The following is a 224,939-nucleotide window of genomic DNA, read 5'->3' on the forward strand; positions in this document are numbered from 1 at the left end:
TGGCGCAAAACAGAGTTGGACCCCATAAGACGCATGATAGGCTGAGAGGCCCGTAGATCCTAGGGTCTGACAAAGTGGTTTGGACTGGTGGGGATTTCTTCGGACAAATAAAAAGCCGGCTTGTGGCCGGCTTCTCGGGGACTGGCTTGGCTTATTTTTGGTAAGCCGCGCCAGCCTTCAAAACGTACACCCGGATCTTGCGTCCGGCTGTGGGACTTGGTCAGACAGTGGTCTGCCGCGTCGGGCGTCATCCGGGCCGCTGTGCGGGCCGATGCGCTGAGGTGGGGCGCAGGATACTGAGTTTTGCGGGGGATTCCCAGCCCGGAGTGCGGAATAGAGCGATCCATTCGGGGAAATCCGGCTTTTGTACGGTTTTTCAGGGCCGTATCGCTAACCGGCTCGTTGCCCGGCGCTCAGAGGAACGGCACCACCGGCCGGCGTTTGTTCAGGGTCGACCACCAGAACACCCAGCCCAGCACGTGGATCCGCTGCTCTTCGATCTGGGCGGCGCGGAAGATTTCGTCCGGGTACTGGGCGCTGTTGTGGCTGCGCAGGCGCAGGGCGTTGCCGGGCATGCGGTGCAGGTACTTGATGCGCAGCATGCCGTCGTGCTCGATGGCGTAGATTTCGCCGTCCACCACCTGGGTGAGGCTGCGGTCGATGGCGAGGGCGGAGCCGTCTTCGATCTTCTCGGCCATGCTGTTGCCGACCATGTGGGCGCAGATGGCGTCGGCGTGCTTGATCTCCAGGGCGTCGAGGTGGCTGCGGGGCAGGCGGAGGGTCTGGTCCGGGTCGCGGATGACGTGGGTCTTGCCGGAGCCGGCGGCGGTGGGGACTTCCTTGTAGACGGGCAGGGCGATGTCCTGGTGGTCGACCACGGCATAGACGCCGCGCACGGCCTGGGCGTCGAAGGCGTCGCCGGCGTCGGGCGAGCGCACGCGGGTGGCGTCCTTCGGGCCTTCGCCGGTCTTGAGCCAGTCGCTGTTGACCGACAGCAGGCGCGCGACTTCTTCCATGCGGTAGGCCGGTACGCCGCGGGTGTACCAGTTATGGATGTTTTGGGCTTCCGTGCCCCAGAACCTGGCGAATCCCGTGGTGGTGATGTTCGCAGCTTCCAGGAGTGCCTTGAATCGTGGACCGCTAGTGTTCTTTCTCATGAACACAGAGTCTACGGCCGTGCCAGAGCGGTTTGAATAAACCGGCCGTTCAAAATGGGCGGCAATTTAAGACCGGATGTAAGTTGCATTTTGGAAAGTTTAAACAGCCGGCAACCGTGGCGCCTTGTGTTAAACGCGCTGTTGAAAAGCCGGATCGACAGGCACAAAAAACCCCGGATCGACCGGGGTTTTCTTCAAGCGGTGCGCTTAGCCCTTGTAGGCGGCCACCGACTTGGTGATCGCGGCGCGGGCGGCGTCGGCGCCGTCCCAGCCTTCGATCTTGACCCACTTGCCCTTCTCGAGATCCTTGTAGTTCGCGAAGAAGTGCTCGATCTGCTGGATCAGCAGCGGCGGCAGGTCGGTGTATTCCTTCACGTCAACGTACAGCTGGGACAGCTTGTCGTGAGGAACGGCAACGACCTTGGCGTCGCCGCCGCCGTCGTCGGTCATGTTCAGGATGCCGACCGGACGGGCGCGGATCACCGAACCCGGGGCGACCGGGTAAGGGGTCACGACCAGCACGTCCAGGGGATCGCCGTCGTCGGCCAGGGTGTTCGGGATGTAACCGTAGTTGGCCGGGTAGAACATCGGGGTGGCCATGAAACGGTCAACGAACAGGCAGTCGCTGTCTTTGTCGATTTCGTATTTGATCGGCGCGTGGTTGGCCGGGATCTCGATCGCGACGTAGATGTCGTTCGGCAGGTCTTTGCCAGCCGGGATCTTGCTGTAGCTCATTGGGCGGTGCCCCCGTTAGTTGACCAAAAACACTTGGCCGGATTGACCAAAAAGTGGCGGCGATTATAGGCACATTCTGTTGCCGGTGCCACGTGCCGCCTCAGTCGTGAGCCTGATAGACCGGGTCGTGCGCCTGAAGTTGCCGCAGCCTGCCCAACGGATCCTGGCGGTAGAAAAGCCGCAGCTGCGCATACACCTGTGGATAACTCTCGTGCAGCAGGTCCGGGGCGCTGAAAAAGTACTCGCTGGTGACGGCAAAGAACTCGGCCGGGTTCTCGGCGGCGTAGGGATCGATGGCGGTTTCGGCGTCGGGGTTGCGGTCGAGCTGGCGGTTGAGGTCGTCGTAGGCCGCCTGCATGACCGTCGCCCAGTCCTTGACCCGCATGTCGGCGTGCAGCGGCGGCAGGCCGTTGGCGTCGCCGTTGAGCATGTCGAGCTTGTGCGCCAGTTCGTGGATGACCAGGTTGTAGCCTTCCCAGCCGCCGCTGGCCATCACGCCGGGCCAGGCCATGATCACCGGCCCGTGCTGCCAGGCTTCGCCGCTGTGCTCGGCGTCCCACTCGTGCTCCACGCCGGCGGCGTCGCGGTGGCGCTGGGGGCTGAGGAAGTCGTCGGGGTAGAGGATGATTTCGTGGAAGCCCCGGTACCAGTTCAGGTCGCCCAGGTGCAGCAGCGGCAACTGGGCCTGGACGGCGAGCAGCAGGCGCTGTTCCTGGTGCAGTTCGACGCCGGGCAGGGCGGTGAGGTGCTTGTCCTCGAGGAACAGCACGCTGGCCTCGCGCAGCCAGCGGTCTTCGTCGGTGCCGATGCCGTCGAGGAAACTCAGCTGATGGCGCACCCGTTGCCAAAGGTCATCGGCAATCGGGTGCCTGGCCAGGATGCGCCGGCGTCGCCAGGCGCTGAGCGACCACACGGGATCAGCGCGAAGCGGCTTTGGAGCCGGCGCCGCCGAGGCGGCTGCGCACCACGCCGATGATCATCGGCACCAGCGACAGCAGGATGATGCCGACCACCAGCAACGACAGGTTCTTCTTGATGAACGGCACGTTGCCGAAGAAGTAGCCCAGGGTCACCAGGCCGCCGACCCACAGGACGGTGCCGAACACGCTGAACGCGAAGAAGCGCGGGTAAGGCATCTTCGCCACGCCGGCGACGAACGGCGCAAACGTGCGGATGATCGGCAGGAAGCGCGCCAGGGTCACGGTCTTGCCGCCGTGCTTGTCGTAGAAGTCGTGGGTCTGCTGCAGGTAGTCGCGGCGGAAGATTTTCGAGTTCGGGTTGCTGAACAGTTTTTCGCCCGCCGTTCGTCCGATCACGTAGTTGGTGCTGTCGCCGAGGATCGCCGCCAGCATCAGCAGGCCGCCCAGCAGCACCGGATCCATGCCGCCGCCCGCGGCCACGGCGCCGGCGATGAACAGCAGGGAGTCGCCCGGCAAGAAAGGCATCACCACCAGGCCGGTCTCGCAGAAGATCACCATGAACAGGATGGCGTAGATCCAGGTGCCGTAGTTGGTCACCAGCATGTCGAGGTAGACGTCGAGATGCAGGATCAGGTCGATCGGGTTGAAATCCATGTGGGCACCTGTGGTGACGGCCCGACTCGGCAGGCCTGTGCGGATGACTTCGTGAAAGGCTACACGCGGGTGTAGTTTTTCTTACAAGCCGGAAAGGTCGGGATTATACGGTTTGAGACGTGAAAAGCGTGTTGGTTTTGTAGCGGGGAATGTCGGGGTGTGAGGAATTGTCAGGCAGGGGGCGCTGTGCGGGCCCCCTGCCTTCACCGGCGGATTGTTCAGAGCTCGTCGCTGATCGGCAGCACGTAGTTCTTGAACTCGGTGTCTTCCTTGAAGCCGATGGACTCGTAGGTTTTCTGCGCCACTTCGTTGTTGCTGCTGGTGGACACGCGCATGCGCACGGCCTGGGTGTCCTTGGCCATTTTCTTGGCCGTGCGGATCAGGTTGTCGGCCACCAGTTGCCGGCGGGCGTCTTCGGCGACGTAGATGTCGTTGAGGATCCACACGCGCTTGAGCGACAGCGAAGAGAAGCTCGGGTAGAGCTGGCAGAAGCCCATCAGTTTGCGGTCGTCGTCATCGGCCAGGGCCAGGTAGATCACCGACTCCTTGCGCCGCAGGCGCTTTTCCAGGAAGGCCCGGGACGAGTCCGGATAAGGCAGCGAGCCGTAGAACTCGCGGTATTTGACGAACAACGGGGTCAGCAGATCCAGGTGTTCGAGGGTCGCTTGGATAATCCGCATGGTAGGTCTCGTCCTTCAATTGGCTGTCTTCACGTGCGCTGACGGCAATGGGAAACCCGGGCGGCCGTGCGTCGATCCTGCCTCAAACCGACGCGCAAAGGCAATGCGGAAACGGTTCAGGCCGGGGGCGGATCCAGCAGGAAATTGCTTTTCATGTCCGTTCCGTCTTCCGACTCCAAGGTTTGCACCTGCGCCTCGTCCTTCAGGTTCACGCCCGACAGCTGCCGTCGGCAGGCTTCGCGCATCAGGTACAGCAAACGGTGGGCCGCCATGCCGTAGCTCAAGCCCTCCAGACGCACGTTGGAGATGCAGTTGCGGTAGGCATCGGTGAGGCCGACCTTAGGATTGTAGGTGAAATATAAACCCAGGCTGTCCGGCGAACTGAGGCCCGGGCGCTCTCCGATCAGCATCACCACCATTTTGGCGCCCAGCAACTGGCCGATCTCGTCGCCGATGGCCACGCGGCCCTGTTCCACCAGGATCACCGGTGCGCATGACCATCCGTCGGCGCTCATCTGCTCCTCCAGGCGCGTGAGGAACGGCACGGTGTGGCGATGGACGGCCAGTGCCGAGAGGCCGTCGGCGACGACGATGGCCAGGTCGACGCCGCCGGGATGGGCGCCGGCGTATTCGCGCAGGGCCTGCGCCGACGGTTCGCTGAGCCTGCGCCCGAGGTCCGGGCGTTGCAGGTAGCTGTGGCGGTCGCTCGCGGCGCTGTGCAGCAGCAGGCTGTCGCGCCCGCGTCCGTTCAGTTGCCCGGCGAGCCCGGCGTGGTCGAAGGGCAGGTGCACCGCGTCCCGGGCCTGGGCGTGGGCGAACTGGAAGTCCAGCTGCGCGCGGGTCGGCAGGCTGGTGCCGGTGCGGCCCAGGGCGATGCGCGCAGGGGTCAGGTTGCGCAGGGCCAGCCAGGGGTTTTGCGGATCGACGGGCGGTTTTTCCATGAGGCTCATCCCAGTTGCGCCAGCGCCTGGCGGAAGGCCGGCGGCAGTTGGTTGCCGAAGCGGACGGTGCCGTCCGCCTGGGTGAAGATGCCCATGTTCGCCAGCCACTGCTCGAATTCCGGCGCCGGCTTCAGGCCCAGGGTCTGGCGGGCGTAGAGGGCGTCGTGGAAGGAGGTGGTCTGGTAATTGAGCATGATGTCGTCGGAGCCGGGGATGCCCATGATGAAGTTGATCCCGGCCACGCCCAGCAGGGTCAGCAGGGTGTCCATGTCGTCCTGGTCGGCTTCGGCGTGGTTGGTGTAGCAGATGTCGCAGCCCATCGGCACGCCCAGAAGCTTGCCGCAGAAGTGGTCTTCGAGGCCGGCGCGGATGATCTGCTTGCCGTTGTAGAGGTATTCCGGGCCGATGAAGCCGACGACGGTGTTCACCAGGAACGGCTTGAAGTGCCGCGCCACGGCGTAGGCCCGGGTCTCGCAGGTCTGCTGGTCGACGCCGTGGTGGGCGTTGGCCGACAGCGCGCTGCCCTGGCCGGTCTCGAAATACATCAGGTTCTGCCCCAGGGTGCCGCGGTTCAGGCTCAGGCCGGCTTCGTAGCCTTCCTGCAGCACGTTGAGGTTGATGCCGAAACTGGCGTTGGCCGCTTCGGTGCCGGCGATGGACTGGAACACCAGGTCCAGCGGCACGCCCCGGTTGATCGCCTCGATGGAGGTGGTGACGTGGGTCAGCACGCAGGCCTGGGTGGGGATGTCGTAGCGCTGGATGATGGCGTCGAGCATTTCCAGCATCGCGCAGATCGAGGCGATGCTGTCGGTGGCGGGGTTGATGCCGATCATGGCGTCGCCGTTGCCGTACAGCAGGCCGTCGAGGATGCTCGCGGCGATGCCGGCGGGCTCGTCCGTCGGGTGGTTGGGCTGCAGGCGCGTGGACAAGCGTCCGCGCAGGCCCAGGGTGCCGCGGAACTTCGTGACCACGCGGATCTTCTGCGCCACCAGCACCAGATCCTGCACGCGCATGATTTTCGACACGGCGGCGGCCATCTCCGGGGTCAGGCCGGGGGCGAGGGCGCGCAGGCTGGCTTCGTCGGCCGCCTCGCTGAGCAGCCAGTCGCGAAAGCCTCCGACGGTGAGGTGGCTGACGGCGGCGAAGGCCTGTCTGTCGTGGCTGTCGATGATCAGCCGGGTGACTTCGTCGGATTCGTAAGGGATCAGCGCTTCCTGGAGGAAGTGCGTGAGCGGGATGTCGGCCAGCGCCATCTGCGCGGCCACCCGTTCGCCGTCGTTGAGCGCGGCGACCCCGGCCAGGAAGTCGCCGGAGCGGGCGGGGCTGGCCTTGGCCATCACGTCCTTGAGGCTGTCGAAGCGGTAGGTCTGGGCGCCGACGGTATGGGCGAATGCGGCCATGGGGCGCGTTCCTCCTGAATCTGTGGATGACTCTGTTCCCTGCGGGAGGGACTGCATGCACTTCTATAAGGCAGGCACCGGGCGCGCGGCCCGGTGCCGGTGCGTCTCACACACCTTCGAGCATAGCGTCCGCCGGCGCCTCGGAACGTTGCTTGGCGGTCAACTGGAAGTACAGGTAACCGGCGGCCATGAACCCGAGGAACACGCAGCCGATCAGGGCGTTGAACCATGCCATCGCCAGCAGGCAGACCACCGCCAGGAACAGCGCGATGGCCGGCACCACCGGATAGCCCGGCGCGCGGAAGGTGCGCTCCAGGTTCGGTTCGGTGCGGCGCAGCTTGAACAGGCTGAGCATGCTGATGATGTACATCACGATGGCGCCGAACACCGACATGGTGATCATCGCGGCCGTCAGGCTCATGCCTTGCAGGTTGACCAGGCCGTCGCTGTAGATCGCGGCGATGCCGATGACGCCGCCGGCGATGATCGCCCGGTGCGGGGTCTGGAAGCGCGACAGTTTGGCCAGCCCCTTGGGCAGGTAGCCCGCGCGGGCGAGGGCGAAGAACTGGCGCGAATAGCCGAGGATGATCCCGTGGAAGCTCGCCACCAGGCCGAACAGGCCGATCCACACCAGCATGTGCATCCAGGTCGAGTTGTTGCCCACCACCGCCTTCATCGCCTGGGGCAGCGGGTCGTTGATGTTCGACAACTGGCGCCAGTCGCCGACGCCGCCGGCCATCACCATCACGCCGATGGCGAGGAACACCAGGGTCAGGATCCCGCTGACGTAGGCCCGCGGAATCGTGCGTTTCGGGTCCTTGGCTTCCTCGGCCGCCATGGCCGCGCCTTCGATGGCGAGGAAGAACCAGATCGCGAACGGGATGGCGGCGAAGATCCCCGGCACCGAGGCCAGGCTGAACTCGTTGGCGCCGGACCAGCCGTTGAGCACGAAGTTGCTGAAGCTGAAGCCCGGCGCGACCACGCCCATGAACACCAGCAATTCGGCCACCGCCAGCACGGTGACCACCAGTTCGAAGGTGGCGGCGATGCTGACGCCGAGGATGTTCAGGGTCATGAACACGAAGTACGCGCCGACCGCCGCGACTTTCGGGTCGAGCCCCGGATATTGCACGTTGAGGTAGGCGCCGATGGCCATGGCGATGGCCGGCGGGGCGAACACGAATTCGATCAGGGTGGCGATCCCGGCGATCAGCCCGCCTTTCTCGCCGAAGGCCCGGCGGCTGTAGGCGAACGGTCCGCCCGCGTGGGGGATGGCGGTGGTCAGCTCGGTGAAACTGAAGATGAAACAGGTGTACATGGTCGCGACCATCAGGGCCGTGACCAGAAAGCCCAGGGTGCCGGCGGTGCCCCAGCCGTAGCTCCAGCCGAAGTACTCGCCGGAAATCACCAGGCCGACGGCGATGCCCCACAGGTGCAGGGTGCCGAGGGTGGGTTTGAGCTGTGTGGTGGAAGTCATAAGTCCTCTCTTCACTTTTTTTATTGTTCGGTCTGTTGGACTTTCGGGTGTGGCGCTTGCTGGGAAAATCCTGGATGACGGGTACGCAAGGGCCGTGCCAGAGCGGCCAGGCCTTGGGTGAAGGGTCATTCAGGATGCCTCGCGGGCGTGCCCGCGAGGCGGTCGGGAAGGCGGCACCGGAGTTGCGGCGCCGCCCCCGTTTTTAGAAGAAGCCCAGCGGGTTGATGTCGTAGCTGACCAGCAGGTTCTTGGTCTGCTGGTAGTGGTCGAGCATCATCTTGTGGGTCTCGCGGCCGACGCCGGACTTCTTGTACCCGCCGAACGCGGCGTGCGCCGGGTACAGGTGGTAGCAGTTGGTCCATACGCGGCCGGCCTTGATGCCGCGGCCCATGCGGTAGGCGCGGTTGATGTCGCGGGTCCAGACGCCGGCGCCGAGGCCGAACTCGGTGTCGTTGGCGATCGCCAGGGCTTCGGCTTCGTCCTTGAAGGTGGTGATGCTCACCACCGGGCCGAAGATTTCCTCCTGGAACACGCGCATCTTGTTGGTGCCCTTGAGCAGGGTCGGCTGGATGTAGTAGCCGGTCGACAGGCTGCCGTCGAGTTTTTCCACCTTGCCGCCGGTGAGCAGCTCGGCGCCTTCCTTCTCGGCGATCTCAAGGTAGGAGAGGATCTTGTCGAACTGTTGCTCGGACGCCTGGGCGCCGACCATGGTGTCGGTGTCCAGCGGGTCGCCGCGCTTGATCTGCTTGATCTTCTTCATCACCTCTTGCATGAACGCCGGGTAGATCGATTCCTGCACCAGGGCGCGGGACGGGCAGGTGCAGACCTCGCCCTGGTTGAAGAACGCCAGCACCAGGCCTTCGGCGGCCTTCTCGATGAAGCTTTGCTCGGCCTGCATGATGTCTTCGAAGAAGATGTTCGGCGACTTGCCGCCCAGCTCCACGGTGGACGGAATGATGTTCTCGGCGGCGCACTTCATGATGTGCGAGCCGACCGGGGTCGAGCCGGTGAACGCGATCTTGGCGATGCGCTTGCTGGTGGCCAGGGCTTCGCCGGCCTCTTTGCCGAACCCTTGCACCACGTTGAGCACGCCCGGCGGCAGCAGGTCGCCGATCAGCTCCATCAGCACGCAGATGCCCAGCGGCGTCTGCTCGGCGGGCTTGAGCACCACGCAGTTGCCGGCGGCCAGGGCCGGGGCGAGTTTCCAGGCGGCCATCAGCAGCGGGAAGTTCCACGGGATGATCTGGCCGACCACGCCCAGCGGCTCATGGATGTGGTAGGCCACGGTGTTGCCGTCGATCTCGGCGGCGCTGCCTTCCTGGGCGCGCAGGCACCCGGCGAAGTAGCGGAAATGGTCGGCGGCCAGCGGGATGTCGGCGTTGAGGGTCTCGCGGATGGCCTTGCCGTTGTCCCAGGTCTCGGTGATCGCCAGCAGTTCGAGGTTCTGTTCGATGCGGTCGGCGATCTTCAGAAGGATCAGCGAACGGGCCTGCACCGAGGTGGCGCCCCAGGCATCGGCGGCGGCGTGGGCGGCGTCCAGGGCCTTGTCGATGTCTTCGGCGGTGGAACGCGGGAATTCGGCGATCGGTTGGCCGTTGACCGGCGAGGTGTTGGTGAAATACAGGCCTTTGACAGGCGCGACGAACTCGCCGCCGATGTAGTTTCCGTACTTGCTCTTGAACGAGACCTTGGCGCCTTCAGTACCCGGGTGAGCGTAACGCATGATCGTTTCTCCTTGCTTTTGTATTTGTCGGGAGGCGCATGTGCGCTTGCTTTAAGCGTAGAGCAAAGGTCGGGCCAGCGCCGTGCAAGTCAGGCAAATCAAGACCTTGCACCGGTTTTGCCGGACAGGCGGCCGGCGCTTGTGGCGATTGCGGTACAGGTGGCGTGACAGTTTGTACCGCCCACGGCACAACCTGTGACCGGACGGTTCCGCCAGCATTGCAAAGCGCCGGTGGCTGGAGGATGCTGGGCCTCGAATCGCCATGCAGGTCACTCTGCGATGAGGGCGTACGCGCCCTCGCCGCAAGCCGCGGGGAGAACAATAAGAAATGCACGACAACCATCTGAGCCGCCATGCCCGCCAGGTGCTCACCGTCACCCAGGGCAAGCCGCGCCTGCACGGGCCGGGCGCCGATCCGTCGATCGCCCGTTCGTGGCTGCGTTGCCTTGAGGACTACCACCTCGATCCGGCCCTGGCCATGGCGCCGACCGTGCTCGAGCACGGACGCGTCCTCGAAAGCCGCGAGCGCCTGCAGCAGGTGCTGCAGATCGCCGGCAACGAAATGAGCAGCCTGCACCAGCAACTGTCCGGCGCCGGCCATGCGGTGCTGCTGACCGACGCCCGGGGGGTGATCCTCAACTGCGTCACCGACCCGGCCGAACGCAAGAGCTTCGAACGCGCCGGGCTGTGGCTCGGCGCCGACTGGAGCGAAGCCTGCGAAGGCACCAACGGCATCGGCACCTGCCTGGTGGAGCGCCAGGCGCTGACCATTCATCAGGGCGAACACTTTCGCGGCCAGCACACCGGCCTGACCTGTTCGGCCAGCCCGGTGTTCGACCCCCACGGCGAACTGCTGGCGGTGCTCGACGTGTCGTCGGCCCGGCCGGACGTCTCGCGCCAGAGCCAGTTCCACACCATGGCGCTGGTCAACCTGTCGGCGAAGATGATCGAGAGCTGCTATTTCCTGCGCTGCTTCGACAACCAATGGCTGCTGCGCTTTCACTTGCAGGCCGAATCCGTCGGCCTGTTCAGCGAAGGTTTGCTGGCGTTCGACGGGGAAGGGCGGATCAGCGCGGTCAACCAGAGCGCGCTCAACCTGCTCGGGCACATCCGTGGCGGTCTGCTCGGCCAGCCGGTCGAGGCGTTCTTCGACTGTTCGCTGGATGAACTGCTCGGCCGGGCCAGCGCCAACGCGAGCGCCAGTTGGCCGCTGCGCACCCGCGACGGGCGCCCTCTGTTCGCGGTGCTGCGGGGCGAATCACGGCGGCCGGTGCCGGCCGTGCCGGCTCCGGTCAAGCCGCCGGCGCCGAGCCTGCCGGGCATTTGCCTGGGCGATGCCGGACTGCAGGCGGACTTTCGCAAGGCCTTGCGCGTCTTCGAGCGCGACGTGCCGCTGCTGATCAACGGCGAGACCGGTTCCGGCAAGGAAGCCGTGGCCAAGGCCGTGCACTTGGCCAGCCAGCGCAGCGCCAAGGCCTTCGTCGCCCTCAACTGCGCGGCGATCCCCGAAAGCCTGATCGAGAGCGAACTGTTCGGTTACCGCGGCGGCAGTTTCACCGGCGCCCGCAAGGAAGGCATGCGCGGCAAGCTGCAGCAGGCCGACGGCGGCACGCTGTTCCTGGACGAGATCGGCGACATGCCGCTGGCCTTGCAGACCCGCCTGCTGCGGGTGCTGGAGGACCGCCAGGTGGTGCCGATCGGCGGCGAGGCCGAGGCGGTCGATGTGCGGATCATCAGCGCCACCCACCGCAACCTGCTTGAGCGGGTCGAGGACGGCGGCTTTCGCGAGGATCTGTATTACCGGCTCAACGGTCTGGAGGTGACGTTGCCGGCGTTGCGCGAGCGCAGCGACAAACCGCAGTTGCTGGACTTCCTGCTGGCCGAAGAGGCGGGCGGGGAGACCGTCGTGATCGAAGAGGCGGCGCGCCAGGCGCTGCTGGCGTTCAACTGGCCGGGGAACGTGCGGCAACTGCGCAATGTGCTGCGCACCCTGGCGGCGCTGTGCGAGGACGGGCGGATCAGGCTGGACGACCTGCCGGCGATGATCCGCCAGGCGCGGCCGGCGGCGGTTCCTGCGGTGGAGGCGCTGTCCGGGCATCCGCTGGATGACGCGGAACGCTCGGCCTTGCTCAACGCGCTGGAGCAGACGCGCTGGCACATGACGCATGCGGCGCAGCAGTTGGGCATCAGCCGCAACACCCTGTACAGGAAAATGCGCAAGCACGGCATCGCCCGTTCCGCCTGACCTGTGGCGAGGGAGCTTGCTCCCGCTCGGCTGCGCAGCAGGCGCCGGCTGCACGGATGGTTCCGGCTCTGTTGCGCAAGCCCGCTCCCCGCCACAAACACAAGGTGCCATTTGCCCCACCCTGCGCTACCCTGCGGCCATGTTTTACGAGGTCGACTATGCACATTCATATTCTGGGTATCTGCGGGACTTTCATGGGCTCGATGGCGGTTCTGGCCAAAGAGCTGGGCCATCACGTCACCGGCTCCGACGCCAACGTCTATCCGCCGATGAGCACGCAGCTCGAGGCCCAGGGCATTGAGCTGACCCAGGGCTACGACCCGGCGCAGCTCGATCCGGCGCCGGACCTGGTGGTGATCGGCAACGCCATGTCCCGTGGCAATCCGGCTGTGGAATATGTGCTGAACAAGGGCCTGCCGTATGTCTCCGGCCCGCAGTGGCTGGCCGACCACGTCCTTCAGGGCCGCTGGGTGCTGGCCGTCGCCGGCACCCACGGCAAGACCACCACCAGCAGCATGCTCGCCTGGGTGCTGGAGCACGCGGGCATGAGCCCGGGCTTCCTGATCGGCGGCGTGCCGCAGAACTTCTCGGTGTCCGCACGGCTGGGCGGCACGCCGTTCTTCGTGATCGAGGCCGACGAGTACGACAGCGCGTTCTTCGACAAGCGCTCCAAGTTCGTCCATTACCGCCCGCGCACGGCGATCCTCAACAACCTCGAGTTCGACCACGCCGACATCTTCCCGGACCTGGCGGCCATCGAGCGGCAGTTCCACCACCTGGTGCGCACCATCCCGAACGAAGGTCTGGTGATCCACCCGACCACCGAGCCTGCGCTGCAGCGGGTGATCGAAATGGGTTGCTGGACGCCGGTGCAGACCACCGGCGCCGGCGGCCAGTGGCAGGTCAAGCTGCTCAAGGAGGACGGTTCGGCGTTCGAGGTGATGTTCGACGGCCAGTCCCAGGGCGTGGTCGAGTGGGAACTGACCGGCCAACACAACGTCGCCAACGCCTTGGCCACCCTGGCCGCCGCCCGCCATGTCGGCGTGGTGCCGTCGATGGGCATCGCCGGCCTGAGTGCGTTCAAGAGCGTCAAGCGCCGGATGGAGAAGGTCGCCGAGGTGCGCGGCATCATCATCTATGATGACTTCGCCCACCACCCGACCGCCATCGCCACCACCCTCGACGGCCTGCGCAAGCGCATCGGCGACGCGCCGCTGATCGCGATCATCGAGCCGCGCTCCAACTCCATGAAGCTGGGCGCGCACCGCGACGGCCTGCCGGACAGCGTGGTCGATGCCGACCAGGTGATCTGGTACGCCCCGGCCAACCTGGGCTGGGACCTGGCAGCCACGGCGGCGCAATGTTCGGTGCCGTCGGTCGTCAGCGACTCGCTGGAAGGCATCATCGAGCGCGTGAAGAGCCAGGCCCAGCCCGGCACCCACGTGGTGATCATGAGCAACGGCGGCTTCGGCGGCCTGCACGGCAAACTGGCCGAGGCGCTGAAATGAACAACGGCCCGGAACGCATCACCCTGGCGATGACCGGCGCGTCCGGCGCCCAGTACGGCCTGCGCCTGCTGGACTGCCTGGTGCGCGAGGACCGCGAGGTGCACTTCTTGATCTCCAAGGCCGCGCAGTTGGTGATGGCCACCGAGACCGACGTGTCGCTGCCGGCCAAGCCGCAGATGATGCAGGCGTTCCTCACCGAGTACACGGGCGCCGCCGACGGGCAGATCCGTGTGTACGGCAAGGAAGACTGGATGTCGCCGGTGGCCTCGGGCTCCGGCGCGCCGGCGGCGATGGTGGTGGTGCCGTGCTCCACCGGCACCCTGTCGGCCATCGCCACCGGGGCCTGCAACAACCTGATCGAGCGGGCGGCGGACGTGACCCTCAAGGAGCGCCGCCAACTGATCCTGGTGCCGCGCGAGGCGCCGTACTCGAGCATTCACCTGGAACACATGCTCAAGCTGTCGAACATGGGCGTGACCATCCTGCCGGCCTCGCCGGGCTTCTATCACCAGCCGCAGACCATCGACGACCTGATCGACTTCGTGGTGGCGCGCATCCTCAACCTGCTGGGCATTCCCCAGGACATGCTGCCGCGCTGGGGCGAACATCACCTGAGCAGCGATGAATAAGCTGCTGGCGGTTCTGCTGGCGCTGCAACTGACCGGCTGCGCCACCGCGCGCACGCTGGACGCGGCCAAGCCGGGCGCGCCGGTGGTGTATGCCGGCACGCGGCTGGATCTGTATGCGATCAATGGCGGGTGCTGCGCCAAGGACCGGTTCGGGGCCGAGGCGCCGGGGTATCCGCAGGTGGACCTGCCGGCCAGCGCGTTGCTCGACACGCTGTTGCTGCCGTTGTCGTTGCTGACGGTGATCGGCGTCGGGTTTCAGGCGACCGGGGGACTGTAGGGGCGCGCTGCGCGCTCCCGCAGGTTCGGGGTCTGCACATTCCAGTGCGGGTGCGAGCCTGCCCGCGTTGGCGTCCTCGCAGACGCCGCAAATCACTTGCCGAGCTTTCTCAACTCATCCGACTCCACCACCCGCACCCCGTCCTGTTCCTCCAGCGCCAGGCGCCACATCGCCCGTGCCAGTTGGCAGGCTTCGATGCCGCGGTACTTGCCGGGGATCAGTTTCGACAAGGGCCCGGCGAGCTGCTCGCCCAGGCGCGGTTCGCTGCGGTCGCCCAGCAGCAGCGAAGGCCGGCAGATGGTCAACTGCGGCCAGTCCTGGGCGCGCAAGGCGTACTCCATTTCGCCTTTGACCCGGTTGTAGAAAATCGAGGACCTGCGGTCGGCCCCCAGCGCGCTGATCACGATCAGGTGCCGTGCGCCCATTTCCCGGGCGCGTTTGGCGAAGGCCACGACCATGTCCAGGTCCACCGCGCGGAACGCCTCTTCGGAGCCGGCCTGCTTGATGGTGGTGCCCAGGCAGCAGTAGGCGATGTCGACCCGCCCGGAGAGTTGCGGCAGGAACGCCTGCGGATCGCCGACGGGGTTTTCCAGGTGAGGATGCTCGGCCAGCGGCCGGCGTGAAGGGGCGAGCACTCGGGTGATCGTCGGCTCGTTGAGCAGGCGGTCGAGCAGATGTTCACCGGTCAACCCGGTGGCTCCGGCAAGCAAGACATGCTGAGGCGTCAAGTACATAGTGTCTCTCCCTTGATACTGTTCAGCTTAGTTGCTCTTTGTCGCCCCGTCGTTCAATGCAGCACTCTGCAACGCTTTTCTGGCCTGCTGCTTGCGCAGCAGTTGCCAGTGCGCCAACACGGTTTTCGGCGCCCAGATCTGTGGCTCCGACGCCTCGAAATTGTCCGCCAGCTCCCGTTCGGCGACGGTGGCCTTGGCCAGCTTGAAGGCCTGCTCCAGGTCGTCGGTCTGGTTCAGCGCCTGGGCGAACAGCGCGTCGCCGAAGTAGGTGAAGTTGGCTTCCTCCGAACAGCCGAAGGACACGCGGTCGCCGCGCGAGGCGGTCATGATCAGCGTGCGTTCGTCCTTGAGCGCCGGAATGAAGCCGCCGGAATAGCAGGCGGAAATCACGATGACCTTGTCGCGGTTCTTCAGCGGCGCCAGCACGGCGGCCAGTTCGTCGGCGGGCAGGTCGGCCAGCTCCATGCGCGGCTGGTCGAGCACCAGTTCGTGCTCGGCGGTGCCGTGGCTGGTGAGGTAGATGAACACCAGGTCTTCCGGGCCGCTGCGTTCGGCCAGGGTCTGGGCGGCGCGGCGCAGGTTCTCGCGGGTGGCCATCGGCCGGTCGCCGAGGTGGTCGCGGTGGTTGACCAGGCGGATCTGGCCGTAGGCGCCGAAGCGGCTGGCGAGCATGTTGGCGACGTAGTCGGATTCGCGCAGGAACACGCTCTGCTTGCCGTCGCCGCCCAGGGTCAGGGTGTACAGCTCCACGGCCGGGGTCGAGGCGGGCACGCTGCCCAGGGCATCGTCGAGCAGCCGCCCCTGGGCCAGCAGGCCCAGCTCGAGGGTGTCGGGCAACAGCTTGCCGTCGGCGTCGCGCACCCGCTGGCCGTTGACCCAGGTGCCGCTCAGGACGGTGCCGTCGGTGAGCACCAGGGTGCCGCGCCCGGCGTAGCTGTCGCCGTCGAACTGGCCGATGTAGAAGCTGCCGTCGGACAGGTTCAGGCGGCCCTGGCCGCTGAAGCGCCAGTCGTTGAAGTCACCGGTGTAATGGCTGCCGTCGGCGCCGATCAGTTCGCCCTTGCCGGTCAGCGCGCCTTCCTTGAACTGGCCGAGCCACACGTCGCCGTCGGCGTTCTCGTAGCGGCCCTTGCCGTGCAGTTGGTTGTTCTTGAAGCCGCCGACATAGATGTCGCCGTCGGCGCTGTTGAAGGTGCCGTTGCCTTCCAGCTGGCCGTTGACGAACCGGCCGGTGAACTGGTTGCCGCTGGCGTCGCCGCGCTGGCCTTCGCCGTTGGGCTTGCCGTTGGCGAACTGGCCCTGGTAGGAGCTGCCGTCGTCGAGTTCCAGGCGGCCGAGGCCTGCGTACTGGTCGGCCTTGAACTCGCCGCGGTAGGTCATGGCGTTTTCCTTCAGGGTGCCTTCGCCGTCGCGCCGGCCCAGCTTGAAGCCGCCGGTGTAGCTGCTGCCGTGGGTGGTCAGCGTGCCCTGGCCGTCGAACAGGCCTTGCCGGAACTGGCCGCGGTAGACCTCGCCGTTGCTGCCGTGCCACTCGCCCTGACCGTGCCACTGGCCCTTGTCGAACGCGCCGGCGTACCAGCTGCCGTTGGGGTAGTCGACCCGGCCCTGGCCCTGCAGCAGGCCGTTGACCAGCTCGCCGCGGTAGCGCCCGCCGTCCGGCAGGTGCGCATCGGCCGGCAGCAGCGATTCGCCATCGCCGCAGGCGGCGAGCATCAGGGCCAGGGCAAGGGGGGCAATCGGGGCAAGGGACACAAATGGGCGCATGGCGGGTTCCGGGCAATTAGGCGACCGAGTATGCCGCAGCCGGGTGGCCATATACAGCCGGGAGGCGGGGCGGATGCGAAACGGCGTGAGCCGCTTCGCATCCCGGTGCTCAGACGAAGCAGAGCGACAGCGGTTCGGCGATGTAGGCCGGTTTTTCCGAGCCTTCGATCTCCAGCGTCGCGTTGGCCTTGAGCAGCCACTGGCCGGGTTTCTTCTCGGTCACGTCAACCAGGTCGACCTTGAGGCGGACCTTGGAATCGACCTTGACCGGTTGGATGAAGCGCACGCTGTCCAGCCCGTAGTTGACCACCATCTTCACGCCCTTGGGCAGGATCAGGATGTCTTCCATCAGTTTGGGCATCAGCGAAAGCGTGAGGAATCCGTGTGCGATGGTGCTGCCAAATGGCGTTTGCGCGGCTTTGACCGGGTCGACGTGGATGAACTGGAAATCCCCTGTGGCTTCGGCGAACAGGTTGATGCGCTCCTGATCGATGGTGAGCCATTCGGAACGTCCGAGTTCCTTGCCGACATAATCTTTGAGCTCTGCAACGGGAACATAGGGCATTGAGACTCTCCTTGGGTTCATCGGTTTTATCGTTTTTCAGGTGGGGGGACATGACCGCCCTGCGAACCACTGTAGATCATCATGGCGATTTGCTCCGGTCAACCTGGCATGCTTTTGGCGAATGCCTGTGCATAGGCGCCGCATGCTTATAATGCCCCGCCCGTGCTTGGCGGGCGGTCGGACGGAGATGTCGGATGTTGCTACGTGGCCTGACCTGGCTGGTGCTGTTCCAATTGCTCGGCACGGCGCTCAACCATTTGCTGTTGCCGGTGTTGCCGGGGCCGATCATCGGCCTGCTGCTGTTGCTGGGGTTCCTGATCGTGCGCGGCGAGGTCGGCGAGCCGCTGAGCCTGGCCGCCGGCAGCCTGCTGCGTTACCTGCCGTTGCTGCTGGTGCCGCCGGCGGTGGGGGTGATGGTGTACGCCTGCGCCATCGCCGCGGATTTCTGGGCCATCGTCGGTGCGCTGGTGGTGTCGCTGATCCTGTCCATGGCGTTCGCCGGGGTGCTGATGCAGCGCCTGGTCAAGCGTCACGCCGCCGGCACGGAGGAGTCCTGATGCTGTTCGACTGGCAAGGCGCCTGGGCGTCGGTGATCCACCATCCGCTGTTCGGCATCGGCGTCACCCTGGGCGCTTATCAACTGGTGCTGGCGGCGTTCGAGAGGACCCGCTGGATCTTCCTGCAACCGGTGCTGGTGTCGATGCTGCTGGTGATCGGCGTGCTGGTCGGCTGCGGCCTGAGCTACGCCGAGTACCGCAAGAGCACCGAGATCCTCAGCGTCCTGCTGGGGCCTGCGACCGTCGCGCTGGCGGTGCCGCTGTACCTGAACCTGCGGCGCATCCGCCAATTGTTCTGGCCGATCTTTACTACGCTGGTGATAGGCGGCGTGGTCGCCACCGGCATGGGCGTGGCGCTGGGCTGGTGGTTCGGCGCCGACCGCATGATCCTCATGACCATGGCGCCCAAGTCGGTGACCTCGCCGATCGCCATGCTGGTGGCCGAGCAGATCGGCGGCGTGGCGGCGCTGGCGGCGGTGTTCGTGCTGATCACCGGGGTGATCGGCGCGATCTTCGGCCCGGCGCTGCTCGACCGCCTCGGCGTGCGCAGCCCCGAGGCGCGCGGCATGGCGCTGGGCATGACGGCGCACGCGGTGGGCACGTCGGTGGCCTTGCAGGAAAGCGATGAGTGCGGCGCCTTCGCGGCGCTGGCGATGAGTCTGATGGGCGTGGCCACGGCGGTGTTCCTGCCGTTGGCGGTGTCGATGGTGGTGTAAGGATATGGCTATGAGTCTGCCGCTTTTCCCGCTGAACACGGTGCTGTTTCCCGGCTGCAACCTCGACTTGCAGATCTTTGAGGCGCGCTACCTGGACATGATCGGCCGCTGCATGAAACAGGGCGCAGGCTTCGGCGTGGTGTGCATCCTCGACGGCGACGAGGTCGGCGCCGCGCCAGAAGGCTTCGCCCGGGTCGGCTGCGAGGCGCGCATCACCGACTTCCAGCAGCAGGACAACGGCCTGCTGGGCATCCGCGTGCAGGGCGGCCGGCGCTTCCGGGTGCTGCGCAGCGAGGTGCAGCGCGACCAGTTGCTCGTCGCCGACGTCGAATGGCTGGACGACGAACCCGAGCAGCCTTTGCAGGACGAGGACGCGGATCTGGTGGCCTTGCTCAAGGCGTTGGCCGAGCATCCGATGGTCGAGGCGCTGGACATGGGCACCCACGCGGCGGGGCAGCAGTCGCTGGCCAATCAGCTGGCCTACCTGCTGCCGTTCGCCGAGGCGGACAAGCTGGACCTGCTCCAGCTCGACGACCCGCAGCAGCGGCTGGACGCGATCCAGGCGCTGCTCGACGAGCTGCAGGGAGAGCTGTTCGCTTGAGGGGCAGCGCTTGAGGGTCAGTAGGCGTAGCGCAGCATGACGTGGGGCAGGTGGCGCATGACAAACAGGCCGAACAGCGCCACCAGCGCCGGCAGCACCAGCCACCAGACTTTCTGCGGCATCGGCCCCAGCGGCGTCTGCCGCTGGATCAGCCACAGCCCCGCCGCGCACGCGCACGCCGCCAGCATCGCGCCGGCCAGCACGTCCGTCGGCCAGTGCGCCCCCAGGTACACCCGCGACAGGGCGATGGCCATGGCCGGCAGGCAGCCGAGCAGCAGCCAGGTCAGGCGCATCCGCGGCGGCTGGCCGCGCCCGGCGAGCACCGCGAGGGTCAGGAACAGCGCGAACGAACCCGAGGCATGGCCGCTGGGCATGCTGTAGCTGGTCAGCGGATCGGTCAGCACCTCAGGGCGCAGCCGGGCGAAGAAGTGCTTGGTGGCGGTGTTGGCCAGCGCGGTGACGAGCAGGGTGCCGCCGACGAATATCGCATGGCGCCATTGGCGCATCAGCAGCAACAGGCCGGTGAACAAGGCGCTGAACAGCAGCATGTTGCGGAACTCGCCGATCAGCGTGAAGGTGACGGCGATTTCGTCCAGGGCCGGCTGCCGGTGTTCCTGGATCAGCGTCATCACGCCCTGGTCCAGGGCGGTGAGGTAGGGGTAGCCGATGAACAGGCCGATCAGGATCAGCAGGCTCATGCCGCCGATCCACACCGTCGCCCGGCGATGGCGGCGCAGGCTGCTGTTGGCGCTCAGGCCGACCATCGCCGCGATGCTGCCGGCGACGATGCCGGCCTGCAGCCAGAAGCCTTCGGGCAGCGGCAGGCGGATCGCCGCGCCGGTGGCCCAGCCCGGCAACAGATAGGCGACGCTCCAGCCGGCGGCGGCCAGCAGGCTCACGGCGGCGAAGCGCGGGAAGGGCATGTCGCACATGCCGGCGACCATCGGCAGCATGGGCCGCAGCGGGCCGATGAACCGGCCCACCAGCAGACTGGCGATGCCGTAGCGCTGGAAGTAGGTCTCGGCCCCGGCCATCCACTCCGGATGGTGGCGCAGCCCGGGCAGGCGCCGGATGTTCTGGTGGAAGTGGCGGCCCAGGTAATAGGAAACGGCGTCGCCCAGGATCCCGCCGAGAAAGCCCAGCAGCAAGGTTTCGCTCAGGGGCAGCGCGCCGCTGCCGGCCAGCACGGCCACGGCGAACAGCAGCACGGTGCCCGGCACGATGATGCCGGCGATCGCCAGGCATTCCACGAAGGCGATGATCAACACCGCCGCCGCCAGCCATTGCGGGTTGGCCGCCAGCCATCCGGTCACGCTATCGAGCCATTGGCCCATTGCACATCACTCCATCCATTCCATAAAAAACCTGTAGGACCGAGCCTGCCCGCGATCGCGGTGCGTCAGCAAGCGAATGCGTCCGCTGAGCCTGCGCCATCGCGAGCAGGCTCGCTCCTACAGGGCATTGCCTGTCCGGGATCCCGGCATATTCAAGGCAGCAAAACGTAATCGCGCCCTTCGACCTGCCCCCGGCGCAGGGGGTTCCGGGTGCACCACTGCGCGTAGGCGGCGTCGACGAAGCGGTACATCAAATGCTCGTCGCGCCCGTGGGGAATGCCCAGCCGGGTGGTCTGGATGATATGGCTCGGGGCCGGGCCGGTGTCTTCCACCAGCAGCACGTCGTGGTCGAATCGCTTGGCGTCCCACACCGGCACCTTCAGCCCCAGCGCCTTGCACAGCAGCGTCTGCCCGGCGCAGAGCTTTTGCGACGGGCGCGGCCGGCCCTGGGCGTCGGGGTTGTTCAGCAGCATCTGCGCCAGGCTGGCCGGCCCGCTGACCTCATCGACCCACGGATAGGCGGATTTGATCAGCACCGCATTGCCGGGCCCCTGGGCGCTGAAGTTCAGCGAATCGCCGCCGCGGGCGTAGTACATATAGATGTGCCCGCCGTCCAGAAACAAAGCCTTACGCTTTTCTGTGTAGCCGAGGGAGGCGTGGCTGCCTTTTTCTTCGCAGTAATAGGCCTCGGTCTCGATGATCCGCGCGCTGAGCCACAGGTCGCCGACCCGGTGGCGGATGACTTTGCCCAACAGATCCTGCGCCAGCGTCTGTGCATCGCGGTCGAAGAAAGCGTCCGCGAGGCCGGCGGGCCGGGGCGCGGCGGGGAGGGGAACGGTCAGGTTGGACATGGCGGGCGGCGTTCATCCAGGCTCGGGAGGGCGCGATGATAACAATTTGGATCTTAATCACAGCTGAACGTCGGCAAATCCAAAGCGATTTCGACCATCCGCCCGTCACCGCTGTTAGTCCCGGGACGCGACAGCTATAATCTGCCGCTTTCCTCTTTGCCAAGACCCCAGCAGACCATGACTGAGTCCGTTCTTGACTACATGACCCGATTGGGTCGCGCCGCCCGCGAAGCGTCCCGGGTCATCGGCCGTGCCGGCACCGCGCAGAAGAACCGCGCCCTGCTGGCTGCCGCCAATGCCCTGGACGCCGCCCGCGCCGAGCTTGCGGCAGCCAACGAACAGGATCTGACCGCCGGTCGCGCCAACGGCCTGGAGCCGGCGCTGCTGGAGCGTCTGGAACTGACCCCGGCGCGCATCGACGGCATGATCACCGGCCTGCGCCAGGTGGCGGCATTGCCCGATCCTGTGGGCGCGATCCGGGACATGAGCTTCCGTCCGTCGGGCATCCAGGTCGGCAAGATGCGCGTGCCGCTGGGCGTGATCGGGATCATCTACGAATCCCGGCCGAACGTGACCATCGATGCCGCGAGCCTGTGCCTGAAGTCCGGCAACGCGACCATCCTGCGCGGCGGCTCCGAGGCGATCCATTCCAACCGCGCCATCGCCGCCTGCATCCAGCGCGGCCTGGCCGAAGCCGGCTTGCCGCCCGCCGTGGTGCAAGTGGTCGAGACCACCGACCGCGCCGCCGTCGGCGCGCTGATCGCGATGCCCGAGCACGTCGACGTGATCGTGCCCCGTGGCGGCCGTGGCCTGATCGAGCGCATCAGCCGCGATGCCCGGGTGCCGGTGATCAAGCACCTGGACGGCATCTGCCACGTCTACGTCGGCGAGCACGCCGACCTGGCCAAGGCCGAGCGCATCGCCTTCAACGCCAAGACCTACCGCTACGGCATCTGCGGCGCCATGGAGACCCTGCTGGTCGACCAGAGCGTCGCGCAGGACTTCCTGCCGTCGATGGCCGCCCGCTTCCGCGAGAAGGGCGTCGAGCTGCGCGGCTGCGAGCGCACCCGCGCGATCATCGACGCGGTGGCGGCCACCGAAGACGACTGGAGCACCGAATACCTGGCGCCGATCCTGTCGGTCCGCGTCGTCGACGGCCTGGACCAGGCCATCGAACACATCAACCGCTACGGCTCCCACCACACCGACTCGATCGTCAGCGAACACCTGGCCGACACCCGGCGGTTCGTGGCGGAAGTCGATTCGGCATCGGTGATGATCAATACCCCGACCTGCTTCGCCGACGGTTTCGAATACGGATTGGGTGCCGAGATCGGCATTTCTACTGATAAGCTGCACGCCCGCGGCCCGGTGGGTCTCGAAGGCCTGACCTGCGAGAAGTACATCGTGGTCGGTGATGGCCAGTTGCGCGGCCAGGCGACGGTCTGACTTGTCCGACCTCGACCTGACAGCGCCGCTGCCCGCCAGCGAATCCCGACCCCGGCGCATCGGCGTACTGGGCGGCACGTTCGACCCGGTGCACGTCGGCCACCTGCGCGGTGCGCTGGAAGTCGCCGATGCCCTGGGCCTCGACGAGCTGCGCCTGACGCCCAGCGCCCGGCCGCCGCACCGCGATGCGCCGCAGGTGTCGGCGCAGGACCGGTTGGCGATGGTCGAATGCGCGGTGGCCGGCGTGCCGCCGCTGGTGGTGGACGCCCGCGAACTGCAGCGGGACAAACCGTCCTGGACCATCGACACCCTGGAGTCGATGCGCGCCGAAATGGCCGCGGACACCCAGGTTTTCCTGCTTTTGGGCTGGGACGCTTTTTGCGGCCTGCCCACTTGGCACCGCTGGAGCGAACTGCTCCGGCATTGCCACATCCTGGTGCTTCAGCGCCCGGACGCCGACAGCGAACCGCCGGATGCCTTGCGCAACCTGCTGGCGGCGCGCTCGGTGAGCGACCCGCAGGCCCTCAAGGGGCCGAGCGGACAGATTGCATTCGTCTGGCAGACACCGCTCGCGGTGTCCGCCACCCAGATCCGTCAACTGCTGGCCAGCGGTAAGTCGGTACGTTTCCTGGTGCCCGACGCGGTCCTGGCCTACATCGATGCGCACGGTCTGTACCGTGCGTCGAACTGAACAAGGCGTGCTTCACTGATACGCACCGGCGTATCCCGAACCGCCGAACACATGAGCAAAACGAGTTTTATATGACCAACAACGACGTAAACAAAATCAAGCGCAAAGGCACGTTCAAGAGTGCCCCGCTGCCGGAGCCGACCGTGAGCGCCGAGCCGCTCAAGGGCGACGAGCTGGTCAAGGTCGCCGTGGCGGCCCTGGAAGACGTCAAGGCCCAGGACATCCAGGTCATCGACGTGCGCGACAAACAGAGCATCACCGACTACATGGTGATCGCGACCGGTACCTCCAACCGCCAGATCAACGCGATGCTGGAAAAGGTCCGCGAAGAGGTCAAGAAGAACGGCGCCCGTCCGCTGGGCGAAGAAGGCAAGGGCGACAGCGACTGGGTGCTGCTGGACCTGGACCTGGTGATCGTGCACATGATGACCGCCTCGGCCCGTCAGTTCTACGACCTAGAGCGCCTGTGGGCCGGTGCCGAGCAGAGCCGTGCGGCCGACGCCAAGCACCACAGCCCGGAAAACACCCACGAGCATTTCGCCAAGCTCAACAAAGACCAGCAGTAAGGTAAGCGCTGTGCGACTGCGACTGATCGCCGTCGGTTCACGCATGCCCAAGTGGGTGGAAGAAGGCTGGCATGAGTATGCCAAGCGTCTTCCGTCCGAGCTGGCGCTGGAACTGGTGGAAATTCCGCTCAATACCCGTGGCAAGAATGCCGACGTGGCCCGTTTCATCCGTCAGGAAGGCGAAGCCATGCTGGCCAAGGTCGGGCAGAACGAGCGGATCGTCACCCTCGAAGTCCACGGCAAGCCGTGGAGCACCGAGCAGCTGGCGGTCGAACTGGACCGCTGGCGGCTGGACTCGCGCACCGTCAACTTCATGGTCGGCGGCCCGGAAGGGTTGGCGCCGGAAGTCTGCGCCCGGGCCGACCAGCGCTGGTCGCTGTCGCCGTTGACCTTGCCGCACCCGCTGGTGCGCATCCTCATCGGCGAACAGCTGTACCGTGCCTGGACCGTGCTGTCCGGCCACCCTTACCACAAGTAATCCAGCCCTCATGTCTCAGCCGATCCGCATCAAGGACCACGAAAAAGACGCACGTCTGGTGCGCAGCCGCGTCGTGTTCGGGGCCATTGCGATCGTCATGCTGATCGGCGTGCTGATTGCGCGGCTGTATTACCTGCAAGTGATCCAGTACGAGTACCACTCGACGCTGTCGGAGAACAACCGCGTCCACGTCCAGCCGATCCCGCCGACCCGCGGCCTGATCTTCGACCGCAACGGCGTGGTGGTGGCGGACAACCGCCCCAGCTTCAGCCTGAGCATGACCCGCGAGCGCTCCGGCGACTGGCAGCAGGTGCTCGACGTGATCGTCGAAGTGCTGGAGCTGACGCCCGAGGACCGGGTGATCTTCGAGAAACGCATGCGCCAGGGGCGCCGGCCGTTCGAGCCGGTGCCGATCCTGTTCGAGCTGACCGAAGAGCAGATCGCCCGGATCGCGGTGAACCAGTTCCGCCTGCCGGGGGTGGAAGTGGTCGCGCAACTGGTCCGTCACTATCCCCAGGGCGCGCACTTCGCGCACTCGGTGGGCTACATGGGGCGGATCAACGAGAAAGAGCTCAAGACCCTCGACCCGGTCAACTACAGCGGCACCCACCACATCGGCAAGACCGGCATCGAACGCTTCTACGAGGCCGAGCTGCACGGCCAGGTGGGTTACGAGGAAGTCGAGACCAACGCCCGGGGCCGTGTGCTGCGGGTGCTCAAACGCACCGATCCGGTGCCGGGCAAGGACATCGTCCTGAGCCTCGACATCAAGCTGCAGGAAGCCGCCGAAGCGGCGCTGGGCGGTCGCCGCGGCGCCGTGGTGGCGCTGGATCCGCGCACCGGCGAGGTGCTGGCGATGGTCAGCCAGCCGAGCTTCGACCCGAACCTGTTCGTCACCGGCATCAGCTACAAGGCCTACGCCGAGCTGCGCGACTCCATCGACCGGCCGCTGTTCAACCGCGTGCTGCGCGGCCTGTACCCGCCGGGCTCGACCATCAAGCCGGCGGTGGCCATCGCCGGCCTCGACGCGGGCGTGGTGACGGCGACCAGCCGGGTGTTCGACCCCGGCTACTACATGCTGCCCAACTACGATCACAAGTACCGCAACTGGAACCGCACCGGCGACGGCTTCGTCGACCTGGACACGGCGATCATGCGTTCCAACGACACCTACTTCTATGACCTGGCGCACAAGCTGGGCATCGACCGGCTGTCCGCCTACATGAACAAGTTCGGCATCGGCCAGAAGGTCTCGCTGGACATGTTCGAAGAGTCCCCCGGCCTGATGCCGTCCCGCGAATGGAAGCGGGCGACCCGCCGTCAGGCCTGGTTCCCCGGCGAGACCCTGATCCTGGGGATCGGCCAGGGCTACATGCAGTCCACGCCGCTGCAACTGGCCCAGGCCACGGCGCTGGTGGCCAACAAGGGCGTGTGGAACCGCCCGCACCTGGCCAAGACCATCGAGGGCGAGAAGCCCAAGGACGAGAACCCGATGCCGGACATCGTCCTGCGCGATCCGTCGGACTGGGCCAAGGTCAACCACGGCATGCAGCAGGTGATGCACGGTGCCCGGGGCACCGCGCGCAAGGCGTCCATCGGCGCCCAGTACCGGATCGCCGGCAAGTCGGGTACGGCCCAGGTGGTCGCGATCAAGCAGGGCGAGAAGTACGACCGCTCCAAGGTGCAGGAGCGTCACCGCGACCACGCCTTGTTCGTGGGCTTCGCGCCGGCGGACGACCCCAGGATCGTGGTGTCGGTGATGGTCGAGAACGGCGAGTCCGGCTCCGGCGTCGCGGCGCCGGTGGTGCGTCAGGTCATGGATGCCTGGCTCTTGGACCAGGACGGACGGTTGAAGGCCGAATACGCCAGCCCAATCAGTGCGGAGGCTACGGCCCGTGAAGAATAATTTCGATCGCATGCTCTCCAGCGAGGATGTGATGCGTCGCCGCGCGACGCTGCTGCAACGCCTGCACATCGACGGCCCGTTGCTGGTGCTGCTGCTGATCCTGGCCGCCGGCAGCCTGTTCGTGCTGTATTCGGCCAGCGGCAAGAGCTGGGACCTGCTGGGCAAGCAGGCCACCTCGTTCGGCATCGGCCTGGTGTCGATGATCGTCATCGCCCAGTTCGAGCCGCGGTTCATGGCGCGCTGGGTGCCGCTGGGCTACGTGGTCGGGGTGGTGCTGCTGATGGTGGTGGACATCATGGGCCACAACGCCATGGGCGCCACGCGCTGGATCAACATCCCCGGAGTGATCCGCTTCCAGCCGTCCGAGTTCATGAAGATCCTGATGCCGGCGACCATCGCCTGGTACCTGTCCAAGCGCACGCTGCCGCCGCAGCTCAAGCATGTGGGCATCAGCCTGCTGCTGATCGGCGTGCCGTTCGTGCTGATCGTGCGCCAGCCGGACCTGGGCACCTCGCTGCTGATCCTGGCCGGCGGCGCGTTCGTGCTGTTCATGGGCGGCCTGCGCTGGCGCTGGATCCTCAGCGTGCTGGCCGCCGCCGTGCCGGTGGCGGTCGCCATGTGGTTCTTCATCATGCACGACTACCAGAAGCAGCGGATCCTGACCTTCCTCGATCCGGAGAGCGACCCGCTGGGCACCGGCTGGAACATCATCCAGTCCAAGGCCGCCATCGGTTCCGGCGGCGTGTTCGGCAAGGGCTGGCTGCTGGGCACCCAGTCGCACCTGGACTTCCTGCCGGAAAGCCACACCGACTTCATCATCGCGGTGCTGGGCGAAGAGTTCGGCCTGGTGGGGATCTGCGCGCTGCTGCTGATCTACCTGCTGCTGATCGGCCGGGGGCTGGTGATCACCGCCCAGGCGCAGACGCTGTTCGGCAAGTTGCTGGCCGGCGCGCTGACCATGACGTTCTTCGTCTATGTGTTCGTCAACATCGGCATGGTCAGCGGCCTGCTGCCGGTGGTGGGGGTGCCGTTGCCGTTCATTAGCTACGGAGGAACTTCGCTGGTGACGCTGCTGTCAGCGTTTGGGGTTTTGATGTCGATCCATACCCACCGCAAGTGGATCGCACAGGTTTGAATAAGGTGAACAGTTCAATGCAAGCAATGCGTGGCTGGGCGACCCGGCACATGCCGTGGGTCGGCCTGGTGGGCATCCTTGGCGGCGCGCAGGAAGCGCTGGCCGGTGATTACGAAGGCTCGCCCCAGGTGGCCGAGTTCGTCGGCGAGATGACCCGCGACTACGGTTTCGCCGGCGAGCAGCTGATGGCGGTGTTCCGCGAGGCCGAGCGCAAACAGTCGATCCTCGACGCCATTTCCAAGCCCGCCGAGCGGGTCAAGCAATGGAAGGAATACCGGCCGATGTTCCTCACCGACGCGCGCATCGCCCGCGGTGTGGACTTCTGGCGCCAGCACGAGGCCACCCTGGCCCGCGCCGAGCAGGAATACGGCGTGCCGGCCCAGGTGATCGTGTCGATCATCGGCGTTGAGACCTTTTTCGGACGCAATACCGGCAATTTCCGGGTGATCGACGCCTTGTCCACGCTCGGATTCGACTATCCTCCCCGTGCCGAGTTTTTCCGCAAGGAGCTGCGCGAGTTCCTGCTGCTGGCCCGTGAGGAACAGGTCGACCCGTTGACGCTCAAGGGCTCCTACGCCGGCGCCATGGGCCTGCCGCAGTTCATGCCGAGCAGTTTCCGCGCCTATGCGGTGGATTTCGACGGCGACGGCCACATCAACATCTGGAACAACCCGGACGATGCGATCGGCAGCGTCGCCAGCTATTTCAAGCGTCACGGCTGGGTCGCCGGCGAGCCGGTGGTGAGCCGGGCGGACGTGCGGGGCGAGCAGGTGGACGAAGGCCTGACCGCCGGCATCGAGCCGACGAAAACCGTCGGGGAGTTGCGGGCGCTGGGCTGGTCGAGTCATGATGCGCTGCGCGACGACATGCCGGTCACCGCGTTCCGCCTCGAAGGCGACAACGGCCCCGAATACTGGATGGGCCTGAAGAATTTCTACGCGATCACGCGTTATAACCGCAGCGTGATGTACGCCATGGCCGTACATCAACTGTCTGAACAGCTGGTACAAGCACGGGGCGTCAAGTAATGCGGGCATTGCCTATCAACAAACCCCTGAAGCTGGTGGCATTCGCTGCGTTGGCGGTGCTGGTCGCCAGTTGTTCGACCAGCCGCTCGCCGGCTCAGAAGTCCGCTTCCAACACCGTTCGCTCGCAGCCGGGCCTGGACATCAACCGGGCCCACAAGGACGGCGCGCCGTGGTGGGACGTCGACGTGTCGCGCATCCCGGACGCCACCCCGACCCTGCACACCGGCCCCTACAAGGCCAACCCGTACACGGTGCTGGGCAAGACCTATTTCCCGCTGCAGGAATCCAAGACCTACGTCGCCCAGGGCACCGCGTCCTGGTACGGCACCAAGTTCCACGGCCAGAACACCGCCAACGGCGAGGTGTACGACCTGTACGGCATGAGCGCCGCGCACAAGACCCTGCCGCTGCCCAGCTACGTGCGGGTGACCAACCTGGACAACAACAAGAGCGTGATCCTGCGGGTCAACGACCGCGGGCCGTTCTACTCGGACCGGATCATCGACCTGTCCTACGCGGCCGCCAAGAAGCTCGGCTACGCCGAAATCGGCACCGCGCGGGTCAAGGTCGAAGGCATCGACCCGCAGCAATGGTGGGCCGCCAAGGGCCGTCCGGCGCCTCTGATGCTCAACGAGCCGCAAGTGGCGCAGAATGCCGCCCCGGCGATCACGGCGTCGGCCGGCACCGTCGAGCAGTGGACGCCTCCGCCGCAGCAGCACGCCGCGGCCGTCGTGCCGGTCCAGCTCGATGCAAAAAAAAACGCTTCTGCAACAGCGTCTGGCCAGTATCTGCAGGTGGGCGCGTTCGCCAACCCGGACGCTGCAGAACTCCTGAGGTCGAAGCTCAGCGGGATGGTGAGCGCTCCGGTGTTCATCAGCTCGATCGTGCGCAATCAGCAGACCCTGCACCGGGTGCGGCTGGGGCCGATCGGATCGCCGGGTGAGATCGCCCAGGTGCAGAACAGCGTGCGCCTGGCCAACCTCGGTTCGCCGAGCGTGGTCACAGAGTAAAACGTAGGACTTGATTGACGGTTCACTTGCGGTTTCGGGGGGTGGACCAGGTTGTTGGCTCGTCGAAGAACAAAAGCCCGGCAAGGGTGACTGGAGTGAGCAACTGAACACGCGATGGCCCGATGAGAAGGCCATCTGATTAGTTTTGCCCGCAAGGGCAGTTTCCATTAGCGATTTCGAGAGACGGATGAACATCACCACCTTTGCCAAACGCCTGTGCCTGCTAGTCCCGCTGCTCCTCTCGCCTGCCGCCTTCGCGGCCGAGATGATGCCGTCGCCGCCGCAACTGGCCGCCAAATCCTACGTGCTCATGGACGCCAGCAGCGGCAACGTGCTGGTGGAGAACAACGGTGACCAGCGCCTGCCGCCGGCCAGCCTGACCAAGCTGATGACCGCGTACATCGCCACGCTGGAGATCCGTCGCGGCCAGATCGGCGAGAACGACCCGGTGACCGTCAGCGAGAACGCCTGGCGCACCGGCGGTTCGCGGATGTTCATCAAGGTCGGCTCCCAGGTGACCGTCAGCGACCTGCTGCACGGCATCATCATCCAGTCGGGCAACGACGCCAGCGTCGCGGTGGCCGAGCACATCGCCGGCAGCGAAGACGCGTTCGCCGACCTGATGAACAAGACCGTCGCCGACCTGGGCATGACCAACACCCACTTCATGAACCCGACCGGCCTGCCGAACCCTGAGCACTACTCGTCGGCCCATGACATGGCGATCCTGGCCCGCGCGATCATCCACGAAGACCCGGCGCACTACGCCATCTACTCGCAGAAAGAGTTCTTCTGGAACGGCATCAAGCAGCCTAACCGCAACCTGCTGCTGTGGCGCGACAAGACCGTCGACGGCCTGAAGACCGGCCACACCGACGAAGCCGGCTACTGCATGGTGTCCTCGGCCGTGCGTGACGGCATGCGCCTGATCGCGGTGGTGTTCGGCACCAACAGCGAAGTGGCCCGCGCCGCCGAGACCCAGAAGCTGCTGACCTACGGTTTCCGCTTCTTCGAAACCCAGACCTTCTACCAGAAGGGCACCGAACTGGCCCAGGCGCCGGTCTGGAAGGGCACCACCGGTCAGGTCAAGGCCGGCCTGGCCGAGGACCTGACCATGACCCTACCTAAAGGCCAGCTGAAGAAGCTCGCCGCCAGCATGACCATGAACCCGCAGCTGACCGCGCCGATCGCCAAGGGCGACGTGATCGGCAAAGTCGAGGTGAAACTGGACGACAAGGTGGTGCACAGCGCCGACCTGATCGCCCTGGACGCTGTCGAGGAGGGTGGTATCTTCCGCCGCATGTGGGATAGCATCCGTCTATTCTTCTACGGCTTGTTCAACTGATCCCAGTGTTGACCTGCATGGCCCCGCTCCGAACCCGGAGCGGGGCCATGCTCGTTGGCACGGCTTGCGAGGCCGTTACGCCATGAGCGATACCGAAGTAAAGGCGCCAAAGATCGAATTCCCCCAGGTCGATTACCCTGTCAAGGTGATCAGCGACACCGGCGTGGGCAACAAGGACAAGATCATCGACATCGTCCGCAAATACGCCAAGATCAACGATGAGCGTGTGGACGAACGTCAAAGCAGCAACGGCAAGTACACCACCATCCAGTTGCACATCGTGGCGACCGACCAGGATCAGCTGTACAACATCAACAGCGAACTGCGGGCGACCGGTTTCGTGCACATGGTGCTGTGATGCCGGGCACGCTGGGCTTTCGCGAACTCGGCCAGATGGCTTACGAGCCGGTCTGGCATGCCATGCAACGCTTCACCAACGAACGCGGCAGCGACGCCGCGGACGAAGTCTGGCTTGTCGAGCACCCGCCGGTGTTCACCCAGGGCCAGGCCGGCAAGGCCGAACACTTGCTGCTGCCGGGCGACATTCCGGTGGTGCAGGTGGACCGGGGCGGGCAGGTGACCTACCACGGCCCCGGCCAACTGGTGGCTTACCTGCTGCTGGACGTGCGCAAGCTGGGGTTCGGCGTACGGGACCTGGTCACGCGCATGGAGCAATGCCTGATCGAACTGTTGGCCAGCTACGGCGTGACCGCAGCGGCCAAGCCCGACGCCCCCGGCGTCTATGTCGACGGGGCGAAGATCGCATCCCTGGGGCTGCGGATTCGCCACGGCTGTTCCTTTCACGGCCTGGCCCTGAACGTGGACATGAACCTGGAGCCGTTTCGACGGATTAATCCCTGCGGCTACGCCGGGCTGGCCATGACCCAGCTGAGCGACCACGCAGGATCGATTGAATTTGCCGAGGTAAGTGCCCGGCTGCGCGCGCAGCTCGTCAAACACCTCGACTATGCTGAGCAGACGACCCTGACGGGCGGAATCGACTGATATGACTACTGATGCAGTGCAAACCATGATCCCGACGCTCGATGTCACCGAGCGCCCGGCCCCGCGTGCCAAGGTCGAAGCCGGCGTCAAGCTGCGCGGCGCCGAGAAGGTCGCACGCATCCCCGTGAAGATCATCCCGACCACGGAGCTTCCGAAGAAGCCCGACTGGATCCGCGTGCGCATCCCGGTTTCGCCGGAGGTCGAGCGCATCAAGACCCTGCTGCGCAAGCACAAGCTGCACAGCGTCTGCGAAGAGGCCTCCTGCCCGAACCTGGGCGAGTGCTTCTCCGGCGGCACCGCGACCTTCATGATCATGGGCGACATCTGCACCCGTCGCTGCCCGTTCTGCGACGTCGGCCATGGCCGTCCGAAGCCGTTGGACGTCAACGAGCCGGAAAGCCTGGCCATCGCCATCGCCGACCTGCGCCTCAAGTACGTGGTGATCACTTCGGTGGACCGTGACGACCTGCGCGACGGCGGTGCCCAGCACTTCGCCGACTGCATCCGCGAAATCCGCAAGCTGTCGCCGAACGTGCAGCTGGAGACCCTGGTGCCGGACTACCGCGGCCGCATGGACATCGCCCTGGAAATCACCGCCGCCGAGCCGCCGGACGTGTTCAACCACAACCTGGAAACCGTGCCGCGCCTGTACAAGGCCGCGCGCCCGGGTTCGGACTACCAGTGGTCGCTGACCCTGCTGCAGCGCTTCAAGCAAATGATGCCGCACATCCCGACCAAGTCCGGCCTGATGCTGGGCCTGGGCGAGACCGACGACGAAGTGATCGAGGTCATGAAGCGCATGCGCGAGCACGACATCGACATGCTGACCCTGGGCCAGTACCTGCAGCCGTCCCGCAGCCACTTGCCGGTGCAGCGCTTCGTGCATCCGGACACCTTCGCCTGGTTCGCCGAGGAAGGCTACAAGATGGGCTTCAAGAACGTCGCGTCCGGCCCGCTGGTGCGTTCCTCGTACCACGCCGACGAGCAGGCGAAACTGGTCAAGGCCGAGCTGCTGGGTTCCTGATCCGTCGCTGAGCCGAAAACGCCCGCCGCGCCCAAGCGCCCGGCGGGCGTTTTTTTGCCTGGCCTATGCTCGACAGAGACTTTTCCCGCAACCGATGGCTGACAGCGCCCCTTCTGTTTGTCGCCATACCTGACTACTGTGTGCTCACGACTTCACGCAGGGAGATCCATGGATGACCGTTCGACCGACCCACACCCTTTTTCCGCACCGACCCGTGCCGGCGCTGCCGTCCGAAGGGATGATCGGCGTCATCGCGCCCGCAGGGCCGGGCACGCTGGACGCGGACAAGGCGGTGCAGTGGATGCGTGCCCGGGGCTACGGGCTGCGGATCTTTCCCGGCGTCTACGAGAAGGACGGCTACCTGGCCGGCAGCGACGAGGTGCGCCTCAATGACCTGCACGCCGCGTTTGCCGATCCCGAGGTCGACGCGATCATCTGTCTGCGCGGCGGCTACGGCACGCCGCGCCTGCTCGACCGCATCGACTACGACCTGCTGGGGCGCCATGCCAAGCCGTTCGTCGGCTACAGCGACATCACCGCGTTGCACCTCGCCATCAGCCGCTATGCGGGGTTCGTGACGTTTCACGGGCCGTTGCTCAACGCCGACCTGCTGGGCGACAAGGAGCCGCCGACGGTCACGTCGTTCTTCGCCATGCTGCGGGGCCAACTGAAGGCCGGCAGCGTGATCGCGCACCCGGCGGCCTGGCCGTTGACCACCGTCGAGCCCGGCATCGCCCATGGCAGGCTGCTGGGCGGCAATCTGGCGATGATCGCATCCACGCTGGGCACGCCCTACGAGATCGACGCCGAAGGGGTGATCCTGTTGATCGAGGACGTCAACGAGCCGCTGTACCGCATCGACCGACTGCTGACCCAGATGCGTCTGAGTGGTCACCTGCACAAGTTGCGCGGCGTTCTGGTCGGGGACGTGGCGGGGGTGGAGACCGATGCGTTGAACCGCCTGCTCAGGCAGACCTTCGAACCGCTGCGGATTCCGGTGCTGTCGGGCTGGCGCAGCGGGCATTGCGACCCGAACCTGACCTTGCCGCTGGGGGCGCTGGTGCGGCTGGATGCCGGGAAGCAAGAGTTGCTGCTGGAGCAGGATGTGGTCAGCCGGTAAATATCCGGCGCCTGTCAGCGCGAATTCGCGGGCAAGCCCGCTCCCACAGGTTCAGTGCGATCCCTGTGGGAGCGGGCTTGCCCGCGATGCGTTTTACTGGGCGCGCAGGCTTTCGAGCAGCTTGTGCGTCGGATAGCCGTCCGCCGGCCAGCCGAACGACTGCTGCGCGCTGCGGATTGCCTTGCGTGTGTTGGCGCCGATGATGCCGTCCGCCGCGCCGGCGTCGTAGTTGCGTGCGCTGAGCAGGTTCTGCAGTTCGATCCGCTCGGTGCGGCTCAGCGGCAGGTCGTCCTTGGGCCAGGTGCCGCTGATCAGGCCGGCGCCGTTGAAACGCTCCGACAAAAGACCCACCGCCAAGGCGTACGACGAGGAGTTGTTGTACTTGAGGATCGCCCGGAAGTTGTCGAGGATCAGGAACGCCGGGCCACGGTAGCCGGCCGGCAGCAGCAGGGCGGCGGACAGCTGATCGGAACCGGCCGGCGCCTGCCCGCCGTTGGGCAGGATCACGCCCAGTTGGCGCCACTCGGCGACGCTCTTGCGGATGGCGCCGTCAGCCAGGGTGTAGTTGAAACCGCTCGGCAACTGCACTTCAAAACCCCACGGCTGGCCGCGCTGCCAGCCGGAGCTTTGCAGGTAATGCGCGGTGGAGGCCAGGGCGTCGGCCGGGCTGCCCCAGATGTCGCGGCGGCCGTCGCCGTCGAAGTCCACGGCGTGGGTGTTGTAGGTGGTCGGGATGAACTGGGTCTGCCCCATGGCGCCGGCCCAGGAACCGAGCATCTTCTCGGGCGTGATGTCGCCCTGCTGCAGGATCTGCAGCGCGGCGATCAGCTGCGCATGGGCAAAACCCGGGCGGCGGCCTTCGTAGGCCAGGGTCGCCAGGGAGTTGATCACCGACTTGTTGCCCTGGAACTGGCCGAAGTTGCTTTCCATCCCCCACACCGACACCAGTGCCTGGCGGTCCACGCCATAACGCTGTTCGATGCTCTGCAGGATGCCGGCGTACTGATTGATCAGGGCTTGCCCCTTGCGCACCCGCAGCGGCGAGAGCGCGCCGTCGAGGTATTCCCACACTGGCCGGGCGAACTCCGGCTGGCTGCGGTCGGCGCGGATCACGCTGGCGTCGAAGCTGACGTTGGCGAAGGCGCGGTCGAACACGTCGGCGCGGATCCCGGCGGCGAGGGCGTCCTTGCGAAAGCCTGCCTGCCATTCGGCGAAGGTCTGGGTCGGTTGCAGGTCGAGGTCGTCACCGGACGGCACGACGGGCGGAACGATGGCCGGGGCGGTGGCCACGGGGGCGGTCTGGAGCGGTTGCGCGTCGGCGGCGGTGGGTTTCTCCGCGCAGGCGACCAGCAACACGAAGCTGGTGGCGGCGATCAATTGGCGCACGGGCCAACGACGGGTAAGGCAAAGGGGCATGCACAGGTCCAGAGGATGTGAATCAGGTGCAGACCTTAACATGGCAAAGGGGTGTAGCGCTTCACGCGGCCAGAAAGTAAGAAGCCTCCCAGCTATTAGACTGGAAGGCTTCGCGGCGGTAGCTGCCTTTGCCCTTGGCCGGGCGTTCCTGGCGGCTGCGGAACAGGGGTTGGGCGATGATGGATTTGGCTTTGTTGTGGCCATGTTTCGATGGCTTTTTGCTCATGAGGGTTCTCGCTGATGAGTGGATTTTGCGCGGCAGATGATCTGCCGATGTTGGCGATCTGTCCAGTGCGCAGAAGCCCGGGGCGATCAAGTAGTCCTGTGGCTAGGGAGCTGCAAGCTGCAAGCTGCAAGCCTCAAGCCTCAAGCCTCAAGCCTCAAGCCACAGGTCCGCAGAGCCGAAAGCGGCTGAAGGCGCTATTCGGCCGGAAGGGGCAGGCGCTGTCCGGCCATCAGCAATGACAGCCGGCTCAGGCTCATCCACGGCGAGCCCGGTGCCTGGCCCTTGATCTGCGCATCGATGCGCTGGGCCTCGAGCAGCAGTTGCGCCCAGCGTTGGGCCGAGTAGCGTTGCAGGGCCTTGGTCATCAGCGGTTTGCGCTTGTCCCAGACCGGCGGTTTGGACTGGCTGAAGGCTTTGTCCAGCGGCGTGCCCTGGCTGTACTGCTGGGCGATGCTGGCCAGCAGGCGCAGTTCCCGGGCCAGGGCCCAGAGGATCACCGGCGGCTCGACGCCTTCGCCGCGCAGGCCTTCGAGCATGCGCAGCGCGTGGGCGGCTTCGCCGTTGAGGATCGCGTCGGTCAGGCCGAACACGTCGAAGCGTGCGCTGTCGGCCACGGCCGCCTGCACGGTTTCGACGGTGATCTGCCCGTCCTCGGCCATCAGCTTGAGCTTTTCGATTTCCTGGGCGGCGGCCAGCAGGTTGCCCTCGACCCGCGCGGCGATCAGTTCCACCGCGTCCTGGCTGGCCGACAAGCCGGCCTGGGACAGGCGCTGGCGGATCCAGCTGGGCAACTGGTTGGCGTCCACCGGCCAGATCTGCACGAACTGGGTCTGCGCACCTTCGACCAGGGCCTTGCCCCACTTGGTTTTCTGCGCGCTGCCGTCGAGCTTGGGCAGGCTGATCAGCAGCAGGGTGTCTTCGGCCGGGCGCGAGCAGTATTCGATGAGCGCGGCGGCGCCCTTGTCACCGGGCTTGCCGGAGGGCAGGCGCAGTTCCAGCAGGCGCTTTTCGGCGAACAGCGACAGGCTGGCGCCGGCCAGCAGCAGCGTGCCCCAATCGAAGTTGGCGTCGGCGGCGAACACCTGGCGTTCGTCGAAGCCCTGCCGGCGGGCGGCGGAGCGGATGGCGTCGGCGGCTTCCTGGCACAGCAGCGGGTCGTCGCCGCTGATGACGTAGACCGGCGCGAGCGTGCCTTGCAGGTGTTTGGCGAGTTGGGCGGGAGCGAGCTTCATAAGAGAAAGCGAACGGGGCGCCTGAGCGCCCCGGACGTCTTATTGCTGCGGCAGTTCGAGCGGCGACTGGCGCGGAGTCTCCGCTTCAGCCTTCTGCGCCGCTTCCTGCGCGTCGGCTTCCGCCTTGGCGCGGGCGTTGGCCTTGCGCTGCAGGTCGTCCAGCTGGGCCGGCGTGAGCTGCTGCAGGCGCAGCATCATGCGCTGAACCAGCTCGCGGCGGGTTTCGCGGCGGGCGTCGTTGGCTTCCTGGTCGGAACCCACCAGGTTGTTGCCGTCGTGGATGAACACCTTCTGCACTTCAAGCTTGTCGCTCTTGAGCAGCAGGTTGTTTTCGCCGCGGATGTCGTAGTTGAGCACGGTGTTGACCTGGTACTCGCCCGTACGGCCTGCGCCGGCATAGCTGAGGATGCGCTGGCTTTCCTGCTCGTCGGCCAGGAACAGCTTGTACGGTGCGCCGGAGACGACCTTGACGCCGCTGGACTCCAGCACCTGGCGCAGTTGGGTCACGGTCTCGCCGTAGGCGTTGCGGGCGCTCAGGTCGAGTTCCTTGATCGCCAGTTCGGTGGTGCCGGTGCCGCGCAGGTGGAAACCGCAGGCGCTCAACAGGACCGCGAGGCCCATCACCAGCAGATTGCGTTTGATCATTGTGTTGCTCCCCTTGAAACCGTGTGGGCCGACGCTGCGGCCCGAAAGGTTTTACAGGGCGCCGGCCAAAGCCGGCGCCCGATCCAATTAGCTGGCGACGATGTTGACCAGTTTGCCCGGCACCACGATCACTTTGCGGATCGTCAGGCCGTCGACGAAGCGCAGCACGTTCTCGTTGGCGCGGGCGGCGGCTTCGATCTCCTCGCGGGTGGCGCTGGCCGGCATTTCGATCTGGCCGCGCAGCTTGCCGTTGACCTGGATCACCAGGGTCAGGCTGTCCTGCACCAGCGCGCTTTCGTCCAGCACCGGCCACGCGGCGTCGATCACAGGACCTGCGTGGCCCAGGCGGTTCCACAGGTCGTGGCTGATGTGCGGGGTGATCGGCGCCAGCAGCAGCGTCACGGTCTCCAGGCCTTCGTGGATCAGGGCGCGGTCCTGCTCGGTGCCCTGGGCGGCTTTCTCCAGCACGTTCATCAGGGTCATCACCTGGGCGATGGCGGTGTTGAACTTGTGGTTCTGGCCGACGTCGTGGCTGGCCTGCTTGATGGCCTGGTGGATCGAGCGGCGGACAGCCTTCTGCTCGTCGTTCAGGGCGGCGATGTCCGGCTTGCCCGGCAGGCCCTGGACGATGTGGGCCTGGGCCAGGCGCCAGACGCGCTTGAGGAAACGGTGCGAGCCTTCCACGCCGGAGTCCGACCATTCGGCGCTCATGTCGGGCGGCGAGGCGAACATCATGAACAGGCGGCAGGTGTCGGCGCCGAACTGGTCGATCATCGACTGCGGGTCGACGCCGTTGTTCTTCGACTTGGCCATCTTCTCGGTGCCGCCGATCTCCACCGGCAGGCCGTCGGCGATCAGCTTGGCGCTGATGACCTTGGCCTTGCTGTCGCGCTCGAGCTCGACGTCCGCCGGGTTGAACCAGGTGTACGCGCCGTTGGCTTCACGGCGGTAGTAGGTCTCGGCGACCACCATGCCCTGGGTCAGCAGGTTCTTGAACGGCTCGTTGGAGCTCACCAGGCCTTCGTCGCGCATCAGCTTGTGGAAGAAGCGCGCGTAGAGCAGGTGGAGGATGGCGTGCTCAATGCCGCCGATGTACTGATCCACCGGCAGCCAGTGGTCGGCCGCGGATTTTTCCACCAGGCCGCCTTCGAAGTGCGGCGAGGCGTAGCGGGCGTAGTACCAGGACGACTCGACGAAGGTGTCCATGGTGTCGGTTTCACGCTTGGCGGGCTGACCGCATTTCGGGCAGGCGCACTCGTAGAATTCCGGCATGCGCGCCAGCGGCGAGCCGTTGCCGTCCGGCACCACGTCTTCCGGCAGCACGACCGGCAACTGGTCTTCCGGCACCGGCACGTCGCCGCAGGCGCCGCAGTGGATGATCGGGATCGGGCAGCCCCAGTAGCGCTGGCGGCTGATGCCCCAGTCGCGCAGGCGGAACTGGGTGCGCGAGGCGCCGAGGTTTTTCTTGATCAGGGCAACTTCCATGGCGTCGAACGCGCCGGCGAAGTCCAGGCCGTCGAACTCGCCGGAGTTGATCAGCGTGCCGTGCTCGCCGTAGGCGTCCTGCCACGGGGCCGGGTTGGTGTCGCCGGAACTGGTGCGCACCACGGACTTGACCGGCAGGCTGTACTTCTGGGCGAATTCGAAGTCGCGCTCGTCGTGGGCCGGAACGGCCATGACCGCGCCGTCGCCGTAGTGCATCAGCACGTAGTTGGCGACCCACACCGGCAGTTTCTCGCCGGTCAGCGGGTGCTCGACGAACAGGCCGGTGGGCAGGCCTTTCTTTTCCTGGGTGGCGACGTCGGCTTCGGCGACGCTGCCGGCCTTGCATTCGGCGATGAACGCCTGCAGCTCAGGGTTGTTCTGCGCGGCCAGGGTGGCCAGGTGGTGCTCGGCGGCCACGGCGACGTAGGTCGCGCCCATCAGGGTGTCCGGACGGGTGGTGAAGACCTTCAGGGTGCCGGTCTCGCCGATGGAGTCGACGTTGTACGGGAACTGCACTTCCATCCCGCGGGACTTGCCGATCCAGTTGCGCTGCATGGTCTTGACCTGTTCAGGCCAGCCGGTCAGCTCGTCGAGGCTCTCCAGCAACTCATCCGCGTAGGCGGTGATCTTGAAGTAGTACATCGGGATTTCGCGCTTTTCGATCACCGCGCCGGAACGCCAGCCGCGGCCGTCGATCACCTGCTCGTTGGCCAGGACGGTCTGGTCGACCGGGTCCCAGTTCACGGTGCCGTTCTTGCGGTAGATCACGCCCTTCTCGAACAGGCGGGTGAACAGCCACTGCTCCCAGCGGTAGTAGTCCGGCTTGCAGGTGGTGACTTCGCGCGACCAGTCCACCGCCAGGCCCAGGCTGCGCAACTGGGACTTCATGTAGGCGATGTTTTCGTAGGTCCATTTGGCGGGCGCCACGTTGTTCTTCATCGCGGCGTTTTCCGCCGGCATGCCGAACGCGTCCCAGCCCATCGGCTGCAGGACGTTCTTGCCCTGCATGCGCTGGTAGCGGGAGATCACGTCGCCGATGGTGTAGTTGCGCACGTGCCCCATGTGCAGCTTGCCGCTGGGGTAAGGGAACATCGACAGGCAGTAGTAGGTTTCCTTGCCTGGCTGTTCACTGACTTCAAAGGACTTTTGCTCATCCCAGAACGACTGGGCGGCGGCTTCGATTTCACGGGGCTGATAGTGTTCGTGCATGGCTACTTTTGTACTGGATAGGGGTGGCCCAGTCCTCTTCGATGCGACATCGGGGGCGGGTGACGCCAAGTTGGCGTTTCGCGGCCCGGACGGGCTGGAAGCGGAGCGACAGGAAGCGCCGTAGCATACATGACCGCGCTTGGCCTAGGGAAACCCTGATTGCGCCCGTCCGGCCGGGCAAAACGGCTGCGGGGGCCGTTGGTCGCGGCGTGCGGCCGGTTTGTGCAGCGAAGCTAAGCTCCTTAGTGGGGAGTGAGTCTTATCTTCAATGAGGTGAGGGATGGTGGAGTCACAGCAACAGAACGTAACCAAACCCGAGTTGTACGAGCGGTTGATCGACCGTCTGGGCATGGCCCTGGACGCGGCGAGAACCGCGGGACGGCTGCGCGACGAGCGCCCCCTGGAGCTGGAATTGCGCGGCTTGAGCCCCGCCGAGTTCGATCTGGTCAAGGCTTACCTGGATCGCAGTGAACGTGAAGCCCATGGATGTCTGTCACAGGCAGTGAAACAGCTCGATGCAGTGCCTTCGGCCAAGGTCATATGGCTCAAGGACAAGGCGCCCGGCAGAGAGACCGTCAAGGTCCGCACTCTGCAGGCCAAGTAAGCGCATGGCAGGTCAAGAAGCGGATCTTTTCAAGCGGGATCCCACCTTATCGGTTGTCGCGTCGAATCAACCCACTTAGGCTGCGGGCATCTTTGGAGATGCCCGATGCCCTTTCGTTATTTCATCAAACAACTGCTGCTGCCGCCCGGCATCCTTTTCCTGTTGCTGCTGGTCGCCTGGTGGCTGCGCCGCTCACGCCCGCGGCTGGCCGGGGTGTGCTTCGCCCTGGGTCTGGGCGGATTGTGGCTGATGAGCCTGCCGGTGGTCGTGCAATGGGGCGCCAAGGCCCTGGAACGTGAGCCGCCGCTGGCCCGCGAGGCCTGGGCGGGGCTTTCGCAGCGCGCCGACGCGATCGTGGTGCTGGGCTCCGGCCGCGAGCGCGGCGATCTGGCCTGGGGCGAGGATCAGCCGACCGGCATCGGGCTTGAGCGGCAGCGTTATGCGGCGCGCCTGGCCAAGGCGTCCGGTTTGCCGATCCTGACCAGCGGCGGCTTGCATTACGGCACGCCGCCGACGGAAGCCAGGCTGATGGCCGATTCGCTGCGCGACGATTTCGGAGTGACGGTGCGCTGGCAGGAGGGCGAGAGCCGCACGACCTGGGAAAACGCGGTACTCAGCGCCAAGGTGTTGCTGCCCCAGGGCATCAAGCGCGTGGCGGTCGTGACCCAGGCCTGGCACATGCCGCGGGCGGTGTGGTGTTTCGAGCAGGCCGGGTTCGAGGTGGTGCCGGCGCCGGTCGGCTTCCTCGGCACGGACAACGCCCGACCGTTCGGCGGTTGGCTGCCGGAGTTCAAGTCGATCTGGCAGAGCGGGCAGTTGCTGAACGAGGCGGTGGGGCAGGTGGGGTATTCGCTGTTCTATCGGGGGGCTGACGAAGCTGAATGATGCTCGGGGCCGATGGCCTCGTCGCGGACAAGTCGAATCGTCGCGCCGCCGCTCCCGCATGGCCTTGAAGTGAACACGGAGGCTGCATTCAACCAGGCCCCCTGTGGGAGCCAGCCTGCTGGCGATGGCGCCGGTGAAGGCGCCGCCGGGCAGGCCCGATGCGGCAGCAGGCCTGCCCGCGAAGCCCTCAGAGGGTCTTGGAGATCCGCCCGGCCATCAGCGCCCAGCCGAACAGCAGCACGCACAGGATGATCAACGGCCACGAGCGCCATTGCAGGTACGGCGTCAGTTCGTGCATCGGCACCACTTCGCCGTACAGCACGCCTTGCTCGAACTGCGGGATGCTTTCGGTGATCCGGCCGAACGGGTCGATCAGGCCGGTCACACCGTTGTTGGTGGCGCGGATCATCCAGCGTCCGGCCTCCAGCGCGCGCATCTGCGCCATCTGCAGGTGCTGGAGCGGGCCGATGGAGGTGCCGAACCAGGTGTCGTTGCTGATGGTCAGCAGCAGGTCGCTGCGGGCGGACAGTCCGGCGGCGAACTCCGGGTACACCACTTCGTAGCAGATGAACGGGGCGATCTGGTAGCCCTTGGCCTGCAGCAGCGCCTGGTCGGCCGGGCCGCGGGCGAAGTCGGACATCGGCAGGTCGAAGAACGCGATCAGGCCACGCAGCAGGTCCTGCAGCGGCACGTACTCGCCGAACGGCACCAGCTTCTGTTTCAGGTAGGTGCCGTCGCCTTCGCCGACCACGGTGATGCCGTTGAAGAAGCGCTTTTCGTGGCGCACGGTCTGGCGGATCGGCACCCCGGTGATCAGCGCCGATTTACGTTCGGCGGCGAAGGTGCCCATCATGTTCAGGTAGCCTTCGGCGGACTCCTTGAGCACCGGCACGGCGGTTTCCGGCCAGATCAGCAGATCCACCGGCTTGGAGCGGAAGCTCAGGTCGCGGTACAGCGCCAGTTGCGCGTTGAGCTGCGCCGGATCCCACTTCATGCTCTGCTCGACGTTGCCCTGGATCGCGGCGACGCTCAGCGGCGCGCCCGCCGGACTGGTCCAGGCATGGCCCTTGAGCGCGATGCCCGCCACCCACGGCCCGATCAGCAACAGCAGGCCGGCGGCCACGAAGCCCTTGCGGCCGCCGCTGAGCAGGCGGGGCATGTTGTGGAACAGCGCGGCGGTCAGCGCCAGGGCGAACGACACCAGCCACATGCCGCCCACCGGCGCCAGGCCGGCCAGCGGGCCGTCGAGCTGGCTGTAGCCGGAGTACAGCCAGGGGAATCCGGTGAGGAACCAGCCCCGGAACGCTTCCTGGCCGACCCACAGCGCCGCGAACGCCAGCGCATCGGCCAGCGGCGCTTCGTTGCGCCGCAGCCAGCGCGCCCAGAGCCAGGCGGGCAGGGCGAAGAACCAGGCGATCGCGGCGGTGAACAGCAGCATCAGGAAACCGGCCAGCAGCACCGAAGCGCCGCCGAAGTGGTGGATGCTGTAGTAGATCCAGCTGGTGCCGGCGCCGAACAGGCCGAAGCCGAAGCACCAGCCCCGACCGAGCGCCTGGCGCGGGCTCAGTTCGCGCAGGCCGGCATAGAACAGGCCCGCCGCCAGCAAGGCCAGCGGCCAGATGTCGAACGGTGCCAGGGCGAGGGTGGTGATTGCGCCGGCCGCCACGGCCAGCAGGTTACCGGGCCAGCCGGGGCGGGTTATCCAGCGCATTTCTATCCTTGGAGGTCAGCGGGCGATTGGGGTCAGTCGCAGCAAGTGGATCCGACGGCTGTCGGCGTTCAGGATGCGGAAGCGGTAAGCGCCGATCTCGGTGATCTCGTTGCGCTTGGGCAGGTGCCCGAACGCGCTCATCACCAGGCCGCCGACGGTGTCGAACTCGTCGTCGGAGAACTCGCTGTCGAAGAACTCGTTGAAGTTCTCGATCGGGGTCAGGGCCTTGATCAGGAAATCGCCGCTGGGCAGCGGCTTGATGTAGCTGTCCTCTTCGACGTCGTGCTCGTCCTCGATGTCGCCGACGATCTGCTCCAGCACGTCCTCGATGGTCACCAGGCCCGCCACGCCGCCGTACTCGTCGATGACGATGGCCATGTGGTTATGGTTGGCGCGGAACTCGCGCAGCAGCACGTTCAGGCGCTTGGACTCCGGCACGAAGGTGGCCGGGCGCAGCAGATCCTTGATGTTGAAGCTCTCGCCGTTCTCCTTGAGGATCAGCGGCAGCAGGTCCTTGGCCAGCAGCACGCCCATCACGTCGTCGTGGCTTTCGCCGATGACCGGATAGCGCGAGTGGGCCGAGTCGACCACGGCGGGGAGGAATTCGCGGGGCGTCTGGGTCGCCTTGATGCTGACCATCTGCGAGCGCGGCACCATGATGTCGCGCACCTGCAGGTCGGCCACCTGGATGGCGCCTTCGACGATGGCCAGCGCTTCGCTGTCCAGCAGCTTGTTCTGATGGGCGTCGCGCAGCAGCTCCATGAGCTCCTGGCGGTTCTTCGGCTCGTGGGCAAAAGCCTGGGTGATCTTGCCCAGCCATGACTTCTGCCCGTTGCTCGATCGATCTTCGCTCATAGCGATTACTCTGAATCCTTGGTCGTAACGGTAGGGGATGGTTCGGTTTCGTCGTCCGCGTACGGATCGGGGTAGCCCAGTTCGGCAAGCAATTCGCGTTCCAGCGCTTCCATCTCTTCGGCCTCATCGTCATCGATGTGATCGTAGCCCAGCAGATGCAGGCAGCCGTGAATGACCAGATGGGCCCAGTGGGCGTCGAGCGCCTTGCCTTGCTCGGCGGCCTCGCGCTCGACCACGGCCACGCAGATCACCAGGTCGCCCAGCAGCGGGATGTCGAGAAACTCGTCAGGCACTTCGGCGGGGAACGACAGGACGTTGGTCGCGTAGTCCTTCTGGCGCCAGGTGCGGTTCAGCTCGCGGCCTTCGGCCTCGTCCACCAGACGGATGGTCATTTCCGAGTCGGCGGTGCGCTGGCGCAGGGCCAGTTCGCACCAACGGCGGAATTCGGCTTCGCTCGGCGCAGGCGCCCCGGTGGCGGTTTGCAGGTCTAGCTCAAGCATCGCGCGGGGGTTCCTTGGCCGCTTCGGTACGGGTCTCGAAGCGCTCGTAGGCTTCGACGATGCGCTGCACCAGCGGATGGCGCACCACGTCCTTGGGCTGGAAGTGAGTGAAGCTGATGCCCGGCACGTCCTTCAGGACCTCGATCACATGGTGCAGCCCGGACTTGGTGCCGCGGGGCAGGTCGACCTGGGTGATGTCGCCGGTGATGACGGCGGTCGAGCCGAAGCCGATCCGGGTCAGGAACATTTTCATCTGTTCGACGGTAGTGTTCTGGCTTTCGTCGAGGATGATGAAGCTGTTGTTCAGCGTGCGGCCGCGCATGTAGGCCAGCGGCGCGACTTCGATCACCTGGCGTTCGATCAGCTTGGCCACGTATTCGAAGCCGAGCATTTCGTAGAGCGCGTCGTAGAGCGGGCGCAGGTACGGGTCGATCTTCTGGGCCAGGTCGCCGGGCAGGAAGCCGAGCTTTTCGCCCGCCTCGACCGCCGGGCGCACCAGCAGGATGCGCCGCACCTGTTCGCGCTCCAGCGCGTCCACGGCACAGGCCACGGCCAGGTAGGTCTTGCCGGTGCCGGCCGGGCCGATGCCGAAGTTGATGTCGTTGCCGAGGATTTCCTTCACGTAGCGCAGCTGATTCAGGCCGCGTGGGCGAATCATGCCTTTCTTGGTGCGCAGGGCGACGGACGGTTCGGCGGGGGAGTGCCTGTCCAGCTCTTCGACGGCGGATTCCTGCAGGTACAGGTGCACCATGTCCGGCGACAGCTCCGTACCCTTGGTTTCCCGGTACAGGCGGCGCAGCAGGTTTTCCGCGGAAGTGGTGTGCTTGGGTTCGCCGATCAGTTCGAACTGGTTGCCGCGGTTGCGGATCTCGATGGCCAGGCGCTGTTCGATCAGGCGCAGGTGCTCGTCGAACTGCCCGCACAGATTGGCGAAGCGACGAGCCTCGAAGGGCTCGAGGATGAAGCGATGGGGTTCTATGGGTGCGTTCAAGGTCGTATTTAGCCGCCCTGGGGCAATAATGATGAAATCAAGGATAACGCCAGTGGCGTGGGTGCGAAAGCTCTTAAATCTTGCAAGGTGAGAGGCCATCGCTGTGAGAGCGGGCAAGCCCGCTCCCATCGTTGTTCTGTGTCGGTCAGCCGATCAGCGAGCCGCGCAACGAGTGCGGCTGCGCCGAATCGATGTGCACGTCGGCGAACTGCCCGATCAGGGTCGGATTGTCGCAGCGGAAGTTGACGATACGGTTATTCTCGGTGCGCCCCTGCAGTTCGCCCGGATCCTTCTTCGAATAGTCGGTGACCAGGATGCGCTGGGTGGTGCCGACCATTTGTCGGCTGATCTCGAAGCCTTGCTGGTTCAGGCGGTGCTGCAGCGCGTTCAGGCGTTCCTTTTTCAGCTCTTCCGGGGTGTCGTCGGCCAGGTCGGCCGCCGGGGTGCCCGGGCGCTGGCTGTAGACGAACGAGTAGGAGAAGTCGAAACCGACGTCGGCGATCAGCTTCATGGTTTGTTCGAAGTCTTTCTCGGTCTCGCCGGGGAAACCGACGATGAAGTCCGAGCTGATGCAGATGCCCGGCACGGCGGCGCGCAGTTTGCGCAGCTTGGACTTGTATTCCAGCGCCGTGTGGTTGCGCTTCATGGCCGCCAGGATCCGGTCGGAGCCCGACTGCACCGGCAGGTGCAGGTGCTTGACCAGTTCCGGCACCTCGGCGTGGGCCTGGATCAGGCTGTCGGAGAACTCCAGCGGGTGCGAGGTGGTGTAGCGGATGCGGTCGATGCCGTCGACGGCGGCGACCACCCGGATCAGCTCGGCCAGGTCCGCCAGACGGCCGTCGTGGGTCAGGCCGCGGTAGCCGTTGACGTTCTGCCCCAGGAGGGTGACTTCACGCACGCCGTTTTCGGCCAGGTGGATGATTTCGGCGATCACGTCGTCGAACGGTCGGCTGACTTCCTCGCCGCGGGTGTAGGGCACCACGCAGAACGTGCAGTACTTGCTGCAGCCTTCCATTACCGAGACGTAGGCGCTCGGGCCGTCGATGCGCGGCTCGGGCAGGTGGTCGAACTTCTCGATCTCCGGGAACGAGACGTCCACCTGCGGCAGCTTGCTCACGCGTGCGGCGTCGATCATTTCCGGCAGGCGGTGCAGGGTCTGCGGGCCGAACACCACATCGACGTAGGGCGCGCGGTCGCGGATCGCCGCGCCTTCCTGGCTGGCCACGCAGCCGCCGACGGCGATGACCATCTCCGGGTTGGCCAGTTTCAGTTCGCGCCAGCGGCCGAGCTGGGAGTACACACGGTCCTGGGCGCGTTCGCGGATCGAGCAGGTGTTGAGCAGAATCACGTCGGCGTCTTCGGCGCGGGCGGTGACTTCCAGGGCCTGGTGTTCACCCAGCAGATCGACCATGCGCGAGCTGTCGTACTCGTTCATCTGGCAGCCGTGGGTTTCGATGTAGAGCTTTTTGGCCATGGATTCAGGTCGTCACGTGATTCGAAGAACCGCGCATTATAGGGAACATGTCCCAAGGTTCCTACCGCTGCGCGACCGGTGCCTGTGCTATAGTTTGCGCCCTCATTTTTGCCCCGATGTGTTCTCCGTCCGCCATGACCAAACGCGAAGCTCCGATCTACAAGGTGATTTTCCTCAACCAGGGCCAGGTGTTCGAAATGTACGCCAAGCAGATCTACCAAAGCGATCTGTGGGGCTTTCTGGAAGTGGAAGAGTTCGTCTTCGGCGAGCGCACCCAGGTGGTCGTGGATCCGAGCGAAGAGAAGCTCAAGGCCCAGTTCGAAGGCGTGGTGCGCAGCTTCGTGCCGATGCATTCGATCGTGCGCATCGACGAGGTCGAGCGCCTCGGCACGCCGAAGATCAGCGAGGCCCGGGCCGGCACCGGCAACGTGATGCCGTTCCCGATGCCGATGCCTGAGAAGTAAGCCACAGCTCACTTGCCACGCTCACAGAAGATCAGCGGGATTCAGGGCAGCGGCGAGAAAGGCGTGCGCCCGTCGGCGCTCTGCAGTTCCATCAGGTATTTACGGAAAATTTGCCCGAGCACCTGGGTGGCGGTCTCGAGGTCTTCGCGGGGCATCTTCTCGGCGACTTCGTCGGCGGTGTCCAGTGCGTCCTCGGCGCCGTTGACCGCCGCCATCTTCAGCACGATGTAGGCCTGGATGTTGTTGGCCTGCACGCCTTCGCCGTGGAAGAACATGGTGCCGAGCTTGAACTGCGCCTGGGCGTGGCCCTGCAGCGAGGCCTTTTCGAAGTAGTTGAGGGCTTGGTTGAGGTCGCGCGGTGCGTTCTTGCCGTCGTAGTAGAACTCGCCCAACTCGTATTGCGCTTGCGCGTCCCCTTCGTCCGCAGCCTTCTGGCAGGCGGCGAGGGCCTGCGTGACGTCTTGCGGCTGGGTGTTGAGGGTGCAACGCCCCATCGCCGGGATCAACAACGAGTTGCCGCCTGCCTGTGCATGTGCAAGCAGCGGCTGAAGGAGCAACAGGCAGCCCAAGGCAAGGGTGCGGCCGGTGCGGTTCATGGGAATCGACTTACCTCTGAAGGGCACGCGGACCCGTCGAGGGATCCAATAAGCGCGCATTATGAAATAAGCAGGCCCAACCTTACAAAGTCTTTACTCGATTTTCTGCTGCGCGGAGCGCGTGCCGCCTGATTTGCGGGCGTTCATCGGCAAAGATGCAGGAAAAAACGCTCAGGTGTAGGCAAACGCTGACGCCGGCATTGGCCAACGTCAGCGTCAGGGCGGATTACTTCAGGGCGGCGAAGGCGCGTTCGGCGGCGTCGAGGGTCAGTTTCAGTTCCGCTTCGCCGTGGGCGATGGAGGTGAAACCGGCTTCGAAGGCGCTCGGCGCCAGGTACACGCCGCCTTCGAGCATCAGGTGGAAGAAGCGTCCGAACAGGGCGGCGTCGCTGGCCATCACATCGTCGAAGGTGACGATGTCGTCGGCGCCGCTGAAGTACAGGCCGAACATGCCGCCGGCCTGGGTGGTCACGAACGGGATGCCGGCGGCGTCGGCGCGCTGCTGCAGGCCGTCGAGCAGGCGGGTGGTGTAGTCGGTCAGCTCGGCGTGGAAGCCCGGACGGCTGATCAGGCGCAGGGTGGTCAGGCCGGCGGCCATGGCCAGCGGGTTGCCCGACAGCGTGCCGGCCTGGTAGACCGGGCCCAGCGGCGCGATGCGCTGCATGATCTCACGCTTGCCGCCGAAGCAGCCGACCGGCATGCCGCCGCCGATGATCTTGCCGAAGGTGGTCAGGTCCGGGGTCACGCCGTAGTGGGCCTGGGCACCGCCGAGGGCGACGCGGAAACCGGTCATCACTTCGTCGAAGATCAGCACGACGCCGTGGCGGTCGCACAGGCTGCGCAGGCCTTCGAGGAAGCCTGGCGCCGGCGGCACGCAGTTCATGTTGCCGGCCACCGGCTCAACGATGATGCAGGCGACGTCCTGGCCGACTTCGGCGAGCATCTTTTCGACGGCGCCGATGTCGTTGAACGGCAGGGTCAGGGTGTGCTTGGCGAACGCCGCCGGCACGCCGGCCGAGCTCGGCACGCCCTGGGTCAGTGCGCCGGAGCCGGCCTTGACCAGCAGGCTGTCGGAATGGCCGTGGTAGCAGCCTTCGAACTTGATGATGCTGTCGCGGCCGGTGAAGCCCCGGGCCAGGCGGATGGCGCTCATGGTCGCCTCGGTGCCGGAGCTGACCATGCGCACCATGTCCATCGACGGCACCAGCGAGCAGACCAGGTCGGCCATCTCGGTTTCCATGGCGGTCGGGGCGCCGTAGGACAGGCCGTGCTCCAGCTGCTTGCGCACGGCGTCCAGCACGTCCGGATGGCTGTGGCCGAGGATCATCGGGCCCCAGGAGCCCACGTAATCCACATAGCGCTTGTCGTCTTCGTCGGTGACGTAGGCGCCTTCGGCATGCTTGAAGAACAGCGGGGTGCCGCCGACGCTCTTGAACGCGCGGACCGGCGAGTTAACGCCGCCGGGAATGTGTTTCTGGGCATTGGCAAACAGGGTTTCGGAACGGGACATGATCGGGCTCTCGAAGGTCAGGATTTGAACAATTCATTGAATGCGCGGGCGCGGCGCGTCACCTCGGCGGTGCTCTCGGCGCCGAACAGGCCATGGACAACCGCCAGCAGGTCGGCGCCGTGGGCCACCAGCGGGGCGGCGTTGTCCAGGGTGATGCCGCCGATCGCGCAGACCGGCAGATGCAGCGTGCGGCGGGCCTCGTCGAGCAGGCCGAGGCTGCAGCTCGGGGCGCCGGGCTTGGTGCTGGAGTTGAAGAAGCGGCCGAAGGCGACGTAGCTGGCGCCTTCGTTCACCGCCTGTTCGGCCAGGTCGAGCTGCGCGTGGCAGGTCGAACCGATGATCGCCTTCGGCCCCAGCAGGGCGCGGGTCGGCGAGAGCGGGCCGTCGGTCTGGCCCAGGTGCACGCCGACGCCCAGACGGGCGGCCAGCTCGGCGTCATCGTTGATGATCAGGCGGGTGCCGTAGCGCTCGCACAGCTCGCGCAAGGCTTCGGCCTCGCGCAGGCGGCGGGCGTCGTCGCCGCTCTTGTCGCGGTATTGCAGGAGGGTGACGCCGCCTTCCAGCGCCGCCTCCACGTAAGGCAGAAACTTGCCCGCCAGCAGCGTGCTGTCGGTGATGGCGTACAGGCCACGTAATTTCATCGCACAGGCCTCCCGGCGTCAGGCGCGGAACATCAGGTGCGCCGCCTCAGCGGCGCTGCATCAGGCGCAGAAGTCCAGCGGCAGGCGACGCGGCACGAACTGGCCTTTGCCCAGTCGCTCGGCGTCGCGCAGGGTGCGCCAGGTGTAGTCCAGGGCGCTGCGCACGGCGCTGGCCAGGTCTTCGCCCAAGGCCAGGCGACCGGCCAGGGTGCTGGCCAGGGTGCAGCCGGAACCGTGGTAACTGCCCGGCAGGCGCTGGCAGAGGAAGGTCTCGCGCAGGCCGTCGCGGCTGTACAGGCGGTTGTGGATTTGCGTCTCGTCGCCGTGGCCGCCGGTGATCAGCAGGTGCTTGACGAACGGCAGGAGCTTTTCCGCGCACTCGTCCGCGGTGCCTTCGGGCAGCTCGGCGAGGATCCGCGCCTCGGGCAGGTTCGGGGTGGCGATGGCGGACAGCGGCAGCAGGCGTTCGCGCATGGCGTAGCCGACCTCGTCCTTGCCCAGGCGTCCGCCGCCGCCGGCGCGCAGCACCGGGTCGCAGACCACCGGCAGGTGCGGGTGCGCCTGGAGCAGTTCGACGACCGTGTCGACCATTTCCAGGGAACCGAGCATGCCCAGCTTCACCGCCGCGACGTCGGAGTCGTTGAGCACGGCATTGGCCTGGGCCAACACCCACTCGCGGTCGAGGACGCGGAAATCGGTGACGTTGACCGTGTCTTGCACGGTCAGGGCGGTGACGGCCGGAGCCGCATGGCAACCCTGGGCGAGCAGGGCTTCGATATCTGCCTGCAAGCCGGCGCCGCCACTGGGGTCGTGGCCGGAGAGACAGAGGACAACGGGGCGGGAGCTGTAGGTATTCATGGTGCGCGAGCTTACCACCAATCCCGGTGTGCGGGTTTAGTGCCGTCATCGTTCGCCGATACATTGCCTGCGGGAGGGAACTGCCGTGTCACAATCTGACCGGTTCAACAGCTCTAGCCCGGTGCTTTGCTCTGAAACGCCCGTTCTAGAGCCTCTGTGGGAAAAATTTCCATGGTGCTCAATGGCCATCAACGGCTATGCTAGAGTGGATCCAAACCAATAACAGGTAATACCGGTTTTACGTCTTCTCAAAGGGAATGGGGGGCTTCCTGACGCAACCGGACAAGCCACGCTGGGGCTTCAATGCGCTATTTGCTGATGTTGCTGTTCTGCTTGCCCCTCCTGGCGAGCGCCGTCGAGTTCGACGAATTCACCCAGAGCCTCCCCCTGGGCCGATCCCTGCAAGTGTTCGAAGACCCGAGCGGTCAGGCGACCTTCGCCGAAGTCCGCGCGCAAGACGCTGCCGGCCGCTTCAAGCCGCACGACAAGGCCACGCTCAACGCCGGCTATTCGCGCTCGGCGTTCTGGCTGAAGATCGACCTGCATTACCGCCCGAGCAATCCGGCGGCGCAGCGCACCTGGCTGCTGGAGCTGGCCTATCCGCCGCTCGACCACCTGGACCTCTACCTGCCCGATGCGACGGGCGCCTACCGCCTGGCGCGCCAGACCGGCGATGCCCTGCCGTTCGCCAGCCGCGAGATCCGCCAGAACAACTACCTGTTCGACCTGGCCTTCGAGCCGGGCCAGGCGCAGACCGTCTACCTGCGGCTGGCCAGCGAAGGCTCGATCCAGGCGCCGGTGACGCTGTGGTCGAGCACCGCCTACCTGGAAGACCAGCCGGTGCGCCTGTACGTGCTGGGCATCATCTATGGCGTGCTGCTGGGGATGCTGGTGTACAACCTGTTCATCTATCTCAGCGTGCGCGACACCAGTTACCTCTATTACATCTTCTACATCGCCTCGTTCGGCCTGTACCAGCTGTCGGTCAACGGCGCGGCGGTGGAGTACTTCTGGCCGGACAACCCGTGGTGGGCCAACGCCGCCACGCCGTTCTTCATCGGCTGCGCGGGGCTGTTCGGCAGTCAGTTCGCCCGCAGCTTCCTGCAGACCAAAGACCACAGCCGCTGGCTCGACCGGCTGCTGATCGCCCTGATCGCGTTCGGCGCGGTGGTGGTGGGCCTGTCGCTGATGACCAGCTACGGGCTGGCGCTGCGCCTGGCGACGACCCTGGCGCTGACCTTCACCGTGGTGATCTTCGCCGCCGGGATCCTGGCCTGGTGGCGCGGCCTGCGGGTCGCGCGCTATTTCATCATCGCGTGGTCGGCGTTCCTGCTCGGCGGGGTCGTCAACACCCTGATGGTGCTGGGCGTGCTGCCGAACGTGTTCCTGACCATGTACGCCAGCCAGATCGGCTCGGCCATCGAAGTGGCGCTGCTGTCGCTGGCCCTGGCCGACCGCATCAACGCCATGCGCGAGCAGCAGGCCCAGACCTTGCTGGAGGCCGGCCAGAAGCTGGAAGTGCTTAACCAGCAACTGGCCCACAGCAACAAGCTCAAGGACGAGTTCCTGGCGACCCTGACCCACGAACTGCGCACGCCGATGAACGGTGTGATCGGCTCGCTGGAACTGATGCAGACCGTCGAGCTGGATCCGGAGCTGGAGCAATACCAGCAGACCGCCGCCGGCTCCGCCCGGGACATGATGCGCATGGTCAACGGCATTCTCACCCTCACCGAACTGCAGGCCGGCAAGCTCAAGGCGACGCCGGGCAGCTTCAGCCTGCGGGGGGTGATCGAGGCGTTGCGGGTGCAGTTCGACGGCAATGCGTCGAGCAAGGCCCTGGATTTCAAGGTCGATGTGTTGCCGACCTTGCCGGATCGCCTGCAGGGCGACAGCGGCAAACTGGCGCAATGCCTGGAATGCCTGCTGGACAACGCGATCAAGTTCACCCGGGTCGGCGGGCTGGCCTTGCGGGTCACCGGCAAGCCGTCCCAGGGCAACCGGTTGGCGCTGTCGTTCGCGGTGATCGACACCGGCATCGGCTTCACCGACCTGGGCGAGGCGACGCTGTACCAGCGGTTCTTCCAGCTCGACGGCTCGATGACCCGGGAGTACGGCGGCCTGGGCGTCGGCCTGGCGATCTGCCGGCAACTGGTCGAGCTGCTGGGCGGCAAGCTCACCCACCGTTCCGAGCCGGGGCGCGGCAGCCGGTTCCAGCTGGACGTCGAATTCGAACTGCCGGCGCTCGAGCCTGCCCCCGCGTCGCCGCGCAGCACGGACGGCACACGGGTGCCGCAGGACTGCACCGTTCTGCTGGTGGACGACAACAGCGTCAATCAACTGGTCATGCGCGGCATGCTGCTCAAGCTCGGCTTTCGCGTGCGCACGGCCGACCATGGCGAGGCGGCGCTCGAATGCCTGCAAAGCGAAACGTTCGACGCGGTGCTGATCGATTGCCAGTTGCCGCCGTTGAACGGCGCGTCGTTGTGCTGCCGGATCCACGACCTGCCCGGTTGCGCCCATCTGCCGGTGTTCGTCCTGGCGCTGGGGGCCGAGCGGGAACACTGTGCGGCGGACGCGGTGATCGACTATCTGGGCAAACCGGTGAAATTCGAAGAGTTGCAGGCGGCGCTGGAGCGTCGGGTGTTGTGTCGCTGATAGGGTGAAACCGCCGAGAGTTCGGCGTAAATGACACTTTGTCCGGCCACGGGGCGGTGCTTAACTGAACGCCTGGCAGACAGGAGGAGCCCCGTCATGAACCTGCATCAGTTCGCCGAAACCCACGAAGTCACCAACCAGCCGCCGTCGCTGGACGGCGCCAACCTGTACCGCATCGACCTGCCGCTGCAGGAGTGGTCGCGGCGCTTCGGCGCCGGTTGGGCCGAGTCGCGGATCGATGCCTATGGCGCCCTGGCCGGCGGGCCGCTGATGGAGGCCGGGTTCCTCGCCAACCAGAACAAACCGGTGTTCGCCAGCCATGACCGCTACGGCCACCGCATCGACCTGGTGGATTTCCACCCGGCGTACCACGAGCTGATGCGCACAGCCATCGAGCACGGCCTGACGTCGCTGCCCTGGACTCACCCTCAGGAAGGCGCCCATGTGGCCCGCGCGTCGATGACCTACCTGCACAGCCAGGCCGAGGCCGGCAGCGGCTGCCCGCTGACCATGACCTTCGCCAGCGTGCCGGCGATGCGCCTGCAGCCGGATTTGGCCGAGCGCTGGCTGCCGAAGATCCTCGCCACCGAGTACGACCCGCGCAACGTCGGCATGGCCCACAAGGCGGGCGTGACCATCGGCATGGCGATGACCGAGAAACAGGGCGGCACCGACGTGCGGGCCAACACCACCAAGGCGTTCCCGGTGGGCGCCGGCGGCCCGGGCCAGGCCTATGAGCTGGTGGGGCACAAGTGGTTCTGTTCGGCGCCGATGTGCGATGCGTTCCTGACCCTGGCGCAGACCGACAAGGGGCTGAGCTGTTTCCTGTTGCCGCGCCACCGCCCGGACGACACGCGCAACCAGTTCTATATCCAGCGTCTGAAGAACAAGCTCGGCAACTGCTCCAACGCCTCCAGCGAAGTGGAGTTCCGCGGGGCGCTGGCGTGGATGGTCGGCGAGGAAGGGCGCGGGGTGCCGACCATCATCGAGATGGTCGCCATGACCCGCTTTGATTGCATGGTCGGCTCCAGTTCGCTGATGCGCCAGGCGCTGACCCAAGCCAGCCACCATTGCGCGCACCGCAAGGTGGGCGGCAAGCTGCTCAGCGAGCAGCCGCTGATGCAGAACGTGCTGGCCGACCTGGCGCTGGAAAGCGAAGCGGCGTTGGCCCTGAGCCTGCGCATGGGCCGGGCGCTGGACCGTCTGGACGACCGCCACGAAGCGCAGTTCGCCCGGCTGGTGACGGCGGTGGGCAAGTACTGGATCTGCAAGCGCGCCCCGGCCATGATCAACGAAGCCGCCGAGTGCATGGGCGGTGCCGGCTACGTCGAGGACAGCATCCTGCCGCGCCTGTACCGCGAAGCGCCGGTCAACTCGACCTGGGAAGGTTCCGGCAACGTGCAGTGCCTGGACGTGCTGCGCGCCCTGTCGAAAGAGCCGGGCGTGCTCGACGGGCTGTTCCATGAACTGGGCGACGGCCACGGCGACCCGCGCCTGGCCGCGCACATCCAGCGGTTGCAGGCGGCGTTCAAGGACACCGGCGACATCCAGTACCGCGCGCGGCAACTGACCGAAGACATCGCCCTCGGCCTGCAGGCGAAACTGTTGCTGGAGGCCGGGAATGCGGCGGTCAGCGACGCGTTCATCGCCAGCCGCCTCGATGGCGCAGGCCGGGTCTACGGCGCATTGCCCCGTGGCGTGGACGTGGCCGCCATCGTCGCCCGCTCGACGCCGCAGGGCTTCTGACCGCTATCCTCCATGCACTGCGAATCCTGTGGCAGCGGGCTTGCCGGCGAAGGCGTCAGCACGATCGGCAGAGGTCGTGAACGTTTCGGCCTCTTCACGGGCAAGCCTGCTCCCACGGTGATCTCCTTTGTTTCGAGGATTGAGGTATAGCCACAACGCCACTGTTTCCGTGACGCCGCGTTGCAGGCAAGATGAAGGCCTGCAAGACAGAACACAGGAAGCTGACCGTGACCGAAGCGTTTATTGTCGTTCAAACCGCCGAACAGGCCGTGGATCTCTTGGCCGAGCTGCACGAGCGGGCCACCACGGCGCTGAGCACGGCGCTCAAGCGTTACCTCAAGGACCGCGCCGAACCGGACGCCGCACAGCGCGCCCTGTTCCGCTACCCCGAACTGCGCCTGACCTACCACTGCCAGGGCGAAGTCCCGCAGACCACCCGCGCCTACGCCAAGGTGCAGCTGCCGGGCACCTACAGCGTCACCGTCACCCATCCCAAGGCGTTCCGCAAATACCTGCTGGAGCAGTTGACGCCGCTGATGCACGACTTCACCGTCACCGTTGAAGTGGGTGTCAGCGAGCAGAACATCCCGTACCCGTACGTGGTCGAGCAGGGCGATGAGCTGGCCGGTTCCGGCGTCACCGCCGCCGTGCTGGCGCGGGTGTTCCCGAGCACCGACCTGTCCGCCGCCACCGACGGCATCGCCGACGGCCTCTACGACTGGGAAAACACCGACCCTCTGCCGCTGGCGCTGTTCGACGCCGCGCGGGTGGACTTCTCCCTGCGCCGGCTGGTGCACTACACCGGCAGCGACTGGCGCCACGTGCAGCCGTGGATCCTGCTGACCAACTACCACCGCTATGTCGACCAGTTCATCGTCCACGGCCTTGAGCAATTGCGCCGCGACCCGCGCTTCGTGCGCATGGTGCTGCCGGGCAACGTGATCATCGAGAAGGGCATGGATCACGGCGAGGCCTCGGCCATCGCCGCCGGCGTGGTGTGGCACCGCTACCAGATGCCGGCCTACCACCTGATCGCCAGCGACGGCCACGGCGTGACCCTGGTGAACATCGGCGTCGGCCCGTCCAACGCCAAGAACATCACCGACCACCTGGCGGTGCTGCGTCCGCACTGCTGGCTGATGATCGGCCACTGCGGCGGGCTGCGTCAGTCGCAGACCATCGGCGACTACGTGCTGGCCCACGCCTACATGCGCCGCGACGGGATCCTCGACCGGGTGGTGCCGCCGAACATTCCGATTCCGGCCCTGGCCGAAGTGCAGCTGGCGTTGCAGCAGGCGGCGGCCAACGTCACCGGCGACAAGGGCGACGACCTCAAGAAACGCCTGCGCACCGGCACCGTGCTGACCTACGACGACCGTAACTGGGAGCTGCGCTGGGCCCAGGAGCGTCCGCTGATCAACCTGTCCCGCGCTGTGGCGGTGGACATGGAAAGCGGTACCATCGCCGCGCAAGGCTATCGCCTGCGGGTGCCGTACGGCACGCTGCTGTGCGTGTCGGACAAGCCGCTGCACAGCGAGATCAAGCTGCCCGGTTCGGCCAACGCCTTCTATGAGCGTGCGGTCAGCCAGCACCTGAAGATCGGCATCGAGGCGGTGGACCTGCTGCGCACCGAACTCAACTCGCTGCACTCGCGCAAGCTGCGCAGCTTCGACGAACCGCCGTTCCGCTGACGGTTTGCCGTGGCCATTTGGCGGTCGGGGCACTAGCATGGTCGGCCCTGACCGTCAGATGTTGTTTTGCCCATGTCCCGTCCCCAACGCCCCGTTTCCCGCCGCCCCGGCGCGAAGCCATCCCCGACAGCCCCTCGCCGCGTCGCCAAGGCGCCGCCGGCCGAGCCGAAGCTGATCCTGTTCAACAAACCGTTCGATGTGCTGACGCAGTTCAGCGACGGCGAAGGGCGGGCGACGCTCAAGGACTATATCGACGTGCCCGGCATCTACCCGGCCGGACGCCTGGACCGCGACAGCGAAGGCCTGTTGCTGCTGACCAACGACGGCCAGTTGCAGGCGCGCATCGCAGACCCCAGGCACAAGCTGGCCAAGACCTATTGGGTGCAGGTGGAGGGCGAGCCGAGCGCGGAGCAGTTGCAGCGCCTGCGTGACGGCGTCGAGCTCAACGACGGCATGACCTTGCCCGCCGAAGCGCGGCAATTGGACGAGCCGCCGCTGTGGCCGCGCAACCCGCCGGTGCGCTTTCGCAAGAGCGTGCCCACGAGCTGGCTGGAACTGGTGATCCGCGAGGGCCGCAACCGTCAGGTGCGGCGGATGACGGCGGCGGTGGGGTTGCCGACCTTGCGGCTGGTGCGGGTCAGGATCGGCGGATGGACGCTCGACGGCCTCGATCAGGGCCAGTGGAAGGAAGTGCCGGCGCGTTTATAGGGCGCCGGACTCGATCAGGCCGATCACCACGCTTTTGATGATGAACGCGGCCACGCCCAGGCCCAGCACGAAGAACAGGATGAACGAGCCGAAACGCCCGGCCTTGGATTTCTTCGCCAGGTCCCAGACGATGAAGCCCATGAAAATGATCAGGATGCTGACCAGGCCAGTCATCATCCACTCTTCGAACAGTGCTGGATCCATCGGACATCTCCGGCGCGTGCGGCTTGAAAGGGCGGCGGGGAGTATACGCCAAGGGCGGCGGCGCGGGGATCGGCCTGCGGCGGTGTGCCGCAGTCATCCGTCGCCTGCACCGGCGGTGTCCGGTGCACCGCCATCGCCAAACGCTGTGCACCGCAACCCCTGCAGGAGCTTGCCTGCAAGCGATGAGGCCGGCATTGCCGACATCCTGGTGACTGATCTGTTAAGGGGCGATCAACTGCGCAGGTGGGTCAACGGCAATTCGGTGCTGTTGAGGACCTGGTTGAGCACGAAGCTGGAGCGCACGCTGGTCACTCCTTCGATCCGGGTCAGGTGGCCCAGCAGCAGTTTCTGGTAGTGGTCCATGTCCGGCACCACCACCTTCAACTGATAGTCGGCGTCCACTCCGGTCACCAGGCTGCATTCGAGCACCTGCGGCAGGGTGCGGATCGCCGCCTCGAAGTTCTCGAAACGCTCCGGCGTGTGCCGGTCCATGCCGATCAGCACATAGGCGGTCAGGCTCAGGCCGAGCATCTTGCGGTCGAGCAGGGCGACCTGGCGCGAGATGTAGCCGTCGTCCTCCAGTTGCTTGACCCGGCGCGAACAGGGCGAGGGCGACAGACCGATGCGTTCGGCCAGCTCCTGGTTGGAGATGCGGGCGTCGCGCTGCAACTCCGCCAAAATGCTCAGGTCGTAACGGTCGAGTTTGCTCATCAATCTGTCCTTTGTCCTGTCTATTGCGGCGGATTATCTATCCAGGGTTAAAAATTGCGCAAGTGGTGTTTATTTGAGCAATCTTCGCAATCATCTGTCGCGGCGTCCGGCCTATCCTTATCACCAGAATCACTGCTCGGTAACACAGTCCACTGCGGCCGCCCAATCAGGCCTGCCGCGGCCGCCGCCCCCACCGGGGACGTGCCGGCCCCCGAGCTGCACCCTGTCCAGAAGACGGGTGAGGTGAGCCGACGCCACAAGCGTCGAGCCAGGACGAAGTTCTCTGAAGGGGAGGCCGACGGGGCTCCCCTTTTTCTTGCCTGCGATTTGCCTGCCTTTGCCCGTGCGCGGCTCAATAAATAAATGCCGTGACTGATAACCTGTAGCAGAACCCGGTGTGTCGATTCCCGGTCTTAGCTACAAGCCCTAACCCGCAGTGAGGAAAAGCATGAAGTCGCGCATCTGGCGTCTGGCCGGTGTTGGTGTGTTGTGTGTGAGTGTCACTGCGCAAGCGCTTGCCGATGAGTCCGATAACCACGGCCCCAATGGCGGCGGACGTGGGCCGGAGCATCAAGGCAACGGTCAGGGCCATGGCGGCAACAACCAGCCGCGCCCGCAGAACAACGAGATCATCCGTGGCGACAACAGCCGCCAGTTCGAGCGCAACGGCCAGCAGCCCGGCAATGGCCAGTGGCAGAACAACGGCCAGCAGCACGGCAACGGCCAGTGGCAGGGCCACGACCAGGACCGCAACCGCGAGCGCCCGGCCTACAACCCCAACCCGGTGCGTCAGCCGCCGCCACCGCCGCAGTTGCCGGCCAACAGCCTGCCGATCCAGCCGCGGCCCGACACCGTGCGCCAGACCCAGGAACCGCGCCCCGGCTACTACCGCGACGAGCGTCCGCAGAACGGCGGGTACCACCAGGCCTGGCAGACCGGCAACCGGCCCGACGACCACCGCTGGCCTGGCCGTCCGGATGGCCGCGGCAACGGCTGGGGGCCCGGCCCGCAGTACCGGCCGGGGCATGTGATCGACCGCTTCCCGGACCGGGACTTCCGCGTGCCGTACCGCGGCCAGGACTATTTCTATTCCGGCGGCTACTGGTATCGCCCGCAGGGCCCGCGCTACATCGTGGTCCAGCCGCCCCGCGGGATCCGCATCCAGTACCTGCCCGACTACGCCCGCGAAGTGTGGATCGGCGGCGCGCTGCTGTTCCTCGCCGCCGGCTCCTATTACGCCTACCAGGAGGCGACGCAGGACTACATGGTGGTGGAGCCGCCGGTGCAGCCGTCGCAACCGTCCGGCAACGGCTATGACGTGGAGGCCTATCCGGCCAACGGCCAGTCGCCGGAGCAAGTCCAGCGCGACGGTTACGAGTGCTATCAGTACGCGGTGCAGCAAAGCGGTTTCGACCCGCGCACCGCGACCTACCAGCCGGCGCCCGAAGTGGTGCAGGCCTACCGCCAGGCCCAGGGCAATTGCCTGAGCAGCCGCGGGTATCAGGTTCGGTATTGATTTGAGCGGCAAGCTTTCAGCCGCAAGCCGCAAGCTTTGAGCCTCAAGCCTCAAGCCTCAAGCCTCAAGCCTGAGGCTTGCAGCTTGCAGCTTGCAGCTTGCAGCTTGCAGCTTGCAGCTTGCAGCTTGCAGCTTGCAGCTTGCAGCTTGCAGCTTGCAGCTTGCAGCTTGCAGCTTGCAGCTTGCAGCTTACGGCTTGACGCTTGGCGCTCCCTTTATAGGGTCAGCATGCACCAGCACTTCGGCCCGCGGGTAGGCGGCGTGAATGGCATCCGCCGCCCGGTCGCTGATGCCGTGGGCCACGGTCAGGGTCAGGTCGCCCGGCAGTTCCAGGTGCAGCTGCACGAACCAGTGGTTGCCTGACACCCGCGTGCGCAGGTCATGGGCCCCCAGCACGCCGGGCACGGCGCAGGCCAGTTCGAGCATATGCTGGCTGACGTCCGCCGGCAGCTCTTCATCCATCAGCACCGCGAAGCTTTCCCGGGCGATCAGGATCGCGCTCCACAGAATGTAGGCGGCGATCCCCAGGCCGAACCAGGCATCCAATTGATCGAAACCCAGCCCCGCCAGCACCAGCGCAATCAGGATGCTGCCGTTGAGCAGCATGTCCGAACGGTAGTGCAGCGAGTCGGCGCGCACCGCGTTGGAGCCGGTCTGCTTGATCACCCGGTGCTGCAGCATCAGCAGCGCCGCCGTCAGCAGCAGGGAAAACACGATCACCCCGATGCTCAGCCACGGCGCGCCGAGGGGCTCGGGATGCTTGAGCCGTTCGAACGCCTGAAACGCGATCAACACCGCACTGCCGCCGATGAACAGCGCCTGGGCCATGCCGGCCAGGGACTCGGCCTTGCCGTGGCCGTAGCGGTGATCGTCATCCGCCGGCCGCAGCGCGTAATGCACCGCCAGCAGGTTGAGCAGCGAGGTGACGCCGTCGAGGGCCGAGTCGGTGAGGCCGGCGAGCATGCTCACCGAGCCGCTCAGCCACCAGGCGACGGCTTTGGCGATGATCAGCGTACAGGCCACCGCCACCGAAGCGCGGGTCGCCAGCCGCAGAAGGCGGGCGTGTTCGGGGCTGGAGGTCATGTCGGGAGCGGTTCCTTGTTCAAGCGGCCGGTTGCAGGCCGAACATCGCCAGTTGCTGGGCGCTGCCCTTGTGCCGGATCAGGCGCGGGTCGTCCAGCGGCAAGTGGCGGCCCAGTTCGTTTTCGAGGATAGCCTGCAATTTGAGGTTATCGACCTGGCCGTCCGGGCCCACCGCCTGCTTGAGCTTGGCCGGATCGACCTGGGCCGTCTTGCCCGGCTCGAAATAAATGGCGCCGGTGGTGAAGTCCACGGCGAACGCGATCAGGCCGGGGATGATGTAGAACAGCAGGCCCACGGCGTCGAGCACCGCGATGGCCGGGTCGATCTTGCCGTCGATCTGGCCGCGCCGGTCCGGGTAGAAGATCGACCCGCACGCGGTCACTTGGGTGAGCAGGGTGGCAACCAGTGCACCGCCGATCAGGCGAAAAGGTAAACGCATGGAAAATCTCCTGAATCCTCTGATGACGAAGCGTCGTCGTGTGAAGTTAAGACCCTGACGAACACCTGGCAGTTCGCCGTTATACTCGCGACTCTGTTTGGGAGCCAGCATGATTTCTTTGCCGATCGACGATGTTCTACCCGCCCTGCGTGACGCGCTGGCGACACGCCACGAAGCCGTGCTCGAAGCCCCGCCCGGCGCCGGCAAGACCACCCGCGTGCCGCTGGCCTTGCTCGACGAGGCGTGGCTGGCCGGACAGACCATCCTGATGCTCGAGCCGCGCCGGCTGGCGGCGCGCGCGGCGGCCGAGCGGCTGGCCAGCGAACTGGGCGAGAAGGTCGGCGAGACCGTCGGCTACCGCATCCGCCTCGACAGCAAGGTCGGGCCCGGCACCCGCATCGAAGTGGTCACCGAAGGCATCCTCACCCGGCGCCTGCAGGACGACCCGGCGCTGGAAGGCGTGGGCCTTTTGATCTTCGACGAATTCCACGAACGCAGCCTCGACGCCGACCTGGCGCTGGCGCTCAGTCTGAACGGTCGCGAGCTGTTCCGGGCTGAACAGCCGCTGAAGATTTTGCTGATGTCCGCAACCCTGGAAGGCGAACGCCTGGCCGGGCTGCTGGACGATGCGCCGATCCTGCGCAGCGAAGGGCGGATGTTCCCGGTGGCCACACGCTGGGGCCGGCCGTACCAGCCCGGCGAGTACATCGATCAGCGCGTCACCCAGACCGTGCTCGAAGCCCTGCACGACGAGGCCGGCAGCCTGCTGGTGTTCCTGCCGGGGCAGGCGGAGATCCGCCGTGTCCACCAGCAATTGGCCGACGCCCTCGGCGAGCGCAGCGATGTGTTGTTGTGCCCGCTGCACGGCGAGCTGGATCTGGCCGCCCAACGCGCCGCCATCGACCCGGCCCCGGCGGGCCAGCGCAAAGTGGTACTGGCCACCAACATCGCCGAGACCAGCCTGACCATCAACGGCGTGCGCGTGGTGATCGACGCCGGACTGGCGCGGGTGCCGCGCTTCGACCCAGGCAGCGGCATGACCCGCCTCGACACCCAGCGCATCTCCCGGGCCAGCGCCACTCAGCGCGCGGGCCGGGCGGGGCGTCTGGAGCCGGGCGTGTGCTACCGCTTGTGGTCGCAGGACCAGCACGAGCAACTCGCGGCCTACGGCAGTGCGGAAATCCTTTCGGCGGACCTGGCCGGACTGGCGTTGCAATTGGGCCGCTGGGGCGTGGCGCCCAAGGATCTGGTGTGGCTGGACGTGCCGCCCGCCGCCGCGTATGGGCAGGCGCAGGACTTGTTGCAGCGTCTCGGCGCGCTGGACGGCGACGCCCTGACCCGCCACGGCCAGGCCATGGCCGAACTGCCGGCCCATCCGCGCATCGCCCATCTGCTGTTGCGCGGGCAGGCGCTGGGGCTGGCGGCGATGGCGTGCGATGTCGCCGCGCTGCTGGGTGAGCGCGACATCCTGCGCGGCGCCGGCGCCGATCTGCACAGCCGTCTGGTGTTGCTGTCCGGCGAAGAGCGGGCGGCCCGCGGTGCCCTGGGCGGCGTGCAGCGGGCACGGCAATTGGCCAGGCAATACCGCGGCTACTTGCGCGGCAAAGCGAGCGAGCCGGTGGCCGACCCCGATCACCCGCGCTGGCTCGGCGCCTTGCTGGCGCTGGCCTATCCGGACCGCGTCGCCCGGCAGCGCAAGGACGGCGGCGCCGAATACCGGCTGGCCAACGGGCGCGCGGCGCTGTTCGCCGAGGCCGACAGCCTGATGAAGGAGCCGTGGATCGTGATCGCCGACCTCGGCAGCCGTCAGGGCCAGCGCGAGGAGCGGATCTACCTGGCGGCGGATTTCGATCCGGCGCTGTTCGACTCGGTGCTGGCCGAACAGGTGCACAGCGTCGACCAACTGGACTGGGACGAGCGCGAAGGCGTGCTGCGCGCCGAGCGCCAGCGCAAGGTCGGCGAGCTGATCTTGAGCCGCGAGCCGCTGACCGGTCTGGACGAATCCGCCCGCAGCCGGGCCCTGGTCAACCTGGTGCGGCGCAAGGGGCTGGAGCTGCTGCCGTGGACACCGGAACTGCGCCAGTGGCAGGCGCGTGTGGCGCTGCTGCGGCAACTGGATCTGGATGCCAAGGACGACAGCCAATGGCCGGACGTCAGCGACGCCACGTTGCTGAAAACCCTCGAAGACTGGCTGATGCCGTATCTGGGCAAGGTCTCGCGACTCAACCATTTCGCCAGCCTCGACCTGTCGAGCATCGTGCGCAATCTGCTGCCGTGGCCGTTGCCGCAGCGGCTCGACGAACTGGCACCGCATCACCTGAGCGTGCCGTCGGGCTCGTCAATCCGCCTCGACTACAGCGAACAGCCACCGATTCTCGCGGTGCGTTTGCAGGAGCTGTTCGGCCTCGCCGACACACCGAGAATCGCCGGCGGCCGACAGGTGGTGAAACTGCACCTGCTGTCGCCCGCACGGCGGCCGGTGCAGGTCACGCAGGACCTGGCCAACTTCTGGCGCAGCACCTATGCCGAGGTGAAGAAGGATCTGAAGGGGCGCTACCCCAAGCATTACTGGCCGGACGATCCGTTGGTGGCCGAGGCGACGGCGCGGGCCAAGCCTCGGGGGACTTGAGCATCGGTGCGGGGCGGGCGCTGCGCCTGAGCGGGAGCAAGCGCCCTCGCCACAGCTCTCAGGCACCGGCCTTGGCGGTCAGCTGTTCGCGGCAGTAATCGGCGAACAGCTGCGCCGGTTTGGTCAGTTGCCCGCGCTTGAGCCAGGCCGCCACCAGGCCTGAGCCGGTGACGTCTTCGACGATGTCCACGCACACCACTTTCTTGCCGTCGTAGGTGCATTCCGAGTGCGGGCGGGTGACCAGGATCGAGAAGCCGAAGCCCTGGCCGACCATGCCGCGCACCATTTCGATGGACGGCGAGCTGAACTCGATCCGCGGGCTCAGGCCCAGTTCCTCGAACAGGCTGACGAAGTAGGTGCGGCTCGGCTGCACGTCCAGCAGGATCATCGGCTCCAGGCACAGGTCGCGCAGCGACACCTGCTTGAGCTGGGCGAAGCGGTGGTCCGCCGGCAGCAGCGCATACGGCCGCTGGGCCGGCATCAGGGGTTCGGTCTCGATGGTGGCGTCCAGGTCGTGCTTGTACAGGATCGCCAGGTCGAAGGTGCCGGAGGTCAGGCCCTGCACCAGCTCCTGCTGTTCGCCGTCGCGGATGCGGATCTTCACCCCCGGGTACAGCGCCGAAAACCCGGCCATCAGTTGCGGCAGGTACAGCGGCGCGACGGTCTCGAAGCAGCCGATGTCGATCTGCCCGGCCACCACGTCGTTGTCGGCCAGGGCGTTCTGTTCGAACTCCTTGGCCATGCGCAGCAATTCCTGGGCCTTGCGGAAGAACCGCGCGCCGCTGGGCGTCAGGGACACGCCCTGGGCGTGATGGCGGATCAGCAGCTGCACGCCGAAGCTGTCCTCCAGCCCCTTGATCGCCGTGGAGATCGCCGGCTGGGCGATGTACAGCTTGCGCGACGCTTCGGCGACGCTGCCGCACTCGACGGTGGTGATGAAGTACTTCAACTGACGCAGGTTGTAAGCGGCCACGGCAAACCTCAGGTCGAACGGATCTCGACATCCACGCAATTCATGTGCCGCCATCCTCCGTTCCGGCGACGGTGTTTTTTGTCCCTGAACAATAGCCTCATACGCGCGCGAGGGGTTTGTCCGCTGGTTAGCTTTTTCATTGCCTGCGAAGACATTTTTACTGGTTTTGCCGCTCGCGGGGGTGAGCGACTATCGACCGCACAAGAAGGCATCACACCTCACCAGGGAGCATCCGACCGTGTTCGAACGTGCAGACTGGCAGCGCAAGGCCGCTGTGTTGAGTTTCCCCGACCTCGCCGTGATCGGCGGCAAGCATTGCGCCGCGCAGTCGGGGCAGACCTTTGTGGCGGTCAACCCGGCGACCGGCGCGCACCTGGCGGATGTCGCCGCGTGCGGCGAGGCCGACGTCGAGGCGGCGGTGGCCAATGCGCGGCAGGCGTTCGACAGCGGCGTCTGGTCCGGGCGTTCGCCCGTGGAGCGCAAGCAGGTGCTGCTGCGGCTGGCCGAGCTGGTCCTGGCCCACCGCGATGAACTGGCGCTGCTCGATTCGCTGAACATGGGCAAACCGGTGATGGACGCCTACAACATCGACGTGCCGGGCGCCGCCGGGGTGTTGCGCTGGTACGCCGAAAGCCTCGACAAACTCTATGACCAAGTGGCGCCGAGCGCCGCGGACGTGCTGGCCACCATCACCCGCGAAGCGCTGGGCGTGGTCGCCGCCGTGGTGCCGTGGAACTTCCCGCTGGACATGGCCGTGTGGAAACTCGCCCCGGCGCTGGCGGCCGGCAACTCGGTGATCCTCAAGCCCGCCGAGCAGTCGCCGTTCTCCGCGTTGCGCCTGGCCGAACTGGCGCTGGAGGCCGGGTTGCCGCCGGGCGTGCTCAACGTGCTGCCGGGGCTCGGCGAACAGGCCGGTCAGGCGCTGGGCCTGCACCCGGACGTCGATTGCCTGGTGTTCACCGGCTCGACGCAAGTGGGCAAATACTTCATGCAGTACTCGGCGCAATCGAACCTCAAACAGGTGTGGCTGGAGTGCGGCGGCAAGAGCGCCAACCTGGTGTTCGCCGATTGCCGTGACCTGGATCTGGCGGCGCAGAAAGCCGCATTCGGCATCTTTTTCAACCAGGGCGAGGTCTGTTCGGCCAACTCGCGGCTGCTGGTCGAGCGCTCGATCCACGACGAATTCGTCGAACGCCTCAAGGCGCAGGCCGAGCGCTGGCAGCCGGGGGATCCGCTGGATCCGGCGAGCGCCGCCGGGGCGATGGTCGACGGCCGTCAGACCGCGACGGTCCTGCGCTTCATCCGCGAGGCCGAGCGCGAAGGCGCGACGCTGGTCTGCGGCGGCCGGCAATTGACCTTCAACGGCTCGCAGAACTTCATCCAGCCGACGATCCTCACCGGCGTGCGGCCGTCCATGGCGCTGTTTCGCGAAGAGGTGTTCGGCCCGGTGCTGGCGGTGATCCCGTTCGACGATGAGGCCCACGCCTTGCAACTGGCCAACGACAGCGTCTACGGTCTGGCGGCGTCGCTGTGGACCGATGACCTGCACCGCGCCCACCGGGTGGCCCGGCGATTGCGGGCGGGAACGGTGTCGGTCAACAGCGTCGATGCGCTGGACGTCACCGTGCCGTTCGGCGGCGGCAAGCAGTCCGGTTTCGGCCGCGACCTGTCGCTGCATTCGTTCGACAAATACACCCAGCTGAAAACCACCTGGTTTCAGCTGCGCTCATGACAGCCGCTCACAACAAGAAGGAGATCCGGCGATGACCACCTCACGTGAAACCCGCGACTACCAGGCCGCCGATGCAGCGCACCACATTCATGCGTTCGTCGACCAGAAAGCCCTCAACGACGAAGGCCCGCGGGTGATGGTGCGCGGCGAGCGCCTGCACCTGTGGGACAACGACGGGCGGCGCTACCTGGACGGCATGTCCGGCCTGTGGTGCACCAACCTGGGCTACGGACGCCAGGACCTGAACGCCGCCGCCAGCCGGCAGCTGGAGCAGTTGCCGTACTACAACATGTTTTTCCACACCACCCACCCGCAGGTGATCGAGCTGTCCGAGCTGCTGTTCAGCCTGTTGCCGGGGCACTACAGCCACGCGATCTACACCAACTCCGGCTCCGAGGCCAACGAGGTGCTGATCCGCACGGTGCGCCGCTACTGGCAGGTGCTGGGCAAGCCCGAGAAGAAGATCATGATCGGCCGCTGGAACGGCTATCACGGTTCGACCCTGGCGGCGACGGCGCTGGGCGGGATGAAGTTCATGCACGAGATGGGCGGCATGCTGCCCGACATCGAGCACATCGACGAGCCGTACTTCTTCGCCCACGGCGGCGAGCTGACCCCGGCGGAATTCGGCCTGCGGGCGGCGCGGCAGCTGGAGGCGAAGATCCTCGAACTGGGCGCGGACAGGGTCGCCGGCTTCATCGCCGAACCGTTCCAGGGCGCGGGCGGCATGATTTTCCCGCCGGAAAGCTACTGGCCGGAGATCCAGCGCATCTGCCGTCAGTACGACGTGCTGCTGTGCGCCGATGAGGTGATCGGCGGCTTCGGCCGCACCGGCGAATGGTTCGCCCACGAGCATTTCGGCTTCGAGCCGGACACCCTGTCCATCGCCAAGGGCCTGACCTCCGGCTACATCCCCATGGGCGGCCTGATCCTGTCGAAGCGGATGGCCGAAGTGCTGGTGGAGCAGGGCGGGGTGTTCGCGCACGGCCTGACCTATTCCGGGCACCCGGTGGCGGCGGCGGTGGCCATCGCCAACCTCAAGGCGTTGCGCGACGAGGGCGTGGTGACGCGGGTCAAGGACGACATCGGGCCGTACCTGCAGCAGTGCCTGCGCGAGGTCTTCGGCAACCACCCGCTGGTGGGCGACATCCAGGGCGCGGGCATGGTGGCGGCGCTGCAACTGGCCGAGGACAAGGCCACCCGCAAGCGCTTCGCCAACGAGAACGACATCGCCTGGCGCTGCCGCACGATCGGCTTCGAGGAAGGCGTGATCATCCGCTCGACCCTGGGCCGGATGATCATGGCGCCGGCGCTGATCGCCAGCCGTGAAGAGATTGATGAGCTGGTGGGCAAGACCCTCAAGGCGCTGGACCGTACGGCGCAGGAATACGGTCGCCTCTGAGACCGTCGTTCGGCTCAAGGGCCTCATCGCGGGCAAGCCCGCTCCCACACGGGATCTGTGCCAGGCACGAATCCCCTGTGGGAGCGGGCTTGCCCGCGATGGCGGCCGTCCATTCAACGCACTTGCAACGTTTTGCACCCCTTCCGGGCACCCCCGCCCGCAGCGCCCTTTCGCGGTGCCGCCTACCCAGTTTTTTCATCGTTCGCGTCTAACTATTTCCTCGTTTTCCTGACGCCTGGCCTGGGTCAACATCGATTCGGCCAGCGCAACGCGTTGCCCGCCAGAGTCCGCAGAGACCGCAGCGGACAACCGCCCGAACGCCGCTGGCCGTACTGCCCATGACAACTAAATCAACAGCGTTGGGAGTGCTCCATGATCCAGTCCTTGTTCACCCGTCTTGCTTGTCCCCTGGCGGTCACCGCCATCGCCGCCTCGGCCGCCACTGGCGTCCAGGCCGGCACCCTGTCGATCGGCCACACCACGTGGGTCGGCTACGGCACCCTGTACCTGGCCCAGGACCTGGGCTACTTCAAGGAAAACGGCCTGACCGTCGAACTGCCGGTGGTCGAGGAAGCCTCGATGTACATGGCCGCCCAGGCCTCCGGCCAACTGTCCGGCTCGGCCTCCACCATCGATGAAGTGCTCAAGTACCGCCCGCAGTTCTGCTTCAAGGCCGTGGCCGCGCTGGACGACAGCCATGGCGGCGACGGCGTGCTGGTGGGCAAGCACGTCAAGAGCCTGCAAGAGCTCAAGGGCCAGGCCGTGGCCGTCAACGAAGGCTCGACCTCGCAGTTCTGGCTGTCGTACCTGCTGAAGAAAAACGGCATGAGCATGAGCGACATCACCGTGCAGAACATGACCGCCGACGACGCCGCCACCGCGTTCATCGCCGGGCGCGTGCCGGCCGCCGTGACCTGGGAGCCGCACCTGTCGATGGTGCGCGACAAGCAGCAGGGCAAGGTGCTGATCGACAGCAGCAGCACGCCGGGCGTGATCGTCGATGTGGTGGCGCTCAATTGCTCGGTGATCGAGAAGCAGCCGCAGGACGTCAAGGCGCTGGTCGCCGGCCTGTACAAGGCCGTGCAGTACACCAAGGACCATCCGCAGAAGGCCTACGAAATCATGGCCAAGGGCGTGGGCGGTTACCTGTCCGATCCGAAGGCGCTGGCCGCCGCCGCCCAGGGCGTGCGCTTCTACGACCAGGCCATGAGCGAGAAGCTGTTGGGCAAGCCGGGCGAGCCGGGCGACAGCGAACCGCTGATCAAGCTGGCCAACGAGACCGCCAGCGAACTGCAAGGCAAACCGTTCAATGTCAGCAACGACGATCTGGTGGACAACCGTTTCGTCAGCCCGCTCTAGGAGGCCGGTCATGTTCAAGCGCAATTCGTGGCTGAGCCGCTGCATCACGCCCAAGACCGGTTTGCCGGTGCCGGTGGTGTGGAGCGCCAGCGGCCTGGCCTGGGTGTTGTTGGTGGGCCTGTGGGCCGGGCTGTCCTACGGCGGCGTCGTGCCGGGCATGTTCTTGCCGACCCCCGGCGCGGTGGTGGAAGCGGCCCTGCGCCTGAGCCGCGACGGCACCCTCGGCCAGCATGTCTGGGCCAGTGTCGAGGTGGTGATGGTCGGCTTCATCGTGTCGTCGCTGGTGGCGGTGCCGCTGGGGCTGCTGATGGGCAGTTTCCGCATCGTCCAGGCGTTCCTCGAACCGATGGTCAATTTCATCCGCTACCTGCCGGTGACCTCGTTCGTGCCGCTGTTCATCCTGTGGATCGGCATCGGCCTGGAGCAGCGGGTGTCGGTGATCATCTTCGGCGTGTTCTTCCAGCAACTGGTGATGGTGGCGGACGTGTCCAAGGGCATCTCCAAGGATCTGATCAACGCCTCCTACACCCTGGGCTCCAACCGCCGCGACGCGGTGCTGCACGTGATCGCCCCGGCCTCGCTGCCCGGTGTGCTCGACACCTTGCGGGTGACCATGGGCTGGGCCTGGACCTACCTGGTGGTGGCCGAGCTGGTCGCCGCCTCCAGCGGCCTGGGTTACCTGAGCCTCAAGGCCATGCGCGGCTTTCAGGTGGATGTGATCTTTCTCGCCATCGCGATCATCGGCCTGCTGGGCCTGGTCACCGATCAACTGTTCCGCTTTCTGCGTTTGAGGATTGCCGCATGGGCTCAGTAACCGCCGCCAACCATCGTTTCGTCGAACCGGTCGCCGCGCCGGCCCAGGCCGCCCCGCGGTTGCAGGTGGACAAGGTCAGCCTGCGCTACAGCAAGCCCGGCGGCGGCACGTTCACCGCGCTGGAGGAAGTGTCGTTCGAGGTGCCGGACCAGCAGTTCGCGGTGCTGGTGGGGCCGTCGGGCTGCGGCAAGTCGAGCCTTTTGTACCTCACCGCCGGGCTGGCCGAACCCACCGGCGGCCAGATCTACGTCGGCGGCCAGCAGGTGCAGGGCCCCGGCGCGGACCGCGGCATGGTGTTCCAGAGCTACACGCTGTTCCCGTGGCTGACGGTGCGCCAGAACGTCGAGTTCGGCCTCAAGCGCCGGGGCCTGCCGGCGGCGCGGCGCAAGGAGATCGTCGACCACTACGTGCATGAGGTCGGCCTGTCCGGGTTCGCCGACAACTACGCCAAGCAGCTGTCCGGCGGCATGATGCAGCGGGTGGCGATTGCCCGGGCGCTGGCCAACGATCCGCAGATCCTGCTGATGGACGAGCCCTTCGGCGCCCTCGACAGCCAGACCCGCCTGCAGATGCAGCAACTGCTGCTGCGGGTGTGGGGCAACAGCAAGAAGACCGTGCTGTTCGTGACCCACGACATCGACGAGGCCATCCTGCTCGGCGACCGGGTCTACGTGATGGGCGCCAGGCCCGGGCGGATCAAGCAGATCCTCGACGTGCCGATCGAACGCCCGCGTTCGCTGGACATGGTCATGGAGCGCTCGTTCATCGACATGAAGCGGCAGATCTTCGGGCTGCTGCACGACGACCTCGATGAGGCCCACTGAAAGTCCCGCACACCCCTAAGACAGGTAGGGGCGAGCCTGCTCGCGATGACGGCGTGTCGGTCGGCGCAGAAGCCGGACCGCCGCCCGGAGCCGGCCTGCTCGCTCAAGGATGACGGTGGTCAGGGGGTAGGCGGCAACAGGAACCGCGCGACCATCGGCAAATGGTCGGAAATGCGCAAGGTGTCGTCCTGGCGCACGCGAGCCTCGACCCGTTTGACCTTTGGGCTGTGGAACAGGAAGTCCACCGTGCGGTCCGGGCCGTTCAGGGCCGGATCGTTGGGGTAGTGGGTCAGCCATTGGGCGCGGTCGATGCCGCCGGCCTCGTTGTTGGTCGGGATCATCGGGTACTTGTCCCACAGCAGGTGCAGCGCACTGTCGGCGGCGTAGGGCGTGCGCTGCTCCGCCGGCAGGCGCCGGTACTGGCCCAGGGGCAACAGGTTGAAGTCGCCGCCGATCAGCCACGCGATGCCGTGGCTTTCGTGCTTGTCGAGCACCTTGGCCACCGCCGTCACTTGCGCCTGGGCGGTGTCGGAGGAGGCCTCTGTGGAGGGCCGGGCACGTTCCAACAGGGTGTTGAGCACCACCAGTTGGCCGCCGTCGCTCAAGGGCAGCGCCGTGCTGAGCAAGGCGTTTTTCGGTTGGAACTGGCGACTGATGACGTTGGCCGGCGCCACCGGCAGTTGCAGGCGTTCGGCGTGTTCGATGCGGTAGCGGGAGAGGGTGGCGAGCTGCCGGCCGACGCTGCCGAAGATGTGCGGGTCGGGGACGAAATCGGCCTTCCAGTCGAAGGCGTGGGCGCTGCACGGGTAGAGGTCGGTGAGGCGTTCCTGCAACAGCTTCAGTTGGTTCCGGTAGCCGCTGGCCTTGGCGCCGTCGTCCAGTTCCTGCAACAGCACGATGTCGGGCTGCTCGTCGCGGACCACCCGCGCCACTTCGTCGAGGCTGAAGGCCATGTCGTCGGCGGTCGGGGCTTCATCCTCGCCGTGGGCCAGGTCGTTCCAGAACACGTAGCGCTTGCCGGCCAGGTACTGGACGTTCCAGGTCATCACCTTGAGCGCCTGGCCGGGCACCAGCACCGGCGGTTGCCCGGAGCAACCGACCGGCAAGGTTTCCCGGGCGTCGGGGCGCCAGGTCAGGCTGTAGACCGCAATCCCGGCAAGGGCGGCGGCGAACAGCACGGGCAGCAGGATGTAGCGCAGCAGTCGGGTCATGGCTCAACGCATCGCGTTCTGCAAAGTGGCCCCGAGCATAACCGAGACCCGTCGCCGGGCCCAAGGCCAGAGCGGTCAGACCGTTCCGTTTCGCTTGTCGGGCAGTTCGCTGATGAGCATGAACAGACGGAACAGCACCACGCTGGTGAACAGTTGCAGGAAGCTCTGGGCGCTGTCGATCAGCACCGCGACCAGCGGGTTCTGCGGCTCGGGGTAGACCTGCAGGGTCATGCCCTTGAGCAGCCACAGCGGCCCCATCACGCACAGGATGCAACCCAGGATCCGCAGGAAGTGCCCGCGGGTCAGGCGCAGGCTTTCCTTCATCGCCTGCAGCGGGCCGAAGCCGCGCAGCACCAGCAGGTACTCGCCGAACGCCAGGGTGACCATCAGCCACAGCCCCGGCAGGAAATACAGCGACAGGCCGAGCAGGATCAGCAGGGTGTTGAGGGCGGTCAGCACCGCGAAGCGCGGCCACAGGCGGGCGGACATGGCCAGCAGGTCGCGCACGAGCGGGGACTCGCCGCGGGTGCGGGCGTCGAGGAACAGGATCAGGGCGGCGGTGTACAGCGGGTACACCAGCAGGCCGACGATCACGCTGATCGCGGAGACGCTGTCCGGGTCGCCGGCGCGGTCGACCATCTGCTGCAGGAACGCCTCGAAGATCACCAGCGGCAGGCACAGCTGGACGATCCGCCCCAGATGGCGTTTGAAGAAGTACAGGGAGTCGCGCAGCACATCGAAGGCATTCATCAGTCGGTATCGCAGGTCAAAAACAGTGGCTCACTTTAACCGATGACGCCTTCGGCTGCGCAAACGTAAACGTTCGGTAAAGACCATTGAAACATTCTGTCGCTGCCTCCATTACACAGGTGCGCCCCGACCGATGTGGACGGGGGCGACGTTATCCCCGGCAATCTGTGAGGTCGCCATGAACACCGAAGAACAAACCCTGATCGATGGACTGTTTTCCCGCCTGCAGCAGGCCGAGACGGAGGCAGCCCCGCGCGACGCCCAGGCCGAGGCGCGGATCAAGGAACACCTGACGCGCCAGCCGGCCGCAGGTTATTTCATGACCCAGGCGATTCTGGTGCAGGAGGCCGCCCTCAAGAGCCTCGACGAACAGAACAAGCAACTGACCCAGCAGGTCCAGCACCTGCAGGCCGAACTGCAATCGGCCAAGGCCCAGACCGCGGCCCCGGCCCCGAGCGGCGGCGGGTTCCTGTCCAGCATCTTCGGCGGCAGCCCGCGCCCGGCGGCCGCACCGGCCCAGAGCGCCGCGCCGGCCACCGGCGGCTGGCGCGAACCGGCCCCGTCGAACTACGGCGCACCGCCTGCGCAGCAGAACTTCGGCGCCCCGCCACCCAACTACGCGCCGCAGCAGGCCGCCCCTTCGGCGGGCAGCAGCTTCCTCGGCGGCGCCCTGAAGACCGCCGCCGGCGTGGCGGGCGGGGTGATGCTGGCGCAAGGCATCAGCAGCCTGTTCAGCCACAACCAGCAGCCGCAGGAAATCGTCGAGGTGATCAAGGAAGTGCCGGAGCCGGCCAGCGACCAGGGCAACAACGGCTGGGGCGACGAGCAGCGCTATGCGGGCAATGACCAGGGCGGCTTCACCGACACCGACTACGGCGACGACAACTCGTCGTTCTTCGACGACGACGATTCCTACGTCTGACCAACGGTAACGCCTACACCTTGTGGCGAGGGCGCTTGCTCCCGCTGGCGTGCGCAGCAGGCCTGTCTCTTGAAGGACGCGCCGCTTCGACGCCCGGCGGGAGCCAGCGCCCTCGCCACATTGCCGATTACTGGCATACTGAGCGCCTTTTTCGGGCCTGGCGCCTGATCCGGCTCATGCGCGTTGGCGCCCACAGGTATTCCGGTGAAAAAAATCGCAGTGTTCGCCGACGTGCAGAACCTCTACTACACCGTGCGTCAGGCCTACGGTTGCCACTTCAACTACGCGGCGCTGTGGGCGGACGTCAGCCGCCAGGGCCAGATCGTCGAGGCCTACGCCTACGCCATCGACCGCGGCGACAGCAAACAGCAGCAGTTCCAGCAGATCCTGCGCAACCTGGGCTTCACCGTGAAGCTCAAGCCCTACATCCAGCGCAGCGACGGCTCGGCCAAGGGCGACTGGGACGTGGGCATCACCCTCGACATCATGGACGCGGCCGACCACGTCGACGAAATCGTCCTGGCCTCCGGCGACGGCGACTTCGACATGCTGCTGGAGCGCGTCGCCCACAAGCACGGCGTGCAGACGGTGGCCTACGGCGTGCCGGGCCTGACCGCCAACTCACTGATCCGCGCCGCCGGCCGCTACGTGCCGATCGACGGCGCGTTGTTGCTCAAGCATTGATTTGAACGGAGCCCACCCGGTTTGGAACGCATTGCAGTCATCGACTTCGAAACCACCGGCATCTCGCCCAGCAGCAGTTGCCGCGCCACGGAAATCGCCGTGGTCATGCTGGAGAACGGACGCATCGTCGAGCGTTACCAGAGCCTGATGAACGCCGGCGTGCGCGTCCCGGCCTTCATCGAACAACTGACCGGCATCAGCAACGCCATGCTGCGCACCGCGCCCTCGGCCGAGCAGGTGATGAACGAGGTCAACGAATTCGTCGGCACCACGCCGCTGCTGGCGCACAACGCCGCGTTCGACCAGAAGTTCTGGGACTTCGAACTGGGCCGGATCAAACGCACCCGCCTGCAGAACTTCGCCTGCTCGCTGCTGCTGGCCCGGCGCCTGATGCCGGCGGCGCCGAACCACAAGCTCGGCACCCTCACCGCTTTCGCCAACCTGCCCCACACCGGCCAGGCCCACCGGGCGATGGCCGACGCCGAAATGGCGGCCAACCTGCTGGCCCACATGGCGGACGACCTGCGCAACCGGCACGGGGTGCGGGAGATTTCCCATGATTGGCTGTGCCGGTTGCAGAAGGTGCCGGCGGCGAAGGTGGGGGAGCATTTGCGGCGCTGCCGGGTGGGGTAGCGCTGCGGGCGTTCCGTCAGGTCACGGGGTTTCTGGTTCGGTGACGGTGGTTTTCTCTGGAAAGAACAGGCTGTCCAGTGCGCGGAAGGCAAGGGGCAGGTCGGTGCGGAAGGAGGGTTTCGAATAGGTTTTGTAGATCACTCTGCCTTCTTCCTTGGCAGCTCTGGCTTTTATAGCCTCATGGTTGTTCTTCCAATACTGTCCAAGTTGTACCCTGTCGAGGTTGTTCAGAATGGCTGAGAGACTGGACTCATCCTTTGGATTATTGACATCTTTGAGAGTATTGTTTGCGAAGTTCAATAGGTATTCGGAGAAGTGAAGGAGGCCGTCGGAGCTTTTCGGGTCGAAGCAAACAGAAAACAGGTATTCCGAAAAGGCCTTCGAGATTCCGTTTTTGTCTTCGCGGCCGCTTTCGTCGAAGACCCCGCAGTCATCGATGATTACGTTTCCAAACCTGGATAGGAGGATGTCTTTTATATCCTGTTTTTTGTGTTTTATCTTTTCTTCCCAAGTTTTAGTGTTCTTTGAAAGTGTGAAGGTCTCTTCGTAGCGGCCGAATAGTTTGAGTGGGTCTGTCGCATTGATTTCTTCAAGTATGTTTTTGCCGCTTTCGATGTATTGCTTTTTGAATAGGTTGAACATGAATTGACTGATTTCTCGGGCTTGATCTTTCGTCTCTTCGACATGGCCCGAGTGTAGCGGCTTTTCATTGCCGTGCAGCATGAGTGCCTGCCAAAGGCGGTTGCGCTTGGTCTTGATCGTGCAGTAGTGCCTGAAAGTCATCAGGTCAAGCAGTCCCAAGACTCCTCGCTCTGGCGAGGCCAGTCTCTCGATGATCCCGGCGTTTCCTTTTGCGTCCCCGTAGACGTGTTTGACGATGGCGGATTCCGCCGGTGAAAGATGCGAAGCGGAGTTCTGTTCTTGGCTGGTGATGTTCTCGTCAAGGAACTTCGCGATGTACCGGACAGCGGTGCTGCGAAAGTCATTGAGTTCATCGCCACCCAACAAGGAGTGCTTGGGTAGCGTGTCGATCAGATAGTAAATGATCGTGACGGCCTTCTCTGTCTCAAGCGTGCCGCTGTGGTTTGCCACGATCCGCCAGAATTCATGTTGTCCCGACTCCTTGTCCAACGGCGGAAGTACGGAAATCTGATCCAGATAGGGTTTGATGGTCGTGGTCTTGAAAAGCTTGTCTTTTTTGTTCAAAAGAAAGCGATGGGATTCCCACGAAATGGGTTTGGAAAGTTTGGCGATCAGATGGAGGTGCCTTTCCAGAGGGCGGCTCTTTCCTTGGAAAACTGCCCTGGATCGCGTCTCGGACTCCGAAAATTGGTCGGCGTCCACTTTAGGTGCGTCAAATATCCTGGATAGGAGGAAATGTATAGTTGGGGTAACGACCAGTTGTGTCTTGAAAGATTCGTAGAAGTCAGAGTTTTTTAGCTTGTTGCCTTCTGCTGTCCAGCTAAATGTTCCGGATTTTCCACTGGTTTCGCTCTCGTAAATCTTGCGAAAGGTTGCGGGTGAGTAGATGAAGATCAGTGTCAAGTGAAGAATGTCGAGCTTGTTGAAGTCGTTCTCGTTGAAATCGATTTTGTCGATGTCTAGCAGCACCAATGTGTTAATCAGTCGCTTGATCTTGCGAATGTCGCCGATGAATGGAGTGTAGCGGTGGAAATCTTTGTCGTTGAATAGGTGAGTCAGTTCGCGGGACAGTAGTTTAAGTTTGTCGGCTGCGTCGTTGGAAAGGTTTAGTGGCTTGCTCAAGGCGTTATCGAAGTAGCGTGATACAAAGTCTGCGAGATCTTGAGCGCTGAGGAATATGCTCGTTTTGATATTGACGAATTTCTCGAGGAATTCCTGGGTCTTTTCAGAGTCCGCGTTTTCCGGTGTGACGTTTATCTTTGAGGTGTCATAGCAAATAACATAGTTAATGCTAGGGAGCTGAAAGCTACGTTTTATTGAAAACAGAATGCTTTTGGCCGATGACCAATGCATGCGATCAAGGTCGTCAACAACGACGATAATTCTTGCATTGATGTTTTTTAGGACAAATTTCATTTCCTCAAGGGTCGAGTCTATCGAGTCGCTGTTGAGCGAAAGCGTCGTTTTTATGTCGAGCAAAGAAGTCTTTTTCTTGTCCTTGACCAGATTTTCGTAACGCTTGAACAGCGGGCGCAACGACGGGGCGAAAACATGCTGTTGAATCGTGCTAATGAGATCGTCGATGAATTTCTCTGTGAGGTCTGTACCATCTTCGTAGCGCAAGGGCTCGAAGTGATGGACGATGATGCGTCCGCCCTTATTTTTCCAGTAATTGCAGCAAAGCTTCACGAAGCTAGATTTTCCCGCCCCCCAAGGCGCATCGATGCCGAATACCAGGCTTTCGGATGAACCACCGTTGAGGACGCGTTCTGCGAAAATGTCGGCGCGATCTTTGATGTCCAGTAGATCTTCCTCTGACTTCTCGATCTCGCGGTCGCTGATGAAGTACGGGTGAGCTTCGCCTTTGCGGAACGTTTGCAGAAAAGCTCTGATCATCGCGACCCACGCAATGATCACAGGCGAAGCGGACAGACAGACGAGTTGCGAGAAGTTCAGCTTCTCCAGGTGTTTTGCATAGAACTCGTTGCCGAACCCGTCGCTGCTGAACGAAAGGTAAAAGCCGAGCAGGGTGACGAGCAGCAAGTCGAACCGGTAGCTTTTGATCAGCTTGCTTGACGCCTTGAGGGTGCCTCGGCTGACGACATAGATCAGGCAGGAAGCGACGCCGAATGCCGCAAGCGCGAGGATCCAGGCATCCAGCTGCAACGACACGAGATGTTTGTTCAGCAGAACCCCGATGATTCGGCCGATGGCCCAGGCCTCGCCGGCAAGGATGCCGGAGAGGAAAAACTGCAGGAGGGGGGTGATTTCGCTGCCGCGCAGTCCTTTGCTGTATTCCGAGAAGCGCATTCTCTTTCCTTGTAGATTCCCGATTGCTGCGTGGAGGCCGACAACGGTGGCCCTTCAGCGTGATGTCAGAATGTTATCTGCGCCCGAGCGTTTACCCAAGCAACGGAGCCTTCAACGCGCGATCAGTCGGCTGCGCTTTTCGGCGCACCTTCGATATGCCCCAACGGCACCCGCTTCTCTATCGCGCTCGACAGCACGATGGACGTCTTGCTGAAACCGAATTTCGCCACCCGGTCGATCAGTTGCTCCAGCTCCGGCATGGAGCCCACCGCCGCCTGCATGATCACGCAGGGGTCGCCGGTGACGCGGTGGCATTCGGTGAGCTGCGGAATTTTGATCAGGTCGTCGTAGGCCTTCTGGTTGCCGTGCTGGTTCAGGCGCAGTTCGATGACGCAGCGGATCGGCAGGCCGAGCTTGGCCATGTCGACTTTGGCCTGATAGCCGGTGATCACGCCGCTGGCCTCCAGTTTGGCCACGCGCTCGGCCACGGCGGGGGCGGAGAGGTTCACTTTGCGGGCGAGGTCGGCGTAGGACGCGCGACCGTTTTCCAGCAGGGCGCCGAGCAGCATGCGGTCGTACTTGTCCATGGGCGGACTCCTGAAAAGGCCAGACTTTCGAAATGACGGTTGATCGGCGTGATCTCCGTGATTTCAAAAGTGTACCGGTGCGATAAACAGGTTTTGTAACTTATTTTTAGCGGTTGGCCTTTCTAGAATAGGCGGTCTCCCTGCCTTGATGCCGAGTTGCTCCCATGTCTGCCGTGCGCCGTTTTTCCCTGCCGTTGATCGCCGCGTTCTTTGCGCTGTACGTGATATGGGGATCGACCTACCTGGTGATCCGTCTCGGCGTCGAGCATTGGCCGCCACTGATGCTCGGCGGCGTGCGCTTCGTGATCGCCGGCAGCCTGATGTACGGATTCCTGCGCTGGCGCGGGGTGCCGGCGCCGACCTGGGCGCAGTGGAAGGCGGCGGGGCTGATCGGGATCCTGCTGCTGAGCTTCGGCAACGGCGCGGTGACGGTGGCCGAACACACCGGCGTGGCCTCAGGCGTGGCGGCGCTGGCCGTGGCGACGGTGCCGCTGTTCACCTTGCTCTTCGGCTACTTCTGGGGCGCGCGCAACACCCGCCTGGAATGGGCCGGGGTGGCGATGGGGATCCTCGGCATCGCGATGCTCAACATGGGCTCCAACCTGCAGTCCAGTCCGCTGGGGGCGGCGCTGCTGATCTTCGCGGCGGCGGCCTGGGCCTTCGGCTCGGTGTGGAGCAAGCACTTGCCGCTGCCCCAGGGCGCCATGGCCAGCGCGGCGGAGATGCTCGTCGGCGGCGTGGTGCTGCTGATCGGCAGCGCGGCCAGCGGCGAGCGCCTGGAGGCCATGCCGCCGCTGGACGGCTGGCTGGCGCTGGCGTACCTGATCTTCTTCGGCTCGATCATCGCCTTCAACGCCTACATGTACCTGCTCAAGCACGTGCGCCCGGCGGCGGCCACCAGTTATGCCTACGTCAATCCGGCGGTGGCGGTGCTGCTGGGGATCGTGTTTGTGGGCGAGACCATCGGCGTCGAGGAAGCGTTGGCGATGCTGGTGATCATCAGCGCGGTGGTGCTGATCGGCCTGCCGCAATGGCGGCGGGGGGCGGAGCGTCCGGCGGTCGCGGCGGCGCCGACAGAATCCCGGGCGAATTAGGGTAAACTGCGCGCCATTGCACACTCGTTGCACCTTTGCGCTGAATTTTCCTACGGTACTCCCATGACTTTCGCCACCCTTGGCCTGATCGAACCTCTGCTGCGCGCCCTCGAGACGCTCGGCTACCAGACCCCGACGCCGGTGCAGGCCCAGGCCGTTCCGGCAGTGCTGGCCGGCCGCGACCTGATGGCGGCGGCCCAGACCGGCACCGGCAAGACCGCCGGTTTCGCCTTGCCGCTGCTGCAACTGTTGACGATGGAAGGGCCGAAGGTCGCCGCCAACTCGGTGCGCGCGCTGATCCTGGTGCCGACCCGCGAGCTGGCCGAGCAGGTTCACGAGGCCGTGCGCCAGTACGCCGGGCACCTGCCGCTGCGCACCTACGCGGTGTACGGCGGCGTCAGCATCAACCCGCAGATGATGAAGCTGCGCGGCGGCGTCGACCTGCTGGTGGCGACCCCGGGCCGTCTGCTCGACCTGTTCCGCCAGAACGCACTGAAGTTCAACCAGTTGCAGACCCTGGTGCTGGACGAAGCCGACCGCATGCTCGACCTGGGCTTTTCCGAAGAGCTGGCGAACATTTACCGCGCCCTGCCGAAGAAACGTCAGACGCTGCTGTTCTCCGCGACCTTCTCCGACGACATTCGCCTGCTGGCCGGGCAGATGCTCAACGATCCGCTGAGCATCGAGGTCAGCCCGCGCAACGTCGCCGCCAACACCGTCAAGCAATGGGTGGTGACGGTGGACAAGAAGCGCAAGTCCGAACTGTTCGTGCACCTGATGCGCAAGAACAAGTGGAAGCAGGTGCTGGTGTTCGCCAAGACCCGCAACGGCGTCGATGCGCTGGTGGAGAAGCTCCAGGGCCTGGGCGTGAACGCCGACGGCATCCACGGCGACAAGCCCCAGGCGACCCGGCAGCGGGCGCTGGACCGCTTCAAGCTCGGCGAGGTGCAGATCCTGGTGGCCACCGACGTGGCGGCCCGGGGCCTGGACATCGAAGACCTGCCGCTGGTGGTCAACTTCGATTTGCCGATCGTGGCCGAAGACTACATCCACCGCATCGGCCGTACCGGCCGGGCGGGCTCCACCGGCCAGGCGATTTCGCTGGTGTGCGCCGATGAGGTGAACCTGCTGTCGGCCATCGAGATGCTGACGCGCCAGACGCTCAAGCGCGAGAACGAACCGGACTTCGAACCGGATCATCGCGTTCCGGACACCGACGCCAGCGGCCAGGTGATCAAGAAGCCGAAGAAACCGAAAAAACCGAAAGTGACCGGCGGCAAGCGCAACCTGGGCAAGTGGGTGGACAGCGGCGACACGGCGGTGTCGGAACCTGCGATAAAGCCTGTGCGAAAAGTACCGGCGTTCAACACCGGGCCTCGTAAGAGGAAGCCTTGATGGCAGCGGCAAGCTACAAGCTACAAGCTACAAGCTACAAGCCAGCTTGCGGCTTGCGGCTTGCGGCTTGCAGCTTGCCGCTTATAGCTTGCCGCTGCTCCTGAGCCAATCAATCATTCCGAGCCCCGCCGTCCGCCCGCTGGCGAAACACGCCGTCAGCAGATAGCCCCCGGTCGGCGCTTCCCAGTCGAGCATCTCGCCGGCGCAGAACACTCCCGGCAACGCCTTGAGCATCAGCCGTTCATCCATGGCCTCGAACGTTACGCCGCCGGCGCTGCTGATCGCTTCGTCCAGCGGGCGCGTCTTCACCAGCGTCAGCGGCAGGGCCTTGATCGCCCGGGCGAGCAGCGCCGGGTCGGCGAAGGTCTGGGCGTCGGTCAGTTCCCGCAGCAGTGCCGCCTTCACCCCGTCGATCCCGAGCTGGCTGTGCAGATGCTTGGCCATCGAGCGCGAGCCGCGGGGTTTGCTCAAGGCGGCCTGGATCTTATCCACAGGCCGGCCCGGCAGCAGGTCGATGTGCACAACGGCTGCGCCGTGGCGGTTGATCGCCTCGCGGATCGGCGCCGACAGCGCGTAGACCAGGCTGCCTTCGATGCCGGTGGCGGTGATGACGCATTCGCCCAGGCGCGGGGTGTCGTCGTTCAGGCCGATGCCGATGTTCTTCAGCGGTGCGCCGGCGAATTTGCTGACCATCAGATCGCTCCACGCCGACACCTCGAAGCCGCAATTGCTCGGCTGCAACGGCGCCAGTCCTACGCCGTGTTGCTCCAACGCCAGCATCCAGGCACCGTCCGAGCCCAGGCGCGACCAACTGCCGCCGCCGAGGGCGAGCAGGGTGGCGTCGGGGGTGAGGGTCTTTTCGCCGTCGGGGCTGTCGAGGCGCAGTGCGCCGTTGGCGTCCCAGCCGATCCAGCGGTGGCGGGTGTGGATAACTACGCCGCCGTCGCGCAGGCGCTTGAGCCAGGCGCGCAACAGAGGTGCGGCTTTCATGTCGGTGGGGAACACCCGGCCGGAACTGCCGATGAAGGTGTCGATGCCCAGCCCGTGGATCCAGCGGCACAGCGCGTCGGCGTCGAAGGCCCGCAGCAGCGGGGCGATCTGCGGGGCGCGCTCGGCGTAGCGGGAGAGGAACGCCGGGTACGCTTCGGAATGGGTGATGTTCATGCCGCCGACCCCGGCCAGCAGGAATTTGCGGCCCACCGAGGGCATGCCGTCGTACAGGTCGACGCGCACTCCGGCCTGGCTCAGCACCTCGGCGGCCATCAGGCCGGCGGGGCCGCCGCCGATGATGGCGACGTGGTGGGGGGCGGTGGAGGCGGGCTGGGTCATGGCGTGCGCTGCGGTCTGGCGGGAAGAGGCGCGCATTCTACCAGCCGCGACCCCTGTAGGAGCGAGCCTGCTCGCGATGGCGACGGCACATCCGGCATCGATGGGGCAGAAAGAGCGCTATCGCCAGCAGGCTGGCCCCCGTGTTCGCTTTTAGGGCTCCGCCGGGCGGAGTCAGGCGCTGGTCAAAAAATAACCATCGCGCTGCAGGCCAAGGTCAGCGGGGGCTGTAGTCCCTTTCGCGCAGGTTATCCACAGGCCGTTCCACAGCGATTGTGGGTAACGCAGCACAACTCAATGACAACCGGATGACTGCCAGACCCGCTGCGCGCTGTGGTGCAGGATACCGTGACGGCGGGCGAGGGCCTGGCGGTCCTTGCTGTAGCCGCCGCCGATGACGCCGACCACCGGGATGTCACGGCCCAGGCAATGGCGCATCACGCTTTCGTCCCGGGCGGCCACGCCGGCGTCGGTCAGTTGCAGGTAGCCGAGGGCGTCGTCCTTGTGCACATCGACGCCGGCGTCGTACAGCACCAGATCCGGCTGGTAGAGCGGCAGCAGGTAGTTGAGGGCATCGTCGACGACGCGCAGGTAATCGGCGTCGCCCATGCCGTTGGGCAGCGGGATGTCCCAGTCGCTTTCGGCCTTGCGTGCGGGAAAGTTCTTCTCGCAATGCAGGGAAACGGTGATCGCCTCCGGGGTGTCGTGCAGGATCCGGGCGGTGCCGTCGCCCTGGTGCACGTCGCAGTCGAAGATCAGCACCCGGTTCACCCGGCCGCTCTGCAACAGGTAATGGCTGATGATCGCCAGGTCGTTGAAGATGCAGAACCCCGCGGGGTAGTCGTAGTGGGCGTGGTGGGTGCCGCCGGCCAGGTGGCAGGCCAGGCCGTGCTCCAGCGCCTTTTCCGCCGCCAGGATCGAACCGCCCACCGCCCGCACCGTGCGCCGGGCCAGCGCTTCGTTCCACGGCAGGCCGAGGCGGCGCTGGTCTTCGCGGGACAGTTCGCCGCTCATGTAGCGCTCGATGTAGTCGCGGTCATGGGCCAGGGCGAGGATCTCCGGCGGGCACAGCTGCGGGCGCAGCAGGTCTTCGTCGCGGGTCAGGCCGCTGTCCACCAGGTGGTCGCGCAGTAGGCGGAACTTGTCCATGGGGAACCGGTGATCCGCCGGGAAGTCGGGGCTGTAGTCGTCGTGGTAGATCAACGGTAATGGCATGGAGAAATCATGTAGGCACGCAAGGAAAGAATCACGGATCCTACCAGCGATGTAGACTGGCGGCACGGAAACGGAGGGGCACCATGGAGCCGATACTTGAGCTTGAAAGCGCAAGACTGCGGATGCGCCAGTGGCAGGACGAGGATCTGCCGGCATTTGCCGCGATGTGCGCCGATCCGCAGGTGATGCGCTATTTCCCTGCACCGTTGACCCGACTGGAAAGTGCCTCGATGATCGGGCGCGTGCGCGGGCATTTCGCCGAACACGGTTATGGCCTGTGGGCGCTGGAGCGCAAGGACTGCGGCCAGTTCATCGGCTTCACGGGGCTGGGCGTGGTCGGCTTCGACGCGCCGTTCACCCCGGCGGTGGAAATCGGCTGGCGCCTGGCCAAGGAGCACTGGGGGTTGGGCTATGCCAGCGAAGCGGCGTGGACGGCGCTGCGTTGCGGCTTCGACCGGGTGGCGCTGAACGAGGTGGTGTCGTTCACCAGTGAGTCCAATCTGCCGTCGCAGAAAGTGATGCAGGCCATCGGCATGCACCACGCCGAGGCGGATGATTTCGATCATCCGCGCCTGGCCGACGGCCATCCGCTGCGCCGGCATGTGTTGTACCGCATCAGCCGCGAGCAGTGGCTGCAAACCTTGCATGGATAAGCAAACACGGACGTTTAAAATGGCCGCCGCCCTCAAGGGCCCGGCCAGAACCTGAATCCCCCGCTGCAGCTGAGGCTGCGCGGTTTTGCTTTGTGTGAGGAGAGTCTGAATGAGCCAAGTGTTGGAAGATCTGGTGGATCTGCTGACCCTCGAACCGATCGAGGAAAACCTGTTCCGCGGCCGCAGCCAGGACCTGGGGTTCCGCCAGCTGTTCGGCGGCCAGGTGCTCGGCCAGTCGTTGTCGGCGGCCAGTCAGACCGTCGAAGAGGCGCGGCATGTGCACTCGATGCACGGTTACTTCCTGCGTCCGGGCGACGCCAAGCTGCCGGTGGTGTACTCGGTGGACCGCGTGCGCGACGGCGGCAGCTTCAGCACCCGGCGCGTCACGGCGATCCAGAAGGGCCATCCGATCTTCACGTGCAGCGCCTCGTTCCAGTACGACGAGGAAGGCTTCGAGCACCAGAGCCAGATGCCTGAGGTCGTCGGCCCGGAGAACCTGCCGTCGGAACTGGAGATCACCCAGCAGCGCGCCCACCTGATCCCCGAGCACATGCGCGAGAAGCTGCTGTGCCCGAAGCCGATCGAAGTGCGCCCGGTCACCGAAAAGGATCCGTACAACCCGCAGCCGGCCGATCCGGTCAAGTACGTGTGGTTCCGCGCCGACGGCGCCCTGGCGGACATCCCGGCCCTGCACAAGTACCTGCTGGCCTACGCCTCGGACTTCGGCTTGCTGACCACCTCGATGCTGCCCCACGGCAAGTCGGTCTGGCAGAAGGACATGCAGGTCGCCAGCCTCGACCACGCGTTGTGGTTCCACAATGACCTGCGCGCCGACGACTGGCTGCTCTACGCGATGGACAGCCCGTGGGCCGGCAACTCCCGCGGTTTCTCCCGGGGCAGCGTGTTCAACCGCGCCGGCCAACTGGTGGCGTCGGTGACCCAGGAAGGCCTGATCCGGCACCGCAAGGACTGGGCATGAGCCTGGCGGACGTGCGGCACTGGGTGTTCGACATGGACGGCACCCTGACCGTCGCGGTGCATGACTTCGCGGCGATCCGGGTGGCGTTGTCGATCCCGCCCGAGGACGACATCCTCACCCACCTCGCGGCCTTGCCGGCGGACGAAGCGGCCGCCAAGCACGCGTGGCTGCTGGAGCACGAACGGGACTTGGCGCTGGGCTCGACCCCGGCCGCCGGCGCGGTGGAACTGGTGCGCGACCTGCACGCCCGGGGCTTGCGGCTCGGCATCCTGACCCGCAATGCCCGCGAGCTGGCCCATGTCACGCTCGAAGCCATCGGCCTGGCCGACTGCTTTGCCGTCGAGGATGTGCTGGGCCGCGACGAAGCGCCGCCCAAGCCGCATCCCGGCGGGCTGCTGAAGCTGGCGGACGCCTGGGCGGTGCCGGCCAGCGAGATGGTGATGGTCGGCGACTACCGTTTCGACCTCGATTGCGGCCGGGCGGCGGGGGCGCGGACGGTGCTGGTGAACCTGCCGGACAACCCGTGGCCGGAGCTGACGGACTGGCACGCGAAGGATTGCGTCGAGCTGCGGCGGATGGTGTTCGCCTGAGCGGGGGCCGTCACTGGCCGAACAAGGCTTTCAGCCCCTCCGGCGATGTCAGCATGCCGTCGCCGTTGTGCCCCACGCCGGGCACTTCCACCAGCCGCTGGTTCACCCCCTCCGGGTGACGGCGCAGCAAGTAGCCGAAAAACAGCTTCCCGCGCTCAAGCCGGTTGGCGCCTTGGGCCTTGGCCGCGCAGCTCTTGTCCAGCGCCGGGTGCTGCGGGTCGGTGTCCTGCTGGCCGAGCAGATAGATCACCTCGCGTTTGACGTAACTGCCTTCAAGCTGCGCAGGCGTTTGCCCGCCGGCATAGATCGGCGGATCCACCAGACCGTACTTCCAGCGGTTGAAGCCGGCGCATTGCGCGTGGTCGAACGCCACCGGCCGCTGCTCGTTGAAATAGGCATACGACGAAGGGTTGGCCACCACATAGCGCAAGCGGATGCCTTCGGCCTTCAGCGCCGGCGGCTCCTTGGCGAGCAGCGCATAGCGCTGGACGACCTGACCGCCGCCGGAGTGGCCGAAGATCACGATCTGCTTCACGTCGGGAAACTGCTTGCGGTCGCTGACCCGCGCGATGATTTCGTCGAGCGCGGCGTAGGAGCTCAACGGGTTCGGCCCTGTGGATAACCCGCCGCCCATCCAGTCGTTGCCTTGCCAACGCAGCACGCTCGGCGGCAGCGAGTACAGCGCCACGTCGCTTTCGTTGAGGAACTGCGGGGCGATCACCAGGGTGCTGGCGCTCTGGCCGGCCAGTTCCGCCGCGCTTTCGGCGCTCTTGCGGTAGGTCTCGGCGTTGCGCAGGCGACCATGCACGACGATCAGCACCCGTTCGATCCTGGCCGGCGCCGGGCCGATGCCCACCGCCATTTCGCCGGCCTTGAGTTGTAGGCGCCCGGCGCTGATCGCATCGACGCCGGCGGCCTGAACCCCGCCGGCGATGAACAGTAAAGCCAACAGCCATCTATGCATTTACAGGTTTTTCGCCGCAAAGGTATCGCACTGGCCGACCTGGCCTTGGGCGAATCCGGTTTTGAACCAGCGCACCCTTTGCGCCGACGTGCCGTGGGTGAACGAGTCCGGCACCACGCGGCCCTGACCCTGCTGTTGCAGGCGGTCGTCGCCGATGGCGTTCGCCGCGTTCAGGGCTTCCTCGATGTCGCCCGGCTCCAGCCAGTTCAGGCGCTTCTGCGCGTTGTACGCCCAGACGCCGGCCAGGCAGTCGGCCTGCAGTTCCTGGCGCACCAGCAGGCCGCCGTCGCCTTCCATCTGCCGGCCTTGCTGGCGGGCGGCCTGGATCTTCGCCGAGACGCCGAGCAAGGTCTGCACATGGTGGCCGACTTCGTGGGCGATCACGTAGGCCTGGGCAAAATCGCCAGCCGCCTTGAAGCGCTGGGCCATTTCCTGGAAGAACGCCATGTCCAGGTACACCTTCTGGTCCGCCGGGCAATAGAACGGGCCGGTGGCCGAGGTGGCCAGGCCGCAGGCGGAGTTGACCCGGTTGCTGAACAGCACCAGGGTCGGATCCCGGTACTGGCGGCCAGCCTGCTGGAAGATCGCGCCCCAGGTGTCTTCGGTGTCGCCGAGGATCGAACGCACGAACTCGGCCTGTTCATCGTTGGCCGGCGGTGCCTTGCGGGTCTGTGTGCCGACCGGCGCCGATTGCTCGGTCATCTGGCCGGTGAGCTGGCCGAGGATCTGCAGCGGATCCTGCCCGGTGATCCAGCCGATGCCGACGATCAGCAGGATCGCGGTGAGGCTCAGGCCCTTGCCGCCGCCGAAGCGCATCCCGCCGCCTGCGCCCATGTCATCGCCACGGGCATCGACGACGTTGTCGCTGCGTCGTCCTTTTCTCCATAGCATGTGGGAATCCTCTGCTTGTGCGTGATGATCAGTGTTGTTGGTGTGTGAGTTTGGCGCCAGTCCGGCCGTCCGTCCATTCGCAGTGCAACGTAGGCCCGACCTCGGTGTTCGACGTCGGGCCTGCTGTTGACGGGTAAGAACCTGGCGTTGCCGGCGAATTCCGTCCTGCAGCGGATTTTTTGTCACGTGCCGTCAACGGCGTTCGGTTGCTTGCCTGCATCGGCGAGGGACGGATTTCGCAATCCCTGCCGTGTCTTCTAGAATCGGCCAAATTTCATCGGGATCTCATCATGGCCGGCAGTCAAATCGAACGGGTCTTCAGCGTGCTGGAAAGCCTCGCCAGCGAGGCGGGCGGGCTGCCGATGCAAACCCTGGCCGAGCAGTTGGGCATCCCGAAAAGCGCGACCCACCGCTTGCTCGCCGAACTGGTCCGGCTGGGCTATGTGCGGCAGAATCCGGACACGCTGCGCTATCACATGTCCACCCGATTGGTGGCCATGGGGTTTCGTTACTTGTCGGGCAGCGGGGCCGACATCGTGCAGCCGGTGCTCGACCGCCTGGCCCTGGAGACCGGCGAACTGGTGCGCCTGGGCGTCATCGACGGCGAGCGCCAGACCTGGATCGCCAAGGCCCAGGGTGCCCGCACCGGCCTGCGCTACGACCCTGACATGGGCCGCGAGGCCCCGCTGTTCTACACCGCCTCGGGCCATGCATGGCTGGCGTGCATGAGCGATGCCGAGGCGCTGTCGCGGGTCGAGCGCCAGGGCACCGAACTGCCCGCCGGGGCAGGGCCGAACGCGCCGCGCTCCCATGGCGATCTGCTCGAACGCCTGCGCATCGCCCGGGAACAGGGCTACGCCTGCGTCGAGGAAAGTTCGGCGGTGGGCACCTCGGCGATTGCGGCGGTGGTGCGCCATCCCGGCGATGGCCGGGTGATCGGCGTGCTGAGCATCGCCGGCCCCAGCGCGCGGCTGCCGGGAGCGCGGCTGCATGAACTGGCGCCGCTGCTGCTGACGTTCACCCGGGAACTGTCGCAGGCGAGCCTGGCGTCTGAGTTGTTCGTTTGACGGATCGTGTGGGCGCGGGCAGCGGTGAAGCGAAAGTGTGCGCTGTTCGCACGGTTTTGTGTTTCTCGTCTGTGAGAATATGGAACCGAGTTCTAGATTATTGACCGTCAGCGCTTCCGGTCAGTTCCAAGGGCGGGCGCAGGTGCCCCGCCTCATCAGCTCCAGTGTTCATTCAGAGATATCCAATGACCGTCAGCACCCCGCTTTCCGGCGTCAATCAACCTTTCAAGGGGATCTTGCTGATCGTCGTGGCCACGTTCCTGTTTTCCAGCCATGACGCCTTGTCGAAATACCTCTCAGGCTTCTACCCGATCGTGATGGTGGTGTGGGCGCGGTATCTGGTGCACACCTTGCTGATGGCCGGGATTTTCCTGCCGCAGTCGGGGCTGCGGGTGCTGCGCACCAAGCGGCCGCTGCTCCAGGCGGTGCGGGCGCTGTGCCTGCTGGGCACCAGTCTGTTTTTCACCACGGCGCTGCTGTACATCCCGCTGGCGGAGGCCACGGCGGTGAACTTCCTGGCGCCGGTGCTGGTGACGGCGCTGTCGGTGCCGCTGCTCAAGGAGCGGGTGACGCGGGGGCAGTGGATCGCGGTGATCTGCGGGTTTTCCGGGGTGCTGGTGATCGTCCATCCCGGCGGCGAATTGTTCACCCCGGCGGTGCTGCTGCCGTTCTGCTCGGCGCTGTTTTTCTGCTTTTACCAGTTGCTCACGCGCAAGCTCAGCGAAGTCGATAGCCCGACCACCAGCAATTTCTTTGCGGGGCTGTGCAACACGCTGGTGATGAGTGCGCTGGTGCCGTTCTTCTGGCAGGTGCCGAGCCTGGTGCATGGCCTGTTGATGCTGGCGCTGGGCAGTTGCGGGATGACCGCGCACCTGTTCCTGACCCAGGCCTTCCGGCATGCCGCGCCGGCGCTGCTGGCGCCGTTCGGTTATTGCCAGATCGTGTTTGCGGGGCTGTTGGGCTGGCTGCTGTTCAACCACACGCCGACCCTGACCACGGTCGCGGGCATTGCGGTGATCTGCTGCAGCGGGCTGGCGGCGGCCTGGCAGCAGCGCCGCGCCTGAAGGTTCCTTGCGGGAGCCGGCGGGCCAGCTCCCGCAAGGGATCATGCTTAAGGTCACTCGGTGACGGCGGGGATCTTGCGCGGGGCCATGAAGTACATCCAGGTCAGCGCGATGAAGTACATCGCCGGGATCAGGGTGAACAGCACGGTGTAGTTGTTGTTCGTGACGGTGAGGATATGGCCGACGATCTGGGTCATGAACATCCCGCCGATGGCCGCGCACATGCCGCCGAAGCCGAACACGGTGCTCATCATGTGCTTGGGCGTGTAGTCCATCACCAGGCTCCAGATGTTGGCGGTCCAGGCCTGGTGCGCGCCGATGGCCAGGGAGATGGCGGCCACCGCGACCCACAGGTGGCTGGAGCCGGCGGCCACCACCACGCCGATGATGCAGCAGGCGAACAGGAGCATCGACAGCAGTCGCGCCTTGATCGGGTCGGCGCCGCGCCCGATCAGGAACGACGAGAGGATGCCGCCGCCCACGCTGCCGAAGTCGGCGGTGAGGTAGATGATGATCAGCGGGATGCCCATCTGGGTCACGTTGATGCCCAGGTTGTATTGCTGGTTGAGGAACGGCGGCAGCCAGTACAGGTAGAACCAGAACACCGGCGCGGTCAGCGAGTAGGCGAGGGCGAAGGCCCAGGTGCCGCGCATGCGCAGGATCCGCGAGAACGGCACGCGGGCCTGTTCCGGTTCGGCCTGCTGCTGGATGTATTCAAGCTCCGAGGCCTTCACGCTCGGATGGTCTTCCGGGTTGAAGTATTTGAGGGCCCAGCACAGCAGCCAGATGCCGCCCAGCGCCGACATGCACAGGAACGCCGCCTGCCAGCCCCAGGCATGCAGGATCAGCGGCAGGAGCATCGGAGTGAACATCGCGCCGACGTTGGTGCCGGCGTTGAAGATGCCGGTGGCCACCGCGCGTTCGCCGGCGGGGAACCACAGGCGGGTGGTCTTTACGCAGGCGGGGTAGTTGGCCGCTTCGGTCAGGCCGAGGATGAAGCGGCAGACCATGAAGCCCGCCGCCGAGGTCGCCAGGCCATGGGCGCCGGTGGCCAGGCTCCACAGCAGCACCGCGCAGAAGAACACGCGCTTGACCCCGACCCGGTCGATCAGCCGGCCCTGCAGCACGAAGCCGATGGCGTAGCCGACCTGGAACCAGAAGTTGATGTTGGCGTAGTCCATCGCCGTCCAGCTCATTTCCTTGGCCAGGATCGGCTGCATCACGCCCAGGGCGGCGCGGTCGATGTAGTTCAGGGTGGTGGCGAAAAACACCAGCGCCAGCATGCCCCAACGGGTCTTGCCGACGGCCAGGGCGCCGCGGATCTTGTCGCCGATGCCGCTGGAGGCAGAGGTCATGGCCGCACGCGCCATGTGTGAGCTTTGGGAAGGAGTCATGTAAGCCACCCGTTTCTTGAAATTTTTATGGTGTTCTGGGTCGTTTCGCAGCGAGACCGACGGTTCGCGACCGGGCTCGGCGTGGAGTCGATGTTGGGCAGCGGCCGAAAGATCGTCAATTCGCCAAACCGGCATTGTGTTCGATAATCGCACGCAAAACTAACCGGGTAGTACACTTTAAATTGCCTGGCGACCGATCGGAACCAATAATCCGCTCACCCCCCAAAAGCGGCGCCATCCCCGCCGCCGACGCCTCCACCGGGAGTTGAGAGATGCAGCGATCCATTGCCACCGTTTCCTTGAGCGGCACCCTGCCGGAAAAGCTCGAAGCCATCGCCGCCGCCGGGTTCGACGGGGTCGAGATCTTCGAGAACGATCTGCTGTACTACGACGGCAGCCCCCGGGAGATCCGGCAGATGTGCGCCGACCTCGGCATCGCCATCACCCTGTTCCAGCCGTTCCGCGATTTCGAGGGCTGCCGCCGCGACCGCCTGGCGCGCAACCTGGAGCGCGCCGAGCGCAAGTTCGACCTGATGCAGGAGCTGGGCACCGATCTGGTGCTGGTGTGCAGCAACGCCTCGGCCGACAGTCTCGGCGATCGGCAGGTGCTGGTCGACGACCTGCGCCTGTTGGCCGAACGCGCCGGTGCCCGTGGCCTGCGCATTGGCTACGAAGCCCTGGCCTGGGGGCGTCATGTGAACACTTATCAACAGGTCTGGGACATCGTGCGCCAGGCCGACCACCCGAGCCTGGGCGTGCTGCTCGACAGCTTCCACACCCTGTCGCTCAAGGGCGACCCGAGCGCCATCGCCGACATCCCCGGCGACAAGATCTTCTTCGTGCAGATGGCCGACGCGCCGCTCCTGGCCATGGACGTGCTGGAGTGGAGCCGGCATTTCCGTTGTTTCCCGGGGCAGGGCGAGTTCGACCTGCCGGGGTTTCTCGCCCCGATCATCCAGAGCGGCTACACAGGCCCTCTGTCGCTGGAGATCTTCAACGACGGGTTCCGCGCCGCACCGACCCGCGCCAACGCGGCGGACGGGCTGCGTTCGCTGCTGTACCTGGAGGAGAAGACCCGTCAGCGCCTGGCGCAGCAGGCTCACGTTCTTGGAGCGGTGCCGCCGGCCAGGCGCGAGATGCTGTTCGAGACGCCCAAGGCCAGCGGGTACGACGGCGTCGAGTTCCTGGAGTTCGCCGTGGACGAGGCCCTGGGCGCCAAGCTGTCGAACTGGCTGGAGCGGCTGGGGTTCGTCAAGGCCGGGCAGCATCGCTCCAAGAACGTGAGCCTGCTGCGCCAGGGCGACATCAACCTGATCCTCAACGCCGAGCCGTACTCGTTCGGCCACAGTTATTTCGAGGCCCATGGCCCGTCGTTGTGCGCCACGGCGCTGCGGGTCAAGGACAGCGCCAGCGCCCTGGCGCGGGCGGTGGCCTACAAGGGCCAGCCGTACCGCGGCCTGGTCGGGCCGAACGAGCTGGAGCTGGCGGCGATCCGCGCGCCGGACGGCAGCCTGATCTATCTGGTGGATGAAGACGCGGACGTGTACGGCACCGACTTCAATCCGGTGCCGGGCGCCCAGGCCCGCGGCGGCCTCAAGCGCATCGACCACATGGCCATGGCGTTGCCCGCGGACAGCCTCGACACCTGGGTGCTGTTCTACAAGAGCCTGCTGGATTTCGAGGCCGACGATGAGGTGGTGCTGCCCGACCCTTACGGCCTGGTGAAGAGCCGGGCGCTGCGCAGCCGCGACAGTTCGGTGCGGCTGCCGCTGAACATTTCCGAGAACCGCAACACCGCGATCTCGCATGCCTTGTCGAGCTACCGCGGCTCGGGCGTGCATCACATCGCGTTCGACTGCGAGGACATCTTCGCCGAAGTCCGGCGCGCCAAGGAGGCCGGGGTGCCGTTGCTGGACATCCCGCTCAACTACTACGACGACCTCGCCGCGCGCTTCGACTTCGACGACGAGTTCCTCAGCGAGCTGGCCTACTACAACGTGCTCTACGACCGCGACGCCCAGGGCGGCGAGTTGTTCCACGTCTACACCGAACCGTTCGAAGGCCGCTTCTTCTTCGAGGTCATCCAGCGCCGCAACGGTTACGCCGGCTATGGCGCGGCCAACGTCGCGGTGCGGCTGGCGGCGATGGCCAAAGCACGCAGCGGCGGTGCCCGCCAGGCGAAGTTGTAGGTATTTCGTAAACGCGGGATTAAACACGGGCTGCTCGGCTTCCTTCACTGTGCCGCGCGGCCCATAATCGCCAGCCTGTGCAGTGATGGCCGTGAGCCCGCAATGACAATGACTTCAGAACTTACCGCCGCCGTTTCGCCTGTCGTCGAGCCGCGCAAGAGTCGCAAGAACAACCCGGAAAAGACCCGTGAGAACATCCTGCAGGAGGCGATCGTCGAGTTCGTCCAGCAGGGCCTGTCCGGCGCCCGCGTCGATGCGATCGCCGAGCGCATCCACACCTCCAAGCGCATGATCTACTACTACTTCGGCAGCAAGGAGCAGCTGTACGTCGAGGTGCTGGAGAAACTCTACGGCGACATCCGCAACACCGAAAGCCGCCTGCACCTGGCCGAACTGCCGCCGGTGGAAGCGATCCGTCGGCTGGTGGAGTTCACCTTCGACCACCATGACCGCAACGTCGATTTCGTGCGGATCGTCAGTGTCGAGAACATCCACAACGCCGAGTACGTGAAGCGCTCCGACGCGATCAAGGCGATGAACAACACCATCCTCGATTCGCTGGGCGAGATCCTGCAGCGCGGGGTGCGGGAAGGGGTGTTCCGCGTCGGGCTCGACGCGCTGGACGTGCACCTGCTGATCAGTTCGTTCTGCTTCTACCGCGTCTCGAACCGCCACACCTTCGGCGAGATCTTCCAGATCGACCTGCCGGACGAAAGCATCAAGCAGCGCCACCGCCAGATGATCTGCGAATCGGTGCTGCGCTACCTGCAAGCCTGAGGTCAGCGAGGGGCAGGCCCCTCGCGCCGCTCATCCGTTCATGCGCTGGAAATGCGCCAGCATCCGTTGCGCGTCCGCCGCCACGCCGCTGAACAGCCCGAACGCCTTCACCGCCTGAAACACCGCCATGTTGCCGCCGTCCAGCGTGCGGCAACCCAGGGCGCGGGCGTTGCGCAGCAGTTCGGTCTCCAGCGGGAAGTACACGATCTCCGCCACCCACATTTGCGCCCGCAGCAACGCCGCCGGCACCGGTGTGCCCGGCAACTTGGCCATGCCCATGGGCGTGGTGTTGACCAGTCCGTCGGCGGCGTTCAGGGCGGTCGGCAAGTCCTGCCCGGCCACCGCGCGGCGCTCGCCGAAATGCTGGTTCAGGTTGAAGGCCAGGCTTTCGGCGCGCCCGGCGTCCACGTCGAAAATGCTCAGGTGGCGCACGCCTTCGCTCAGCAGCGCGTGGGCCACCGCCGCACCGGCGCCGCCGGCGCCCATCTGGACGACACGGTCACGGGCAACGTCCGGAAGGCCACGGCGAAAGCCCTCGGCGAAGCCCAGGCAATCGGTGTTGTGGCCGACGCGTTTGCCGTCCTTGAGCACGACCGTGTTCACCGCGCCGATGCCGCGGGCTTCCGGCGACAGTTCGTCGAGCAGCGGGATGATCGCCTGCTTGCAAGGGAAGGTGATGTTCAGACCGGTGAAGTTCATCCGCTCGGCGGCCAGCAACAGCTCGGGCAGGGCGTCGCTGTCCAGTTTCAGCTGATCGAGGTCGATCAGCCGGTACAGGTAGCGCAGGCCTTGCGCATCGCCTTCCTGTTCGTGCATCGCCGGGGTGCGGGACGCCTGGATGCCCGCGCCGATCAGACCGGCCAGAACCGCATTCTGCCGAGTCATGCGCATGCCCCCTTGAGCCGATGGCCGAAATGCTCCAGGGCCAGGCGATAGCCGTGGCTGCCGAAGCCGCACATCACGGCGGTGGCGATGGCGGAAACGAAGGAGTGGTGGCGGAACGGTTCGCGGGCATGGACGTTGGACAGGTGCACCTCGATCACCGGCAGTTCGCAGGCCACCAGCGCGTCGCGGATCGCCACCGAGGTGTGGGTCCACGCCGCCGGGTTGATGACAATGCCGGCGCAGCGCTTGCGGGCGCCGTGGATCCAGTCGAGCAGTTCGCCTTCGTGGTTGGTCTGGCGGAACTCCACGGCCAGGCCGCATTCGTCGGCGGCGCGTGCGCACAGGGCGGAAATGTCGGCCAGGGTTTCGTGGCCGTAGGTCGCCGGCTCGCGAGTGCCGAGCAGGTTCAGGTTCGGGCCGTTGAGCACCAGAACGATCGGGGGCATGGGAACAACTCCACTTATTCTTGTTGGCTTCGGTCGAAGGGTTCGATCGGTGGAGATAAATTGTACTGCCTGGTTACTTTGGTCAATCGGTACCCGGTTTTCCCGGCGTATTGTGTGCGGTGATCGCACGCTGCCGGTTCACTGCGGCAGTTGCCCCACCAGGAAATCGATGAACGCCCGCACCCGCAGCGGCATGTGGCGGTTCTGCGGATACAGCAGGGTGAACGGCCGCGAGCGCCCGCCGTAGGGCTTGAGCACTTCCACCAGGTTGCCGTCGGCCAAGTCCTTCTCGACGATGAAGCGGTAGGTCTGGAACAGGCCGGCGCCGTGCCGGGCGAGGGTGACGCCGCCGAGCACGTCGTCGGAGCAGCAGAAGTTGCCGTCCGCCAGAATCTCCCGTGGGGTGTCGCCGTCGTAGAACAGCCAGGTGATCCGCCGGCCGTTGCTGGGCAGTTCGTACTGGATGCATTCGTGGCCGGCGAGGTCGTCGAGGCTCTGCGGGGTGCCGGCGCGCTTGAGGTAGTCGGGGCTGGCGACCGTCACCAGCGCCGCGTCTTCCAGGTGGCGGGCGATCAGGCCCGAATCGGGGATGGCCCGCACGCGGATGGCCATGTCATAGCCTTCGCCGACGAAATCGATGTTGCGGTTGCTGATGTGGATGTCGACCTTCACCTGCGCAAACCGCGCCCGGAACGCCGGCAGCAGCGGCAGGATCCGGTGATGGGCGTAGGTCGTGGGGATGCTGATGCGCAGGGTACCGGACGGCTCCTGCTGCTGGCCCATGACTTCCCGCTGAGCCTCGACCAGCTGCGCCAGCGCTTGCCGGCATTCTTCGTAATATCGCCGGCCGCTGTCGGTCAGCTTGACGCTGCGGGTGGTGCGGGCGAACAGGCGCACGCCCAGCCGTTCCTCCATGCGCGACACCGAGCGGCTCACCGCAGCCGGCGTCACCGCCGCCGCCAGTGCCGCGCCGGTGAAACTGCCGGCCTCGGCGGCCAGGCAGAACAGTTCGATGCTGCCCAACTGAAGATCGTCGAAGTGTCGCTGCATGATGGCTCGCACCGGGGAATGAGCCCCTGTATTTAGCAAATGCCGGGGCACCGTGAAAGGCGTGCCCGCCATTTTTGCCGGCGACTTTCGGCGACGAGGCCGGCAGGACGACTGCGCAAGGGTTCGGGTCAGGCACAAAAAAGCCGTCGGTCACGACGGCTTTTTTGCATGTGTCGCTGACGCTCAACGCCGGGTCAGCAACACCCCGGACTCCATGTGGTGCGTCCACGGGAACTGGTCGAACAGCGCGCAACGGGTGATGCGGTGGGTGTCGTGCAGCTGGGCGATGTTCGCCGCGAGGGTCTGCGGGTTGCAGGAGATGTACAGGATGTTGTCGAAACGCCGGGTCAGCTCGCAGGTGTCCGGATCCATGCCGGCGCGGGGCGGGTCGACGAAGACGCTGCCGAATTCGTAGCTCTTGAGGTCGATGCCTTGCAGGCGACGGAACGGGCGCACCTCGTTCAGGGCTTCGGTCAGCTCTTCGGCGGACAGGCGCACCAGCGTGACGTTATCCACAGCGTTTTCGCTGAGGTTGCTCAGCGCGGCGCTGACCGACGTCTTGCTGATCTCGGTGGCCAGCACCTTGCGCACGCGGGTGGCCAGCGGCAGGGTGAAGTTGCCGTTGCCGCAGTACAGCTCCAGCAGGTCGTCCTGGCGGTCGCCCAATGCCTCGAAGGCCCAGTCGAGCATCTTCTGGTTCACCGTGCCGTTGGGCTGGGTGAACGCGCCTTCCGGCTGGCGGTAGCTGAAGGTGCGGCCGCCGACGTCGAGTTTTTCCACCACGTAGTCGCGGCCGATGACTTCGCGTTTGCCCTTGGACCGGCCGATGACGCTGACGTTCAGGTCCGCCGCCAGTTTCGACGCGGCCGCGTGCCAGTGCTCGTCCAGCGGGCGGTGATAGCACAGGGTGATCATCGCGTCGCCGGCCAGGGTGGTCAGGAACTCCACCTGAAACAGCTTGTGGCTCAGCGCCGAACTGGCCTGCCAGGCCGCCTTGAGCTGCGGCATCAGCTGGTTGATGCGCAGGCTGGCGATCGGGAACTGCTCGATCAGGATCGGCGTGCGCTTGTCCTCCTGGGAGAACATCGCGTAATGACGCTCGCCGGCCTCGCGCCACAGGCGGAATTCGGCGCGCAGACGAAAGTGCTGCAGCGGCGAATCGAACACCGAAGGCTCTGGAGCATCGAACGGGGCCAGCAGGTCACGCAGGCGCGTGACCTTGTCGGCGAGCTGTGCGGCGTAGGCCTGGGAATCGAAAGTCATGCGTTGAACCAACCCAACTTGATCACGAACAGGATCGACAGGATCACCAGCGCCGGGTTCAGCTCACGGGCGCGGCCCGAGAGAATCTTGATGGCGGTCCAGGCGATGAAGCCGAACGCGATGCCGTTGGCGATGGAGTAGGTGAACGGCATCGCCAGGGCGGTGACCACGACCGGCGCGGCGACGGTGATGTCTTCCCAGTCTATTTCCGCCAGGCCCGAAGTCATCAGCACGGCGACGAACAGCAGCGCCGGGGCGGTGGCGAAGGCCGGCACGCTGGCCGCCAGCGGCGAGAAGAACAGCGCCAGCAGGAACAGGATCGCGACGACGATGGCGGTCAGGCCGGTGCGGCCCCCGGCGCTCACGCCGGCGGCGGACTCGATGTAGCTGGTGGTGGTGGAAGTGCCCAGCAGGGAACCGGCCATCGCGGCGGTGCTGTCGGCGATCAGGGCGCGGCCCATCTTCGGCATGTGGCCGTCCTTGCCCATCAGGCCGGCGCGCTTGGCGACGCCGATCAGGGTGCCGGAGTTGTCGAACAGGTCAACGAACAGGAAGGCGAAGATCACGCTGACCAGGCCGATGTCCAGCGCGCCCTTGATGTCCAGTTGCAGCAGGGTCGGGGCCAGCGACGGCGGCATCGAGGTCACGCCGCCGAACGGAGTGAAGCCCATGACGATCGACACGATGGTCACCGCCAGGATGCCGATCAGCACGGCGCCGCGCACTTTCAGCGCTTCGAGGGCGACGATCAGGGCGAAGCCCAGGGTCGCGAGGATCGGGGCCGGTTGCTTGAGGTCGCCGAGGCCGACCATGGTCGCCGGGTTGCCGACCACGATGCCGGCGTTGTGCAGGGCGATCAGGGCCAGGAACAGGCCGATGCCGGCGGCGATCGCCGAGCGCAGCGGCAGCGGGATGCTGTTGATGATCCATTCACGGATGCGGAAGATCGACAGCAGGAAGAAGCACACGGCCGAAATGAACACCGCGCCCAGCGCCACTTGCCAGGTGTGGCCCATGTGCAGCACGACGGTGTAGGTGAAGAATGCGTTCAGGCCCATGCCCGGCGCGAGGGCGATCGGGTAGTTGGCGATCAGGCCCATCACCGTGGAGCCGATGGCGGCGGCAAGGCAGGTGGCGACGAACACCGCGCCTTTGTCCATGCCGGTCTCGCCGAGGATGCTCGGGTTGACGAACAGGATGTAGGCCATGGCCAGGAACGTCGTGACGCCCGCCAGGATCTCGGTCCGCACGTTGGTGTTGTGTGCCTTGAGTTGAAACAGCCTTTCCAGCATGTCTGCTCCCCGTGGCGCGCGTGGCGCCGTGAATGTATCGACCTCAACAGCAAAGCACAGGTCGCCGGATGCGCCTGGGATTTTGCTGTGGGCCGGAAAAAGCCGCGCATCATACCAGCAGCGCGGGGAATATGGCGGATGTCGGTGTCGATCGTCGGCGAAGTTTTGTGTCTGCGCCAAGTGCGCCATACTGCGCGCTGTTTTTGGGGGGAATGGAACGCATGAGCAAGCGCTGGATGAACACCGCCGGATTGACGGCCGCACTGTTGGCCGCGGTGCCGGCGGCGCTGGCGGCGTCGGCGCCGCCGTTGAGCGAAGTGAAAGTGATCAAGGTGCAGTCGGCGGCCTGCGGGCTGGAAGACATCGCCGACGGCCAGCCCCGGACGCAATGCGACCACGGCGGATCGGGCATCAAGGTCTACGTGCTGGAGATCGGCTACGGCCAGAGCCAGCCCCAGGCCACCCTGGACGGCTTCGAGGTGGACGGCGTCCGCAGCCCGGTCTGCGCCTACCAGACCGGCAACCTGACCGAATGCACCCCCGGCGGCAAAACCGTCGGCTCTCTCTATGTGTTCGACCTGGGCGCCCGGCAGGAAGGCACCTTTACCTTCACCAACACCTCGATCAACGCACCGCGCAACACGTTGTCGACCCAGCTGTACATCAAATGAACCTCAGGCCGGCTGTCGCTCCGTGAACCGGACCGTCCGGCGAGGAACTGAATGATCAGGCGTGTGCGGCAAGGGGCTCAATGAGCGGTTGTTCGCGATGTTCGGCTTGCCACAGATCGTAATCGGTTTGCACGCCGAGCCACATGCGGGCCCTGCCGATGCCGGCGCGTTCGAGTCTTACGGCCAGGTCCGGACTGATCGGCGCGTGCCCGTGCAGCACGCGTGAAAGATGAGGCCGCGCGAAGCCGAGATGGCGAGCCAGCTCGGCGATGCTGATGCCGAGTTCGGGAAGCACGTCCGTCAAAAGCGTTTCGCCAGGATGTGGCGGGTTGTGCATGGGCATGGGCCTGCCTCCTGTCGGTGATCGTCCAGATAATCGATCAGCTCGATGTCCGGGTCTGCGAACCTGAAGATCACCCGCCAGTTCCCTGAAACGCTGAGTGACCAGTACCCGGACAGATCCCCTTTCAGCGGATGCAGGCGCCACCCGGGCAGGTCAAGGTCAGCGGGCACCGTTGCGCGATCCATGAACTGCAGCATCCGTGACAGGCGTGCGGCATGGTCGACGCGGATTCCACGGGGCGAACCTGTTTCATAGAAGGCACGAAGGCCTTTGTGCTTGAAGGATCTGATCATCGGCTGAGTGTAAGGCGTTACATTACACTCCATGCGGTATCCCTGTACCACCTCTTGTCGATTGATTCGTGCCTGATGTGTTAGTCGTGCAAGGGAAGTCCGGCGATCAGGCCTTCGCTTCCTCCGCCGGCACATGCATCCGGTCGCGGCTGGCCAGGGTCGGGAACAGCTTGATCCAGGTGCCGGTCACCACCAGTGTGCCGATGCCGCCCATGACCACCGCCGGCACCGTGCCGAACCAGTGGGCGGTGAGGCCGGACTCGAATTCGCCGAGCTGGTTCGAGGCGCCGATGAACAGGCCGTTCACCGCGCTGACCCGGCCGCGCATCTCGTCCGGGGTTTCCAGCTGCACGAACGAGGCGCGGATCACCATGCTGATCATGTCCGCCGCGCCCAGCACCACCAGCACCGCCAGCGAGAACCAGAACGAGGTCGACAGGCCGAAGGCGATGGTCGCCACGCCGAACACGCCGACCGCGGTGAACATCACCCGGCCGACATGGCGCTCCACGGCGAACCGCGCCAGGAACAGCGACATCAGCAGCGCGCCCACCGCCGGCGCCGAGCGCAGCAGGCCCAGGCCCCAGGCGCCGGTCAGCAGGATGTCCTTGGCGAACACCGGCAGCAGCGCCGTGGCGCCGCCGAGCAGCACCGCGAACAGGTCCAGCGAGATCGCCCCGAGGATGTCCGGGCGGCTGCGGATGAAGCGGATCCCCGCCAGCAACGAATCCAGCGTGGCCTTACCTTTGTTCAGCGGTGTCTGGCGCGCGGGCAGGTTGAGCATCAGGGTGCAGGCGATCACGTACAGCAGCACGGTCGGGCCGTAGACCCACACGCTGCCGAACGCATAGAGCAGGCCGCCCAGCGCCGGGGCGACGATGGTCGCCGATTGCTGGGCCGACTGTGCGGCGGCGACCGCCCGGGGGAACAGGGCGGCGGGCACGATGCTCGGCAGCAGGGCCTGGGTGGTGGGCATCTCGAAGGAGCGTGCGGCGCCCAGCAGGAAGGCGAGGGTGAAGATCAGCTCGCGGGTGACGTGGTCGGTGGCGCTGCCGATGGCCAGCGTCAGGGCGATCAGCGCCTGCAGCGACTGACAGATCGCCGCGACCTTGCGCCGGTCGTATCGGTCGGCGACATGCCCGGTGTGCAGCATGAACAGCACCCGGGGCGCGAATTCCACCAGGCCCACCAGGCCCAGGTCGAGCACATTGCCGGTGAGTTGGTACAGGTTCCAGCCGATGGCCACGGTGAGCATCTGAAAGCCGCTGGCGGTGAAGATCCGCGCCAGCCAGAACGCAATGAAAGGACGGTGGTGGCGGAGCAGCAAAGGCGCTTGGCTGGGCATCGGAGGGCCGGACGTGTGCGAGAGGGGAGCGGCGAGGTTATCACCAGTCTGTAACCAAAAGTTGCCATGTCGAAAAATTTAGTTAGCTAAACACCGACTTTCCGGGGGCTGTGCAGCCAGGTTGCTCGCCAATGTATTTCAGCGCGTTGCCGAAGCTGTGAGGCAACTTGTCACGCGGCAAATGACCACGCAGTTCGCTGTCGGAAATCGGACTACTCTTTCAACGTTGATTGATCCAGATCAAGACCCTTGCGGGAAGTGGTCTGGCGGCCGTCCGGCCAGGCTCCCCGCGTTGGATGCGCGTAAAAAGAAGAACGAATCCGAATTCGCCGCACTCCATATCCGTGGGGGCAGTGGGTACCGGGCCACAAGCCCGGCAGCCTGTACCACCTGACAGAGGAAGACTTATGTTCGGTTTAGAGGCACTCGATCTCGCCCGAATTCAGTTCGCGTTCACCATCTCGTTCCACATTCTGTTTCCCGCCATCACCATCGGACTGGCGAGCTACCTGGCGGTGCTCGAAGGCCTGTGGCTGAAGACCGGCAACGACACCTACCGTGACCTCTACCATTTCTGGTCGAAGATCTTCGCCGTCAACTTCGGCATGGGGGTGGTCTCGGGGCTGGTCATGGCGTACCAGTTCGGCACCAACTGGAGCCGGTTCTCCGACTTCGCCGGTTCCGTCACCGGCCCGTTGCTCACTTATGAAGTGCTCACGGCGTTCTTCCTCGAAGCCGGTTTCCTCGGCGTGATGCTGTTCGGCTGGAACAAGGTCGGGCGCGGCCTGCACTTCTTCTCCACGGTCATGGTGGCCATCGGCACCTTGATCTCGACCTTCTGGATCCTCGCCTCCAACAGCTGGATGCAGACGCCGCAAGGCTTCGAGATCGTCAACGGCCAGGTGATCCCGACCGACTGGCTGGCGATCATCTTCAACCCTTCGTTCCCGTACCGGCTGATGCACATGGCCACTGCCGCGTTCGTCGCCACGGCGTTCTTCGTCGGCGCCTCGGCGGCCTGGCACCTGCTGCGCGGCAAGGACAACCCGGCGATCCGCAAGATGCTGTCGATGGCCATGTGGATGGCCCTGATCGTCGCGCCGATCCAGGCCGTGATCGGCGACTTCCACGGCCTCAACACGCTCAAGCACCAGCCGGCGAAGATCGCCGCCATCGAAGGCCACTGGGAAAACGTCGGCGACGAAGCGACGCCGCTGATCCTGTTCGGCTGGCCGGACATGAAGGAGGAAAAGACCAGGTTCGCCGTGGAGATCCCGTACCTCGGCAGCCTGATCCTGACCCACTCGCTGGACAAGCAGGTGCCGGCGCTCAAGGAGTTCCCGCCGCAAGACCGGCCGAACTCGACCATCGTGTTCTGGTCGTTCCGGATCATGGTGGGCCTCGGCTTCCTGATGATCTTCACTGGCCTGTGGAGCTTGTGGCTGCGCAAGCGTGACTCGCTCTACACCTCGCGGCCGTTCCTGTACCTGGCCCTGTGGATGGGGCCGTCGGGCCTGATCGCGATCCTCGCCGGCTGGTTCACCACCGAGATCGGCCGTCAGCCGTGGGTGGTCTACGGCTTGATGCGCACGGCGGACGCCTCCTCCAACCATAGCTTCATGCAGATGAGCATCACCCTGATCATGTTCGTGGTGGTGTACTTCGCGCTGTTCGGCGCCGGCCTGGGCTACATGATGCGCCTGGTGCGCAAGGGGCCGAAGACCGACGAGGGCAAGGAAACCAACGACGGCGGCCCCGGCCGCAAACGCACGCCGGCCCGTCCGCTGTCCGCCGCGGACGACGATGGCGCCGACGCCGACCGCAGCCTGACCAAGGAGATTTGAGTCATGGGTATCGATCTTCCGCTGATCTGGGCCGTGATCATCATCTTCGGCATCATGATGTACGTGGTCATGGACGGCTTCGACCTGGGGATCGGGATCCTTTTCCCGTTCACCCCCGGCAAGACCGACCGCGACGTGATGATGAACACCGTCGCCCCGGTCTGGGACGGCAACGAGACCTGGCTGGTGCTGGGGGGCGCGGCATTGTTCGGCGCTTTCCCGCTGGCCTATTCGGTGGTGCTGTCGGCGCTGTACCTGCCGCTGATCTTCATGCTGATCGGGCTGATCTTCCGCGGCGTTGCGTTCGAGTTCCGCTTCAAGGCCAAGGACGACAAGCGGCACCTGTGGGACAAGGCGTTCATCGGCGGCTCGGTCGCCGCGACCTTCTTCCAGGGCGTGGCGCTGGGCGCCTTCATCGACGGCTTGCCGGTGGTCGGCCGGCAATACGCCGGCGGCCCGCTGGACTGGCTGACGCCGTTCACGATGTTCTGCGGCGCCGCGCTGGTGGTGGCCTACGCCTTGCTCGGCTGCACCTGGCTGATCATGAAGACCGAAGGCAAGCTCCAGCAGCAGATGCATGACCTGGCGCGGCCGCTGGCGTTCGTGCTGCTGGCGGTGATCGGCATCGTCAGCCTCTGGACGCCGTTGGCCCATCCGGAAATCGCGACCCGCTGGTTCAGCGTGCCGAACCTGTTCTGGTTCATGCCGGTGCCTATCCTGGTGCTGGTGACAATGTACGGCCTGCTCAAGGCCGTGGCGCGCAACGCCAACTACATGCCGTTCCTGCTGACCCTGGTGCTGATCTTCCTCGGCTACAGCGGCCTGGGCATCAGCCTGTGGCCGAACATCGTGCCGCCGTCGATCTCGATCTGGGACGCCGCTGCACCGCCGCAGAGCCAGGGCTTCATGCTGGTCGGCACGCTGTTCATCATCCCGTTCATCCTGGGTTACACGTTCTGGAGCTACTACGTGTTCCGCGGCAAGGTCACCCACGAAGACGGCTACCACTAGTTCCCGATAAAGAAGAGCCTGCCCGCGATGCCCTGCGGGCAGGCGCCACCGAACCGACCGAGGAACCCTACGATGTCCGGCAAACCTTCACTGCACGACATTCAAGAAGCCGAAAAAAAGCCGCTGTGGCAGCGGCTCGGCTGGTTGGCCCTGATCTGGGTCGGCAGCGTCGGCGCGTTGTTCATCGCCGCCAGCCTGATGCGCCTGTTCATGAATGCGGCCGGCCTGACCACCCACTGAATCATCCCGTCCCGTTGCCGCGAGGCACGGTTTTGCAGCCCTCCGCGTGGAGGGCTTTTTTTTGCCTGGCTTACTTGCGCGCCTTGAGGATCACGAACTTGGGCGTGGCCGCCACTTGCTCGACGCCCCGGAACAGCCGCGCCAGCTTGGCGTGATAGCCCAGGTGGCGGTTGCCGACGATGTACAGCGCACCGCCCGTCACCAGCGCTTCGCGGGCCTGCTGGAACATGCGCCAGGCAAGGAAGTCGCCGACCACCTGCTGCTGATGGAACGGCGGATTGCACAGCACCGCGTCCAGCGATTGCGCCGGCTGCCCGGCCAGGCCGTCGGCGGCGCGCACGGTCACGTCACGTTCGCCCAAGGCCGCACGCCAGTTTTCGCGGGCCGACTGCACCGCCATGAACGATTCGTCCACCAGCGTGTAATGGGCATCGGGGTTCTGCAGGGCGCTGGCGATGGCCAGTACGCCGTTGCCGCACCCCAGGTCCGCCACCCGCGCGCCGCCGAGGTTCTTCGGCAGGTGCGGCAGGAAGGCGCGGGTGCCGATGTCCAGCCCGTCGCGGCAGAACACGTTGGCGTGGTTGAGCAGCTCGATGGCCGGCTCGTCGAGACGGTAGCGGGTCGGATAGGGGGACGTCGCCGCCGTCCGGGCTTCGGGCGTGGCGATCAGCAGGCGCGCCTTCTTCACCGCCAGCGAAGCCTGCACCGGGCCGACGTAGCGCTCCAGCAGATCACCGGCCGCACGGGGCAAGTGCTTGATCATCGCCGCCGCCACCACTTGCGCGCCCGGGGCGAGCTGGCCTTGCAGGCGGATCAGTTGTTCCTCCAGCAGCGCCAGGGTCTTGGGCACGCGGATCAGCACCCGGTCGAACGGCCCGGTCAGCGGTTCGCTGGCCGCAATGCCCCGCACGGCGTCGAACGGCAGGCCGTTGCGGGTCAGGTTTTTCTCCAGGCCCTGAAAGGCCAGGAACGAATCGCCGCTGCTGCTGACGTTCACCTTGCCTGCCAGGCTGATGGCCAGTGCGCCGAAACTGTCGTTGAGCACCAGCACCCGCGTGTCGGCCGCCGGCTGCTGTTCGGCCAGGTGATTGAGCAGGTACTCGTCGGCCGCATCGAACGCCTGCAGCGGTTCGTTCTGCTGTTCGGGCTGGCGGATCAGGTCGAGACTGGCGAAGGGCGTGTCGAGCAAAGGCATGGGGCGGGGACTCTGGCGGTTCATCGGGCGTCCCGCAGCCAGGGTGCAGTGCGGCGGAACCCTCCGAGCGGACTGCGGCGCGGCATTCACGCCATCACTCGGGAAGGTTGCGAATGGTACGTTTTTTTCGGGGCGATTACCTGCAAGTTTTCGGCGTGCGGCGACAGGCGACCGTTCAGATGATCCCGGCCCGCGCAGCGGCGATGACGGCGGAGATCTTGTTGCATACGTTGAGCTTCTCGATGACGTTCTGCACGTGGTAGTTCACGGTGCGTTCGCTCAGGCTGAGGATCCGCGCGATTTCGTACGCGGTCTTGCCGGCGGCCGACAGTTTCAGGACTTCCAGCTCACGCGCCGACAAATGCGGTTGACGGGTGGCGGGCGGTTTCCTGGGCAGGGTCCGGGCGAGCATTTCGCTCAGGTGGCTGGTGACGTAGAACATGTAGCCGAAGTGTTCGTACAGCTCCAGCGGGCTGATCGGGCAGTGCTTTCTGCCCAGGCTCAGGATGCTGCAGAGTCCGGACTCCTCGTGGTGGAACGATTGTGACCAGCCATGCTGCAGTTCATGGTCCAGCATGGCGTTCCATAACTTCGGAGTCTTTGAGAACAGTTCTTCGCTCCAGACAATGGGCAACATAGAACGATTGCAGTGTGCTACTACTGGATCCGAGTCTACATAGTTTTCTTGTTCATAGTGTTTGTTCCAGGCGCTTGGATAGTTATTGATTTTCAAGGTGGTGAACGGCGTTTCCCGGCGCAATGATGTCACTGAGACAGCACAAAAGTTGAAGCCAATGTTTTCGGCGAATCTCAACAGGATCGGGTACGCGGTATCTATTTCCTTGGCAAAAGTCAGCTGCTTTAACTGCGACTCCTTCCACATTTCCATTACAGGTTCTCCGTGAGGTGTTTCGCGGGGGTGCGACTTGGATCCAACAAGAGGCACGCCCCGGAGTGTAGGATGATTCTTACATCGAGTGCGGATTTTTTTGCTCTTTAAGCATTTGATATAGGCATAAAGTGTTATTAGGTCGCTCTGTGGCGATGCATTTAATTCGTCATCTAATGAACTAACAAATGATGAACCGTTTGTTCTCAAATGCGGGGAATTGCTATTTGTGGAAGTAACACTATTAACTGTAGGTGTATTAGTGGGCGAGTTTGCGAGACACTGAGGGGCGATCGTCGATTGGAGTGGCCCATGACCGCCAGCGCAGACAAGTTCACCCGCCAGACCCTGCTTGACGTGCAACCCCTGACCCCGAGCCTGTTCACGTTGCGCACCACCCGTGATCCGGGCTTTCGCTTCCGTGCCGGGCAATTCGCCCGCCTGGGGGTGACGAAGGCCGACGGCAGCACGGTATGGCGGGCCTACTCCATGGTGTCGTCGCCGTTCGACGAGTTTCTGGAGTTCTTCTCGATCGTGGTGCCGGGCGGGGAGTTCACCAGCGAGCTGAGCCGCCTGCGTGAAGGCGATACGCTGTTGGTGGAGCGTCAGGCCTTCGGCTACCTGACCCTGGACCGGTTCGTCGACGGCCGGGATCTGTGGCTGCTGTCCACCGGCACGGGGGTGGCGCCGTTCCTGTCGATCCTGCAGGACTTCGAGGTCTGGGAGCGGTTCGAGCGCATCGTCCTGGTCTACAGCGTGCGGGAGGCCCGTGAACTGGCCTATCAAGCGCTGATCGGCGATCTGATGCAGCGTGACTACCTGGCGCCGTATGCGCACAAGTTCCGGTTCATCCCGGTGGTGACGCGCGAGCCCTACGCCGGGGCCCTCAACGGCCGCATCACCGCCCTGATCGAGAGCGGCGAGCTGGAGCGCGCGGCGGGGCTGGAACTGTCGGCCGAGCATTCGCGGGTCATGCTGTGCGGCAACCCGCAGATGATCGATGACACCCGGGCCCTGCTCAAGCGGCGGCACATGAGCCTGAGCCTCACCCGGCGTCCGGGGCAGGTGGCGGTGGAGAACTACTGGTAAGAAAAACGGCGCCCGAGGGCGCCGTTTTTCCGTTCATGCCGCAACGCGTCAGGGCCGGTTGTTCTGGGCCTTGAGCAGGTCGCGGATTTCGCCCAGCAGTTCCTCTTCCTTGGTCGGCACCGGCGGCAGGCTCGGGGCCACGGCCTCTTCGCGCTTCAGGCGGTTGATGGCCTTGACGCCCATGAAGATGGCGAAGGCGACGATGATGAAGTCCAGGATGCTCTGGATGAACTTGCCATAGGCCATCACCACGGCGGGCGCACTGCCCTCTGCAGCCTTGAGCGTGATGGCCAGGTCACTGAAATCCACGCCGCCGATCAGCAGGCCGATCGGGGGCATGATCACGTCGCCGACAAAGGACGACACGATTTTGCCGAAGGCGGCACCGATGATGATACCGACGGCCATGTCGACCACATTGCCTTTGACCGCAAAGGCCTTGAACTCACTTAGCACGCCCATAGGTTATTTCCTTGTTACAGATGAGGTTGGTGTTGGCAGTGTAAATCAGTGAAACGCGGCCTGCGCGAAACACCTCCTTACAATGCTCGCTTTTATCGACACATCTTTCGACGATTAGTTTGCAAAGTGCCACTAATCGCGCGGGAAATAGACCGTAAACCGCTGATCCGGAAGAAAAATCTGTCAATCATGGCGTTGCGAATTTTCTATTTATGTTTGACGGAACGGTTCACTAGCCTCTGACCGGCGCACCTGGATGCGCCTTCGAAAAGACAGAGGAACCGCACATGACTTCCGCACTTGGCCTTGGGGCATTGCCCGCCCGCCGCACTTTCGCTGCACTCACCGCCAGCCTGCTGACCCTTTCCGTCAGCGCCGCCCCGTTGACCCGAGACAACGGCGCGGCGGTCGGCGACAACCAGAACTCGCAGACCGCCGGCGCCAATGGCCCGGTGCTGCTGCAGGACGTGCAACTGATCCAGAAGCTCCAGCGCTTCGACCGCGAACGCATCCCGGAACGTGTGGTGCATGCCCGCGGCACCGGCGCCCACGGCACCTTCACCGCCAGCGCCGACCTCAGCGACCTGAGCAAGGCCAAAGTCTTCGCCGCCGGTCAGGTCACGCCGGTCTTCGTGCGCTTCTCATCGGTGGTGCACGGCAACCATTCCCCGGAAACCCTGCGCGATCCGCGCGGCTTCGCCACCAAGTTCTACACGGCCGACGGCAACTGGGACCTGGTCGGCAACAATTTCCCGACCTTCTTCATCCGCGATGCGATCAAGTTCCCGGACATGGTGCACGCGTTCAAGCCGGACCCGCGCACCAACCTGGACGACGACTCGCGGCGCTTCGACTTCTTCTCCCATGTGCCCGAAGCCACACGCACCCTGACGGAGCTGTATTCCAACTCCGGCACCCCGGCCAGTTACCGGGAGATGGACGGCAACAGTGTGCATGCCTATAAGTTGGTCAACGCGAAGGGTGAAGTTCACTACGTGAAGTTTCACTGGAAAAGTTTGCAGGGCATCAAGAATCTGACGCCAGAACAGGTCGTGAAAGTTCAAGGGCAGGACTACAGCCATATGACCCATGACCTAGTGGCCAATATCGGCAAGGGCAACTTCCCTAAGTGGGACTTGTACATCCAGGTGCTAAAACCGGAAGATTTGTCCAAGTTTGATTTCGATCCGCTGGACGCAACCAAGATCTGGCCCGGTGTTCCTGAGCGAAAAGTTGGACAAATGGTGTTGAACCGCAATCCGTCGAACGTTTTCCAGGAAACCGAACAAGTTGCCATGGCGCCAAGTAACCTGGTTCCCGGCATCGAACCTTCCGAAGACCGCTTGTTGCAGGGCCGGGTATTCGCTTATGCGGATACGCAACTTCACCGTATCGGCACAAACGCCATGCAGTTACCGATCAACGCACCCAAAGTCGCCGTGAACAACGGCAACCAGGACGGCGCGATGAATGCCGGCGCCAGCCGTTCCGGCGTGAACTATCAGCCGAGCCGTTTGCAGCCCCGGGAAGAGACGCCGGACGCGCGCTACAGCCAGACGGCCCTGCAGGGCAGCACCCGGCAGGCGAAGATCCAGCGTGAGCAGAATTTCCGGCAGGCGGGCGATCTGTACCGTTCGTACGGCCGGCAGGAGCGCCAGGACCTGATCGACAGCTTCGGCGCTTCGCTGGCGGGGGCGGATGACGAGAGCAAGCACATCATCCTGTCTTTCCTGTACAAGGCCGACCCTGAGTACGGCGCCGGCGTGGCGAGAGTGGCCAAGGGCGACCTGGCGCGGGTCAAGGCGCTGGCGGCCAGGCTGGCGGACTGAGGCCTGAATGCCGTCGGCCGATGAGCGCCGCTGCGCCCATCGGCCGCGGCTGCGTTATCATCGCGGTTTTTGCCGGGGGTTCAGATGGCCAAGGCCAAGCGCATGTACGGCTGCACCGAGTGCGGCGCCACCTTTCCCAAATGGGCGGGGCAGTGCGGCGAGTGCGGCGCCTGGAACACCCTGACCGAAACCCTGGTCGAGAGCGGCGGGGCGGCGGCGCCGAGCGGCCGCACCGGTTGGGCGGGGCAGCAGGCGCAGATCAAGACGCTGGCCGAAGTCAGCGTCGAGGAAGTCCCGCGCTTCTCCACCGCCTCCGGCGAGCTGGACCGGGTGCTGGGCGGAGGCCTGGTGGACGGTTCGGTGGTGCTGATCGGCGGCGATCCCGGCATCGGCAAATCGACGATCCTGCTGCAGACCCTGTGCAACCTGGCCCGCAGCATGCCTGCCCTGTACGTCACCGGTGAAGAGTCCCAGCAGCAGGTGGCGATGCGCGCCCGGCGTCTGGGCTTGCCGCAGGATCAACTGCGGGTGATGACCGAGACCTGCATCGAAAGCATCATCGCCACGGCCCGACAGGAAAAGCCGCGGGTGATGGTGATCGACTCGATCCAGACGATCTTCACCGAACAACTGCAGTCGGCGCCGGGCGGCGTGTCTCAGGTGCGCGAAAGCGCGGCGCTGCTGGTGCGTTACGCCAAGCAGAGCGGCACGGCGATTTTCCTGGTGGGCCATGTCACCAAGGAAGGTGCGCTGGCCGGCCCGCGTGTGCTGGAGCACATGGTCGATACCGTGCTGTATTTCGAGGGCGAGTCCGATGGCCGGCTGCGTTTGCTGCGGGCGGTGAAGAACCGCTTCGGCGCGGTCAACGAACTGGGCGTGTTCGGCATGACCGACAGGGGGCTGAAGGAAGTCTCCAACCCGTCGGCGATCTTTCTGACCCGTGCCCAGGAAGAAGTGCCGGGCAGCGTGGTGATGGCGACCTGGGAAGGCACCCGGCCGATGCTGGTGGAGGTTCAGGCGCTGGTGGACGACAGCCATCTGGCCAACCCGCGCCGGGTGACGCTGGGGCTCGACCAGAACCGCCTGGCGATGCTGCTGGCGGTGCTTCACCGTCACGGCGGCATCCCGACCCACGACCAGGATGTGTTCCTCAACGTGGTCGGCGGCGTGAAGGTGCTGGAGACCGCGTCTGACCTGGCGCTGATGGCGGCGGTCATGTCGAGTCTGCGCAACCGGCCGTTGCCCCACGACCTGCTGGTGTTCGGCGAAGTCGGCCTGTCCGGTGAGGTGCGCCCGGTGCCCAGCGGCCAGGAACGTCTGAAGGAAGCGGCCAAGCACGGCTTCAAGCGCGCGATCGTGCCCAAGGGCAATGCGCCGAAGGAAGCGCCGCAGGGCTTGCAGATCATTGCCGTGACACGGCTGGAGCAGGCGCTGGATTCGCTGTTCGAGTAACCCGGATCCCCTGTAGGCGCCAGCAGGCTGGCGTCTACAGGGGATCGTCGGTGTTCAGAGTTCGATCAGCGCGGCCAGTTCGCGCTCGAGCTCGGACTCGTCCGCCAGGTTGAGCTCGATCAGCCGCCGCAGGCGCTGGATCGACTCCAGGCTGATGTGCCGGCAGACAAACCCCAGCTGACCGCGGTCCTCGTGCGCCAGTTGCGCATCCATCTCGATCTCGACGTCGTCGCTCAAGTGGATGCTGACGAAAAAATCCTGCTCCGGATCGCCGAGCCACGGTTGCGGCTTCTCGATCAAAAGCCCCTTGAGTGACAGGTCGACCAGCTTCACCGGCCAGATGTACTCGCCCTGGCTCAATTCGGTCTTGGCATCGAACGCAATACGTTTGAAGCGGCGACGCTCGCTCATGGCGCACTCCTCTTGAAGGTACGCTGACTATAGACCCGGCCCGTCGGGCGCGACCAGCGCCGCAGGGCGGCCTCAGACCAATGTCGGGTATGGTCTTTACGGCCAACAGCGCTAAACTCGGGGTGGCTGTCTTTCTTGTCCACCCTGGCTGGAATAATAAAATGAAAAATAATAATAGCCCGCTACGCCACTTACCCTGGCTGGTGCTGGCAATCGTAGGGGCGTGCGCCCTGGGCGTCGTGGCCTTGCGTCGAGGCGAGGCGATCAACGCCTTGTGGATCGTGGTCGCCGCCGTGGCCATCTATCTGGTCGCGTACCGCTACTACAGCCTGTTCATCGCAAACAATGTGATGCAACTCGATCCGCGCCGGGCCACCCCCGCCGTGATCAACAACGACGGTCTGGACTATGTGCCGACCAACAAACACATTCTCTTCGGACACCACTTCGCGGCCATCGCCGGCGCGGGGCCCCTGGTCGGCCCGGTGCTGGCGGCGCAGATGGGGTACCTGCCCGGCACCTTGTGGCTGATCGCCGGCGTGGTGCTGGCGGGCGCGGTGCAGGACTTCATGGTCCTGTTCATGTCCACCCGCCGCAACGGCCGCTCCCTGGGCGACATGGTGCGCGAGGAAATGGGCCGCATCCCTGGCACCATTGCCCTGTTCGGCTGCTTCCTGATCATGATCATCATCCTCGCGGTGCTGGCGCTGATCGTGGTCAAGGCCCTGGCCGAGAGCCCGTGGGGCATCTTCACCGTGATGGCGACCATCCCGATCGCGATGTTCATGGGCGTGTACATGCGCTACATCCGTCCGGGCCGCATCGGCGAGATCTCGGTGATCGGCGTGTTGCTGCTGCTGGGCTCGATCTGGCTGGGCGGGCAGGTCGCCGCCGATCCGGTGTGGGCCAAGGCCTTCACTTTCACCGGCGTGCAGATCACCTGGATGCTGATCGGCTACGGCTTCGTCGCGGCGGTGCTGCCGGTGTGGCTGATCCTCGCCCCGCGCGACTACCTCTCCACCTTCCTCAAGATCGGCACCATCATCGCTCTGGCGATCGGCATCCTGGTCACCATGCCCGAGCTGAAAATGCCGGCGCTGACCCAGTTCGTCGACGGCACCGGGCCTGTGTGGAAGGGCGGGCTGTTCCCGTTCCTGTTCATCACCATCGCCTGCGGCGCGGTGTCCGGGTTCCACGCGCTGATCTCTTCCGGCACCACGCCGAAGCTGCTGGACAACGAAACCAACGCCCGCTACATCGGCTACGGCGGCATGCTGATGGAGTCCTTCGTGGCCATCATGGCGATGGTCGCCGCGTCGGTGATCGAGCCGGGCGTTTACTTCGCCATGAACAGCCCGGCCGCCGTGGTCGGCGGTGATGTGGTGGCGGTGGCGACGGCGGTCAGCAACTGGGGCTTCGCCATCACCCCGGATGCGCTGCAGGCCGTGGCCCACGACATCGGCGAAACCACCATCCTGGCCCGCGCCGGCGGTGCGCCGACCCTGGCGGTGGGCATCGCGCAGATCCTGCACAGTGTCCTGCCGGGCGAAAACACCATGGCGTTCTGGTACCACTTCGCGATCCTGTTCGAGGCGCTGTTCATCCTGACCGCCGTGGACGCCGGCACCCGTGCCGGGCGTTTCATGCTGCAGGACCTGCTCGGTTCCTTCGTTCCGGCGTTGCAGCGCACCGAGTCCTGGACCGCCAACCTGATCGCCACCGCCGGCTGCGTGGCGATGTGGGGCTGGCTGCTGTACCAGGGCGTGATCGATCCGCTGGGCGGCATCAACACCTTGTGGCCGCTGTTCGGCATCTCCAACCAGATGCTGGCGGGCATCGCCCTGATGCTCGGCACCGTCGTGCTGATCAAGATGAAGCGTCAGCGCTTCATCTGGGTCACGCTGCTGCCGGCCGCCTGGCTGCTGATCTGCACCACCACCGCAGGCTTTATCAAGCTGTTCGACGCCAACCCGGCGATCGGCTTCCTGTCGCTGGCCAAGAAGTACAGCGATGCGTTGGCCGCAGGCCAGGTGCTCGCGCCGGCCAAGAGCGTGGAGCAGATGCAGCACGTGATCTTCAACGCCTACACCAACGCGACGCTGACGGCGCTGTTCCTGTTCGTGGTGTTCAGCATCCTGTTCTATGCGCTCAAGGTCGGCATCGCCGCCTGGGGCAAAAAAGAGCGCACGGACAAAGAATCGCCGTTCCAGGCCCTGCCGGACGCGTAACCTGAGGATTGCACCATGTTCAATGACCTGAGTCGCCTCGGTAAATACCTCGGTCAGGCCGCGCGCCTGATGGTCGGCATGCCCGACTACGACACTTACGTCGAGCATATGCAGACCAAGCACCCGGACAAGCCGGTGATGGACTACGAGACGTTCTTCCGCGAACGTCAGGAGGCCCGTTACGGCGGCAAGGGCGGGCCGAAGTGCTGTTGAGCTGACAGCCTGCGGCCGATGCAGTCAACCTGTGGGAGCGAGCCTGCTGGCGACGACGGTGTTTCATTCGACAATCATGTCGACTGATGCGCCGCCATCGCCAGCAGGCTCGCTCCCACATTTGTTTTGAGTCTTTTCAGGAGATCGAGCGTTGTCCTCTCCCATTCCCGTCACGGTGCTCAGCGGTTTCCTCGGCGCCGGCAAGACCACTTTGCTGCGCCACCTGCTCAAGGCCGAGCACGGCCTTAAGATCGCGGTGATCGAAAACGAATTCAGCGACGCCGGCATCGACACCCAGTTGCTCGGCGACGAACCCGTGCAGGTCATGACCCTGGCCAACGGTTGTGTCTGCTGCACCATCCACACCGATTTGACCAAGGCCCTGTACCTGCTGCTCGAACGGCTGGACAGCGGCGAAATCGCCTTCGACCGGCTGGTGATCGAATGCACCGGCCTGGCCGACCCGGCACCGTTGGCGCAGACCTTCTTCATCGACGAAGAACTGCGCGAGCGTTACCTGCTCGACGGCATCATCACCCTGGTCGACGCCGCGCACGCCGACCTGCACCTGACCCAGACCATCGCCCAGGCGCAGGTCGGGTTTGCCGACCGCTTGCTGGTGAGCAAGACGGACCTGGTGGACGAAGCCGCCTTCACCGCCCTGAGCGAGCGGCTGACGCGCATCAACCGGCGGGCGCCCATCCGTGTGGTCGAGCACGGCCGGATCGACCTGGCCGAACTGCTCGACGTGCGGGGCTTCAATCTCAATGCCGACCTCGGCGGCGGGGTGAGCCTGCGGCCGGTGCGCCAGGCGCCGTCCATCGACCGGATCTCCAGCCTGGTGCTGCGCACCGACCGGCCGCTGGACATCGACCGCCTGAGCGGGTTCATGAACGAGCTGCTGGAGGAGCACGGACGGCAACTGCTGCGCTACAAGGGCGTGCTGAACATTGCCGGAGAGGATCGGCGCCTGGTCTTCCAGGGCGTCCTGAAGCTGTACGGGTTCGACTGGGACAGCGAATGGGCCGAAGGCGAGGCGCGGGAAAGCGTGATCGTGTTCATCGCCGATGACCTGCCCGAGGAGAAGATCCGGGCGGGGTTCGCCGAGATGGCGGGCTGAGGGCGCGTCGCCGGCAGGCGGGCCCCCACGGATTGTCGGGCCGCACAGGCCACTGTGGGAGCGGGCTTGCCCGCGAAGGCGAACTAGCCGGCGGCTCTGCGCTCGCGGGTCGAATCGAGCAGTCCGTCCTCCAGACGCTCCAGGTAGCGGCCCATCAGCACCGCTGCCTTGTCCGCATCCCGGCCTTCCACCGCCTCGACGATCGCCAAGTGCGCCTGCCATGTGTCGCCCTCGGGAGCCTGCCCGGCATTGCGCGCAATGGCCAGCGACGTCAACGGCACCAGGCTGCCGAGAAAGTGCGCCAGCGGCGCATTCCCCGCCAGTTGCGCCAGTTGCAGATGAAACTCTCCGGACAGCCGGATCGCCGCACCGCGACGCGCTTGCGCCACGGCCAGGCGCAAGCGCTCCACACATGCCCGCAAGCGCTTGAGCCCGTCAGGCGATGCATTGCGGCAAGCCATGCGCACCAGCGTGGCTTCGGCCAGACGCCGAGCGTGCAGGGTTTGCCGGATCCGCTCGGCATCGGGCTCGGCGACCCGTGGCCGATGATGGGCGCGCAACACAATGACCTGTTCATGGGACAACTGCGTCAGCACCCGGCGCACCTCTGCGCGGCTGACGCCGAACATCGCCTTGAGGCTGTCTTCGGTGAAGCGCTCCGCAGGTCCGATCCGCTGCTCCAGGATCGCCTCGAGCAAGTGTCGGTACAGATCCTCCGCCGGCGCCCGCAGGCCGGGGAAGGGCAGGGCCGCCGGCATCCGGCGGGTGTGCGGCGACGTGGCAAGGCTGTTCATGGCCGGTCTCCCGTGTGAGGCGATTCAGTTGCCGAGGTGGTCATCCGGAATGTTCAGCTCGATGCCCATCCGCCGTCCCTCGCGCAGGATGTGCCGGCGCATTTCGGCGCTGGCCTGGGCGCTGTTCCGGTTGCGGATGGCACGCACCACGGCTTCGTTCTCCTCCAGGCGTTCGGCCAGGTGCTCCGGCGAGTTGCGCAGCACTTCGGCGCTTTGCTTGAGGGCGTTGCCGGTCTGCTGCACCACGCTCTGGAAGATCGGGTTGGCGGTCAGGGCGAACAGTTCTTCGTGGAAGGCGATATAGGCGTTGGCCCCGGCTTCGCTGTCGCCGGCGTCGAGGGCTTCGCGCATGTCCATCAGGGTCAGGCGCAACTGCCCGACTTCCTTGCTGCCGACCGACTGTGCCACCAGGCCGACGATGAACGGCTCCAGGGTGTAGCGCAGTTGCAGGACGTCCTCGAGGCTGGCGCGGGCGACGGCGCTGTCGGCGCTTTGCGTGTCCTCGGCCTGCGCCTCGAGCACCACCACGCCTTTGCCCGGCATCGAGCGCACCAGGCCCAGGGTTTCCAGCACGGTCACCGCTTCGCGCAGGCTCGGGCGGCTGATGCCCAGTTGTTCGGCCAGTTCGCGCTGGCCGGGCAGCATGTCGCCCGAGCGCCACTGGCCCCGGGCCAGTGCGGCACGGAGTTTTTCCACCACTGAGTTGACGACGGTTGAGGTAGTGATCACGTTTTCGCTCCATGGGCCGTGCCTGGGCCTCGCCAGGCACGGCGGTCATTCAGAATTCTTTGGCCGCCGCCCGGGCGGCCGGTTTTCTTGGCTGAAAGGTATAGCCTTGCTCGCCGCTGAGCACCTTGTTGGCCCGTTGCACATCGATGTCCCTTTCCCAGCGGGCGATGGCCACGGTGGCGACGCAGTTGCCGGTGAGGTTGGTCAGTGCCCGGCCGATGCCCATGAACCAGTCCACCGCCAGCACCAGCACCAGGCCCACCACCGGGATCGCCGGGATCGCCGTCAGCGTCGCGGCCAGGATCACCAGCGCGGAGCCCGGAATGCCGTGGGCGCCCTTGGAGGTGATCAGCGACACCAGCAGGATCGTCAGCAGGTCGGTCATGGCCAGCGGCGTGCCGGTGGCGTTGGCGATGAACACGATGGCCAGGGTCAGGTAGATCGAAAAGCCGTCGAGGTTGAACGAATAGCCGGTGGGAATCACCAGCCCGACGGTGGAGCTGCCGATGCCCAGGTGTTCCAGTTTGCGCATCACTTGGGGCAGCACGGCGTCGGAGGACGCGGTGCCGAGCACGATCAGCAATTCCTCGCGCAGGTACTTGAGCAACGGCCACAGACGTAGCCCCGACAAGCGCATCACCAGGCCCAGGATCAGGGACACGAAGGCCGCGCAGGTCAGGTAGAACAGGCCGATCAGGCTGCCCAGGTGCTGCAGCGAATCCAGGCCGTACTTGCTGGTGGTGAAGGCGATGGCGCCGAACACGCCAATGGGCGCCAGGCGCACGATCATGCCCATGATCCGGAAGATCACATGGCTCAGTTCGTTGATCAGCCGCGAGATCCCGGACGCCGCCTCGCCCACCAGGTTCAGCGCGCTGCCGAACAGCACGGAGAACAGCAACACCTGCAGGATGTTGTTGTCGGCGAAGGCGCCGAGGGCCGACGCCGGAATCAGGTCCATCAGGAACTGAGTGGTGGTGTGCATGTGCTGGCCGCGTTCGGCGATGTCGCCCATGTCGGCGGCGGCCAGTTGCTCCAGGTGGATGTTGGCGCCGCTGCCGATCCCGGTGGTGAAGGCGAAGACCAGGCCGATCACCAGGGCGAGGGTGGTCAGGACTTCGAAGTAGATCACCGATTTGAGGCCGATGCGCCCGACCTTCTTCAGGTCGCCGGCGCCGCTGATGCCGCTGACCACCACACAGAACACGATCAGGCCGATGAGCATTTTGATCAGTTTGATGAAGCCGTCGCCCAGCGGCTTGAGCTGGGCCGAGTATTCGGGAAAGGTCAGTCCGCAGACGATGCCGAGCATCAGGCCGAGAACCACTTGGAGGAAGATCGAACGCGAGCACCATCTGAGCATGGGAGGAATCCTGGTCGGTGTCCTGGCTGCCTTGCGCAGGGCGCGTCGGGCTGAGGACTTAATTATTGTGGTCTTACCGGTATGTCCAGTGCGGAGGCAGGATAGGCGCGGTTTCAGGATGGCTGCAAGTGAAAAATGACGAATTGGCTTGACCGGTCTGACCAGTAGTTCGCCGGCGTCTGTCTGTGTGTCTTGTGCGTGAAGACGCTGAGCCCCGTCCGTCAACGGTCGGGGCTTGGCGTGGGGGTCGCGGTGCGGTCGGTGCGACGCCGACTCAGTAAGGGGCGTTGCGCTGCAGGATGTTCAGCCTGAAATCCAGGGCGGTTGAACTATGGTTGGGGTCGGTCCGAATGAACGTGCCGACCTTGGGATCATATTTGCTCCGGCTCAAGCCGGCCCGAAGCAGTTTGCCGGCCCGTGTCTGTATCCGCACGGTGGGCGTGTCGCTGTCGAGCTGATCCAGCGTGATGATCTTGCCGTTGGCGTCCAGCAAGTTGAACGTTGTCTCGTCGCCATCCTGGCTTACATAGGCGTTCAGAAAGTCTTTCTGTTCTTTGCTGATGGCTCGGTAGTAATAGGGGCCGCGGTTCAAAATATAAATCGCGTAATAATTGTCATAGCACCTGAAATAGAACGTGAGTGCGTCCGGGGCGATGCCGGGATGCAGGAACAAGTAATCGGAAACATCAATGTGCGAAGAAAAGGTGAACGCCTCGTAGTCGGGGCGTAGTGTCGAAATGTTTCTTCCGTAAGTCAGTCTTGGAAAGTGCGGATTTCCGATAGGAGTACTTAGCGTTGCGATAAATGACTTTTCCTGGTTGGTGCTCATAGTGGGAACTCAATATTCGGTAAGGTTGCGGATGCAATATCTTTCGCCGTCGGCGCGCGACGGACAGGGTCAGACTTCGTCCGGATCGCTCAGGAACGACGCGTTGCGCTCGAGGATCCGCAACGTGAACACGATGCCTTTTTCGTCGGTCTCGCCCATGTAGCGGTAGGGCGCGCCCCTGCGCAGGATGCTGCCGACAGGGCGGGCGTTGCGTGCCTGGAGCCGGACACGGTGGGTGTCGCGGGGCAGGTCTCGCAGCGTGATGACCTGGTTGTCCAGGCTCAGGAGATTGAAGGAGGTGGTGTCGCGGCCGGCGGGGAGGAACGCCCCCAGGAAGCCGGCGTGATCCTTGCTCACGCAATGCCCCGAATAGACGACGTGGGAGCGGATGTAGAGATGGTAGTAGTCATCCGTGCAGCGGAAGTAAATCGTCATCGGCGCCGGATCGACGATCTCCTGACGGTCGCGATGGCCCAGCAGGTGGCTGTCATTGTGCCGCTTCGATACGCCGGTGAAAAAGCCGCCCGAGTAATGTGTGTCCAGGCGGGTGGCCGGAGTGCCGTGCAACTGGCCCAGAAAGTTTACGTGCGAAGTGCCCAGTTCCAATGTCGCGATGAAAGACTGTTGTCTGTTTGTTTTCATGAACTCATCCTTGAATTCAAAAGGTGGGTGTTTATGTTGTTTGTTACATGGCTGGATGTTTCTGTTCTTTGCTCTTTCGAGTGGGTTTGTTTGGGGTAGCTGTTTTGTCGGAACAATAACAGCAAGTTCTATGCTGTGGTCTGATTTGATGAGCTCGTGTTGTTTCAAGTCTTGAGCAGCGTGAGGGAAAGTTGCTTGGGGAAAGGACTTCCGTTAAGAGACGTGCATTTGTACGGGCGAAAAAAAACCGGCCAATCGCTTGGCCGGTTTTCCGTGCTGCGGTTTAGGCTGCGATTACGCGCCGTACACCGGCAGCTTCTTGCAGATGGCCTTGACCTTCTCGCGAACGGCGTCGATCACCGCTTCGTTGTTCAGGTCAGCCAGGATGTCGCAGATCCAGCCGGCCAGCTCTTTGCACTCGGCCTCTTTGAAGCCGCGGGTGGTCACGGCCGGGGTGCCGAAGCGCAGGCCAGAGGTGACGAACGGCGAGCGCGGATCGTTAGGCACGGAGTTCTTGTTCACGGTGATGAACGCTTTGCCCAGTGCGGCGTCGGCGTCTTTGCCGGAGATTTCCTGCTTGATCAGCGACAGCAGGAACAGGTGGTTCTGGGTACCGCCGGACACCACGTCGAAACCACGCTCGATGAACACGCCGGCCATGGCCTGGGCGTTCTTCACCACTTGTTGCTGGTAGGCCTTGAACTCAGGCTGCAAAGCTTCCTTGAAGCAGATCGCCTTGGCCGCGATCACGTGCTCCAGCGGGCCGCCCTGGGCGCCCGGGAACACGGCGGAGTTCAGCTTCTTCTCGATGTCGGCGTTGGCGCGCGCCAGGATCAGGCCACCACGCGGACCGCGCAGGGTCTTGTGGGTGGTGGTGGTCACGACGTCGGCGAACGGAACCGGGTTCGGGTAGACGCCGGCGGCGACCAGACCGGCCACGTGGGCCATGTCGACGAACAGGTAGGCGCCGACCTTGTCAGCGATGGCGCGGAAGCGCGGGAAGTCCAGCACCTGCGAGTAGGCCGAGAAACCGGCCACGATCATTTTCGGCTTGTGCTCGACGGCCAAGCGCTCGACTTCGTCGTAGTCGATCAGGCCGTTGGCGTCGATGCCGTACTGGATGGCGTTGTACAGCTTGCCGGAGGAGGACACGCTGGCGCCGTGGGTCAGGTGACCGCCGTGGGCCAGGCTCATGCCCAGGATGGTGTCGCCGGCCGACAGCAGGGCCAGGTAGACCGCGGCGTTGGCCTGGGAGCCTGCGTGCGGCTGGACGTTGGCGTAGTCGGCGCCGAACAGTTCCTTGGCGCGGTCGATGGCCAGTTGCTCAACCACGTCGACGTATTCGCAGCCGCCGTAGTAGCGCTTGCCCGGGTAGCCTTCGGCGTACTTGTTGGTCAGCACCGAGCCTTGAGCCTCCATCACCGCAGGGCTGGTGTAGTTTTCCGAAGCGATCAGCTCGATGTGTTCTTCCTGGCGCTGAGCTTCTTGCTCCATGGCGGCAAAAAGGTCGGCGTCGTACTTGGCAATAGTCAAATCACGGCTGAACATGGCGGTCCTCAAGGATCGGGGCAGAAAAGGGGGGCATTCTAACCCAACGGGTTTTGGATGGCATATGAAACGACATCATGTCGCAGACAAGTGGCGTTCAAGCGGCTATAGGCCTCAAGCCTCAAGCCTCAAGCCTCAAGCCTCAAGCGGCAAGCGGCAAGCGGCAAGCGGCAAGTCTCAAGCTGCAAGCTGCAAGCCTCGCCCCCTTGTAGCTTGAAGCTTGAAGCTTGCAGCTGCCCCAGATCAATCAAACATAAAGAGGGCATCATTGCTGAATTGCGCCTCGAACCGCCCCGCCGGCATCGGCCGGCCGAACAGGTAGCCCTGCACCTCGTCGCAGCCGTGCTCGCGCAGGAAATCCAGCTGCTCGTGGGTCTCCACGCCCTCGGCGATCACCGCCAGGTTGAGGCTGTGGGCCATGGCGATGATCGCCCGGGCGATCTGCGCGTCCTGCTCGCCGGACGGCAGGCCGTCGACGAAGGTGCGGTCGATCTTCAGCACGTCGATCGGGAACTGCTTGAGGTAGTTCAGCGACGAATAGCCGGTGCCGAAGTCGTCCACCGCGATGCTCAGGCCGAGGTTTTTCAGGCCGTCGAGGATCTGCATCGCCTCGCTGACTTCGCGCATCAGGATGCTTTCGGTCAGTTCCAGCTCCAGGCAGGCCGGCGGCAGGCCGGTTTCGCGCAGGGTGGTGGCGATCCGCGTGCCGAGCTGGCCGTCGGAGAACTGCCGGGCGGAGATGTTCACCGACACCTTCGGCACGCGCACGCGGCTCTGGTGCCAGGTCTTGAGCTGGCGGCACGCTTCGGCGATCACCCAGTCGCCGACGTCCACCACCAGGCCGAGCTCTTCCAGCACCGGAATGAAATCCCCCGGCGGCACCAGCCCGCGACGCGGATGGCGCCAGCGCAGCAGGGCTTCGGCGCCGGTCAGGCGCTTGCCGTCGCCGCTGAACTGCGGTTGGTAATACAGCACGAATTCGTTCTGCTCCAACGCGTGGCGCAGGTCGCTTTCCAGCTCCAGGCGTTCCAGCGCACTGGCGTTCATGTCGGCCTGGTAGAACTGGAAGTTGTTCTTGCCGCGCTCCTTGGCGTGGTACATCGCGGTGTCGGCGTTCTTCATCAGTTGGCTGAGCTCGTTGCCGTCCTGGGGGCTCAGGGCGATGCCGATGCTGGCGGTGACGAAGAACTCGCGGCCTTCGAGCACGAACGGTTTCACCAGGCTGGCGAGGATCTGCTCGGCCACATGGATCGCCCGGTTGAGCGCCATCTCGCGGCTGGAGCGGTGTTGCAGCAGCAGGGTGAACTCGTCGCCGCCCATCCGCGCCACGGTGTCGTCATCGTCGACGCAGGCCAGCAGACGCGTGGCCATGTCCTTGAGCATGCGGTCGCCGGCGGCGTGGCCGAGGGAGTCGTTGATCGGCTTGAAGCGGTCGAGGTCGAGGAACATCAGCACCACCCACGACTTCTGCCGTTCGGCCGACTGCAGCGCGGTGTGCAGGCGGTCCTGGAACAGCGTGCGGTTGGGCAGGTGGGTCAGGGCGTCGTAGTAGGCGAGGCGGTGGATGCGCTGCTCGCTGGCCTTGCGCTCGCTGATGTCGCTGAAGAAGCACACGTAGCTGGCCAGGTCGCCTTCGTCGTCGAGCACGGCGGTGATGCCGACCCAGGCCGGGTAATGCTCGCCGTTGCGTCGCTTGAGCCAGACTTCGCCTTCCCAGGTGCTGTGCTGGTGCAGTTGCTTGAGCACGTAGCGCAGGTGCGCGTCCTGCTGCTCGTCGACGGTGAGCATGTTCGGCAACTGGTCGAGGACTTCGGCCACCGCGTAGCCGCTGACCCGGCTGAAGGCCTCGTTGGCCTGCACGATGTAGCCGGCAGGGTCGGTGATCAGGATCGCCGAGGTGGAGTGCTCGAACACCGTGGCGGCCATGCGCAGGTCTTTTTCGGCGCGGCGCTGCTGGCTGATGTCGCGGCCGACGCCGAGCACGCCTTCGAAGGCGCCGTGCTCGTCCCACACCAGCACCAGGCGCAGCTCGATCGGGATCTTGCGTCCGTCGGCCCGCAGGCAGTCGAACAGGAACATCTGGGTCTGCACCTGGCTGCGCAGCAGCGCCAGTTGCTCGGGCTTGTCCAGGGCTTTGCTGACGCGGTCCATCAGGTGATAGATGCCGGTCAGCTGCTGCGGGTTGGCGATGGTCGACTGCCAGCCGTTCTGGAAGATCCACTCGGCGTCATAGCCCAGCACCGCCTGCACCGAAGGGCTGACGTAGTTGAGCGACATCTTGCTGTCGGTGGAGAAGATCACGTCGCTGATGCTTTCGGCGAGCATCCGGTAGCGCTGCTCGCTGTCGCGCAGGGATTCGCTGGCCTCGATCTGTTCGGTGATGTCCTTGGCCACGCCGATGATCCGCGTGACCTGATCGTGCTTGTCCCGGGCCAGCGCCTGTTCGCGGATGTCGAAGCGCCGCCACTTGCCGTCGCGGTGGCGAAAGCGCAACTGGCACTGCAGCAGTTGGCTGTAGCCGGCGTGGCGTTGCAGCTGGCGTGAGCGGTGGTAGTAGTCGGCGTCTTCCGGGTGCAGGAGGATTTCCCAGAAGTACTCGCCCATCTGATGCAGTTCGGTGCGGTTGTAGCCCAGGGTCTGGCCCAGGTGATGGTTGCTGAAGATCATCCGCTGGCTGATCACGTCCTGCACGTACAGGTGGTCCGGCACGGTGCGCACCACGTCCGACCAGAAGCCCTCGCGCTCCAGCAGCGACAGTTCGATCAGCTTGCGGCTGGTGATGTCGTTGATGCTCAGGATCACCGCTTTGTAGTCGTGCTGTTCCTGGGGCAGGCGCAGCACCAGCCACAGGTGCTGGTCGCGGCCGTTGATGTCCGGCAGCTTGATTTCGAGCTCCAGTTGCTTCTGCCGCTGGAGCACGGCGTCGAGCACCTGGTTGCCGATGGCGCAGTGGGTGTGGGGACGGCCGTCGATCAGCAGCTGCCAGGCGTGGTCGCAGGAATTGACGTTGAGCAGTTGCAGCGCCACCTGGTTGACCTCGGTGATGCGCAGTTCCTGCAACAGCTGCTGGCGCTGCTGCGGGTGGTCGAGCCAGGCCTTGAGCTGGTCGCTGGTCTGCAGGCGGGCCTTGTCGAACACCTGCTTGAGCCCGGACAGGTCCAGCACGCACAGGGCCACGCCGGTGCCTTCGAAGATGTCCTGGTAGCGGCGCCGGCCTTCATGCAACTGGCGCTGGCGGCGGCGCATGTTGAGCAACGCGATGAACGGCAGCAGCGAGAACGCCAGGCCCAGCAGGCACTTGCCGATGAAGGCCGGCAACAGTTGCTCGAGCACGCGCTGGCGGTCGAACAGGCCGCGCAGTTGCCAGTCGCTGCTGCTCAGCGGCACGGTCAGCACGCTGTTGGTCAGGTCGTCCGGGGTCAGGGTGCTGGTGCGGGTGGAGGGCAGGCCTTCGTCGCGGCTGATGATCTGATGGTTGATCCGGTTTTCCACCAGCCACAGCGGACGGATGCCGGTGTCGCCCTGTTTGGTCAGCGAGGCGAAGAAGGTCGGGGTCAGGCGCAGCGCCCAGTAGCCGCGGGTGCTGCCGCTGGCCTGGTGCAGCAGCAGGTGCACCACCGAACCGTCGTCGGCGTTGCTGAAATAATGGGCCTGGGCGCGGCTGCGGCGCACCAGTTCGCCGAGGTAGTCGGCGTCTTGGCTGGCGGCGTCGCTGTCGCTGAGCACCTTGCCGGACGGGCTGAGCAGCGCCAGGCTGCGCAGGTCGGGCAGCGACTGCTGCAGCTTGCGCAGCAGCGCCTGCTGTTCGTCGGCCGATTGCGGCTGTTCGACGATCGGTAGCAGGTTGAGGGCGATCTGCGCGTTCAGCGCCATGTTCAGGCTGACCTGGGAGGCCAGGTCGGCGGTGTAGTCGATGGTGTACTGGCGCTGGTTCTTTTGGGTTTCGCGCAGTTGGTCGAGCAGTTGCCAGAACAGCAGCGCCAGCAGCAGAAGCACCAGGGTCGCCAGCGCGCCTTTCAATGTTCCGCGCAGGGGCGAGCCGGGCGCCGGTTGGGTACTGCTCACAGAGGCTGGCGGAGTGACATTGGACAAGCTGGAATCCTGCGGTTTGGCTGGACTGGCGCGACGTGCACTATAAGCCGGACGCCCGAAGGGCGGCTAGCATGCCTTGAGTTGTGGCGAAGTGCCAGCCCCGCTCGGCTGGACTGCCTTCCGTCATTCAGGTAGCTTTGCCGGTTACGCGGGAGCGTTCCAGCTCCTAGACTCAGACTTTTTCCGCGCGCACGCATTGGGCTGTCTCAACTGAACGACGCGCACCGGTCTGGCCAGGCATCGCCTGCGCTCCACTCATTCATCCGTCACTGACCCTAGGTTCTCCATGGCTCAATACGTCTTCACCATGCATCGGCTGGGCAAAGTTGTTCCGCCGAAGCGGGAAATCCTGAAAAACATTTCGCTGTCCTTCTTCCCGGGCGCCAAGATCGGCGTGCTCGGCCTCAACGGCTCGGGCAAATCCACGCTGCTGAAAATCATGGCCGGCGTCGACACCGAGTTCGAGGGCGAAGCCCGCCCGATGCCGGAGCTGAACATCGGTTACCTGCCGCAGGAGCCGCAGCTGGATCCGACCAAGACCGTGCGCGAAGTGGTCGAGGAAGCGGTCAGCGTGATCAAGGACGCCCAGGCCCGCCTGGACGAGGTCTACGCCGCCTACGCCGAGCCGGACGCCGACTTCGACAAGCTGGCCGCCGAACAGGCCAAGCTCGAAGCGATCCTGCAGGCCAGCGACGGCCACAACCTGGAGCGCCAGCTGGAAGTCGCCGCCGACGCGCTGCGCCTGCCGGCCTGGGACGCGAAGGTCGAACACCTGTCCGGCGGTGAGAAACGCCGCGTGGCCCTGTGCCGCCTGCTGCTGTCCGCCCCGGACATGCTGCTGCTCGACGAACCGACCAACCACCTGGACGCCGACTCCGTCGCCTGGCTCGAACACTTCCTGCACGACTTCCCGGGCACCGTGGTGGCGATCACCCACGACCGTTACTTCCTGGACAACGTCGCCGGCTGGATCCTGGAACTCGACCGCGGCGCGGGCATTCCTTACGAGGGCAACTACTCGGGTTGGCTGGAGGCCAAGTCCGAGCGTCTGGCCCAGGAATCCAAGCAGCAGTCGGCTCACGAAAAGGCCATGAAGGAAGAGCTGGAGTGGGTGCGCAAAGGCGCCAAGGCCCGCCAGTCCAAGTCCAAGGCACGTCTGGCGCGCTTCGAGGAAATGCAGTCGCAGGAATTCCAGAAGCGCAGCGAGACCAACGAGATCTACATCCCGGCCGGTCCGCGCCTGGGCGACAAGGTCATCGAATTCAAGAACGTCACCAAGGGCTACGGCGACCGCGTGCTGATCGACAACCTGTCGTTCTCCATGCCTAAAGGCGCCATCGTCGGCGTGATCGGCGGCAACGGCGCCGGTAAGTCGACCCTGTTCCGCATGCTGATGGGCAAGGAAACCCCGGACTCCGGCAGCATCGAGATCGGCGAGACCGTGCAACTGGCCTGCGTGGACCAGAGCCGCGAAGACCTGGACGGCAGCAAGACCGTGTTCCAGCAGATCTCCGACGGTTCCGACCAGATCCGCATCGGCAGCTACGAGATCCCGTCGCGCACCTACGTCGGCCGCTTCAACTTCAAGGGCGGCGACCAGCAGAAGTTCGTCAAGGACCTGTCCGGCGGTGAGCGCGGCCGTCTGCACCTGGCGCTGACCCTGAAGGAGGGCGGCAACGTCCTGCTGCTCGACGAACCGTCCAACGACCTCGACGTCGAAACCCTGCGTTCCCTGGAAGAGGCCCTGCTGGACTTCCCGGGCGCCGCCATTGTGATCTCCCACGACCGGTGGTTCCTTGACCGCGTCGCGACCCACATCCTGGCGTACGAAGACGACTCGCAAGCGGTGTTCTTCGAAGGCAACTACACCGAGTACGAAGCCGACCGCAAGAAACGCCTCGGCGACGCAGCGGCCCAGCCGCACCGCGTTCGCCACAAGAAGCTGGCCTGACCCGGCCGGCGGCATGAAAACGAACGGAGCCTTCGGGCTCCGTTTTTTTTGCCTGCGTGCTTTCAGCGCAACCGCAGCGGGGCCATCGCCAGCAGGCCGGCTCCCACAGGTTCCGTGTCCGGCATCCACATTGTGGAAGCCACCCTGCCGGTGATCTGCGGCCAACGCAAAACCTGCGGGAGCTGGCTTGCCGGTGATCTGCGGCCAGCGCAAAACCTGCGGGAGCCAGCCTGCAGGTGATCTATGGCCAGCGCGAAACCTGTGGGAGCTGGCTTGCCAGCGATAGGGCCGGCGCATCCGACATCACTGTTGCCTGATCCAACGCCCTCGACTCCGGGAGCCAGACGGCTGGCGATGGCGTCAGTGAAGATTGTCGCCTAGGCCGGTTCGATGCGGATCACCTCGATCACTCGATCGCCGGCCGGGCGCTGCCACAGCACTTCGTCGTTGAGGCGGGCGCCCAGCAGCGCCCGGCCCAGGGGCGAACTCCAGTTGATCAGGCCGCGGGCGACGTCGGCCTGGTCTTCGCCCACCAATTGCACCCGGCGCTCGGTGCTGTGCTCGTCGGCGTAGGTCACCCAGCTGCCGATCTGCACCTTGTCGGTCGAGGTGGCGGCGGGCACGACCTGGGCGCTGCCGACGCGCTGCATGAAATAGCGCAAGTCCCGGTCGAGATCGGCCAGGCGTTGCTTGTCGGCCTGATCGCCCTTTTCCGATTGCCCGGCGTGCAAGGCCTGCAGTTCGGCCACCTTGGCCTGCAGCAGCGCAAAGCCCTGGGGCGTGACGTAGTTGGGTTGCGTGCTGACCTGCCGCTCGACCGGTTGGTCGGCTTGCGCGGCGGCGTTGTCCTCATTGACGAAAGCGCGGCTCATGGTCGCCTCCTTTGACGGGTCTTCTCAGGGAGTCGACCCCATGGTCGCAGGCATCGTTCGGGCGTGGTTGTCTGGAAACGACCTAAGGCGAGCGATACGCCCGCGCCGCGTCCCGATCCTTCTGCTGCTGCCAGGCGCGTTCGCGCTCATCCCAATGTTCGTTGCGGTAGTCGTCGCGGCCCTTGTTTTCCAGCATGGCCTGGCACTGGCGGAAACCGTCGCTCCAGCCTTCGGCGTACTGCGCGTCCTTGAGGTAGCGCGGCACGTCCTTGCGAAATTCCCCGCTGATCGACCCGCCCGCCTGGCGGCCGCTGATGCAGCCGTCGTCGAAACCGTCGGCGAAGGCCGGCGGATACCCTCGGGCGATCAACTCTTCATGGGTGCTCTGGCAACCGCCGACCAGCAACAACACGCCCAGCAACCCTGCACACCGCCACATCGCGTTCTCCCGGGCCGTTTCACGGCTGATACGGGAAAGTCTAGAAGCGGATTCGTCCGGTGTGCGTGAAAGGCATGTGAGCAATTCGTTGAACCCCCACAACCCATGTGGGAGCGAGCCTGCTCGCGATTCGATTTTTCAGCCGACCATTTCGTGGGCTGGCACACCGCAATCGCGAGCAGGCTCGCTCCTACAATGGGACGGTGGGGGATCAGTAGTGATACCACTTCACCTCAAGCATCACTTCGGTCTGCGGGGTGGCCAGATGGCTGAATTCGCGTTCGGCGCTCAGCCGCAGGCCGAGGTTGCGCGACAGCTCCCACTGCTGGTTGAGGCTCAGGCTGCGGCGCACTTCGCCGTTGGTGAAGTAATCGCCCTTGGCCTCCAGGCTGAGGTTGCCCAGCGGGTTTTTCCACAGCACGCCGCTGTTGAAGCCGGCGGCGGGGGCGATGAACCCGGCGAAATCGTTGTTGTGCTCGATCCGCACCGTGCCGAGGGCGAAGCCGAGCATGTCCTCGCCCAGTTGCCAGGTGCCGCCGCCTCCGCCGTTGACGTGGCTGACCAGGGTTTCGTCGTCATGCTTGCCCGGCACCCGCTCAAGGCCGCCGGTGACCTGCCACGACAGCGGCTGCAGCAGCGCGTTGCGCGGGGTCAGGGAGCGGATGGTGGCCAGGTCCAGCCGCTGGAACTGCCAGTCGTTGCCTTCGTACTGGCGCAGTTTCATCTGCAGGATTTCGATCTGCGCGCCCAGCGGGAAGCTTTCGGCGTTGTCGTTGAGGTCGTGGTAGGCCATGCGCAGGCCGTACTCGCCGAACGCCCGGTCGCCGCGGGTGCCGAGGCCGGCCTGCCAGGTGCGCGATTCGTGTCCGTCCTCGGGCAGGCCGGGGCGGGGGATCTGCTGCTCCGGCGCCGGGTTCTTGTTGATCGCCCGCAGCAGTTCGAAACTGCGCTGGGCCCGCTGCGGGTCACGCTCCTGGCCGTTGGCGCGGTAGCGTTCCAGGCGGTACGCGGCATCGATGACCAGCGCCTGGCGCTCGCGGGGCAGGGCCTTGAAGGCGGGTGCCTGCAACTGCTGCTGGTCGGCGCTGACCTTCAGCACCCAGTCCTGTTCGTCGTCGCTCAACGGCTCGGCGCGGCTGAGCAGTTCGCGCTCCCGGGACGGACGGTATTCGATGTGCTCCACCAGGCCCGCCTCTTTCACCGCTTTGACGGTGTCGGTGGGAATGGCCGTGAGCGGGAACTGTTCGGTCAGGCGCAGGCTCGGGCGGGCCACTTGCAGCAGTTCGAGCAGGCGGTAGGAGCAGTTCTCGTCGAAGAAAAAGTAGTCGAACTTGATCTGCTTGAGCTCCCACACGTGTTCGACCATGCGTGCGGTTTCCTGCGGCGTCAGGTTCAGCCGGTATTCCCACAGGTCGCGGTTCTCCAGGCTGCGGTACTCGGAGAGCTTTTCCTGGTAGGGCACCAGGGCGAACAGCCCCGGATAGCCGCCCATCAGGCCTTTCCAGGCATACAGGATGCTGTTGTCCGAGCCCTCGATGTAGGCGCCGAAGTTGATCGCGTAGCTGAGCAGCGATGTCTTGTCGCTTTGCACGTCGGCCTGGTCGATGCGCAGCAGCGTGTGGCCGAACATCGACGACGGGCTGTTGAGGTAGGCCGCCGGGAAGATCATCACCGCGCTGTGGGGCGAGACGTCCTTGAACCATTGCCGGAATTCGGCGCAGTCCGGCGCCGGCAGGTCCTTGAGGTTCAGTTGCGCCTTCAGCCAGCGGGTGCGGGCCGGATAAACGCATTGGGCGTGACGCTCGCCGAGGCTGGCCGGCGCGTACAGCGCCTGCACGGTGGCGGCCAGTTCACGGTCGGGGTGTTCGTTGCCGTCGGCGGCGAGGAAGAACCGGCTGTCGCTGACATAGCTGCGCCAGCCGCCGAGCTTGGCGGTTTCGTAGTGGCCCAGGGAAATCCAGAAGCGGTCGTTGGCCAGTTGCTGCAAACGTTGGGGATCGATGTGGGGCGCGGCGTACAGCGGGGCGCAGGCACACAGCGCCAGCCAGGCAAGGCGTTTGAGCATAGGTGGCAACTTAAGTCGAAAAATGCGAAGGCCCCAGGAGCGAAAGCCGAGTCAGCCGATCCGGGCAGTCATCCTGTGGCGAGGGAAGCTCCCTCGCCACATAAAGCAAAACCCGCTCCCCGAAGGAAGCGGGCGGGGCCTGGCTTAGGCCTGGGTCGCGTACTTGGCCAGGCGAGGGTCGGCCTTGAGGACGGCCAGGGTGTTGGTGTGCACGTCCTCGGCGGTCACGTCAGCCTTGCTGAAGATCTGCTGGAAGTGCTCGTGGGTCACGGCGGCGAAGTGCGCGCGGTCTTCCGGCGCCACGCCCAGCACCACGGCGTAGGTGGTCAGCGCTTCGCCCTGGCCCTTGGCCATGTCTTCGGACAGCTCGTTCATCATGCCGTTCATGGCGAACCAGGACTTGCCGCCGTAGGTCAGCGCCGCGTTGGTGGAGCAGCCGTTGGTGCCGGAGGTCATGCCGAACGTCGCGTTGCCGGAGGTGCCGTTGGTGGTGGAGGCGAGGAAGTGGGCCGGCGTGCCGCGCTGGCCTTCGAACAGCATGTTGCCCCAGCCGCAATCAGGGCCGCCCGGCGCCTGGGCCATGGCATTGATGGATACAGCGGTGAAGAGAGTACCGAGAAGAATCCGTTTCATAGCTTTGTTCTCTTTATGTGCGTACCAATGGACAGGGTTCTGGCCCCCCCAAGCTCTGTGCGTACAGACCCGAACGGCGCCAGTGGGCCGGTATTCGTTCCAGCCGCGCAGCTTGGAGTTTAGGCACGTTCGCCGGGTTCCGTCACATTTTCCTTCAGATTCGCGCAGGGGTTCCGGTTTCGCGCGGCACCGTTGGCCGCGCATCGCCGCAAGGCGCCTTGCCAGTGGGTACGGGCAGCGCCAGAATGCCCCTTATCTGCCCCGCCTGATTGTTAAGGAAGCCCGATGCCTGATCCTGTTGCCGCCAGTTTGCGTCTGGCGCCCGAAGCGCTGACCCGTCCGTTTTCCGCTGAACAGTTCAGCTTCACCACCACCAACGATCTGGAGCCCTTTCGCGGTGTGCTCGGCCAGGAACGCGCGGTCGAAGCCTTGCAGTTCGGCGTGGCCATGCCGCGCCCCGGTTACAACGTCTTTGTCATGGGCGAGCCCGGCACCGGCCGCTTCTCGTTCGTCAAACGCTACCTGAAGGCCGAAGGCAAGCGCTTGCAGACCCCGGCGGACTGGGTCTACGTCAACCATTTCGACGAACCGCGCGAGCCCCGCGCCCTGGAATTGCCGTCGGGCACCGCCGGCGCCTTCATCAATGACATCAACGGCCTGATCGACAACTTGCTGGCGACCTTTCCGGCCGTCTTCGAGCACCCGTCCTACCAGCAGAAGAAGAGCGGCATCGACCGCGCCTTCAACCAGCGCTACGACCGTGCGCTGGATGTGATCGAGCGCCTGGCCCTGGAAAAGGACGTCGCCCTGTACCGCGACAGCAGCAACATCGCCTTCACCCCGATGTTCGAGGGCAAGGCCCTGGACGAGGCGGAGTTCGCCCAGTTGCCGGAAGCCGACCGCGAGCGTTTCCACGAGGACATCTCCGCGCTGGAGGAGCGCCTCAACGAGGAGCTGGCCAGCCTGCCGCAGTGGAAGCGCGAGTCGAGCAACCAGCTGCGCCAGCTCAACGAAGAGACCATCACCCTGGCCCTGCAGCCGTTGCTGGCGCCGCTGTCGGAAAAGTACGCCGAGAACGCCGGCGTCTGCGGCTACCTGCAAGCGATGCAGGTGTACCTGCTCAAGACCGTGGTCGAGCAACTGGTGGACGACAGCAAGACCGACGCCGTCGCCCGCAAGCTGCTGGAGGAGCAATACGCCCCCAGCCTGGTGGTCGGCCACCCGGTCAGCGGCGGCGCGCCGGTGGTGTTCGAGCCGCACCCGACCTACGAAAACCTGTTCGGCCGCATCGAGTACACCACCGACCAGGGTGCGCTCTACACCACGTACCGCCAGTTGCGGCCGGGGGCGCTGCACCGGGCCAACGGCGGTTTCCTGATCCTTGAGGCGGAAAAGATGCTCGGCGAGCCGTTCGTGTGGGATGCGCTCAAGCGCGCCCTGCAATCGCGCAAGCTGAAGATGGAGTCGCCGCTCAGCGAAATGGGCCGCTTCGCCACCGTGACCCTGACGCCGCAGCACATCCCGCTGCAGGTCAAGGTGATCATCATCGGCGCCCGGCAACTGTACTACGCGCTGCAGGACCACGATCCGGACTTCCAGGAGATGTTCCGCGTCCTGGTGGACTTCGACGAAGACATCCCGATGGTCGACGAAAGCCTGGAGCAGTTCGCCCAACTGCTCAAGACTCGCACCTCGGAGGAGGGCATGGCGCCGTTGACCGCTGACGCGGTGGCGCGCCTGGCCACCTACAGCGCTCGCCTGGCCGAACATCAGGGGCGGTTGTCGGCGCGGATCGGCGACCTGTTCCAGCTGGTCAGCGAAGCGGACTTCATCCGGCACCTGGCCGGCGACGAGATGACCGACGCCGGCCACATCGAACGGGCGCTGAAGGCCAAGGCCACCCGCACTGGACGGGTGTCGGCGCGGATCCTCGACGACATGCTCGCCGGGATCATCCTGATCGACACCGACGGCGCGGCGGTGGGCAAGTGCAACGGGCTGACCGTGCTGGAGGTCGGCGATTCGGCGTTCGGCGTGCCGGCGCGGATCTCCGCCACGGTGTACCCGGGCGGCAGCGGCATCGTCGACATCGAACGCGAAGTCAACCTCGGCCAGCCGATCCACTCCAAGGGCGTGATGATCCTCACCGGCTACCTGGGCAGCCGCTACGCGCAGGAATTCCCGTTGGCGATCTCCGCAAGCATCGCGCTGGAGCAGTCCTACGGCTACGTCGACGGCGACAGCGCGTCGCTGGGCGAGGTCTGCACGCTGATCTCGGCGCTGTCCAGGACCCCGCTCAAGCAGTGCTTCGCGATCACCGGTTCGATCAACCAGTTCGGCGAGGTGCAGGCGGTCGGCGGGGTCAACGAGAAGATCGAAGGCTTCTTCCGCCTCTGCGAGGCCCGCGGGCTGACCGGCGAGCAGGGCGCGATCATTCCCAAGGCCAACGTCGCCACGCTGATGCTCGACGAGAAGGTGCTGGCGGCGGTGCGCGCCGGCCAGTTCCACGTCTACGCGGTGAGCCAGGCCGACGAGGCGCTGAGCCTGCTGGTGGGTGAGCCGGCCGGTGAGCCGGACGCCGACGGCCAGTTCCCGGAAGGCAGCGTCAACGCTCGCGTCGTGGAGCGCCTGCGGGTGATCGCCGAGATGATCAGCGAAGAGGACCTGAAGGAGGCCGAGAAGGAAGCGGCCCAAGAGGCATTGGCCGAAGCCAAGCCGGCCTGAAGGCCGATGCGGTAAACCGGTGGGAGCCCGGGTGCCGGCGATTGCGGCGTGTCATTCGACCTCTGTTTGTCTGACATTCCGGATCGCCGGCAGGCGGGTTGCCACTGTCGTATTCGGTCGGGAACGTGCGGGAAAGTGCCATCACTCTGGCGCCAAAATTCACACAATGACCATTCGGCGCCTTCTGGTCGTATCCGGTTGGCGCAGACGACTTTTCTTCTATTCTCAGCTCAAGGACATCGAGAGCATCACTGGATCGAAACAGCCTTCCCTTGAGGGTTGAACACCGGCTTCACCGAGGGTCGCCGCCATGTCGCGCAACCTCTGCCTCACCCGTCAGTGTCTGGGTCTTGTGACCCGTATCGAATGCGCCATCAAGCCCCTGGCCGGCGACACCGGCATGTGGACGCTGCTCTTCGCCGCCGGCATGGCCGGCGAACAACCTTCCGCCATCAAGGCCCAGGGCCCTTTCCACGGGCCGGTCGCCGCCGAGTCGATCCTCGACACCATCGTCGAAAGCCTCACGATGCACGGTTATGAGCTGGCCGACGACCCGCAGATCTGGAGCCTGCACCTGCAAGCCCAACTGCGGCAGATCAACGGCGGCCGCAGCCGCAGCCTCAACTGAGCTTGCCGGTTCCGGGTCTCAGGGGGCCGTGCCCGGCACCTGGGCCTTGTCGAGTTTGACCTCAAAGCCGTACTGCACGGTGGCGAGGTCGGTTCGCCGGTAGGTTTCCACCTGCGTGGGGCGGCCGTAGAAGTAGTGCACGCCGAAGATCGCCGGGCCCTCTGCGCCCGCGTCGTGGCTGACCGAAAGAATCTGCTTGAGGTACTGGCCGCTGCCGTCCTTGACGAAGAAGCGCCACTGGTCGGCCGCGAACCGCTTCAGATCCACCACCAGCATGTTGTTGCGGATGTCCAGGCCCTTGGGCAGGGACTTGGCGTCGAACGTCTGCCTTTCCACCGTGGCCAGGAACAGCGGCATGGAGCCGACCGCAAACGCCGGGGTTTCCGGGAACAGGTTCAGGTCGTAGGTGATCGTGCCCGACAGCGGATCGACCTGGTACGCCTCCGGCGGCAGTTCGATCGGCTCGTCCCGTTCGCCGTTGCGCTTTTGCGTGAAGAAGGTCACCGGGCTGTCGCCGGGGCTGAAGTCCTCGCCCAGCAATTCGTCGTTGAAGGTCTTGCGGTGATCGAACTCGATCCGGGCGGCGCTGGGCTCCTCCACCGACTGGCGGATGCGGATGCTGTCCTTCAGTTGCTGTTCGGTCAGGGACGCGCCTTTTAGCCAGTCCGCGGCCTGGTCGTCGTACACCGTCACCGGCAAGTCCAGCGGCTGCACCGCTTTCGCGGTGGTGTGCGGATCCAGGCGGCGCACCGGCAGGTCCAGTGGCTTGCGGGTCACGCTCACGTTCGAGAAATCCAGCACGCTGACTTCGAGGCTCTCGACCGGGCCGTGGAAGTACACCTTGTTGTAGCGGCGCGGATGCTGGCGTTCGAAGGCGCTCTGGCTGTCGTTGAGCTGTTTCTCCAGGACGTCGCTCCAGGCCTTTTGCTGCTGCAGGTGCGCCAGTTGTTCCTGGTAGAACGCGACCTGCTCCGGGCTTTCGTTGATCGAGCCGGCACGCTTGAGGTACTGGCCGGTGGCGTCGCGGGCCTGGACGATCATCGGGTTGAGCGGTGTGCCGCCGACCTCCGGGGCCAAGGGCAGGCTGTTGCTGAATTCGACTTCGGCGTAGTTCTTCTCAAGCTTGAGCAGCGTGACGCTGAGGTTGCCGTCGGTGCGGGTCTGGCCGATGTCCTGTTTGCCTAGGTCGAAGCTGTGCAGGCGCCCGGGGGCGATGACCTCGATCTCGCCCAGCAGGCTGACCGGCTGCGGCTGGCTTTTGCGGTCGATGTCCAGGCCTTCGATGAAGGGATAGGACAGGGTCAGGTCGTCGGGGGTGGAGCTGGACGGGCTGAGCTGGATGCCGGGGTCGGTCTCCGACCATTCCGTTTGCCAGGCGATCACCCGCTTGTCGCTCAGGGTCACCGACTGCCATTGCACGCCGTGGGGGAACAGGAAGCCGCCGGGGATGTTGAGGTTGAAGGGGAACACCGGCTGCAGATCGGTGAGGTAGTCGGAGCCGACGTCCTTGCGCAGCACGAACAGGCCATCGATGAATGTATCGACCAACGCCTGAGGCGTGGGGTAGTGCCTGAGCGCGCCGAGGGCGTCTTCGCCGTATTCGGTCTTGGCCGGTTGGCCATCGAGCCGCCGCCGGGCGCGTTCGAGCAGCAGCAGCGAGCCGCCCAGTTCGGTCACGGCGTCCTTGAGCTTGGGGTCGGTGATGGCGTCCAGCGACTGTTCGAACTGCGCGGTCTTTTCCTCAAGGCCCGGGCCGTGCTTTTCGTCGTCCGGCGAGCAGGCGCCCAGCAGCAGGGCGAGGCACATTCCGGCGGTCGTCAGCGGCAATCGCACATCCATTTCCAGTCGTCCTGTCCGATTTCTCTGGGCTGTCAATGCTCTGGACACTAGCAGAAAAACTTTGACACACACGCGCAGGTGGCGGATTTCCGGGCGGTTTCTGGCGGTCATGGGCGGCTGGTATACTCGCCGTCGATTACAACCCCCCTTGTGTGAGATTCAATGGAACGCTTTGTCGAAAACGCAATGTACGCCTCGCGCTGGCTGCTGGCGCCGATCTACTTCGGTCTGTCCCTCGGGCTGCTGGCGCTGGCGCTGAAATTCTTCCAGGAAGTCTTCCACGTCATCCCCAACGTGTTCGAGATGGCCGAGTCGGAACTTATCCTGGTGCTGCTGTCGCTGATCGACATGGCGCTGGTGGGCGGCCTGCTGGTGATGGTGATGATTTCCGGCTACGAGAACTTCGTCTCTCAGCTGGACATCGACGACAGCAAGGAAAAGCTCAACTGGCTGGGCACCATGGACTCTTCGTCGCTGAAGATGAAAGTGGCGGCCTCGATCGTGGCGATCTCCTCGATCCACCTGCTGCGCATCTTCATGGACGCCAAGAACGTCGATCCCGAACACCTGATGTGGTACGTGATCATCCACATGACCTTCGTGGTCTCGGCGTTCGCCATGGGTTACCTGGACAAGGTCACCAAGCACTGAGCCGTGACCGGGGAGCTCGCCCGGCGGCTTCCCTCTTCAAGCAGGAAAAACACCGCCCGTCCGTTGCAAAACGGACGGGCGGTCTCGTTCATGGCTTGTGCTTTGTCGTGCCGAAGCCTATCCCTGTAGGCGTCCAGACCCGCCATCGCATGAGGTGCGCCCATGAACCTGCAAGAGCTGAATGCGTTTGCCGTCGCCAGGAAGGTCGATGAACTGAACCTGATCTCCATGGAGGGCGGAATCTATCTGCTCGAGGCGCGGATGCACGGCGCGGCGTACCCGCTTAGCGACACCCATGGGCAGATGCTGACGGTGCGTTCGGTGGAGCATGCCCGGGATCTGCTGCACAACTTCCCGGTGCTGCCGTTCAACCTGGTGCACACCTCGGTGCACGACGAGATGTGCGGGCTCGGCGCCAGCGGCGAGGAAAGCCTGAAAGTGCCGTTGGCCTGGCGCTCGGCGCTGTAGCGCCCGCGATCCGGTCAAAGCCTGGGCATCTGTGCTAGTCTGCTCGCCCTTTTGGTTCCGGGCGCGCCGGGACGCGCCGTGCATGCACGGCCAGTCCCGGGCCGTCCGCACAGCGGAGCAGTGTCATGTCCGAAGTAAATCTGTCCACCGACGAAACCCGCGTCAGCTACGGCATCGGCCGTCAGCTGGGCGACCAGCTGCGCGACAACCCGCCACCGGGCGTCAGCCTGGACGCGATCCTGGCCGGCCTGACCGACGCGTTCGCCGGCAAGCCAAGCCGTGTGGGCCAGGAAGAGATGTCCGCCAGCTTCAAGGTGATCCGCGAGATCATGCAAGCCGAAGCCGCTGCCAAGGCTGAAGCCGCCGCCGGCGAAGGCCGTGCGTTCCTGGCCGAAAACGCCAAGCGCGAAGGCATCACCACCCTGGCTTCCGGCCTGCAGTTCGAAGTGCTGACCCAGGGCGAAGGCGCCAAGCCGACCCGTGAAGACAACGTGCGCACCCACTACCACGGCACGCTGATCGACGGCACTGTGTTCGACAGCTCCTACGAGCGCGGCCAGCCTGCCGAATTCCCGGTGGGCGGCGTGATCGCCGGCTGGACCGAAGCCCTGCAACTGATGAATGCCGGCAGCAAATGGCGCCTGTACGTGCCGAGCGAGCTGGCTTACGGCGCGCAAGGCGTGGGCAGCATCCCGCCGCACAGCGTTCTGGTGTTCGACGTCGAGCTGCTCGACGTTCTGTAATGCACGGCCTGCCTTGAGGGCGGGCCGATGCAGGAGCGAGCCTGCTCGCGATGGCGTCTTTTCAGTCGGCGACCCGGTTGCCTGACAGACTGCTATCGCGGGCAGGCTCACGCCTGCCGTTGTTGCCGCGCTTCATATTTCGATCTTGTGATGCAGCTCATGGGTCGGGCGCAACGCCCGGGCGTAGCAGAACAGGAACAGATTGCGCACCAGTTCCTTGAGCACCATCGGCTCGCTGGAGTTCAGGCTGCTGACGTCCAGATCCCCCTGATCCTGCAACTCGTGCAGGGCCTCTTCTTCCAGGACGGCACACACTTCCCCGGTTTCCCGATGCAGGATCCGCAGGTAAGGGTGCGGACGGTCCAGCCAGGCGTCGATCAGATAAGTCATGGTTCTCATCTCCATTGAAAGGGTTTCAATGAGAATAATTCTTATTCGTCAAATAGCAAGCGCCTATTGGCGGTTTGCGTTTTTTTGCGGGTAAAGATTGCGTAAGGTCAAAACGGCTGGCGTTTGGCCATTGCGTTGTGGCGAGGGGGAGGAGGCGCAGGAGGGGGGGGCGCCATCCCGCGTCGGGTGCGGGATGGCAGGCAGCGGGCTCAGACCTTCCTGACGAACTCGGACTTGAGCTTCATCGGGCCGATGCCGTCGATCTTGCAGTCGATGTCGTGGTCGCCGTCGCACAGGCGGATGTTCTTGACCTTGGTGCCGACCTTGACCACCAGCGAGGTGCCCTTGACCTTCAGGTCCTTGATCACGGTGATGGTGTCGCCGTCCTGCAGGACATTGCCCACCGCGTCTTTCTTCACGGTGTCTTCGGATGCCGCGTCGGCCTCACCGTTGGCGGACCATTCGTGGGCGCACTCCGGGCACACCAGTTGGGCACCGTCTTCGTAGGTGTATTCGGAATTGCATTTCGGGCAGGGTGGCAACGTGCTCACTAAGGCTCCTTGATATGAGGATCGTTAAAGGGCGCACATTGTATAGGGTTTTAAGCGAAGGAGGGGATTGCATACAAAGCACTGTGGGAGCGAGCCCGCTTGCGATGGCTTCTGGCGCTATCGCGAGCAGGCTCGCTCCCACAGGGTGGCAAGCAGGATCAGTGCGTGCGGGCGACCGCGAACTCGCTCAGTTCGACCAGCGCATCGCGGTATTCGCTGGCAGGCAGCGCTTCCAGGCACTTGATCGCACGGGCCACGTAGTCGCGGGCCAGCTGCGCGGTGTAGTCCAGCGAGCCGGACGCTTCGACCGCTGCGCGGATGCTTTCGAGGTCTTCGATGCCGCCTTTCTGGATCGCCTGGCGCACCAGGGCCGCCTGTTCCGGCGTGCCTTCGCGCATGGTGTAGATCAGCGGCAGGGTCGGCTTGCCTTCGGCCAGGTCGTCGCCGACGTTCTTGCCCAGGGTGTCGGCGTCGCCCTTGTAGTCGAGCAGGTCGTCGACCAGCTGGAACGCCACGCCCAGGTGGTCGCCGAAGGTGCGCAAGGCCTCGGCCTGCTCGGCGGTGGCGCCGGCCAGCGCGGCGGCGCTGTGGGTCGAGGCTTCGAACAGCATCGCGGTCTTGCCGCGGATGACTTCCATGTAGGTCTCTTCGGTGGTGCTGGCGTCGCGCACCTTGGACAGCTGCAGCACTTCGCCTTCGGCGATGATGCGCGTGGCCTGGGACAGGATCTTCATCACCGGCATCGAGCCCAGTTCGACCATCATCTCGAACGAGCGCGAGTACAGGAAGTCGCCGACCAGCACGCTCGGGGCGTTGCCCCACATGGCGTTGGCGGTCGAGCGGCCGCGGCGCATGCCGGACATGTCGACCACGTCGTCATGCAGCAGGGTCGCCGTATGCAGGAATTCGATGGTGGCGGCCAGCAGGCGCAGGTCGTCGCCCTCGCGGCCCAGGGCCTTGCCGCACAGCAGCACCAGCAGCGGGCGCAGGCGTTTGCCGCCGGCCGACGTGATGTAATCGCCGATTTTCGATACCAGCGGTACGCGGGAAGTCAGCTGTTTCTTGATGATGCCGTCGACGGCGCTAAAATCGTCCGCCACCGCGCGGTAGAAAGCTTGGGGTTGCATCAGAGACAGGTGCTCCAGAAGGGTTGCGCGGCATGCTAGGACCCACGTCCGCAGGTGTCAAGGCGCGATGGACGGCCCCTTGCGCGGCGTCGGCGGCTTGCGTACAATCGCGCACCCTGAACTTCCTGGGCAGCACCTGCCTTACGCAATTGCACTTGGGCCGTTCCAGCCCCATGCAGCCATGCCAGCCAATACCTCTTCCTATAAAGAGCTGGGTGAGCAGGATTATCGGAGAAATACCATGTACGCAGTAATCGTTACCGGCGGTAAGCAATACAAAGTCGCTGAAGGTGAATACCTGAAGATCGAAAAACTGGAAGTCGCCACCGGCGAATCCGTGACCTTTGACCGCGTTCTGCTGGTCGCCAACGGCGACGACGTGAACATCGGCGCACCTGTCGTTGCTGGCGCAACCGTCAAGGCTGAAGTGATCTCCCAAGGTCGTCACGATAAAGTCCGCATCATCAAGTTCCGTCGCCGTAAGCACCACATGAAGCGTATGGGCCACCGCCAGTGGTTCACCGAGATCAAAATCACCGGTATTCAGGCTTAATTTCAGCCTAATTCCTCACTAGGAGAATTGAACTCATGGCACACAAAAAAGCTGGTGGTAGTACCCGCAACGGTCGCGACTCAGAAGCCAAACGACTTGGCGTGAAGATGTACGGCGGCCAGGCCATCAAGGCCGGCAACATCATCGTGCGTCAGCGCGGCACCCAATTCCACGCTGGCTACGGCGTTGGCATGGGCAAGGATCACACCCTGTTCGCGAAAATCGAAGGCGTGATCAAGTTCGAAGTAAAGGGCGCTTTCAACCGCCGTTACGTGAGCGTTGTCGCAGCCTGATTGCGAGAATGCTGGAGAAGCCCTGTCTTGCGACGGGGCTTTTTCGTTTGTGGGATGAGTCTCTTGCAAAGCTGTTTGTATGGGCTGTCGGCGTGCGATGCGGGTCGTGTATTGGGGTCGCTGCGCTCATCTTTGCAAGAGTCTTATGTCTTGATTGTTTTTCGGCTCGTCCGTACGGCGAGAGGCGTTGGTTATGAAGTTTGTTGATGAAGTATCGATCCGCGTGAAGGCGGGTGACGGCGGCAACGGGTGCATGAGCTTCCGTCGCGAGAAGTTCATTGAGAACGGCGGTCCGAACGGCGGTGACGGCGGTGACGGCGGTTCCATCTACATGATGGCCGACGAAAACCTCAATACCCTGGTGGACTACCGTTACACCCGGCACTTCGATGCCGAGCGCGGCTCCAACGGCGGCAGCACCGACTGCACCGGCAAGAAGGGCGAAGACCTGATCCTGCGCGTGCCGGTCGGCACCACGGTGATCGACTCGTCCACCCAGGAAGTGATCGGCGACCTGACCAAGTCCGGTCAGAAGCTGCTGGTGGCCCATGGTGGCTGGCACGGGCTGGGCAACACCCGCTTCAAGTCCAGCACCAACCGTGCGCCGCGCCAGACCACGCCGGGCAAGCCCGGCGAGCAGCGCGACCTGAAGCTGGAAATGAAAGTGCTGGCCGACGTCGGCCTGCTGGGCCTGCCGAACGCCGGCAAGAGCACCTTCATCCGTTCGGTGTCGGCCGCCAAGCCGAAAGTCGCCGACTACCCGTTCACCACGCTGGTGCCGAACCTGGGCGTGGTCAGTGTCGACCGCTGGAAGAGCTTCGTCATCGCCGACATTCCGGGGCTGATCGAAGGCGCTTCCGACGGCGCCGGCCTGGGCATCCGTTTCCTCAAGCACCTGGCGCGCACCCGTCTGCTGCTGCATCTCGTGGACATGGCGCCGCTGGACGAAAGCAGCGCGGCGGATGCGGCGGAAGTGATCGTCAACGAGCTGACCAAGTTCAGCCCTTCGCTGGCTGAGCGCGACCGTTGGCTGATCCTGAACAAGTGCGACCAGATCCTTGAGGAAGAGCACGAGGCTCGGGTCAAGGAAGTGGTCGAGCGCCTGCAGTGGGAAGGTCCGGTCTACGTGATTTCGGCCATCGCCAAAGAGGGCACCGAGCGCCTCACCCGCGACATCATGCGTTACCTGGAAGACCGTGCCGACCGTCTGGCCAATGATCCGGCCTACCAGGAAGAGCTGGCCGACCTCGATCAGCGCATCGAAGACGAAGCCCGCGCCCAGTTGCAGGCCCTGGACGACCAGCGCGCCCTGCGCCGCAGCGGCGTGAAGTCGGTCCATGACATCGGTGACGACGATTGGGACGAGGAAGACGTGGATGACGACGACGGTCCGGAAATCATTTACGTGCGCGACTGATCCGTTGCAGTAAACTTAAGCGCCGCTCAATCGAGCGGCGTTTTGGTATCTGGAAAACGGTAGCCACAAATAACGTCACGGGCAGCGCTGGGTCGCGCTGTCCTCAAGCTAAGGTTGAAGATGATGCGGAGCAAGGTGACAGGTGCGCAGCGTTGGGTCGTGAAGATCGGCAGCGCTTTGCTGACGGCTGACGGCAAGGGGCTGGATCGTGCGGCAATGGGTGTCTGGGTCGAGCAGATGGTGGCCCTGCACGAAGCGGGCGTGGAGCTGGTGCTGGTGTCCTCCGGGGCGGTGGCGGCCGGCATGAGCCGTTTGGGCTGGAGCGCACGACCCAGTGCGATGCACGAGCTCCAGGCGGCCGCTGCCATTGGCCAGATGGGGTTGGTGCAGGCCTGGGAGTCGAGCTTTGCCGAGCATGGCCGGCATACGGCGCAGATCCTCCTGACCCACGATGACCTGTCTGACCGCAAGCGCTACCTGAACGCCCGCAGCACCTTGCGCGCGCTGGTCGAGCTGAAGGTGATCCCGGTGATCAACGAGAACGACACCGTGGTCACCGACGAGATCCGTTTCGGCGACAACGACACCCTGGCGGCGCTGGTGGCCAACCTGGTGGAGGCGGACCTGCTGGTGATCCTGACGGACCGCGACGGCATGTTCGATGCCGACCCGCGCAGCAACCCGGATGCGCAGCTGATCTACGAAGCCCGTGCCGACGATCCGGCCCTGGATGCGGTGGCGGGCGGCACCGGTGGTGCGCTGGGGCGCGGCGGCATGCAGACCAAGCTGCGGGCGGCGCGTCTGGCGGCCCGTTCCGGTGCGCATACCATCATTGTCGGCGGGCGGCTGGAGCGGGTGCTGGACCGTCTGAAAGCGGGCGAGCGCATCGGCACGCTGCTGTCGCCGGAGCGCGGCATGCTGGCGGCGCGCAAGCAGTGGCTGGCCGGGCATCTGCAGACCCGCGGCACGCTGGTGCTGGACGATGGGGCGGTTTCGGCGTTGTCCCAGGGCAACAAGAGTCTGCTGCCGGTTGGCGTCAAGCTGGTGCAGGGCAGCTTCCGCCGTGGCGAGATGGTGGTCTGCGTGGCGCCGGACGGTCGAGAGATCGCCCGTGGCCTGGCCAACTACAGCGCCCTGGAGGCGCAGAAGATCATCGGTCAGTCGTCGGATTCCATTGTCGGCCTGCTGGGCTATATGGCCGAGCCCGAGCTGGTTCACCGTGACAACCTGATTCTGGTTTGAGGATGCGTGCGATGCGGATTGCAAAAGGACTGTTGGGGCTGCTGATGGCGTTGCCGTTGGCGGTCTCGGCCGAGGAGATCGGCCAGGTGTCGACCGTGTTCAAGTTTGTCGGCCCCAACGACCGGATCGTGGTCGAGGCGTTCGACGATCCCAAGGTCGATGGTGTGACCTGCTACTTGTCCCGCGCCAAGACGGGCGGGGTGAAGGGCGGCCTGGGGTTGGCGGAGGATCGCGCCGAAGCGTCCATCGCTTGTCGTCAGGTCGGGCCGATCCGGTTCAAGGGTGAGCTGAAGGATGGCGATGAGGTGTTCAAGGAGCGCACGTCGCTGGTGTTCAAGACCATGCAGGTGGTGCGTTTCCTCGACAAGAAGCGTAATACCCTGGTGTATCTGGTCTACAGCGACCGCCTGATCGAAGGCAGCCCGCAGAATGCGGTGACGGCGATCCCGATCCTGCCGTGGGCGCCTGCCCAGTAGTCATCCGGAGGCCTCCGCATGGGCTGTGCGCGGCACGGAATCTGTGGGGGCCAGCCTGCTGGTGGTGATGGCGGGGCAGGGGCGGCATTATCTGTATCCGCATGCGCCAAATCGCAGGCAATAAAAAACCGACCCTTGGGTCGGTTTTTCAGTGACTACGTCGCTTAGGCAGCTGCTTTCAGTGCCTTGACGTGGCCATTCAGGCGGCTCTTGTGGCGAGCGGCCTTGTTCTTGTGGATGATGCCTTTGTCGGCCATACGGTCGATGACTGGCACAGCCAGGGTGTAAGCGGCTTGAGCTTTTTCAGCGTCTTTTGCGTCGATGGCCTTAACTACGTTCTTGATGTAGGTACGAACCATGGAACGCAGGCTGGCGTTGTGGCTGCGACGCTTCTCAGCCTGTTTTGCACGTTTTTTGGCGGAAGGTGAGTTGGCCACCGTCGAGCTCCTCGAAAGACTTTTTAGGGAATAGCAAACAAAATAGGCCGCGAATCATGCCGATGAGTTGAAGTCTTGTCAAGGGCGCTTGAGACGTTCCGCTAAGTGGTAGGCATAACGCGACGGGATATTTCTTTCCCGCGCATGACCTGTAAACTCGCGAGCTTTGGCTCTGTGCTGTTGCGGCGCGGAGTATCGCACAAGTGGGCGCACAGTTCGCCTGCTGTTTATCGACAGGCACACATTCCTTCAATGAATCTGCTCAAATCGTTGGCCGCCGTCAGCTCTATCACGATGCTTTCCCGGGTTCTCGGGTTTGTCCGCGACACGCTCATCGCGCGCACGTTCGGCGCCGGAATGGCGACCGACGCCTTCTTCATCGCCTTCAAGCTGCCCAACCTGCTGCGGCGGATCTTCGCCGAAGGCGCGTTCTCCCAGGCCTTCGTGCCGATCCTGGCCGAATACAAGAGCCAGAAGGGCGAGGAGGCCACCCGCACGTTCATCGCCTATGTCTCGGGCTTGCTGACCCTGGTGCTGGCCCTCGTCACGGCGCTGGGCATGCTCGCCGCGCCGTGGGTGATCTGGGCCACCGCGCCGGGCTTCGCCGATACGCCGGAGAAGTTCCGCCTCACCTCCGACCTGTTGCGGGTGACCTTTCCTTATATATTGCTGATCTCGCTGTCTTCGCTGGCCGGGGCGATCCTCAACACCTGGAACCGCTTCTCGGTGCCGGCCTTCGTGCCGACGCTGCTGAACGTCAGCATGATCGTGTTTTCGCTGTTCCTGACCCCGTACTTCGACCCGCCGGTCATGGCCCTGGGCTGGGCGGTGCTGGCCGGCGGCCTGGCGCAGTTGCTCTACCAACTGCCGCACCTGAAGAAAATCGGCATGCTGGTGCTGCCGCGCCTGAACCTGCGCGACACCGGCGTCTGGCGGGTGATGAAGCAGATGCTGCCGGCGATCGTCGGGGTGTCGGTCAGCCAGATCTCCTTGATCATCAACACCATTTTCGCCTCGTTCCTGGTGGCCGGTTCGGTGTCCTGGATGTACTACGCCGACCGCTTGATGGAACTGCCGTCCGGCGTGCTGGGCGTGGCGCTGGGCACGATCCTGCTGCCGACCCTGGCCAAGACCTACGCCAACAAGGACCGTCATGAGTATTCGCGCATCCTCGACTGGGGCCTGCGCCTGTGTTTCGTGCTGGTGCTGCCGTGCGCGCTGGCGCTGGGCATCCTCGCCGAGCCGCTGACGGTGTCGCTGTTCCAGTACGGTCAGTTCACCGGTTTCGATGCGGCGATGACCCAGCGGGCGTTGATCGCCTATTCCGCCGGCCTGCTCGGGATCATCCTGATCAAGGTGCTGGCGCCGGGCTTCTATGCGCAGCAGAACATCCGCACGCCGGTGAAGATCGCGATCTTCACCCTGATCGTCACCCAGTTGTTCAACCTTTTGCTGATCGGCCCGCTGGCCCATGCCGGCCTGGCGCTGGCGATCAGCGCCGGCGCCTGCCTGAACGCCGGGCTGCTGTTCTATCAACTGCGCAAGCAGCAGATGTACCAGCCGCAGCCGGGCTGGGCCAAGTTCGGCTTCAAGCTGCTGGTGGCGGTCGCGGTGATGTCGCTGGTGCTGCTGGTCGGCATGCGTTTCATGCCGGCCTGGGACCAAGGGCATATGCTGGAGCGCTTCCTGCGCCTGGGCGTGCTGGTGGCGGCGGGCGTGGTGGCGTATTTCGGCATGCTGGTGCTGTTGGGCTTCCGCTTGCGCGACTTCAACCGCAAGGCGTTGGGCTGAGGTTTCGGCCCCGGCTGCGCGGTTCGGGCCGGCGGTTTTGTCGGCTCGATCACTTTGGGTGACGGTGTTGCCTGTCGTCGGCCGTCGGGTGTGGTTATAATCGGCCACTTTATGAGCAAGAAGCGCGTTATGCAGCTGGTTCGAGGCCTTCACAACTTGCGCCCCCAGCATCGGGGCTGCGTCGCCACTATTGGCAACTTTGACGGTGTGCACCGGGGTCACCAGGCTATCCTGGGCCGGCTGCGCGAGCGCGCGCTCGAATTGGGCGTGCCCAGTTGCGTGGTGATTTTCGAGCCGCAGCCCCGGGAATTCTTCGCCCCGGACACGGCCCCGGCACGTCTGGCCCGGCTGCGGGACAAACTGCAGCTGCTGGCCGCCGAAGGCGTCGACCGGGTGCTGTGCCTGGCGTTCAACCAGCGCCTGAGCAAGCTCAGCGCCAGCGAGTTCGTCGACACCATCCTGGTGGACGGCCTCGGCGTGCAGCACCTGGAGGTCGGCGACGATTTCCGTTTCGGTTGCGACCGGCTCGGCGATTTCGATTTCCTGCTGCAGGCCGGCCAGGTGCACGGTTTCACCGTGGAGGCCGCGCAGACCGTCGAGCTGGACGGCCTGCGGGTCAGCAGCACCCAGGTGCGCAACGCGCTGTCCGCCGCCGATTTCGCCCTGGCCGAACGCCTGCTCGGCCGTCCGTACCGGATCGCCGGCCGCGTGCTGCACGGGCAGAAGCTGGCCCGGCAACTGGGTACGCCCACGGCCAACATCCAGCTCAAGCGCCGTCGCGTGCCGTTCACCGGGGTCTACCTGGTCGACGTCGCCATCGACGGCAAGGCCTGGCCCGGCGTCGCCAACATCGGCGTGCGGCCCACGGTCCAAGGTGACGGCAAGGCCCACCTTGAAGTCCATCTACTCGATTTCGCCGGCGATCTGTACGACCGGCGCCTGACGGTGGTTTTCCACCAAAAGCTGCGCGAAGAGCAGCGTTTCGCCTCCCTGGAGGCACTGAAAACGGCGATCAACGCGGATGTCGCCGCCGCCCGTGCACTCGCCGCACCTAGCGCCCATCGCTAATGAAGAGCCTTAAATGACCGACTATAAAGCCACGCTAAACCTTCCGGACACCGCCTTCCCAATGAAGGCCGGCCTGCCACAGCGCGAACCGCAGATCCTGCAGCGCTGGGACAGTATTGGCCTGTACGGAAAGTTGCGCGAGATTGGCAAGGACCGTCCGAAGTTCGTCCTGCACGACGGCCCTCCGTACGCCAACGGCACGATCCACATCGGTCACGCACTGAACAAGATTCTCAAGGACATGATCATCCGCTCGAAGACCCTGTCGGGCTTCGACGCGCCGTACGTGCCGGGCTGGGACTGCCACGGGCTGCCGATCGAGCACAAGGTCGAAGTGACCCACGGCAAGAACCTGGGCGCGGAAAAGACCCGCGAACTGTGCCGCGCCTACGCGTCCGAGCAGATCGAAGGCCAGAAGAGCGAGTTCATCCGCCTCGGCGTGCTGGGCGACTTCGCCAACCCGTACAAGACCATGGACTTCAAGAACGAGGCCGGTGAGATCCGCGCCCTCGCCGAAATCGTCAAGGGCGGTTTCGTGTTCAAGGGCCTCAAGCCCGTGAACTGGTGCTTCGACTGCGGTTCGGCCCTGGCCGAGGCGGAAGTCGAGTACGAGAACAAGAAGTCCTCGACCATCGACGTGGCGTTCCCGATCGCCGACGAGGCCAAGCTGGCCGCCGCGTTCGGCCTGCCGTCGCTGGCCAGGCCGGCCGCCATCGTGATCTGGACCACCACCCCGTGGACCATCCCGGCCAACCAGGCGCTGAACGTCCACCCTGAATTCAACTACGCCCTGGTCGATGTCGGCGACAAGCTGCTGGTGCTGGCCGAGGAACTGGTGGAGTCGTGCCTGTCGCGCTACGGCGTCGAAGGCACCGTGCTGGCCACCGCGCCGGGCTCGGCGCTGGAACTGATCAACTTCCGCCACCCGTTCTATGACCGCCTGTCGCCGGTGTACCTGGCCGACTACGTGGAACTGGGCGCCGGCACCGGCGTGGTTCACTCCGCTCCGGCCTACGGCGTGGACGACTTCGTGACCTGCAAGAAATACGGCATGGTCAACGACGACATCCTCAACCCGGTGCAGAGCAACGGCGTCTACGCGCCGTCGCTGGAATTCTTCGGCGGCCAGTTCATCTGGAAGGCCAACCCGGCCATCGTCGACAAGCTGAGCGAAGTCGGTGCGCTGCTGCACACCACCGTCATCGACCACAGCTACATGCACTGCTGGCGCCACAAGACCCCGCTGATCTACCGCGCCACCGCGCAGTGGTTCATCGGCATGGACAAGCAGCCGACCACCGGCGACACCCTGCGCCAGCGCTCGCTCAAGGCCATCGAAGACACCAGGTTCGTGCCGGCCTGGGGCCAGGCGCGCCTGCACTCGATGATCGCCAACCGTCCGGACTGGTGCATCTCCCGTCAGCGCAACTGGGGCGTGCCGATCCCGTTCTTCCTGAACAAGGAAAGCGGCGAGCTGCACCCGCGCACCGTCGAGCTGATGGAAGAGGTCGCCAAGCGCGTCGAAGCCGAAGGCATCGACGCCTGGTTCAAGCTGGACGCCGCCGAACTGCTGGGCGATGAGGCGCCGCTGTACGACAAGATCAGCGACACCCTCGACGTCTGGTTCGACTCGGGCACCACCCACTGGCACGTGCTGCGCGGCTCGCACCCGATGGGCCACGAGACCGGCCCGCGCGCCGACCTGTACCTGGAAGGCTCCGACCAGCACCGCGGCTGGTTCCACTCGTCGCTGCTGACCGGCTGCGCCATCGACAACCACGCGCCGTACCGCGAGCTGCTGACCCACGGCTTCACCGTGGACGAAGCGGGCCGCAAGATGTCCAAGTCCCTGGGCAACGTGATCGCGCCGCAGAAGGTCAACGACACCCTGGGCGCCGACATCATGCGCCTGTGGGTGGCGTCCACCGACTACTCCGGCGAAATGGCGGTGTCCGAGCAGATCCTGCAGCGCAGCGCGGACGCCTACCGGCGCATCCGCAACACCGCGCGCTTCCTGCTCTCCAACCTGACCGGCTTCAACCCGGCCACCGACCTGCTGCCGGCCGAAGACATGCTGGCGCTGGACCGCTGGGCGGTGGACCGCACGCTGCTGCTGCAGAACGAGCTGAAGGAAAGCTACGGCGAATACCGCTTCTGGAACGTCTACTCCAAGATCCACAACTTCTGCGTGCAGGAGCTGGGCGGCTTCTACCTCGACATCATCAAGGACCGCCAGTACACCACCGGCGCCGACAGCAAGGCCCGCCGTTCGTGCCAGACCGCGCTGTTCCACATCAGCGAGGCGCTGGTGCGCTGGATCGCGCCGATCCTGGCGTTCACCGCCGACGAGCTGTGGCAGTACCTGCCGGGCGAGCGCAACGAATCGGTGATGCTCAACACCTGGTACGAGGGCCTGACCGAACTGCCGGAAGGCTTCGAGCTGGGCCGTGCCTACTGGGACCGCATCATGGAAGTGAAGGTCGCGGTCAACAAGGAAATGGAGATCCAGCGCGCGGCCAAGGCCGTCGGCGGCAACCTGCAGGCCGAAGTGACCCTGTTCGCCGAGGACGCCCTGAGCGCCGACCTGGCCAAACTGAGCAACGAACTGCGCTTCGTGCTGATCACCTCCACCGCCGCCGTCGCGCCGTTCGCCCAGGCGCCGGCCGATGCGGTGGCCACCGAAGTCGGCGGCCTGAAGCTGAAGATCGTCAAGTCGAACCACACCAAGTGCGCCCGCTGCTGGCACTGCCGTGAAGACGTCGGCGTGAACCCGGAGCATCCGGAAATCTGCGGCCGTTGCGTGGACAACATCAGCGGCGCCGGCGAGGTTCGTCACTATGCCTAATGCCGTGGGCCGTTTCGGACGGCTGGGCTGGCTCTGGTTGAGCGTGCTGGTGCTGGTCATCGACCAGGCCAGCAAGTTCTACTTCGAAGGCAAGCTCGAAATGTTCCAGCAGATCGTGGTCATTCCCGACTACTTCAGCTGGACCCTGGCCTACAACACCGGCGCCGCGTTCAGCTTCCTGGCGGACAGCTCCGGCTGGCAGCGCTGGCTGTTCGCGCTGATCGCCATCGTGGTCAGCGCGGTGCTGGTGGTCTGGCTCAAGCGCCTGGGCCGCAACGAAACCTGGCTGGCCGTCGCCCTGGCGCTGGTGCTGGGCGGTGCGCTGGGCAACCTGTATGACCGCATCGCCCTGGGCCATGTGATCGATTTCATCCTGGTGCACTGGCAGAACCGCTGGTACTTCCCGGCGTTCAACTTCGCCGACAGCGCCATCACCGTGGGTGCGGTGATGCTGGCACTGGACATGTTCAAATCCAAGAAAACCGAAGAGGCCGTTCATGACTGAACAGGTATCGGCCGTGCAACGCATCGGCCAGAACACCGAAGTCACCTTGCACTTCGCATTGCGCCTGGAGAACGGCGACACCGTCGACAGCACCTTCGACAAGGCCCCGGCGACCTTCAAGGTCGGCGACGGCAACCTGCTGCCGGGCTTCGAGGCGGCGCTGTTCGGCTTCAAGGGCGGCGACAAGCGCACCCTGACCATCGAGCCGGAAAACGCCTTCGGTCAGCCGAACCCGCAGAACGTGCAGGTCATCCCCCGTTCGCAGTTCACGGGCATGGAGCTGTCGCCCGGTCTGCTGGTGATCTTCAACGATGCGGCCAATACTGAATTGCCGGGCGTGGTGAAGGAATTCGACGACGCGCAAGTGACCGTCGACTTCAACCACCCGCTGGCCGGCAAGACACTGACCTTTGACGTGGAAATCATTTCCGTCAAGGCGCTCTGAGTCATCGGGCAGTAACCGTGCGGGAGCGGGCAGGCTTGCTCCCGCAGTGTTCTTCCTCATTCGAAGGGGACTTTCCCCTTCGAATGGTTTTTACTGTATTCGCAATTTCTTGCGCGCAAGGCACGAGGCACAGCATGCAAATCAAACTCGCCAACCCCCGTGGCTTCTGCGCCGGCGTGGACCGGGCGATCGAAATCGTCAACCGCGCCCTGGAAGTGTTCGGGCCGCCGATCTACGTGCGCCATGAAGTGGTGCACAACAAGTTCGTGGTCGAAGACCTGCGCAGCCGCGGCGCGATCTTCGTCGAGGAGCTGGATCAGGTGCCGGACGACGTCATCGTGATCTTCAGTGCCCACGGCGTCTCCCAGGCCGTGCGCAGCGAAGCCGCCGGCCGCGGCCTGAAGGTGTTCGACGCCACGTGCCCGCTGGTGACCAAGGTGCACATCGAAGTGGCGAAGTACAGCCGCGACGGGCGTGAATGCATCCTGATCGGCCATGCCGGCCACCCGGAAGTCGAAGGCACCATGGGCCAGTACGACGCCAGCAACGGCGGCGCGATCTACCTCGTCGAGGACGAGCAGGACGTCGCCGAACTGCAGGTGCACAACCCGGACCGGCTGGCCTTCGTCACCCAGACCACGTTGTCCATGGACGACACCAGCCGTGTCATCGACGCCTTGCGCACCCGGTTCCCGGCCATCGGCGGCCCGCGCAAGGACGACATCTGCTACGCCACGCAAAACCGGCAGGACGCAGTCAAGCAACTGGCCGACGAGTGCGATGTGGTGCTGGTGGTCGGCAGCCCGAACAGCTCCAACTCCAACCGCCTGCGCGAACTGGCCGAGCGGATGGCCACCCCGGCCTACCTGATCGACGGCGCCGAAGACCTGCAAGAGGCCTGGTTCGAAGGCGTCGAGCGCATCGGCATCACCGCCGGCGCCTCTGCCCCGGAAGTGCTGGTGCGCGGCGTGATCCAGCAGTTGCAGGCCTGGGGCGCCACCGGCGCCGACGAGTTGGCCGGGCGTGAAGAGAACATTACGTTCTCGATGCCGAAAGAGTTGCGCGTCCGTTCGATCTGACCCCCTGCGCCTTGCCGCATAGCGCCTGTTCGGCCTTTTCGCCGGCCAGGCGCACGCGGCCGCTCGCCGCCAGCACGATCTGCCATCGGCTGACCGGCTCCCGGGCCGAGCAGATGTGCAGCTTCCCCGCCTGAAACGACCTTCCGGGCATCAGCGGCTGGCCCAGGCCGCTGAACCGCACATAGCGGCTGACCCACCAGTTGCCGACGACCGGCACTTTCCCGTCGCTCGCATGCTCGACCAGCACCGGATTGGCGCTGTCTTCCGGCCCCTTGCCGTTGATGTCCAGAATGATCCGCCAGCCCCGGCCCCAGTCGCCGTCGATTCCGTGCATCACCACGGTCCGGTTGTGCGTGATGGCCAGCGTGCGGGCATGGCGGATGCCTTCCAGCAGCGACCGCGCCGCCTGTTCCTGGCGGTTGGACTCCGTGAGCGCGGCGTACGCCGGGCCGACCAGCGACAGAACAATTGCGCCGATCGCCAGTCCCATGAGCAGTTCGACCAGGCTCAGGCCCCGTTGCGGCGTGACAGGTTGCGGCATGAAGGCTCCCTCCGTGGAGCGGCTGTGCGGCGCCTCCCGGCGTCGGGCAGGGCAAATCGACCGACATCGGCCGGCCGGATGTTCTAGCGTGTATCAGGTATAGCCGACGGCAACGGAGGGCATCGATGGATCATCGTACAAAAGGTTTCACGCTGGTCGAGCTGCTGGTGGCGGTCGCGGTGTTCGTGGTCCTGGTCACGATGGCGGTGCCGGCGTTCACCCGGTCGGTGCAGGGCAGCAAGGCCGACACCGAAGTCGGCGATCTGCAGCGGGCCCTCAACTACGCACGGCTTGAGGCGATCGACCGCGGCGTGACCACCCGGATCCGGCCGACCGCAGGCGGCAGCGTCTGGACCGGCGAACTGTCGGTCTACGACAGCACGGGCACCCCGGCCAATGTATTGCGGGTTGTTCCTGCGATGAGCAGCGGCGCGAGTCTGACGCTAACCTCAGGAGTGAGCGCGCTGGATTTCAACAATCTGGGCGGGCTGGCGGCGCCGTCGACGGCGGTGGTCATCAGCTACACGCTGGGAACGCAAAGCAGGACGCTGAACGTGTGTCTTAACGGACGAATCCAATTGGGTGGAAGCTGCGGATGAGGGCAGGGAGCAAGGGTGCACAGGAGGGCATGACGCTGATCGAGGTGCTGGTCGCGTTGCTGATTCTGACGGTCGGGTTGCTGGGGGCGGCGGCGGTTCAGCTCAACGCGCTGAAATACACCGACAGCTCGCGGATGGCCAGCCAGGCCAGTTTCATCGCCTACGACATGATGGACCGGATCCGCGCCAATTCCGCGGCCGACTACACCGTCTCGCCGCCTGCCTCGGGCAACCTGAGCGTGGCCCGGGATCAGGACCTCTACGATTTCACCACCAACATCACAGGTTTCGGCGGGCCCACCGCCACCGGCACCATCACGCTCAACCAGCGGGTGTACACCATCACCATCACCTGGAGCGACGCCCGGGCCGCCAACGCCGCGACCGCCCAGCGCAGCTTCGTGCTCACCAGCCGCGCCGCCGTCGATCCGGTGGCCACGCCATGAACCGCCGCAACCGAGGGTTCGGCCTTATCGAGCTGCTGGTGGCCCTGGCGTTGGGGCTGATCGTGGTGCTGGGCGTGGTGCAGATCTTCATCGCCGCGAAAAACACCTACGCCAGCCAGAACAGCGCCGCCGCCATGCAAGAGGACGCGCGCTTCGTGCTGAGCAAGATGATCCAGGAGATCCGCATGGTCGGGATGTTCGGCTGCCTGGGCACCATCACCGACTCCAGCTCCGCCGGCGACTTCAACGCCAGCCAGGTCACGCCGATCAGCTGGGACAACGCCAACCTCAAGCTCACCCTGGTCACCGCCGATGTCGGCGGCAGCGGCGGGACGCCGACCTGGACGGTGGTCTCCGATTGCCGCAACAGCGCCACGGCCTACACCGGCGTGCGGGCCGCAGCGTCCGGGCAGATCGCGTTCCCGATCCGTCGCCTGGTCTACAGCTTCAGCAACAACCAGATACTCCTGGGCACCGGCAGCGGCACGCCGACCCAGGCGGCGCTGGTGAACAACGTCAGCGCCTTCAGTGTGATGTTCGGCCTGGCGGCTTCAGCCACCGATGTCGCGGCCTCCACCTACAGCAGCAACCCCAGCGATCCGGCCCGCATCCGCAGCGTGCGCCTGAGCCTGACCCTCACCGACCCGAACAACCGGGTGCGCAGCCAAACCTTCAACGTGGTTGCCGCCTTGCGCAACCGCCTGCAGTGAGGGCCGGACGATGACGATCCCTTTCCGTCCCCCGCAGGCGCAGCGCGGCATGGTGCTGCTGGTCAGCCTGGTGTTCCTGCTGCTGTTGACGCTGATCGGGCTGTCGTCCATGCAGAGCGCCAACCTCCAGGAAAAGATGGCCGGCAGCGTCAGCCTGCGCAACCAGTCGTTCCAGGTGGCCGAGGCGGCGCTGCGCATCGGCGAAAGCGCGGTGCAGCTCGACAGCTATTCGCTGGCGGTGTGCGCCACCACGGCCCAGTGCGCGCCGCCGGCGGAGTCGTCGACGGTCAGTTCGGCGGGGCTCAATTCCACGTCCGGGGTGACCTGGATCGCCGCCGGCAGCGGGTTCTACGGCGTGCAGAACATCGGCACCACCCTGACCGCCGTCAATGTGCCGAGCAACACCTCGGCGACGCTGTACCGGGTCACGGCCGTCGGCGTCGCCGGCACTTCGCGCAGCGTGGTGGAGAGTGTCTATGCCAAGTACTGATCTGCGCCGGCCATGGCGGGCCCTGCTGGTCGGGCTGCTGCTCGGCGGCTATCTGGCGGCGCCGGCCTACGCCTTCACGCCGTCCGACTCGCCGTTGCTGAGTGCTGCGGCGGTGCCGCCGAACGTGATGTTGCTGATCGACGATTCGGGGAGCATGAACAGCATCATCTACGCGGCGGGATTCGACCCGACGGTGGATCGCACGCCGGCCCGGCAGTGCAACGCCTTCGCAGGCCTGTGCCTGAGCTCGACGGCGATCACAGGCGACTCGGTGTTCCTGTCGAGCCTGCCTACCTCGGGCTGCTCCGGCGGCGCCTACGCGTTCTACAACAACTCGCTGACGCCCCTGTGCCTGAAGCTGCCGGATCCGGTAGGCAGCGGCAACACGCGCTATTCGGGCGACTACCTCTCGTACATCGTCGGCCTGGCCAACGGCAGCAACCGCGATTTCACCACGGGTGCGATCCCCAACGACTACCGGATCAACGTCGCGCGCAACGTGTCCACCGCGCTGGTCACCAGCAACCGCACCCTGCGCATCGGCCTGGCGACGTTCAACCCGGCCACCAACAACAACCCCGGCAACGGCGGTTACATCGCCCGTTCGGTCAGCGACCTGTCGCCGGTGTCCGGCAGCGTCACCCAGGCCCAGGCCGACAGCAACTACAACGCCCTGATTTCCTCGATCAATGGCCTGAGCGCGGTGGCCAACACGCCGCTGGCCGAGACCTACTACGAAATCACCCGCTACATGCGCGGCCTGGCGCCGTACTACAACAGCACGCCGAGCACCTACACCAGTCCGATCCAGTACCGCTGCCAGAAAAACTACGGGGTGGTGATCACCGACGGCCTGCCGACCTACGACCGCACCTTCCCGAACAACGACCCTTTGGGCGGCAATCGCTTGCCCAACTGGGATGGGGTCAACAACGACGGCAACAACCTCAACGGCGACAGCGAGGGCGACACACTGTACCTGGACGACATCGCCAAGTTCGCCTTCGACATCGACATGCGCTCCACCGGCAACGACGCGGCGGGCAAGAGCTGGAACGCGGCGGACTTCCCCAAGCAGAACATGAACACCTACACCGTGGGCTTCACCGCCGCCAACGACATGCTTTCGGACGCCGCCGGCTACGGCCAGGGCAAGTACTACCAGGCCACCGACAGCGCCGGCCTCAACACCGCGCTGTCCGCCGCGCTGAGCGACATCACCTCCAAGGCCGGCTCCGGCGGCAGCGGGGTCGCCAGCGGCAACACCCTGGCCAGCGGCACCAGCTACTTCCAGACCAGCTACGACCCCAAGGACTGGCGCGGCACCATCAAGTCCTTCGGGTTCACCTCGGCCGGCGCCGTGAACACGTCGACGGTGCTGTGGAGCACCGACACGGCCATCGTGCCCAGCGCCACGGCGCCGACCTACCAGTCGTGGAACACCACGACCAACGCCGCCGTCACCCTGGCCTTCGGTAACTTTTCCGCCGCCCAGCAGACCGTCCTGGGCCAGGGCCTGCCCACCGGCATCAGCGGCAGCGATCTGGTGGAGTGGAGCAAGGGCACCAACAAGGCCGGCCTGAAAGTGCGCAGCGTACTGCTGGGCGACATCATCAACTCGCCGCTGGTGCTGGCGTCGCCCTCGGAGAAAACCGCGTCCGACCTGTCGGGCGACACCTCCTACAGCACGTACCTGACCACCAAGGCGGCCAACATGAACGCCAGCCTGGTGGTGAACGGCAACGACGGATTCGTCAGCGTCATCAACTCGGCCAACGGCACCCGGCGCTACGCCTACATGCCGTCGAGCGTGCTGCCGTTGCTGCGTCTGATCGCAGACCCGGCCTACATCAACGGCGTCGGCCACAAGTTTTTGGTGGACGGCCAGGTCGGCGTGTACGACGCGCAGTTCGGCACCGCCTGGAAAACCCTGGCCATCGGCGGCACCGGCGCCGGCGGCAAGACCTTCTACGGGCTTCAACTGTACGACGCCTCGGCGGGCAACGTGATCAAGGGGCTTTGGGAAGTCAGCGCACCGTCCGCCGCCAGCGCGTCGAACGTGTTCAACGATCTGGGCTACGCCTATGCCCGGGCGGAAGTGGCACGCCTGGCCGACGGGCGCTGGGCGGCCTTCATCGCCAACGGCTACGGCAGCAACTCCGGGGTGGCGGCGCTGTATGTGCTGGATGTGCGCGACGGTTCGCTGATCCGCAAGATCGTGATCGACGCCACCGAAACCACCAACGGCCTGTCGTCGGTCAAGCTCAAGGTCGACTCGCAGAACGTGGTGCAGGCCGCGTACGGCGGCGACCTGAAAGGGCGCCTGTGGAAGTTCGACCTGAGCGCGGCCTCCAGCGACAGCTGGGGCGTGGCGTTCTCCGGCAAGCCGCTGTTCACCACGGCGGGTGGGGCGACCCAGCCGATCACCGCGCAGCCGTTGCTGGCGGACAACGCTCTGGGCGGCAAGCAGGTCTTCGTCGGCACCGGCAAGTTCAACGAAACCGCCGACAAGACCAACAAGGATCTGCAGGCGTTCTATTCGGTGTGGGACGCCGACGGCGGGTCGGGGCAGTTGACGGTCAGCAGCCTGCAGGCCCAGGCCATCACGGGTGTGTTCTCAGGCAGCTCCGGGCAATTCGTCACCACCTCCCAGAACGACACGACGTATCCGGCAGAGAAAGGCTGGTACTTGCCGCTGGTGTACAACAACGTGCTGACCGGCGAGCGGGTGATCAACCAGGCCAGCCTGGTGCTGGGGCGGATCGTGTTCACCACCGCCAGCGTCGACACCACCGACCCGTGTTCCAGCTTCGGGACGGGCAAACTCATCGAACTCGAGGCGTTCAGCGGTAAGATGCTCAACTACGCGGTGCTCGACACCAACGCCGACGGCGTGGTCGACACCAACGACACGATCTCCAGCGGCGTGGTGTTCAACGGCGGCATCCCGACCGTGAACGCCATCGTCAACGGGGCGAGCCGCAAGGTCGTGAACGATTCCAGTGGCACCATCACCACGCTGGTGGAAAAATCCGGCGGCGGCAGCCGCCGCATCATGTGGCGGCAACTACAGTGAGCGAGAACCGAGGCATGCGCAGAACCAACCGAGGCTTCACCCTGATCGAAATCATGATCGTGATCGCGATCATCGGTATCGTCATCACCATCGGCTATCCGAGCCTCACCGAGTACGTGAAGAAGGGCCGCCGTGGCGAAGTGGTGTCGCTGCTGTCGGAGCAGGCGCAGATTCTCGAGCGGTTCTACTCGAAGAACAACGTCTACACCAACGTCACCGGCCTGAGCGCCGGCAACGACTTCTACACCCTCACGCCGACGATCACCGACCAGACCTTCCTGCTGACGGCGACGCGCAAGGCCGGCACGGCGATGGCCACCGACAAGTGCGGGGACTTCACCCTCACCAACACCGGCGTGAGAAGCATGAACAACGCGACCACCGGGCTGACCACCAAGGATTGCTGGGGCCGCTGAGCCGCTTTATCGGGGCGCCCTGTGCGCCCGCTGTCTATTTAACGGTTGGAACTGAGATGACCAGGCAACAGCAAGTGGTGATTGTCGGTGGCGGGGTGATTGGCCTGCTCACCGCGTACAACCTCGCCAGCGAGGTGGGCAGCGTGGTGCTGCTGGATCGGTCGGACCTGGGGCGGGAATCGTCCTGGGCCGGCGGCGGCATCGTGTCTCCGCTCTATCCGTGGCGCTACAGCCCGGCGGTGACCGCCCTGGCGCATTGGTCGCAGGATTTTTATCCACAGCTGGGCGAGCGCCTGTTCGCCGCCACCGGCGTCGACCCTGAAGTGCACACCACCGGCCTGTACTGGCTGGACCTGGACGACGAGGCCGAGGCGCTGGCCTGGGCCGAACGGGAAGGGCGTCCGCTGCGGCCTGTGGATATCTCGGCGGCCCACGACGCGGTGCCGGCGCTGGGCGGCGGGTTCTCCCGGGCCGTCTACATGGAGGACGTGGCCAACGTGCGCAACCCGCGCCTGGTCAAATCGCTGAAGGCGGCGTTGCAGGCCCTGCCGAACGTCACCATCCGCGAGCAGTGCGAAGTCGGTGGATTCGTCCGCGAAGCGGGCCGGGTGGTCGGCGTCGAGACCTCGGTGGGCGTGATCCGCGGCGATCAGGTGGTGTTGACCACCGGCGCCTGGAGCGGCGAACTGCTCAAGACCCTGGGCCTGACGTTGCCGGTCGAGCCGGTCAAAGGCCAGATGATCCTCTACAAATGTGCGGCGGACTTTTTGCCGAGCATGGTGCTGGCCAAGGGGCGCTATGCGATTCCGCGCCGCGACGGGCACATCCTGATCGGCAGCACGCTGGAGCATGAAGGCTTCGACAAGACGCCGACCGACGTGGCCTTGGCCAGCCTGAAGGCTTCGGCGGTGGAGCTGCTGCCGGCGCTGGCCGACGCCGAGGTGGTGGGGCATTGGGCCGGCCTGCGGCCGGGCTCGCCGGAAGGCGTTCCCTACATCGGCGCCGTGCCGGGCTTTGACGGGCTGTGGCTCAACTGCGGGCATTACCGCAACGGGCTGGTGCTGGCGCCGGCGTCGTGTCAGTTGTTCGCCGATGTGATGCTGGGGCGGGCGCCGATCATCGATCCGGCCCCGTATGCGCCGCAGGGGCGGATCTAGCCGGCACTCGGCGCGTCGGCGAGGCCGCCATCGTCGGATCGCCGCCCGGAGCGGGCTTGCCCGCGAAGGCGTCAGTCAAGGCACCGCAGGACAAGACAGTCGCTCCCTTAAAGGGCCTCAGTCCAGCCCCAGTTTCTTGAGGCGGTAGCGCATCGAGCGGAACGACAGGTTCAGGCGTTGCGCCGCCGCCGTGCGGTTCCAGCGGGTTTCCTCGAGCGCTTGCAGGATCAGCTTGCGCTCGACGTTTTCCAGGTAGTCCTCCAGGTTGTCGATCTGCGTCAGGTCGGCGATGCCGCCCTCGGCCGCGCAGTTGCCTTCGCTCAGGCGCAGGTCGTCGGCTTCGATCGTGCGGTTTTCGCACAGGGTGTGCGCCCGTTCGAGGACGTTCTCCAGTTCCCGCACGTTGCCCGGGAAGCGGTAGTTCTTCAGGGCCTCGAGCGCTTGCGGGTGCAGGCGCGCCACCGGCTGGCCGGTGCTGTTGGCCAGGCGCTTGAGCATCTGGCCGGCCAGCGCTTCGATGTCGTCGCGTCGCTCGCGCAGGGAGGGCACCCGCAGTTCGATCACGTTCAGGCGGTAATACAGATCCTGACGGAATCGTCCGGCGGCGACCTCGGCGTCCAGATCCTTGTGCGTGGCGCAAAGGATGCGCACATCGACAACGGTTTCCTGCTGGCCGCCGACGCTGCGCACGGCCTTTTCCTGGATCGCCCGCAGCAGCTTGACCTGCATAGACAGCGGCAGATCCGCCACCTCGTCGAGAAACAGCGTGCCGCCGTGGGCCGCCTGGAACAGGCCGGGCTTGTCCTCCACCGCGCCGCTGAAGCTGCCTTTGCGGTGGCCGAAGAACTCGCTCTCCATCAGCTCCGAAGGGATCGCCCCGCAATTGACCGGCACGAACGGCTGGCCGGCCCGCGGCCCCTGTTCGTGGATCAGGCGTGCGACCAGTTCCTTGCCGCTGCCGGACTCGCCGCTGATGTACACCGGCGCCTGGCTGCGGGCGAGCTTGTCGATCTGCTTGCGCAGGTTGCGCATGGGCGGGGAGTCGCCCAGCAGCCGCCGTTCGATCGATGAGACGCCGCCCGCCGCCGGCACGCGCAGGGCGCTGGCGACCAGTTCGCGCAGGCGCGCAAGGTCCACCGGTTTGGTGAGGAAGTCGAAGGCCCCGGCCTTCAGGGCGTTGATCGCGGTTTCCAGGCTGCCGTAGGCGGTGATCATCGCCACCGGCAGCTGTGGATAACGTTGCTGGAGGTGCTGCACCAGCTCAAGCCCGGTGCCGTCGGGCAGGCGCATGTCCGTCAGGCACAGGTCGAAGGCCTCGCGGTGCAGCAGCGCCCGGGCCTCGGCCAGGTTGCGCGCGCTGAAGGTGTCGAGTTTCATCCGTCCCAGGGTGATTTCCAGGAGTTCGCGGATATCCGGCTCGTCGTCGACGATCAGGACTTTTTGCCGTGGGCTCGTAGTCAACTTTGTTTCCGTCCGTGAGCAAAGGTGATGCGAAAGCAGCCGCCGCCTTGGCGTGGTTTGAAGTCTAGGCGCGCTTGATTGCTTTCGCACAGCTCACGGGACAGATAGAGCCCAAGGCCGGTGCCCTGGCTGCTGGTGGTGAAGAACGGTTCGAACAGGTGCGCCTGCTGCTCGGGCGCCACACCCGGGCCGTTGTCCTGCACGTGCAGCACGGCCTGGCGGGATTCGGGGTCGAGGGACAGCTCCAGCCAGACTTCGGCCTGTTCGTGCAGCGCGCCGCTGTGGCGCCAGCCGTTGCGCACCAGGTTGTCGAGGACCTGGGTCAGTTGGTCGGGATCCATCAGGGTGCGCAAGTCGCCGGCGCCGATGTGCACGTGCAGCGACTGACGGGCGGTCGCCTGCTCGCGGGCCTCGGCGGCGAAGCGTTCCAGCCAGGGCTTGAGATCCAGCCGCTGCGGTTCGCTTTGCTGGCGGCGGGACAGTTGCAGGACGTTTTCGATGACTCGGTTCATGCGCTGGGAGTGGTCTTGGATGATCTGCGTCAGACGCCGGTCGGCGCCGTCGAGTTCCTCGGACTCGCCCAGCAGTTGCGCCGCATGGCTGATGGCGCCCAACGGGTTGCGGATCTCGTGGGCGATGCCGGCGGTCAGGCGCCCGAGCGCCGCCAGCTTCAGTTGCTGGGCCTGTTGGGCGATCTGCGCGAGGTCTTCGAGAAACACCAGGGTCTGGCGTCCCGGGCTCTGCTCCAGGGCGATGAAGCTCGGTTGCAGCACAGGGCCGTCACCGGGCATCTTCAGGCTCTGGGGGCGCAGGCTCGGGTTGCTCAGCCACAGTTGCAGACGTTCGACCAGCCCCGGTGCGCAGTCGTCGATCAGTTGCCCGTCGAGGTGCTGTCGGCCCAGCAGGGCCTTGGCGCTGTGGTTGGCCAACTGGATGCGGCGCTGTTCGTCGAGCACCAGGATGCCGGTGCGCATGCGTTGCAGGATCAGGGCGTTGAGGGCCTCGAGGCCTTCCACTTCGCTGGCGCGGCGCTCGGCCAGGTGCTCGCTGACCTCCAGGCGCTGCATCAGGCCCTGCACCAGCAGGGACGCCGCGAAGCACAAGGCACCGAGGGTGCCGGCCTGCAGGTAGTCGTTGGGGCTCAGGGGATGCTCGAAACTGAGCAGGAAGCTCAGGGCGACGATGCCGAGGGCGCCGACGGCGGCGATCAGCAGGCCGATCCGTCGGCGCAGCAGGGTATTGCTGATGGCCACCGAGACGATCAGCAGGTTGCCCAGGGAGCTCGCCACGCCGCCGGCCGCGTAGAACAGGCCGCAGAGCAGCAGGATGTCGGTCAGCGCCAGGCCGAACAGTTGCGCCGGGCGGCGGATGTTCTCCAGGAACACCACCAGGAGGATGTTCAGCACCAGGTACAGCCAGCTGCCGCTGCGCAGCAGTTCGTCGTCGGCCGACGTCAGCAGGCGGTTGTCCATGTTGCTGGATATCAGCAGCACCAGGGTGATGCCGACGCTCAAGCGAAAGAGATGATAGAGGCGCAGCAGGCGCTGGGCCTGCTTGCCGGAGGCGTCGGCGGTCTCAGCGACCACTGGAGCCGGGGCCTTGCTCCAGGTGCGCCTGGCTGCAGTACCACTGCTGCTCGAGGCTCAGGGCACGGTCGCGGGGCAGGTGCACGCCGCAATGGGCGCAGCGCACCATGGGCGCTGCGTCCTGTTCGCGGGGAGACTGGGCGGGGGAGGCAGGGGCCTTGATCTTGCGCCAGAGCCAGACGGCGGCGGCGATCAGGGCGATCCAGAACAGTAAACGAAGCATGATGGGCGGCTTTTCGGCTGATGATCCGGCAGTTTAGCCAAGGAGTCCGCCGGTCGCACAGCCCCGTCAAACGCGGCAACGAAAAAGGGAGATCCGAAGATCTCCCTTTCTGGTGCGGCCGCTGCGGATCAGTCGAACAGACCGAAGGTCATGTAGCTGAAGATCGAACGGTCGGAGCTGCCGGACTCGGATTCCGGCTCTTCGATCACGTTGCCGTTTTCGTCTTTTGGCTTGAGCTCGTTCGGGATCGCGTCCTTCGCGTCCTGGAACTGCTTCTGCACGTCCTGGTTGGCGCGGGTCTCTCCCGGCGGCAGCGGCGGACGGGACTCGATCAGGCCGAGGGTGGCCTTGCTCAGCCACGAACGGTTGTCGGCTTCGGCCACCGACGGCACGAACTGACCGTCCACCAGGCTCGGGTGGTTCGGGTAGTTGAGCTTCAGGGTCTCGAGGCTGGAGGCCGCCAGTTCGTCCAGGTGCAGGCGCTGGTAGGCTTCGGTCATCACCGCCAGGCCGTCGCCCACCGATGGGGTCTCCTGGAAGTTTTCCACCACGTAGCGGCCACGGTTGGCGGCGGCGACGTAGGCCTGACGGGTCAGGTAGTAGTCGGCCACGTGGATCTCGTAGGCCGCCAGCAGGTTGCGCAGGTAGATCATGCGCTGCTTGGCGTCCGGCGCGTAGCGGCTGTTCGGGTAGCGGCTGGTCAGCTGGGCGAACTCGTTGTAGGAGTCGCGGGCGGCGCCCGGGTCACGCTTGGTCATGTCCAGCGGCAGGAAGCGCGCCAGCAGGCCGACGTCCTGGTCGAACGAGGTCAGGCCCTTGAGGTAGTAGGCGTAATCGACGTTCGGGTGCTGCGGATGCAGGCGGATGAAGCGCTCGGCGGCGGACTTGGCGGCTTCCGGCTCGGCGTTCTTGTAGTTGGCGTAGATCAGTTCGAGCTGGGCCTGGTCGGCGTACCGGCCGAACGGATAGCGCGACTCCAGGGCCTTCAGCTTGGCGGTGGCGCTGGTGTAGCTGCTGTTGTCCAGGTCGTTCTGGGCCTGCTGGTACAGCTCGGCTTCGCTCAGGTTTTCGTCTACGACTTCCTTCGATGAGCAAGCGGCGGTCAATGCGAGGATGGCGATCAGCAGCAGGTGTTTCACTTGCATGGCGGCTTGCGTCCCTATGACGGCCGCTGTCTTGGGCGGGACCGTCCTGTTATGATGAGCGCCCCGTTGAAAAGCCTCGGGGCAAAAGAAGCCGTATTTAACCACAAGCGCGCAGCCGAAACCAAAGGCTGTGCCGACGCCCAGTCCGAGCATGTCCGATAAAATTGAACTTCGCGCAGAGGTGCCGTCCGAACTGGGCGGCCAACGCCTCGATCAAGTCGCCGCCCAACTCTTCGCCGAGCACTCGCGCTCGCGCCTTTCCGCCTGGATCAAAGACGGCCGCCTGACCGTGGACGGCGCGGTCATCCGTCCGCGCGACATCGTTCACGGCGGCTCGGTGCTGGAGCTGACCGCCGAGCAGGAAGCCCAGGGCGAGTGGGTGGCCCAGGACATCGAGCTGGACATCGTCTATGAAGACGACGACATCCTGGTGATCAACAAGCCTGCCGGTCTGGTGGTGCACCCGGCCGCCGGCCACGCCGACGGCACGCTGCTCAACGCCCTGCTGCACCACGTGCCGGACATCGTCAACGTCCCGCGTGCCGGCATCGTGCACCGCCTGGACAAGGACACCACCGGCCTGATGGTGGTGGCCAAGACCATCCAGGCGCAGACCAAACTGGTCGCCCAGCTGCAGAGCCGCACCGTCAGCCGCATCTATGAATGCATCGTGATCGGCGTGGTGACCGCCGGCGGCAAGATCAACGCGCCGATCGGCCGCCACGGCCAGCAGCGCCAGCGCATGGCGGTGATGGAAGGCGGCAAGCCGGCCGTCAGCCACTACCGCGTGCTGGAGCGCTTCCGTTCCCACACCCACGTGCGGGTGAAGCTGGAGACCGGGCGCACCCACCAGATCCGCGTGCACATGGCGCACATCAACTTCCCGCTGGTCGGCGACCCGGCCTACGGCGGCCGTTTCCGCATTCCGCCGGCCGCGAGCCAGACCATGGTCGAGTCCCTCAAGCATTTTCCGCGTCAGGCCCTGCATGCGCGGTTCCTTGAGCTGGAACACCCGACCACCGGCGAGCGTATGAGTTGGGAATCGCCGCTGCCGGAAGACTTCGTCTGGCTGCTGACCCTGCTCAAGCAGGACCGCGAGGCGTTCGTCGGATGAACTGGCTGACGCCGGACTGGCCCGCGCCGGCCAGCGTCAAGGCCTGTGTCACCACCCGCGAGGGCGGTGTCAGCGAGGCGCCGTTCGACACGCTCAACCTGGGCGATCACGTGGATGACCGCCCCCAGGACGTCGCCGAGAACCGTCGGCGCCTCACCGATCACTTTTCGATCAGGCCCGCCTGGCTGCAGCAGGTCCACGGCATCGCCGTGGCCCACGCCGACCCCGCCGTGGTGGCGACCGCCGACGCCAGTTGGACCGCCACGCCTGGCATCGCCTGCGCCGCGATGACGGCCGATTGCCTGCCGGCGCTGTTCTGCGACCGTGCGGGCACCCGCGTCGCCGCCGCCCATGCCGGCTGGCGCGGTCTGGCTGCCGGCGTGCTGGAAGCCACCCTAGACACCCTGGGCACCGCGCCTGATGACGTGTTGGTGTGGCTTGGCCCGGCCATCGGCCCGCAGGCCTTCGAAGTGGGCCCGGAAGTGCGGGAAGTCTTCGTCGATCAATTACCCGCCGCGGCAGCCGCTTTTGTCCCGAGCCAAAACGCCGGCAAGTTCATGGCCGACATCTATCTGCTGGCGCGCCTGCGCCTGGCCGAGCGGGGTGTCACGGCGGTGTACGGCGGCGGTTTCTGCACCGTCAGCGACCCGCGCTTCTTCTCCTACCGCCGCGCATCGCGCACCGGGCGCTTCGCCTCGCTGGTGTGGCTGGAGGCCCCCGGCGGCGCCGTCTGAAGGCGCCGGTTTCTGCCATGCCGCGTCGCCCGAGGCCGGCAACCGACCGTCAAACGGAAACGCATCGGCCCGCCCGGGCACCCGCTAAGCTTGTCTGACCTGCATCAATCCCCTGACGCTTGAATCTTCCAGAATCGGCCGCATCTATAGCGGTATCTGGCAGGTTTCTTCATTCAGGATGGTTTCCTAGATCCGACCTGCTCAAAAGGAAGGTGACCCCATGCGTATAGACCGTTTAACCAGCAAACTTCAGTTGGCCCTGTCCGATGCCCAATCCCTGGCCGTCGGCCTCGACCATCCGGGCATCGAACCTGCGCACCTGATGCAGGCCATGCTCGAACAGCAGGGCGGCTCGATCAAACCCCTGTTGATGCAGGTGGGCTTCGACGTCAACAGCCTGCGCAAAGAGCTGACCAAAGAGCTCGACCAACTGCCGAAAATCCAGAACCCGACCGGCGACGTCAACATGTCGCAGGACCTGGCGCGCCTGCTCAACCAGGCCGACCGCCTGGCCCAGCAGAAGGGTGACCAGTTCATATCCAGCGAGCTGGTGCTGCTCGCCGCCATGGACGAGAACAGCAAGCTGGGCAAGCTGCTGCTCGGCCAGGGCGTGAGCAAGAAGGCCCTGGAGAACGCGATCAACAACCTGCGCGGCGGCGAGGCGGTCAACGACGCCAACCACGAGGAATCGCGCCAGGCCCTGGACAAGTACACCATCGACCTGACCAAGCGCGCCGAAGACGGCAAGCTCGACCCGGTGATCGGCCGTGACGACGAGATCCGCCGCACCATCCAGGTCCTGCAGCGCCGCACCAAGAACAACCCGGTGCTGATCGGCGAGCCTGGCGTGGGCAAGACCGCCATCGCCGAAGGCCTCGCCCAGCGGATCATCAACGGCGAAGTGCCGGACGGCCTGCGCGGCAAGCGTCTGCTGTCGCTGGACATGGGCGCGCTGATCGCCGGCGCCAAGTACCGCGGCGAGTTCGAGGAGCGGCTCAAGGCGCTGCTCAACGAACTGTCCAAGCAGGAAGGGCAGATCATCCTGTTCATCGACGAGTTGCACACCATGGTCGGCGCCGGCAAGGGCGAAGGCTCGATGGACGCCGGCAACATGCTCAAGCCGGCCCTGGCCCGCGGCGAACTGCACTGCGTGGGCGCCACGACGCTCAACGAGTACCGCCAGTACATCGAGAAGGACGCGGCCCTTGAGCGGCGTTTCCAGAAGGTGTTGGTGGACGAGCCGAGCGAAGAGGACACCATCGCGATCCTGCGCGGCCTGAAGGAGCGCTACGAGGTGCACCACAAGGTGGCGATCACCGACGGCGCGATCATCGCGGCGGCGAAGCTCAGCCATCGCTACATCACCGACCGGCAGTTGCCGGACAAGGCCATCGACCTGATCGACGAGGCCGCCAGCCGCATCCGCATGGAAATCGATTCCAAGCCCGAAGTGCTGGACCGTCTGGAGCGCCGCCTGATTCAGCTGAAGGTCGAATCCCAGGCGCTGAAGAAGGAAAGCGACGACGCGGCGAAGAAGCGCCTGGAGAAGCTTCAGGAAGAAATCGACCGCCACGAGCGCGAGTATTCGGACCTGGAAGAGATCTGGAACTCGGAAAAGGCCGAAGTCCAGGGCTCTGCGCAGATCCAGCAGAAGATCGAGCAGTCCCGCCAGGAACTGGAAGCGGCGCGGCGCAAGGGCGACCTCAACCGCATGGCCGAGCTGCAGTACGGGGTGATCCCGGACCTGGAGCGCAGCCTGCAGATGGTCGACCAGCACGGCAAGAGCGAGAACCAGTTGCTGCGCAGCAAGGTGACCGAAGAGGAAATCGCTGAAGTCGTGTCGAAGTGGACCGGCATCCCGGTGTCGAAAATGCTCGAAGGCGAGCGCGACAAACTGATGAAGATGGAAAGCCTGCTGCATCAGCGTGTGATCGGCCAGGACGAGGCGGTGGTGGCGGTGGCCAACGCCGTGCGGCGTTCCCGCGCCGGGCTGGCGGATCCGAACCGGCCGAGCGGCTCGTTCATGTTCCTCGGCCCGACCGGGGTCGGCAAGACCGAGCTGTGCAAGGCGCTGGCCGAGTTCCTCTTCGACACCGAAGAGGCGATGGTGCGGATCGACATGTCCGAGTTCATGGAGAAACACTCCGTGGCGCGGTTGATCGGTGCGCCGCCGGGCTACGTGGGCTATGAAGAGGGCGGTTACCTGACCGAAGCGGTTCGGCGCAAGCCGTACTCGGTGATCCTTCTGGACGAAGTCGAGAAGGCCCACCCGGACGTGTTCAACATCCTGCTGCAAGTGCTGGAGGACGGACGCCTGACCGACAGCCACGGGCGCACGGTGGATTTTCGCAACACGGTGATCGTGATGACCTCCAACCTCGGCTCGATGCAGATCCAGGAACTGGTGGGCGACCGCGAGGCCCAGCGTGCGGCGGTGATGGACGCGATTTCCACCCACTTCCGGCCGGAGTTCATCAACCGGGTCGACGAAGTGGTGATCTTCGAGCCGTTGGCGCGGGATCAGATCGCCGGCATCACCGAGATCCAGCTGGGCCGCCTGCGCAGCCGTCTGGCCGAGCGCGAGCTGAAGCTGGAGCTGAGCCCGGAGGCGATGGACAAGCTGATTGCCGTCGGCTACGACCCGGTCTATGGCGCACGTCCGCTGAAACGGGCGATCCAGCGCTGGATCGAGAACCCGCTGGCGCAGTTGATCCTGTCCGGACGCTTCATGCCGGGCGAAACGGCGACCGGTGTGGTGGAGAACGACGAGATCGCGTTCAGCTGACGCTCGGCGCCAAAGAAGAAGGCCTCGCCCATCGCGAGGCCTTTTTTTTCGCCAGGCTGTTGAACTCAAAGGAAAAGGCTTGTAAAGTGCGCCCCGCAGTCAGTCACCCGCAGGGCTTCAGCTCACTGAGTTGAAATCCGAAATAAGTTGCAAATCATTAACTTGAAAGCAATTTAGGGGGTTGACAGAGGTGTTCTAGGTTGTAGAATAGCGCGCCTCAGACACACGAACGCAGCGATGCGAACGGGTGGCGGAGGTGAGGCAAGCCTCACTGTTGTAACTTGAAATATGTAGTTCCGTGATAGCTCAGTCGGTAGAGCAAATGACTGTTAATCATTGGGTCCCAGGTTCGAGTCCTGGTCACGGAGCCAATTTCAAACCGGGGTATAGCGCAGTCCGGTAGCGCGCCTGCTTTGGGAGCAGGATGTCAGGAGTTCGAATCCCCTTACCCCGACCATATTTGGGTCGTTAGCTCAGTTGGTAGAGCAGTTGGCTTTTAACCAATTGGTCGTAGGTTCGAATCCTACACGACCCACCATTTTTGAAACCAGTTCGCTGGAATCGAATCTTAAGATCAGACGCCAAAAGCTCTGTTCGCAGAAGGCGCCTTTCGAAGGTGCCTTTTTTTTACCGGGGTATAGCGCAGTCCGGTAGCGCGCCTGCTTTGGGAGCAGGATGTCAGGAGTTCGAATCCCCTTACCCCGACCATACAAAGAAATCCCCGCATCGAAAGATGCGGGGATTTTTTTTGCCCGTCAGAAACGCAATTTCATTCAAGTCATCGTACAACTTGCCGATAGCCCGCTAGCAAAAGAGGGGCAGGCCGCCGTGCCGTTCGCCCTCTAACCTGGCCAATACAAGAAAAAGGGCGTTCGTCATGTTGCTTCGTCAGTTGAACATTGCTCCCCGTGCCGCACTGGGATTCGCTGTGATCGCGGTTTTGGTGGCGCTGCTCGGGGTGTTTTCGCTGGGGCAGATGTCGAGCATCCGCGACAGCGAGGTCGCGGTGGAAACCCAATGGCTGCCGAGCATCCGTGGCGGTGACGAAATCCGCGAGATCATGCTGCGCATCCGCACCATCTCCTTGCGCATGGCGTTGGATCCGGATCCGAAGAACGTCGCCGCCTACCGCAGCCAGATGGACACCCGCGACAAGGAGCTGAGCGAGAAGATCGCCGCCTACGACAAGCTGGTGGTCACCCCTGAGGGGCAGCAGTTGTACGACCAGTTCAAGAAAACCTTCGCCGCCTACCGCACCGGCATCGCCCAATCCTTCGTCCTCGCCGAACAAGGCAAGCGCGATGAGCTGACCAGGCTACTGCTGGTCGACATGAAGACCGTGGTCGACGGCTCCGGCAAGCAGCTCAGCGACCTGGCGGATCTGTTCACCCGACAGGTCGCCGCCGAGAGCCAGAACTCCGCCGCGCACTACGAGACCTCGCGCACCATCGTCAGCCTGTTCATCGTGCTGGCGGCCCTGGCCACCGTGGCGTTGGCCATGTTGCTGACCCGCAGCATCGTGCGTCCGCTGGCGAGCGCGGTGGACGCCGCCGAAAGCGTGGCCGGCGGCGATCTCACCCGTCCGATCGAAGCCCGCGGCAACGACGAGGTCAGCCGCCTGCTCAAGGCGCTGGCGACCATGCAGCAGAACCTGCGCGAGACCCTGCAGGGCATCAGCGGTTCGGCCACGCAACTGGCCACCGCGGCCGATGAGCTGAACGCCGTCACCCTCGACAGCACCCAGGGCCTGCAACAGCAGAACAATGAAATCGAACAGGCGGCGACGGCGGTCAACGAGATGACCACGGCGGTGGAGGAGGTTGCGCGCAATGCCGTGTCCACCTCCGACGCCACGCGCCAGTCCAGCGAGTCGGCGCACCTGGGGCAGGAGCGGGTCGGCGAGACCGCCGAGGCCATCAATGCCCTGGTCAGCGAAGTGCAGCACACCGGCGAGCTGGTGCAGTCCCTGGCCGACCAGTCTCAGGACATCGGCAAAGTGCTCGACGTGATCCGGGCGATCGCCGAGCAAACCAACCTGCTGGCGCTCAACGCCGCCATCGAGGCGGCGCGGGCGGGCGAGAGCGGCCGGGGTTTTGCGGTGGTGGCCGATGAGGTGCGGGCACTGGCCTACCGCACCCAGCAGTCGACCCAGGAAATCGAACAGATGGTGCAAGGCATGCGCAGCGGATCGGGCCTGGCCCTGGAGTCGATGCAGGCCAGCGCCTCCCGAGCGGCCACGACACTGGTGCTGGCCGAACGGGCGGGCGAGGCGCTGCAGACCATCACGGCCTCGGTGCACGAGATCCACGAGCGCAACCTGGTGATTGCCAGCGCCGCCGAAGAGCAGGCGCAAGTGGCGCGGGAAGTGGACCGCAACCTGGTGAACATCCGCGACCTGTCGGTGCGCTCGGCGGCCGGGGCCGACCAGACCAGCGCCTCCAGCCATGAGCTGTCGCAACTGGCCAATGCCTTGCAGGGTATGGTGCGGCGTTTCCGCCTCTGACTTCTGCGGGCACGAAAAAGCCGCGCTTCTCGTAGGAGAATGCGCGGCTGTGTGTCGGACATCAGGCGGGCAATCAGGCGCCGTCTTGATCTTTCAGGTGTTCGAACAGGCCTTTGGGCATTTTCTTGCCGTTGGCTTCGAAGTTGGCTTTGACGTTGTTGTACGCTTCCTGCTCGTCGATGAAGCCGTCATGGTTGGTGTCGATCTTGTCGAAGTCGGATTTCGGCGCGACCTTCAGGAACTCGGCGCGGGACACCTTGCCGTCGCCATCGGTGTCGGTCTTGGCCATCGAGGCATCGCCGCATTTGCCTTCACCGCATTTGCCTTCCGGCGTCTTCACCGAGGTTTCGGCCGAGGCGACCATGTAGCCCTGGGCCAGCGGCTGGGCGGCGAACACCGAGCCGGAAAGCATCAGGCCGCCGGCCAGCACGGCGCCGACCAGGCCAATGGAGTTCTTGCCGATTTTCGAGGTACGGGACATTGCATTCTCCTACGGTTGCTCAGTGCAACCACGCGTTAAGGGCATTTGCCGGCGCGGGTGCGCTCGGGTGTGGCCATTAGGCGGCGCCGATGTATCGCGACTGTGTCGCGGGGCGAGGCGTTTGTAAGCGAAGGCGGGAAATGCGGGGGCGGGATACAGTGAGAAACACTGGCTCTGGTGCGGGTCGAACATTAGCGGCTTGATCCAGCCCGGTGTCGACCTCACCGGCGTCATCGCCAGCAGGCTGGCTCCCACAGGGTTGGGTGGGTGAAATCAGGATCTGCGGTCACTGCGTGGGAGCGAGCCTGCTCGCGGTGGCGTCGGCCCAGGCGAGATCATTTCGTCTGGATCACCGCATCGCGGGCAGGCTCGCTCCTGCAGGCTTCTACATCAATGCAGCTTCAGGCGCGGCTCGGTGCCCCGGCCGATCTTGCTGCCGAGCATCAGCATCGCCGTGCGGAACGGCCCGTACAGCGCCATCTGGTGCATGCGGTACAGCGACACGTAGAACATCCGCGCCAGCCAGCCCTCCAGCATCACTGTGCCGGTCAGGTTGCCCATCAGGTTGCCCACCGCCGAGAAGCGCGACAGAGAAATCAGCGAGCCGTAGTCGGTGTACTTGTACTCCGGCAACGCCTTGCCTTCGATCCGCAGCTTCAGCGACTTGGCCAGCAGCGACGCCTGCTGGTGCGCAGCCTGGGCGCGGGGCGGCACGTTGCGGTCCGTGCCCGGTTGCGGGCAGGCGGCGCAGTCGCCGAAGGCGAAGATGTTCTCGTCGCGGGTGGTCTGCAGCGTCGGCAGCACCTGCAGCTGGTTGATGCGGTTGGTCTCCAGGCCGTCGATGTCCTTGAGGAAGCCCGGCGCGCGGATCCCGGCGGCCCAGACCTTGAGGCTGGCCTTGATCTGGCTGCCGTCGGCGGTGATCAGGCTGTCGGCGGTGACTTCGCTGACCGACGCGTTGGTCATCACGTTGACCCCGAGCTTTTCCAGGGTCTTGTGCACCGGGCCGCTGATCCGCTCCGGCAGGGCCGGCAACACCCGCGGACCGGCTTCGATCAGGGTGATGTGCATGTTTTCCGGCTTGATCCGGTCGAGGCCGTAGGCCGCCAGCTCATGGGCGGCGTTGTGCAGCTCGGCCGCCAGTTCGACGCCGGTGGCGCCGGCGCCGACGATGGCCACGCTGATCTGCTCGTCGCTTTCGTTCTGGCCGGCATGGGCGCGCAGGTAGTGGTTGAGCAACTGCTGGTGGAAGCGCTCGGCCTGTTTGCGGGTGTCGAGGAACAGGCAATGCTGCGCCGCGCCCTGGGTGCCGAAATCGTTGGTGGTGCTGCCGACGGCGATCACCAGGGAGTCATAGGGCACTTCCCGGGCGGGCACCAGTTCGATGCCGTTTTCGTCGTAGGTGGCGGCCAGCTGGATTTTCTTCGCGGCACGGTCGAGCCCGCTCATGCGCCCCAGCTGGAACTCGAAGTGGTTCCATTTCGCCTGGGCGACATAGTTGAGTTCGTCTTCGGAGGAGTTCAGCGATCCGGCGGCCACTTCGTGCAGCAGCGGTTTCCAGATGTGGGTCAGGTTGGCGTCGACCAGCATGACGCTGGCGGTGCCGCGCTTGCCCAGGGTCTTACCCAGACGGGTAGCCAACTCCAGGCCGCCGGCGCCGCCGCCGACAATGACAATACGATGGGACATGGGAACAACTCGCAAGGCTAAAGGAAATCGTTGTCGTGGTTACCCGAGCGAGCGCAAGGCAGCTCATAGCGTCAGGTAACTGATGAGTCGGCTCAACAGGCCGAGGCCGACGGTGACCGCCACCACCAGCACCAGGAGCATCCACGGCCGGAAAGGCCGGCGCTCGACGCGGTGCTGGGACAGTTGCAGGTACTCTTCGACATGCTTCTGGTCATCGGGGTTCAGGCGGCTGGTCATGTGAGGCCTCGTCAGGGATAGACGTTGCTGGATGCGCAGACGTTACAGCGGTTTGCCTGCGCGCGTTGAACGGCGCAGGGCATCCGGGCGAATGATTGCGCTTTTTTAACATCCGACCGGTGTTTGCGCCATCCTGCCAAGGGCTAAAGGCTGATGCCGACGTCGAACACGATGCTGCGCCCCAGGTTGCTGCGCAGGAAGTCCGGCGCGTCCGGGTGGGCGAACAGCACCCGGGCGAAGGTCGGCCCGACCAGCGACAGCGAGCGCCAGCCCTGGCGCAGGTACTCGGTCGGCGGCGGAAAATGGCTGTTCAGGTCCAGCACTTCGCGCTTGAGGCTGGCGAAGGCGATGATGTCCAGCTCCCCCAGGTCCATGCCGCGTTCCTTGTAGTTGTGGGCCTTCTTGCGCAGGGTCGGCGCCAGGCGCAGGAGGAACTCGTTGGCCGGGATCCGCCGCGGCTTGGCTTCGCGGCGCACCAGCTGGCTCAGGGAAAACGCGCTGCGCCGGCGCTGCAGTTCGTCGCGCCATTCGTCGTTGAGCCGGCGGCCTTCGTCGAGGACGAAGAACACCTCGAAATTGGCGTCGCGGAACAAGACGTCCGGCGGCTCCCCGGCCGGGGCGAACTCATCGGCCCGATAGGGAATGTTCAGGCCTTGCAGCAGGCGCTGGCAGACCCAACGCTCACGCTCCCATTTGCGGGCATTGGACAGGAAGGCGTTGGCTTGCTCGGCCGCGATGGTCAGCAGGCGCAGGTAGTCTGAGTCATCCATAGGCCCAAGCTTAGCGTTCAAATGCGACAGGCAGATAGATTTGCGTCGGTCCTGCTCACCAAAGGCATCGGCAGGATGCCTCATCGTCCCCAGAGGGTTTGCGGCGGGCTCAGGCCTTGCGTTGAGCAGCGTTGTGGGGGTGTAGACTGCCACAGCTGCCGCAAGGGAATTTGTCGCAAAAAATGAGGGAATCATGATCGGTGCCGAACTGCTGTCTTCCACGAGTCTGACCCTGGGCTGGCTGATCTATTTGCCGGTCTTGCTGTGGGCGGTCTGGAGCGCCTCGTGGGTCGAACTGTTCAGCGACAGCCGGCGTCAGCACCTGCTGTTCGGCACTGTGTTCGCGTTGTTTCTGTTGTGGCTGGTGCGCCGGGATTTCGATACCGGCGTGTCGTACCACTTCATCGGCATGACGGCGGTGACGCTGCTGCTGGACTGGCCCTTGGCGATCGTCGGCGGGCTGGTGGCGCAGGCCGGGCTTGTGCTGCTCGGGCGCCAGGACCTGGCGGCGGTGGGGGTCAACGGCACGTTGCTGATCCTGTTGCCGGTGCTCGTCACCGAATGCGTGGCGGTCCTGGTCGAGCGCGCCCAGCCACGCAACCCGTTCGTGTACATCTTCTGTTCCGGCTTCTTCGCCGCTGCGCTGGCGGCGCTGCTGTGCCTGGTGTCGAGCCTGGCGCTGCTGTGGTACGACGGCCTGTTCGCCCTGCCGGAATGGCTGGAAGACTTCATCGGCTACCTGTGGCTGCTGATCTTCCCCGAGGCGTTCATCAACGGCATGGTGATCAGCGCATTGGTGGTGTTCTGCCCGGAATGGCTGGAGACCTTCAACCGCACCCGCTACCTTTCGGCGCCCTGGAAGGACGACGATCCCAAGTCTTGACCCACATCAAATCCGCCGGCCGCCGTGCCTTCATGCTCGTTCGAATTCCTTCAGGAGCGAGCGGCATGAGCGTTTACGAGTGGGCGAGGCAGGAGTTGCGTCAGAGTCTGGACATGGCGCAGGAGGTGGGGTTCGATCCGGGGCTGAGCCTGCGGGCCTTGCTCAGCGCGGTGGTGCAGCAGAGCAAGACCGTGCGCAACGCCGAAGACCTGGCCGACGAGTTGCGCTTTCTGGCGGAAAACCTCGACGACGATCAGGACTACGGCTTCATGCGGCCCTGACGGCGGGTCAGTGGCGCGGGTCGAAATCGCCGGAGAACAGCTCATCCTCGGCGTCCGGGGCGACCGGGATCTTGTGTTCCTCCGAGGCCCAGGCACCGAGGTCGATCAGTTTGCAGCGGTCCGAGCAGAACGGCCGGTTGACGTTGCCGGCCACCCATTCCACGGGGGCGCCGCAGGTCGGGCAGTTGACGGTTGGGGTCTGGCTCATGGCTGGCCTCCGGATAAAGTCAGGTAAAAGTGATGCAGGCGCTCGACCTCGCTGTGCAGCCAGGCGAGGTCGCGGTCGTTGACCACCACGTCATCGGCACGGCTCACACGGTCTTCGCGGCTGGATTGGGCCTTGAGGATCGCCTGGACCTGCTGTTCGCTGGTCTGGTCGCGTTGCAGGGTGCGTTCGATCTGCAGTTGCTCGGGGGCGTCGATCACCAGGATCCGCCGGGTCATCGCGTATTGCCCCGACTCGATCAGCAGCGGCGAGACCAGGATCGCATACGGCGATTCTGCCAGCGCCAGGTGATGGGCGATTTCCTCGGCGATCAACGGATGCAGCAGCGCTTCGAGCCAGCGGCGCTCTTCGGGCACTTCGAAGATCAGCTTGCGCAGGGCGGCGCGGTTCAGCGTACCGTCGGCCTGCAGCACGGCAGGGCCGAAGTGTTCGGCGATCTTCGCCAGCGCCGGGCGCCCCGGCTCGACCACCCAACGTGCCGCGTGGTCGGCGTCCACCACGTGGATGCCGAGGTCGATGAAGTGCTGGGCGGCCGCGCTCTTGCCGCTGCCGATGCCGCCGGTCAGGCCGAGAATCCAGGGTTTTTCCACAGGGGTATTCATTTCAAACCGACAAACTGCCAATAGAAGGCCGTCATTTGACCACCCCAGAGCATGGCAATCCAGCCGGCGATCGCCAGATAAGGGCCGAAGGGGATCGGCGTCGAGGCGTTGCGGTCGCGCAGCCGCAGCAGAATGATGCCGATGACCGCGCCCACCAGCGACGACAGCAGGATGGTCAACGGCAGGATCTGCCAGCCGCCCCAGGCGCCGAGCATCGCCAGCAGCTTGAAGTCGCCGTGGCCGATGCCGTCCTTGCCGGTGAGCAGCTTGAACAGCCAGAACACCGACCACAGGGACAGGTAGCCGGCCACCGCCCCCCACAACGCATCGTGCAGCGACGTGAACAGGCCGAAGCTGTTGACGATCAGGCCCAGCCACAGCAGCGGCAGCACCAGCACGTCGGGCAGCAACTGGTGCTCGGTGTCGATCAGGCTCATCGCCAGCAAGCCCCAGGTCAGCACCGTCAGCAGGCACGCGGGCCAGCCGAACCCCAGGTGCCAGGCGATGAAGGCCGTGAGCAGGCCGCAGGCCAGTTCCGTCAGCGGATAGCGTTTGCCGATGGGCGCGGCGCAGGCCGAACAGCGTCCGCGCAGCCACAGGTAACTGAACAGCGGAATGTTTTCCCACGCAAGGATGCGGTGGGCGCAATGCGGGCACTGCGAGGCCGGCAGCATCAGGTTGTAGGTGGGCAGCGGCGTTTCGCCGGGCATCCCCAGGATGTCGCGGGCCTGCTGGCGCCATTCGCGCTCGAGCATCTTCGGCAGGCGCCAGACCAGCACGTTGAGGAAGCTGCCGACCACCAGCCCCAGCAGCAGGGCGGTGCACACGAAGGCCAGCGGATACAGGGCAAACAGTTCGTCGAAGGGCATGTCAGATCGCTGAGCCGAGTTGGAAGATCGGCAGGTACATGGCCACGACCAGCCCGCCGACGATCACCCCCAGCACCACCATGATGAACGGCTCCATCAGGCTGGTGAGGTTGTCGACCATGTTATCCACTTCGTCCTCGTAAAACCCGGCGACTTTGGCGAGCATGTCGTCAAGGGCGCCGGACTCCTCGCCGATGGCGGTCATCTGCACCGCCATGTTGGGGAACACTCCGGTGCTGCGCATCGAGAAATTCAACTGCATGCCGGTGGACACGTCCTGGCGGATGCGCAGCACCGCGTTCTTGAACACCACGTTGCCGGTGGCGCCGGCCACCGAGTCCAGCGCCTCGACCAGCGGCACCCCGGCGGCGAACGTGGTCGAGAGGGTGCGGGCGAACCGCGCCACGGCGGACTTGTACATCAGCGTACCCACCAGCGGCAGCTTCAGCAGCCAGGCGTCCCGGCGGTCGCGCAGGGCCTGGGAGCGTTTCAGCGCGTGGCGCGTGCCGAAGAACGCGGCGACCAGGGCCGCCAGGATCGCCCACCACCATTGCTGCATGAACTCCGAGAGCGCGATCACCATCAGGGTGAAGGCCGGCAGTTCGGCGCCGAACCCGGAGAACACCGACTGGAATTGCGGCACCACCTTGACCAGCAGGATCCCGGTGACCACCGCCGCCACCAGCACCACGGCGGCGGGGTAGGTCATGGCCTTCTTGATCTTGGCCTTGAGGCTTTCGCTCTTTTCCTTGTAGGTCGCGACCCGTTCCAGCAGCGTGTCGAGGGCCCCGGACTGCTCGCCGGCATCCACCAGGTTGCAGTAGAGCTCGTCGAAATGCTGCGGTTTCTTGCGCAGGGCGGCGGCGAAGCTGTTGCCGGCGGCGACTTCCTGCTTCACCTCGTCCACCAGCTTGCGCATGGCCGGGTTCTCGAAGCCCTCGCCGATGATGTCGAACGACTGCAGCAGCGGCACGCCGGCCTTCATCATGGTCGCCATCTGCCGGGTGAACAGCGCGATGTCCTGGGCCTTGATGCGTTGGCCGAAGCTGAGCAGCGAGGCGGACTTCTTGCGCACCTTGCCGGGGTTGATCCCTTGCTTGCGCAACTGCGCCTTGATCAGCGCCGGGTTCTGCCCGCTCAGTTCGCCGGTCACCTTGCCGCCTTTCTTGTCCGTGCCTTCCCAGGCGTACACGCTGGTTTTCGCTGCCTTGACCGCCATGTTCAGTCCTTGGTGACCCGGTTGATTTCCTCAAGGCTGGTGATGCCTTGCATGGCCTTGATCAGGCCGGAGGTGCGCAGGTCGTTGAAGCCGTCCCGGCGCATCTGGGTGTCGATGTCCAGCGAGTTGCCTTCGGCCATGATCAGCCGTTGCAGTTCGGCGGTGTTCTTCACCACCTCGTAGATGCCCACGCGCCCCTTGTAGCCGCCGTTGCAGTGGTCGCAGCCGGCAGGCTCATAGAGCGTGAAATGGCCGATGCGTTCCTCGGGGAAGCCTTCCTTGAGCAAGGTCTCCCGGGGGATCTCGGCGGGGCGGCGGCAGTGGCTGCACAGCTTGCGGGCCAGGCGCTGGGCGATGATCAGGCTGACCGAGGTGGCGATGTTGAAGCCGGGGATGCCCATGTTGTGCAGGCGGGTCAGCGTCTCGGCGGCGCTGTTGGTGTGCAGGGTTGAGAGCACCAGGTGGCCGGTCTGCGCGGCCTTGATGGCGATCTCCGCCGTTTCGAGGTCGCGGATCTCGCCGACCATGATCACGTCCGGATCCTGGCGCAGGAACGAGCGCAGGGCCTGGGCGAAGTCCATCCCCTGTTTCGGGTTGACGTTGACCTGGTTGATGCCTTCCATGTTGATCTCCACCGGGTCTTCGGCGGTGGAGATGTTGATGTCGACGGTGTTGAGGATGTTCAGCCCCGTGTAAAGCGACACGGTCTTGCCCGAACCGGTGGGGCCGGTGACCAGGATCATGCCCTGGGGCTGCTTGAGGGCGGCCATGTACAGGTCTTTCTGCTCCGGCTCGTAGCCGAGGGCGTCGATGCCGATCTGCGCGCTGGAGGGGTCGAGGATCCGCATCACCACCTTTTCGCCCCACAGGGTGGGCAGGGTGTTGACCCGGAAATCGATCGACTTGCTCTTGGACAGGCGCATCTTGATCCGCCCGTCCTGGGGCTTGCGGCGTTCGGAGATGTCGAGGCTGGCCATGACCTTCAGGCGCGCGGCGATCCGGCCGGCCAGCTGGATCGGCGGCCGGGCCGCTTCGCGCAGGATGCCGTCGGTGCGCATCCGCACCCGGTAGTTCTTTTCGTAGGGCTCGAAATGCAGGTCGGACGAGCCGCTCTTGATCGCGTCCAGCAGCATCTTGTGGACAAAGCGCACCACCGGCGCATCGTCGGCGTCGAGCCCGCCGATGGCGTCCTGACGGCTGTCGTCGACGGACTCGACGTCCAGGCCGTCCAGGTCGACGTCGGCCATCTCCTCAAGGCCGGTGGCGTGGGTGTCGAAGAACTTTTCGATGGCGTCGGTGAGCTTGTCGTCCTCCACCAGGATGGCCTCGGTGCTCAGGCCGGTGCTGAACTGGATGTCGTTGATCGCCTGCTGGTTGCTCGGGTCGGAGATCCCCACGAACAGCTTGTTGCCGCGCCGCCACAGGGGCAGCGCGTGGTGCTGGCGCACCAGTTTTTCGCTGACCAGGCCTTTGGGCTGGGTTTCCTTGTCCAGGCAGTTGAGGTCCAGGTAGGCCACGCCGAAATGCTCCGAGGCGATCTCGGCCACCTGCCAGCTTTTCACCAGTTTGTTCTGCACCAGATAGCTGACCAGCGACAAGCGGTTGCGCTGGGCCTGTTGCCAGGCTTGCTGCGCGCTTTTTTCCGTCAGCAGTTCGGCCTGCACCAGTTGCTTGGCCAGACCGCTCAGAGCGATGTCATTCATGGGGATCCCGGACGCAGACAGTTCATGACTTATAGCCTAGACAAGTGACAGCGCCAAACCTGTGGGGTGCAGGTGACAAAAAGTGTCAGATACTGCGGTTCAAGGCTGTAGGACGCGCTTCGGGCATGCCGCCGCGCCCCGCCTTCAGGGCCTGCAAGGGATTGGCACGGGCTGTGCTGAGTCGTGTTCAGACCATGAGATTCCGACTCATGCAAGGAGCGTGTCTATGAAGAAACAACAAGGTTTCACTCTGATCGAGCTGCTGATCGTCGTGGCGATCATCGGTATCCTGGCGACCATCGCGCTGCCGCAGTACTCCAAGTACCAGGCCCGTTCGAAAGTGACGGCGGGGCTGGCGGAGATCAGCGCCATGAAGGTGCCGTTCGAGGACACCATCAATCAAGGCACCGACCCGACGCTGACGCTGGTGGCCGGCAGCGCCACGGCAACCACGTCCAACTGCGGCACCCTGGCGGCCTCGGGCACGGCCTCCACAGGGGCCGGCACCATCACCTGCACGCTGGCCAATGCCCCGGGTCCGGTGCTGGGCAAAACCATCACCCTGACCCGCACCGCCGCCACCGGCTGGAGCTGCGCGACCACGGCAGCCCAGGACTACGCGCCGAAGGGCTGCACCGGGACCTGAGGGTTGCGATGCGTCACCCGAATGCCCCGCCTTGCGGGGCATTCTGTTTTCCGGGCAGCGCAAAAGCCTGAATTGTTTCAGTGCCTTAGGAACTTTTCAGGAATCCGCAAGTTGCATGCAGAACGGATCGCGGTCATGCAAATTGCATGATTCCGTCAACCTGGTATTTTTATAAATCATTGATTTTTAAGGATTTATTTTTGTAGGGAAGTTGGCACAGCGTTCGCAATATCTCCAGTAACCTGCTGACAAGAAGCGCAGCAGACTTTTCAGAAAAACAGGAGTTACTCGTATGAAGAAGTTCGCTATCACTGCCGCTGCTGCTACCGCGCTGACTCTGACCATGGCCACCGGCGCATTCGCCCAGTCCACCCAGACGGCTCAGGCGCCCATGACGCTGGCAGCCGGCGAAATGACCAAAGCCAAGGAAGCCACTTCCGATACCTGGATCACCACCAAGGTCAAAGCTGACCTGGTCACCGAAAAAGGCATTCCCGGCACCGACATCAAGGTCGAAACCAACAAAGGCGTGGTGTCCCTGTCGTCCACCGTCGCCGTGACCGATTCGCAGAAAGAGATGGCGGTCGCGATCGCCAAGAAAATCAAAGGCGTCAAGGCGGTTTCCGCCGACGGCCTCAAAGCCGAGTAAGGCAAGGCTTCTCGCCTGGACGGGAGGAGGCGCGACAGGCGATCCGTGCAATACGTCTGCCGCACTTGAAGTTCATGCGAACGGCCACAAGGATGTGGCCAATGCGGGCCCCGGTTGATTGCCGGGGCCCGTTTCATTTTGGGCTAATGCATAGCGGCAGCGGGTGCCTGGGCTGGCTCCCATAGGGAAAGGCAGCGGGCAAGGGGACTTCAGTTGCCGCGCTTGCTGTTGATCTGTTTCAGGCGGTTGCCCTCGAAACGCAGGTACTGGTACATGCCGTTGCTCGGGCCGTAGGTCCATTCCTCGACCTGGAACTCTTCGCGGCGGTCGGCGCTGCGCTTGTAGCCCAACAGGTCACGGCTCAGCGGCTCGCCGCACTTGTGCAGCACTTCGCTGGCGCGGTCGCCGAGGCTGACCAGTTGGCTGCCGCAGCGCAGGGTGTCGGACGCAGACGCCTGGCCTGCGGCCAGCGCCAAGAGGATTGCGGGCAGACATTTGCGGTTCATCATTCGGCATCCAGATGCATTTGCGTCACCACCCGGCCATCGCTTTCCGCTTCGCCGAGGTTGGCGTCGATGAAGTACACCCGGTCGTCGGCCAGTTGGCCCTTGTCCACCAGGTAATCCTTGATGCTGCTGGCGCGGTCCTGACCGAGCTGGCGCAGCAGGACGTCGCTGGAGCTCCAGAACTTGATCACGTCTTCGCGCATCTTCGCGGTGCGCTCTTCCTTGCCCAGATCCTTCCATTCGGCCGGTGGCTGGGTCTTCAGGCGGGTGCGGTAGATACCTTCGAGCAACGGGCCTTTCTCGCCGTCCGGCACCTGCAGCAGGGACGCCTGGGCCGGCACCTTGTCGCCCCGGCGCTGGAGCATCTTGTAGTAGTTGTACTGGTATTCACGCTCCAGGCGCTGCTCGGCGATGAGCGGGCCGTCGCTGCTCTTGGCGGCGGTGCCTTCGATTTCCAGGCGCAGGGCCGGACGCTCCTTGAGCGCCTGGGACAGCTTGACCAGGGCCGCTTCGGCGTCCTTGCTCAGCTCGCTGGAGCCGGGCGCGAACGACACGCTGCCCAGGTCCTCCGAACCGCCGCCGCTGACCAGGCCGCCGATCAGCTTGAACGGCGCGGCGGCGGCCTTGACGATCAGGTTGCGCAGGGTCTGCCAGACGATCGGCATCACGCTGAACTGCGGGTTGTTCAGGTCGCCGCTGACCGGCAGCTCGATGGAGATCTTGCCGTCCACGTCCTTGAGCAGGGCGATCGCCAGTTTCAGCGGCAGGCTCACGGCGTCCGGGCTGTCGACCTTTTCGCCCAGCTGCAGTTGCTCGACCACCACCTTGTTCTCGGCCTTGAGCTGGCCCTTGGTGATCAGGTAGTGCAGGTCGAGGTTGAGCCGGCCCTTGCGGATCCGGTAGCCGGCGAACTTGCCGGAGTAGGGGGTCAGGGTGGTCAGCTCGACGCGCTTGAAGCTGGTGGCGATGTCGAGGCTGGCCATCGGGTCGAACGGGTTGACCGAGCCCTTGATGGTCACCGGCGCATAGCGGTCGACCTTGCCCTTGACGTCGACGCTGGCCGGCTTCGCCTGGCGGCTGTCGATGGTGCCGATCTGGCCGTTGAGCTGCTGGATCGCGGTGGCGAAGTTCGGGGTCAGGCTGAAGTCGGCGAAGTTGGCCGAACCGTCGTTGATCGCGATGGCGCCGATGTGGATGCCCAACGGCTTGTCGCCTCCGGACGGCTGCTTGGCGGCGGCCGGCTTCGCCGCCGAATCGGCGGGCTGCGGCACCAGCAGGTCGTCGATGTTGGTGGTGCGGTCATCGTTGATCATGAACCGCGCATAGGGCTGGAACAGGTTGATCCGGTCGATGGACAGGCTGTCGCCGTGCTGGTAGTTCAGGCCCTCCACCACCACCTGCTGCCACTTGAGGAAGTCGCGGGTCTTGAGGGTGTCGAGGGTGTGCAACTGATCGACCTGGGCGCGGCCGGTGACGCTGAGCGCCAGGGGCTCGGTGCTCTTGAGGTTGACCTTCAGGTCGCTGCCGAGCATGCCGCTGCGCAGTTCCAGGCGGATGAACGGGATGATGTAGGACTGGGCGACCCGCAGGTCGATGTCCTGGGTCTTCACGTTGAGCTGAGCGGTGACAGGCGCCAGGTTGACCGTGCCGTCGGCGCTGATCTTGCCCTGCTTGCCCAGGCCGGTGTCGAGCTTGAGGTTGAAGGGCGAACCGTTGAGGCTGTCGAAGTTCTGCAGGTCGAGGTTCAGCGGGCCGACCTCCAGGGCCACCGGCGGCTGCGGCTGGCGGTCGGCCAGGTGCACCTGGTAATTGCGCAGTTGCACGTCCTTGAGCAGCACCTGCCAGGGCTTGGCCGGCGCTGCCGGTTCCTTCGGCGAGTCGGCGGCGGCCGGCGCGGTCTTGGGTTCGGCGGCGGCCTTGGCCGCCGGTCTGGACGGCTGGCCGGCGAACAGCTTCTGCCAGTCCAGTTGCCCGTCGGCTTCGCGGGCGGCCCAGGTCTCCAGCTTCTGGCTGCGGATCTTGCCCACCACGACCTGCTGCTTGGCCAGGTCCACCGTGGTCTCGCTGACGTCCAGGCGTTCGAGCTTCGCCAGCGGACGGCCGTCCGGGGCCTTGATGGCGAACGGCGCGACGCTGACGGCGACGTTGTTGAGCAGCAGTTCGGTTTGCCTGGACAGGTTGAGCTTGTAGTCGGTGCTGAGGCTGACCACGCCGTCTTCCAGCACCAGCGGCACGGCGTCGCGCACGTAGGGCCAGAACGCCTTCATCTTGCCGTCGGTGATTTTCAGCGTGCCTTCGGAGGTGATCGGGATCAGGCTGAAGTTGCCGCTCCAGTCGATGCGCCCGCCGGCGGGGCCGACGGCGACCAGGGTCATGTCGGCGCTGTCTTCGGGCAGGGTGCTGAGGTTCTTCAGTTCGAAGTCGAGGGTGTCGTAGAGGAATTCGATCGGTTCGCTCGGACGCGCGTCCTCGAAATGCACGGCGCCGCCGGCCAGTTTGATGCGGTCGATGCGCAGCGGGAACGGTTTGGCGTCGGGGTCGGCCGGTGCGGGTTCGCTGGCCGGCAGCTTGAACAGGCCGAGCAGGTTGAGCTGGCCGTCCTTGGCGAACAGGATTTCGGTCTTGGGCTTGTCCAGCTCGATGTCGGCCAGGTGCAGGGCCCGGGTCCACAGGCTGTCGAGCTGCAGGTTGGCGTAGAGGCGCTCGAACCCGACCTGTTCCTTGCCCGGCCCGCCGATCACCAGCCCCCACAAGGTGAGCTCGAGGCTGAACGGATTGAGTTCGATGCGCTGGACATGCGCCGGCACGGTGGCGTAGTGGGCCAGTTGCTGGTTGGCGACCCGTAACGCAATGCCCGGCAGAATCAGAAACCCCAAAAGGCTGTAGAGGGCCAGAGCGGTCAACAGGGCGCCAATCGCGCGAATCAATCCTTTGGGCATGTGCGGCTTCATCTGTCTGAATCGGAGTGCCTTGGAGTATGGCACGCGATTGCGGTTCCGAAGTAATCGCCCAGGGTCAGGATTGTTCAGATTTTTCTGTGGGAATTTTCCCAAGCAGGTTTCACAGCCGGAGGATCAGGGTCTTCAGCGGCGGCTGTCCGTCCATGGACGGGAAGTCCCGGCCCGGTGTCATCACCGTCCATTCGCGCACCGGCCGCCCGGCCTTGTCCGCGCAGCGCAGCACCTGTTCGCGCCAGTCGTCCATGCTGACTTTCGCCAGGTTGTTGCAGCAGATCAGCACGCCGTCCTCGGCGGTGGCCAGCAGGGCCGGCTTGAGCAGGCTCTGATAGTCGCGCAGCAGGTCGACGGTGCCGAACGCGCTCTTGGCCCAGGCCGGCGGATCGAGCAGCACCAGGTCGTATTGGCGCTGTTCCAGGCGCGGATAGCCCGGCAGCTTTTGCCCGCGCCGCTGGGTGATCGGCAGCCCCGCCAGTTGGCGGATCGCCGGGAAGTAGTCGGACTGGACGAACTGCATGGCCGGCAACTGCGGGTTGAGCTGGCCGTTCTCGCGACCGACCGCGAGGTTGCCCTCGGCGAAGTCCAGGTTGCACACCTCGCGCGCACCGCCGGCGGCGGCGCTCAGACCCACCCCGCAGGTGTAGGCGAACAGGTTGAGCACGCTTTTGCCCTTGGCGTGGTCCTTGACCCAGCCCCGGGTGTTGCGCAGGTCGAGGAACAGCAGCGGATCCTGCCCGGCGTGGCGCCCGCGCACGCGGTAGTTCAGGCCCCATTCGTGGCCGACCAGATCCTCCAGCGCCGCGTCGTCGGCCCGGTAGACCGGGTCGGTGCGGTCGATCCGCGAGTTGCCCCGGGAGCGGTCGTTGTAGACCAGCAGGGTGTCCAGGCCCAGGGTCTGGTCGACGGTCTCGTGCAGGTGCAGCAGGGCGTCGCGCTCCAGCGTCTGGTGGAAGCTTTGCACCATCAGTTGCGGGCCGTAGCGGTCGACGGTCAGGCCGCCCGCGCCTTCCTGGCTGCCGTGGAACAGGCGGTAGCAGTCGGTGCCCTGGCCGTGCAGTTCGGCGAGCAGGTCCTGGCGTTGGTCGAGGGCGGCGCGCAGCGCCTGGTTCAAGGAAGACATGCGGGCGCCTTGCTGGAGGGTATGGGGGCGCGGGAGTTTAGCATTGTCGGCGCCTGTGGCGAGGGATCAGGGCAGCAGCCCCATCCGCCGCCGGGCGCGCTGCACCGAGCCGTTGCGCATGGCCCAGCGCAGCATCGGCGCGCTGCGGTTGACGCTGGCGCGGATCAGTTGGCGGCGCAGCGGGTTCTGGCGCACGCCGAGCATGTCGCTGGCCCAGTCGGGCAGCAGGTCGATGCCGGCCTTCATCATCAGGTCGCCGAAGGGCCGGGCCAGTAGGCTGGGGGCCGGCGCGTCGAGCAGCAACCGCAGGACTTCGCGGCTGCGTCCGTCGCACAGCAGCTGCGGGCGCATGCGCTGCAGGTACTCGGCCACCGCCGCGCGCGAGCGGGGCACGTCCCGGGCGCCGAGCCGTTCGGCGATCACGGCGATTTCAGCGTAGTAGCGGTCCTGGTCTGTCAGGGACAGGTGCGGATTGCGGTAGCGCAGGTGGGCGGCGAGGAAGTGGCTGACTTCCGCCACGTGCACCCAGGTCAGCAGATCCGGGTCGCTGGCCGCATAGGGGCGGCCGTCCGGAGCGGTGCCGACCACTTGCAGGTGGATGGTGCGCACTTTTTCGATCAGCCAGTCGGCGTCCTTGCGCGAGCCGAACGTGGTGCCCGAGACGAACTGGCTGGTGCGGCGCAGCCGTCCGAGCATGTCCTGGCGAAAGTTCGAGTGATCCCACACCCCGGCCAGCGCCAGCGGGTGCAAAGCCTGCAGCAGCAGCGCGGCGATGCCGCCGATCAGCATGCTGCTGAAGTCGCCGTGCACTTGCCAGCTGACCGAGTCGGGGCCGAACAGGCCGGGATCGCCCTTGGGGTTTTCCAGGTCGAGCTGGCCGAGGGACAGCCCGGTCAGGCTCATGAGCTGGCTTTCGATGCGGTGGCGGATGAATTCCATGGGGGGCTCGACGGATGGCTTCAGTGCAGGGACGGCGCGGCCGAACGACCGCGCCGGGGCCGCTACCGGTTGAGGCGCTTGTCGATCAGGCCCTGCACTACGCTCGGGTCGGCCAGGGTGGAGGTGTCCCCGAGGCTGTCGAGCTCGTTGCAGGCGATCTTGCGCAGGATTCTGCGCATGATCTTGCCTGAGCGGGTTTTCGGCAAGGCCGGCGCCCACTGGATCAGATCCGGTTTGGCGAAGCTGCCGATTTCCTTGCTGACGTGGGCCAGCAGTTCCTTCTTCAGTGCGTCGTCGGCCTCGGTGCCGTTCATGGGGGTGACGAAGGCGTAGATGCCCTGGCCCTTGACGTCGTGGGGATAACCGACCACCGCCGCCTCGGCGATGCTGTCGTGCAGCACCAGGGCGCTCTCCACTTCAGCGGTGCCGATGCGGTGGCCGGACACGTTGATCACGTCGTCGATGCGGCCGGTGATCCAGTAGTCGCCGTCCTCGTCGCGGCGGGCGCCGTCACCGGTGAAGTAGTAGCCGGGGTAGGGTTTGAAATAGGTGTCGACCATCCGCTGCGGGTCGCCGTAGACGCTGCGGATCTGCGCCGGCCAGCTCGACTTGATCGCCAGCACGCCGCTGCCGGCGCCCTTGATTTCCTTGCCGTGCTCATCGAGCAGCACGGGCTGCACGCCGAACATCGGACGGGTGGCGCAGCCTGGCTTGATCCGCTGGGCGCTGACCAAGGGGCTGAGCATGATGCCGCCGGTCTCGGTCTGCCACCAGGTGTCGACGATGGGGCAGCGTTGCTCGCCGACCACGTTGAAATACCATTCCCACGCTTCCGGGTTGATCGGCTCGCCGACGCTGCCGAGCAGCCTGAGGCTTTGCCGCGAAGTGTCCTTGAGCGGGCCGGGCCCTTCGCGCATCAGGGCGCGCAGGGCGGTCGGCGCGGTGTAGAAGATGTTGACGCGGTGCTTGTCGATCACCTGCCAGAACCGCGAGGTGGTCGGGTAGCTCGGCACGCCTTCGAAGACCAGGGTGGTGGCGCCGTTGGCCAAAGGGCCGTAGACGATGTAGCTGTGGCCGGTGACCCAGCCGACGTCGGCGGTGCACCAGAACACTTCGCCGTCGCGGTAGTCGAGCACGTACTTGAAGGTCATCGCCGCCTGCAGCAGATAGCCGCCGGTGGTGTGCAGCACGCCTTTGGGTTTGCCGGTGCTGCCGGAGGTGTAGAGGATGAACAGCGGGTCTTCGGCGTCCATCGGTTCCGGCGGGCAGTCGTCGCTGACCTCGCGCACCGCCTGGTGATACCACAGGTCGCGGCCTAAGGTCCAGTCCACCTTGCCCTGGGTGCGCTCGACCACCACCACGGTGCTGACGTCCGGGCAGCTTTGCAGGGCCTTGTCGACGTTGTGCTTGAGCGGCACGAACTTGCCGCCGCGCACGCCTTCGTCGGCGGTGATCACGGTGCGGCAGTCGGCGTCGAGGATGCGGTCGCGCAGGGAGTCCGGGGAGAAGCCGCCGAACACCACCGAATGGATCGCGCCGATCCGCGCGCAGGCCAGCATGGCGTAGGTCGCTTCGGGGATCATCGGCATGTAGATGCACACCCGGTCGCCTTTCTTCACGCCGCGGCCCTTGAGCACGTTGGCCAGCCGGCAGACGTGGTGATGGAGCTTGCGGTAGGTGATCTGCGCCGATTCGGCGGGGTCGTCGCCTTCCCAGAGCAGGGCGGTCTGCTCGCCGCGCCGTTCCAGGTGACGGTCGATGCAGTTGTGGCTGACGTTCAGCTTCGCCCCGGCGAACCAGGTGGCTTCGCCGGTCTTCAGGTCATAGCGCTGGACGGTCTGCCACGGGGTGCTCCAGTCCAGGAAACGCTTGGCCTGTTCGGCCCAGAAGGTGCTGGGGTGTTCAATGGATTCGCGGTACAGGCGCTGGTAGTCGTCCTGACTCAACTGTGCGGCCCGGCGGACGGCATCGGCTTTGGGGAACGTGCTGATATCGAACATGACGGTTCCTTATTCTTGTTGTGCGACAGGAATAAAGATGCGCCGAGTGCCCGAGAGGTTCAAGCCATGTCAAAAACGACTGTGGGAAAGGGGGGCATACAAAAGACTGAGGGAGCGGGCAAACCCGCTCCCGTAATGGAAGGTGTTGCCCGCAGAGGCTGCGGGCAACACGGCCGGATCAGCCGCGGTGACGGCCGCGGAAGTAGTTGATCAGGCCTTGGGTGGACGGATCCTCGGCGGCGCTCTCTTCGCTGCCGACCAGGCGGTTGTAGACGCCCTTGCCCAGTTCCTTGCCCAGTTCCACGCCCCACTGGTCGAAGGCGTTGATGCCCCAGACCACGCTCTGCACGAACACCTTGTGTTCGTACATCGCCACCAGGGCGCCGAGACGGCGCGGGCTGATGCGTTCGACCACCAGGGTGTTGCTCGGACGGTTGCCCGGGATCACCTTGTGGGCGGCGAGCTTGTGCACCTGCTCTTCGCTCATGCCTTTGTCGCGCAGCTCGGCCTCGGCTTCGGCCAGGGTCTTGCCGAGCATCAGGGCCTGGCTCTGGGACAGACAGTTGGCGTACAGCCACTGGTGATGGTCGGACACCGGGTTGAAGCTGACGACCGGCACGATGAAGTCGGCCGGGATCAGCTGGGTGCCCTGGTGCAGCAACTGGTGATAGGCATGCTGGCCGTTGCAGCCGACGCCGCCCCAGATCACCGGACCGGTGTCGGTGGACACCGCAGTGCCGTCCTGGCGCACGCGCTTGCCGTTGGACTCCATGTCCAACTGTTGAAGGTGCTTGGTGATGTTGCGCAGGTAATGGTCGTACGGCAGGATCGCGTGGCTCTGCGCACCCCAGAAGTTGCCGTACCACACGCCGAGCAGGGCCAGCAGCACCGGCATGTTCTGTTCGAACGGGGCGCTCTGGAAGTGCTGGTCCATGGTGTAGGCGCCGGACAGCAGTTCCTTGAAGTTGGACATGCCGATGGCCAGGGCGATCGGCAGGCCGATGGCCGACCACAGCGAGTAGCGGCCGCCGACCCAGTCCCACATCGGGAAGATGTTCTCTTCGCGGATGCCGAACGCCACGGCCGCCGCGTTGTTGCTCGAAACGGCGATGAAGTGGCGGTGCAGTTCGGCTTCCGAACCGCCCTGGGCCAGGTACCAGGCGCGGGCGGCCTGGGCGTTCTTCAGGGTTTCGAGGGTGTTGAAGGATTTCGACGACACGATGAACAGCGTGGTTTCGGCCCGCAGCTTCTGGGTCAGGCCGTGGAACTCGCTGCCGTCGATGTTCGCCAGGTAGTGGCAACGCACGCCTTTCTGGGCGTAGGACAGCAGGGCCTCGGAGACCAGCTCAGGGCCGAGGAACGAGCCGCCGATGCCGATGTTCACCACGTCGGTGATCGGCTTCTCGGTGTAGCCGCGCCACAGGCCGTCGTGGATGCGGCCCACCAGGTCGGTCATCTGGTTCAGCACCTTGTGCACGTCCGGCATCACGTTGACGCCGTTGACCGACAGCTTGTCGCCCACCGGGCGGCGCAGGGCGGTGTGCAGGGCAGGGCGGCCTTCGGAAGCGTTGACGATTTCGCCGTCGAACAGCGATTTGATCGCGCCCTTGAGGTCGACCTCATCGGCCAGGCCCACCAGCAGGTCGCGGGTCTGGGCGTTGATCAGGTTCTTCGAATAGTCGAGAAACAGTCCGCAGCTGCTCAGGGTGAATTGGTTGAAGCGCTGCGGGTCGGCGTTGAAGGCTTCGCGCATGCTGAAATCCTGCATGGCTTGGCGGTGGTCTTTCAACGCTTGCCAGGCAGGCAGAGCGGTAACGTCATGAGGAGTGCGGTAGTACGCCATCGCTGCGGTTTTCCTTTTTACTTGAACGGCCTTTGGTACACGGATCGAACCGCCAGGCCCGGTCAGGGCATGGGGTCAGCTGCGTTGACACGGTTTCATGGCGCAGGGCCAATACAGTAAACCCCGCGCTGCGATCTGTCTTGACTTTGTCTGACCCGTTTCCTGTACTTTTTTAACATCTGTCCAGGAAACGGCCGACGAACGGAAGGGCGGGGGCTGCCTGCTCAGGCGACCTGCACCGGGATGGCGTTGCTGGTGTGGCTCAGTTCGTTGCCCGGCGCCATGTAGAGCATGCGCGGCTTGAAGTTCACCAGTTCAGCTTCGCTGTAGTGGGCGTAGGCGCAAATGATCACGCGGTCGCCGACCTTGGCCTTGTGCGCGGCTGCGCCGTTGACCGAAATCATCCGCGAGCCTTCTTCGCCGCGGATCGCGTAGGTGGTGAAGCGTTCGCCGTTGTCGACGTTGTAGATCTGGATCTGCTCGTACTCACGGATGCCGGACAGGTCCAGCCATTCGCCGTCGATGGCGCAGGAACCTTCGTAATCGAGCACCGCGTGGGTGACTTCGGCGCGGTGCAGCTTGGCCTTGAGCATGATGGCGTGCATGAGGGGTTCCCCTGGTCGGAATCGAACGGCAGGCAGTGTGCCCGAAGGGGGGGAGGGCGGCAATATGGCTGCGCGCCGGGCGTAGGCAGGTGGAAGTGGCCGGATCCCGGAGCGTTTCCGTAGACCCCGTCGTCAGCAGGCTGGCCACACAGGGGGCTTGGGTGGGTGCAGGATTTTTGGTCACCGCAAAACAATGTGGGAGCGGGCCTGCTTGCGATGGCGGTCTGCCGGTCGCCGCTCAGGTCGGCTGACGGAAGGCCATCGCGGGCAGGCCCGCTCCCACAAAGGATTACGGCGCTCAGGCCGGGGTGTCGAGGTTCAGGTGCAGGTTGTCGATCAAGCGGGTGGTGCCGAGGAACGCGGCCACCAGGATCACCAGGTCGCGGTCGTTTGCCGTGGCCGGGCGCAGGGTCAGGGCGTGGCGGATCTCCAAGTAGTCCGGACGCAGGCCGGCGGCTTCCAGTTGCTTGAGCTGCGTCTGGATCAGTGCCGGGAAGTCACGCTCGCCTAGCTTGATCGACTCGGCGATGGCGCTCAGGGTGCGGTAGACCACCGGCGCCACGGCGCGCTGCTCTTCGCTGAGGAAACCGTTGCGCGAGGACAGCGCCAGGCCGTCGGCGGCACGCACGGTCGGTTCGCCGATGATCTGGATCGGCATGTTCAGGTCATGCACCAGCGCACGGATCACCGCCAGTTGCTGGAAGTCCTTCTGGCCGAAGATCGCCAGGTCCGGCTGCACCATGTTGAACAGCTTGCTGACCACGGTCGCCACGCCTTCGAAATGCCCCGGCCGGCTGGCGCCGCAAAGGCCTTCGGACAGTTGAGGCACGCTGACCCGGGTCTGTCCGGCCATGCCGTCGGGGTACATTTCCTCGACGGTCGGGGCGAACAGCAGGTCGCAGCCGGCTTCCAGCAGTTTTTCCTGGTCCGCCGCCAGGGTGCGCGGGTACTTGTCGAGGTCTTCGCCGGCGCCGAACTGCAGCGGGTTGACGAAAATGCTCGCGACCACGAAGTCCACCCGCTGGGTGGCCTTGGTGATCAGCGCGATGTGGCCGCTGTGCAGGTTGCCCATGGTCGGCACGAAGCCGATGCGCTTGCCTTCGCTGCGGGCGCGGGCCACGGCGGCGCGCAGTTCACGTACGGTTTTGACGGTGTTCATGCGGAGAATCCGTGTTCGATGCCTGGGAACGTGGCGGCTTTGACTTCAGTGACGTAGGCCTTCAGGGCGTTCTGGATGCTGTCCTGGCCGTCCATGAAGTTCTTCACGAACTTCGGCACGCGGCCGCTGATCGACAGGCCGAGCATGTCGTGCAGCACCAGCACCTGGCCGTCGGTGGCGTTGCCGGCGCCGATGCCGATCACCGGGATCTTCACCGCCTGGCTGATTTCGGCGGCCAGTTCGCTCGGCACGCATTCGAGCAGCAGCATGGCCGCGCCGGCCTGCTCCAGCGAGATGGCGTCGGCGCGCATCTGCCGCGCCTGGTTCTCGTTGCGGCCCTGCACCTTGTAGCCGCCGAGGATGTTCACCGCTTGCGGGGTCAGGCCCATGTGCGCGCACACCGGAACGCCGCGCTCGGCCAGCAGGCGGATCGACTCCGCCAGCCACAGGGCGCCTTCGACCTTGACCATGTGCGCGCCGGCCTGCATCAGCATGGCGCTGTTGGTCATGGTCTGTTCCAGGGTGGCGTTGGCCATGAACGGCAGATCCGCCAGGATCAGGGCATCGGTGTTGCCGCGCTTGACGCTGGCGACGTGGTAGGCCATTTCCGCAGTGGTCACCGGCAGGGTGCTGTCGTGGCCCTGCAAGACCATGCCGAGGGAATCGCCCACCAGCAGCACTTCGACACCGGCCTCGTTGCAGGCGTGGGCGAAGGTCGCGTCATAGCAGGTCAGCATGGTGATCTTTTCACCTTTCTGCTTGAGGCTCTGGAGCGTGGTCAGGGTGATGGCTGGCATGTAAGAAATCCTCGTTCAGGCGCATTGGAAACTGCTGCGGGTAACGCGCGTGATTCGTCATCTATTCAGGCGCACGCTCTTTTGTCGTGCTTATAAGGCCTGGATTGCGCCCTTGTGCGCCGGGTTGGCGGCAGCGGGACGCCTATAGTCGTGATGAGAACCCAGGAAGTCAATTACGTGTGTTACCGCATTGTTACGACGGGAGTGTTACCGGCGTTACTGATGCGATTCAGCGGTGCGGCAGGTCTGGGCTGCCGTTTTTTTGTCCTACAAAAATGGCGGTGGCAGGCGCGGCGTGGCCGTCGGCCGGGATCCCGTCGGGAGCCAGCCTGCTGGCGATGACGTCAGCCCGGGTCACCCTGGGCCGGGCGAGGGAAAAGGGTCAGAGGCGTTCGAGGCCGGTGAACGGGCAGGCCGCCAGCAGCTCGGCCAGGGTGCGGCCGTCGGCCAGGCGCAGCTCCTTGGGCGCCAGCTCCGCCAGGGGGTACAGGACGAACGCGCGTTCCTGCATGTGGTAGTGCGGCACCTTGAGGCGGGGCTCGTCGATCAGCCGGTCGCCGAACAGCAGGATGTCCAGGTCCAGCGTGCGCGGGCCCCAGCGTTCCAGGCGTTCGCGGCCCTGATCGTTTTCGATGGCTTGCAGGGCGTCGAGCAGTTCCAGGGGGGAGAGCGAGCTGTCCAGCGCCGCCACGGCGTTGGTGTAGCGCGGCTGGCCCGGCAGCAGCGAATCGCTTTGGTAGAACGCCGAGACGCCGGCCAGTGCGGTGGCGGGCAGGTGCGCCAGCGCGTCGAGCGCGCTGCGCAATTGCTCGGCCGGGTCAGCCAGGTTGCTGCCCATGCCGATGTAGACGCGTTCCATGCCTTATTCGCCCGCCGCGCTCTTGCGCTTGGCGTTGCTGCGACGGCGCTTGCGCGGTGCGCCGCCGGTGCCGTCGTCCTTGCCGCTGAGTTCGCGGATCATGTCCCGGCGCCCGCTGTCGTTGGCGTCCTGGTAGTCGGTCCACCATTCGCCCAGGCCGTCGGTCTGCTCGCCGGCGCTTTCGCGCAGCAGCAGGAAGTCGTAGCCGGCGCGAAAGCGCGGGTTGTCCAGCAGCAGGTCGGCGCGTTTGCCGCTGCGCCGCGGCAGGCGCTCCTGCATGTCCCAGATCTCGCGGATCGGCATCGTGAAGCGCTTCGGAATGGCGATGCGCTGGCATTGCTCGGCAATCAGCTCGTGGGCCGCTTCCTGCATCGCCGGAATCGGCGGCATGCCCCGTTCCTGAAGGCGCAGCACGCGGGCCGGCAGGGCGGGCCACAGCAGGGCGGCGAACAGGAACGCCGGGGTCACCGGCTTGTTCTGCTTGATCCGCAGGTCGGTGTTGGTCAGGGCTTCGCTGATCAGCGTGTGGGTGTATTCCGGGTTGTGCTCCAGCGCGTCGGCGCTGGCCGGGAACAGCGGTTCGAACAGTTGCAGGTCGACCAGCATTTCATAGGTGATCGCACCGTGGCCGGAGAGGAACAGCTTGAGCACTTCCTCGAACAGGCGGGCCGACGGGATCTCGCGCAGCATCGGCGCCAGGTCGCGGATCGGCTGGACGGTGTGCTTCTCGATGCCGAAATTGAGCTTGGCGGCGAAGCGCACGGCCCGCAGCATCCGCACCGGGTCTTCCTGGTAGCGCTGCACCGGGTCGCCGATCAGGCGGATCAGGTGGTTGCGGATATCGTGCACGCCGTTGGCGTAGTCGAGGATGCGCTCGCTGACCGGATCGTAATACAGGGCATTGATGGTGAAGTCGCGGCGTTGCGCGTCTTCTTCCAGGGTGCCGTAGACGTTGTCGCGCAGGATGCGCCCGCTTTCGTTGCGCGAGGACTGGTTGCTGTCTTCGTCGTCTTCGTTTTGCGGGTGGTTGGCGCGGAAGGTCGCGACCTCGATGATCTCGCGGCCGAAATGGATATGCACCAGCTTGAAGCGGCGGCCGATGATCCGCGCATTGCGGAATTCGGCCCGGACCTGCTCGGGGGTGGCGCTGGTGGCCACGTCGAAGTCCTTGGGCGTGATGCCCAGCAGCATGTCGCGCACGCAGCCGCCGACCAGGTAGGCCTGGTAGCCGGCGCTCTGCAGACGTTCGACGATGTTGACCGCATAACGGCTGAATTGCGCCTTCTGCAGCGAATGTTGGCCGCTGTTGAGGACTTCAGGCGTGCTACGGATGTGTTGCGTACGACGCAGGGGCGTTCGAAATGACTGGAACAGCTTCTTCAGCATGGGATGCACTGTTTGAAGGAATGTTCGGCCTTACCGGGGAATGGCCGCATGATGGGCGGGGATTCTAGCATTTAGTCGGTGAATGGTGTAGGACGCAGCGGATTTGAGCTGCAGGCCGCGGTCCAGGGCGTTCGGAGCCGCAATTTCTGAGGAGGGATCGCCACGGCGGACGTCAAGGTGACAGAAACTACAAGGGGAGCCGAAGCTCCCCAAGAAGTAGTTGCGTGCTCTTTTTATTTTTGATTCGGGCTTCTTGTTTTTGTTGAGCGCCCTCGTCATGAGGTTTTCCCTTCATGACCCTCCCAGTCGGGAGCCAAGAGCAAACGGATTGCTTTGGTCGCTGAGTTGCAGTGATCTTGCGATCCAACCAGTGCAGGCTCTGTCTCAAGACAGTTTTTGTTGTTCTCGGCCTGGTCGTGGGACGAATCCCAAATACAACGCCTCTCCAAAAGAATCAGTTAGCTGCGCCTCTCGCCGTCTTGTTTTTATTGTGCGTGAGTCGATTCGTCTTATTTTTATTGTCTTATGCATTGCTTGTTATTGTTCTTGTACCAAACATATAGCAGGTGCCGTGCCAACTTTTGCGATCCCCAATAAAACAAGGGGTTAGGACGGCTCGGCAGGTTTCTGAGGGCGAAAAAAAGCCGGGGTTTCGTTACCGATAACCCCGGCTTCTGTTACGTGAAATGGCTGAGGTAACAGTTTTCTCAGCCTTTCAACGGTTACCCGCACCCTCGACAGGTAACGTTCAGCTCTCGCTGGTGGCCCCGGTCTTGCGCCGCGGAATGCCCAGGCGCTGACGGCGCTCCCACAGGCACTTGCGGCTGACGCCCAGCTTGCGCGCCAGTTCGGTCTCGGTCATGTGGTCCTGATGCTCGAGGACGAAGTGCTGGAAGTAGTCTTCCAGCGACAGGTCTTCGGTCGGCTCGTGGCTGTTGGTGGGCACGCTGGCGGCGGCTTGCGCCGGCAGGCCGATGAATTCGTCCTCCTCCAGGTCCCCCAGCTCGATGTCGATGCCCAAAAGGTCGGCGGAAATCTCCGGGCTTTCGCTCAGGATCACCGCGCGCTCCACCGCGTTCTCCAGCTCCCGCACGTTGCCCGGCCAGGAGTAGTGGCGGATCGCCTGTTCGGCGTCGGCAGCGAACTTCAGGTCGGTGCGGTTGATCCGGGCGCTCTGGCGGGCGAGGAACGCGTTGGCGATTTCGTTGACGTCGGCGCCGCGCTCGCGCAGGGCCGGCAGCTTCAGGGCGATCACGTGCAGGCGGTAATACAGGTCTTCACGGAACTGGCCGATCTTGGCCAGGTTCTTCAGGTCCCGGTGGGTCGCGGCGATCAGGCGCACATCGACCTTTTGCGACTGCACCGAGCCGACCCGGCGGATTTCGCCTTCCTGCAGCACGCGCAGCAGGCGGGCCTGAGCCTCCAGCGGCAGTTCGCCGATCTCGTCGAGGAACAGCGTGCCGCCGTCCGCCGCTTCCACCAGGCCGGCCCGGCCGGCGCTGGCACCGGTGAACGCGCCTTTCTCGTGGCCGAACAGTTCGGATTCGATCAGGCTTTCCGGGATGGCGGCGCAGTTCACCGAGATCATCGGTGCCTTGGCGCGCCGGGACAGGTTGTGCAGGGCCCGGGCCACCAGTTCCTTGCCGGTGCCGGACTCGCCCTGGATCAGCACATTGGAGTCGGTCGGCGCGACCTTGCGGATCTTGCCGTACAGGTCCTGCATCGGCGGACAGGAGCCGATGATGCCGATCTCGCCGTTGCCGGCATCGACGGCGGCCTTGCCGCTGCCGTTGGCGGACTTGCCCGCGACGGCTTCGCCGGCGGCGGGGGCGGCCTGGCGGTCGCGCAGGATCCTGGCCACGGCCTGGAGCATCTCGTCGTGGTCGAAGGGCTTGGCGATGTAGTCGACCGCGCCCATCTTCATCGAGTCCACGGCCGAGCGCAGGCTGGCGTAGCTGGTCATGATCAGCACCGGGGTGCCCTGGCCGAGCTTGATCAGCTCGGTGCCGGGCGCGCCCGGCAGTCGCAGGTCGCTGACGATCAGGTCGAAAGTGGGAATGCTGAAGCGTTCTTGTGCTTCCTGCACTGAACCGGCTTCGCTGACCTGGTACTGGTTGCGTTCCAGCAGGCGGCGCAAGGCGGAGCGGATGATGGTTTCGTCTTCGACGATCAAAATGTGCGGCATTGATTCGATACTCTCGACGGTCTCAGTTCACAGCGGACGTCGCTTCGACATGGCGCGGCAAAGTCACCCGGATACGGGTGCCGCGCTGGCTCTGTACATCAGCCGGGCTGTCGATGGTGATTTGTCCATAATGCTCTTCAACGATGGAATAGACCAGTGCAAGGCCCAGGCCGGTGCCTTCGCCAGGGTCCTTGGTGGTGAAGAAAGGTTCGAACAACCGGTCCATGATGCTCGACGGAATGCCGCTGCCTTCGTCTTCCACGATCAGGTCGACCGTGTGTTCGTAGGCTTCGCTCCTGACCCGCACCGCACTGCCGGCAGGCGAGGCGTCACGGGCGTTGGACAGCAGGTTGATCAATACCTGGGCGAGCCGCTGCGGGTCGCCTTCGACCCAATGGTCCGGGTCGCACAGGTTGAAGAACTGAACTTCGAAGTTGCGCCGGTTCAAGGCTAGAAGACCGATGGCGTCCTGCGCCACTTCCGCCAGACAGACGGGTTCGTCGCTGTGCTGATGGCTGCCGGCGTGGGCGAAGCTCATCAGGGACTGGACGATGCGCGACACGCGCTTGGTCTGTTCGAGGATCTGGCCGCTGATTTCCGTCAGTTCGCCGTCCTCTTCGCGCTCCTCGCGCAGGTTCTGCGCCAGGCAAGCGATGCCGGTGATCGGGTTGCCGATTTCGTGGGCCACGCCGGCCGCCAGGCGACCGATGCTGGCCAGGCGTTCGGAGTGCACCAGCTTGTCTTCGAGCATCTGGGTTTCGGTCAGGTCCTCGACCAGCAGCACCAGGCCGCTGTTGCCCGGCGCCAGCGGTTCGTCGATGGCCGCCTTGTGCAGGTTCAGCCAGCGGGTCTGGCCGTCGAGGGCCAGGTGCTGCTTGTGCAGGTGCTCGTCCGGCACGTTGATGAAGCCTTGCAGCAGTTCCTTCCACGGGTTGGCGATGGTGCCCAGACGCGAGCCGACCACCCGTTGCGCCGCGATCCCGGTCAGTTCCTCCATGGCCTTGTTCCACATCAGGATCTCCTGATCCTTGGCCAGCGAGCAGACGCCCATCGGCAGTTCCTGCAGGGTCTGGCGGTGGTAGCGGCGCAGGGCGTCGAGCTCGGCTGCCAGCCCGGTGAGGCGGGAGTGGTAGTCCTCGAGGCGGCTTTCGATGAAGTGGATGTCTTCGGTGACGTAGTTTTCGCCGCCGGCCTTGTAGGGCAGGAAGGTTTCGACCATGTCCTGGGCCACGCTGGGCCCCATCAGGCCGGACAGGTTCGCTTCGATGCGGTCGCGCAGGCGGCGCAGGGCGTAGGGGCGGCGCTCGTCGAACGGCAGGTAGAGGTCGCGCAGGGCCTGTTCGACTTCCTTCTGCGCGGCCTTGGCGCCCAGCGGCTTGGCCAGTTGCGTGGCGAACTCCTGCGGCGAGGCGGCGTGCAGTTCCCGGCGCTGCGGACGGCGCACGTTGTCCACGGCGCAGGCTTCGGCGGCGCTGGCCTCTTCGGGGCTGGCGTTGGTGAACAGCGAGATCAGGGTGAACATCAGGACGTTGGCCGCCAGCGAGGCGATGGCCGCCATGTGCCAGCTGGTGTCGTCCAGCACGTAGATCATGTTCAGCAGCGGGATGTAGAAGCCCTGCAGGTTGCCGACCAGCGGCAGCAGCATGGTCACCACCCACACCAGCACCCCCGCCAGCAGGCCGGCGATGAAACCGCGGCGGTTGGCGGTCGGCCAGTACAGCACCGACAGCACGCCGGGCAGGAACTGCAGGGTGGCGACGAAGGCCACGATGCCGAGGTTGGCCAGGTCCTGGCCCGGGCCGAGCATCAGGTAGAAGCAGAAGCCGGCCATGATGATCGCGACGATCAGCGCCCGGCGCGTCCATTTCAGCCAGCGGTAGATGTTGCCTTCGGCCGGCGGCTGGTAGAGCGGCAGCACCAGGTGGTTGAGCGCCATCCCGGACAGGGCCAGGGTGGTGACGATGATCAGCCCGCTGGCCGCCGACAGGCCGCCGACGTAAGCCAGCAGCGCCAGCGCCTTGCTGTCGGCGGCGATGCCGATGCCGAGGGTGAAGTATTCGGGGTTGGTGGTGGCGCCCAGCTTGAGCCCGGCCCAGAGGATCAGCGGCACCGCCAGGCTCATCAGCAGCAGGAACAGCGGCAGGCCCCAGCTCGCGCTCACCAGCGAGCGGGGGTTGAGGTTCTCGGTGAAGGTCATGTGATACATGTGCGGCATCACGATGGCCGAGGCGAAGAACACCAGCAGCAGGGTGCGCCACGGGCCTTCCTGCAGCGGCGTGTGCAGGGCGGCGAGGGCGGTCTGGTTCTGCAGCAGCCACAGCTCCAACTGCTGCGGGCCGTCGAACACGCCGTACAGCGCGTAGAGGCCGACGCCGCCCAGGGCCACCAGTTTGATCACCGATTCGAAGGCGATCGCGAACACCAGGCCTTCGTGCTTCTCGCGGGTGGCGATGTGCCGGGAGCCGAAGAAGATCGTGAACAGGATGATCAGCGCACAGAACGCCAGGGCCACGCGGTTCTGCACCGGCTCGCCGGTGAGGGTGCCGATGGAGTCGGCCACGGCCTGGATCTGCAGCGCCAGCAGCGGCAGCACGCCGATCAGCATGAAGATCGTGGTCAGTGCGCCGGCCCAGGTGCTGCGGAAGCGGAAGGCGAACAGGTCCGCCAGCGACGACAGCTGATAGGTGCGGGTGATCTTGAGGATCGGGTACAGCAGCACCGGCGCCAGCAGGAACGCGCCGGAGACTCCCAGGTAACTGGACAGGAACCCGTAGCCATACTGATAGGCCAGGCCGACCGTGCCGTAGAACGCCCAGGCGCTGGCATAGACCCCCAGCGACAAGGTGTAGGTCAGCGGATGGCGAATGATCGCCCGCGGGATCATGCCCCGTTCGCTGATCCAGGCCACGCCGAACAGCACCGCCAGGTACGCGGCGCTGATCAGGATCATCTGGGTCAGGCTAAAGCTCATCGGCATCTTTTTGGCTCTGCAGGATGAAGGTCACGACGATCAGGATCAGCCACAGCAGATAAGGGCGATACCAGGCGCCCGTGGCGTCGATCCACCAATCCATGATGGCCGGCGAAAACAGGTAGATCCCCACGACCAGAAGCAGGACCAAGCGATAGATGTACATCCCGGCCTCTCTTTTTTATGCGCGTGCCCGAAAACGTGCGGCGATGGTAACGGATGGGCGCGCCACTGCAAGTGCCGTCACAGCAGTTGCGCTTCGGGCAGGGTCAGTGTGCGCGGGATTTTCGTGGCGTCCCAGTGGGCGCAGCCCCAGGCCAGCAGTTCCTGCGGGGTGGCGTCGGCCAGTTCGGGGCCGGGCTCCTGGCCCAGCGCCCGCAGGGCCCTGAGCAGCAACGGCGTGGCCTGGTCGGCGGTCAGCGGCGGGGACCGGTAAGACTTGCCGAGCTTGTTGCCGTCCGGCTGGGTGATCAGCGGCAGGTGCAGGTAGCGCGGCTGGCGCAGGCCCAGCAGTTCCTGCAGGTAGAGCTGGCGCGGCGTGGAGTCGAGCAGGTCGGCGCCGCGCACGATGTCGGTGATGCCCTGCCAAGCGTCGTCCAGCACCACGGCCAGTTGATAGGCGTAGAGACCGTCACGGCGGCGGATCACAAAGTCGCCGACGTCACGGCCCAGGTGCTGGCGGAACTCGCCCTGCACGCGGTCGGTGAAACGGTATTCCAGTTCCGGCACGCGCAGGCGGATCGCCGCGTCCTCCTGGCCGTGGCCGGCATTGCGGCACAACCCCGGGTAGATGCCGCCGTACGGCTCCAGTTGCTTGCGCGAGCAGGTGCAGGCGTAGGCCAGGCCTTGGTTGAACAGGCGGTCGAGCACTTCGGCGTAAGCGTCGTGGCGGTCGCTCTGGCGCACCATCTCGCCGTCCCATTCGAAGCCGTAACGTTCCAGGGCCTCGAGGATCGCCGCCTGGGCGCCGGGCTCTTCCCGGGGCGGATCGAGATCCTCCATGCGCACCAGCCAGCGGCCGCCGACCGAGCGCGCATCCAGATAGGACGCGAGGGCGGCCACCAGCGAGCCGAAGTGCAGGTGTCCGCTGGGGGTGGGGGCGAAGCGGCCGATGTAGGTGGGGGAGGTCATGGCGGTCATGGGAATGGCGATACGGGTTCCGGGCTTGCGCCGACTCGCTGCGGGAGCGGGCTTGCCCATGGATGCGATGTTTCGTTCAGCATAGGACGGGGCTGACGCTGCGCGGTCGCAGGTTCAGGGGGCGGAAACGAAAACGGAGCGTTCGCACGCTCCGTTCTCTGCTCGGGCCGGGATTACTTGCCGACCTGTTTTTCCTTGATTTCCGCCAGGGTCTTGCAGTCGATGCACAGGTCGGCGGTCGGACGGGCCTCGAGGCGCTTGACGCCGATCTCGATGCCGCAGGACTCGCACCAGCCGTACTCTTCGTCCTGGATCAGTTCGAGGGTCTTGTCGATCTTCTTGATCAACTTGCGCTCGCGGTCGCGGGCGCGCAGCTCGAGGGCGAACTCTTCTTCCTGGCTGGCACGGTCGGCCGGATCCGGGAAGTTGGCAGCCTCATCCTTCATGTGGTCTACCGTCTTGTCGACCCCTTCCATCAGCTCTTTTTTCCAGCTCATCAAAAGCTTGGTGAAGTGAGCGCGCATGGGGGCGCCCATGTACTCCTCGCCTTCGGCCGGAACGTAAGGTTCGAAACCGCTGATCGTCGGTTGTTGCTTTGCTTGGGTGGGCATGAATGGACCGCCTCTACTCTTGTAATCCATTGCGCAGGATTGCTCCATCACCGACACCTGCCGGCCCTGCGGCTGCAAGCGGGCGAACTTACCAGATCAATTCGGCCCGCGCCACTCCCGGATGTCGAGCCCGCAGCCGGTGGCGCCCGCAAATGTTTGCCAGGCCATGTCAGGTGGTGCTGGAGACCTGATCAATCACTGATTTTAGTCAATCCTGGAGCATACGTATGGCTCGTTACAGTCCAGAGTCTCAGAGGTTCTGACCGCTGCGGGTTCTCGACCGTTCCGCGACGTGGGTAGAATCGCTTCTTTTCCCTGGGAAGCAAGGCCGATGGCTCAGTCCTACAGTGCGCGCAGTCGTGCGATCGAACCGTTTCATGTCATGGCGCTGCTGGCGCGGGCCAACGAGCTCCAGGCCGCCGGCCACGACGTGATCCACCTTGAGATCGGCGAGCCGGACTTCACCACCGCCGAGCCGATCATCCGCGCCGGGCAGGCGGCGCTGGAGGCAGGGAAAACCCGCTACACCGCCGCCAGGGGCATTCCCGAGCTGCGCGAGGCGATCGCCGGTTTCTACCGCCAGCGCCATGGCCTGGACATCGATCCGCAGCGGATCCTCATCACGCCTGGCGGCTCCGGCGCCCTGCTGCTGGCCAGCGCCCTGCTGGTGGATCCGGGCAAGCATTGGCTGCTGGCCGACCCCGGCTACCCGTGCAACCGGCATTTCCTGCGCCTGGTCGAAGGCGCGGCGCAGTTGGTGCCGGTCGGCCCCGAGGTGCGCTATCAGCTGACGCCGGACCTGGTCGACCGCCATTGGGACCACGACAGCGTCGGTGCGCTGGTCGCCTCGCCGGCCAACCCGACCGGCACGGTGCTGAGCCGCGACGAGCTGGCGGCGCTGTCCGCGGCGGTCAAGGCGCGCCATGGCCATCTGGTGGTGGACGAGATCTATCACGGCCTGACCTACGGCACCGACGCGGCCAGCGTCCTGGAAGTGGATGACAGTGCCTTTGTCCTGAACAGTTTTTCCAAGTATTTCGGCATGACCGGTTGGCGCCTCGGCTGGCTGGTGGCGCCGGAAGGCGCGGTCAGCGAGCTGGAGAAGCTTGCGCAGAACCTCTACATCAGTGCCCCGAGCATCGCCCAGCAAGCTGCGCTGGCCTGTTTCGAGCCAGGCACCATCGCCATCCTCGAGGAACGCCGCGCCGAGTTCGGTCGGCGCCGGGACTTCCTGCTGCCGGCGCTGCGGGAGCTGGGCTTCAACATCGCCGTGGAGCCGGAAGGGGCGTTCTACCTGTACGCCGACATCAGTCGGTTCGGCGGCGATGCCTTCGCGTTCTGCCGGCATTTCCTTGAGACCGAGCATGTGGCGTTCACGCCGGGGCTGGACTTCGGCCGTCATCAGGCCGGCCACCACGTGCGGTTCGCCTACACGCAAAACCTTGCGCGCCTGCAAGAAGCGGTGGACCGGATCGCCCGCGGCCTGAAGAGCTGGCAAGGCTGATGCGCTTTCATCCCCCCCTTGAAGAAGCGCGGCTGATCCGGCGCTACAAGCGGTTTCTCGCCGATGTCGAGACGGTCGGCGGTGAGTTGCTGACGCTCCACTGTCCCAACACCGGCTCAATGCTCAATTGCCTGGTGGAGGGCGGGCAGGTCTGGTTCAGCCGCTCCAACGACCCCAAGCGCAAGCTGCCCGGCACCTGGGAAATCGGCGAAACCCCGCAGGGCCGGTTGTTCTGCGTGAACACCGGGCGTGCCAATGCCTTGGTCGAGGAGGCGTTGCAGGCCGGAGTGATCCGCGAGCTGAACGGGTTTGCCGGACTGAAGCGCGAAGTCGCTTACGGTCAGGAAAAGAGCCGGATCGATTTTCGCCTCGACTACCCGCAAGGGCCGGCCTACGTGGAGGTGAAGAGCGTCACCCTGGGCTTCGACGGCACGGCGGTGGCGGCGTTTCCCGATGCGGTGACCGAGCGCGGCGCCAAGCACCTGCGGGAGTTGGCGCACCTGGCCCGGGACGGCATCCGGGCGGTGCAGCTTTATTGCGTCAATCTCAGCGGCATCGACGCGGTGCGTCCGGCCCGTGAAATCGATCCGGGCTACGCCGATGCCCTGCGCGAAGCGGTGGCCTGCGGGGTCGAGGTGCTGGCCTATGGCGTGCGGCTGGATCATGAGCAGATGGTGATCGACCGCCGGCTGGACGTCTTGCTCGACGGCTAGAGGTCGACCCACAGCCCTTGGGCGTCTTCGCGGCAAGGGATGGCGGTCAGCGCCTGTCCGGCGCAGGGGCCGGAGACGCATTCGCCGTCCTCGATCAGAAACAGCGCGCCGTGGGTGGCGCACTGGATCAGGCTGTTGCTCGGGTCGAGGAACCGGTCGGGGTGCCATTCCAGCCCCACGCCCCGGTGCGGGCAGCGGTTCAGGTAGACATAGGCCCGGCCGCTGCGGCGCACCGCGAACAGCCTTTTTCCTTCGATATCGAAACCGCGGCTGCCGGCCTCGGCCAGCTCGGCGCCCGCGCACAGAAACTTCATGGCTATCCTCAAGTGTCGGCTCGTGTCCGGATGTGTCCGAGCTTGACGTTCAAATGCAAACAATTATCAAATGGCCGCCTTCGTCCGCCGCCTGGCGACCCGATGCCGAGGATACTTGGCCTGACGTCGCGATGCCCGGAAAAACCTGTTCAAGGAAGCTGTTCATGCGCCTGAGTACCCGCATCGCTGTGCTGTGCACCGGACTGTTCGTCAGCCACCAGGCAGGGGCGGCGGACTTGCCGCAACGCTGGGTCAGCGCCGGCGGCGCCTTGTCGGAATGGGTGAGCGCATTGGGCGGCGAGGCCAAATTGGTGGGCGTCGACACCACCAGCCAGCATCCGGAGTCCCTCAAGGCGCTGCCGAGCATCGGCTATCAGCGCAGCCTGTCGGCCGAAGGGATCCTGAGCCTGCGCCCGCAGATCTTGATCGGCACCGAGGAAATGGGCCCGCCGCCGGTGATTTCCCAGGTGCGCAGCTCAGGCGTGCAGGTGGAGCTGTTCTCGGCCCAGCCTGACCTGCCGACCCTGGAAAAGAACGTCAACCGTCTGGGAGCGCTGCTGGGGGCCGATGAGCAGGCAGCGCAACAACTGCACCGTTATCAACAGCAACTGGATGAGCAAAAGCAGCGCGTGTCTCAAGCGCAGGCGAAGCAGAAGGCGCCGGGCGTACTGCTGATCCTGGGGCACGCCGGCGGCAAGCCGCTGATCGCCGGCACCGACACCGCCGCCGACTGGATGATCCGCCAGGCCGGCGGGCGCAACCTGGCGACGCAGTCCGGCTACAAGCCGTTTTCCGTGGAGTCGCTGGCGAGCCTGGATCCTGAAGTGCTGGTCTTCGCCGACCGGGCGCTGACCGGCGAAGCCGCGAAGGCGGCCTTGTTCAAGGAAAACCCGATCCTCAACGCCAGCCGTGCGGCCAAGGCCGGGCGGGTGCTGGAGCTGGATCCGACGCTGCTGGTCGGCGGTCTCGGGCCACGTCTGCCGGCGGCGCTGAAAGCCCTGTACGACGGTTTCTACCCGGCCAAGGGCGGGCAATGAATCCAGTGGTCAAACCCCGGGGCCTGTTCATCGGCCTGATCCTGTTGTGCCTGTCGGCGACCTGGCTGTCGCTGGCGCTGGGGCCGGTCAGCCTGCCGTTGCTGGATACGCTGCGCGCGGCCTTGCGCATGCTCGGCGTGCCGCTGGCGGCGGACGGGCTGGAGCAGGCCGAGCTGATCCTGGGGCAGATCCGTTTGCCGCGCACGCTGCTCGGGTTGGCGGTCGGCGGCGTGCTGGCGCTGTCCGGCGTGGCGATGCAGGGGCTGTTTCGCAATCCGCTGGCCGACCCGGGGCTGGTCGGTGTGTCCAGCGGCGCGGCGTTGGGGGCGGCGGTGGCGATTGTCGCCGGTTCGTTGTTCGGTGGATTGCCGGAGTGGTTCGGGCCTTACCTGTTGTCGGCGTGCGCGTTTCTCGGCGGCCTCGGGGTGACGGCGCTGGTGTACCGGCTGGGGCGGCGCAACGGGCAGACCAACGTCGCCACCATGCTGTTGGCGGGGATCGCACTGACCGCGCTGGCCAGTTCGGCCGTCGGCTTGTTCACTTACCTGGCGGATGACGCGACCCTGCGCACCCTGACGTTCTGGAACCTGGGCAGCCTCAACGGCGCCAGTTACGCACGCTTGTGGCCGCTGCTGATCATCAGCGCCGGCGTGGCCTTGTGGCTGCCGCGCCGGGCCCGGGCGTTGAATGCGCTGCTGCTGGGCGAGTCCGAGGCCGGGCATCTGGGCATCGATGTCGAACGGCTCAAGCGCGAACTGGTGTTCTGCACGGCGCTGGGCGTCGGCGCGGCCGTGGCGGCGGCGGGGATGATCGGTTTCGTCGGTCTGGTGGTGCCGCACCTGGTGCGGCTGTTGGCCGGTCCCGATCATCGGGTGCTGTTGCCGGCGTCGGTGCTGGCCGGGGCGAGCCTGCTGTTGCTGGCGGATCTGGTGGCGCGGCTGGCGCTGGCGCCGGCGGAACTGCCGATCGGCATCGTGACGGCATTCATCGGGGCGCCGTTCTTCCTTTATCTGCTGCTGCGGGGGCGGGCCTGATGTTGCGCGCAGACAATCTGCACATCCGTCGCGGCCGCAAGACGGTGCTGGCCGGGGTCAGCCTGCAGTTGGAACCGGGCGAGGTGCTGGGGGTGCTGGGGCCGAACGGCGCGGGCAAGAGCACTCTGCTTGGCGCCTTGTGCGGCGAACTGGCGCCTGACGACGGTGAGGTCCTGCTCGAGGGCGTGGCGTTGGGGCTGTGGCACGGCAGCCGGCGCGCCCAGCGGTTGGCGGTGCTGCCGCAGGTGTCCACCCTGGAGTTCGCTTTCCGCGTCGAGGAAGTGGTCGGGATGGGACGCTTGCCGCATCAGGCCGGACGGGCGCGCGACGATGAAATCATCACCGAGGCCTTGCAGGCGGCGGACGCAGCGCACTTGAGCGGGCGCAGCTATCTGGCGCTGTCCGGCGGCGAGCGTCAGCGGGTGCATCTGGCGCGGGTGCTGGCGCAGTTGTGGCCGGGGCAGGCCGGGCAGACCCTGCTGCTGGACGAGCCGACGTCGATGCTCGATCCGCTGCATCAGCACACCACGCTGCAGGCCGTGCGGGCGTTCGCCGACCGCGGCGCGGCGGTGATGGTGATCCTGCATGATCTGAATCTGGCGGCGCGCTATTGTGATCGCATCCTGCTGCTCGAAGGCGGGCGGCCCGTGGCGCTGGACACGCCGCAGCAGGTGTTGCGGCCGGACTCGCTCAAAGCGGTGTTCGGCCTGGAGGTGCTGGTGCAACCGCATCCGGAGCGCGGACACCCGCTGATCATCGCCCGCTGAGCGGTTCTTCGAGGTGAAGGCATGCGTGCAATCCTGTTGTTGGCGATCTTGATGCTCGGCGGCTGCCAGGCTGTGGCGCCGCCACCGGTCACGGGCGATATCCGGGACTTGCGCAGCGGCGAAACGCTGACGCCCCGGCAACTGCTGGCACGCCTGGGCGAGCCGCAACGGGTGATCGTCGGCGAGCAGCATGACAATGCCGACCACCATGGCCTGCAGCTGTGGCTCCTGCAGAACCTGGAAAAGGAGCGCCCCCAAGGCAGCCTGCTGCTGGAAATGCTGGTGCCCGAGCAACAGGCGCGGGTCGATGACGTGCGCAGGTCCGCCGCGCCTCCCGCAGACCTTGCCCAAGCCTTGGCCTGGCAAGAGGGATGGGACTGGAGCCTGTACGGGCCGATCGTCCGGTTTGCCCTCGCTCAGCCTTATCCGCTGTTGGCGGCCAATCTCGATGCCGTCGAAGTCCGAGCGTTCTACCGCGAGTCTCCGGCGTTGAGCGGAGCCCGCAGCAATGCTGCACCGGTCAGCAAGCAATTGCTGGAGCAGATAGCCGATTCCCACTGCGGCTTGCTGCCGACCTCGCAAATGCCGGCGATGCTGGCGGTTCAGCAACAGCGGGATCGGCGCATGGCCTCGCGCTTGTTGGCGGCGCCCGCGCCCGCGATGTTGTTCGCCGGTGCCTTTCATGCGCGCAAGGATGTTGGTGTGCCGCTGCATGCGCTGGACCTGGGGGCGGATCAGGCGCCGACGGTGCTGCTGTTGGCGGAGCAGGGCAGCGAGGTGACGGCGTCCATGGCCGACTATGTCTGGTTCACGCCTGGCCGGCCGCCGCAGGATTACTGCGCCGAGATGCGAAAGCAGTTCGGCAAATGACTTTTCCACAGGCAAAAAAAGACCCGGTAAAAACCGGGTCAAATAACCGTGATTAGCCTGATGAGGAGATAATCTGAGAGTCCGAACCAAGGGCCTTTCAGAATATCGACCGGTCTCGCGACCAGTTGTGATAATCATAGCGATTCTCATTACCAAGTCAACAACCCTTTTCCGATTTCTTTTCCTTTGGCTGGAAAATGGCTAGAAAGCCCCGGAAACAGGGGACGTCAAGACTGTGCGTGAAATGCCGCAAGCTGCCGGTTGAGCTGGTCGATGCGCCGCGCCATGCTTTCGATCAGGCTATGGGCGATCTTGGGGTTGGTGCGCGTCATGCTCAGAAACTGATCGCCGGGAATCAGCATCACGGTGCTCGGCTCGCTGGCGATCACCGTGGCGTTGCGCGGTTCACCGGTGAACACCGCCATGGCCCCGAAAATCTCGTCCTTGGGCACATCGCCCACCTTGTGCCCGTCGACAAACGCTTCGGCATGCCCCTCGATGATCACAAACACATGGTCGGAGGTGTCGCCCTGCTGAATCAACACTTCCCCTGCGCGAACCCGTTTGAACCCATTGGTGCTGCGGAACTCGCGGGGCTTCAGATCGGCGACGGCATGGGCGAGCAGGGCGGTCTGGCCGAGCAGATAACGCAGGAACAGCTCGCCGTTCGCCGGTGTCGCGTACGCATGCTGGAGCACATCGTTTCGCCGGTACGGCAACAGGCTCAGCGGGCCGTCTGCGCACAGCCGCAGATCCGTCCACTCCGGCCCCTGCTGCAGGCCGATCAGGTCGCCCTCGTGCCAATAGAACAAGGTCCGGGCGCCGAGGCTGCCGTTGACCACGCCTTGGCTGAGCACAAACAGCCGGTCGCCGGGCAACTGCATCATCAGGTCGTCCGCCGACTCCAGCTCCAGCGGCGGCCCGCAAGGCGCAAGCCCCGCCAGGCATTGCATCGGCAGGTCCTGCAGACGACTGGTCAACGCATCGGCATGGGCCGACTGATCCCCGAGCAAGTACATGGCGGCGAGTGCCCGTTCAATTCTTGTGGCGGGAGGAAATGGCTTCGAGCTGCTTGTTCAGAGCGTCCTTGCGCTCGGCGGGGATGTCGTTCCAGTGCACGTCCATCAACGCCCCCTCGATCGCGTACAGCAACACCTTCGACGCCCGGAACCCACGGGTCCGCACGGCACGGTAAGCGTCCACCGCACCCAGGCGGCGCAGATCCGAAGCGCTGTGGATGCCCACGGCATGCAGCCATTGCGCCGACGTCTTGCCGAGATTCTTCAGGTGTTGCAGTTCATCATTCATCAAGCCTCCTTGCGACGGCCGAATGGTGCGTGGGCGATCTTCTCAGGAGTGTAGCCATCAGCAGGAAAAGCGTGGTTCGTTGGTCGGATTGGACGCAAACGCTTCTAAGGGGCGGCTGATTGCTCAGCAGAAGTGGAGGGGCGGGGAAGGAACAAGGGGGAGGCCGTCCAGTGCAATGCAGGGGCGCTGGGCGGCCAGGACGGCTTCAGCGGGTGCGGTAGCGCAGCCGGGTGCCGAAGTTCATCGACATCAGAATCTCGTCGGCGCTCAGCTCCGGCGGAAAGTACGCGCCGGAGATCTGCGCGTGGGCCAGGCTGGCGCCTTCCAGCGAGGCCTTGCGAAAGTCGATGCCGCGAAGGTCGGCGGAGCGGAAATAGGCGTCGGTGAAATCAACGCCGTCGGCGTTCAGTTCACGCAGGTCCAGGCCGCGAAAATCGCCGCCCACCATATCGATCGGCCCGTCCTTCGGGCGCTCCTTGTTGAAGCCTGCGATGTCGTCCTTGTGCAGCAAGGCGTACAGCGGGGTGTCGAGTAGTTTCGGCTGGCTCATGTCAGTTCACCTGTTGGTTTTATGACGCCAGTATAATGCCACTATTTGACGGCCGTGAAGCAAGCGGGGGCTTCACGGCCGAAATAGTCCCTTACAGGCCTGGCAGGCGTTGACGGATCTGCGCCACAACGGTGTCCAGCGTGCCGGATTCATTGGTCTGCACGCGCTTGCTGCGCAGGATCTCATCCGGGGTCAGGGCTTCGCGGTTGGCCTGTTGCGCCTCGATGACGGCGAGGGTGGCGTCGGACGGATCTTTTTTGTCTGCCTGACGAATCGCCAGCCAGCTTTCGATCACGGCTTGCGGCGCGTTGCAGTCCAGGATCAGGAACGGCGTGCCGGTGGCCTCGGCGACGGCCGCCGCGCTGTCGCGCTGGCCGCGCTTGAGGTAGGTGGCATCGATCACCACCGGGAAGCCTGCACGCAGGATCACCGCCGCCACTTCATGCAGACGGTCGTAGGTGGCGACGCTGGCTTCAGCGCTGTAGATGCCGGCCTGAACGTCATTGGCGACGGTCTGCTCGCCGAACAGGCGCTTGCGCTCTACGTCGGAACGCAGGCGAACGGCGCCCAACGCTTCCACCAGGCGCATGGCCACGTGGCTCTTGCCCACCGCCGATACGCCGTGGGTTATCGCCATGAAGCGCGAAGGGATGGTGCTGTAGCTTTCTGCGAGGTTGGCGTAGTTGCGGTACTGGCGCAGGGTGGTGGCGCGCTGCACCGGTGTGGCGTCGGCGGGCATGCTGAACAGCGACACCTTGGCGCGCACCAGGGCGCGGTAGGCCTTGTAGAAGTTCAGGACTTCCAGGCCCTGGTAGTCGCCGCTCAGTTCCAGGTACTGGCTGATGAAGCGGCGGGCCAGGGACTTCAGGCCACGGTCTTCCAGGTCCATCGCCAGGAAGCCGATGTCGGCGTAGACGTCGGTGAAGCGGAACGGCTCGTTGAATTCGATGCAGTCGAAGATCACGACCTTGCCGTCGATCACGGTGGCGTTGCCCAGGTGGATGTCACCGTGGCATTCGCGGGTGAAACCCTCGGCCTTGCGCTGGGCGAACAGCGGCTTGAGGCGATCGAAGCTGGCTTCGGCCCACGCCTGGAGGGCTTCCAGCTGCAGCAGGTCGTTCTTGTCGCTGAGGAACGGACGGATCTGCTCGAAGTTCTGGCGAACCGGCGCCATCACGCTGTCCGGCGTGCCGGCGTCGTGTTCGGCCGGCACCTTCGGCGCATTGAGGTGGAAGCGGGCGATCTGCTCGGCCATCTCGTCGATGTGGGCAGTGGTCAGTTCGCCGTTGGCCTGCAGGGTGCTGAGCAGCCCGGTCTGCGGGAACTGGCGCATTTTCAGCACGTATTCGATGGCCGGGCCGTCGCCGCCCAGTTGCGGGTTCTCGGCGGTGCCGGTGACCGGCAGAACCTCCAGGTACAGGTCGTCGGTCAGGCGCTGGTTCAGCCGCAGCTCCTCGCCGCAGAAGTGCGCGCGGGACTCGAGGCCGGTGAAGTCGAGGAAGCCGAAATTCACCGGCTTCTTCACTTTATAGGCGAACTGACCGGTGAGCAGCACCCACGAGATGTGGGTTTCGATGACCTGGAACCCTTCGACGGGGTGCGGGTAGAGGGCCGGGTTTTGCAGGGCAGCGATCAGGGACTGGCTCACAGGTGATCCTTCAGGGTCTGGGGGATTCGAGGCGCTCATTATGGCCGCTCGCCCGCCCGACGCAAACCTCGGAGCGCTCCTGTTGAGTATGAATAAAGTGCGTATAATCCGCCGCCATGACACGTACCCGATCCCCCCGCACACCGAAAAAACCACCCTCCCGGGGCCTGCGCCCATGGCTGGGCTGGGCCCTCAAACTCAGCCTGGTCGGCCTTGTGGTGCTGGCCGGCTTCGCTGTGTACCTCGATGCCGTGGTGCAGGAGAAATTCTCCGGCAAGCGCTGGACGATCCCGGCCAAGGTATACGCGCGGCCGCTTGAGCTGTTCGTCGGACAAAAGCTGAGCAAGGACGATTTCCTCACCGAACTCGATGCCCTCGGCTACCGCCGCGAAAGCGTCAGCAACGGCCCGGGCGCGGCGTCGGTCAACGGCAACACCGTCGACCTGAACACCCGTGGCTTCCAGTTCTACGAAGGGCTGGAGAAACCGCAGCCGGTGCGCGTGCGGTTCTCCGGCGACTACGTGGCCGAACTGTCGGCGACCAACGGTTCGAAACTGTCCGTGGTGCGCCTGGAGCCGTTGCTGATCGGCGGGATCTACCCGAAAAACCTCGAAGACCGGATCCTGATCAAGCTCGATCAGGTGCCGCCGTACCTGTTGGAAACCCTGGTGGCCGTGGAAGACCGGGATTTCTACAGCCACTGGGGCGTGTCGCCGAAGTCGATCGCGCGGGCGGTGTGGGTGAACACCTCCGGCGGCAAGATGACCCAGGGCGGCAGTACGTTGACCCAGCAGTTGGTGAAGAACTTCTACCTCACCAACGAACGCAGCCTGACCCGCAAGCTCACCGAAGCCATGATGGCGATGCTGCTGGAGCTGCATTACGACAAGAAGGAAATCCTTGAGGCCTACCTCAACGAAGTGTTCGTCGGCCAGGACGGTCAACGTGCGGTGCACGGTTTCGGTCTGGCCAGCCAGTTCTTCTTCGGCCAGCCGCTGTCCGAGCTGAAGCTGCATCAGGTCGCGCTGCTGGTGGGCATGGTCAAGGGGCCGTCCTACTACAACCCGCGCCGCAACCCGGAGCGGGCGCTGGAGCGGCGTAACCTGGTGCTCGACGTGCTTGAGCAGCAGGGCGTCGCGACCGCCGAGCAGGTCGAGGCGGCGAAGAAAATGCCGCTGGGCGTGACCACCCGCGGCAAGCTGGCCGACAGCTCGTTCCCGGGCTTCATTGATCTGGTCAAGCGCCAGTTGCGTGAAGACTACCGCGACGAAGACTTGACCGAAGAAGGCCTGCGCATTTTCACCAGTTTCGACCCGATCCTGCAGATGAAGGCCGAAGCGTCGGTCAACGACACCTTCAAGCGTCTGTCCGGCCGCAAAGGCGCCGACGACGTGGAAGCGGCGATGGTCGTGACCAACCCGGAAACCGGTGAGGTGCAGGCCATGATCGGTAGCCGTCAGGCCAGCTTCGCCGGCTTCAACCGGGCGCTGGATGCGGTGCGGCCGATCGGCTCGCTGATCAAGCCGGCGGTGTACCTGACCGCGCTGGAGAAACCGAGCCAGTACACACTGACCAGTTGGCTGTCGGACGAGTCCTTCTCGGTGAAGGGCGCGGACGGCCAGGTCTGGAAGCCGCAGAACTATGACCGCCGCTCCCACGGCACCGTGTTCCTCTATCAGGGGCTGGCGCATTCCTACAACTTGTCCACAGCCCGTCTGGGGCTCGCCATCGGCGTGCCCAATGTGCTCAAGACCTTGGGACGCCTGGGCGTGAGCCGCGATTTCCCGGCCTTCCCGTCGATGCTGCTGGGTGCCGGCGGCATGACCCCGATGGAAGTGGCGACCATGTACCAGACCCTGGCCAACGGCGGCTTCAACACGCCGATGCGCGGGATCCGCAGCGTGCTGACCGCCGAGGGCGAACCGCTCAAGCGCTATCCGTTCCAGATCGAGCAGCGCTTCGATCCGGCCTCGATCTACCTGATCCAGAACGCCATGCAGCGGGTCATGCGTGAAGGCACCGGCAGTTCGGTCTATAACGTGTTGCCCAAGACCCTGACGCTGGCCGGCAAGACCGGCACCAGCAACGACTCGCGCGACAGCTGGTTCGCCGGGTTCAGCCAGGACCTGTTGGCGGTGGTGTGGCTGGGCCGCGACGACAACGGCAAGACGCCGTTCACCGGCGCCACCGGCGCGCTGCAGGTCTGGACCAGTTTCATGCGCAAGGCCGATCCGCTGCCGCTGGACATGCCGCAACCGGACAACGTGGTGCAGGCCTGGGTCGATGCGCGCACCGGCCAAGGCTCCGACGCCAATTGCCCGGGCGCGGTGCAGATGCCGTATATTCGCGGCAGCGAGCCTCCGCCCGGCGCTGCGTGTGCGGGCGAAAGCCCGACGCCCGCCGAGTCGGTGATGGATTGGGTCAAGGGCTGGATGAATTAAGCAAAGAGGGATTCAAGTGAACAAGTGGTTGATTCCGGCGGTGACCGCCGTGGCGCTGCTCAGCGGCTGCTCCACCGTGCAGCGTGGTTCGATTCCGGTTGTGGACTCCGGCACCGCCGTGTCCAACAGCGAGCGCATTTCGGCCAATGGCGGGTTCCGGCAAACGACCGTGAAGCGGCCGGCGCAGAGCCAGGCCCAGGCCATTCCCCAAGGCGACACCGGCGTGGTGGTGATGGTGCCGGGCGGCGCCGCGACCTCGACGCCGATCAGCACCTCGCCGATCGTTCCGGGCCCGGCGTCCGGCGGCATCACGCCGGGGCCGTACAACCCTTCGCCGGTGGAATCCGCACCGGTCAGCTCCGGCAGCTACAGCATGCCTTCGGCGCCGAGCGGCATCCCGTCGGCCAGCGGCAGCGGCGGCGGTCTGTCCGCCGACGAGCAACTGGACGGCCCGGTGCTCGCACTGTTGACCACCGCCCAGCAGCAACAGGCCGGCGGCGACCTCAATGGCGCCTCGTCCAGCCTGGAACGCGCCCAGCGCGTAGCGCCGCGTGAACCGCAAGTGCTCTACCGGCTGGCCCAGGTGCGCATGGCGCAAGGCGATGCGCCGCAGGCCGAACAGTTCGCCCGCCGCGCCTTGACGATGGCCAACGGTCGCCCGGACCTGCAGGCCAACCTATGGGAACTGATCGCCCAGGCCCGCGAGAAGCAGGGCGATGCCTCCGGCGCCGCGCTGGCCCGTCAGAAAGCCCGGGTCTCGCTGTGATGGACGTGCGTTTTCCGAAAGTCGCCGATCAGCTGCTGCTGATCGAGCGTGAACTGCGCGCCCAGGGCTGGTGGGACGACGTGCCGCCGTCCGCCGAGGCCTTGAACAGCGTCGAGCCCTTTGCCGTCGATACCCTCGAGTTCGAGCAGTGGCTGCAATGGATCTTCCTGCCGAAGATGAAGATCATCCTTGAGCAGGACCTGCCGCTGCCCAACGCGTCGGGCATCCAGGAAATGGCCGAGATGGTCTTCGCCCAGCGCAATGTGCAGGGCAAGGATCGTCAACTGCAGGTGCTGCTCAAAGAGTTCGACCTGCTGATCACCGCGTCGCGCTGAACCGGAAACTGCCGGTGGCTACTGGCAGTTTTCCTTGATCTGCTTCTGCGTCTCGGCGATTCGCTCCTGACGCTGCTCTTCGTTGAGCCGTCGCACCTCTCCCTCCACTTCCTCCCTCAGGCGCGGGTTGTTCTGCAGCTGCGCAAGATTGGTGCGCGCCTGTTCGCAAAACGCGTTCAGCTGCGTTTGCTGCTCGGCCACTTGCTTCTTGACCTTCTCGTCGATGGACTTCTGATCGCCCACCGCACTGTTGCCTTGCATCGGCGCAGGCTTCGGCGCGGGCGGGGAGGGCGTCTGCACGGTGGTGGAAGGCTGTCCCTGGGGCGGTCGGGCATCGAAATGCGTGACCCCTTGAGCGTCGACCCATGTGTAGATCTGACCGGCCATGCACCACGGGCTGAGGCCGATCAGCAGACTGGCGATAAGCGTTCGCATGCTGATTCCTTGGCAAAACTGCGCAATTGGAGCTAACAGAGTAGCTCTTTACAGGTTTTTTCTTGCGTTCTCATGTATTTACCCACAATTAAGCCCATAGACGGCTTGACTTGCTGAGGGCGAAACAGAAGAATCCAAAGTCCGCTGTAGAGGGACTGCCAGAAGCAGACCCACTCGGCAGATCATGAGGCGCCTATCCGCGTCGACCTGTTACACCCGCAACGCGTTACCTCGCGCTGGGTGGGAAAGGCCCGCAACACTTGGGACGATCCCAATACTTGCTCAGTCAGTGCTGACGTAGTCGGCGACCACCGTCGCTCATGCTCTGCCGAGAAGTAAACCTATTAAGACCCGTTCCGCTATTTCGTGGACGGTATTCTGGCGTTTTAGAGGTGAACAACGTGGAGCTTTTATCTGGCGGTGAGATGCTCGTCCGCTTCTTGCGTGACGAAGGCGTCAAATATATCTACGGGTACCCGGGTGGTGCTCTCCTTCATGTCTACGATGCCCTGTTCAAAGAACCGGAAGTGACCCACATCCTGGTTCGTCACGAACAAGCGGCTACCCATATGGCTGACGGCTATGCCCGCGCCACCGGCAAGGCCGGCGTGGTGCTGGTGACGTCCGGTCCTGGCGCCACAAACGCCATCACCGGTATCGCGACCGCCTATATGGACTCCATTCCGATGGTGATCATTTCCGGTCAGGTGCCGAGCACCATGGTCGGCACCGATGCGTTCCAGGAAACCGACATGATCGGTATCTCCCGGCCGATCGTGAAGCACAGCTTCATGATCAAGCACGCTTCGGAAATCCCGGAAGTCATGAAGAAGGCCTTCTACCTGGCGCAATCCGGTCGTCCGGGTCCGGTCGTGGTCGATGTCCCGAAAGACATGACCAACCCGGCCGAGAAGTTCGAATACGTCTTCCCGAAAAAAGCCAAGCTGCGTTCCTACAGCCCGGCCGTCCGCGGCCACTCCGGGCAGATCCGCAAGGCAGCGGAAATGCTCCTGGCGGCCAAGCGTCCCGTCCTCTATTCGGGCGGCGGCGTGATCCTCGGCAACGGCTCCGCGCCGCTGACCGAACTGGCGAAGATGCTCAACCTGCCGGTGACCAACACTTTGATGGGCCTGGGCGGTTTTCCTGGCACCGACCGTCAGTTCATCGGCATGCTCGGCATGCACGGCAGCTACACCGCTAACCTGGCGATGCACCATGCCGATGTGATCCTGGCCGTCGGCGCACGCTTCGACGATCGCGTGATCAACGGCGCGCCGAAGTTCTGCCCGAACGCCAAGATCATTCACGTCGACATCGACCCCGCGTCGATCTCCAAGACCATCAAGGCCGACGTGCCGATCGTAGGTCCGGTCGAGAGCGTCATGACCGAAATGGTCGCGATCCTCAAGGAAATCGGCGAGACCCCGAACAAGGACGCCGTGACCAGCTGGTGGAAGCAGATCGACGAATGGCGCGGTGACCGCGGCCTGTTCCCTTACGACAAGGGCGACGGCAGCAAGATCAAGCCGCAGACCGTGATCGAGACCCTGTGCGAAGTGACCAAGGGCGACGCCTTTGTGACCTCCGACGTGGGCCAGCACCAGATGTTCGCTGCGCAGTACTACAAGTTCAACAAGCCCAACCGTTGGATCAACTCCGGTGGCCTGGGCACCATGGGCTTCGGTTTCCCGGCGGCCATGGGCGTGAAGCTGAGCTTCCCTGATTCGGACGTCGCGTGCGTGACGGGCGAGGGCAGCATCCAGATGAACATCCAGGAACTGTCGACCTGCATGCAGTACGGTCTGCCGGTGAAGATCGTCAACCTGAACAACGGCGTACTGGGCATGGTTCGCCAGTGGCAGGACATGAGCTACGGCAGCCGTCACTCGCACTCCTACATGGAATCGCTGCCTGACTTCGTCAAGCTGGCCGAGGCCTATGGTCACGTGGGCATCCGCATCACCGACCTGAAGGACCTGAAGCCGAAGATGGAAGAGGCGTTCGCCATGAAGGACCGCCTGGTGTTCCTCGACATCCAGGTCGACACCAGCGAGCACGTCTACCCGATGCAGATCAAAGACGGCTCCATGCGCGATATGTGGCTGAGCAAGACGGAGCGTACCTAATCATGCGGCACATCATTTCCTTGCTTCTGGAAAACGAACCTGGCGCCTTGTCGCGTGTGGTCGGCCTGTTCTCGCAGCGCAACTACAACATCGAAAGCCTGACCGTGGCGCCGACCGAGGACCCGACCCTGTCGCGTCTGACGCTGACCACCGTCGGCCACGATGAAATCATCGAGCAGATCACCAAGAACCTGAACAAGCTGGTCGAGGTGGTCAAGCTGGTGGATCTGTCGGAGAGCGCTCACATCGAGCGCGAACTGATGCTGGTCAAGGTCAAGGCCACCGGCGCCCAGCGCGCCGAGATCAAACGCACCACCGATATCTATCGTGGGCAGATCGTCGATGTCAGCGCCAGCGTCTATACCGTTCAACTGACCGGTACCAGCGACAAGCTCGACAGCTTCATCCAGTCGATCGGCACTGCCTCGATTCTGGAAACCGTACGCAGCGGCGTCACCGGGATTGCCCGCGGCGACAAAGTGCTCAGCATCTAAAACAATTTGGCGAACGGCCTGAACGGCCTGGATATATAGGGGAATTTCATGAAAGTTTTCTACGATAAAGACTGTGACCTGTCGATCATCCAGGGCAAGAAAGTTGCCATCATCGGTTACGGTTCCCAAGGCCACGCCCAGGCGTGCAACCTGAAGGACTCGGGCGTCGACGTCACCGTCGGCCTGCGCAAAGGTTCGTCCACCGTCGCCAAGGCCGAGGCCCATGGCCTGAAAGTCACCGACGTGGCCACCGCCGTCGCCGGCGCCGACCTGGTCATGATCCTGACCCCGGACGAGTTCCAGTCCCAGCTGTACAAGAACGAAATCGAGCCGAACATCAAGAAGGGCGCCACCCTGGCCTTTTCCCACGGCTTCGCGATCCACTACAACCAGGTCGTTCCGCGTGCCGACCTCGACGTGATCATGATCGCGCCGAAAGCGCCGGGCCACACCGTGCGTTCCGAGTTCGTCAAAGGCGGCGGCATCCCTGACCTGATCGCGGTCTACCAGGACGCTTCGGGCAACGCCAAGAACGTTGCGCTGTCCTACGCGGCTGGCGTCGGCGGCGGCCGTACCGGCATCATCGAAACCACCTTCAAGGACGAGACCGAAACCGACCTGTTCGGCGAACAGGCCGTACTGTGCGGCGGTACCGTCGAGCTGGTGAAAGCCGGTTTCGAAACCTTGGTCGAAGCGGGCTACGCGCCTGAAATGGCCTACTTCGAGTGCCTGCACGAACTGAAGCTGATCGTTGACCTCATGTACGAAGGCGGCATCGCCAACATGAACTACTCGATCTCCAACAACGCCGAGTACGGCGAGTACGTGACCGGCCCGGAAGTGATCAACGCCGAGTCCCGTCAGGCCATGCGCAATGCCCTGAAACGCATTCAGGACGGCGAGTACGCCAAAATGTTCATCAGCGAAGGCGCAACCGGCTACCCTTCGATGACCGCCAAGCGTCGCAACAACGCCGCTCACGGCATCGAAATCATCGGCGAGCAACTGCGCTCCATGATGCCGTGGATCGGTGCCAACAAGATCGTCGACAAAGCCAAAAACTAAGTCCTCGAGCCTTGTGCGAAAAAACGCGGCCTCGGCCGCGTTTTTTCGTTTGAGCCCGACGCTTCTGGTATAAAGCTGCATCGTTTGCGGCCGAACCGTCGTCCCAGACACCTGTCGAAACTGTCCAATCCGTTGCAAGGTAATGTCCATGAGCGAACGTCCTGAAGAGCCGAACCAGGCTTCCGACGCCGAAAGCCTGCTGCCCGTCGACGAGCACGTCGAAGAGGGGCATGACGCCGAAGGCCGTAAAGTCCGGCATCGTGGTATCTATCTTCTGCCGAACCTGTTCACCACCGCGAACCTGTTCGCAGGGTTCTATTCCATCATCAACTCCATGAGCGCCCAGGCCGCATTGAGCGCGGGGGATGCGGCCAATGCGAGCAAGTATTTCGCCTTCGCCGCCATCGCGATCTTCGTCGCCATGGTGCTCGACGGCCTCGACGGCCGCGTCGCGCGGATGACCAACACCCAGAGTGCGTTCGGCGCCGAGTACGACTCGCTGTCCGATATGGTCGCTTTCGGTGTGGCCCCGGCGTTGCTGGCGTTCGGTTGGGCGCTGGGCGACATGGGCAAGGTCGGCTGGATGGTCGCCTTCATTTATGTGGCCGGTGCGGCGCTGCGCCTGGCGCGCTTCAACACTCAGGTCGGCACGGCGGACAAGCGTTACTTCATCGGCCTGGCCAGCCCTGCGGCCGCCGGCGTGGTGGCGGGCATCGTCTGGGCGTTTAGCGATTACGGGATCCAGGGGTCGAAGATGTCATTCCTGGTTGCCCTGATGGTCGCCGCTGCGGGCATGCTGATGGTCAGCAACATCAAGTACAACAGCTTCAAGGAACTGGATCTCAAAGGCCGCGTGCCTTTCGTGGCGATCCTGGCGGTGGTGCTGGTCTTTGCCGTGGTGTTCAGCGATCCGCCGCGCATCCTGCTGCTGGTTTTCCTTGCCTATGCGGCTTCCGGCCCGGTGCAGTACCTGTTGCATCTTCGTCGCCACAAAAACGCCGAGTGATGTAATTTCCCTCATACTCCGCAGTCTACGGGTGCATCTGTCCTCCAAAACTGCGGAGTTTTCATGCTGATCAAAGTCCCCCAGGCGTCCGGTTGCACTGAGTCGGACGTCACGCCCGAATCCATCTACCTGTCCCGTCGGCAACTGCTTGGCGCAACGGCCGCGGGTCTGGCCATGACCGGCCTGCCGCGCTGGGCCGCTGCCGAAGAGGCCGCGCGTTACGCCGATGTCGATCCCGGAAAGGCACCTGCCTGGTTTGCCGAAAAACTGCCCTCCACCCAATGGGGAGCGGTCAACCTCAAGGACGAGGCCATCACGCCGTTCAAGGACGCGACCCATTACAACAACTTCTACGAGTTCGGCACCGACAAGGGTGACCCGGCAGCCAACGCCGGTTCCCTGAAGACCGAACCCTGGAGTGTGGTGGTGGACGGCGAAGTGGGGAAGCCAGGGCGCTATGCGCTGGAGGACTTCATGAAGCCCTACCGGTTGGAGGAGCGGATCTATCGTTTGCGCTGCGTCGAGGCGTGGTCGATGGTCATTCCCTGGATCGGCTTTCCTCTTTCGGCGCTGCTCAAGCAAGTCGAACCGACCTCCAACGCCAAATTCATCCGTTTCGAGACCCTGCAGGATCCCAAGAGCATGCCAGGGCAGCGATCCGGGTTTGCGCTGATCGATTGGCCTTATGTAGAAGGTTTGCGTCTGGATGAGGCGATGCATCCGTTGGCGATTCTGGCGGTCGGCATGTATGGCCGAGAATTGCCGAATCAGAATGGTGCGCCCCTGCGTTTGGTGGTGCCTTGGAAGTACGGCTTCAAGAGCGTGAAATCGATTGTGCGGATCAGTCTCGTGAGCGAGCAGCCGAAGACCACCTGGCAAAGCATCGCGGCGAACGAATACGGCTTTTACGCGAACGTGAACCCGACGGTCGATCACCCGAGGTGGACGCAGGCGCGGGAACGGCGTCTGCCGAACAGCCTGTTCAAGCCGAACGTGCGGGATACGCAGATGTTCAACGGCTACGCGGAGGAGGTTGCCTCACTTTATGCCGGGCTCGACCTGCGGAAGAACTACTGATGCGGCATACCTTTTGGCGTATGGGCGTTTTCGTCGCCTCGGCGATCTGGCCGTTGCTTTGGTTCTATCAGGCCTTTTCGGACCTGCTCGGGCCGGATCCCGGCAAGGTGCTGGTCGATCGGTTGGGGCTTGGGGCGTTGGTGCTGTTGCTGATCACGCTGAGCATGACGCCGGCGCAGAAACTGACGGGGTGGGCAGGGTGGATTGCCGTCCGCAGGCAGCTGGGCCTTTGGTGCTTTGCTTATGTGGTTGTGCATTTGTTCAGCTATATGGCGTTCATCCTGGGGTTTGATTGGTCGCAGTTGGGTGTTGAGTTGCGCAAGCGTCCCTATGTCATTGTCGGTGCGCTGGCGTTCCTGGGATTGCTGGCGCTTGCCGTCACCTCCAACCGTTACAGCCAGCGTCGGTTGGGTGTCCGTTGGAAGAAGTTGCATCGGCTGGTGTATCCGATCCTCGGGCTTGGGTTGTTGCATATGCTTTGGATCGTAAGGGCTGACCTCAAGGAGTGGGCGGTCTATGCCTTTATAGGTGCTTCTCTATTGTTGCTGCGGATCCCTCCTGTGACGCGTCGGATCCCGCGTTTGATGGGGAAAAAAAGGATTCTGCAAGAAAAGTGAAATTAACGGTTGACGGCTGATTTCAGTTCTCTATAATTCGCCCCACTTCCGGCGCAGTCGAAACGGAAAACTCCTTGAAATTCAATGAGTTATGAAGTTTTCGGCAGCGGATCGCTTCAGTTCAGCGAAGCCCGGAGGGAGTCGAGGAGGGTGGCGTTGTTTGGCCCTTTCGGCGTTTCGATCCTCCCGGTCGAAAGCGGAGAAAAGAGGTGTTGACAGCAGCGTGCAACGCTGTAGAATTCGCCTCCCGCTGACGAGAGATCGAAAGCGCAAGTGGTTGAAGTTGAAAAAGAAATTTTGAAAACTTCTGAAAATAACCGCTTGACAGCAAATGAGGCTGCTGTAGAATGCGCGCCTCGG

General features: G+C 65.0%; 208 protein-coding genes, 4 tRNA genes and 1 pseudogene. 107 read left to right on the plus strand and 106 right to left on the minus strand.

Going from position 1 to position 224,939, the window contains the following annotated elements; all coding sequences use genetic code 11:
* Positions 1–413: 413 nt before the first annotated feature.
* From KVG96_RS00600 to exaC, 9 genes are all read right to left on the minus strand, one after another.
* Positions 414–1,157, minus strand: a complete 744-nt coding sequence (locus KVG96_RS00600) for a S24 family peptidase (RefSeq protein ID WP_217890436.1) — start codon at positions 1,155–1,157, stop codon at positions 414–416.
* A gap of 207 nt (positions 1,158–1,364) precedes the next feature.
* A complete protein-coding gene (gene ppa / locus KVG96_RS00605) occupies positions 1,365–1,892 on the minus strand; it encodes an inorganic diphosphatase (RefSeq protein ID WP_085585933.1) in 528 nt (175 codons plus the stop codon).
* 100 nt (positions 1,893–1,992) lie between these two features.
* On the minus strand, positions 1,993–2,805 hold the full coding sequence (locus KVG96_RS00610) for a M90 family metallopeptidase (protein WP_217890437.1): 813 nt from the start codon (positions 2,803–2,805) through the stop codon (positions 1,993–1,995).
* A gap of 4 nt (positions 2,806–2,809) precedes the next feature.
* Positions 2,810–3,466, minus strand: coding sequence for a DedA family protein (locus KVG96_RS00615; protein ID WP_085585937.1), 657 nt, complete (start codon positions 3,464–3,466; stop codon positions 2,810–2,812).
* 218 nt (positions 3,467–3,684) lie between these two features.
* Positions 3,685–4,146: a GNAT family N-acetyltransferase gene (locus KVG96_RS00620; RefSeq protein ID WP_085585939.1), complete on the minus strand. Its 462-nt coding sequence runs from the start codon at positions 4,144–4,146 to the stop codon at positions 3,685–3,687.
* 116 nt (positions 4,147–4,262) lie between these two features.
* Positions 4,263–5,087: an ethanolamine ammonia-lyase subunit EutC gene (gene eutC, locus KVG96_RS00625; RefSeq protein WP_217890438.1), complete on the minus strand. Its 825-nt coding sequence runs from the start codon at positions 5,085–5,087 to the stop codon at positions 4,263–4,265.
* A gap of 5 nt (positions 5,088–5,092) precedes the next feature.
* Complete coding sequence (locus tag KVG96_RS00630; protein WP_217890439.1) at positions 5,093–6,487, minus strand: ethanolamine ammonia-lyase subunit EutB; 1,395 nt, start codon at positions 6,485–6,487, stop codon at positions 5,093–5,095.
* Between the two features lie 106 nt (positions 6,488–6,593).
* Positions 6,594–7,964 carry an ethanolamine permease gene (gene eat / locus KVG96_RS00635; RefSeq protein WP_217890440.1) on the minus strand — a complete coding sequence of 457 codons (1,371 nt, stop codon included), beginning with the start codon at positions 7,962–7,964 and terminating at the stop codon, positions 6,594–6,596.
* A gap of 202 nt (positions 7,965–8,166) precedes the next feature.
* Positions 8,167–9,687, minus strand: coding sequence for an acetaldehyde dehydrogenase ExaC (exaC, locus tag KVG96_RS00640; RefSeq protein ID WP_217890441.1), 1,521 nt, complete (start codon positions 9,685–9,687; stop codon positions 8,167–8,169).
* Positions 9,688–10,015: 328 nt separating this feature from the next.
* On the opposite strand from exaC, the gene KVG96_RS00645 reads away from it, so the two are divergent.
* From KVG96_RS00645 to KVG96_RS00660, 4 genes are all read left to right on the plus strand, one after another.
* A complete protein-coding gene (locus tag KVG96_RS00645; protein ID WP_217890442.1) occupies positions 10,016–11,932 on the plus strand; it encodes a sigma-54-dependent Fis family transcriptional regulator in 1,917 nt (638 codons plus the stop codon).
* Positions 11,933–12,090: 158 nt separating this feature from the next.
* Entirely contained in the window at positions 12,091–13,440 is a 1,350-nt protein-coding gene (gene mpl / locus KVG96_RS00650; RefSeq protein ID WP_217890443.1) for a UDP-N-acetylmuramate:L-alanyl-gamma-D-glutamyl-meso-diaminopimelate ligase, read from the plus strand.
* Positions 13,437–14,069 carry a flavin prenyltransferase UbiX gene (gene ubiX, locus KVG96_RS00655; protein ID WP_085585951.1) on the plus strand — a complete coding sequence of 211 codons (633 nt, stop codon included), beginning with the start codon at positions 13,437–13,439 and terminating at the stop codon, positions 14,067–14,069. Before mpl ends, ubiX begins: the two co-directional genes overlap by 4 nt.
* Positions 14,062–14,346 (plus strand): YceK/YidQ family lipoprotein, encoded by a 285-nt coding sequence (locus KVG96_RS00660; RefSeq protein ID WP_085585953.1) that lies wholly within the window; start codon positions 14,062–14,064, stop codon positions 14,344–14,346. Before ubiX ends, KVG96_RS00660 begins: the two co-directional genes overlap by 8 nt.
* A gap of 92 nt (positions 14,347–14,438) precedes the next feature.
* Here the strand turns inward: KVG96_RS00660 and KVG96_RS00665 are convergent, their stop codons facing one another.
* From KVG96_RS00665 to KVG96_RS00675, 3 genes are all read right to left on the minus strand, one after another.
* On the minus strand, positions 14,439–15,080 hold the full coding sequence (locus KVG96_RS00665) for an oxidoreductase (RefSeq protein ID WP_217890444.1): 642 nt from the start codon (positions 15,078–15,080) through the stop codon (positions 14,439–14,441).
* A 27-nt stretch (positions 15,081–15,107) separates the two neighbouring features.
* Positions 15,108–16,844 carry a C13 family peptidase gene (locus KVG96_RS00670; RefSeq protein ID WP_217890445.1) on the minus strand — a complete coding sequence of 579 codons (1,737 nt, stop codon included), beginning with the start codon at positions 16,842–16,844 and terminating at the stop codon, positions 15,108–15,110.
* 109 nt (positions 16,845–16,953) lie between these two features.
* On the minus strand, positions 16,954–17,409 hold the full coding sequence (locus KVG96_RS00675) for a MaoC family dehydratase (RefSeq protein WP_085707086.1): 456 nt from the start codon (positions 17,407–17,409) through the stop codon (positions 16,954–16,956).
* 194 nt (positions 17,410–17,603) lie between these two features.
* Here KVG96_RS00675 and KVG96_RS00680 point away from each other — a divergent pair, with 194 nt between their 5' ends.
* The 3 genes from KVG96_RS00680 to KVG96_RS00690 are packed head-to-tail and all read left to right on the plus strand — an operon-like array spanning position 17,604 to position 19,283.
* Complete coding sequence (locus KVG96_RS00680; RefSeq protein ID WP_217890446.1) at positions 17,604–17,966, plus strand: CidA/LrgA family protein; 363 nt, start codon at positions 17,604–17,606, stop codon at positions 17,964–17,966.
* Positions 17,966–18,682, plus strand: a complete 717-nt coding sequence (locus tag KVG96_RS00685) for an LrgB family protein (protein WP_217890447.1) — start codon at positions 17,966–17,968, stop codon at positions 18,680–18,682. The genes KVG96_RS00680 and KVG96_RS00685 overlap by 1 nt, the downstream gene beginning before the upstream one ends.
* A 10-nt stretch (positions 18,683–18,692) precedes the next feature.
* Positions 18,693–19,283 (plus strand): LON peptidase substrate-binding domain-containing protein, encoded by a 591-nt coding sequence (locus tag KVG96_RS00690; protein WP_085638939.1) that lies wholly within the window; start codon positions 18,693–18,695, stop codon positions 19,281–19,283.
* Between the two features lie 17 nt (positions 19,284–19,300).
* Here the strand turns inward: KVG96_RS00690 and KVG96_RS00695 are convergent, their stop codons facing one another.
* Positions 19,301–20,617: a bifunctional DedA family/phosphatase PAP2 family protein gene (locus KVG96_RS00695; protein ID WP_217890448.1), complete on the minus strand. Its 1,317-nt coding sequence runs from the start codon at positions 20,615–20,617 to the stop codon at positions 19,301–19,303.
* Positions 20,618–20,769: 152 nt separating this feature from the next.
* Positions 20,770–21,468 (minus strand): DNA-3-methyladenine glycosylase, encoded by a 699-nt coding sequence (locus KVG96_RS00700; RefSeq protein ID WP_217890449.1) that lies wholly within the window; start codon positions 21,466–21,468, stop codon positions 20,770–20,772.
* A 177-nt stretch (positions 21,469–21,645) separates the two neighbouring features.
* On the opposite strand from KVG96_RS00700, the gene KVG96_RS00705 reads away from it, so the two are divergent.
* From KVG96_RS00705 to KVG96_RS00765, 13 genes are all read left to right on the plus strand, one after another.
* On the plus strand, positions 21,646–22,917 hold the full coding sequence (locus KVG96_RS00705) for a glutamate-5-semialdehyde dehydrogenase (protein ID WP_217890450.1): 1,272 nt from the start codon (positions 21,646–21,648) through the stop codon (positions 22,915–22,917).
* The gene (nadD, locus tag KVG96_RS00710) at positions 22,886–23,608 is read left to right on the plus strand and encodes a nicotinate-nucleotide adenylyltransferase (RefSeq protein ID WP_437180475.1); all 723 of its coding nucleotides are present in this window, start codon (positions 22,886–22,888) and stop codon (positions 23,606–23,608) included. The genes KVG96_RS00705 and nadD overlap by 32 nt, the downstream gene beginning before the upstream one ends.
* Positions 23,609–23,679: 71 nt before the next feature.
* A complete protein-coding gene (rsfS, locus tag KVG96_RS00715; RefSeq protein WP_085585975.1) occupies positions 23,680–24,174 on the plus strand; it encodes a ribosome silencing factor in 495 nt (164 codons plus the stop codon).
* Between the two features lie 10 nt (positions 24,175–24,184).
* Positions 24,185–24,652, plus strand: coding sequence for a 23S rRNA (pseudouridine(1915)-N(3))-methyltransferase RlmH (rlmH, locus tag KVG96_RS00720; protein WP_009051038.1), 468 nt, complete (start codon positions 24,185–24,187; stop codon positions 24,650–24,652).
* Between the two features lie 10 nt (positions 24,653–24,662).
* Positions 24,663–26,558 (plus strand): penicillin-binding protein 2, encoded by a 1,896-nt coding sequence (gene mrdA, locus KVG96_RS00725; RefSeq protein WP_217890452.1) that lies wholly within the window; start codon positions 24,663–24,665, stop codon positions 26,556–26,558.
* A 31-nt stretch (positions 26,559–26,589) separates the two neighbouring features.
* Complete coding sequence (gene rodA, locus KVG96_RS00730; RefSeq protein WP_085586018.1) at positions 26,590–27,693, plus strand: rod shape-determining protein RodA; 1,104 nt, start codon at positions 26,590–26,592, stop codon at positions 27,691–27,693.
* A 17-nt stretch (positions 27,694–27,710) separates the two neighbouring features.
* Entirely contained in the window at positions 27,711–28,721 is a 1,011-nt protein-coding gene (gene mltB, locus KVG96_RS00735) for a lytic murein transglycosylase B (RefSeq protein WP_085632381.1), read from the plus strand.
* A complete protein-coding gene (locus KVG96_RS00740) occupies positions 28,721–29,731 on the plus strand; it encodes a septal ring lytic transglycosylase RlpA family protein (protein ID WP_217890453.1) in 1,011 nt (336 codons plus the stop codon). Before mltB ends, KVG96_RS00740 begins: the two co-directional genes overlap by 1 nt.
* 187 nt (positions 29,732–29,918) lie before the next feature.
* Positions 29,919–31,076, plus strand: a complete 1,158-nt coding sequence (locus tag KVG96_RS00745) for a D-alanyl-D-alanine carboxypeptidase family protein (protein WP_217890454.1) — start codon at positions 29,919–29,921, stop codon at positions 31,074–31,076.
* A gap of 82 nt (positions 31,077–31,158) precedes the next feature.
* Entirely contained in the window at positions 31,159–31,434 is a 276-nt protein-coding gene (locus tag KVG96_RS00750; protein ID WP_217890455.1) for a DUF493 domain-containing protein, read from the plus strand.
* Positions 31,434–32,081 (plus strand): lipoyl(octanoyl) transferase LipB, encoded by a 648-nt coding sequence (gene lipB, locus KVG96_RS00755; protein ID WP_085585987.1) that lies wholly within the window; start codon positions 31,434–31,436, stop codon positions 32,079–32,081. Before KVG96_RS00750 ends, lipB begins: the two co-directional genes overlap by 1 nt.
* Position 32,082: 1 nt before the next feature.
* Complete coding sequence (lipA, locus tag KVG96_RS00760; RefSeq protein ID WP_085585989.1) at positions 32,083–33,105, plus strand: lipoyl synthase; 1,023 nt, start codon at positions 32,083–32,085, stop codon at positions 33,103–33,105.
* 172 nt (positions 33,106–33,277) lie between these two features.
* Complete coding sequence (locus tag KVG96_RS00765; RefSeq protein WP_217890456.1) at positions 33,278–34,225, plus strand: S66 peptidase family protein; 948 nt, start codon at positions 33,278–33,280, stop codon at positions 34,223–34,225.
* Positions 34,226–34,318: 93 nt separating this feature from the next.
* On the opposite strand, the gene KVG96_RS00770 is transcribed toward KVG96_RS00765, so the two are convergent.
* The 5 genes from KVG96_RS00770 to leuS form a co-directional block, all read right to left on the minus strand.
* Positions 34,319–35,641: a lytic murein transglycosylase gene (locus tag KVG96_RS00770; protein ID WP_217890457.1), complete on the minus strand. Its 1,323-nt coding sequence runs from the start codon at positions 35,639–35,641 to the stop codon at positions 34,319–34,321.
* A 61-nt stretch (positions 35,642–35,702) separates the two neighbouring features.
* Positions 35,703–35,867: an alternative ribosome rescue factor ArfA gene (gene arfA, locus KVG96_RS00775; protein ID WP_217890458.1), complete on the minus strand. Its 165-nt coding sequence runs from the start codon at positions 35,865–35,867 to the stop codon at positions 35,703–35,705.
* 194 nt (positions 35,868–36,061) lie between these two features.
* On the minus strand, positions 36,062–37,099 hold the full coding sequence (holA, locus tag KVG96_RS00780) for a DNA polymerase III subunit delta (RefSeq protein ID WP_085585997.1): 1,038 nt from the start codon (positions 37,097–37,099) through the stop codon (positions 36,062–36,064).
* 39 nt (positions 37,100–37,138) lie between these two features.
* Positions 37,139–37,744, minus strand: a complete 606-nt coding sequence (locus KVG96_RS00785) for an LPS-assembly lipoprotein LptE (RefSeq protein WP_217890459.1) — start codon at positions 37,742–37,744, stop codon at positions 37,139–37,141.
* Between the two features lie 87 nt (positions 37,745–37,831).
* Positions 37,832–40,438 (minus strand): leucine--tRNA ligase, encoded by a 2,607-nt coding sequence (leuS, locus tag KVG96_RS00790; protein WP_217890460.1) that lies wholly within the window; start codon positions 40,436–40,438, stop codon positions 37,832–37,834.
* A gap of 280 nt (positions 40,439–40,718) precedes the next feature.
* Here leuS and KVG96_RS00795 point away from each other — a divergent pair, with 280 nt between their 5' ends.
* Both KVG96_RS00795 and KVG96_RS00800 read left to right on the plus strand, forming a co-directional pair.
* Entirely contained in the window at positions 40,719–41,042 is a 324-nt protein-coding gene (locus KVG96_RS00795; protein ID WP_217890461.1) for a hypothetical protein, read from the plus strand.
* A 105-nt stretch (positions 41,043–41,147) separates the two neighbouring features.
* Complete coding sequence (locus tag KVG96_RS00800) at positions 41,148–41,927, plus strand: YdcF family protein (protein WP_217890462.1); 780 nt, start codon at positions 41,148–41,150, stop codon at positions 41,925–41,927.
* 187 nt (positions 41,928–42,114) lie between these two features.
* Here the strand turns inward: KVG96_RS00800 and lnt are convergent, their stop codons facing one another.
* From lnt to miaB, 5 genes are all read right to left on the minus strand, one after another.
* The gene (gene lnt / locus KVG96_RS00805) at positions 42,115–43,638 is read right to left on the minus strand and encodes an apolipoprotein N-acyltransferase (protein WP_217890463.1); all 1,524 of its coding nucleotides are present in this window, start codon (positions 43,636–43,638) and stop codon (positions 42,115–42,117) included.
* 15 nt (positions 43,639–43,653) lie between these two features.
* A complete protein-coding gene (locus KVG96_RS00810) occupies positions 43,654–44,493 on the minus strand; it encodes a CorC family transporter (RefSeq protein WP_085583999.1) in 840 nt (279 codons plus the stop codon).
* 5 nt (positions 44,494–44,498) lie between these two features.
* Positions 44,499–44,993, minus strand: a complete 495-nt coding sequence (gene ybeY / locus KVG96_RS00815) for an rRNA maturation RNase YbeY (protein ID WP_217890464.1) — start codon at positions 44,991–44,993, stop codon at positions 44,499–44,501.
* Positions 44,986–45,984 (minus strand): PhoH family protein, encoded by a 999-nt coding sequence (locus KVG96_RS00820; RefSeq protein WP_217890465.1) that lies wholly within the window; start codon positions 45,982–45,984, stop codon positions 44,986–44,988. The genes ybeY and KVG96_RS00820 overlap by 8 nt, the downstream gene beginning before the upstream one ends.
* A 145-nt stretch (positions 45,985–46,129) precedes the next feature.
* Complete coding sequence (miaB, locus tag KVG96_RS00825; RefSeq protein ID WP_085632366.1) at positions 46,130–47,458, minus strand: tRNA (N6-isopentenyl adenosine(37)-C2)-methylthiotransferase MiaB; 1,329 nt, start codon at positions 47,456–47,458, stop codon at positions 46,130–46,132.
* A gap of 134 nt (positions 47,459–47,592) precedes the next feature.
* Here miaB and KVG96_RS00830 point away from each other — a divergent pair, with 134 nt between their 5' ends.
* Positions 47,593–47,922 (plus strand): DUF1820 family protein, encoded by a 330-nt coding sequence (locus KVG96_RS00830; protein ID WP_085584007.1) that lies wholly within the window; start codon positions 47,593–47,595, stop codon positions 47,920–47,922.
* Between the two features lie 41 nt (positions 47,923–47,963).
* On the opposite strand, the gene KVG96_RS00835 is transcribed toward KVG96_RS00830, so the two are convergent.
* The 4 genes from KVG96_RS00835 to KVG96_RS00850 form a co-directional block, all read right to left on the minus strand.
* Positions 47,964–48,518 (minus strand): tetratricopeptide repeat protein, encoded by a 555-nt coding sequence (locus tag KVG96_RS00835; protein ID WP_085584009.1) that lies wholly within the window; start codon positions 48,516–48,518, stop codon positions 47,964–47,966.
* A gap of 226 nt (positions 48,519–48,744) precedes the next feature.
* Positions 48,745–50,028, minus strand: coding sequence for a glutamate-1-semialdehyde 2,1-aminomutase (gene hemL, locus KVG96_RS00840; RefSeq protein WP_085584011.1), 1,284 nt, complete (start codon positions 50,026–50,028; stop codon positions 48,745–48,747).
* 17 nt (positions 50,029–50,045) lie between these two features.
* Positions 50,046–50,669, minus strand: a complete 624-nt coding sequence (gene thiE / locus KVG96_RS00845; protein ID WP_217890466.1) for a thiamine phosphate synthase — start codon at positions 50,667–50,669, stop codon at positions 50,046–50,048.
* 60 nt (positions 50,670–50,729) lie between these two features.
* The gene (locus tag KVG96_RS00850; RefSeq protein WP_085584015.1) at positions 50,730–51,527 is read right to left on the minus strand and encodes a hydroxymethylpyrimidine/phosphomethylpyrimidine kinase; all 798 of its coding nucleotides are present in this window, start codon (positions 51,525–51,527) and stop codon (positions 50,730–50,732) included.
* A gap of 303 nt (positions 51,528–51,830) precedes the next feature.
* On the opposite strand from KVG96_RS00850, the gene KVG96_RS00855 reads away from it, so the two are divergent.
* From KVG96_RS00855 to KVG96_RS00870, 4 genes are all read left to right on the plus strand, one after another.
* Positions 51,831–54,185 (plus strand): hybrid sensor histidine kinase/response regulator, encoded by a 2,355-nt coding sequence (locus KVG96_RS00855; RefSeq protein ID WP_217890467.1) that lies wholly within the window; start codon positions 51,831–51,833, stop codon positions 54,183–54,185.
* Positions 54,186–54,281: 96 nt separating this feature from the next.
* Positions 54,282–55,931 (plus strand): acyl-CoA dehydrogenase family protein, encoded by a 1,650-nt coding sequence (locus KVG96_RS00860; protein WP_217890468.1) that lies wholly within the window; start codon positions 54,282–54,284, stop codon positions 55,929–55,931.
* 191 nt (positions 55,932–56,122) lie between these two features.
* Positions 56,123–57,622, plus strand: a complete 1,500-nt coding sequence (amn, locus tag KVG96_RS00865; RefSeq protein WP_170930001.1) for an AMP nucleosidase — start codon at positions 56,123–56,125, stop codon at positions 57,620–57,622.
* 72 nt (positions 57,623–57,694) lie between these two features.
* Positions 57,695–58,330 carry a pseudouridine synthase gene (locus tag KVG96_RS00870; RefSeq protein WP_225927195.1) on the plus strand — a complete coding sequence of 212 codons (636 nt, stop codon included), beginning with the start codon at positions 57,695–57,697 and terminating at the stop codon, positions 58,328–58,330.
* Here KVG96_RS00870 and KVG96_RS00875 read toward each other — a convergent pair.
* Both KVG96_RS00875 and KVG96_RS00880 read right to left on the minus strand, forming a co-directional pair.
* Entirely contained in the window at positions 58,325–58,534 is a 210-nt protein-coding gene (locus KVG96_RS00875; protein WP_016773053.1) for a DUF2788 domain-containing protein, read from the minus strand. The two genes, KVG96_RS00870 and KVG96_RS00875, sit on opposite strands and share 6 nt — an antisense overlap.
* Before the next feature lie 231 nt (positions 58,535–58,765).
* Positions 58,766–59,245, minus strand: coding sequence for an Lrp/AsnC family transcriptional regulator (locus KVG96_RS00880; RefSeq protein ID WP_007909658.1), 480 nt, complete (start codon positions 59,243–59,245; stop codon positions 58,766–58,768).
* A gap of 448 nt (positions 59,246–59,693) precedes the next feature.
* Between KVG96_RS00880 and KVG96_RS00885 the strand changes: the two genes are divergently transcribed.
* On the plus strand, positions 59,694–60,761 hold the full coding sequence (locus KVG96_RS00885) for a DUF6515 family protein (protein WP_217890469.1): 1,068 nt from the start codon (positions 59,694–59,696) through the stop codon (positions 60,759–60,761).
* A 189-nt stretch (positions 60,762–60,950) separates the two neighbouring features.
* Here KVG96_RS00885 and KVG96_RS00890 read toward each other — a convergent pair whose 3' ends face one another.
* Together KVG96_RS00890 and pmcY are read right to left on the minus strand one after the other, a co-directional pair.
* Positions 60,951–61,844, minus strand: coding sequence for a cation diffusion facilitator family transporter (locus KVG96_RS00890; protein WP_217890470.1), 894 nt, complete (start codon positions 61,842–61,844; stop codon positions 60,951–60,953).
* Between the two features lie 19 nt (positions 61,845–61,863).
* Positions 61,864–62,283 (minus strand): periplasmic Zn2+ metallochaperone PmcY, encoded by a 420-nt coding sequence (gene pmcY / locus KVG96_RS00895; protein WP_217890471.1) that lies wholly within the window; start codon positions 62,281–62,283, stop codon positions 61,864–61,866.
* Positions 62,284–62,392: 109 nt separating this feature from the next.
* Here pmcY and hrpB point away from each other — a divergent pair, with 109 nt between their 5' ends.
* Positions 62,393–64,912: an ATP-dependent helicase HrpB gene (gene hrpB / locus KVG96_RS00900; RefSeq protein ID WP_217890472.1), complete on the plus strand. Its 2,520-nt coding sequence runs from the start codon at positions 62,393–62,395 to the stop codon at positions 64,910–64,912.
* A gap of 58 nt (positions 64,913–64,970) precedes the next feature.
* Here hrpB and KVG96_RS00905 read toward each other — a convergent pair whose 3' ends face one another.
* Entirely contained in the window at positions 64,971–65,885 is a 915-nt protein-coding gene (locus KVG96_RS00905; RefSeq protein ID WP_085584032.1) for a LysR family transcriptional regulator, read from the minus strand.
* Between the two features lie 238 nt (positions 65,886–66,123).
* On the opposite strand from KVG96_RS00905, the gene KVG96_RS00910 reads away from it, so the two are divergent.
* The 5 genes from KVG96_RS00910 (at position 66,124) to KVG96_RS00930 (ending at position 72,016) form a co-directional block, all read left to right on the plus strand.
* The gene (locus KVG96_RS00910) at positions 66,124–67,617 is read left to right on the plus strand and encodes an aldehyde dehydrogenase (protein WP_217890473.1); all 1,494 of its coding nucleotides are present in this window, start codon (positions 66,124–66,126) and stop codon (positions 67,615–67,617) included.
* Between the two features lie 31 nt (positions 67,618–67,648).
* On the plus strand, positions 67,649–69,019 hold the full coding sequence (locus KVG96_RS00915) for an aspartate aminotransferase family protein (RefSeq protein ID WP_217890474.1): 1,371 nt from the start codon (positions 67,649–67,651) through the stop codon (positions 69,017–69,019).
* 372 nt (positions 69,020–69,391) lie between these two features.
* A complete protein-coding gene (locus KVG96_RS00920) occupies positions 69,392–70,378 on the plus strand; it encodes an ABC transporter substrate-binding protein (protein ID WP_217890475.1) in 987 nt (328 codons plus the stop codon).
* Between the two features lie 10 nt (positions 70,379–70,388).
* Positions 70,389–71,192, plus strand: a complete 804-nt coding sequence (locus tag KVG96_RS00925) for an ABC transporter permease (RefSeq protein ID WP_085584040.1) — start codon at positions 70,389–70,391, stop codon at positions 71,190–71,192.
* Positions 71,180–72,016: an ABC transporter ATP-binding protein gene (locus KVG96_RS00930; RefSeq protein WP_217890476.1), complete on the plus strand. Its 837-nt coding sequence runs from the start codon at positions 71,180–71,182 to the stop codon at positions 72,014–72,016. Before KVG96_RS00925 ends, KVG96_RS00930 begins: the two co-directional genes overlap by 13 nt.
* A gap of 119 nt (positions 72,017–72,135) precedes the next feature.
* On the opposite strand, the gene KVG96_RS00935 is transcribed toward KVG96_RS00930, so the two are convergent.
* Together KVG96_RS00935 and KVG96_RS00940 are read right to left on the minus strand one after the other, a co-directional pair.
* Positions 72,136–73,227, minus strand: coding sequence for an endonuclease/exonuclease/phosphatase family protein (locus KVG96_RS00935; RefSeq protein ID WP_217890477.1), 1,092 nt, complete (start codon positions 73,225–73,227; stop codon positions 72,136–72,138).
* 75 nt (positions 73,228–73,302) lie between these two features.
* On the minus strand, positions 73,303–73,977 hold the full coding sequence (locus tag KVG96_RS00940) for a YciC family protein (RefSeq protein ID WP_217890478.1): 675 nt from the start codon (positions 73,975–73,977) through the stop codon (positions 73,303–73,305).
* Between the two features lie 178 nt (positions 73,978–74,155).
* On the opposite strand from KVG96_RS00940, the gene KVG96_RS00945 reads away from it, so the two are divergent.
* The 3 genes from KVG96_RS00945 (at position 74,156) to KVG96_RS00955 (ending at position 76,216) form a co-directional block, all read left to right on the plus strand.
* A complete protein-coding gene (locus tag KVG96_RS00945) occupies positions 74,156–74,899 on the plus strand; it encodes a DUF2076 domain-containing protein (protein ID WP_217890479.1) in 744 nt (247 codons plus the stop codon).
* Between the two features lie 204 nt (positions 74,900–75,103).
* On the plus strand, positions 75,104–75,583 hold the full coding sequence (locus KVG96_RS00950; protein WP_085584050.1) for a LabA-like NYN domain-containing protein: 480 nt from the start codon (positions 75,104–75,106) through the stop codon (positions 75,581–75,583).
* 21 nt (positions 75,584–75,604) lie between these two features.
* Positions 75,605–76,216 carry a 3'-5' exonuclease gene (locus tag KVG96_RS00955; protein WP_217890480.1) on the plus strand — a complete coding sequence of 204 codons (612 nt, stop codon included), beginning with the start codon at positions 75,605–75,607 and terminating at the stop codon, positions 76,214–76,216.
* Positions 76,217–76,237: 21 nt separating this feature from the next.
* On the opposite strand, the gene KVG96_RS00960 is transcribed toward KVG96_RS00955, so the two are convergent.
* Both KVG96_RS00960 and KVG96_RS00965 read right to left on the minus strand, forming a co-directional pair.
* Positions 76,238–79,168: a P-loop NTPase fold protein gene (locus KVG96_RS00960; protein ID WP_217890481.1), complete on the minus strand. Its 2,931-nt coding sequence runs from the start codon at positions 79,166–79,168 to the stop codon at positions 76,238–76,240.
* A gap of 122 nt (positions 79,169–79,290) precedes the next feature.
* Positions 79,291–79,755, minus strand: a complete 465-nt coding sequence (locus KVG96_RS00965) for an Lrp/AsnC family transcriptional regulator (RefSeq protein ID WP_217890482.1) — start codon at positions 79,753–79,755, stop codon at positions 79,291–79,293.
* 164 nt (positions 79,756–79,919) lie between these two features.
* Here KVG96_RS00965 and yedA point away from each other — a divergent pair, with 164 nt between their 5' ends.
* Together yedA and rhlE1 are read left to right on the plus strand one after the other, a co-directional pair.
* Positions 79,920–80,849, plus strand: a complete 930-nt coding sequence (gene yedA, locus KVG96_RS00970; protein ID WP_217890483.1) for a drug/metabolite exporter YedA — start codon at positions 79,920–79,922, stop codon at positions 80,847–80,849.
* 63 nt (positions 80,850–80,912) lie between these two features.
* Positions 80,913–82,244, plus strand: coding sequence for an RNA helicase RhlE1 (gene rhlE1 / locus KVG96_RS00975; RefSeq protein WP_217890484.1), 1,332 nt, complete (start codon positions 80,913–80,915; stop codon positions 82,242–82,244).
* An 81-nt stretch (positions 82,245–82,325) separates the two neighbouring features.
* Here rhlE1 and KVG96_RS00980 read toward each other — a convergent pair whose 3' ends face one another.
* Entirely contained in the window at positions 82,326–83,609 is a 1,284-nt protein-coding gene (locus KVG96_RS00980; RefSeq protein ID WP_437180476.1) for a TIGR03862 family flavoprotein, read from the minus strand.
* A 255-nt stretch (positions 83,610–83,864) separates the two neighbouring features.
* Positions 83,865–84,785 (minus strand): histone deacetylase family protein, encoded by a 921-nt coding sequence (locus KVG96_RS00985; protein ID WP_217890485.1) that lies wholly within the window; start codon positions 84,783–84,785, stop codon positions 83,865–83,867.
* Positions 84,786–84,868: 83 nt separating this feature from the next.
* Here KVG96_RS00985 and KVG96_RS00990 point away from each other — a divergent pair, with 83 nt between their 5' ends.
* The 3 genes from KVG96_RS00990 to KVG96_RS01000 all read left to right on the plus strand — a co-directional run bounded on the left by KVG96_RS00990 (position 84,869) and on the right by KVG96_RS01000 (position 87,007).
* Complete coding sequence (locus KVG96_RS00990; RefSeq protein ID WP_217890486.1) at positions 84,869–85,438, plus strand: GNAT family N-acetyltransferase; 570 nt, start codon at positions 84,869–84,871, stop codon at positions 85,436–85,438.
* 109 nt (positions 85,439–85,547) lie between these two features.
* Positions 85,548–86,417, plus strand: coding sequence for an acyl-CoA thioesterase II (gene tesB, locus KVG96_RS00995; protein WP_217890487.1), 870 nt, complete (start codon positions 85,548–85,550; stop codon positions 86,415–86,417).
* Positions 86,414–87,007 (plus strand): HAD family hydrolase, encoded by a 594-nt coding sequence (locus KVG96_RS01000; protein WP_217890488.1) that lies wholly within the window; start codon positions 86,414–86,416, stop codon positions 87,005–87,007. Before tesB ends, KVG96_RS01000 begins: the two co-directional genes overlap by 4 nt.
* Before the next feature lie 10 nt (positions 87,008–87,017).
* On the opposite strand, the gene KVG96_RS01005 is transcribed toward KVG96_RS01000, so the two are convergent.
* On the minus strand, positions 87,018–87,971 hold the full coding sequence (locus tag KVG96_RS01005; protein WP_217890489.1) for an alpha/beta fold hydrolase: 954 nt from the start codon (positions 87,969–87,971) through the stop codon (positions 87,018–87,020).
* Positions 87,972–88,862, minus strand: coding sequence for a KPN_02809 family neutral zinc metallopeptidase (gene ypfJ, locus KVG96_RS01010; protein ID WP_217890490.1), 891 nt, complete (start codon positions 88,860–88,862; stop codon positions 87,972–87,974).
* Between the two features lie 290 nt (positions 88,863–89,152).
* Between ypfJ and KVG96_RS01015 the strand changes: the two genes are divergently transcribed.
* Together KVG96_RS01015 and KVG96_RS01020 are read left to right on the plus strand one after the other, a co-directional pair.
* Positions 89,153–89,929 (plus strand): IclR family transcriptional regulator, encoded by a 777-nt coding sequence (locus KVG96_RS01015; protein WP_217890491.1) that lies wholly within the window; start codon positions 89,153–89,155, stop codon positions 89,927–89,929.
* Positions 89,930–90,114: 185 nt separating this feature from the next.
* The gene (locus KVG96_RS01020) at positions 90,115–90,993 is read left to right on the plus strand and encodes a DMT family transporter (protein WP_217890492.1); all 879 of its coding nucleotides are present in this window, start codon (positions 90,115–90,117) and stop codon (positions 90,991–90,993) included.
* Positions 90,994–91,046: 53 nt separating this feature from the next.
* Here KVG96_RS01020 and KVG96_RS01025 read toward each other — a convergent pair whose 3' ends face one another.
* Entirely contained in the window at positions 91,047–92,387 is a 1,341-nt protein-coding gene (locus KVG96_RS01025; protein WP_217890493.1) for an MFS transporter, read from the minus strand.
* 272 nt (positions 92,388–92,659) lie between these two features.
* On the opposite strand from KVG96_RS01025, the gene quiC reads away from it, so the two are divergent.
* Both quiC and KVG96_RS01035 read left to right on the plus strand, forming a co-directional pair.
* A complete protein-coding gene (gene quiC / locus KVG96_RS01030) occupies positions 92,660–94,576 on the plus strand; it encodes a 3-dehydroshikimate dehydratase QuiC (protein WP_217890494.1) in 1,917 nt (638 codons plus the stop codon).
* Between the two features lie 102 nt (positions 94,577–94,678).
* The gene (locus KVG96_RS01035; protein WP_217890495.1) at positions 94,679–95,353 is read left to right on the plus strand and encodes a TetR/AcrR family transcriptional regulator; all 675 of its coding nucleotides are present in this window, start codon (positions 94,679–94,681) and stop codon (positions 95,351–95,353) included.
* Positions 95,354–95,383: 30 nt separating this feature from the next.
* Here the strand turns inward: KVG96_RS01035 and KVG96_RS01040 are convergent, their stop codons facing one another.
* The 5 genes from KVG96_RS01040 to KVG96_RS01060 form a co-directional block, all read right to left on the minus strand.
* Positions 95,384–96,238, minus strand: coding sequence for a shikimate dehydrogenase (locus tag KVG96_RS01040; protein ID WP_217890496.1), 855 nt, complete (start codon positions 96,236–96,238; stop codon positions 95,384–95,386).
* Positions 96,235–96,684 carry a type II 3-dehydroquinate dehydratase gene (gene aroQ / locus KVG96_RS01045; protein WP_217890497.1) on the minus strand — a complete coding sequence of 150 codons (450 nt, stop codon included), beginning with the start codon at positions 96,682–96,684 and terminating at the stop codon, positions 96,235–96,237. Before aroQ ends, KVG96_RS01040 begins: the two co-directional genes overlap by 4 nt.
* A 138-nt stretch (positions 96,685–96,822) precedes the next feature.
* Entirely contained in the window at positions 96,823–97,734 is a 912-nt protein-coding gene (locus KVG96_RS01050; protein WP_217890498.1) for a LysR family transcriptional regulator, read from the minus strand.
* A 183-nt stretch (positions 97,735–97,917) separates the two neighbouring features.
* Positions 97,918–98,997 (minus strand): tRNA (uridine(54)-C5)-methyltransferase TrmA, encoded by a 1,080-nt coding sequence (gene trmA / locus KVG96_RS01055; RefSeq protein ID WP_217890499.1) that lies wholly within the window; start codon positions 98,995–98,997, stop codon positions 97,918–97,920.
* The gene (locus KVG96_RS01060) at positions 98,994–100,289 is read right to left on the minus strand and encodes an NCS2 family permease (protein WP_217890500.1); all 1,296 of its coding nucleotides are present in this window, start codon (positions 100,287–100,289) and stop codon (positions 98,994–98,996) included. Before KVG96_RS01060 ends, trmA begins: the two co-directional genes overlap by 4 nt.
* Before the next feature lie 221 nt (positions 100,290–100,510).
* Between KVG96_RS01060 and KVG96_RS01065 the strand changes: the two genes are divergently transcribed.
* Positions 100,511–100,960: a DUF4879 domain-containing protein gene (locus KVG96_RS01065; protein WP_217890501.1), complete on the plus strand. Its 450-nt coding sequence runs from the start codon at positions 100,511–100,513 to the stop codon at positions 100,958–100,960.
* A 55-nt stretch (positions 100,961–101,015) separates the two neighbouring features.
* Here the strand turns inward: KVG96_RS01065 and KVG96_RS01070 are convergent, their stop codons facing one another.
* The 3 genes and pseudogenes from KVG96_RS01070 to KVG96_RS01080 form a co-directional block, all read right to left on the minus strand.
* Positions 101,016–101,303, minus strand: coding sequence for a HigA family addiction module antitoxin (locus KVG96_RS01070; RefSeq protein WP_217890502.1), 288 nt, complete (start codon positions 101,301–101,303; stop codon positions 101,016–101,018).
* Between the two features lie 17 nt (positions 101,304–101,320).
* Positions 101,321–101,596, minus strand: a pseudogene (locus KVG96_RS01075) (type II toxin-antitoxin system RelE/ParE family toxin); the annotation flags it as partial.
* A gap of 106 nt (positions 101,597–101,702) precedes the next feature.
* Positions 101,703–102,941 (minus strand): MFS transporter, encoded by a 1,239-nt coding sequence (locus KVG96_RS01080; RefSeq protein ID WP_217890503.1) that lies wholly within the window; start codon positions 102,939–102,941, stop codon positions 101,703–101,705.
* 407 nt (positions 102,942–103,348) lie between these two features.
* On the opposite strand from KVG96_RS01080, the gene KVG96_RS01085 reads away from it, so the two are divergent.
* From KVG96_RS01085 to KVG96_RS01095, 3 genes are all read left to right on the plus strand, one after another.
* Positions 103,349–104,785, plus strand: coding sequence for a cytochrome ubiquinol oxidase subunit I (locus tag KVG96_RS01085; RefSeq protein WP_217890504.1), 1,437 nt, complete (start codon positions 103,349–103,351; stop codon positions 104,783–104,785).
* Positions 104,786–104,788: 3 nt separating this feature from the next.
* The gene (cydB, locus tag KVG96_RS01090) at positions 104,789–105,796 is read left to right on the plus strand and encodes a cytochrome d ubiquinol oxidase subunit II (protein WP_217890505.1); all 1,008 of its coding nucleotides are present in this window, start codon (positions 104,789–104,791) and stop codon (positions 105,794–105,796) included.
* 72 nt (positions 105,797–105,868) lie between these two features.
* A complete protein-coding gene (locus tag KVG96_RS01095) occupies positions 105,869–106,036 on the plus strand; it encodes a DUF2474 domain-containing protein (protein ID WP_085584104.1) in 168 nt (55 codons plus the stop codon).
* Positions 106,037–106,106: 70 nt separating this feature from the next.
* Here KVG96_RS01095 and KVG96_RS01100 read toward each other — a convergent pair whose 3' ends face one another.
* The gene (locus tag KVG96_RS01100; RefSeq protein WP_217890506.1) at positions 106,107–107,231 is read right to left on the minus strand and encodes a methyltransferase; all 1,125 of its coding nucleotides are present in this window, start codon (positions 107,229–107,231) and stop codon (positions 106,107–106,109) included.
* Positions 107,232–107,406: 175 nt separating this feature from the next.
* Positions 107,407–108,120 (minus strand): autoinducer binding domain-containing protein, encoded by a 714-nt coding sequence (locus KVG96_RS01105; RefSeq protein ID WP_217890507.1) that lies wholly within the window; start codon positions 108,118–108,120, stop codon positions 107,407–107,409.
* A 312-nt stretch (positions 108,121–108,432) separates the two neighbouring features.
* Here KVG96_RS01105 and KVG96_RS01110 point away from each other — a divergent pair, with 312 nt between their 5' ends.
* A complete protein-coding gene (locus KVG96_RS01110) occupies positions 108,433–109,209 on the plus strand; it encodes a ferredoxin--NADP reductase (protein WP_217890508.1) in 777 nt (258 codons plus the stop codon).
* Positions 109,210–109,257: 48 nt separating this feature from the next.
* Here the strand turns inward: KVG96_RS01110 and mscL are convergent, their stop codons facing one another.
* A complete protein-coding gene (gene mscL, locus KVG96_RS01115; protein WP_085584113.1) occupies positions 109,258–109,671 on the minus strand; it encodes a large-conductance mechanosensitive channel protein MscL in 414 nt (137 codons plus the stop codon).
* Positions 109,672–109,958: 287 nt separating this feature from the next.
* Between mscL and katB the strand changes: the two genes are divergently transcribed.
* Both katB and radA read left to right on the plus strand, forming a co-directional pair.
* The gene (gene katB, locus KVG96_RS01120; RefSeq protein ID WP_217890509.1) at positions 109,959–111,500 is read left to right on the plus strand and encodes a catalase KatB; all 1,542 of its coding nucleotides are present in this window, start codon (positions 109,959–109,961) and stop codon (positions 111,498–111,500) included.
* Between the two features lie 84 nt (positions 111,501–111,584).
* Positions 111,585–112,952, plus strand: coding sequence for a DNA repair protein RadA (gene radA, locus KVG96_RS01125; protein WP_217890510.1), 1,368 nt, complete (start codon positions 111,585–111,587; stop codon positions 112,950–112,952).
* A gap of 54 nt (positions 112,953–113,006) precedes the next feature.
* On the opposite strand, the gene KVG96_RS01130 is transcribed toward radA, so the two are convergent.
* Positions 113,007–113,363 carry a PilZ domain-containing protein gene (locus tag KVG96_RS01130; protein WP_217890511.1) on the minus strand — a complete coding sequence of 119 codons (357 nt, stop codon included), beginning with the start codon at positions 113,361–113,363 and terminating at the stop codon, positions 113,007–113,009.
* A 161-nt stretch (positions 113,364–113,524) separates the two neighbouring features.
* Between KVG96_RS01130 and KVG96_RS01135 the strand changes: the two genes are divergently transcribed.
* The 3 genes from KVG96_RS01135 (at position 113,525) to yjiA (ending at position 116,924) form a co-directional block, all read left to right on the plus strand.
* On the plus strand, positions 113,525–115,591 hold the full coding sequence (locus KVG96_RS01135; protein ID WP_217890512.1) for a carbon starvation CstA family protein: 2,067 nt from the start codon (positions 113,525–113,527) through the stop codon (positions 115,589–115,591).
* Between the two features lie 15 nt (positions 115,592–115,606).
* Positions 115,607–115,804: a YbdD/YjiX family protein gene (locus KVG96_RS01140; RefSeq protein WP_085584123.1), complete on the plus strand. Its 198-nt coding sequence runs from the start codon at positions 115,607–115,609 to the stop codon at positions 115,802–115,804.
* 151 nt (positions 115,805–115,955) lie between these two features.
* Entirely contained in the window at positions 115,956–116,924 is a 969-nt protein-coding gene (yjiA, locus tag KVG96_RS01145) for a GTPase (protein WP_217890513.1), read from the plus strand.
* A gap of 83 nt (positions 116,925–117,007) precedes the next feature.
* Here yjiA and KVG96_RS01150 read toward each other — a convergent pair whose 3' ends face one another.
* From KVG96_RS01150 to KVG96_RS01180, 7 genes are all read right to left on the minus strand, one after another.
* A complete protein-coding gene (locus tag KVG96_RS01150) occupies positions 117,008–117,718 on the minus strand; it encodes a GntR family transcriptional regulator (RefSeq protein WP_217890514.1) in 711 nt (236 codons plus the stop codon).
* A gap of 24 nt (positions 117,719–117,742) precedes the next feature.
* Complete coding sequence (locus KVG96_RS01155; RefSeq protein ID WP_217890515.1) at positions 117,743–118,447, minus strand: FadR/GntR family transcriptional regulator; 705 nt, start codon at positions 118,445–118,447, stop codon at positions 117,743–117,745.
* Positions 118,448–118,496: 49 nt separating this feature from the next.
* Positions 118,497–119,810, minus strand: coding sequence for a C4-dicarboxylate transporter DctA (locus KVG96_RS01160; RefSeq protein ID WP_217890516.1), 1,314 nt, complete (start codon positions 119,808–119,810; stop codon positions 118,497–118,499).
* Between the two features lie 274 nt (positions 119,811–120,084).
* Positions 120,085–120,639, minus strand: coding sequence for a hypothetical protein (locus KVG96_RS01165; protein ID WP_217890517.1), 555 nt, complete (start codon positions 120,637–120,639; stop codon positions 120,085–120,087).
* Positions 120,640–120,708: 69 nt separating this feature from the next.
* A complete protein-coding gene (locus KVG96_RS01170) occupies positions 120,709–121,281 on the minus strand; it encodes a hypothetical protein (protein WP_217890518.1) in 573 nt (190 codons plus the stop codon).
* A 294-nt stretch (positions 121,282–121,575) separates the two neighbouring features.
* The gene (gene glyA / locus KVG96_RS01175) at positions 121,576–122,829 is read right to left on the minus strand and encodes a serine hydroxymethyltransferase (protein ID WP_007924771.1); all 1,254 of its coding nucleotides are present in this window, start codon (positions 122,827–122,829) and stop codon (positions 121,576–121,578) included.
* A 243-nt stretch (positions 122,830–123,072) separates the two neighbouring features.
* The gene (locus KVG96_RS01180; protein WP_217890519.1) at positions 123,073–126,921 is read right to left on the minus strand and encodes a sensor domain-containing protein; all 3,849 of its coding nucleotides are present in this window, start codon (positions 126,919–126,921) and stop codon (positions 123,073–123,075) included.
* A gap of 286 nt (positions 126,922–127,207) precedes the next feature.
* Here KVG96_RS01180 and ettA point away from each other — a divergent pair, with 286 nt between their 5' ends.
* Complete coding sequence (gene ettA, locus KVG96_RS01185; RefSeq protein ID WP_217890520.1) at positions 127,208–128,872, plus strand: energy-dependent translational throttle protein EttA; 1,665 nt, start codon at positions 127,208–127,210, stop codon at positions 128,870–128,872.
* A gap of 377 nt (positions 128,873–129,249) precedes the next feature.
* Here the strand turns inward: ettA and KVG96_RS01190 are convergent, their stop codons facing one another.
* From KVG96_RS01190 to KVG96_RS01205, 4 genes are all read right to left on the minus strand, one after another.
* Positions 129,250–129,744, minus strand: coding sequence for a GreA/GreB family elongation factor (locus KVG96_RS01190; protein WP_217890521.1), 495 nt, complete (start codon positions 129,742–129,744; stop codon positions 129,250–129,252).
* Between the two features lie 82 nt (positions 129,745–129,826).
* Positions 129,827–130,183: a hypothetical protein gene (locus tag KVG96_RS01195; RefSeq protein ID WP_217890522.1), complete on the minus strand. Its 357-nt coding sequence runs from the start codon at positions 130,181–130,183 to the stop codon at positions 129,827–129,829.
* Positions 130,184–130,394: 211 nt separating this feature from the next.
* On the minus strand, positions 130,395–132,248 hold the full coding sequence (locus tag KVG96_RS01200) for an Lnb N-terminal periplasmic domain-containing protein (protein ID WP_217890523.1): 1,854 nt from the start codon (positions 132,246–132,248) through the stop codon (positions 130,395–130,397).
* A 144-nt stretch (positions 132,249–132,392) separates the two neighbouring features.
* Positions 132,393–132,881 carry a DUF3015 domain-containing protein gene (locus KVG96_RS01205; protein ID WP_085584148.1) on the minus strand — a complete coding sequence of 163 codons (489 nt, stop codon included), beginning with the start codon at positions 132,879–132,881 and terminating at the stop codon, positions 132,393–132,395.
* A 285-nt stretch (positions 132,882–133,166) separates the two neighbouring features.
* Between KVG96_RS01205 and KVG96_RS01210 the strand changes: the two genes are divergently transcribed.
* Both KVG96_RS01210 and KVG96_RS01215 read left to right on the plus strand, forming a co-directional pair.
* Entirely contained in the window at positions 133,167–135,605 is a 2,439-nt protein-coding gene (locus tag KVG96_RS01210; protein WP_217890524.1) for a Lon protease family protein, read from the plus strand.
* Between the two features lie 310 nt (positions 135,606–135,915).
* Complete coding sequence (locus KVG96_RS01215) at positions 135,916–136,233, plus strand: PA4575 family protein (protein WP_085584152.1); 318 nt, start codon at positions 135,916–135,918, stop codon at positions 136,231–136,233.
* Between the two features lie 18 nt (positions 136,234–136,251).
* On the opposite strand, the gene KVG96_RS01220 is transcribed toward KVG96_RS01215, so the two are convergent.
* Complete coding sequence (locus KVG96_RS01220; protein ID WP_217890525.1) at positions 136,252–138,072, minus strand: hypothetical protein; 1,821 nt, start codon at positions 138,070–138,072, stop codon at positions 136,252–136,254.
* 162 nt (positions 138,073–138,234) lie between these two features.
* Here KVG96_RS01220 and KVG96_RS01225 point away from each other — a divergent pair, with 162 nt between their 5' ends.
* The 3 genes from KVG96_RS01225 to bamJ all read left to right on the plus strand — a co-directional run bounded on the left by KVG96_RS01225 (position 138,235) and on the right by bamJ (position 139,934).
* Entirely contained in the window at positions 138,235–138,723 is a 489-nt protein-coding gene (locus KVG96_RS01225) for a TIGR00645 family protein (RefSeq protein ID WP_085584156.1), read from the plus strand.
* 162 nt (positions 138,724–138,885) lie between these two features.
* Complete coding sequence (locus KVG96_RS01230) at positions 138,886–139,191, plus strand: DUF6482 family protein (RefSeq protein ID WP_217890526.1); 306 nt, start codon at positions 138,886–138,888, stop codon at positions 139,189–139,191.
* Between the two features lie 125 nt (positions 139,192–139,316).
* Positions 139,317–139,934 carry a BamJ family beta-barrel-assembly machinery protein gene (gene bamJ / locus KVG96_RS01235; RefSeq protein WP_217890527.1) on the plus strand — a complete coding sequence of 206 codons (618 nt, stop codon included), beginning with the start codon at positions 139,317–139,319 and terminating at the stop codon, positions 139,932–139,934.
* Between the two features lie 132 nt (positions 139,935–140,066).
* On the opposite strand, the gene KVG96_RS01240 is transcribed toward bamJ, so the two are convergent.
* The 3 genes from KVG96_RS01240 to KVG96_RS01250 form a co-directional block, all read right to left on the minus strand.
* Positions 140,067–140,324: a PA4570 family protein gene (locus KVG96_RS01240; RefSeq protein ID WP_217890528.1), complete on the minus strand. Its 258-nt coding sequence runs from the start codon at positions 140,322–140,324 to the stop codon at positions 140,067–140,069.
* Between the two features lie 209 nt (positions 140,325–140,533).
* Positions 140,534–140,875, minus strand: a complete 342-nt coding sequence (locus tag KVG96_RS01245; protein WP_085584164.1) for a zinc ribbon domain-containing protein YjdM — start codon at positions 140,873–140,875, stop codon at positions 140,534–140,536.
* A 158-nt stretch (positions 140,876–141,033) separates the two neighbouring features.
* The gene (locus tag KVG96_RS01250; RefSeq protein ID WP_085584166.1) at positions 141,034–142,002 is read right to left on the minus strand and encodes a polyprenyl synthetase family protein; all 969 of its coding nucleotides are present in this window, start codon (positions 142,000–142,002) and stop codon (positions 141,034–141,036) included.
* A 241-nt stretch (positions 142,003–142,243) separates the two neighbouring features.
* Here KVG96_RS01250 and rplU point away from each other — a divergent pair, with 241 nt between their 5' ends.
* From rplU to KVG96_RS01275, 5 genes are all read left to right on the plus strand, one after another.
* Positions 142,244–142,555, plus strand: coding sequence for a 50S ribosomal protein L21 (gene rplU, locus KVG96_RS01255; RefSeq protein WP_003228361.1), 312 nt, complete (start codon positions 142,244–142,246; stop codon positions 142,553–142,555).
* A 35-nt stretch (positions 142,556–142,590) separates the two neighbouring features.
* Positions 142,591–142,848: a 50S ribosomal protein L27 gene (gene rpmA, locus KVG96_RS01260; protein WP_085584170.1), complete on the plus strand. Its 258-nt coding sequence runs from the start codon at positions 142,591–142,593 to the stop codon at positions 142,846–142,848.
* 193 nt (positions 142,849–143,041) lie between these two features.
* On the plus strand, positions 143,042–144,265 hold the full coding sequence (gene cgtA / locus KVG96_RS01265) for an Obg family GTPase CgtA (RefSeq protein ID WP_085584172.1): 1,224 nt from the start codon (positions 143,042–143,044) through the stop codon (positions 144,263–144,265).
* 123 nt (positions 144,266–144,388) lie between these two features.
* Complete coding sequence (proB, locus tag KVG96_RS01270) at positions 144,389–145,507, plus strand: glutamate 5-kinase (RefSeq protein WP_217890529.1); 1,119 nt, start codon at positions 144,389–144,391, stop codon at positions 145,505–145,507.
* Positions 145,508–145,518: 11 nt separating this feature from the next.
* Positions 145,519–145,983 (plus strand): CreA family protein, encoded by a 465-nt coding sequence (locus tag KVG96_RS01275; RefSeq protein WP_217890530.1) that lies wholly within the window; start codon positions 145,519–145,521, stop codon positions 145,981–145,983.
* Positions 145,984–146,147: 164 nt separating this feature from the next.
* On the opposite strand, the gene rpsT is transcribed toward KVG96_RS01275, so the two are convergent.
* Positions 146,148–146,420 (minus strand): 30S ribosomal protein S20, encoded by a 273-nt coding sequence (gene rpsT, locus KVG96_RS01280; protein ID WP_085584179.1) that lies wholly within the window; start codon positions 146,418–146,420, stop codon positions 146,148–146,150.
* A gap of 252 nt (positions 146,421–146,672) precedes the next feature.
* On the opposite strand from rpsT, the gene murJ reads away from it, so the two are divergent.
* The 6 genes from murJ (at position 146,673) to ispH (ending at position 154,153) form a co-directional block, all read left to right on the plus strand.
* Positions 146,673–148,211 carry a murein biosynthesis integral membrane protein MurJ gene (gene murJ / locus KVG96_RS01285; protein WP_217890531.1) on the plus strand — a complete coding sequence of 513 codons (1,539 nt, stop codon included), beginning with the start codon at positions 146,673–146,675 and terminating at the stop codon, positions 148,209–148,211.
* Positions 148,212–148,340: 129 nt separating this feature from the next.
* Positions 148,341–149,279 carry a bifunctional riboflavin kinase/FAD synthetase gene (gene ribF, locus KVG96_RS01290; RefSeq protein ID WP_217890532.1) on the plus strand — a complete coding sequence of 313 codons (939 nt, stop codon included), beginning with the start codon at positions 148,341–148,343 and terminating at the stop codon, positions 149,277–149,279.
* 13 nt (positions 149,280–149,292) lie between these two features.
* Positions 149,293–152,124: an isoleucine--tRNA ligase gene (gene ileS / locus KVG96_RS01295; protein WP_217890533.1), complete on the plus strand. Its 2,832-nt coding sequence runs from the start codon at positions 149,293–149,295 to the stop codon at positions 152,122–152,124.
* The gene (gene lspA / locus KVG96_RS01300) at positions 152,117–152,629 is read left to right on the plus strand and encodes a signal peptidase II (protein ID WP_085584187.1); all 513 of its coding nucleotides are present in this window, start codon (positions 152,117–152,119) and stop codon (positions 152,627–152,629) included. Before ileS ends, lspA begins: the two co-directional genes overlap by 8 nt.
* Positions 152,622–153,074, plus strand: coding sequence for an FKBP-type peptidyl-prolyl cis-trans isomerase (gene fkpB, locus KVG96_RS01305; RefSeq protein WP_085584189.1), 453 nt, complete (start codon positions 152,622–152,624; stop codon positions 153,072–153,074). Before lspA ends, fkpB begins: the two co-directional genes overlap by 8 nt.
* A gap of 134 nt (positions 153,075–153,208) precedes the next feature.
* Positions 153,209–154,153 (plus strand): 4-hydroxy-3-methylbut-2-enyl diphosphate reductase, encoded by a 945-nt coding sequence (gene ispH, locus KVG96_RS01310; protein WP_217890534.1) that lies wholly within the window; start codon positions 153,209–153,211, stop codon positions 154,151–154,153.
* Here the strand turns inward: ispH and KVG96_RS01315 are convergent.
* Positions 154,110–154,694 (minus strand): GspH/FimT family pseudopilin, encoded by a 585-nt coding sequence (locus KVG96_RS01315; protein WP_217890535.1) that lies wholly within the window; start codon positions 154,692–154,694, stop codon positions 154,110–154,112. The two genes, ispH and KVG96_RS01315, sit on opposite strands and share 44 nt — an antisense overlap.
* 125 nt (positions 154,695–154,819) lie before the next feature.
* Between KVG96_RS01315 and KVG96_RS01320 the strand changes: the two genes are divergently transcribed.
* The 7 genes from KVG96_RS01320 to thiO are packed head-to-tail and all read left to right on the plus strand — an operon-like array spanning position 154,820 to position 161,588.
* Positions 154,820–155,293 (plus strand): GspH/FimT family pseudopilin, encoded by a 474-nt coding sequence (locus tag KVG96_RS01320; RefSeq protein ID WP_217890536.1) that lies wholly within the window; start codon positions 154,820–154,822, stop codon positions 155,291–155,293.
* Complete coding sequence (pilV, locus tag KVG96_RS01325; RefSeq protein ID WP_217890537.1) at positions 155,290–155,739, plus strand: type IV pilus modification protein PilV; 450 nt, start codon at positions 155,290–155,292, stop codon at positions 155,737–155,739. The genes KVG96_RS01320 and pilV overlap by 4 nt, the downstream gene beginning before the upstream one ends.
* Complete coding sequence (locus tag KVG96_RS01330; protein ID WP_217890538.1) at positions 155,736–156,449, plus strand: PilW family protein; 714 nt, start codon at positions 155,736–155,738, stop codon at positions 156,447–156,449. Before pilV ends, KVG96_RS01330 begins: the two co-directional genes overlap by 4 nt.
* Positions 156,450–156,459: 10 nt before the next feature.
* Complete coding sequence (locus tag KVG96_RS01335) at positions 156,460–156,939, plus strand: pilus assembly PilX family protein (RefSeq protein ID WP_217890539.1); 480 nt, start codon at positions 156,460–156,462, stop codon at positions 156,937–156,939.
* Positions 156,926–160,015: a pilus assembly protein gene (locus KVG96_RS01340; RefSeq protein ID WP_217890540.1), complete on the plus strand. Its 3,090-nt coding sequence runs from the start codon at positions 156,926–156,928 to the stop codon at positions 160,013–160,015. The genes KVG96_RS01335 and KVG96_RS01340 overlap by 14 nt, the downstream gene beginning before the upstream one ends.
* Before the next feature lie 14 nt (positions 160,016–160,029).
* Positions 160,030–160,431: a type IV pilin protein gene (locus KVG96_RS01345; protein WP_217890541.1), complete on the plus strand. Its 402-nt coding sequence runs from the start codon at positions 160,030–160,032 to the stop codon at positions 160,429–160,431.
* A gap of 56 nt (positions 160,432–160,487) precedes the next feature.
* Complete coding sequence (gene thiO / locus KVG96_RS01350; protein ID WP_217890542.1) at positions 160,488–161,588, plus strand: glycine oxidase ThiO; 1,101 nt, start codon at positions 160,488–160,490, stop codon at positions 161,586–161,588.
* A gap of 117 nt (positions 161,589–161,705) precedes the next feature.
* On the opposite strand, the gene KVG96_RS01355 is transcribed toward thiO, so the two are convergent.
* The 4 genes from KVG96_RS01355 to KVG96_RS01370 form a co-directional block, all read right to left on the minus strand.
* Positions 161,706–163,049, minus strand: coding sequence for a sigma-54-dependent transcriptional regulator (locus KVG96_RS01355; protein ID WP_217890543.1), 1,344 nt, complete (start codon positions 163,047–163,049; stop codon positions 161,706–161,708).
* A complete protein-coding gene (locus tag KVG96_RS01360) occupies positions 163,046–164,635 on the minus strand; it encodes a sensor histidine kinase (RefSeq protein WP_217890544.1) in 1,590 nt (529 codons plus the stop codon). The genes KVG96_RS01355 and KVG96_RS01360 overlap by 4 nt, the downstream gene beginning before the upstream one ends.
* Entirely contained in the window at positions 164,625–164,858 is a 234-nt protein-coding gene (locus tag KVG96_RS01365; protein ID WP_085584210.1) for a PP0621 family protein, read from the minus strand. The genes KVG96_RS01360 and KVG96_RS01365 overlap by 11 nt, the downstream gene beginning before the upstream one ends.
* Before the next feature lie 128 nt (positions 164,859–164,986).
* Complete coding sequence (locus KVG96_RS01370; RefSeq protein WP_217890545.1) at positions 164,987–166,003, minus strand: outer membrane protein assembly factor BamD; 1,017 nt, start codon at positions 166,001–166,003, stop codon at positions 164,987–164,989.
* A gap of 151 nt (positions 166,004–166,154) precedes the next feature.
* Here KVG96_RS01370 and rluD point away from each other — a divergent pair, with 151 nt between their 5' ends.
* The 8 genes from rluD to KVG96_RS01410 all read left to right on the plus strand — a co-directional run bounded on the left by rluD (position 166,155) and on the right by KVG96_RS01410 (position 173,139).
* Complete coding sequence (rluD, locus tag KVG96_RS01375; RefSeq protein ID WP_085584315.1) at positions 166,155–167,117, plus strand: 23S rRNA pseudouridine(1911/1915/1917) synthase RluD; 963 nt, start codon at positions 166,155–166,157, stop codon at positions 167,115–167,117.
* Complete coding sequence (pgeF, locus tag KVG96_RS01380; RefSeq protein ID WP_217890546.1) at positions 167,114–167,851, plus strand: peptidoglycan editing factor PgeF; 738 nt, start codon at positions 167,114–167,116, stop codon at positions 167,849–167,851. The genes rluD and pgeF overlap by 4 nt, the downstream gene beginning before the upstream one ends.
* Positions 167,852–168,071: 220 nt before the next feature.
* Positions 168,072–170,636 carry an ATP-dependent chaperone ClpB gene (gene clpB, locus KVG96_RS01385; RefSeq protein ID WP_217890547.1) on the plus strand — a complete coding sequence of 855 codons (2,565 nt, stop codon included), beginning with the start codon at positions 168,072–168,074 and terminating at the stop codon, positions 170,634–170,636.
* A 295-nt stretch (positions 170,637–170,931) separates the two neighbouring features.
* A tRNA-Asn gene (locus KVG96_RS01390) sits at positions 170,932–171,007 on the plus strand.
* 9 nt (positions 171,008–171,016) lie between these two features.
* Positions 171,017–171,093, plus strand: a tRNA-Pro gene (locus KVG96_RS01395).
* A 5-nt stretch (positions 171,094–171,098) separates the two neighbouring features.
* A tRNA-Lys gene (locus KVG96_RS01400) sits at positions 171,099–171,174 on the plus strand.
* Between the two features lie 93 nt (positions 171,175–171,267).
* Positions 171,268–171,344: transfer RNA gene (locus KVG96_RS01405), tRNA-Pro, on the plus strand.
* Between the two features lie 169 nt (positions 171,345–171,513).
* On the plus strand, positions 171,514–173,139 hold the full coding sequence (locus tag KVG96_RS01410; protein WP_217890548.1) for a methyl-accepting chemotaxis protein: 1,626 nt from the start codon (positions 171,514–171,516) through the stop codon (positions 173,137–173,139).
* A gap of 73 nt (positions 173,140–173,212) precedes the next feature.
* Here the strand turns inward: KVG96_RS01410 and KVG96_RS01415 are convergent, their stop codons facing one another.
* The 4 genes from KVG96_RS01415 to KVG96_RS01430 form a co-directional block, all read right to left on the minus strand.
* Positions 173,213–173,620: an HvfA family oxazolone/thioamide-modified RiPP metallophore gene (locus KVG96_RS01415; RefSeq protein ID WP_085584220.1), complete on the minus strand. Its 408-nt coding sequence runs from the start codon at positions 173,618–173,620 to the stop codon at positions 173,213–173,215.
* A 390-nt stretch (positions 173,621–174,010) separates the two neighbouring features.
* Positions 174,011–175,309 (minus strand): NAD(P)/FAD-dependent oxidoreductase, encoded by a 1,299-nt coding sequence (locus tag KVG96_RS01420; RefSeq protein ID WP_085584222.1) that lies wholly within the window; start codon positions 175,307–175,309, stop codon positions 174,011–174,013.
* Positions 175,310–175,372: 63 nt separating this feature from the next.
* Entirely contained in the window at positions 175,373–175,546 is a 174-nt protein-coding gene (locus KVG96_RS01425; protein WP_085584224.1) for a DUF3094 family protein, read from the minus strand.
* Positions 175,547–175,689: 143 nt separating this feature from the next.
* Positions 175,690–176,316, minus strand: coding sequence for a DUF1780 domain-containing protein (locus tag KVG96_RS01430; RefSeq protein WP_003228301.1), 627 nt, complete (start codon positions 176,314–176,316; stop codon positions 175,690–175,692).
* A 193-nt stretch (positions 176,317–176,509) separates the two neighbouring features.
* Between KVG96_RS01430 and KVG96_RS01435 the strand changes: the two genes are divergently transcribed.
* Together KVG96_RS01435 and KVG96_RS01440 are read left to right on the plus strand one after the other, a co-directional pair.
* The gene (locus tag KVG96_RS01435) at positions 176,510–177,199 is read left to right on the plus strand and encodes an energy-coupling factor ABC transporter permease (RefSeq protein WP_217890549.1); all 690 of its coding nucleotides are present in this window, start codon (positions 176,510–176,512) and stop codon (positions 177,197–177,199) included.
* Between the two features lie 65 nt (positions 177,200–177,264).
* Positions 177,265–177,480: a hypothetical protein gene (locus tag KVG96_RS01440; RefSeq protein ID WP_085584228.1), complete on the plus strand. Its 216-nt coding sequence runs from the start codon at positions 177,265–177,267 to the stop codon at positions 177,478–177,480.
* Between the two features lie 7 nt (positions 177,481–177,487).
* On the opposite strand, the gene yacG is transcribed toward KVG96_RS01440, so the two are convergent.
* From yacG to pilB, 5 genes are read right to left on the minus strand one after another with little or no spacing between them, the layout of a single operon-like run.
* Complete coding sequence (gene yacG, locus KVG96_RS01445; RefSeq protein WP_085584230.1) at positions 177,488–177,688, minus strand: DNA gyrase inhibitor YacG; 201 nt, start codon at positions 177,686–177,688, stop codon at positions 177,488–177,490.
* Positions 177,685–178,308, minus strand: a complete 624-nt coding sequence (gene coaE, locus KVG96_RS01450) for a dephospho-CoA kinase (protein WP_217890550.1) — start codon at positions 178,306–178,308, stop codon at positions 177,685–177,687. The genes yacG and coaE overlap by 4 nt, the downstream gene beginning before the upstream one ends.
* On the minus strand, positions 178,305–179,177 hold the full coding sequence (locus KVG96_RS01455; RefSeq protein ID WP_217890551.1) for a prepilin peptidase: 873 nt from the start codon (positions 179,175–179,177) through the stop codon (positions 178,305–178,307). Before KVG96_RS01455 ends, coaE begins: the two co-directional genes overlap by 4 nt.
* A gap of 1 nt (position 179,178) precedes the next feature.
* The gene (locus tag KVG96_RS01460) at positions 179,179–180,396 is read right to left on the minus strand and encodes a type II secretion system F family protein (protein ID WP_217890552.1); all 1,218 of its coding nucleotides are present in this window, start codon (positions 180,394–180,396) and stop codon (positions 179,179–179,181) included.
* Positions 180,397–180,398: 2 nt separating this feature from the next.
* Positions 180,399–182,099, minus strand: coding sequence for a type IV-A pilus assembly ATPase PilB (gene pilB / locus KVG96_RS01465; protein ID WP_217890553.1), 1,701 nt, complete (start codon positions 182,097–182,099; stop codon positions 180,399–180,401).
* Between the two features lie 226 nt (positions 182,100–182,325).
* Here pilB and KVG96_RS01470 point away from each other — a divergent pair, with 226 nt between their 5' ends.
* Positions 182,326–182,745: a pilin gene (locus tag KVG96_RS01470; RefSeq protein ID WP_085584241.1), complete on the plus strand. Its 420-nt coding sequence runs from the start codon at positions 182,326–182,328 to the stop codon at positions 182,743–182,745.
* 292 nt (positions 182,746–183,037) lie between these two features.
* Complete coding sequence (locus KVG96_RS01475) at positions 183,038–183,394, plus strand: BON domain-containing protein (protein WP_217890554.1); 357 nt, start codon at positions 183,038–183,040, stop codon at positions 183,392–183,394.
* Positions 183,395–183,603: 209 nt separating this feature from the next.
* Here KVG96_RS01475 and KVG96_RS01480 read toward each other — a convergent pair whose 3' ends face one another.
* From KVG96_RS01480 to dksA, 16 genes are all read right to left on the minus strand, one after another.
* Positions 183,604–183,903, minus strand: a complete 300-nt coding sequence (locus KVG96_RS01480; RefSeq protein WP_437180477.1) for a DUF2845 domain-containing protein — start codon at positions 183,901–183,903, stop codon at positions 183,604–183,606.
* Positions 183,900–186,851 (minus strand): DUF748 domain-containing protein, encoded by a 2,952-nt coding sequence (locus tag KVG96_RS01485; RefSeq protein ID WP_217890556.1) that lies wholly within the window; start codon positions 186,849–186,851, stop codon positions 183,900–183,902. Before KVG96_RS01485 ends, KVG96_RS01480 begins: the two co-directional genes overlap by 4 nt.
* 109 nt (positions 186,852–186,960) lie before the next feature.
* A complete protein-coding gene (locus tag KVG96_RS01490) occupies positions 186,961–187,977 on the minus strand; it encodes a class I SAM-dependent rRNA methyltransferase (protein ID WP_217890557.1) in 1,017 nt (338 codons plus the stop codon).
* Between the two features lie 66 nt (positions 187,978–188,043).
* Positions 188,044–188,916: an oxygenase MpaB family protein gene (locus KVG96_RS01495; protein ID WP_217890558.1), complete on the minus strand. Its 873-nt coding sequence runs from the start codon at positions 188,914–188,916 to the stop codon at positions 188,044–188,046.
* Positions 188,917–188,978: 62 nt separating this feature from the next.
* Complete coding sequence (acs, locus tag KVG96_RS01500; protein WP_217890559.1) at positions 188,979–190,916, minus strand: acetate--CoA ligase; 1,938 nt, start codon at positions 190,914–190,916, stop codon at positions 188,979–188,981.
* A 178-nt stretch (positions 190,917–191,094) separates the two neighbouring features.
* Complete coding sequence (gene pgi, locus KVG96_RS01505) at positions 191,095–192,759, minus strand: glucose-6-phosphate isomerase (protein ID WP_217890560.1); 1,665 nt, start codon at positions 192,757–192,759, stop codon at positions 191,095–191,097.
* Positions 192,760–192,983: 224 nt separating this feature from the next.
* Positions 192,984–193,364 carry an aspartate 1-decarboxylase gene (gene panD / locus KVG96_RS01510; protein ID WP_007963888.1) on the minus strand — a complete coding sequence of 127 codons (381 nt, stop codon included), beginning with the start codon at positions 193,362–193,364 and terminating at the stop codon, positions 192,984–192,986.
* Between the two features lie 298 nt (positions 193,365–193,662).
* Complete coding sequence (gene panC, locus KVG96_RS01515; RefSeq protein WP_217890561.1) at positions 193,663–194,523, minus strand: pantoate--beta-alanine ligase; 861 nt, start codon at positions 194,521–194,523, stop codon at positions 193,663–193,665.
* Entirely contained in the window at positions 194,520–195,320 is an 801-nt protein-coding gene (panB, locus tag KVG96_RS01520) for a 3-methyl-2-oxobutanoate hydroxymethyltransferase (RefSeq protein WP_217890562.1), read from the minus strand. The genes panC and panB overlap by 4 nt, the downstream gene beginning before the upstream one ends.
* Positions 195,321–195,702: 382 nt before the next feature.
* Positions 195,703–196,179 (minus strand): 2-amino-4-hydroxy-6-hydroxymethyldihydropteridine diphosphokinase, encoded by a 477-nt coding sequence (gene folK / locus KVG96_RS01525; RefSeq protein ID WP_217890563.1) that lies wholly within the window; start codon positions 196,177–196,179, stop codon positions 195,703–195,705.
* A 3-nt stretch (positions 196,180–196,182) separates the two neighbouring features.
* Entirely contained in the window at positions 196,183–197,565 is a 1,383-nt protein-coding gene (locus KVG96_RS01530) for a polynucleotide adenylyltransferase PcnB (RefSeq protein WP_217890564.1), read from the minus strand.
* Between the two features lie 748 nt (positions 197,566–198,313).
* Complete coding sequence (locus tag KVG96_RS01535) at positions 198,314–199,750, minus strand: sigma-54-dependent transcriptional regulator (protein ID WP_217890565.1); 1,437 nt, start codon at positions 199,748–199,750, stop codon at positions 198,314–198,316.
* A gap of 22 nt (positions 199,751–199,772) precedes the next feature.
* On the minus strand, positions 199,773–202,727 hold the full coding sequence (locus KVG96_RS01540) for a sensor histidine kinase (protein ID WP_217890566.1): 2,955 nt from the start codon (positions 202,725–202,727) through the stop codon (positions 199,773–199,775).
* On the minus strand, positions 202,711–202,887 hold the full coding sequence (locus tag KVG96_RS01545) for a hypothetical protein (protein ID WP_003176118.1): 177 nt from the start codon (positions 202,885–202,887) through the stop codon (positions 202,711–202,713). The genes KVG96_RS01540 and KVG96_RS01545 overlap by 17 nt, the downstream gene beginning before the upstream one ends.
* A 77-nt stretch (positions 202,888–202,964) precedes the next feature.
* Positions 202,965–203,852 carry a tRNA glutamyl-Q(34) synthetase GluQRS gene (gene gluQRS / locus KVG96_RS01550; protein WP_217890567.1) on the minus strand — a complete coding sequence of 296 codons (888 nt, stop codon included), beginning with the start codon at positions 203,850–203,852 and terminating at the stop codon, positions 202,965–202,967.
* A gap of 182 nt (positions 203,853–204,034) precedes the next feature.
* Positions 204,035–204,472 (minus strand): RNA polymerase-binding protein DksA, encoded by a 438-nt coding sequence (gene dksA / locus KVG96_RS01555; protein ID WP_085632256.1) that lies wholly within the window; start codon positions 204,470–204,472, stop codon positions 204,035–204,037.
* A gap of 331 nt (positions 204,473–204,803) precedes the next feature.
* Here dksA and KVG96_RS01560 point away from each other — a divergent pair, with 331 nt between their 5' ends.
* Positions 204,804–205,976, plus strand: a complete 1,173-nt coding sequence (locus KVG96_RS01560; RefSeq protein WP_217890568.1) for a pyridoxal phosphate-dependent aminotransferase — start codon at positions 204,804–204,806, stop codon at positions 205,974–205,976.
* Positions 205,976–206,689, plus strand: a complete 714-nt coding sequence (sfsA, locus tag KVG96_RS01565) for a DNA/RNA nuclease SfsA (RefSeq protein WP_217890569.1) — start codon at positions 205,976–205,978, stop codon at positions 206,687–206,689. The genes KVG96_RS01560 and sfsA overlap by 1 nt, the downstream gene beginning before the upstream one ends.
* Here the strand turns inward: sfsA and KVG96_RS01570 are convergent.
* Positions 206,686–207,003, minus strand: a complete 318-nt coding sequence (locus tag KVG96_RS01570) for a Rieske (2Fe-2S) protein (RefSeq protein WP_085584279.1) — start codon at positions 207,001–207,003, stop codon at positions 206,686–206,688. The genes sfsA and KVG96_RS01570 overlap by 4 nt on opposite strands.
* A 164-nt stretch (positions 207,004–207,167) precedes the next feature.
* Between KVG96_RS01570 and KVG96_RS01575 the strand changes: the two genes are divergently transcribed.
* Genes KVG96_RS01575 through KVG96_RS01590 form a run of 4 tightly spaced genes read left to right on the plus strand, consistent with a single transcriptional unit; the run spans position 207,168 to position 210,711 of the window.
* On the plus strand, positions 207,168–208,040 hold the full coding sequence (locus KVG96_RS01575) for a heme/hemin ABC transporter substrate-binding protein (protein ID WP_217890570.1): 873 nt from the start codon (positions 207,168–207,170) through the stop codon (positions 208,038–208,040).
* Between the two features lie 50 nt (positions 208,041–208,090).
* Positions 208,091–209,074 carry a FecCD family ABC transporter permease gene (locus tag KVG96_RS01580; RefSeq protein ID WP_217892419.1) on the plus strand — a complete coding sequence of 328 codons (984 nt, stop codon included), beginning with the start codon at positions 208,091–208,093 and terminating at the stop codon, positions 209,072–209,074.
* Positions 209,074–209,841 carry a heme ABC transporter ATP-binding protein gene (locus KVG96_RS01585; RefSeq protein WP_217890571.1) on the plus strand — a complete coding sequence of 256 codons (768 nt, stop codon included), beginning with the start codon at positions 209,074–209,076 and terminating at the stop codon, positions 209,839–209,841. The genes KVG96_RS01580 and KVG96_RS01585 overlap by 1 nt, the downstream gene beginning before the upstream one ends.
* A 21-nt stretch (positions 209,842–209,862) precedes the next feature.
* Complete coding sequence (locus KVG96_RS01590; RefSeq protein ID WP_217890572.1) at positions 209,863–210,711, plus strand: ChaN family lipoprotein; 849 nt, start codon at positions 209,863–209,865, stop codon at positions 210,709–210,711.
* 227 nt (positions 210,712–210,938) lie between these two features.
* On the opposite strand, the gene KVG96_RS01595 is transcribed toward KVG96_RS01590, so the two are convergent.
* The 4 genes from KVG96_RS01595 to KVG96_RS01610 form a co-directional block, all read right to left on the minus strand.
* Positions 210,939–211,730 carry a Crp/Fnr family transcriptional regulator gene (locus tag KVG96_RS01595; RefSeq protein WP_217890573.1) on the minus strand — a complete coding sequence of 264 codons (792 nt, stop codon included), beginning with the start codon at positions 211,728–211,730 and terminating at the stop codon, positions 210,939–210,941.
* Positions 211,731–211,746: 16 nt separating this feature from the next.
* Positions 211,747–212,019, minus strand: a complete 273-nt coding sequence (locus KVG96_RS01600) for a TfoX/Sxy family protein (RefSeq protein ID WP_003228231.1) — start codon at positions 212,017–212,019, stop codon at positions 211,747–211,749.
* A 205-nt stretch (positions 212,020–212,224) separates the two neighbouring features.
* A complete protein-coding gene (locus tag KVG96_RS01605) occupies positions 212,225–212,569 on the minus strand; it encodes a pentapeptide repeat-containing protein (protein WP_217890574.1) in 345 nt (114 codons plus the stop codon).
* 91 nt (positions 212,570–212,660) lie between these two features.
* Positions 212,661–214,217 (minus strand): bifunctional aminoglycoside phosphotransferase/ATP-binding protein, encoded by a 1,557-nt coding sequence (locus tag KVG96_RS01610; RefSeq protein WP_217890575.1) that lies wholly within the window; start codon positions 214,215–214,217, stop codon positions 212,661–212,663.
* Between the two features lie 116 nt (positions 214,218–214,333).
* Between KVG96_RS01610 and mrcB the strand changes: the two genes are divergently transcribed.
* From mrcB to KVG96_RS01625, 3 genes are read left to right on the plus strand one after another with little or no spacing between them, the layout of a single operon-like run.
* The gene (gene mrcB / locus KVG96_RS01615) at positions 214,334–216,658 is read left to right on the plus strand and encodes a penicillin-binding protein 1B (protein WP_217890576.1); all 2,325 of its coding nucleotides are present in this window, start codon (positions 214,334–214,336) and stop codon (positions 216,656–216,658) included.
* A gap of 16 nt (positions 216,659–216,674) precedes the next feature.
* Positions 216,675–217,424 carry a hypothetical protein gene (locus KVG96_RS01620; RefSeq protein WP_217890577.1) on the plus strand — a complete coding sequence of 250 codons (750 nt, stop codon included), beginning with the start codon at positions 216,675–216,677 and terminating at the stop codon, positions 217,422–217,424.
* Positions 217,424–217,759, plus strand: a complete 336-nt coding sequence (locus tag KVG96_RS01625) for a YqcC family protein (protein WP_085584299.1) — start codon at positions 217,424–217,426, stop codon at positions 217,757–217,759. The genes KVG96_RS01620 and KVG96_RS01625 overlap by 1 nt, the downstream gene beginning before the upstream one ends.
* An 18-nt stretch (positions 217,760–217,777) precedes the next feature.
* Here KVG96_RS01625 and KVG96_RS01630 read toward each other — a convergent pair whose 3' ends face one another.
* On the minus strand, positions 217,778–218,194 hold the full coding sequence (locus KVG96_RS01630; protein WP_217890578.1) for a DUF4124 domain-containing protein: 417 nt from the start codon (positions 218,192–218,194) through the stop codon (positions 217,778–217,780).
* A 401-nt stretch (positions 218,195–218,595) separates the two neighbouring features.
* Between KVG96_RS01630 and KVG96_RS01635 the strand changes: the two genes are divergently transcribed.
* From KVG96_RS01635 to msrQ, 6 genes are all read left to right on the plus strand, one after another.
* Complete coding sequence (locus KVG96_RS01635) at positions 218,596–220,320, plus strand: acetolactate synthase 3 large subunit (protein ID WP_085584316.1); 1,725 nt, start codon at positions 218,596–218,598, stop codon at positions 220,318–220,320.
* Between the two features lie 2 nt (positions 220,321–220,322).
* Entirely contained in the window at positions 220,323–220,814 is a 492-nt protein-coding gene (gene ilvN / locus KVG96_RS01640; RefSeq protein ID WP_040064172.1) for an acetolactate synthase small subunit, read from the plus strand.
* Between the two features lie 48 nt (positions 220,815–220,862).
* Entirely contained in the window at positions 220,863–221,879 is a 1,017-nt protein-coding gene (ilvC, locus tag KVG96_RS01645; protein WP_085632244.1) for a ketol-acid reductoisomerase, read from the plus strand.
* 148 nt (positions 221,880–222,027) lie between these two features.
* Positions 222,028–222,885, plus strand: a complete 858-nt coding sequence (pssA, locus tag KVG96_RS01650; protein ID WP_085584305.1) for a CDP-diacylglycerol--serine O-phosphatidyltransferase — start codon at positions 222,028–222,030, stop codon at positions 222,883–222,885.
* A gap of 63 nt (positions 222,886–222,948) precedes the next feature.
* Positions 222,949–223,962, plus strand: coding sequence for a protein-methionine-sulfoxide reductase catalytic subunit MsrP (gene msrP / locus KVG96_RS01655; RefSeq protein WP_217890579.1), 1,014 nt, complete (start codon positions 222,949–222,951; stop codon positions 223,960–223,962).
* Complete coding sequence (gene msrQ, locus KVG96_RS01660; protein WP_217890580.1) at positions 223,962–224,579, plus strand: protein-methionine-sulfoxide reductase heme-binding subunit MsrQ; 618 nt, start codon at positions 223,962–223,964, stop codon at positions 224,577–224,579. Before msrP ends, msrQ begins: the two co-directional genes overlap by 1 nt.
* The last annotated feature ends 360 nt before the right edge of the window (positions 224,580–224,939 follow it).

Source organism: Pseudomonas ekonensis (genome assembly GCF_019145435.1).
GTDB lineage: Bacteria > Pseudomonadota > Gammaproteobacteria > Pseudomonadales > Pseudomonadaceae > Aquipseudomonas > Aquipseudomonas ekonensis.

Excerpts from the sequence above, each read along its gene's own strand:
- KVG96_RS00600 (WP_217890436.1), bottom strand. The coding sequence starts at position 1,157 with ATGAGAAAGAACACTAGCGGTCCACGATTCAAGGCACTCCTGGAAGCT.
- ppa (WP_085585933.1), bottom strand. The coding sequence starts at position 1,892 with ATGAGCTACAGCAAGATCCCGGCTGGCAAAGACCTGCCGAACGACATC.
- KVG96_RS00615 (WP_085585937.1), bottom strand. The coding sequence starts at position 3,466 with ATGGATTTCAACCCGATCGACCTGATCCTGCATCTCGACGTCTACCTC.
- KVG96_RS00620 (WP_085585939.1), bottom strand. The coding sequence starts at position 4,146 with ATGCGGATTATCCAAGCGACCCTCGAACACCTGGATCTGCTGACCCCG.
- eutC (WP_217890438.1), bottom strand. The coding sequence starts at position 5,087 with ATGGAAAAACCGCCCGTCGATCCGCAAAACCCCTGGCTGGCCCTGCGC.
- KVG96_RS00630 (WP_217890439.1), bottom strand. The coding sequence starts at position 6,487 with ATGGCCGCATTCGCCCATACCGTCGGCGCCCAGACCTACCGCTTCGAC.
- eat (WP_217890440.1), bottom strand. The coding sequence starts at position 7,964 with ATGACTTCCACCACACAGCTCAAACCCACCCTCGGCACCCTGCACCTG.
- exaC (WP_217890441.1), bottom strand. The coding sequence starts at position 9,687 with ATGCGTTACGCTCACCCGGGTACTGAAGGCGCCAAGGTCTCGTTCAAG.
- KVG96_RS00645 (WP_217890442.1), top strand. The coding sequence starts at position 10,016 with ATGCACGACAACCATCTGAGCCGCCATGCCCGCCAGGTGCTCACCGTC.
- mpl (WP_217890443.1), top strand. The coding sequence starts at position 12,091 with ATGCACATTCATATTCTGGGTATCTGCGGGACTTTCATGGGCTCGATG.
- ubiX (WP_085585951.1), top strand. The coding sequence starts at position 13,437 with ATGAACAACGGCCCGGAACGCATCACCCTGGCGATGACCGGCGCGTCC.
- KVG96_RS00660 (WP_085585953.1), top strand. The coding sequence starts at position 14,062 with ATGAATAAGCTGCTGGCGGTTCTGCTGGCGCTGCAACTGACCGGCTGC.
- KVG96_RS00665 (WP_217890444.1), bottom strand. The coding sequence starts at position 15,080 with ATGTACTTGACGCCTCAGCATGTCTTGCTTGCCGGAGCCACCGGGTTG.
- KVG96_RS00670 (WP_217890445.1), bottom strand. The coding sequence starts at position 16,844 with ATGCGCCCATTTGTGTCCCTTGCCCCGATTGCCCCCCTTGCCCTGGCC.
- KVG96_RS00675 (WP_085707086.1), bottom strand. The coding sequence starts at position 17,409 with ATGCCCTATGTTCCCGTTGCAGAGCTCAAAGATTATGTCGGCAAGGAA.
- KVG96_RS00680 (WP_217890446.1), top strand. The coding sequence starts at position 17,604 with ATGTTGCTACGTGGCCTGACCTGGCTGGTGCTGTTCCAATTGCTCGGC.
- KVG96_RS00685 (WP_217890447.1), top strand. The coding sequence starts at position 17,966 with ATGCTGTTCGACTGGCAAGGCGCCTGGGCGTCGGTGATCCACCATCCG.
- KVG96_RS00690 (WP_085638939.1), top strand. The coding sequence starts at position 18,693 with ATGAGTCTGCCGCTTTTCCCGCTGAACACGGTGCTGTTTCCCGGCTGC.
- KVG96_RS00695 (WP_217890448.1), bottom strand. The coding sequence starts at position 20,617 with ATGGGCCAATGGCTCGATAGCGTGACCGGATGGCTGGCGGCCAACCCG.
- KVG96_RS00700 (WP_217890449.1), bottom strand. The coding sequence starts at position 21,468 with ATGTCCAACCTGACCGTTCCCCTCCCCGCCGCGCCCCGGCCCGCCGGC.
- KVG96_RS00705 (WP_217890450.1), top strand. The coding sequence starts at position 21,646 with ATGACTGAGTCCGTTCTTGACTACATGACCCGATTGGGTCGCGCCGCC.
- nadD (WP_437180475.1), top strand. The coding sequence starts at position 22,886 with ATGGCCAGTTGCGCGGCCAGGCGACGGTCTGACTTGTCCGACCTCGAC.
- rsfS (WP_085585975.1), top strand. The coding sequence starts at position 23,680 with ATGACCAACAACGACGTAAACAAAATCAAGCGCAAAGGCACGTTCAAG.
- mrdA (WP_217890452.1), top strand. The coding sequence starts at position 24,663 with ATGTCTCAGCCGATCCGCATCAAGGACCACGAAAAAGACGCACGTCTG.
- rodA (WP_085586018.1), top strand. The coding sequence starts at position 26,590 with ATGCGTCGCCGCGCGACGCTGCTGCAACGCCTGCACATCGACGGCCCG.
- mltB (WP_085632381.1), top strand. The coding sequence starts at position 27,711 with ATGCAAGCAATGCGTGGCTGGGCGACCCGGCACATGCCGTGGGTCGGC.
- KVG96_RS00740 (WP_217890453.1), top strand. The coding sequence starts at position 28,721 with ATGCGGGCATTGCCTATCAACAAACCCCTGAAGCTGGTGGCATTCGCT.
- KVG96_RS00745 (WP_217890454.1), top strand. The coding sequence starts at position 29,919 with ATGAACATCACCACCTTTGCCAAACGCCTGTGCCTGCTAGTCCCGCTG.
- KVG96_RS00750 (WP_217890455.1), top strand. The coding sequence starts at position 31,159 with ATGAGCGATACCGAAGTAAAGGCGCCAAAGATCGAATTCCCCCAGGTC.
- lipB (WP_085585987.1), top strand. The coding sequence starts at position 31,434 with ATGCCGGGCACGCTGGGCTTTCGCGAACTCGGCCAGATGGCTTACGAG.
- lipA (WP_085585989.1), top strand. The coding sequence starts at position 32,083 with ATGACTACTGATGCAGTGCAAACCATGATCCCGACGCTCGATGTCACC.
- KVG96_RS00765 (WP_217890456.1), top strand. The coding sequence starts at position 33,278 with ATGACCGTTCGACCGACCCACACCCTTTTTCCGCACCGACCCGTGCCG.
- KVG96_RS00770 (WP_217890457.1), bottom strand. The coding sequence starts at position 35,641 with ATGCCCCTTTGCCTTACCCGTCGTTGGCCCGTGCGCCAATTGATCGCC.
- arfA (WP_217890458.1), bottom strand. The coding sequence starts at position 35,867 with ATGAGCAAAAAGCCATCGAAACATGGCCACAACAAAGCCAAATCCATC.
- holA (WP_085585997.1), bottom strand. The coding sequence starts at position 37,099 with ATGAAGCTCGCTCCCGCCCAACTCGCCAAACACCTGCAAGGCACGCTC.
- KVG96_RS00785 (WP_217890459.1), bottom strand. The coding sequence starts at position 37,744 with ATGATCAAACGCAATCTGCTGGTGATGGGCCTCGCGGTCCTGTTGAGC.
- leuS (WP_217890460.1), bottom strand. The coding sequence starts at position 40,438 with ATGCACGAACACTATCAGCCCCGTGAAATCGAAGCCGCCGCCCAGTCG.
- KVG96_RS00795 (WP_217890461.1), top strand. The coding sequence starts at position 40,719 with ATGGTGGAGTCACAGCAACAGAACGTAACCAAACCCGAGTTGTACGAG.
- KVG96_RS00800 (WP_217890462.1), top strand. The coding sequence starts at position 41,148 with ATGCCCTTTCGTTATTTCATCAAACAACTGCTGCTGCCGCCCGGCATC.
- lnt (WP_217890463.1), bottom strand. The coding sequence starts at position 43,638 with ATGCGCTGGATAACCCGCCCCGGCTGGCCCGGTAACCTGCTGGCCGTG.
- KVG96_RS00810 (WP_085583999.1), bottom strand. The coding sequence starts at position 44,493 with ATGAGCGAAGATCGATCGAGCAACGGGCAGAAGTCATGGCTGGGCAAG.
- ybeY (WP_217890464.1), bottom strand. The coding sequence starts at position 44,993 with ATGCTTGAGCTAGACCTGCAAACCGCCACCGGGGCGCCTGCGCCGAGC.
- miaB (WP_085632366.1), bottom strand. The coding sequence starts at position 47,458 with ATGGCCAAAAAGCTCTACATCGAAACCCACGGCTGCCAGATGAACGAG.
- KVG96_RS00830 (WP_085584007.1), top strand. The coding sequence starts at position 47,593 with ATGACCAAACGCGAAGCTCCGATCTACAAGGTGATTTTCCTCAACCAG.
- KVG96_RS00835 (WP_085584009.1), bottom strand. The coding sequence starts at position 48,518 with ATGAACCGCACCGGCCGCACCCTTGCCTTGGGCTGCCTGTTGCTCCTT.
- hemL (WP_085584011.1), bottom strand. The coding sequence starts at position 50,028 with ATGTCCCGTTCCGAAACCCTGTTTGCCAATGCCCAGAAACACATTCCC.
- thiE (WP_217890466.1), bottom strand. The coding sequence starts at position 50,669 with ATGAAATTACGTGGCCTGTACGCCATCACCGACAGCACGCTGCTGGCG.
- KVG96_RS00850 (WP_085584015.1), bottom strand. The coding sequence starts at position 51,527 with ATGAATACCTACAGCTCCCGCCCCGTTGTCCTCTGTCTCTCCGGCCAC.
- KVG96_RS00855 (WP_217890467.1), top strand. The coding sequence starts at position 51,831 with ATGCGCTATTTGCTGATGTTGCTGTTCTGCTTGCCCCTCCTGGCGAGC.
- KVG96_RS00860 (WP_217890468.1), top strand. The coding sequence starts at position 54,282 with ATGAACCTGCATCAGTTCGCCGAAACCCACGAAGTCACCAACCAGCCG.
- amn (WP_170930001.1), top strand. The coding sequence starts at position 56,123 with ATGAAGGCCTGCAAGACAGAACACAGGAAGCTGACCGTGACCGAAGCG.
- KVG96_RS00870 (WP_225927195.1), top strand. The coding sequence starts at position 57,695 with ATGTCCCGTCCCCAACGCCCCGTTTCCCGCCGCCCCGGCGCGAAGCCA.
- KVG96_RS00875 (WP_016773053.1), bottom strand. The coding sequence starts at position 58,534 with ATGGATCCAGCACTGTTCGAAGAGTGGATGATGACTGGCCTGGTCAGC.
- KVG96_RS00880 (WP_007909658.1), bottom strand. The coding sequence starts at position 59,245 with ATGAGCAAACTCGACCGTTACGACCTGAGCATTTTGGCGGAGTTGCAG.
- KVG96_RS00885 (WP_217890469.1), top strand. The coding sequence starts at position 59,694 with ATGAAGTCGCGCATCTGGCGTCTGGCCGGTGTTGGTGTGTTGTGTGTG.
- KVG96_RS00890 (WP_217890470.1), bottom strand. The coding sequence starts at position 61,844 with ATGACCTCCAGCCCCGAACACGCCCGCCTTCTGCGGCTGGCGACCCGC.
- pmcY (WP_217890471.1), bottom strand. The coding sequence starts at position 62,283 with ATGCGTTTACCTTTTCGCCTGATCGGCGGTGCACTGGTTGCCACCCTG.
- hrpB (WP_217890472.1), top strand. The coding sequence starts at position 62,393 with ATGATTTCTTTGCCGATCGACGATGTTCTACCCGCCCTGCGTGACGCG.
- KVG96_RS00915 (WP_217890474.1), top strand. The coding sequence starts at position 67,649 with ATGACCACCTCACGTGAAACCCGCGACTACCAGGCCGCCGATGCAGCG.
- KVG96_RS00920 (WP_217890475.1), top strand. The coding sequence starts at position 69,392 with ATGATCCAGTCCTTGTTCACCCGTCTTGCTTGTCCCCTGGCGGTCACC.
- KVG96_RS00925 (WP_085584040.1), top strand. The coding sequence starts at position 70,389 with ATGTTCAAGCGCAATTCGTGGCTGAGCCGCTGCATCACGCCCAAGACC.
- KVG96_RS00930 (WP_217890476.1), top strand. The coding sequence starts at position 71,180 with ATGGGCTCAGTAACCGCCGCCAACCATCGTTTCGTCGAACCGGTCGCC.
- KVG96_RS00935 (WP_217890477.1), bottom strand. The coding sequence starts at position 73,227 with ATGACCCGACTGCTGCGCTACATCCTGCTGCCCGTGCTGTTCGCCGCC.
- KVG96_RS00940 (WP_217890478.1), bottom strand. The coding sequence starts at position 73,977 with ATGAATGCCTTCGATGTGCTGCGCGACTCCCTGTACTTCTTCAAACGC.
- KVG96_RS00945 (WP_217890479.1), top strand. The coding sequence starts at position 74,156 with ATGAACACCGAAGAACAAACCCTGATCGATGGACTGTTTTCCCGCCTG.
- KVG96_RS00960 (WP_217890481.1), bottom strand. The coding sequence starts at position 79,168 with ATGCGCTTCTCGGAATACAGCAAAGGACTGCGCGGCAGCGAAATCACC.
- KVG96_RS00965 (WP_217890482.1), bottom strand. The coding sequence starts at position 79,755 with ATGGACAAGTACGACCGCATGCTGCTCGGCGCCCTGCTGGAAAACGGT.
- yedA (WP_217890483.1), top strand. The coding sequence starts at position 79,920 with ATGTCTGCCGTGCGCCGTTTTTCCCTGCCGTTGATCGCCGCGTTCTTT.
- rhlE1 (WP_217890484.1), top strand. The coding sequence starts at position 80,913 with ATGACTTTCGCCACCCTTGGCCTGATCGAACCTCTGCTGCGCGCCCTC.
- KVG96_RS00980 (WP_437180476.1), bottom strand. The coding sequence starts at position 83,609 with ATGCGCGCCTCTTCCCGCCAGACCGCAGCGCACGCCATGACCCAGCCC.
- KVG96_RS00985 (WP_217890485.1), bottom strand. The coding sequence starts at position 84,785 with ATGCCATTACCGTTGATCTACCACGACGACTACAGCCCCGACTTCCCG.
- KVG96_RS00990 (WP_217890486.1), top strand. The coding sequence starts at position 84,869 with ATGGAGCCGATACTTGAGCTTGAAAGCGCAAGACTGCGGATGCGCCAG.
- tesB (WP_217890487.1), top strand. The coding sequence starts at position 85,548 with ATGAGCCAAGTGTTGGAAGATCTGGTGGATCTGCTGACCCTCGAACCG.
- KVG96_RS01000 (WP_217890488.1), top strand. The coding sequence starts at position 86,414 with ATGAGCCTGGCGGACGTGCGGCACTGGGTGTTCGACATGGACGGCACC.
- KVG96_RS01005 (WP_217890489.1), bottom strand. The coding sequence starts at position 87,971 with ATGCATAGATGGCTGTTGGCTTTACTGTTCATCGCCGGCGGGGTTCAG.
- ypfJ (WP_217890490.1), bottom strand. The coding sequence starts at position 88,862 with ATGCTATGGAGAAAAGGACGACGCAGCGACAACGTCGTCGATGCCCGT.
- KVG96_RS01015 (WP_217890491.1), top strand. The coding sequence starts at position 89,153 with ATGGCCGGCAGTCAAATCGAACGGGTCTTCAGCGTGCTGGAAAGCCTC.
- KVG96_RS01020 (WP_217890492.1), top strand. The coding sequence starts at position 90,115 with ATGACCGTCAGCACCCCGCTTTCCGGCGTCAATCAACCTTTCAAGGGG.
- KVG96_RS01025 (WP_217890493.1), bottom strand. The coding sequence starts at position 92,387 with ATGACTCCTTCCCAAAGCTCACACATGGCGCGTGCGGCCATGACCTCT.
- quiC (WP_217890494.1), top strand. The coding sequence starts at position 92,660 with ATGCAGCGATCCATTGCCACCGTTTCCTTGAGCGGCACCCTGCCGGAA.
- KVG96_RS01035 (WP_217890495.1), top strand. The coding sequence starts at position 94,679 with ATGACAATGACTTCAGAACTTACCGCCGCCGTTTCGCCTGTCGTCGAG.
- KVG96_RS01040 (WP_217890496.1), bottom strand. The coding sequence starts at position 96,238 with ATGACTCGGCAGAATGCGGTTCTGGCCGGTCTGATCGGCGCGGGCATC.
- aroQ (WP_217890497.1), bottom strand. The coding sequence starts at position 96,684 with ATGCCCCCGATCGTTCTGGTGCTCAACGGCCCGAACCTGAACCTGCTC.
- KVG96_RS01050 (WP_217890498.1), bottom strand. The coding sequence starts at position 97,734 with ATGCAGCGACACTTCGACGATCTTCAGTTGGGCAGCATCGAACTGTTC.
- trmA (WP_217890499.1), bottom strand. The coding sequence starts at position 98,997 with ATGACTTTCGATTCCCAGGCCTACGCCGCACAGCTCGCCGACAAGGTC.
- KVG96_RS01060 (WP_217890500.1), bottom strand. The coding sequence starts at position 100,289 with ATGCTGGAAAGGCTGTTTCAACTCAAGGCACACAACACCAACGTGCGG.
- KVG96_RS01065 (WP_217890501.1), top strand. The coding sequence starts at position 100,511 with ATGAGCAAGCGCTGGATGAACACCGCCGGATTGACGGCCGCACTGTTG.
- KVG96_RS01070 (WP_217890502.1), bottom strand. The coding sequence starts at position 101,303 with ATGCCCATGCACAACCCGCCACATCCTGGCGAAACGCTTTTGACGGAC.
- KVG96_RS01080 (WP_217890503.1), bottom strand. The coding sequence starts at position 102,941 with ATGCCCAGCCAAGCGCCTTTGCTGCTCCGCCACCACCGTCCTTTCATT.
- KVG96_RS01085 (WP_217890504.1), top strand. The coding sequence starts at position 103,349 with ATGTTCGGTTTAGAGGCACTCGATCTCGCCCGAATTCAGTTCGCGTTC.
- cydB (WP_217890505.1), top strand. The coding sequence starts at position 104,789 with ATGGGTATCGATCTTCCGCTGATCTGGGCCGTGATCATCATCTTCGGC.
- KVG96_RS01095 (WP_085584104.1), top strand. The coding sequence starts at position 105,869 with ATGTCCGGCAAACCTTCACTGCACGACATTCAAGAAGCCGAAAAAAAG.
- KVG96_RS01100 (WP_217890506.1), bottom strand. The coding sequence starts at position 107,231 with ATGCCTTTGCTCGACACGCCCTTCGCCAGTCTCGACCTGATCCGCCAG.
- KVG96_RS01105 (WP_217890507.1), bottom strand. The coding sequence starts at position 108,120 with ATGGAAATGTGGAAGGAGTCGCAGTTAAAGCAGCTGACTTTTGCCAAG.
- KVG96_RS01110 (WP_217890508.1), top strand. The coding sequence starts at position 108,433 with ATGACCGCCAGCGCAGACAAGTTCACCCGCCAGACCCTGCTTGACGTG.
- mscL (WP_085584113.1), bottom strand. The coding sequence starts at position 109,671 with ATGGGCGTGCTAAGTGAGTTCAAGGCCTTTGCGGTCAAAGGCAATGTG.
- katB (WP_217890509.1), top strand. The coding sequence starts at position 109,959 with ATGACTTCCGCACTTGGCCTTGGGGCATTGCCCGCCCGCCGCACTTTC.
- radA (WP_217890510.1), top strand. The coding sequence starts at position 111,585 with ATGGCCAAGGCCAAGCGCATGTACGGCTGCACCGAGTGCGGCGCCACC.
- KVG96_RS01130 (WP_217890511.1), bottom strand. The coding sequence starts at position 113,363 with ATGAGCGAGCGTCGCCGCTTCAAACGTATTGCGTTCGATGCCAAGACC.
- KVG96_RS01135 (WP_217890512.1), top strand. The coding sequence starts at position 113,525 with ATGAAAAATAATAATAGCCCGCTACGCCACTTACCCTGGCTGGTGCTG.
- KVG96_RS01140 (WP_085584123.1), top strand. The coding sequence starts at position 115,607 with ATGTTCAATGACCTGAGTCGCCTCGGTAAATACCTCGGTCAGGCCGCG.
- KVG96_RS01150 (WP_217890514.1), bottom strand. The coding sequence starts at position 117,718 with ATGAACAGCCTTGCCACGTCGCCGCACACCCGCCGGATGCCGGCGGCC.
- KVG96_RS01160 (WP_217890516.1), bottom strand. The coding sequence starts at position 119,810 with ATGCTCAGATGGTGCTCGCGTTCGATCTTCCTCCAAGTGGTTCTCGGC.
- KVG96_RS01165 (WP_217890517.1), bottom strand. The coding sequence starts at position 120,639 with ATGAGCACCAACCAGGAAAAGTCATTTATCGCAACGCTAAGTACTCCT.
- KVG96_RS01170 (WP_217890518.1), bottom strand. The coding sequence starts at position 121,281 with ATGAAAACAAACAGACAACAGTCTTTCATCGCGACATTGGAACTGGGC.
- glyA (WP_007924771.1), bottom strand. The coding sequence starts at position 122,829 with ATGTTCAGCCGTGATTTGACTATTGCCAAGTACGACGCCGACCTTTTT.
- ettA (WP_217890520.1), top strand. The coding sequence starts at position 127,208 with ATGGCTCAATACGTCTTCACCATGCATCGGCTGGGCAAAGTTGTTCCG.
- KVG96_RS01190 (WP_217890521.1), bottom strand. The coding sequence starts at position 129,744 with ATGAGCCGCGCTTTCGTCAATGAGGACAACGCCGCCGCGCAAGCCGAC.
- KVG96_RS01195 (WP_217890522.1), bottom strand. The coding sequence starts at position 130,183 with ATGTGGCGGTGTGCAGGGTTGCTGGGCGTGTTGTTGCTGGTCGGCGGT.
- KVG96_RS01200 (WP_217890523.1), bottom strand. The coding sequence starts at position 132,248 with ATGCTCAAACGCCTTGCCTGGCTGGCGCTGTGTGCCTGCGCCCCGCTG.
- KVG96_RS01205 (WP_085584148.1), bottom strand. The coding sequence starts at position 132,881 with ATGAAACGGATTCTTCTCGGTACTCTCTTCACCGCTGTATCCATCAAT.
- KVG96_RS01210 (WP_217890524.1), top strand. The coding sequence starts at position 133,167 with ATGCCTGATCCTGTTGCCGCCAGTTTGCGTCTGGCGCCCGAAGCGCTG.
- KVG96_RS01215 (WP_085584152.1), top strand. The coding sequence starts at position 135,916 with ATGTCGCGCAACCTCTGCCTCACCCGTCAGTGTCTGGGTCTTGTGACC.
- KVG96_RS01220 (WP_217890525.1), bottom strand. The coding sequence starts at position 138,072 with ATGGATGTGCGATTGCCGCTGACGACCGCCGGAATGTGCCTCGCCCTG.
- KVG96_RS01225 (WP_085584156.1), top strand. The coding sequence starts at position 138,235 with ATGGAACGCTTTGTCGAAAACGCAATGTACGCCTCGCGCTGGCTGCTG.
- KVG96_RS01230 (WP_217890526.1), top strand. The coding sequence starts at position 138,886 with ATGAACCTGCAAGAGCTGAATGCGTTTGCCGTCGCCAGGAAGGTCGAT.
- bamJ (WP_217890527.1), top strand. The coding sequence starts at position 139,317 with ATGTCCGAAGTAAATCTGTCCACCGACGAAACCCGCGTCAGCTACGGC.
- KVG96_RS01240 (WP_217890528.1), bottom strand. The coding sequence starts at position 140,324 with ATGACTTATCTGATCGACGCCTGGCTGGACCGTCCGCACCCTTACCTG.
- KVG96_RS01250 (WP_085584166.1), bottom strand. The coding sequence starts at position 142,002 with ATGCAACCCCAAGCTTTCTACCGCGCGGTGGCGGACGATTTTAGCGCC.
- rplU (WP_003228361.1), top strand. The coding sequence starts at position 142,244 with ATGTACGCAGTAATCGTTACCGGCGGTAAGCAATACAAAGTCGCTGAA.
- rpmA (WP_085584170.1), top strand. The coding sequence starts at position 142,591 with ATGGCACACAAAAAAGCTGGTGGTAGTACCCGCAACGGTCGCGACTCA.
- cgtA (WP_085584172.1), top strand. The coding sequence starts at position 143,042 with ATGAAGTTTGTTGATGAAGTATCGATCCGCGTGAAGGCGGGTGACGGC.
- proB (WP_217890529.1), top strand. The coding sequence starts at position 144,389 with ATGCGGAGCAAGGTGACAGGTGCGCAGCGTTGGGTCGTGAAGATCGGC.
- KVG96_RS01275 (WP_217890530.1), top strand. The coding sequence starts at position 145,519 with ATGCGGATTGCAAAAGGACTGTTGGGGCTGCTGATGGCGTTGCCGTTG.
- murJ (WP_217890531.1), top strand. The coding sequence starts at position 146,673 with ATGAATCTGCTCAAATCGTTGGCCGCCGTCAGCTCTATCACGATGCTT.
- ribF (WP_217890532.1), top strand. The coding sequence starts at position 148,341 with ATGCAGCTGGTTCGAGGCCTTCACAACTTGCGCCCCCAGCATCGGGGC.
- ileS (WP_217890533.1), top strand. The coding sequence starts at position 149,293 with ATGACCGACTATAAAGCCACGCTAAACCTTCCGGACACCGCCTTCCCA.
- lspA (WP_085584187.1), top strand. The coding sequence starts at position 152,117 with ATGCCTAATGCCGTGGGCCGTTTCGGACGGCTGGGCTGGCTCTGGTTG.
- fkpB (WP_085584189.1), top strand. The coding sequence starts at position 152,622 with ATGACTGAACAGGTATCGGCCGTGCAACGCATCGGCCAGAACACCGAA.
- ispH (WP_217890534.1), top strand. The coding sequence starts at position 153,209 with ATGCAAATCAAACTCGCCAACCCCCGTGGCTTCTGCGCCGGCGTGGAC.
- KVG96_RS01315 (WP_217890535.1), bottom strand. The coding sequence starts at position 154,694 with ATGCCGCAACCTGTCACGCCGCAACGGGGCCTGAGCCTGGTCGAACTG.
- KVG96_RS01320 (WP_217890536.1), top strand. The coding sequence starts at position 154,820 with ATGGATCATCGTACAAAAGGTTTCACGCTGGTCGAGCTGCTGGTGGCG.
- pilV (WP_217890537.1), top strand. The coding sequence starts at position 155,290 with ATGAGGGCAGGGAGCAAGGGTGCACAGGAGGGCATGACGCTGATCGAG.
- KVG96_RS01330 (WP_217890538.1), top strand. The coding sequence starts at position 155,736 with ATGAACCGCCGCAACCGAGGGTTCGGCCTTATCGAGCTGCTGGTGGCC.
- KVG96_RS01335 (WP_217890539.1), top strand. The coding sequence starts at position 156,460 with ATGACGATCCCTTTCCGTCCCCCGCAGGCGCAGCGCGGCATGGTGCTG.
- KVG96_RS01340 (WP_217890540.1), top strand. The coding sequence starts at position 156,926 with ATGCCAAGTACTGATCTGCGCCGGCCATGGCGGGCCCTGCTGGTCGGG.
- KVG96_RS01345 (WP_217890541.1), top strand. The coding sequence starts at position 160,030 with ATGCGCAGAACCAACCGAGGCTTCACCCTGATCGAAATCATGATCGTG.
- thiO (WP_217890542.1), top strand. The coding sequence starts at position 160,488 with ATGACCAGGCAACAGCAAGTGGTGATTGTCGGTGGCGGGGTGATTGGC.
- KVG96_RS01365 (WP_085584210.1), bottom strand. The coding sequence starts at position 164,858 with ATGCTTCGTTTACTGTTCTGGATCGCCCTGATCGCCGCCGCCGTCTGG.
- KVG96_RS01370 (WP_217890545.1), bottom strand. The coding sequence starts at position 166,003 with ATGCAAGTGAAACACCTGCTGCTGATCGCCATCCTCGCATTGACCGCC.
- rluD (WP_085584315.1), top strand. The coding sequence starts at position 166,155 with ATGTCCGATAAAATTGAACTTCGCGCAGAGGTGCCGTCCGAACTGGGC.
- pgeF (WP_217890546.1), top strand. The coding sequence starts at position 167,114 with ATGAACTGGCTGACGCCGGACTGGCCCGCGCCGGCCAGCGTCAAGGCC.
- clpB (WP_217890547.1), top strand. The coding sequence starts at position 168,072 with ATGCGTATAGACCGTTTAACCAGCAAACTTCAGTTGGCCCTGTCCGAT.
- KVG96_RS01410 (WP_217890548.1), top strand. The coding sequence starts at position 171,514 with ATGTTGCTTCGTCAGTTGAACATTGCTCCCCGTGCCGCACTGGGATTC.
- KVG96_RS01415 (WP_085584220.1), bottom strand. The coding sequence starts at position 173,620 with ATGTCCCGTACCTCGAAAATCGGCAAGAACTCCATTGGCCTGGTCGGC.
- KVG96_RS01420 (WP_085584222.1), bottom strand. The coding sequence starts at position 175,309 with ATGTCCCATCGTATTGTCATTGTCGGCGGCGGCGCCGGCGGCCTGGAG.
- KVG96_RS01425 (WP_085584224.1), bottom strand. The coding sequence starts at position 175,546 with ATGACCAGCCGCCTGAACCCCGATGACCAGAAGCATGTCGAAGAGTAC.
- KVG96_RS01430 (WP_003228301.1), bottom strand. The coding sequence starts at position 176,316 with ATGGATGACTCAGACTACCTGCGCCTGCTGACCATCGCGGCCGAGCAA.
- KVG96_RS01435 (WP_217890549.1), top strand. The coding sequence starts at position 176,510 with ATGATCGGTGCCGAACTGCTGTCTTCCACGAGTCTGACCCTGGGCTGG.
- KVG96_RS01440 (WP_085584228.1), top strand. The coding sequence starts at position 177,265 with ATGAGCGTTTACGAGTGGGCGAGGCAGGAGTTGCGTCAGAGTCTGGAC.
- yacG (WP_085584230.1), bottom strand. The coding sequence starts at position 177,688 with ATGAGCCAGACCCCAACCGTCAACTGCCCGACCTGCGGCGCCCCCGTG.
- coaE (WP_217890550.1), bottom strand. The coding sequence starts at position 178,308 with ATGAATACCCCTGTGGAAAAACCCTGGATTCTCGGCCTGACCGGCGGC.
- KVG96_RS01455 (WP_217890551.1), bottom strand. The coding sequence starts at position 179,177 with ATGCCCTTCGACGAACTGTTTGCCCTGTATCCGCTGGCCTTCGTGTGC.
- KVG96_RS01460 (WP_217890552.1), bottom strand. The coding sequence starts at position 180,396 with ATGGCGGTCAAGGCAGCGAAAACCAGCGTGTACGCCTGGGAAGGCACG.
- pilB (WP_217890553.1), bottom strand. The coding sequence starts at position 182,099 with ATGAATGACATCGCTCTGAGCGGTCTGGCCAAGCAACTGGTGCAGGCC.
- KVG96_RS01470 (WP_085584241.1), top strand. The coding sequence starts at position 182,326 with ATGAAGAAACAACAAGGTTTCACTCTGATCGAGCTGCTGATCGTCGTG.
- KVG96_RS01475 (WP_217890554.1), top strand. The coding sequence starts at position 183,038 with ATGAAGAAGTTCGCTATCACTGCCGCTGCTGCTACCGCGCTGACTCTG.
- KVG96_RS01480 (WP_437180477.1), bottom strand. The coding sequence starts at position 183,903 with ATGATGAACCGCAAATGTCTGCCCGCAATCCTCTTGGCGCTGGCCGCA.
- KVG96_RS01485 (WP_217890556.1), bottom strand. The coding sequence starts at position 186,851 with ATGAAGCCGCACATGCCCAAAGGATTGATTCGCGCGATTGGCGCCCTG.
- KVG96_RS01490 (WP_217890557.1), bottom strand. The coding sequence starts at position 187,977 with ATGTCTTCCTTGAACCAGGCGCTGCGCGCCGCCCTCGACCAACGCCAG.
- KVG96_RS01495 (WP_217890558.1), bottom strand. The coding sequence starts at position 188,916 with ATGGAATTCATCCGCCACCGCATCGAAAGCCAGCTCATGAGCCTGACC.
- acs (WP_217890559.1), bottom strand. The coding sequence starts at position 190,916 with ATGTTCGATATCAGCACGTTCCCCAAAGCCGATGCCGTCCGCCGGGCC.
- pgi (WP_217890560.1), bottom strand. The coding sequence starts at position 192,759 with ATGGCGTACTACCGCACTCCTCATGACGTTACCGCTCTGCCTGCCTGG.
- panD (WP_007963888.1), bottom strand. The coding sequence starts at position 193,364 with ATGCACGCCATCATGCTCAAGGCCAAGCTGCACCGCGCCGAAGTCACC.
- panC (WP_217890561.1), bottom strand. The coding sequence starts at position 194,523 with ATGAACACCGTCAAAACCGTACGTGAACTGCGCGCCGCCGTGGCCCGC.
- panB (WP_217890562.1), bottom strand. The coding sequence starts at position 195,320 with ATGCCAGCCATCACCCTGACCACGCTCCAGAGCCTCAAGCAGAAAGGT.
- folK (WP_217890563.1), bottom strand. The coding sequence starts at position 196,179 with ATGGAACGCGTCTACATCGGCATGGGCAGCAACCTGGCTGACCCGGCC.
- KVG96_RS01530 (WP_217890564.1), bottom strand. The coding sequence starts at position 197,565 with ATGCTGAAGAAGCTGTTCCAGTCATTTCGAACGCCCCTGCGTCGTACG.
- KVG96_RS01535 (WP_217890565.1), bottom strand. The coding sequence starts at position 199,750 with ATGCCGCACATTTTGATCGTCGAAGACGAAACCATCATCCGCTCCGCC.
- KVG96_RS01540 (WP_217890566.1), bottom strand. The coding sequence starts at position 202,727 with ATGCCGATGAGCTTTAGCCTGACCCAGATGATCCTGATCAGCGCCGCG.
- KVG96_RS01545 (WP_003176118.1), bottom strand. The coding sequence starts at position 202,887 with ATGTACATCTATCGCTTGGTCCTGCTTCTGGTCGTGGGGATCTACCTG.
- gluQRS (WP_217890567.1), bottom strand. The coding sequence starts at position 203,852 with ATGACCTCCCCCACCTACATCGGCCGCTTCGCCCCCACCCCCAGCGGA.
- dksA (WP_085632256.1), bottom strand. The coding sequence starts at position 204,472 with ATGCCCACCCAAGCAAAGCAACAACCGACGATCAGCGGTTTCGAACCT.
- KVG96_RS01560 (WP_217890568.1), top strand. The coding sequence starts at position 204,804 with ATGGCTCAGTCCTACAGTGCGCGCAGTCGTGCGATCGAACCGTTTCAT.
- sfsA (WP_217890569.1), top strand. The coding sequence starts at position 205,976 with ATGCGCTTTCATCCCCCCCTTGAAGAAGCGCGGCTGATCCGGCGCTAC.
- KVG96_RS01570 (WP_085584279.1), bottom strand. The coding sequence starts at position 207,003 with ATGAAGTTTCTGTGCGCGGGCGCCGAGCTGGCCGAGGCCGGCAGCCGC.
- KVG96_RS01575 (WP_217890570.1), top strand. The coding sequence starts at position 207,168 with ATGCGCCTGAGTACCCGCATCGCTGTGCTGTGCACCGGACTGTTCGTC.
- KVG96_RS01585 (WP_217890571.1), top strand. The coding sequence starts at position 209,074 with ATGTTGCGCGCAGACAATCTGCACATCCGTCGCGGCCGCAAGACGGTG.
- KVG96_RS01590 (WP_217890572.1), top strand. The coding sequence starts at position 209,863 with ATGCGTGCAATCCTGTTGTTGGCGATCTTGATGCTCGGCGGCTGCCAG.
- KVG96_RS01595 (WP_217890573.1), bottom strand. The coding sequence starts at position 211,730 with ATGTACTTGCTCGGGGATCAGTCGGCCCATGCCGATGCGTTGACCAGT.
- KVG96_RS01600 (WP_003228231.1), bottom strand. The coding sequence starts at position 212,019 with ATGAATGATGAACTGCAACACCTGAAGAATCTCGGCAAGACGTCGGCG.
- KVG96_RS01605 (WP_217890574.1), bottom strand. The coding sequence starts at position 212,569 with ATGAGCCAGCCGAAACTACTCGACACCCCGCTGTACGCCTTGCTGCAC.
- mrcB (WP_217890576.1), top strand. The coding sequence starts at position 214,334 with ATGACACGTACCCGATCCCCCCGCACACCGAAAAAACCACCCTCCCGG.
- KVG96_RS01625 (WP_085584299.1), top strand. The coding sequence starts at position 217,424 with ATGGACGTGCGTTTTCCGAAAGTCGCCGATCAGCTGCTGCTGATCGAG.
- KVG96_RS01630 (WP_217890578.1), bottom strand. The coding sequence starts at position 218,194 with ATGCGAACGCTTATCGCCAGTCTGCTGATCGGCCTCAGCCCGTGGTGC.
- ilvN (WP_040064172.1), top strand. The coding sequence starts at position 220,323 with ATGCGGCACATCATTTCCTTGCTTCTGGAAAACGAACCTGGCGCCTTG.
- ilvC (WP_085632244.1), top strand. The coding sequence starts at position 220,863 with ATGAAAGTTTTCTACGATAAAGACTGTGACCTGTCGATCATCCAGGGC.
- pssA (WP_085584305.1), top strand. The coding sequence starts at position 222,028 with ATGAGCGAACGTCCTGAAGAGCCGAACCAGGCTTCCGACGCCGAAAGC.
- msrP (WP_217890579.1), top strand. The coding sequence starts at position 222,949 with ATGCTGATCAAAGTCCCCCAGGCGTCCGGTTGCACTGAGTCGGACGTC.
- msrQ (WP_217890580.1), top strand. The coding sequence starts at position 223,962 with ATGCGGCATACCTTTTGGCGTATGGGCGTTTTCGTCGCCTCGGCGATC.